At 67.3% G+C, this 230,686-nt stretch carries 194 protein-coding genes and 4 pseudogenes (2 of these 198 running past the window's edge); 107 read left to right on the top strand and 91 right to left on the bottom strand.

Annotation, left to right across the window (positions count from 1 at the left end; translation table 11 throughout):
• The 4 genes from CP958_RS17870 to CP958_RS17855 all read left to right on the top strand — a co-directional run.
• A protein-coding gene (locus CP958_RS17870) for a 7TM-DISM domain-containing protein (RefSeq protein WP_096703549.1) crosses the window boundary here: on the top strand, positions 1–1,261 show its 3' portion. 1,187 nt of this gene lie to the left of the window's left edge; 1,261 of the gene's 2,448 nt are visible here — the last part of the coding sequence; the start codon falls outside the window, past its left edge; it ends in the stop codon at positions 1,259–1,261.
• Between the two features lie 89 nt (positions 1,262–1,350).
• Positions 1,351–2,073, top strand: coding sequence for a response regulator transcription factor (locus CP958_RS17865; protein ID WP_096703548.1), 723 nt, complete (start codon positions 1,351–1,353; stop codon positions 2,071–2,073).
• A gap of 4 nt (positions 2,074–2,077) precedes the next feature.
• Complete coding sequence (locus tag CP958_RS17860) at positions 2,078–2,686, top strand: TetR/AcrR family transcriptional regulator (protein WP_096703547.1); 609 nt, start codon at positions 2,078–2,080, stop codon at positions 2,684–2,686.
• Positions 2,676–3,470 (top strand): xanthine dehydrogenase, encoded by a 795-nt coding sequence (locus CP958_RS17855; RefSeq protein ID WP_242442968.1) that lies wholly within the window; start codon positions 2,676–2,678, stop codon positions 3,468–3,470. Before CP958_RS17860 ends, CP958_RS17855 begins: the two co-directional genes overlap by 11 nt.
• Positions 3,471–3,501: 31 nt before the next feature.
• On the opposite strand, the gene CP958_RS17850 is transcribed toward CP958_RS17855, so the two are convergent.
• The gene (locus CP958_RS17850) at positions 3,502–3,912 is read right to left on the bottom strand and encodes a PaaI family thioesterase (protein ID WP_096703546.1); all 411 of its coding nucleotides are present in this window, start codon (positions 3,910–3,912) and stop codon (positions 3,502–3,504) included.
• 70 nt (positions 3,913–3,982) lie between these two features.
• Between CP958_RS17850 and CP958_RS17845 the strand changes: the two genes are divergently transcribed.
• Positions 3,983–4,768: an enoyl-CoA hydratase gene (locus CP958_RS17845; protein WP_096703545.1), complete on the top strand. Its 786-nt coding sequence runs from the start codon at positions 3,983–3,985 to the stop codon at positions 4,766–4,768.
• Between the two features lie 114 nt (positions 4,769–4,882).
• Here the strand turns inward: CP958_RS17845 and CP958_RS17840 are convergent, their stop codons facing one another.
• From CP958_RS17840 to CP958_RS17820, 5 genes are all read right to left on the bottom strand, one after another.
• Positions 4,883–5,185, bottom strand: a complete 303-nt coding sequence (locus CP958_RS17840) for an STAS domain-containing protein (RefSeq protein ID WP_096703544.1) — start codon at positions 5,183–5,185, stop codon at positions 4,883–4,885.
• Between the two features lie 15 nt (positions 5,186–5,200).
• Positions 5,201–7,249, bottom strand: a complete 2,049-nt coding sequence (locus CP958_RS17835; RefSeq protein WP_096703543.1) for a nitrate- and nitrite sensing domain-containing protein — start codon at positions 7,247–7,249, stop codon at positions 5,201–5,203.
• Positions 7,250–7,455: 206 nt separating this feature from the next.
• On the bottom strand, positions 7,456–7,785 hold the full coding sequence (soxZ, locus tag CP958_RS17830) for a thiosulfate oxidation carrier complex protein SoxZ (protein WP_096703542.1): 330 nt from the start codon (positions 7,783–7,785) through the stop codon (positions 7,456–7,458).
• 4 nt (positions 7,786–7,789) lie between these two features.
• Complete coding sequence (locus CP958_RS17825) at positions 7,790–8,248, bottom strand: thiosulfate oxidation carrier protein SoxY (protein WP_242442967.1); 459 nt, start codon at positions 8,246–8,248, stop codon at positions 7,790–7,792.
• A gap of 91 nt (positions 8,249–8,339) precedes the next feature.
• Positions 8,340–9,443 carry a YeeE/YedE family protein gene (locus tag CP958_RS17820; RefSeq protein ID WP_242442966.1) on the bottom strand — a complete coding sequence of 368 codons (1,104 nt, stop codon included), beginning with the start codon at positions 9,441–9,443 and terminating at the stop codon, positions 8,340–8,342.
• 143 nt (positions 9,444–9,586) lie between these two features.
• Here CP958_RS17820 and CP958_RS17815 point away from each other — a divergent pair, with 143 nt between their 5' ends.
• Complete coding sequence (locus CP958_RS17815; RefSeq protein WP_096703540.1) at positions 9,587–9,814, top strand: sulfurtransferase TusA family protein; 228 nt, start codon at positions 9,587–9,589, stop codon at positions 9,812–9,814.
• A 54-nt stretch (positions 9,815–9,868) separates the two neighbouring features.
• On the opposite strand, the gene CP958_RS17810 is transcribed toward CP958_RS17815, so the two are convergent.
• Genes CP958_RS17810 through CP958_RS17795 form a run of 4 tightly spaced genes read right to left on the bottom strand, consistent with a single transcriptional unit; the run spans position 9,869 to position 13,767 of the window.
• A complete protein-coding gene (locus CP958_RS17810; protein ID WP_096703539.1) occupies positions 9,869–10,549 on the bottom strand; it encodes an N-acetylmuramoyl-L-alanine amidase in 681 nt (226 codons plus the stop codon).
• Positions 10,546–11,445 carry an EamA family transporter gene (locus tag CP958_RS17805; protein WP_096703538.1) on the bottom strand — a complete coding sequence of 300 codons (900 nt, stop codon included), beginning with the start codon at positions 11,443–11,445 and terminating at the stop codon, positions 10,546–10,548. Before CP958_RS17805 ends, CP958_RS17810 begins: the two co-directional genes overlap by 4 nt.
• Complete coding sequence (locus CP958_RS17800; RefSeq protein ID WP_096703537.1) at positions 11,442–13,256, bottom strand: ATP-binding cassette domain-containing protein; 1,815 nt, start codon at positions 13,254–13,256, stop codon at positions 11,442–11,444. The genes CP958_RS17805 and CP958_RS17800 overlap by 4 nt, the downstream gene beginning before the upstream one ends.
• A gap of 31 nt (positions 13,257–13,287) precedes the next feature.
• On the bottom strand, positions 13,288–13,767 hold the full coding sequence (locus CP958_RS17795; protein WP_096703536.1) for a hemerythrin domain-containing protein: 480 nt from the start codon (positions 13,765–13,767) through the stop codon (positions 13,288–13,290).
• 202 nt (positions 13,768–13,969) lie between these two features.
• Between CP958_RS17795 and CP958_RS17790 the strand changes: the two genes are divergently transcribed.
• Complete coding sequence (locus CP958_RS17790) at positions 13,970–14,314, top strand: hypothetical protein (protein WP_096703535.1); 345 nt, start codon at positions 13,970–13,972, stop codon at positions 14,312–14,314.
• Positions 14,315–14,316: 2 nt separating this feature from the next.
• Here the strand turns inward: CP958_RS17790 and CP958_RS17785 are convergent, their stop codons facing one another.
• The 3 genes from CP958_RS17785 to cobB form a co-directional block, all read right to left on the bottom strand.
• Positions 14,317–16,209, bottom strand: a complete 1,893-nt coding sequence (locus CP958_RS17785) for a potassium transporter Kup (RefSeq protein ID WP_096703534.1) — start codon at positions 16,207–16,209, stop codon at positions 14,317–14,319.
• 3 nt (positions 16,210–16,212) lie between these two features.
• Positions 16,213–18,102, bottom strand: coding sequence for a potassium transporter Kup (locus CP958_RS17780; RefSeq protein ID WP_096703533.1), 1,890 nt, complete (start codon positions 18,100–18,102; stop codon positions 16,213–16,215).
• A gap of 184 nt (positions 18,103–18,286) precedes the next feature.
• The gene (gene cobB, locus CP958_RS17775; protein WP_096703532.1) at positions 18,287–19,009 is read right to left on the bottom strand and encodes a Sir2 family NAD+-dependent deacetylase; all 723 of its coding nucleotides are present in this window, start codon (positions 19,007–19,009) and stop codon (positions 18,287–18,289) included.
• 150 nt (positions 19,010–19,159) lie between these two features.
• On the opposite strand from cobB, the gene CP958_RS17770 reads away from it, so the two are divergent.
• Positions 19,160–19,879: an aspartyl/asparaginyl beta-hydroxylase domain-containing protein gene (locus CP958_RS17770; RefSeq protein ID WP_141400564.1), complete on the top strand. Its 720-nt coding sequence runs from the start codon at positions 19,160–19,162 to the stop codon at positions 19,877–19,879.
• Positions 19,880–19,938: 59 nt separating this feature from the next.
• Entirely contained in the window at positions 19,939–20,412 is a 474-nt protein-coding gene (locus CP958_RS17765) for a low molecular weight protein-tyrosine-phosphatase (protein ID WP_096703628.1), read from the top strand.
• Between the two features lie 9 nt (positions 20,413–20,421).
• Here the strand turns inward: CP958_RS17765 and CP958_RS17760 are convergent, their stop codons facing one another.
• Entirely contained in the window at positions 20,422–20,832 is a 411-nt protein-coding gene (locus tag CP958_RS17760) for a hypothetical protein (protein WP_096703530.1), read from the bottom strand.
• 321 nt (positions 20,833–21,153) lie between these two features.
• Between CP958_RS17760 and CP958_RS17755 the strand changes: the two genes are divergently transcribed.
• Together CP958_RS17755 and CP958_RS17750 are read left to right on the top strand one after the other, a co-directional pair.
• Positions 21,154–22,608, top strand: a complete 1,455-nt coding sequence (locus CP958_RS17755) for a hemerythrin domain-containing protein (protein WP_096703529.1) — start codon at positions 21,154–21,156, stop codon at positions 22,606–22,608.
• A 162-nt stretch (positions 22,609–22,770) separates the two neighbouring features.
• Positions 22,771–22,962, top strand: coding sequence for a hypothetical protein (locus tag CP958_RS17750; protein WP_096703528.1), 192 nt, complete (start codon positions 22,771–22,773; stop codon positions 22,960–22,962).
• Between the two features lie 60 nt (positions 22,963–23,022).
• On the opposite strand, the gene CP958_RS17745 is transcribed toward CP958_RS17750, so the two are convergent.
• The 3 genes from CP958_RS17745 to ettA all read right to left on the bottom strand — a co-directional run bounded on the left by CP958_RS17745 (position 23,023) and on the right by ettA (position 26,203).
• Positions 23,023–23,463 carry a CBS domain-containing protein gene (locus CP958_RS17745; protein ID WP_096703527.1) on the bottom strand — a complete coding sequence of 147 codons (441 nt, stop codon included), beginning with the start codon at positions 23,461–23,463 and terminating at the stop codon, positions 23,023–23,025.
• An 84-nt stretch (positions 23,464–23,547) separates the two neighbouring features.
• On the bottom strand, positions 23,548–24,513 hold the full coding sequence (locus tag CP958_RS17740) for an ankyrin repeat domain-containing protein (protein ID WP_096703526.1): 966 nt from the start codon (positions 24,511–24,513) through the stop codon (positions 23,548–23,550).
• A 10-nt stretch (positions 24,514–24,523) separates the two neighbouring features.
• Positions 24,524–26,203 (bottom strand): energy-dependent translational throttle protein EttA, encoded by a 1,680-nt coding sequence (ettA, locus tag CP958_RS17735; protein WP_096703525.1) that lies wholly within the window; start codon positions 26,201–26,203, stop codon positions 24,524–24,526.
• Positions 26,204–26,848: 645 nt separating this feature from the next.
• Between ettA and CP958_RS17730 the strand changes: the two genes are divergently transcribed.
• The 3 genes from CP958_RS17730 to CP958_RS17720 are packed head-to-tail and all read left to right on the top strand — an operon-like array spanning position 26,849 to position 29,269.
• A complete protein-coding gene (locus tag CP958_RS17730; protein ID WP_141400563.1) occupies positions 26,849–27,649 on the top strand; it encodes a TIGR02391 family protein in 801 nt (266 codons plus the stop codon).
• Between the two features lie 25 nt (positions 27,650–27,674).
• The gene (locus tag CP958_RS17725) at positions 27,675–29,081 is read left to right on the top strand and encodes a type IV secretory system conjugative DNA transfer family protein (RefSeq protein WP_096703523.1); all 1,407 of its coding nucleotides are present in this window, start codon (positions 27,675–27,677) and stop codon (positions 29,079–29,081) included.
• Complete coding sequence (locus CP958_RS17720; protein ID WP_096703522.1) at positions 29,078–29,269, top strand: hypothetical protein; 192 nt, start codon at positions 29,078–29,080, stop codon at positions 29,267–29,269. Before CP958_RS17725 ends, CP958_RS17720 begins: the two co-directional genes overlap by 4 nt.
• 406 nt (positions 29,270–29,675) lie before the next feature.
• Here the strand turns inward: CP958_RS17720 and CP958_RS26005 are convergent, their stop codons facing one another.
• A complete protein-coding gene (locus CP958_RS26005; RefSeq protein WP_141400562.1) occupies positions 29,676–30,314 on the bottom strand; it encodes a hypothetical protein in 639 nt (212 codons plus the stop codon).
• Between the two features lie 153 nt (positions 30,315–30,467).
• The gene (locus tag CP958_RS17715; RefSeq protein WP_197706421.1) at positions 30,468–30,656 is read right to left on the bottom strand and encodes a hypothetical protein; all 189 of its coding nucleotides are present in this window, start codon (positions 30,654–30,656) and stop codon (positions 30,468–30,470) included.
• Between the two features lie 216 nt (positions 30,657–30,872).
• Between CP958_RS17715 and CP958_RS17710 the strand changes: the two genes are divergently transcribed.
• Together CP958_RS17710 and CP958_RS17705 are read left to right on the top strand one after the other, a co-directional pair.
• Positions 30,873–31,214: a helix-turn-helix transcriptional regulator gene (locus CP958_RS17710; RefSeq protein ID WP_096703521.1), complete on the top strand. Its 342-nt coding sequence runs from the start codon at positions 30,873–30,875 to the stop codon at positions 31,212–31,214.
• On the top strand, positions 31,204–32,475 hold the full coding sequence (locus tag CP958_RS17705) for a HipA domain-containing protein (RefSeq protein WP_096703520.1): 1,272 nt from the start codon (positions 31,204–31,206) through the stop codon (positions 32,473–32,475). Before CP958_RS17710 ends, CP958_RS17705 begins: the two co-directional genes overlap by 11 nt.
• A 161-nt stretch (positions 32,476–32,636) precedes the next feature.
• On the opposite strand, the gene CP958_RS17700 is transcribed toward CP958_RS17705, so the two are convergent.
• Positions 32,637–33,377 (bottom strand): tyrosine-type recombinase/integrase, encoded by a 741-nt coding sequence (locus CP958_RS17700; RefSeq protein ID WP_197706420.1) that lies wholly within the window; start codon positions 33,375–33,377, stop codon positions 32,637–32,639.
• Between the two features lie 280 nt (positions 33,378–33,657).
• The gene (locus CP958_RS17695; RefSeq protein ID WP_096703518.1) at positions 33,658–34,053 is read right to left on the bottom strand and encodes a hypothetical protein; all 396 of its coding nucleotides are present in this window, start codon (positions 34,051–34,053) and stop codon (positions 33,658–33,660) included.
• Positions 34,054–34,165: 112 nt separating this feature from the next.
• Between CP958_RS17695 and rnr the strand changes: the two genes are divergently transcribed.
• Positions 34,166–36,403, top strand: coding sequence for a ribonuclease R (rnr, locus tag CP958_RS17690; protein ID WP_096703517.1), 2,238 nt, complete (start codon positions 34,166–34,168; stop codon positions 36,401–36,403).
• A gap of 31 nt (positions 36,404–36,434) precedes the next feature.
• Complete coding sequence (locus tag CP958_RS17685) at positions 36,435–38,021, top strand: S41 family peptidase (RefSeq protein ID WP_242442965.1); 1,587 nt, start codon at positions 36,435–36,437, stop codon at positions 38,019–38,021.
• 59 nt (positions 38,022–38,080) lie between these two features.
• Here CP958_RS17685 and CP958_RS17680 read toward each other — a convergent pair whose 3' ends face one another.
• Both CP958_RS17680 and CP958_RS17675 read right to left on the bottom strand, forming a co-directional pair.
• Positions 38,081–38,833 carry an SDR family oxidoreductase gene (locus CP958_RS17680; RefSeq protein ID WP_096703516.1) on the bottom strand — a complete coding sequence of 251 codons (753 nt, stop codon included), beginning with the start codon at positions 38,831–38,833 and terminating at the stop codon, positions 38,081–38,083.
• 53 nt (positions 38,834–38,886) lie between these two features.
• Positions 38,887–39,594 (bottom strand): hypothetical protein, encoded by a 708-nt coding sequence (locus CP958_RS17675; protein ID WP_096703626.1) that lies wholly within the window; start codon positions 39,592–39,594, stop codon positions 38,887–38,889.
• Positions 39,595–39,789: 195 nt separating this feature from the next.
• On the opposite strand from CP958_RS17675, the gene CP958_RS17670 reads away from it, so the two are divergent.
• Positions 39,790–40,179 (top strand): CBS domain-containing protein, encoded by a 390-nt coding sequence (locus CP958_RS17670; RefSeq protein WP_096703515.1) that lies wholly within the window; start codon positions 39,790–39,792, stop codon positions 40,177–40,179.
• Positions 40,180–40,209: 30 nt separating this feature from the next.
• Here the strand turns inward: CP958_RS17670 and CP958_RS17665 are convergent, their stop codons facing one another.
• The gene (locus tag CP958_RS17665) at positions 40,210–41,130 is read right to left on the bottom strand and encodes an ethylbenzene dehydrogenase-related protein (RefSeq protein WP_096703514.1); all 921 of its coding nucleotides are present in this window, start codon (positions 41,128–41,130) and stop codon (positions 40,210–40,212) included.
• Positions 41,131–41,260: 130 nt separating this feature from the next.
• Here CP958_RS17665 and CP958_RS17660 point away from each other — a divergent pair, with 130 nt between their 5' ends.
• Both CP958_RS17660 and CP958_RS17655 read left to right on the top strand, forming a co-directional pair.
• On the top strand, positions 41,261–41,953 hold the full coding sequence (locus CP958_RS17660; RefSeq protein WP_096703513.1) for a c-type cytochrome: 693 nt from the start codon (positions 41,261–41,263) through the stop codon (positions 41,951–41,953).
• Positions 41,954–41,999: 46 nt separating this feature from the next.
• Complete coding sequence (locus CP958_RS17655; RefSeq protein WP_096703512.1) at positions 42,000–42,572, top strand: YqgE/AlgH family protein; 573 nt, start codon at positions 42,000–42,002, stop codon at positions 42,570–42,572.
• Positions 42,573–42,601: 29 nt separating this feature from the next.
• Here the strand turns inward: CP958_RS17655 and CP958_RS17650 are convergent, their stop codons facing one another.
• Both CP958_RS17650 and pdxH read right to left on the bottom strand, forming a co-directional pair.
• Positions 42,602–43,504 carry a cation diffusion facilitator family transporter gene (locus CP958_RS17650; protein WP_141400561.1) on the bottom strand — a complete coding sequence of 301 codons (903 nt, stop codon included), beginning with the start codon at positions 43,502–43,504 and terminating at the stop codon, positions 42,602–42,604.
• Complete coding sequence (pdxH, locus tag CP958_RS17645) at positions 43,501–44,088, bottom strand: pyridoxamine 5'-phosphate oxidase (protein ID WP_096703511.1); 588 nt, start codon at positions 44,086–44,088, stop codon at positions 43,501–43,503. Before pdxH ends, CP958_RS17650 begins: the two co-directional genes overlap by 4 nt.
• A gap of 101 nt (positions 44,089–44,189) precedes the next feature.
• On the opposite strand from pdxH, the gene CP958_RS17640 reads away from it, so the two are divergent.
• The 6 genes from CP958_RS17640 to CP958_RS17615 all read left to right on the top strand — a co-directional run bounded on the left by CP958_RS17640 (position 44,190) and on the right by CP958_RS17615 (position 52,114).
• Positions 44,190–44,663 (top strand): RT0821/Lpp0805 family surface protein, encoded by a 474-nt coding sequence (locus CP958_RS17640; protein WP_096703510.1) that lies wholly within the window; start codon positions 44,190–44,192, stop codon positions 44,661–44,663.
• 84 nt (positions 44,664–44,747) lie between these two features.
• On the top strand, positions 44,748–45,671 hold the full coding sequence (locus CP958_RS17635) for a J domain-containing protein (protein WP_096703509.1): 924 nt from the start codon (positions 44,748–44,750) through the stop codon (positions 45,669–45,671).
• A 302-nt stretch (positions 45,672–45,973) separates the two neighbouring features.
• Positions 45,974–48,922: an ATP-binding protein gene (locus CP958_RS17630; RefSeq protein WP_242442964.1), complete on the top strand. Its 2,949-nt coding sequence runs from the start codon at positions 45,974–45,976 to the stop codon at positions 48,920–48,922.
• A gap of 203 nt (positions 48,923–49,125) precedes the next feature.
• On the top strand, positions 49,126–49,584 hold the full coding sequence (gene rplM, locus CP958_RS17625; protein ID WP_096703507.1) for a 50S ribosomal protein L13: 459 nt from the start codon (positions 49,126–49,128) through the stop codon (positions 49,582–49,584).
• Positions 49,585–49,588: 4 nt separating this feature from the next.
• Positions 49,589–50,059: a 30S ribosomal protein S9 gene (rpsI, locus tag CP958_RS17620; protein ID WP_096703506.1), complete on the top strand. Its 471-nt coding sequence runs from the start codon at positions 49,589–49,591 to the stop codon at positions 50,057–50,059.
• Positions 50,060–50,209: 150 nt separating this feature from the next.
• Positions 50,210–52,114, top strand: coding sequence for a sensor histidine kinase (locus tag CP958_RS17615; RefSeq protein WP_170959020.1), 1,905 nt, complete (start codon positions 50,210–50,212; stop codon positions 52,112–52,114).
• Here the strand turns inward: CP958_RS17615 and CP958_RS17610 are convergent.
• Entirely contained in the window at positions 52,104–55,064 is a 2,961-nt protein-coding gene (locus CP958_RS17610) for a Tar ligand binding domain-containing protein (RefSeq protein WP_096703504.1), read from the bottom strand. The two genes, CP958_RS17615 and CP958_RS17610, sit on opposite strands and share 11 nt — an antisense overlap.
• A 197-nt stretch (positions 55,065–55,261) precedes the next feature.
• On the opposite strand from CP958_RS17610, the gene CP958_RS17605 reads away from it, so the two are divergent.
• Positions 55,262–56,167 carry a sulfite exporter TauE/SafE family protein gene (locus tag CP958_RS17605; RefSeq protein WP_096703503.1) on the top strand — a complete coding sequence of 302 codons (906 nt, stop codon included), beginning with the start codon at positions 55,262–55,264 and terminating at the stop codon, positions 56,165–56,167.
• A gap of 6 nt (positions 56,168–56,173) precedes the next feature.
• Here the strand turns inward: CP958_RS17605 and CP958_RS17600 are convergent, their stop codons facing one another.
• The 8 genes from CP958_RS17600 to CP958_RS17570 all read right to left on the bottom strand — a co-directional run bounded on the left by CP958_RS17600 (position 56,174) and on the right by CP958_RS17570 (position 62,452).
• Positions 56,174–56,605: a biopolymer transporter ExbD gene (locus CP958_RS17600; protein WP_096703502.1), complete on the bottom strand. Its 432-nt coding sequence runs from the start codon at positions 56,603–56,605 to the stop codon at positions 56,174–56,176.
• Positions 56,606–56,614: 9 nt separating this feature from the next.
• On the bottom strand, positions 56,615–57,046 hold the full coding sequence (locus CP958_RS17595; RefSeq protein ID WP_096703501.1) for a biopolymer transporter ExbD: 432 nt from the start codon (positions 57,044–57,046) through the stop codon (positions 56,615–56,617).
• A 2-nt stretch (positions 57,047–57,048) separates the two neighbouring features.
• A complete protein-coding gene (locus tag CP958_RS17590) occupies positions 57,049–57,855 on the bottom strand; it encodes a MotA/TolQ/ExbB proton channel family protein (RefSeq protein WP_096703500.1) in 807 nt (268 codons plus the stop codon).
• A gap of 20 nt (positions 57,856–57,875) precedes the next feature.
• A complete protein-coding gene (locus tag CP958_RS17585) occupies positions 57,876–58,346 on the bottom strand; it encodes an energy transducer TonB (RefSeq protein ID WP_242442963.1) in 471 nt (156 codons plus the stop codon).
• Entirely contained in the window at positions 58,313–58,543 is a 231-nt protein-coding gene (locus tag CP958_RS27100) for a hypothetical protein (RefSeq protein ID WP_242442962.1), read from the bottom strand. The genes CP958_RS17585 and CP958_RS27100 overlap by 34 nt, the downstream gene beginning before the upstream one ends.
• A 4-nt stretch (positions 58,544–58,547) precedes the next feature.
• Positions 58,548–59,783 carry a sialidase family protein gene (locus CP958_RS17580; RefSeq protein ID WP_096703499.1) on the bottom strand — a complete coding sequence of 412 codons (1,236 nt, stop codon included), beginning with the start codon at positions 59,781–59,783 and terminating at the stop codon, positions 58,548–58,550.
• Between the two features lie 70 nt (positions 59,784–59,853).
• Positions 59,854–62,025, bottom strand: coding sequence for a TonB-dependent receptor (locus CP958_RS17575; RefSeq protein WP_096703498.1), 2,172 nt, complete (start codon positions 62,023–62,025; stop codon positions 59,854–59,856).
• 73 nt (positions 62,026–62,098) lie between these two features.
• A complete protein-coding gene (locus tag CP958_RS17570; RefSeq protein ID WP_242442961.1) occupies positions 62,099–62,452 on the bottom strand; it encodes a hypothetical protein in 354 nt (117 codons plus the stop codon).
• A 387-nt stretch (positions 62,453–62,839) separates the two neighbouring features.
• Between CP958_RS17570 and CP958_RS17565 the strand changes: the two genes are divergently transcribed.
• Entirely contained in the window at positions 62,840–63,031 is a 192-nt protein-coding gene (locus CP958_RS17565) for a hypothetical protein (RefSeq protein ID WP_096703624.1), read from the top strand.
• A gap of 12 nt (positions 63,032–63,043) precedes the next feature.
• Entirely contained in the window at positions 63,044–63,244 is a 201-nt protein-coding gene (locus tag CP958_RS17560; RefSeq protein WP_096703496.1) for a hypothetical protein, read from the top strand.
• Positions 63,245–63,281: 37 nt separating this feature from the next.
• Here the strand turns inward: CP958_RS17560 and CP958_RS17555 are convergent, their stop codons facing one another.
• From CP958_RS17555 to CP958_RS17515, 9 genes are all read right to left on the bottom strand, one after another.
• Positions 63,282–64,223, bottom strand: a complete 942-nt coding sequence (locus tag CP958_RS17555) for a DmsC/YnfH family molybdoenzyme membrane anchor subunit (RefSeq protein ID WP_096703495.1) — start codon at positions 64,221–64,223, stop codon at positions 63,282–63,284.
• Between the two features lie 182 nt (positions 64,224–64,405).
• On the bottom strand, positions 64,406–65,143 hold the full coding sequence (locus CP958_RS17550) for a 4Fe-4S dicluster domain-containing protein (RefSeq protein WP_096703494.1): 738 nt from the start codon (positions 65,141–65,143) through the stop codon (positions 64,406–64,408).
• A gap of 1 nt (position 65,144) precedes the next feature.
• A complete protein-coding gene (locus CP958_RS17545) occupies positions 65,145–68,039 on the bottom strand; it encodes a molybdopterin oxidoreductase family protein (RefSeq protein ID WP_096703493.1) in 2,895 nt (964 codons plus the stop codon).
• Between the two features lie 284 nt (positions 68,040–68,323).
• A complete protein-coding gene (locus tag CP958_RS17540; protein ID WP_096703492.1) occupies positions 68,324–68,593 on the bottom strand; it encodes a hypothetical protein in 270 nt (89 codons plus the stop codon).
• Between the two features lie 94 nt (positions 68,594–68,687).
• Positions 68,688–70,397, bottom strand: coding sequence for a HAMP domain-containing methyl-accepting chemotaxis protein (locus CP958_RS17535; RefSeq protein ID WP_096703491.1), 1,710 nt, complete (start codon positions 70,395–70,397; stop codon positions 68,688–68,690).
• Between the two features lie 61 nt (positions 70,398–70,458).
• Positions 70,459–70,764 (bottom strand): STAS domain-containing protein, encoded by a 306-nt coding sequence (locus CP958_RS17530; RefSeq protein ID WP_096703490.1) that lies wholly within the window; start codon positions 70,762–70,764, stop codon positions 70,459–70,461.
• Positions 70,765–70,944: 180 nt separating this feature from the next.
• Positions 70,945–71,724 carry an ATP-binding protein gene (locus CP958_RS17525; protein ID WP_242442960.1) on the bottom strand — a complete coding sequence of 260 codons (780 nt, stop codon included), beginning with the start codon at positions 71,722–71,724 and terminating at the stop codon, positions 70,945–70,947.
• Positions 71,721–72,989, bottom strand: coding sequence for a SpoIIE family protein phosphatase (locus CP958_RS17520; protein WP_242442959.1), 1,269 nt, complete (start codon positions 72,987–72,989; stop codon positions 71,721–71,723). The genes CP958_RS17525 and CP958_RS17520 overlap by 4 nt, the downstream gene beginning before the upstream one ends.
• Before the next feature lie 183 nt (positions 72,990–73,172).
• Positions 73,173–73,589, bottom strand: a complete 417-nt coding sequence (locus CP958_RS17515; RefSeq protein ID WP_096703487.1) for a hypothetical protein — start codon at positions 73,587–73,589, stop codon at positions 73,173–73,175.
• Between the two features lie 188 nt (positions 73,590–73,777).
• Here CP958_RS17515 and CP958_RS17510 point away from each other — a divergent pair, with 188 nt between their 5' ends.
• From CP958_RS17510 to CP958_RS17500, 3 genes are all read left to right on the top strand, one after another.
• Positions 73,778–75,478, top strand: a complete 1,701-nt coding sequence (locus CP958_RS17510; protein WP_096703486.1) for a PAS domain-containing sensor histidine kinase — start codon at positions 73,778–73,780, stop codon at positions 75,476–75,478.
• An 88-nt stretch (positions 75,479–75,566) separates the two neighbouring features.
• Positions 75,567–77,777, top strand: coding sequence for a SulP family inorganic anion transporter (locus tag CP958_RS17505; protein ID WP_242442958.1), 2,211 nt, complete (start codon positions 75,567–75,569; stop codon positions 77,775–77,777).
• Between the two features lie 80 nt (positions 77,778–77,857).
• Entirely contained in the window at positions 77,858–78,118 is a 261-nt protein-coding gene (locus CP958_RS17500; RefSeq protein WP_096703485.1) for a hypothetical protein, read from the top strand.
• A gap of 100 nt (positions 78,119–78,218) precedes the next feature.
• On the opposite strand, the gene alaS is transcribed toward CP958_RS17500, so the two are convergent.
• Positions 78,219–80,843, bottom strand: coding sequence for an alanine--tRNA ligase (gene alaS, locus CP958_RS17495; protein WP_096703622.1), 2,625 nt, complete (start codon positions 80,841–80,843; stop codon positions 78,219–78,221).
• Positions 80,844–81,118: 275 nt separating this feature from the next.
• On the opposite strand from alaS, the gene CP958_RS17490 reads away from it, so the two are divergent.
• Genes CP958_RS17490 through CP958_RS17480 form a run of 3 tightly spaced genes read left to right on the top strand, consistent with a single transcriptional unit; the run spans position 81,119 to position 82,399 of the window.
• Positions 81,119–81,349 (top strand): DUF2249 domain-containing protein, encoded by a 231-nt coding sequence (locus tag CP958_RS17490; protein ID WP_096703484.1) that lies wholly within the window; start codon positions 81,119–81,121, stop codon positions 81,347–81,349.
• 15 nt (positions 81,350–81,364) lie between these two features.
• Entirely contained in the window at positions 81,365–81,826 is a 462-nt protein-coding gene (locus tag CP958_RS17485; protein WP_096703483.1) for a hypothetical protein, read from the top strand.
• Between the two features lie 18 nt (positions 81,827–81,844).
• Positions 81,845–82,399, top strand: coding sequence for a nuclease (locus CP958_RS17480; RefSeq protein WP_096703482.1), 555 nt, complete (start codon positions 81,845–81,847; stop codon positions 82,397–82,399).
• 67 nt (positions 82,400–82,466) lie between these two features.
• On the opposite strand, the gene CP958_RS17475 is transcribed toward CP958_RS17480, so the two are convergent.
• The 3 genes from CP958_RS17475 to murI form a co-directional block, all read right to left on the bottom strand.
• Positions 82,467–82,991: a heme utilization protein gene (locus tag CP958_RS17475; protein ID WP_096703481.1), complete on the bottom strand. Its 525-nt coding sequence runs from the start codon at positions 82,989–82,991 to the stop codon at positions 82,467–82,469.
• A 49-nt stretch (positions 82,992–83,040) separates the two neighbouring features.
• Entirely contained in the window at positions 83,041–84,057 is a 1,017-nt protein-coding gene (locus CP958_RS17470) for a glycosyltransferase family 1 protein (RefSeq protein ID WP_096703480.1), read from the bottom strand.
• A gap of 78 nt (positions 84,058–84,135) precedes the next feature.
• Positions 84,136–84,990 carry a glutamate racemase gene (gene murI / locus CP958_RS17465; protein WP_096703479.1) on the bottom strand — a complete coding sequence of 285 codons (855 nt, stop codon included), beginning with the start codon at positions 84,988–84,990 and terminating at the stop codon, positions 84,136–84,138.
• A gap of 188 nt (positions 84,991–85,178) precedes the next feature.
• On the opposite strand from murI, the gene CP958_RS17460 reads away from it, so the two are divergent.
• From CP958_RS17460 to CP958_RS17355, 22 genes are all read left to right on the top strand, one after another.
• Entirely contained in the window at positions 85,179–86,015 is an 837-nt protein-coding gene (locus CP958_RS17460) for a hypothetical protein (RefSeq protein ID WP_141400560.1), read from the top strand.
• Between the two features lie 10 nt (positions 86,016–86,025).
• On the top strand, positions 86,026–88,119 hold the full coding sequence (locus CP958_RS17455; protein ID WP_096703477.1) for an MFS transporter: 2,094 nt from the start codon (positions 86,026–86,028) through the stop codon (positions 88,117–88,119).
• The gene (locus CP958_RS17450; protein WP_096703476.1) at positions 88,116–89,141 is read left to right on the top strand and encodes an ABC transporter substrate-binding protein; all 1,026 of its coding nucleotides are present in this window, start codon (positions 88,116–88,118) and stop codon (positions 89,139–89,141) included. Before CP958_RS17455 ends, CP958_RS17450 begins: the two co-directional genes overlap by 4 nt.
• Positions 89,138–90,037 (top strand): formyl transferase, encoded by a 900-nt coding sequence (locus CP958_RS17445; protein WP_096703475.1) that lies wholly within the window; start codon positions 89,138–89,140, stop codon positions 90,035–90,037. Before CP958_RS17450 ends, CP958_RS17445 begins: the two co-directional genes overlap by 4 nt.
• Entirely contained in the window at positions 90,016–92,730 is a 2,715-nt protein-coding gene (locus tag CP958_RS17440; protein ID WP_096703474.1) for a SpoIIE family protein phosphatase, read from the top strand. Before CP958_RS17445 ends, CP958_RS17440 begins: the two co-directional genes overlap by 22 nt.
• A 14-nt stretch (positions 92,731–92,744) precedes the next feature.
• Positions 92,745–93,074 (top strand): STAS domain-containing protein, encoded by a 330-nt coding sequence (locus tag CP958_RS17435; protein ID WP_096703473.1) that lies wholly within the window; start codon positions 92,745–92,747, stop codon positions 93,072–93,074.
• 162 nt (positions 93,075–93,236) lie between these two features.
• Positions 93,237–93,467, top strand: coding sequence for a hypothetical protein (locus tag CP958_RS17430; protein ID WP_096703472.1), 231 nt, complete (start codon positions 93,237–93,239; stop codon positions 93,465–93,467).
• 127 nt (positions 93,468–93,594) lie between these two features.
• Positions 93,595–93,981, top strand: a complete 387-nt coding sequence (locus CP958_RS17425) for a DUF2946 family protein (RefSeq protein WP_242442956.1) — start codon at positions 93,595–93,597, stop codon at positions 93,979–93,981.
• Positions 93,982–94,039: 58 nt separating this feature from the next.
• Complete coding sequence (locus CP958_RS17420) at positions 94,040–94,228, top strand: hypothetical protein (protein ID WP_096703470.1); 189 nt, start codon at positions 94,040–94,042, stop codon at positions 94,226–94,228.
• Positions 94,228–94,521, top strand: a complete 294-nt coding sequence (locus CP958_RS17415) for a hypothetical protein (RefSeq protein ID WP_096703469.1) — start codon at positions 94,228–94,230, stop codon at positions 94,519–94,521. The genes CP958_RS17420 and CP958_RS17415 overlap by 1 nt, the downstream gene beginning before the upstream one ends.
• Positions 94,518–95,651: an FtsX-like permease family protein gene (locus tag CP958_RS17410; RefSeq protein WP_096703468.1), complete on the top strand. Its 1,134-nt coding sequence runs from the start codon at positions 94,518–94,520 to the stop codon at positions 95,649–95,651. The genes CP958_RS17415 and CP958_RS17410 overlap by 4 nt, the downstream gene beginning before the upstream one ends.
• Positions 95,648–96,325 carry an ABC transporter ATP-binding protein gene (locus tag CP958_RS17405; protein WP_096703467.1) on the top strand — a complete coding sequence of 226 codons (678 nt, stop codon included), beginning with the start codon at positions 95,648–95,650 and terminating at the stop codon, positions 96,323–96,325. Before CP958_RS17410 ends, CP958_RS17405 begins: the two co-directional genes overlap by 4 nt.
• Positions 96,326–96,328: 3 nt before the next feature.
• Entirely contained in the window at positions 96,329–97,375 is a 1,047-nt protein-coding gene (locus tag CP958_RS17400; RefSeq protein ID WP_096703466.1) for a hypothetical protein, read from the top strand.
• The gene (locus tag CP958_RS17395) at positions 97,372–97,860 is read left to right on the top strand and encodes a TlpA disulfide reductase family protein (protein WP_096703465.1); all 489 of its coding nucleotides are present in this window, start codon (positions 97,372–97,374) and stop codon (positions 97,858–97,860) included. The genes CP958_RS17400 and CP958_RS17395 overlap by 4 nt, the downstream gene beginning before the upstream one ends.
• Positions 97,857–98,033, top strand: a complete 177-nt coding sequence (locus tag CP958_RS17390; RefSeq protein WP_096703464.1) for a metal-binding protein — start codon at positions 97,857–97,859, stop codon at positions 98,031–98,033. The genes CP958_RS17395 and CP958_RS17390 overlap by 4 nt, the downstream gene beginning before the upstream one ends.
• A 50-nt stretch (positions 98,034–98,083) precedes the next feature.
• Positions 98,084–98,323 (top strand): hypothetical protein, encoded by a 240-nt coding sequence (locus tag CP958_RS17385; RefSeq protein ID WP_242442955.1) that lies wholly within the window; start codon positions 98,084–98,086, stop codon positions 98,321–98,323.
• Between the two features lie 15 nt (positions 98,324–98,338).
• Positions 98,339–99,031, top strand: coding sequence for a hypothetical protein (locus tag CP958_RS17380; RefSeq protein ID WP_242442954.1), 693 nt, complete (start codon positions 98,339–98,341; stop codon positions 99,029–99,031).
• Positions 99,028–101,439 (top strand): heavy metal translocating P-type ATPase, encoded by a 2,412-nt coding sequence (locus tag CP958_RS17375; RefSeq protein ID WP_096703462.1) that lies wholly within the window; start codon positions 99,028–99,030, stop codon positions 101,437–101,439. The genes CP958_RS17380 and CP958_RS17375 overlap by 4 nt, the downstream gene beginning before the upstream one ends.
• Positions 101,440–102,129, top strand: coding sequence for a sulfite exporter TauE/SafE family protein (locus CP958_RS17370; RefSeq protein ID WP_096703461.1), 690 nt, complete (start codon positions 101,440–101,442; stop codon positions 102,127–102,129).
• Positions 102,130–102,152: 23 nt separating this feature from the next.
• Positions 102,153–102,749 carry a nitrous oxide reductase accessory protein NosL gene (locus tag CP958_RS17365; RefSeq protein WP_096703460.1) on the top strand — a complete coding sequence of 199 codons (597 nt, stop codon included), beginning with the start codon at positions 102,153–102,155 and terminating at the stop codon, positions 102,747–102,749.
• 53 nt (positions 102,750–102,802) lie between these two features.
• On the top strand, positions 102,803–103,291 hold the full coding sequence (locus tag CP958_RS17360; RefSeq protein ID WP_096703459.1) for a nitrous oxide reductase accessory protein NosL: 489 nt from the start codon (positions 102,803–102,805) through the stop codon (positions 103,289–103,291).
• Positions 103,288–104,457, top strand: a complete 1,170-nt coding sequence (locus CP958_RS17355) for a hypothetical protein (protein WP_242442953.1) — start codon at positions 103,288–103,290, stop codon at positions 104,455–104,457. Before CP958_RS17360 ends, CP958_RS17355 begins: the two co-directional genes overlap by 4 nt.
• A 7-nt stretch (positions 104,458–104,464) precedes the next feature.
• Here the strand turns inward: CP958_RS17355 and CP958_RS17350 are convergent, their stop codons facing one another.
• From CP958_RS17350 to CP958_RS17290, 13 genes are all read right to left on the bottom strand, one after another.
• Positions 104,465–105,895, bottom strand: coding sequence for a 2-isopropylmalate synthase (locus CP958_RS17350; protein WP_096703457.1), 1,431 nt, complete (start codon positions 105,893–105,895; stop codon positions 104,465–104,467).
• 23 nt (positions 105,896–105,918) lie between these two features.
• Positions 105,919–106,365, bottom strand: coding sequence for a DUF441 family protein (locus CP958_RS17345; RefSeq protein ID WP_096703456.1), 447 nt, complete (start codon positions 106,363–106,365; stop codon positions 105,919–105,921).
• A gap of 64 nt (positions 106,366–106,429) precedes the next feature.
• On the bottom strand, positions 106,430–107,287 hold the full coding sequence (locus tag CP958_RS17340) for a ThiF family adenylyltransferase (protein WP_096703455.1): 858 nt from the start codon (positions 107,285–107,287) through the stop codon (positions 106,430–106,432).
• A 20-nt stretch (positions 107,288–107,307) separates the two neighbouring features.
• Complete coding sequence (locus tag CP958_RS17335) at positions 107,308–108,189, bottom strand: ThiF family adenylyltransferase (RefSeq protein ID WP_096703454.1); 882 nt, start codon at positions 108,187–108,189, stop codon at positions 107,308–107,310.
• Between the two features lie 443 nt (positions 108,190–108,632).
• Positions 108,633–109,061: a DUF2946 family protein gene (locus CP958_RS17330; protein WP_096703453.1), complete on the bottom strand. Its 429-nt coding sequence runs from the start codon at positions 109,059–109,061 to the stop codon at positions 108,633–108,635.
• Positions 109,062–109,135: 74 nt separating this feature from the next.
• Positions 109,136–109,897, bottom strand: a complete 762-nt coding sequence (locus CP958_RS17325) for a metal ABC transporter permease (protein WP_096703452.1) — start codon at positions 109,895–109,897, stop codon at positions 109,136–109,138.
• Positions 109,881–110,786 carry a zinc ABC transporter substrate-binding protein gene (locus CP958_RS17320; protein WP_096703451.1) on the bottom strand — a complete coding sequence of 302 codons (906 nt, stop codon included), beginning with the start codon at positions 110,784–110,786 and terminating at the stop codon, positions 109,881–109,883. The genes CP958_RS17325 and CP958_RS17320 overlap by 17 nt, the downstream gene beginning before the upstream one ends.
• 10 nt (positions 110,787–110,796) lie before the next feature.
• Positions 110,797–112,134 (bottom strand): hypothetical protein, encoded by a 1,338-nt coding sequence (locus tag CP958_RS17315; RefSeq protein WP_096703450.1) that lies wholly within the window; start codon positions 112,132–112,134, stop codon positions 110,797–110,799.
• A 64-nt stretch (positions 112,135–112,198) separates the two neighbouring features.
• The gene (locus CP958_RS17310) at positions 112,199–112,564 is read right to left on the bottom strand and encodes a hypothetical protein (RefSeq protein ID WP_141400559.1); all 366 of its coding nucleotides are present in this window, start codon (positions 112,562–112,564) and stop codon (positions 112,199–112,201) included.
• Between the two features lie 136 nt (positions 112,565–112,700).
• Entirely contained in the window at positions 112,701–114,266 is a 1,566-nt protein-coding gene (locus CP958_RS17305) for an ATP-binding protein (RefSeq protein WP_096703448.1), read from the bottom strand.
• An 87-nt stretch (positions 114,267–114,353) separates the two neighbouring features.
• A complete protein-coding gene (locus CP958_RS17300; protein ID WP_170959018.1) occupies positions 114,354–114,704 on the bottom strand; it encodes an STAS domain-containing protein in 351 nt (116 codons plus the stop codon).
• A gap of 92 nt (positions 114,705–114,796) precedes the next feature.
• Positions 114,797–116,404, bottom strand: a complete 1,608-nt coding sequence (locus CP958_RS17295) for a SpoIIE family protein phosphatase (protein WP_170959017.1) — start codon at positions 116,402–116,404, stop codon at positions 114,797–114,799.
• Between the two features lie 5 nt (positions 116,405–116,409).
• On the bottom strand, positions 116,410–116,778 hold the full coding sequence (locus CP958_RS17290) for a response regulator (protein ID WP_096703445.1): 369 nt from the start codon (positions 116,776–116,778) through the stop codon (positions 116,410–116,412).
• Positions 116,779–116,960: 182 nt separating this feature from the next.
• On the opposite strand from CP958_RS17290, the gene CP958_RS17285 reads away from it, so the two are divergent.
• The 6 genes from CP958_RS17285 to CP958_RS17260 all read left to right on the top strand — a co-directional run bounded on the left by CP958_RS17285 (position 116,961) and on the right by CP958_RS17260 (position 123,615).
• Positions 116,961–117,899 carry a HupU protein gene (locus CP958_RS17285; protein WP_277948889.1) on the top strand — a complete coding sequence of 313 codons (939 nt, stop codon included), beginning with the start codon at positions 116,961–116,963 and terminating at the stop codon, positions 117,897–117,899.
• 10 nt (positions 117,900–117,909) lie between these two features.
• Entirely contained in the window at positions 117,910–119,448 is a 1,539-nt protein-coding gene (locus CP958_RS17280) for a nickel-dependent hydrogenase large subunit (RefSeq protein ID WP_096703443.1), read from the top strand.
• 1 nt (position 119,449) lies between these two features.
• A complete protein-coding gene (locus CP958_RS17275) occupies positions 119,450–119,872 on the top strand; it encodes a hydrogenase maturation protease (RefSeq protein WP_096703442.1) in 423 nt (140 codons plus the stop codon).
• Positions 119,869–121,932: a response regulator gene (locus CP958_RS17270; protein WP_096703441.1), complete on the top strand. Its 2,064-nt coding sequence runs from the start codon at positions 119,869–119,871 to the stop codon at positions 121,930–121,932. Before CP958_RS17275 ends, CP958_RS17270 begins: the two co-directional genes overlap by 4 nt.
• Before the next feature lie 98 nt (positions 121,933–122,030).
• The gene (locus tag CP958_RS17265) at positions 122,031–123,119 is read left to right on the top strand and encodes a radical SAM protein (protein WP_170959016.1); all 1,089 of its coding nucleotides are present in this window, start codon (positions 122,031–122,033) and stop codon (positions 123,117–123,119) included.
• Positions 123,112–123,615: an OmpA family protein gene (locus CP958_RS17260; protein ID WP_096703439.1), complete on the top strand. Its 504-nt coding sequence runs from the start codon at positions 123,112–123,114 to the stop codon at positions 123,613–123,615. Before CP958_RS17265 ends, CP958_RS17260 begins: the two co-directional genes overlap by 8 nt.
• 10 nt (positions 123,616–123,625) lie before the next feature.
• On the opposite strand, the gene CP958_RS17255 is transcribed toward CP958_RS17260, so the two are convergent.
• Genes CP958_RS17255 through CP958_RS17245 form a run of 3 tightly spaced genes read right to left on the bottom strand, consistent with a single transcriptional unit; the run spans position 123,626 to position 127,001 of the window.
• On the bottom strand, positions 123,626–124,075 hold the full coding sequence (locus tag CP958_RS17255; RefSeq protein WP_096703438.1) for a hypothetical protein: 450 nt from the start codon (positions 124,073–124,075) through the stop codon (positions 123,626–123,628).
• Positions 124,069–124,788 (bottom strand): hypothetical protein, encoded by a 720-nt coding sequence (locus CP958_RS17250; RefSeq protein WP_096703437.1) that lies wholly within the window; start codon positions 124,786–124,788, stop codon positions 124,069–124,071. Before CP958_RS17250 ends, CP958_RS17255 begins: the two co-directional genes overlap by 7 nt.
• A 2-nt stretch (positions 124,789–124,790) precedes the next feature.
• Positions 124,791–127,001, bottom strand: a complete 2,211-nt coding sequence (locus CP958_RS17245) for a methyl-accepting chemotaxis protein (protein WP_242442952.1) — start codon at positions 126,999–127,001, stop codon at positions 124,791–124,793.
• Positions 127,002–127,238: 237 nt separating this feature from the next.
• Between CP958_RS17245 and CP958_RS17240 the strand changes: the two genes are divergently transcribed.
• Complete coding sequence (locus CP958_RS17240) at positions 127,239–127,589, top strand: zinc ribbon domain-containing protein YjdM (protein WP_096703435.1); 351 nt, start codon at positions 127,239–127,241, stop codon at positions 127,587–127,589.
• A gap of 59 nt (positions 127,590–127,648) precedes the next feature.
• Here CP958_RS17240 and idi read toward each other — a convergent pair whose 3' ends face one another.
• From idi to CP958_RS17210, 6 genes are all read right to left on the bottom strand, one after another.
• Positions 127,649–128,212, bottom strand: a complete 564-nt coding sequence (idi, locus tag CP958_RS17235; protein WP_096703434.1) for an isopentenyl-diphosphate Delta-isomerase — start codon at positions 128,210–128,212, stop codon at positions 127,649–127,651.
• A 24-nt stretch (positions 128,213–128,236) separates the two neighbouring features.
• On the bottom strand, positions 128,237–129,121 hold the full coding sequence (locus CP958_RS17230) for a transporter (RefSeq protein ID WP_096703433.1): 885 nt from the start codon (positions 129,119–129,121) through the stop codon (positions 128,237–128,239).
• Between the two features lie 151 nt (positions 129,122–129,272).
• Positions 129,273–130,124 carry a GTP cyclohydrolase FolE2 gene (gene folE2, locus CP958_RS17225; RefSeq protein ID WP_096703432.1) on the bottom strand — a complete coding sequence of 284 codons (852 nt, stop codon included), beginning with the start codon at positions 130,122–130,124 and terminating at the stop codon, positions 129,273–129,275.
• Between the two features lie 16 nt (positions 130,125–130,140).
• A complete protein-coding gene (locus CP958_RS17220) occupies positions 130,141–130,743 on the bottom strand; it encodes a UbiX family flavin prenyltransferase (RefSeq protein WP_096703431.1) in 603 nt (200 codons plus the stop codon).
• Positions 130,744–130,946: 203 nt separating this feature from the next.
• Positions 130,947–132,680: a sigma-54-dependent Fis family transcriptional regulator gene (locus CP958_RS17215; RefSeq protein WP_096703430.1), complete on the bottom strand. Its 1,734-nt coding sequence runs from the start codon at positions 132,678–132,680 to the stop codon at positions 130,947–130,949.
• Positions 132,677–134,446, bottom strand: coding sequence for a sigma-54-dependent Fis family transcriptional regulator (locus CP958_RS17210; RefSeq protein ID WP_197706419.1), 1,770 nt, complete (start codon positions 134,444–134,446; stop codon positions 132,677–132,679). Before CP958_RS17210 ends, CP958_RS17215 begins: the two co-directional genes overlap by 4 nt.
• Position 134,447: 1 nt before the next feature.
• Here CP958_RS17210 and CP958_RS26000 point away from each other — a divergent pair, with 1 nt between their 5' ends.
• From CP958_RS26000 to CP958_RS17150, 13 genes are all read left to right on the top strand, one after another.
• The gene (locus CP958_RS26000; protein ID WP_141400557.1) at positions 134,448–134,720 is read left to right on the top strand and encodes a hypothetical protein; all 273 of its coding nucleotides are present in this window, start codon (positions 134,448–134,450) and stop codon (positions 134,718–134,720) included.
• Positions 134,721–135,043: 323 nt separating this feature from the next.
• A complete protein-coding gene (locus tag CP958_RS17205) occupies positions 135,044–136,882 on the top strand; it encodes a PEP-utilizing enzyme (RefSeq protein WP_096703428.1) in 1,839 nt (612 codons plus the stop codon).
• Between the two features lie 59 nt (positions 136,883–136,941).
• Positions 136,942–138,033 carry a PEP/pyruvate-binding domain-containing protein gene (locus tag CP958_RS17200; protein WP_096703620.1) on the top strand — a complete coding sequence of 364 codons (1,092 nt, stop codon included), beginning with the start codon at positions 136,942–136,944 and terminating at the stop codon, positions 138,031–138,033.
• A gap of 22 nt (positions 138,034–138,055) precedes the next feature.
• Entirely contained in the window at positions 138,056–138,718 is a 663-nt protein-coding gene (locus CP958_RS17195; protein ID WP_096703427.1) for a CBS domain-containing protein, read from the top strand.
• 71 nt (positions 138,719–138,789) lie between these two features.
• Positions 138,790–140,205, top strand: coding sequence for a phenylphosphate carboxylase subunit beta (gene ppcB, locus CP958_RS17190; protein WP_096703426.1), 1,416 nt, complete (start codon positions 138,790–138,792; stop codon positions 140,203–140,205).
• A gap of 13 nt (positions 140,206–140,218) precedes the next feature.
• On the top strand, positions 140,219–140,728 hold the full coding sequence (locus CP958_RS17185) for an HAD-IIIA family hydrolase (protein ID WP_096703425.1): 510 nt from the start codon (positions 140,219–140,221) through the stop codon (positions 140,726–140,728).
• A gap of 14 nt (positions 140,729–140,742) precedes the next feature.
• On the top strand, positions 140,743–142,230 hold the full coding sequence (ppcA, locus tag CP958_RS17180) for a phenylphosphate carboxylase subunit alpha (protein ID WP_096703424.1): 1,488 nt from the start codon (positions 140,743–140,745) through the stop codon (positions 142,228–142,230).
• Positions 142,231–142,241: 11 nt separating this feature from the next.
• A complete protein-coding gene (locus CP958_RS17175; RefSeq protein ID WP_096703423.1) occupies positions 142,242–142,499 on the top strand; it encodes a phenylphosphate carboxylase subunit gamma in 258 nt (85 codons plus the stop codon).
• A gap of 71 nt (positions 142,500–142,570) precedes the next feature.
• Positions 142,571–143,923 (top strand): UbiD family decarboxylase, encoded by a 1,353-nt coding sequence (locus CP958_RS17170; protein ID WP_096703422.1) that lies wholly within the window; start codon positions 142,571–142,573, stop codon positions 143,921–143,923.
• Positions 143,920–144,315 (top strand): DUF120 domain-containing protein, encoded by a 396-nt coding sequence (locus CP958_RS17165; RefSeq protein ID WP_096703421.1) that lies wholly within the window; start codon positions 143,920–143,922, stop codon positions 144,313–144,315. The genes CP958_RS17170 and CP958_RS17165 overlap by 4 nt, the downstream gene beginning before the upstream one ends.
• Before the next feature lie 49 nt (positions 144,316–144,364).
• Positions 144,365–145,687, top strand: coding sequence for an AMP-binding protein (locus tag CP958_RS17160; protein ID WP_096703420.1), 1,323 nt, complete (start codon positions 144,365–144,367; stop codon positions 145,685–145,687).
• On the top strand, positions 145,674–146,180 hold the full coding sequence (locus tag CP958_RS17155) for a pyridoxamine 5'-phosphate oxidase family protein (protein WP_096703419.1): 507 nt from the start codon (positions 145,674–145,676) through the stop codon (positions 146,178–146,180). The genes CP958_RS17160 and CP958_RS17155 overlap by 14 nt, the downstream gene beginning before the upstream one ends.
• Positions 146,177–147,625 carry a methyl-accepting chemotaxis protein gene (locus CP958_RS17150; protein ID WP_096703418.1) on the top strand — a complete coding sequence of 483 codons (1,449 nt, stop codon included), beginning with the start codon at positions 146,177–146,179 and terminating at the stop codon, positions 147,623–147,625. The genes CP958_RS17155 and CP958_RS17150 overlap by 4 nt, the downstream gene beginning before the upstream one ends.
• 15 nt (positions 147,626–147,640) lie before the next feature.
• On the opposite strand, the gene ribB is transcribed toward CP958_RS17150, so the two are convergent.
• Positions 147,641–148,744, bottom strand: a complete 1,104-nt coding sequence (gene ribB, locus CP958_RS17145; RefSeq protein WP_096703417.1) for a 3,4-dihydroxy-2-butanone-4-phosphate synthase — start codon at positions 148,742–148,744, stop codon at positions 147,641–147,643.
• Between the two features lie 342 nt (positions 148,745–149,086).
• Here ribB and CP958_RS17140 point away from each other — a divergent pair, with 342 nt between their 5' ends.
• The gene (locus tag CP958_RS17140) at positions 149,087–149,518 is read left to right on the top strand and encodes a pyridoxine 5'-phosphate oxidase C-terminal domain-containing protein (protein ID WP_096703416.1); all 432 of its coding nucleotides are present in this window, start codon (positions 149,087–149,089) and stop codon (positions 149,516–149,518) included.
• 124 nt (positions 149,519–149,642) lie between these two features.
• Here CP958_RS17140 and CP958_RS17135 read toward each other — a convergent pair whose 3' ends face one another.
• The 14 genes from CP958_RS17135 to CP958_RS17075 form a co-directional block, all read right to left on the bottom strand.
• A complete protein-coding gene (locus CP958_RS17135) occupies positions 149,643–149,864 on the bottom strand; it encodes a formate dehydrogenase subunit delta (protein ID WP_096703415.1) in 222 nt (73 codons plus the stop codon).
• Between the two features lie 19 nt (positions 149,865–149,883).
• Complete coding sequence (gene fdhD / locus CP958_RS17130) at positions 149,884–150,681, bottom strand: formate dehydrogenase accessory sulfurtransferase FdhD (RefSeq protein WP_242442951.1); 798 nt, start codon at positions 150,679–150,681, stop codon at positions 149,884–149,886.
• 2 nt (positions 150,682–150,683) lie between these two features.
• Positions 150,684–153,524: a formate dehydrogenase subunit alpha gene (fdhF, locus tag CP958_RS17125; protein ID WP_096703413.1), complete on the bottom strand. Its 2,841-nt coding sequence runs from the start codon at positions 153,522–153,524 to the stop codon at positions 150,684–150,686.
• Positions 153,521–155,050 carry a formate dehydrogenase beta subunit gene (locus tag CP958_RS17120; RefSeq protein WP_096703412.1) on the bottom strand — a complete coding sequence of 510 codons (1,530 nt, stop codon included), beginning with the start codon at positions 155,048–155,050 and terminating at the stop codon, positions 153,521–153,523. Before CP958_RS17120 ends, fdhF begins: the two co-directional genes overlap by 4 nt.
• Positions 155,047–155,529, bottom strand: coding sequence for a formate dehydrogenase subunit gamma (locus CP958_RS17115; protein ID WP_096703411.1), 483 nt, complete (start codon positions 155,527–155,529; stop codon positions 155,047–155,049). The genes CP958_RS17120 and CP958_RS17115 overlap by 4 nt, the downstream gene beginning before the upstream one ends.
• An 82-nt stretch (positions 155,530–155,611) precedes the next feature.
• On the bottom strand, positions 155,612–157,264 hold the full coding sequence (locus CP958_RS17110; protein WP_096703410.1) for an OFA family MFS transporter: 1,653 nt from the start codon (positions 157,262–157,264) through the stop codon (positions 155,612–155,614).
• Positions 157,265–157,405: 141 nt separating this feature from the next.
• Positions 157,406–158,305 carry a LysR family transcriptional regulator gene (locus tag CP958_RS17105; RefSeq protein WP_096703409.1) on the bottom strand — a complete coding sequence of 300 codons (900 nt, stop codon included), beginning with the start codon at positions 158,303–158,305 and terminating at the stop codon, positions 157,406–157,408.
• Entirely contained in the window at positions 158,302–158,469 is a 168-nt protein-coding gene (locus CP958_RS26480; RefSeq protein ID WP_170959015.1) for a hypothetical protein, read from the bottom strand. The genes CP958_RS17105 and CP958_RS26480 overlap by 4 nt, the downstream gene beginning before the upstream one ends.
• Before the next feature lie 431 nt (positions 158,470–158,900).
• On the bottom strand, positions 158,901–162,032 hold the full coding sequence (locus tag CP958_RS17100) for an efflux RND transporter permease subunit (RefSeq protein ID WP_096703408.1): 3,132 nt from the start codon (positions 162,030–162,032) through the stop codon (positions 158,901–158,903).
• Positions 162,033–162,045: 13 nt separating this feature from the next.
• Positions 162,046–163,629 carry an efflux RND transporter periplasmic adaptor subunit gene (locus CP958_RS17095; protein ID WP_096703407.1) on the bottom strand — a complete coding sequence of 528 codons (1,584 nt, stop codon included), beginning with the start codon at positions 163,627–163,629 and terminating at the stop codon, positions 162,046–162,048.
• Positions 163,626–164,873 (bottom strand): TolC family protein, encoded by a 1,248-nt coding sequence (locus CP958_RS17090; protein ID WP_096703406.1) that lies wholly within the window; start codon positions 164,871–164,873, stop codon positions 163,626–163,628. Before CP958_RS17090 ends, CP958_RS17095 begins: the two co-directional genes overlap by 4 nt.
• Positions 164,870–165,124, bottom strand: a complete 255-nt coding sequence (locus CP958_RS17085; RefSeq protein WP_096703405.1) for a hypothetical protein — start codon at positions 165,122–165,124, stop codon at positions 164,870–164,872. The genes CP958_RS17090 and CP958_RS17085 overlap by 4 nt, the downstream gene beginning before the upstream one ends.
• 75 nt (positions 165,125–165,199) lie before the next feature.
• Positions 165,200–165,655, bottom strand: a complete 456-nt coding sequence (locus CP958_RS17080; RefSeq protein ID WP_141400556.1) for a hypothetical protein — start codon at positions 165,653–165,655, stop codon at positions 165,200–165,202.
• An 89-nt stretch (positions 165,656–165,744) separates the two neighbouring features.
• Positions 165,745–166,158 (bottom strand): hypothetical protein, encoded by a 414-nt coding sequence (locus CP958_RS17075; RefSeq protein WP_096703403.1) that lies wholly within the window; start codon positions 166,156–166,158, stop codon positions 165,745–165,747.
• 811 nt (positions 166,159–166,969) lie between these two features.
• On the opposite strand from CP958_RS17075, the gene CP958_RS17070 reads away from it, so the two are divergent.
• From CP958_RS17070 to CP958_RS17010, 14 genes are all read left to right on the top strand, one after another.
• Positions 166,970–168,688, top strand: coding sequence for a cyclic peptide export ABC transporter (locus tag CP958_RS17070; protein ID WP_096703402.1), 1,719 nt, complete (start codon positions 166,970–166,972; stop codon positions 168,686–168,688).
• Positions 168,675–170,015, top strand: a complete 1,341-nt coding sequence (locus CP958_RS17065; RefSeq protein WP_170959012.1) for a prohibitin family protein — start codon at positions 168,675–168,677, stop codon at positions 170,013–170,015. The genes CP958_RS17070 and CP958_RS17065 overlap by 14 nt, the downstream gene beginning before the upstream one ends.
• Positions 170,016–170,047: 32 nt before the next feature.
• A complete protein-coding gene (locus tag CP958_RS26470; protein ID WP_170959011.1) occupies positions 170,048–170,224 on the top strand; it encodes a hypothetical protein in 177 nt (58 codons plus the stop codon).
• Between the two features lie 38 nt (positions 170,225–170,262).
• On the top strand, positions 170,263–171,297 hold the full coding sequence (locus tag CP958_RS17060) for an acyltransferase domain-containing protein (RefSeq protein WP_096703400.1): 1,035 nt from the start codon (positions 170,263–170,265) through the stop codon (positions 171,295–171,297).
• Between the two features lie 105 nt (positions 171,298–171,402).
• Positions 171,403–171,720 carry a DUF6072 family protein gene (locus tag CP958_RS17055; protein WP_277948887.1) on the top strand — a complete coding sequence of 106 codons (318 nt, stop codon included), beginning with the start codon at positions 171,403–171,405 and terminating at the stop codon, positions 171,718–171,720.
• A 70-nt stretch (positions 171,721–171,790) separates the two neighbouring features.
• Positions 171,791–172,030, top strand: coding sequence for a hypothetical protein (locus tag CP958_RS17050; RefSeq protein ID WP_096703399.1), 240 nt, complete (start codon positions 171,791–171,793; stop codon positions 172,028–172,030).
• Positions 172,030–174,126: an ABC transporter ATP-binding protein/permease gene (locus tag CP958_RS27095; protein ID WP_096703398.1), complete on the top strand. Its 2,097-nt coding sequence runs from the start codon at positions 172,030–172,032 to the stop codon at positions 174,124–174,126. Before CP958_RS17050 ends, CP958_RS27095 begins: the two co-directional genes overlap by 1 nt.
• A 9-nt stretch (positions 174,127–174,135) precedes the next feature.
• Positions 174,136–174,942, top strand: coding sequence for a 4'-phosphopantetheinyl transferase family protein (locus CP958_RS17040; RefSeq protein WP_096703397.1), 807 nt, complete (start codon positions 174,136–174,138; stop codon positions 174,940–174,942).
• A complete protein-coding gene (gene fabD / locus CP958_RS17035; RefSeq protein WP_197706417.1) occupies positions 174,939–177,215 on the top strand; it encodes an ACP S-malonyltransferase in 2,277 nt (758 codons plus the stop codon). Before CP958_RS17040 ends, fabD begins: the two co-directional genes overlap by 4 nt.
• 14 nt (positions 177,216–177,229) lie before the next feature.
• A complete protein-coding gene (locus CP958_RS17030; protein ID WP_170959010.1) occupies positions 177,230–177,466 on the top strand; it encodes an acyl carrier protein in 237 nt (78 codons plus the stop codon).
• The gene (locus CP958_RS17025) at positions 177,466–178,746 is read left to right on the top strand and encodes a beta-ketoacyl synthase N-terminal-like domain-containing protein (RefSeq protein ID WP_096703394.1); all 1,281 of its coding nucleotides are present in this window, start codon (positions 177,466–177,468) and stop codon (positions 178,744–178,746) included. The genes CP958_RS17030 and CP958_RS17025 overlap by 1 nt, the downstream gene beginning before the upstream one ends.
• A 7-nt stretch (positions 178,747–178,753) precedes the next feature.
• Positions 178,754–180,001 carry a hydroxymethylglutaryl-CoA synthase gene (locus CP958_RS17020; protein WP_096703393.1) on the top strand — a complete coding sequence of 416 codons (1,248 nt, stop codon included), beginning with the start codon at positions 178,754–178,756 and terminating at the stop codon, positions 179,999–180,001.
• 8 nt (positions 180,002–180,009) lie between these two features.
• Complete coding sequence (locus CP958_RS17015) at positions 180,010–180,819, top strand: enoyl-CoA hydratase/isomerase family protein (protein WP_096703392.1); 810 nt, start codon at positions 180,010–180,012, stop codon at positions 180,817–180,819.
• Positions 180,816–181,157, top strand: a complete 342-nt coding sequence (locus CP958_RS17010; protein ID WP_096703391.1) for a nuclear transport factor 2 family protein — start codon at positions 180,816–180,818, stop codon at positions 181,155–181,157. Before CP958_RS17015 ends, CP958_RS17010 begins: the two co-directional genes overlap by 4 nt.
• Positions 181,158–181,159: 2 nt before the next feature.
• Here CP958_RS17010 and CP958_RS17005 read toward each other — a convergent pair whose 3' ends face one another.
• Positions 181,160–198,748 carry a non-ribosomal peptide synthetase gene (locus tag CP958_RS17005; protein WP_096703390.1) on the bottom strand — a complete coding sequence of 5,863 codons (17,589 nt, stop codon included), beginning with the start codon at positions 198,746–198,748 and terminating at the stop codon, positions 181,160–181,162.
• The gene (locus CP958_RS17000) at positions 198,745–219,078 is read right to left on the bottom strand and encodes an SDR family NAD(P)-dependent oxidoreductase (RefSeq protein WP_096703389.1); all 20,334 of its coding nucleotides are present in this window, start codon (positions 219,076–219,078) and stop codon (positions 198,745–198,747) included. The genes CP958_RS17005 and CP958_RS17000 overlap by 4 nt, the downstream gene beginning before the upstream one ends.
• Before the next feature lie 851 nt (positions 219,079–219,929).
• Between CP958_RS17000 and CP958_RS27090 the strand changes: the two are divergent.
• Positions 219,930–220,226 (top strand): annotated as a pseudogene (locus tag CP958_RS27090) (Arm DNA-binding domain-containing protein); the annotation flags it as partial.
• Between the two features lie 201 nt (positions 220,227–220,427).
• Positions 220,428–220,616 (top strand): annotated as a pseudogene (locus CP958_RS27085) (transposase); the annotation flags it as partial.
• A 354-nt stretch (positions 220,617–220,970) separates the two neighbouring features.
• Here the strand turns inward: CP958_RS27085 and CP958_RS16985 are convergent.
• Positions 220,971–221,930, bottom strand: coding sequence for an AAA family ATPase (locus tag CP958_RS16985; protein WP_197706416.1), 960 nt, complete (start codon positions 221,928–221,930; stop codon positions 220,971–220,973).
• Between the two features lie 106 nt (positions 221,931–222,036).
• On the opposite strand from CP958_RS16985, the gene CP958_RS16980 reads away from it, so the two are divergent.
• The 4 genes from CP958_RS16980 to CP958_RS16965 all read left to right on the top strand — a co-directional run bounded on the left by CP958_RS16980 (position 222,037) and on the right by CP958_RS16965 (position 223,479).
• The gene (locus tag CP958_RS16980) at positions 222,037–222,279 is read left to right on the top strand and encodes a type II toxin-antitoxin system prevent-host-death family antitoxin (protein WP_096703387.1); all 243 of its coding nucleotides are present in this window, start codon (positions 222,037–222,039) and stop codon (positions 222,277–222,279) included.
• The gene (locus CP958_RS16975; protein WP_197706415.1) at positions 222,276–222,710 is read left to right on the top strand and encodes a type II toxin-antitoxin system VapC family toxin; all 435 of its coding nucleotides are present in this window, start codon (positions 222,276–222,278) and stop codon (positions 222,708–222,710) included. The genes CP958_RS16980 and CP958_RS16975 overlap by 4 nt, the downstream gene beginning before the upstream one ends.
• 89 nt (positions 222,711–222,799) lie before the next feature.
• Entirely contained in the window at positions 222,800–223,054 is a 255-nt protein-coding gene (locus CP958_RS16970; RefSeq protein ID WP_096703385.1) for a type II toxin-antitoxin system Phd/YefM family antitoxin, read from the top strand.
• Positions 223,054–223,479 (top strand): type II toxin-antitoxin system VapC family toxin, encoded by a 426-nt coding sequence (locus tag CP958_RS16965; protein ID WP_197706414.1) that lies wholly within the window; start codon positions 223,054–223,056, stop codon positions 223,477–223,479. The genes CP958_RS16970 and CP958_RS16965 overlap by 1 nt, the downstream gene beginning before the upstream one ends.
• Before the next feature lie 10 nt (positions 223,480–223,489).
• On the opposite strand, the gene CP958_RS16960 is transcribed toward CP958_RS16965, so the two are convergent.
• A complete protein-coding gene (locus tag CP958_RS16960) occupies positions 223,490–223,819 on the bottom strand; it encodes a hypothetical protein (protein WP_096703383.1) in 330 nt (109 codons plus the stop codon).
• Positions 223,820–223,872: 53 nt separating this feature from the next.
• On the opposite strand from CP958_RS16960, the pseudogene CP958_RS16955 reads away from it, so the two are divergent.
• From CP958_RS16955 to terL, 3 genes and pseudogenes are all read left to right on the top strand, one after another.
• Positions 223,873–225,079: pseudogene (locus CP958_RS16955) on the top strand (IS3 family transposase).
• 12 nt (positions 225,080–225,091) lie between these two features.
• Positions 225,092–225,409 (top strand): annotated as a pseudogene (locus CP958_RS16950) (DUF5681 domain-containing protein); the annotation flags it as partial.
• Positions 225,402–226,850, top strand: a complete 1,449-nt coding sequence (gene terL, locus CP958_RS16945) for a phage terminase large subunit (protein WP_096703381.1) — start codon at positions 225,402–225,404, stop codon at positions 226,848–226,850. The pseudogene CP958_RS16950 and the gene terL, both read left to right, overlap by 8 nt.
• A gap of 69 nt (positions 226,851–226,919) precedes the next feature.
• On the opposite strand, the gene CP958_RS16940 is transcribed toward terL, so the two are convergent.
• Positions 226,920–227,411 (bottom strand): hypothetical protein, encoded by a 492-nt coding sequence (locus CP958_RS16940; RefSeq protein ID WP_096703380.1) that lies wholly within the window; start codon positions 227,409–227,411, stop codon positions 226,920–226,922.
• Between the two features lie 186 nt (positions 227,412–227,597).
• Between CP958_RS16940 and CP958_RS16935 the strand changes: the two genes are divergently transcribed.
• A complete protein-coding gene (locus CP958_RS16935) occupies positions 227,598–227,804 on the top strand; it encodes a hypothetical protein (RefSeq protein ID WP_096703379.1) in 207 nt (68 codons plus the stop codon).
• A gap of 6 nt (positions 227,805–227,810) precedes the next feature.
• On the opposite strand, the gene CP958_RS16930 is transcribed toward CP958_RS16935, so the two are convergent.
• On the bottom strand, positions 227,811–228,149 hold the full coding sequence (locus CP958_RS16930; protein WP_242442949.1) for a helix-turn-helix transcriptional regulator: 339 nt from the start codon (positions 228,147–228,149) through the stop codon (positions 227,811–227,813).
• 147 nt (positions 228,150–228,296) lie between these two features.
• On the opposite strand from CP958_RS16930, the gene CP958_RS16925 reads away from it, so the two are divergent.
• The 4 genes from CP958_RS16925 to CP958_RS16910 all read left to right on the top strand — a co-directional run.
• The gene (locus CP958_RS16925) at positions 228,297–228,578 is read left to right on the top strand and encodes a hypothetical protein (protein ID WP_096703377.1); all 282 of its coding nucleotides are present in this window, start codon (positions 228,297–228,299) and stop codon (positions 228,576–228,578) included.
• Between the two features lie 5 nt (positions 228,579–228,583).
• A complete protein-coding gene (locus tag CP958_RS16920) occupies positions 228,584–229,759 on the top strand; it encodes a hypothetical protein (RefSeq protein ID WP_141400555.1) in 1,176 nt (391 codons plus the stop codon).
• A gap of 148 nt (positions 229,760–229,907) precedes the next feature.
• Complete coding sequence (locus tag CP958_RS27080; protein WP_242442948.1) at positions 229,908–230,243, top strand: DUF3489 domain-containing protein; 336 nt, start codon at positions 229,908–229,910, stop codon at positions 230,241–230,243.
• Between the two features lie 41 nt (positions 230,244–230,284).
• Positions 230,285–230,686: the 5' portion of a DUF2924 domain-containing protein gene (locus CP958_RS16910; RefSeq protein ID WP_197706413.1), read on the top strand. The gene runs 12 nt beyond the window's last position; the window shows 402 of its 414 coding nt (coding positions 1–402); the start codon lies at positions 230,285–230,287; the stop codon falls past the right edge of the window.

The following is a 230,686-nucleotide window of genomic DNA, read 5'->3' as shown; positions in this document are numbered from 1 at the left end:
CATCGAGGCCGGCCGTCACCGTGCCCGGCAGTTGCAGTTGGAATCGGCCCATCAGGTCGAGCGGGCGTTGGAGGAGCGGGTCCGGCAACGCACCCAGGAACTGGCCGAATCCAACCTCACGCTGGCCCGCGAGATCGCCGAGCGCCGTGCCGCCGAGGATCGCGTCAAGGAGCGCGAGACCCAGGTGCGGGCCATTCTCGAGGCGGCGCCATTCCCCATGGTGGTGTCGAGTTTTCCCGAGGGCGCCATCCTTTACCTGAACGGGCCTGCCGCCGAGCTTCTGAACATGCCCGCCGACGCCGCCCTGGGATCACGGACCGCTGATTTTTATGTGGAGCCGGCGGAGCGTGGAGCATTGATCTCCCAGCTCCATCAGGCCGGAGCCGTATTCGGGGTGGAACTGCGGATACGGCGGATGCCGCGCATGCAGCGCTGGGTGCTGCTGTCGGGTGTGCGCTTCAGCTATCGCGGCGAGGATTGCGTCCTGATCTGTCTGAACGACATCACCGCCCGCAAGCAGCTTGAGAACATGCTGCGCCTGTCGGGCCGGCGGGCCGAGGCCGCCCTCGAGGCGGAGCGTCAGGCCATGCGCGAGCAGCGCAATTTCCTGGCCATGGTCTCGCACGAGTTCCGGGTGCCGCTGGCCATCATCGAAGCCGCGTCGCAATTGCTGGGCATCTATACCGGCGCGGAAGGGGATGCCGTGGACGAGGTCGCCAAGATCCGCCGTGCCGTGCGGCGGATGTCCGAACTCATCGACGTCTGTCTGGCCGACGACCGCCTGGATTCCTCGGCCATGCAGTTGCAGACCGACCGGGTGGACGTGGCCCGCATGCTGGCCGACATCTGCGACGACAAGCGGCCCTTCGCCGGGAATCGCGATCTGATTCTCAACGCGCCGGGTCCCGTCTGGCTGGTGGCCGATTCCACCTTGCTGCGCATCGCCTTTTCCAATCTGATCGACAACGCGCTGAAATTCTCGCCATCCCATACCCCGGTGACCATTGATGTCCTGGCCGAGGCGGACGCGGTCAAGATCCGGGTTGCCGATCAAGGGCCGGGCATCGCCGTGGAGGAGCAGCCGCGCATCTTCGAGAAGTTCTACCGCTCCACCAAATCGGACCGGGTGCGCGGCGCCGGCCTCGGCCTCTATATCGTCAAACGCATCATGGATCTGCACGATGCGGCAATTTCGGTGGACAGCCAGCGGGGAATGGGGACAGCATTCGATATATGGTTGTCTCGGCGGCAAGGTTTTTAACTGGATCGTGTAATACCAAAGCGCTAAATAAGGTGCGTGTAAAGTATGGTGATATTATTGGCTAATTGGCTGTCCGTGGGGGGTATTCTATGATCAAGGTAATGGTCGTCGAGGACGACCCTGATCTTTGCGGGTCCATCTGCCGCTATCTCTCGCTGGTCGGCATGAACGTCCAGCGCGCCGGTTCCGGCACGGAAATGGATGCGCTGTTGCTGGAATTCACCCCCGATCTGCTGGTTCTCGACGTCAATCTTCCCGGCGAGGACGGATTCTCCATTGCCGCCCGGCTGCGATCGGCCAGCAAGGTGGGCATCATCATGCTGACCGCCCGCGGACAACTGGACGACCGGGTGCTGGGCCTGACCGCCGGCGCCGACGCTTATCTGGTCAAGCCGGTACAGTTCCGGGAGCTGGAGGCGGTGATCCACAGCCTGACGCGGCGCTTGGGCGAACAGGTCGCCGAGGAAAAGCGCGAAGGTCGCGAGGAGGGCAACCAGACCTGGGGCTTCGACGCCGCCAGTTGGTCGCTGATCACTCCCGCCGGTCATCGCGTGCCGCTGACCAACGCCGAATTCCGGGTGTTGCAGACTCTGACCCAGGAGCCGGGCGCCTCGGTGGCGCGCGACGATATCGCCGCCGCCCTGGGCAAGAGCGTCGGTGGCTACGACGATCGCAGCATCGACGCGGTGATGGCCCGGCTGCGGCGCAAGGTCAATTCCGCCACCGGCGAGAATCTGCCGGTGCGCGCCGTCCGCTCGGTGGGCTACGTCTTCGCCGCGCCGGTCGAGGCCCGCGCCCGCCAGGCCGGATAGGATCATGGCCCGTACCATCGGTTCCCACGGCCCCCGTACCATGGAGGCCATCCGCAAGGCGGGCCTCAAGCTGATCTACGAGCATGGCTTCGAGGCCATGAGCCTGCGCCAACTGGCCGCCGAGGTCGGCATCCAGGTCGGCTCGCTCTATAACCACATCAGCACCAAGGAAGACCTGCTCTACGACCTGATCCGCGCCCATATGGACGAGCTGTTCCTGCAGTTCGACGCGGCCATGGCGGCGGTGGACGGGCTGGGGGCCGAGGGGCGCCTGCGCGCCTTCGTGGCGTTTCACGTCACCTACCACATTGTGCGCAAGCGCGAGGTGTTCATCGGCGCCTCGGAGTTGCGCAGCCTGGAACCCAATCACTACGAAGAGATCGTCACCTTGCGCCGGCGTTACGAACGCCGGCTGATCGACATTCTCGAGCAGGGCGAGGCGGCCGGGCTGTTCCGCTGCGGCGATACCCGCGTCGCCGCCTATGGCATTCTCAGCATGCTGACCGGTGTCTGCACCTGGTTCCGGCCCCACGGCCGCCTGACCAAGGAACAGGTCATCGCCATCTATTCCGATCAGGTGCTGGGCGGGTTGATGGGGCCCCGTGAGCATTGATCCTCCGCCCCTCGAAATCCTGATCCGCGGCAGTGGCGAGATCGCCTCGGCCATCGCCTGCCATCTGGTGCGGGGTGGTTGCCGGGTGGCGCTGCAATCCTCCCGCCCGCCCATCGCCATCCGCCGCCGCATGGCCTTTTCCGATGCCTTCTTTCACGGCGAGGCCGCGTTCGAGGGGCTGCTGGCCCGCCGTCTCGACGATCCCGGCGCCATCGGGCGCTCCTGGGCCGGCGGCGAAATTCCGCTGCTGGCCATGGACTTTGCGGTGGCCGTCGCCGCCCGGTCCTGGGCGGTGCTGGTGGATGCCCGCATGAACAAGCAGCAGGCGCCCGAGCCGCAACGGGGGCTGGCGCCGCTGGTGGTGGGCATGGGGCCGGGCTGTACCGTGGGCGTCAACGTGGACGTGGCGGTGGAAACCTCGTGGGAGCAACTGGGGCGGGTGGTGCGCAGCGGCGCGACCCTCAAACTGGCGGGTGAGCCGCGCGCCGTGCTGGGGCAGGCCCGCTCCCGTTTCCGCTATGCCCCCATCGCCGGAATCCTGCGGGCCGAGGCGGCCATCGGCCAGCGGGTCAGGGCCGGCGAGGTGGTGGCCCGCATCGGCGACGCGGTGGTCGCGGCGCCCTTCGACGGTATCGTGCGCGGCCTGACCCATGACGGGGTGCCGGTGGAGCGGGGCAACAAGATCGCCGAGATCGATCCCCGCCCCGGCGAGGTCAAGCTGAGCGGCATCGACGAGCGTCCCCGTCGCATCGCCGAGGCCGTGGTGGCGATCATCCTGCCCTGACGGAAGCCGGGGGCGGAGATCATTCTCCGTATCACGGAATGGCGTAGGTGGCGGTGACATGGGCGACCAGTTCGTCGCTGCCCGCCGCGATCAGCTCCACCGCGCCCATGGCGAGACGGCGGCCCAGCTTGAGCAAGCTGGCCTCGGCGATGATGTCGCAGCGCTCGGCCTTGCGCAGGAAGCTGATGTTGAGATTGCTGGTCACCGCCATCTCCTGCTGGCCGATGGCCGACAGCACGGCGGCATAGAGCGCCACGTCGGCCAGGGTCATCAGGGCCGGACCGCAGACCACGTCCACCGGCCGGGTCAGGTGCGGCCCGAACGGCATGAGCAGGCGGGCGGTGCCCTTGCCGATGCTTTCGGCCCGGATGGCCAGATCGCGGGCCATGGGCAGCTTTTCCATCAGCAGGACGTTGAACTGTTCGGGAGAGATGGCGGACATTGGGGCTCCGGACTAAAGTGGTCCGACCAGTGTCCGGGATTTTCGCCGGAGATGGCAAGGGAGGTTTGGTATGTCCGAGGTCGACCCCATCCTGACGCGTCGTGACGCGGGCGGTATCGCCACCCTGACGCTCAACCGTCCGGCGGCGCGCAATGCCCTGTCGGTGGCGCTGATGACCGAGCTGGAAAAGGCCCTGGCCGCCATCGCCGCCGATGCCTCGGTCAAGGTGGTGGTGCTGGCCTCCGCTGGTCCCGCCTTCTGCGCCGGGCACGATCTCAAGGAAATGCGCGCCCTGACCGGCCGCGACGAGGTGGCGGCGGTGTTCGCCCTGTGCTCGCGGGTGATGACCGCCGTGGTGCGCCTGCCCCAGCCGGTCATCGCCAAGGTCCATGCCATGGCGACGGCGGCCGGCTGCCAGCTGGTGGCCAGTTGCGATCTGGCCTATGCCTCGACCGATGCCAAATTCGCCGCGCCGGGGGTCAATATCGGGCTGTTCTGCTCGACCCCCATGGTGGCCCTGTCCCGCGCCGTGGGGCGCAAGCAGGCCATGGAGATGCTGCTGTCGGGAGTGCCGGTCGATGCCGCCACGGCCGAGCGGTGGGGGCTGGTCAACCGCGTGGTGCCCGCCGAGGCGCTGGACGGTGCCGTCGCCGAGATGGCCGGGCTGATCGCCGCCAAGTCGCCCTATACCCTCAAGGTGGGCAAGGAGGCGTTCTATCGCCAGTTGGAGATGGGCCTGGACGACGCCTATGCCCATGCCTCGCAGGTGATGACCGAGAACATGCTGGCCATGGATGCCGCCGAGGGCATCGACGCCTTCCTGGAAAAGCGCCAGCCGGTGTGGCGCGGCTGCTGAGCTTCGGACCATCGGGCGTCAGATATGACGCCGGATGGTCCCGCCTTATATTTGCCCCTCGCCGGGCGGGCGCTGCCGCGCCCTTGGCCGCAGCCTCAGTGGCTGCATGTCGCTTTACCTGAACTCGAACAGGGTCTGGAAGGCGGCGCGGTCCAGGGCTTCGCGCACCGGGCCGGTGGCGCCGTGGATCACCACCTTGGTCCCGGCGGCGTTGGCGCTGTCGTAGATATGGACGAACAGGCTCATGCCGGTGGAATCGATGAAGGTCAGCTCGCCCAGGCGGATGTCCCAGTGCCCTTTACCCACCTTGTCCAGCTCCGCCAGGACCTTGGGGAAATCCGCCGCCTCGGCGAAGGTCAGGCGTCCCCTGAGATGGATGTCCGCCCCGTCGCCCGCTGCCTTGATGGTGTACTGCATGACCGTCCGTCCTGGCTAGGATGCGCGGATTGAGGTGAGGAAGGTGTCGACCCGGTCGCGCAGCTTGGTGGCGCGCTCCGAGACGTCCTGGGCGGTCTGCAGCACCTCGGCCGAGGCGTGTTTGGTTTCCTCCGCCGCCGAGTTGACGCCGGTGACGTTGGAACTGATCTCACCGGTGGCGGTGGCCACCTGCTGCACGTTGGCGGCGATCTCGCCGGTGGCGGCATCCTGGCCGCGCACCGCGTCGGCGATGCCGGTCGCCACCTCGTGCACCTGCTCGATCACGTTGGTGATGGCGGTGATGGCCGACACGGCGTCGCCGGTGACCTTCTGCACGGTGGAAATCTGCCCGGCGATCTCGTCGGTGGCCTTGGCGGTCTGGTTGGCCAGATGCTTGACCTCGTTGGCGACCACGGCGAAGCCCTTGCCCGCCTCGCCGGCTCTGGCCGCCTCGATGGTGGCGTTCAAGGCCAGCAGGTTGGTCTGGGCCGCGATGTCGTTGATCAGCGCCACCACGGCGCCGATCTTGTCCACCGCCGAGGCCAGGCCGTCGATCAGTTGGGTGGTGCGCCGCGCTTCCGCCGAGGCCTCCTCGCTGATGCGCACCGAGTCCCGGACCTTGCGGCTGATATCCTCGCCCGAATGCACCAGTTGCTCGACCGAACCGGCGGCGGTGCGCATGTTGACGGCGGTTTCCTCGATGCCGGCGGCGACGGCCGAGGCCTGGGCCGAGGCGTCTTCCGCCGTGGAGGACAGCGAGCGCGAGGTGGCTTCCAGCTCGGTGGCGGTGGAGGCCATGCCGGCCAGGGCGTCGGAAACCTCCTCGTTGAACTCGCGCAGCAGGTTGTCGATCACCCGGGCGCGCTTGTCCTTGGTCCATTCCGCCTGGCGCCGTTCCTCGTCCAGCTGGTCGGCGCGGATCAGGCCTTTCTTGAACACCTCGACGGCGCGGGCCATGGCGCCGATCTCGTCGGTGCGGTCGAGGCCGTTGATGGGAATGGTCTTGTCGCCCTCGGCCAGCTTGGTCATGTCGACGGTCATCTCGGCCAGCGGGCGGGTGATGCCCCGGGCGATGACCCATACCAGGACGATGCCCAGCGACAGCACGGCTCCGGTGATGACCAGATAGGCGGACAGGGCGCTGACGGTGGCGTCGTGGCCCTTCTTGGCCATGGTGACCAGGGCGGCCGAGGCCGCATCCTCCACCTGCTTCAGCAGATCGATCTTCCTGGTGATGGTGTCGAACCACACCGGCGCCTCGATCCCGCCCAGATCGTTGGTGAAGGGGGCGTCCAGCGCCACGGCGCGCATGCGGTCCACGTCCTTGACCGCCGCATCGCCCATGGCCGTCTCGAAGGCCTGGCGCAGTTCGGGCTCGGCGTTCTTGGTGAAGGTGTCGAAGAACACCTCCTGGCGGGCGATCAACTGGGTGAAGGCCCGGTGCAGGGGCGGCTCGAACTTCTTGGCGCCGAAACCGCCGCTGGCGGTGGCGCGTTCCTGCCCGGCCCGCTCCTTGCCGTGCAGCAACTGGACATAGGCGAGGATGGCCTTGGTGACGCGGGCATCGCGGCTGACCACCGCCATCTCCTCGATCACCGCCAGCAGTTTGGCGATGGTGCCGGTGTAGTAGCCGGTGGCCTCTCCCAGGGAAAGGGACAGGTTGCTGATGGCGGCGCGCTTGTCCGCCAACCCTTTGACGGCGGCGTCGGCGGCGTCCAGCTTGGACTTGAAGCCGGTGCCGAAATCAGCGGCGGGAAAGCGGGCGAGCGCGGCGGTCAGCTCGGCCTGCTTGCCGTCGGTCAGCTTGCGCTGCTCGGGCAGGCGGTCCTTGAACTTCTCGCCCTTGCTGCCCACGAAACCGGCCGAGGTGCCGCGCTCCTTCTGCAGTTCGTGGACGAGGGCGCTGATCGCCGGGGCCAGCCGCGCCAGCTCCTCCACCTGCTCCATCTCGTCGGCCTGCCGGTTCTTTTCGGACAGGGCCAGGCCGGAATAGACGACGACCGCCACCAGCGGAATGATCAGCGCCAGGACAAGCCGGACCGCGATCTTGAGGTTGTTTAGCATGGGAGCCTCTTAGGCGTTGGAGCGCGCGCTCGCGAACTGCCGTAACGATACAAACCGACTGCGCGGAGGCATGACAAACTGCCGCCTCCACCCTGCATGATATGGCGAAGGATTGTATCGGCCAAACCATAAATGTCGATGACGTGGTCTGGTTACAAAATGTCAGGTTGGATATGTAACAATACTTATGATCAATTGGTTCTTGTCTACTCCACTAGTATGTCATGGACATATTCCAGGGTCTCGCCGTTCTCGTCGAACCAGGTCAGCTTGATCTTGCCGCTGGCCGAGGCCACCGCGAAGAAACTGGCGAACGGATTGGCCGAGACCGCCTGATGCCAGTCGGCGCTGATCACCGGCTCGTTGTTCCAGGTGCAGGTGAAGCGGGTGATGATGTGCCGGGGAATGGTCTTGCCGGCCGCGTCCTTGCGCAGGCCGGTCTCCATGTCGTGACTGATCTGGGTCTTGATCTCGATGATCTCGCCCTTCTTGGCCTTGGGCGGAATGCGCACCTTGACGCGATCGGAATTGGCCATGTCCTCAGCCTCCGCAGCCGCCGATGGTGACCGTGACGTCCTGGCGGGCGATCCACACCTCGCCGTCCGAGGTCACCGCATAGGCCCGTACCGTCTGGGTCTTGGCCAACCGCATGCGGAAGCTGATCTCCGCCCGGCCCGAACGGGGCGTCAGATACCAGGACGACACCACCGGATAGGGATTGCCCTCGGCCAGCACGTGGATGGCCTTGACGTGGTCGGCGGTCGTCATGGGCGAGTCCATGGACACGGTGATGGGCTCGGAGGCGCCGCTGGCGGCCACATCGCGCATTTTCAGCCTGAGCTTGCCCTCTCTGGCCTTGAACGGCCCCATCAGCTTGCGGGCCAACTCGTCCACCTCCTGCGCCCGTGCCGGTGCCGGCGCGGCCAGACCGGCGGTGGCGGCCAGGGCGGCCGTCCCGGCCAATACGGCGCGGCGGTTCAGTATCGCGGTGGTGTCCACGAGCCTCTCCTCCCCCAAGGAATCTTTTTTCTTTGATGGTAGCGGAGGTGGGCAAGGGGGTGCAATCGAATATATCATAATATTATGATATTCATAGGTGGAGCAGGGCGCGGAGGCCGGGAAGCGGGCCGCCTTCTTCCATGCTCCGCAGCCCCCACAGGCCGCCGGCGATGATGGCGCCCAGCGCCAGGAGCGAGGTCAGCGACAGGGTGGACAGGCCGGTCAAGCCCTGGCCGATGGTGCAGCCCATGGCCAGGATGCCGCCGGTCCCCATCAGGGCGCCGCCGCCCAGATGGCGCAGCATGTCGGCGGTGTCGGTGAAACCCTCCACCGCGAAGCTCCCCGACAGGCGGGCCGCCAGGAACGAGCCGGCGATAACCCCGCCCACCGCGGCGATGCCGAAGGTGATGGTCGAGCCGGTGTAGGTCATCAGATAGATCAGCCCGTCCCCCATGGGGGCGATGAAGGAGAACGAGGCCAGCGGCGCCGGGTCGAAATCATCGGCGCCCAGGATGCCGGTGATGGCCCAGCCGGCGGGGATGGTCAGGCCGATGGTCAGGCCGCCGGCCACCGTGCCGCGCGCTGCCCTGAAACCCGCGTCGCGCAGGCACCAGACCAGGGCGCCGGCGGCCAGGACCGCCACGGTCAGCGGGCGGGAGACGGCGGCGGGCAGCCCCATTCCGGCCAGCAATGCGGGCAGGCTCTGGTCGGCGGCGCCCAGCCGGGCGGGAGAGAGGCCGGTGGCCTGCTCGATGGCGATGCGCTCCATGGCCAGCAGGCCCTTCAGCGTCATGGTGGCGAACAGCCCGACCACCAGCATCACCACCAGCGATTTGAGATTGCCGCCGCCCAGCCGCACCAGGGTCTTGCTGCCGCAGCCGCCGGCCAGGGTCATGCCGTAACCGAACATCAGCCCGCCCAGCACGGCCCCGGCCCAGGGGATGGTGCCGCCGAGATAGATGGATTTGCGCAGGTCGACCAGCCCGGCCGCCTGCAGCGCCTGCGATCCCAGCAAGGCGACGGCCATGGCCAGCACCCAGGCGCGCATTCGCCGCCGGTCGCCCATGAACACCATGTCCGAAAGGGCGCCCATGGTGCAGAATTCGCTGGTCCGCGCCGCCCAGCCGAACACGGCGCCCACCGCGAAGGTGGCCGATCCGACGATGGTGGTCAGCGGGATTTCGGACAAGGGCACCCTCCACCGGGGCTGGCGTGGCCGGTTCAGGCTATCACCGGGACGGCGGCGGCATCAATGGACTGGGACTGCGGTTAATATTAGTGTAGTCTCATATCAAAGCGCGGGCCGACCCGCCGTGACGGATATAAGGGAGGACAAGGATGTCGAACACCGTTCTGGACGTGAAGGGCCTCAACTGCCCGCTGCCCATCCTGCGCGCCAAGAAGGCCATCAAGGACCTGACGGCCGGGGCGGTGCTGGAGGTGATCGCCACCGATCCCGGTTCGGTCGCCGATTTCGACGCCTTCTGCCGCCAGACCGGCAACAAGCTACTCAGCCAGGAGCAGGACGGCGGCGTCTATACGTTCAAGATCGAGAAGGGCGCCTGAGGGGCGCCCCAGGGTAAGATCGAGAAGGGCGCCCGAGGGGCGCCCGAGGGCGGTCTACCGCACGATCCGCAGCAGCGATCGCAGGCGTCCGACACTTTCCTCGTCGATCTGCCCGTCCACCTTCCACGGGCGGAAATGGCGTTGGAAGGCGGCCAGGGCCGCCTTGGGGTCATGGATGTCGTAGCCCACATGGGCGAGGCCGGCCAGCAGCACGTGCTCGGCCGGCAGCGGCGTCGGCTCACCGCACGGCCACAGGCCGATGCCGTGGCGCTCGGCCAGTTCGGCCCATGGAAACAGCTCGCCCGGGTCCTGCTTGCGGGTCGGCGCCACGTCGGAATGGCCGATGACGTTGCGGGCCGGGATGGGGTGGCGGGCCAGGATCTCGCGGGCGAGGCGGATCAGGGCCTCGATCTGCGTGCCGGGAAAGGCGCGGTAGCCGAATTCATGGCCGGGATTGACCAGCTCGATGCCGATGGAGCGGGAATTGAGATCGGTCTCGCCGCGCCAGGACGAGGCTCCGGCGTGCCATGCCCGCATCTCCTCGGGGACCAGGGCGAAGACGCGCCCGTCCTCCTCGATCACGTAATGGGCGCTGACCTTGGCTTGCGGGTCGCACAGCCGGGCCAGGGCCGCCTCGCCGCTTTCCATGCCGGTATAGTGCAGCAGCAGGGTATCGATGACGGCCCCGGCGGGGCGGGGCTCGAAATTGGGCGAGGGGCGGTCGATGATGTTCATGTTCCGGGTTCCGGTTCGTCGGGCCGATGAATGGCGCGGCCGGGCAGCAGTTCCACCACGGCGACGCCCAACACGGTCAGTGTGCCGCCCACCAGCTTGTGCCAGGTCAGCGGCTCGCCCAGCAGCAGCACGCCGCCGGTCAGGCCGACCACCGGCCCCAGCAGGGTGAAGGGCACCACCCGGTTCATGGGGTGCCGCGCGATCAGCCGGTACCACAGAGTATAGGCGATCAGGGTCGAGCAGACGATGGTGTAGGCGACGCCGCTCCAGCCCCTGAGGCCGGTGGCGGCCAGGGCTTCGACCTGACCGCTCTCGGTCGCCAGCGACAGGCCCGCCAGCATGGGAGTGGCCAGCATGGCCATCCAGCCGTTGAGCGCCAGGGGATTGATCGGCCCCAGCCGCTTGATCACCACGTTGGCCAGGGCCCAGGCGAAGCCCGAGGCCACCACCGCGATGAATGGTGAAAAGCGGGGCAGGTGGGGCTCTCCGGCCAGCAGGGCGACGCCGATGAAGGATACGGCCAGCCCCAGGCTGCGCCACGTCCCCAGCGTCTCGCCGAAGAAGGCCCAGGCCAGGATGGCGGAAAAGGGAATGGACAGCTCGATGACGATGGCGGCGGTGGCGGCGTCCATGCCGGCCACGCCGAAGAACATCAGGCCGAAATGCCCCACCCCCAGCAGCAGGGCGATGAGCAGGGTGCCGGGCAACTGGGCGCGGGTCGGACGGAAGAACGGTGCCAGGACCAGCGCGGTGCAGGCGAAGCGGATGCTCATCAGCAGGAACGGCGGCAATGTGGCCAGCGCCGTCTTCGCCGCCACGAAGTTGAGTCCCCAGATGGTCACCACCAGGGTGGCCGAGGCCCACTCCACCGGCGACAGGCGGTCGGGCCGGGTCATTTCCCCCCGGCCTCTTCCCGTTTGGCTTCCAGTTCCAGCCAGCGCACCTCGGCCTCGTCCAGTTCGGCCCTGGCCGCCTCGGCTCGCGCCGCCAGCTTCTGGAAGCGGGCGGCATCCTTGGCGTAGAGGGCGGGATCGGCCAGATCGGCTTCCAGCGTGGCGATCTCGGCCGTCAGCTTGTCGATGCGGCCGGGCAACTGGTCCAACTCGCGCGCCTCGTTGTAGGACAGGCGGGTGCGGGGGCTCTGCGGCCTGGCCTGGGCCTGGGGCTTGGATGGCGGTTTGGGGGCGGCGTTGGCCGGCTTGGCGGGCCGCTGCCGCAGATAGTCGGAATAGCCGCCCACATATTCGGACACCTCGGCGTCACCCTCCACGGCGATGACGCTGGTCACCAGCCGGTCGAGGAAGTCGCGGTCGTGGCTGACCACCAGCAGGGTCCCGTCGTAATCGGCCAGCACCTCTTCCAGGAGGTCGAGGGTGTCCATGTCCAGATCGTTGGTGGGTTCGTCCAGGATCAGCAGGTTGGAGGGCTTGGCCAGCAGCTTGGCCAGCAGCAGGCGGTTGCGCTCGCCGCCCGACAGGGCGCGTACCGGCGTGCGGGCCTGGGCCTCGGAGAACAGGAAATCCTTCATGTAGCCGACCACGTGCTGGGGGCGGCCGCGCACCCAGACATTGTCGCCGCGCCCGTCGGTGAGCGTGTCCCAGACGCTCTTGTCGGGGTCCAGCGCGGCGCGGCGCTGGTCGAAATAGGCGGTCTCCAGATTGGTCCCCAGGCGCACCACCCCGCCATCGGGAGCCAGTTCGCCGGTCAGCATGCGCAGCAAGGTGGTCTTGCCGGCACCGTTGGGGCCGATCAGCCCGACCCGGTCGCCGCGCAGGATGCGGGTGGAGAAGTCCTGGCAGATGCGCTTGTCGCCGAACGCCTTGGAGACGTTGTCCGCCTCGATCACCAGACGGCCGGAGATGTCGCCGGAATCCGTCGCCAGATTGACCTGGCGGCCGGCTTCCAGCACCTGGGATTTGCGTTCGGCCCGCTCGGAGCGCAGCCCCTGCAGCGAGCGCAGGCGGCCCATGTTGCGCTTCCTGCGCGCCGTGACGCCGCGGGCCAGCCAGTGCAGTTCCTGGCGCATGCGGGTATCCATGCGGGCCAGTTCCGCCTCCTCGGCGGCGAAGACCTCGTCCTGCCAGGCGGGGAACTTCTCGAAGCCGAATTCGGCCCGGCGCACCACGCCGCGCTCCAGCCACAGGGTCTGCCTGGACACCGTTTCCAGGAAGCGGCGGTCGTGGCTGATCATCACCAGGGCGCCGCCATAGGCGGACAACCATTCCTCCAGCCACAGGATGGTGGGCAGGTCCAGGTGGTTGGTGGGCTCGTCCAGCAACAGGGCGTCGGGCTGGCCGACCAGGGCGCGGGCCAGCGCGGCGCGGCGGCCCTCGCCGCCCGACAGCACCACCGGATCGCGGGCGCCGTCGATGCCCATGGCGTCCAGCACCGCCTCGACCCGGTAGAGCTGGTCGCGCTCGGCGGGAGGCAACCCCTGCGTCACATAGTCGGCGATGGTGGGGGCCAGGATGATGGGGTCCTGGGGCAACACGGCGATGGAGGTGCCGGGCTGGACGAAACGCTCGCCGGAATCGGGGGCGATCTCGCCGGCCAGCACCTTGAGCAGGGTGGATTTGCCCGAACCGTTGCGGCCGACCAGACAGGTCTTGTCGCCCTTGGCGATCCAGGTGGTGACGCCCTCGAACAGCGGCTTGCCGCCGAAGGTCAGACGTACGTCGCGCAGGGCGAGGAGGGGAGGTGGAGCCATGGGGGATGGCTACACCCAAGGCGCCAGGATGTCAAACCGGCGAAACGCCCCGGCCGGGGGGAAGCCACGCCGGCGGTGTTTCCGGCGTGCCGAGGCGGTGATAGCCCTCGCGGATCAGCGAGCCGACCAACTCGGTATCGTCCACCAGCAGGTCGTGCATCAGCTCGAAATAGGCGCCGAGGAAGGCGGGCAGGCTGTCGTAGCCGGTGGGCAACTGCCCGGCCATCACCGCCTGGGCTTGTCTGATCAGGCGGGCATGGCCGCGGCAATGCTCGTCCACATGGTCGCCGAAGCGGTCGCGCGGCAGCTTGCGCAGCAATTGCTCCTCGTAGAAGCAATGGGCGACCAGCAGCCGGAAGAAGTCGCGGCACAGCGGCAGGATATCGTCGATGGACGCGGCCTTCTCGGCCTCGGTCTCGATGCGGGCCGCGAGTTCCAGCAGGCGCCGGTGCTCGCGGTCGATCCGTTCGTGCCCCAACGCGAAGTGTTCGGACCAGGCCAGGGTGCGCATGTGACCCTCCTCGAGGTTCCGCGACGCTCCCTACGTGCGGGGTATTCCCATGGCTTTAAGTGAAGCATTCCGCCGCGTCCCTGTCCGCCCACGCTATGAATCGATCTGTAACCCTATCTTTCATGCAGGCATTTCTCCGGCGACCGGATGCCGGCGATGGGGTAGCCTGGAGGTGATCGGATCGGGTTCAGGGAAAGACGCGATGCCCTATGTCAGCCGGGATGCCCATGGCCGCGTGGTCGGGCTGTTCGAACACGCCGCGGACAATGCGGCCGAAAGCCTGCCGGCCAGTCATCCCGACGTGCTGGACTTCCTGTTCCGCGATACCGGGGGCGAGCGCGGTTCCGCCCGCTTCCTCGCCTCGGACCTGGCCTTCATCCGCGTGGTCGAGGATCTGGTGGCGGTGCTGGTGGAAAAGCGGGTGATCGCCTTCACCGATCTTCCTCCCGCCGCCCAGGACAAGCTGCTGGACCGCCGGTCCATGCGCTCCTATCTGTCGGGGGTCTCCGGCGTATTTTCCGGCGACGAGGAGGCCAAGATCATCTGAGGCTACAACTGGACCTGGATGCCCAGTTCCACCACCCGGCCGGCGGGAATGCGGAAGAAGTCGGTGGCCGCCACGGCGTTGCGGCTCATGATGACGAACAGGCGTTCGCGCCATTCCGGCATCTCGGGGTGGGTGGACGCCACCAGGGTCTCGCGACCCAGGAAGAACGAGGTGTCCATCATCTCGAATTCCAGGCCGAACGCCTTGCACAGGCGCAGCACCTTGGGGATGTCCGGCTCCTGGAAGAAGCCGTAGCGCACCGTGATGCGGTAGAAGCCCTCGGCGAGGCCCTCCACCACCAGCCGGTCGCGGGCCGGAACGCGGGGAATGTCCTCGGTCAGCACCGTCAGGAACACCACCCGCTGGTGCAGCACCTTGTTGTGCTTGAGATTGTGCAGCAGGGCGATGGGCACGGTGTCGGTGCCGCCGGTCATGAACACCGAGGTGCCGCGCACCCGCAGGATGCTGGTGGAATCCTTCTGCTGCCGCATGAACATGTCCAGCGGCATGGCGCCGTCGGCCAGGCGCCGCGACAGGATTTCGCGGCCCTTGCGCCAGGTGGCCATCAGCAGCAGCATGCCGAACCCCACCGCCAGCGGGAACCAGCCGCCATGGGTGACCTTCAGCAGGTTGGCGCCCAGGAAGCCCAGATCCACCGCCAGGAACACGGTGCCGAGCGCGATGCACAGGCCCAGCGGCCACTTCCACGAACGCCGCGCCACCACCAGGGCCAGGACGGTGGTGGCGGCCATGGTGCCGGTCACCGCGATGCCGTAGGCGGCGGCCAGATGGCTGGAATTCTTGAAGCCGACCACCAGCACGACGATGCCGAGCAGCAGGCCCCAATTGGCGCGCGGCACGTAAATCTGTCCCTCTTCCTCGTCGGACAGATGGCGGATGTCCAGGCGGGGCGAATAGCCCAGTTGCACCGCCTGGCGCGACAGGGAGAAGATGCCGGCGATCACCGCCTGGCTGGCGATCACCGTGGCCAGGATGGCCAGGATCACCATGGGATACAGCGCCCAGTCCGGTGCCAGCAGATAGAAGGGATTGCGGGCCGCCGCCGGGTCTTCCAGGATCAGCGCCGCCTGACCGAAATAGTTCAGCACCAGGGCGGGCAGCACCAGGACGAACCACGCCATCTGGATGGGCAGCTTGCCGAAGCGGCCCATATCGGCGTAAAGCGCCTCGCCGCCGGTCACCGCCAGCACCACCACGCCCAGGACCATGACGCTCAGCCAGCCGTGGGTGATCAGGAAGGTGGCGCCCCGCAGCGGGTTGAACGCCGCCAGGATGGCGGGATACTCGATGATCTGGGCCAGTCCCAGCAGGCCGATGATCAGGAACCACACCACCATCACCGGACCGAACAGGCGATCGGCCAGTTCGGTGTTGCGGTTCTGGACGGCGAACAGAGCGATCAGTACCGCCAGGGTCAGCGGCACGACGAAGGGGGCGAAGCCCGGACTTCCCACCTCGAAGCCTTCCACCGCCGCCAGCACCGAGATGGCCGGGGTGATCATGCCGTCGCCGATGAACAGGGCGGCGCCGAACAGGCCCAGAGCCACCAGCGGCCCCACCATTCCGCGGTCGCCGCCGGTGGCGCGCACCGCCAGGGCCAGCAGGGCGAGGATGCCGCCCTCGCCCCGGTTGTCGGCGCGCATGACGAACAGCAGGTATTTGAAGGTGACCACCAGGATGATGGCCCAGAACACCAGGGACGCGATGCCGATGACGTTTTCCGCCGAGGAGGCGATGCCGTGATTGGGATCGAAGCATTCCTTGAGCGTATAGAGCGGACTGGTGCCGATATCGCCGAACACCGCGCCGATGGCGGCCAGCGACAGGGTGCCGAGGCGCTTGACCCCGGCTTTTTCGGCGGGCGCGGCTTCCATCGCCTAGATCTCGATCTGGCTGCCCAGCTCGACGACGCGATTGCTGGGGAGGTGAAAGAAGTCCATGGCGCTGGTCGCCATGCGGGCCAGGGTGGCGAACAGGTTGTCGCGCAGCCCCTTGAGGCCCGGCCGCTCCGAGGGCAGCAGCGTCTCGCGCGAGACGAAGTAGGACACCGACATGGGCTCGTAGAAAAAGCCCAACTGGTCGGTGCGGGCATGGGCCAGCGCCTTGGGGATGTTGGGGCTTTCCATGAAACCGTAGCGCAGGAACAGCCGGTGGAAGTTGGGCGCCAGCAGATGATTCTCCAGGCGCCGCTCCTCGGGGACGAAGGGCACTTCCTCGACGATCACGGTCAACAGCACGACGCGCTCGTGGACGATCTTGTTGTGCTTCATGTTGTGCAGCAGGGCGATGGGCACGCCCTCGGAGGTGCCGGTCAGGAACACGGCGGTACCCGGCACGCGCGGCACCCGGTCGGACAGCGAGGCCAGGAAATCCTCGACCGGCAGGGCATCGGCCTTGAGGCGGGCCAGCAGGCGCCTGCGGCCGTCCTTCCAGGTGGTCAACAGGGTGAAGATCAGGCCGCCGACCACCAGCGGGAACCAGCCGCCGTCGGGAATCTTGACGGAATTGGCCAGGAAGAACGCCAGATCGACCACCAGGAAGCCGCCGATCAGGATCTTCACCTTGCGGGGATTCCACTTCCAGATCAGCAGCATCACCGTGCCGACCAGCAGGGCGTCGATGACCATGGTGCCGGTCACCGCCACGCCGTAGGCGGCGGCCAGATTGGAGGACGTCTTGAAGCCGATCACCAGGATCATCACCATGGTCATCAGCAGCCAGTTCACGAAGGGCAGGTAGATCTGCCCCATCTCCTCTTCCGAGGTGTGGATGATCTCCATGCGCGGCAGGAAGCCGAGCTGGATGGCCTGGCGGGTCACCGAGAAGGCGCCGGAAATCACCGCCTGCGAGGCGATCACCGTCGCCATGGTGGCCAGGATCACCAGCGGCAGCGCCAGATGGCTGGGCGCCAGATTGAAGAATGGGTTGGCGATGGCCTCGGGGTCGTGAATCAGCAGGGCGCCCTGGCCGAAATAGTTCAGGACCAGCGCCGGCAGCACCAGGATGTACCAGGCCAGCCGGATGGGCAGGCGGCCGAAATGGCCCATATCGGTGTAAAGCGCCTCGGCGCCGGTCACCGCCAGCACCACCGAACCCAGCGCCAGGAAGGCATGCCAGCCCTCGCGGAACAGGAACGAGATGGCGTAATGGGGGCTGAGCGCCGCCAGCACGCTCGGCGCGTGGGCCAGATTGCGAATCCCCAAGATGGCCAGCGTCAGGAACCACACCAGCATGACGGGGCCGAACATCTTGCCCACCAGATCGGTGCCGTGGCTCTGGATGGCGAACAGCACGAACAGAATGCCCAGCGTCAGCGGCACCACCCATTGCTCGAGATGGGGGGCGGCGACCTGCAGGCCCTCCACCGCCGACAATACCGAAATAGCCGGGGTGATGATGGAATCGCCATAGAACAGGGCGGCGGCGAAGATGCCGAGCGCGCTGACCAGCAGCGACAGGCGCCGGTTGTTCTCGGCCGCGTGGCTGACCAGGGCCAGCAGGGCCAGCGAGCCGCCTTCGCCCCGGTTGTCGGCGCGCATGATGATGATGACGTACTTGAACGACACGATGATGGTGATGGCCCAGAACACCAGGGACAGCACGCCCAGGATGTTGCCGCGGTCCATGGCGACGGCATGCGGGCCGCTGAAGGTTTCCTTCATGGCGTAGAGCGGGCTGGTGCCGATGTCGCCGAACACCACGCCGATGGCGGCGAGCATCAGGCCGGCGACGTTGCGGGACTTTCCGTCTCCGCCATGGGCCGTCATATCAGGTGTCCCCCCTGGAGCCGGATGCCATGGGCGGGACGCGAGAGCGCCCCGCCCATGGCTGAATCCGTTTCCGATCAACAGATCAGAGGGCGATTCAGACATCGGGTGGTGACCCGACGTCATCGCACTCTGGACATCAGGGCCACATGGCTACTGATATCGGGCCAGGAGTCAAGAGCGGTTAGCGTGACAACAGCTCTTCGACGAAGGCGGGAACCAGCCGCGACGCAGGCCCCATGCGGGTTTCACGGAACAGCGAAGCACCCTCCGAGGGCTCGAGATTGAGCTCGACGGTGTGGGCGCGGCCCCGGGCGCGGACCGTCTGGACGAAGCCGGCCGCCGGGTAGACATGGCCCGACGTGCCGATGGAGACGAACAGGGCGCAGTCCTCCAGCGCCTCGAAGATGCGTTCCATATCCAGCGGCATCTCGCCGAACCACACCACATGGGGGCGCAGGCTGCCCACCCGGTGGCAATCGGGGCACTTGTCCTCGAGCCCCAGATCCCCGGTCCAGGCGAACGGGCTGGCGCATTTCTGGCAACGGATCTTCAGCAACTCGCCATGCATGTGAATCAGGTTCCCCGATCCCGCCCGCTCGTGCAGGTCGTCGATGTTCTGGGTGACCACCAGGACGTCGCCCGGCCATTCCATCTCTAGCCGCGCCAGGGCCTGGTGGGCCGGGTTGGGATGGATGTCGCCTTCCGCCAGACTGCGCCGCCGGGCGTTGTAGAAGGCGTGCACCCTGGCCGGGTCGCGGCGGAAGCCGTCGGGAGTCGCCACGTCCTCCAGGCGCACCCTGGACCAGATGCCGTCCTTGTCGCGGAAGGTATCCAGGCCGGATTCCTTGGAAATTCCGGCTCCGGTCAACACGACGATGGAACCTTCCTTGGGAAGGGCGGGCATGGGAAATCTCCGGCCGGCTGGCGATGCCCTATCGAACCCGAGCCGTCCCCTTTGGGTCAAGGGGAAGGGCTGCAATCTTAAGCTGCTGCATTTTGTAATTTATTATCTTATGGTATTTCTTATGCTGTTTTGATCAACGGAGAAGACGTGATGTCGGCATGCTTGTCCCGTGTGAGCGTCCGCTCCGCCCCGGAGCCGTTGCACCCCTGGCAGTCCGTCACCCTCCATAGCGGTCTGGTCCTGCATGGCCCCGTGGACATCGCCTGCGATGCCGAGGCTCTGACCGTCCAGTTCGACCGCCTGGACGCCAGTGCCGGGGAAGAGGCGCGCACCTGCTTCGGTTCCATCGACGGAAGCTGGACGGCCATGGCGCTGATGGAGCGCGACGGCATGGGGGCGGGGAAGCCCACGCCGCTGCTGGCGGAGATGCCGATGGTCTCCGACCTGATCTCGCGGCTGCCCGCCGTCGTCCGCGGCGTCCACATCCTGCGGCAGGGGCCGAGGGGGCTGCTCGACTGGCACTTCGAGGCCCAGGCCATCCACCACGAGGAATGCCGGGTCCTGGTGCCGGTCCATGCGCCGGCCGGCGCCGTGACCCTGCTGGGGCATCAGGCGGTGGCCTATGCCGAGGGCCAGCCCTGGGCCGGCGACTTCACCTTTCCCCATCGCGTGGAGAATCCGGGCGATACGCAGCGGATCGTGCTGGCTCTCGACATGCAATCCTCGCCCGCTCTGGCCCGGCTGCTGCCGCCCGGCCTGGGGGCGGAGACCAAGCGCCGCGCAGCCCTGGCGACGGAGGCCTGCAACGCCTTGCTGGCGTGGCGGTGGGCCGGCCAGCGGGCGGATGTTTTGACCCCGGGAACCGCCTGACGTACCATTCGCCCGCCCCCGTGCCGGGGGTGCGCATCCGCAGGCTGGGAGTGGTGTCCGTGGTCAAGGTTCTGTTCGTCTGCACCGGCAACATCTGCCGTTCGCCCACCGCCGAAGGAGTGTTCCGCGCCCTGGTGGAGGCCGAGGGATTGGCCGGTCGCATCGGCGTCGATTCGGCCGGTACCCACGCCTATCACGTGGGAGAGCCGCCCGACCGCCGCTCCACCGAGGCGGCGCGGCGGCGGGGCTTCGAGCTGAAGCATCTGCGGGCCCGTCAGTTGACGAAAACCGATTTCGACGAATTCGATCTGCTGCTGGCCATGGACCGGGGGCACATGGACCTGATGGAGCGGGCCTGCCCGCCCGAATACCGCGAGCGGCTGGCGCTGTTCCTGTCCTTCGCCCCGCAGTTGGAACTGCGGGACGTTCCCGATCCCTATTACGGCCAGGGCGACGGCTTCGAGCGGGTTCTGGACATGATCGAGGCGGGGGCGGCGGGCCTGCTGGCCCATATCCGCCAGAGGCTGCTTTAGCCTCTCGCCTTATCCCAGGGCGTTATTGATCAGGTACTGGGCGATATCGGCCGGCTTGACCTTGATCTCCTTGGGCTCCTGGCCGGTTTCCAGGGCCTTGCGGATGCGCATGGAATTCTCGACCTTGACCGGGTCCACCTTGACCAGGCCCCGGGCGCCCCGGATGCGGGGGTAATAGGTGGGGTCGACCAGCTTCTCCTTGCGGCCCAGGCGTTCCAGCAGGGCGGCCTCGTCGACGCCCTCGGCGGCGTCCTGGGCCTTGACCAGCACCCAGTCCTTCTCGCCCGCCAGACCGGCGGCCAGGACTTCTTCCGGCGTACCGTCCTCCACATAGCCGATGGCGTAGAGATTCTTGCCCAGGCCCACATCGGCCCCCCAGGTCTGCAGCCCCTTGCTCCTGGCGACATAGATGGTACCCACGTTTCCCTCCCGCGCATTGACGACCGAGACCAGGGTACACGCCCGCTCCGGCGGTGCAAGAGGCTCGGTTCGCCAAGTATCTCTAGCAGAAAGAGCATATATTCTTGCGCCATATGACCCAGTATTCAGGTATGGACCCGATTGTCGCGAGTATCACAACTTGCTACATGAAGACGCGATAAAGAACATTATCGATATTCACACATTGGTATGAGGGGTAAAGCCTCTACATACCATGGTATGTCCAGGTTCTGATCTCTGTTATGGGGTCGGTTGGGCATGCGGTAACTTGCATGCTACTTACTCGATAGGGGCAAGGAGATGGCCATTCAATGGCAGGACGCCATGTCCATTGGCGTTCCCGACCTGGATGCCGATCATCGGGCGCTGATTGACCTGATCAACGGCTTCGAAGCCTGCCTGGAGGCCGGAGACGAGCCGGGGACCGGCGCCGTGATGCGCGATCTGGTCGGGCTGATCGCCGACCATTTCAGTCGCGAGGAAAACCTGCTGTCCGGCATCGGCTGCCCCAGCTTCTACGCCCATCGCGACAGCCATGACGCGGTGGCCGACCGTATCCATCTGTTGCGGCGACGCTATCTGGTCGCCACCGATTCCGACACCAGGCGCGACATCGCCACCACTTTGCTGGGTTTCATAAGGACGTCCCTGATGGATCACATTTTGACCGAGGACAACGCCATGGGCCGACGGATGGCTCCCGCCGCCGATCAGCGGCCCCTGCCGCCGGCGCCGTCCGGGCCGCCGCCGTCTACGGCCAAGGCCCCGCCACAGCAGGACGTGGAATACAGCCTGCCGCCCCATCTGGCCCATCTGCTGACCCGCCTGAACTACATCCAGGCCGAACTGCCCCGGCCGCGCGGTGGTTTCGACTCGTTCGAGGCCCTGTGCGCCGAGGCGGTGGCCCGGCGCATGGAGGAGGTGCTGGTGGTGTTTCACAAGCACAATCCCGCCTTCCACCACAGTCTGCCGCTGCCTTTCGTTCTGTCGCCCGACTTCGTGCCCCCCTTGCGGCGGGCGGTCGAGCGCCTGATCATGCCGGAACTGCTGAAAAGCCGCCTGCTGCGCCAGATGACCACCCGCTGCGACTGGCGGACGGTGGACGGCGACAGCTTCTGGGATTACGTGGATAACGCCTTGGCCGACGATATGCTGGAACGCTGGCGGATGGCCTGGGACGAGTTGAAACTGGTGGAGCGCGTCAAGGACGACGGCAGCCGCGTCTTCCAGGTCAAGGAGACCACCAGGGCGCTGCGCGACATGCTGCAGCCGCCCTCGCCCGAGGCCTACGACCTGCCGCGCATCGGCAATACCGAGATCGAGACGCTGAAATCCCTGTTCGACCCCACCCGCGATCTGGCCGGGGGGCTGCACGCCGCCTGGCAGCGTTGCCACGACCTGTACGAGCAGGAGATGGAGCCCCGGGTCTTCCAGCAGACGGCGCGGGAAGGGGCGCTGCGCGATTACCTGCTGCTCGCCCACCAGCAATATGCCGGCCATTGGGGCGAGTTCCTGACCCTGACCGCCCACCGGGTGTTCGGTCGGGTCACCACCTTCTTTCTCGAGCGCTTCATCACCAATCTGGGCCGTACCGAACAGGAGCGGGCCGCCCACATGCCCTATCTCATGCGCTACCTGCATCAGGTCCGCGACCGCCCGGAAATCCGCCGCCGCGAGCGGGAGGAGGAGGCGGAATGGCAGGCCCAGCGCCAGGAACTGCGGAACGTCCTCAAGGGTATCACCGCCGCCGCCTGATGAAGGTGTCTCTAAAATTACTCCAATGTGAGTATCTTCACAGAAGGCCCGGCGGCACAAAGGTATAAGGCGGGAAAATTAAGCCCGTTTCGGGTGTAAACCCGATTGAGCCGGTTCGCTGGTTCGGGTAAATCATCGGGCGTTACTGGGGGAACTACGTACATGCTCGCCACCACGGCTCTTCCGGACCGGCCCTTCATCGCCATCCGCTGCAACGCCTGCCGCTACTTCACGCTGGAGCGTTGCTGCAATGCCTCGGCTCGGCTGGAAGGGCACGAGGATCGGGATGGCGAGTGCCCGCATTTCCGCTTCGGCCTGTCCTCCGGCCCGGCGCCCGAGTGGCAGGTGCGCTGAAGCGCAGACGCGCGAACGCCTCCCCGTCGCGACGGGGAGGTCGGATCGGTCCGAAAATCCTCAGCGTCCCGCCATCACGTAGTCGCGCAGGCTTTCCGCTTCCATCTTGGTTTCGTCCAGCCGGGACTTCACCACGTCGCCGATGGTGACGATGCCCGCCACATCGCCGTTGCCGTCCACCACCGGCAGGTGACGGATGCGTTTGGCGGTCATGATTTCCATCAGGCGCTCGACGGTGTCGTCCTGGTGGCAGACGAAGACATCGGCGGTCATCAGGTCGCGGACCTTGGCGGTGATGCACACGTCGACCGCCTCTGCCAGACCGCGCACGATGTCGCGTTCCGACAAGATGCCGGCCACCCGGTCGCCGTTCATGACCAGTACCGCGCCGATCTTATGCTGGGCCAGCAGCCGGGCGGCGTCGCCGACGCTGGCGTCGGGGGTGACCGAGATGATGCCCGCGCCGCGGGCCTTGGACTTCAGGATTGTCTTGACGATCATGGGCACCCTCCCTTGGGATCGGAACTCCGGGTTCTCCCCTTAACAGTTTGGGGCGGCACGAAGTCCCTTCAAGGGAGGGGGGCATCAGTATAGCAGCTTGACCGCCAGGGCCCGGTCGGCGGGCGACAGGGATTGATTGCCCAGCAGGTAGTGGAGCGCGGTGTGGCCGCGCGCGTCGGCCCGGTGGGGATCGGCGCCGGCGTCCATGGCCTTGGTGATGTCGGCCAGGCTGCCCTTGGCGGCGGCGGTCATCAGCGGGGTCTTGAGATCACGCGGCAGGTGGCCGTTGCCGGCCGCCCCGGCGGTCAGCGCCCCGGCTGGGTCGCGGGCGATGTGTTCCAGCAGGTTGAAGTCGGCGTCGCGGCCCTTTGGGGTCGGGCAGTCGGTCAGCGGCCCGCCCTGCAGCGGCCCCAGGCGCTTGGCGGTCTCTTCCAGCAGGGCGCGATGGCTGGCGGCCATGCGGCAGGGAAAGCGCAGGTTCATGCCGTCGAACACCGACGGCTCGGGCTCGGACTTGCGGGCCACCAGATCGTAGCCCTTGGTGGACGGCATGGTCTCGGCCAGCAGCACCGCCTCGACCCGCCGAAGCGTCAGGGCGTAGCGGATGAAGACATAGGTGTCGGCCTTGACTCCCTTGCCCTGGGGGGCGTCGGGCAGCAATTCGAAATAGCTGATCAGCCATTCCTCCTTGTCGGCCAGCAGCGGGTCGGCCTCCACCTGCTCGTCGGTGGGCACGCGCAGGTCGATTTCGGTGTCGATGTCGTCCAGCATGTTGGACGCCTTGACCGTGTTGCCGGCCAGGAATTCGCGCAGCGCGCCGCCGATGGCTTCCAGCTTGTCGGCGTTGGCGTCGGCGGGAAGCGCCGGCCGGCCGGCGCCGGCGCGGTTCATCTCGGTCTGGATGCGGGCGAAGGTGACCAGACCGTCGCCCGGCACCGCCGCCAGTTCGTCACCGCCCGAGGCCGGCGGGCGGCCCGACAGGAACCAGGCGCCGGTTCCCGCCGCCAGCAGCAGGGCGCAGGCGGCGGCGATGACCGTGTGCTTCGACATGCCGTTTCGCCTAGCGCTTCAGCGGCTTGTACTTGATGCGGTGGGGCTGGTCGGCGTCGGTGCCCAGGCGGCGGTGACGGTCGGCCTCGTAATCCTGGTAGTTGCCCTCGAACCACACCACCTGGGAATCGCCCTCGAAGGCCAGGATGTGGGTGGCGATGCGGTCCAGGAAGAAGCGATCGTGGCTGATCACCACGGCGCAGCCGGGGAACTCGGCCAGGGCGTCTTCCAGGGCCGAGAGCGTTTCCACATCCAGGTCGTTGGTGGGTTCGTCCAGCAAGATGACGTTGGCGGGGCGGCTCAGCATCTTGGCGAGGTGCACGCGGTTGCGCTCGCCGCCCGACAGCACGCCCACCTTCTTCTGCTGGTCGGCGCCCTTGAAGTTGAACAGGCCGGCATAGGCGCGGGAATTGATCTTGCGCTTGCCCAGGTCGATCTCTTCCTGGCCGTCGGAGATTTCCTCGAAGGCGGTCTTGTCGGGGTCCAGCGAATCGCGGCTCTGATCCACATAGCCCAGCACCACGGTCTCGCCCACGGTGAAGCTGCCGCTGGTGGGCTGCTCCTGGCCGGTGATCATGCGGAACAAGGTGGTCTTGCCGGCGCCGTTGGGGCCGATGATGCCGACGATGCCGCCGGGGGGAAGGCGGAAGTTCAGGTTCTCGTACAGCAGGTTGTCGCCGAACGCCTTGGAGACGTTCTCGGCCTCGATCACCTTGCCGCCCAGGCGCGGTCCGGGCGGAATGCTGATGACGGCGGGGCCGGTGGCCTTTTCCTGGGACTTGGCGACCAGATCCTCGAAGGCGCTGATACGGGCCTTGCTCTTGGTCTGGCGGGCCTTAGGCGAGGACCGCACCCATTCCAGCTCGTCGCGGATGGCGCGCATGCGGGCGGTCTCTTCCCGCTCTTCCTGCTCCAGGCGCTTGCCCTTCTGCTCCAGCCACGAGGTGTAGTTGCCCTCGTAAGGAATGCCGTGGCCGCGCTCCAGTTCCAGAATCCAGCCGGTGACGTTGTCCAGGAAGTAGCGATCGTGGGTGATCATCACCACGGTGCCGGAATAATCCTCGAGGAAGCGCTCGAGCCACGCCACGGATTCGGCGTCCAGGTGGTTGGTGGGTTCGTCCAGCAGCAGCATGTCGGGGTGGGACAGCAGCAGGCGGCAGAGCGCCACACGGCGGCGCTCGCCGCCCGACAGCAAGGTGACGTCGGCGTCGCCCGGCGGGCAGCGCAGCGCGTCCATGGCGATCTCGATGGTCCGCGTCAGGTCCCAGGCGTTGAGATGATCGATCTTTTCCTGCAGATCGCCCTGCTCGGCGATCAGGGCGTTCATCTCATCGTCGGTCAGTTCCTCGGCGAACTTGGCCGAGACTTCCTCGAAACGGTCCAGCAGCGCCTTGGTCTCGGCCACCGCCTCCATGACGTTGCCCATGACGTCCTTATTGGGGTCGAGGTGGGGCTCCTGCGCCAGATAGCCGATCTTGACGCCCTCGGCCGCCCAGGCCTCGCCGCCGTATTCCTTGTCGATGCCGGCCATGATCTTCAAGAGGGTCGACTTGCCGGCGCCGTTGACACCCAGCACGCCGATCTTGGCGCCGGGCAGGAAGCTGAGGGTCAGCCCCTTCATGATTTCCTTCCCGCCGGGATAGGCCTTGGTCAGGTTCTTCATGACGTAGACGTACTGATAGCTCGCCATCTTATTGATTTCCTTTCATAATTTCGCCTGAAAACGACCTGTCCAGAAACTGTCCAGACCGTTTGGCCGAAAAACGCGCATCAGCCCACACGACGGCGGACCTGATTTTCGCAAATTCGGACATAAGATGGCGGTACAGGGTTTCCTCCATGAAGCTGCGACAGTGCAGCGACCGGCTTTGCCAAGCTACCTGTCACGGTCCTCCGCCTAAAGTGCGGCGGGCGGATCGGATAGATAGCCGAGAAAGCCTGTGTTGAAGCACAGCCAGCTTTATTCGGCAAGAGGGCGAACGGTCATCTTACACCTAGCGGCCTCTTTCTTCCTTGGGAATGGGGGAACGCGACTGCGGCCCCCTGCCCGTCGGCGAGACTGGGTCAGGAGGGAGCAAGAGGACTTCGCAGGGACCCGGTTGCACGAACCAAGCGTAGCGGCAGAGAGGAAACTGGGAGGAAGCCTCTTGCTGGGAACCTCAGGGCAACGCCGTGGGGTTCCCGCAAACTGATGAAAAATAGGGGTATTTGCCGCCTGATGACCACCCGAAAAGGTAATTTGACTCGGTGAGTAAATTCTAATTGGCGTTGATTGCAATGATATTCTGCCCCTAAAATTCGCGTCAAATTATCATGTCGCATCCGGAGTCAGCCAGTGGCACGAAAACCGCCTCCCCAAGCTATCCCGCTGCCAGCGCAGTTGTCTCCCGAACAAATGAGGCAAGCGATACCTCGTCTTGAAAAGAGAATAGCTGAGCTTGCGCAGCTGAATCTAAATTCTTTGACCGAGGAAAATGGTGATGATGTCTTGTGCGGTCATGTAAATAAGATAAATGATACGCTTATTGGGATATATGGCCACAATTCAATCGAATATAATCGATATGCTGTGGATGGCTTGAGCTTCTATTCAATGGCGCTATTTGCTGGATATGATAGAAGTTTCCGCGCGCGTCTTCCTGACATAACCAAGGCTGTAATGTCTTTGTTGTCTAACTTGAAATCTGCTCTCGATATTTTGAAAGAAAAAGTGGGAGAAGTTGATGCCCCTGCGGCGGGTAATTCGATCCGCGCTTATCAAGGGCTTGACCTTCACTCTGAAATCTCTCGAGCGGCATCGCGGCTGTATACAGACGGCCACTATGCCAATGCAGTCGAGGCTGCTGTTAAAGCCCTTAATGGGCTTGTTCGGCTTCGCAGCGGCCTTGAAATCGATGGCACATCGCTCATGGAAAAAGCGTTTTCCCCCAATGCTCCCGTGCTTAAGTTCAACGATCTTGCCAGTCAGTCCGACAAGGATGAGCAAAAAGGCTTTATGCAAATGTTCTCTGGTGCTGTTTCGGGCCTCCGGAATCCCCGCGCACACGGATTTCTGAAAGACGATCCTGAACGTGCCCTCGAATTCATTGCGTTCGTAAGCCTACTTGCCAAGCTCCTAGACGAAGCGTCAACCTGATCGAGGCGAGCGGGAGGCGTCTTCCATGTTCACCCTTCCGCGCGGCCTCGGCATTTCGACAGACGTTCCACTCGCCTCGGCGGCGTGGGAAGCGCCTGCCGCCGTGGAAAGGTTGGCCTATGCCGGTGGGGCGTCGTTGTTCGTCGGGGCGATTCCGGCGTCCGAGACTTGGCCCGTTCTGGCCGATCTGTATGAGCGCGGCGGTGCGGCTCTGAGCGCCGTCGAGGCGTCCAGGCTGCCGCCGCTGGAGCGGGCCGAGCGGGTCAATGCGCTGGAGAGCCTGTGGCGCGCCGCGCAGTTTGCCGATTGCGTGCCCTTGGGCCTCGACGATGACCGGCATTTCGTGACCATCGCGGGAAGCCGGTCGGGCAAAGGAACCAGCGCCATCATTCCCAACCTCTGCCTTTATCCTGGCTCGGTGGTCTGTCTCGATCCCAAGGGGGAGAATGCCACCCTGACGGCGGCACGACGCGGGGGCGGTGCGGAAGGCTGCGAAGGGATGGGCCAGCCGGTCTTCGTGCTCGATCCCTTCGGCGTCGCCGATGTGCCCGACGAACTGCGCGCGGGCCTCAATCCTCTCGCGCTGCTCGATCCCGACAGCCCGTCAGTGGTCAACGATGCCGAGCTGCTGGCCGAAGGGCTGGTGGTGTCCACCGATCCGCGCGACGCCCATTGGGACGAGTCGGCGCGCAATTTCATCAAGGGGTTGATCCTCCACCTCGTTGCGACGATGGATAATCCAAGCCTGTTCACCCTGCGCCGCTTCCTGACCCAAGGCGATTATCAGGGCTGGGACGATGCCATGGTGGAATGGGAAGACGCGGGCAAGGACGCGCGAGATTTCGCGGCTGGCCACGCGCGGGGACTCGGAATTGGCCTCGCGCTTGCCTTCTCGTTGGCCGGAATGCTCGGTGCGCGCCTGCTGCTGGCGTTGTCGCTTCTCGGCTTCCTGCGCTCGGTTGACCGCCATGTGCTGCCTGGCGGTCTTGGGAGCTTCGCCAGGGCGAAGCTCGGCCTTTTCCTCCCGCTCTTGCCCGATCCGCTCCCGTTCGGCCCGCAGCTCCTTGGCCCGCTCCGTATAGAACTTGGCTTTCTCGTCGTCGCGGCGGGCCTGCTCGCTGTCGGGGCCGCCGATGACACGGCTCATGCCAGCAAGGCGCTGGCTGGTGATCACCATGTAGTCGCCCGGCCACAGACGGTAGGCCAAACCGCCCACCGGCAATTCCATCAACGTCGTTCCCAATTCCGCCCAGCCCATAGCGGCCTTGATCCGGCAAGGGTGCGCCTTTGCGTCGGCGTCATAGCCGCAAGGCCCTCGAGCGGGCCTCCTTCTCTTCGTTCCGGTCGCAGACGATGCGGCCCGCCTCCTTCGGCGCTGTGCCTGCCGGAAGGCCGCCATGGGCGTGGCCCGAACCAAGGGAGGCGACGATGAAGGAATACACGATGAGCGAGCTTTACCACCTGACGCGGGCGGAGCTGCTGCGCCTCGATCACGAGGTGACCATGGAGCTGTTCCGGCTGCCGGTTCTATGCGACGAACATACCATCGCGTTCACCAACCAGCGCCGCATCCGCCGCGAACTGGCGCGGCGGGAATGGGGCTGCACACCATGCGATTGACCCCTCGACACAGCTAGCCAGCCTGCCCATAGCTATTTGCAGGATAGGTTATTAGGGGCGCTAATCGACTGATGGAGTGGGAGGGTGGATGCGTGCTGACCAGATTTTCCAGAGAGCACTTCCAAGATAGTATCCCGCTACTGCGGAAACGCCACCCGCGACACAGGCCGTGAGGGCGGGGCAAGCATTCAGCGTGGAAACGCCACCGACCGCCGTCGCACTCAACATTGAGCCAAACTCAGATGCGTGTTTAAGGCGTGTCTTTTCCACGGGAGTCAGGGGCCGCGTTGACGATAGCGGCCAATCCCAAGCAGCCTCTATGGCTTTTAGAACGCCATAATCACGCCGCGCATGATTCCCATCTATATTCATGCCCAGACCAGATAGCACTACATTTTGTGCCTGTCTAGTCTTTTTCGCCGACAAGATCACGTATGCCTTGGTGTGCTGCAACGCACCCGACGGCGTAGCTGAAGCCCATTGTTGGAGGGAATTGCGTGTTTGCCGCAACAACCCCAATCCCGAGCCCAAGAGACAACGTCCCTCGAAGGATGTCGCGCTTTCTCGGCTTTCTAATTTTTCGGGGCATCCCCCTTGCTTCATCTACTTGCTCGATAGCATTGTTTGCCGTCTCAGCGAAATTTGTTGCCGCGTCGCCAATCTCGTGCCCGGAAATGAGAGTGTCAAGAATTGCCGCCCTTTTTAGAAGGCGTCTAGCTGATGATTTGCTGTATCCAAAATTATTCATTAGGGATAGTTCAAATGAAAATATATCATCTTTAATTAATTCTGTTGGCCTTCGCTTGGCAAACTGATGTCCTGTTTTGCTGGCATCGGTATCGCCTGTGTGTTCAGTGGCGTCCTCTAGCATATCTGCAATATGCTTCTTTAGTATAATTTCTTGAACGCCCGAGATGGCTGAATTTAACTCGGCTTTTGCCTCATCTATTGATGGGGTTGCTCTGGAGTATCTCTCCATTGCCCTCTTATATCTCCGAAGCGCATCAAAAAGCTCACGCAGCTCTGGTGTCCATATATAAGTCATCCGCCACCTCATTCCCCAGCACAACCATCAAGGTGAATTTAACCGCCAAATCCCCTATTCCTTTCTGACTCTAATGACCACGATTTTCAATCAGTTCTTGTTGTGGCATGGAGGTGATAGAAGGTTTGTCCGCCTCTTTCGACGCACAGACACTTACTGCTTCGGCTTCAATTCAGGCCTCGGCGAGCACACCGTCAGCAGCCTCGATCCGCGCGTCATGGCGACATAGAGGTTTTTGGCATTGAGCGTGTGGGCGTTGAGGACCACCACGACATCCGCCTCCAGCCCCTTCAGCAGGAGCGTGCTGCCGACGGCGCGTTTGGGTACCCTTACGCACGGCATAGCCGCAAGGGGGGCGCGGACCAAGCCATCTCGAATTCCACCAAAAGCTACTGCCCTAATTGGGCAAAAGGAGCCTCCTTCTGATAAGTCATATTGACATTCAAGAGCTTTTTATATCGCATAATATGCTCTCAAGAGCATATTATTGACTTATTAAGTATGCTTGAATATGCTCTCAAGAGCATGAATTTATCGATTCTACGCTCTTGAGGAAACATGGCTGCACGCAACCAGCTTTTAATGAGCCCCCCCCACGCGGTGGAGATCGCGCTTCGCCGCCTTGGCACGGATTTGCGTACCGCGCGGACGCGGCGCAATCTGACTGTGGCTGAAGTCGCCGAAAAGATTGGGACTGGCCCAAGGGTCATTCTTGATGCCGAGAAAGGCAAGCCTTCCAGCAGCGCCGCCGCCTATGTCGCCCTTCTCTGGGTGTATGGCCTGTTGGATCAGATGGATACGGTCGCCGATCCGACTCACGACGAGCGTGGCCGGTCTTTAGCACTCGCCCGCGAGAAAAAGCGTCCGCGTCAACGCAAGGGGCTGAGCGATGATTTCTAGGCCCAGCCGCGCGGAGTGCTACGTCTATATCATGCTGCCGGGGGAGACGAGCTTCGTCACCGCTGGGCGGTTCGAGTTGGCCGAAGATCGGCGCGGCAATCCGCTCGGCCGCTTTGTTTACGGCCAGAGCTACCTCGACCGGCCCAATGCCGTTGATATCGATCCGGTTGAACTCAAGCTGCAAAGGGGCACGTTTGAGACCACGGCCCTCAAGGGCGTGTTCGGCGCACTACGCGATGCCGGCCCCGACTATTGGGGCCGCCGCCTCATCGAGCGGCATGTGGGCGGCCAGCTTGGCGAGCTTGATTACCTGCTCAATTCGCCCGACGACAGGGCTGGGGCGTTGGGATTCGGACTGGGGGCCACGCCGCCCGCGCCTCTGCGCCGCTTTAACAAGACGCTCGCCCTGGAGACCTTGCAATCCATCGCCGATGCCGTTGTCGCCGACGAGAAGCTGCCGGATGAGGTCACGCATGAGCAGATCAAGGAACTGATGCTCATCGGCACATCCATGGGCGGCGCGCGCCCAAAAGCGGTGGTGGAGGACGAGGACGGGCTTTGGCTCGCCAAGTTCGGGCGCTTCGATGATCGCTGGAACAACGCGCGGGTCGAGCGGGCGATGTTGGTGCTGGCCCAGCGGTGCGGCATTACGCCCGAGGCCAGCAAGATCGCCACCGTCGCTGGGCGGGATGTTCTGCTGGTCAAGCGCTTCGACCGCGAGAAGGGCATGAGTGGCTACCGCCGTGCCCGCATGGTGAGTGGCTTGACTATCTTGCGGACCGAGGACACGAACCAGTCGCGCGACAAATGGTCCTATGTCGCTCTGGCCGAAGAGTTGCGGCGCATTTCAGCGACTCCCAAGAAGGATGCCGGCGAATTGTTCCGCCGCATGTGCTTCAACGCCCTGATCTCCAACGCCGACGACCACCCGCGCAATCACGCCGTCATCGCTCCTGGCGCGGAATGGAAGCTATCGCCGGTCTACGATCTGACGCCGCAAAACCCGGTCAGCATGGATCGCCGCGATTTGGCAATGGTCTGCGGCGATCAGGGCCGCTTTGCGAATGCGCGGAATCTGCTGTCGCAAAGCGCCCGTTTCCTGCTGGATCAAGGCGAAGCCGAAAGCATCATCCGCGACATGGCGGCGACGGTCGAACAGGGCTGGTACGAAACGGCGCGTGGGGAAGGCGTGTCCGAAGCCGATTGCGAACGGATCAGAGGCGCGTTCGTCTATCCGGGCTTTTGGCAGGATCGCACTTAACTAGGCATGGTCCGCCGCCGAACTCGGCGGGCTGGACCGAAAAAGCCGGTCGCTTATGGGCCTACAGGCCCACGCCCAGCAAAAGGGAAAGACGGATGGCTGCGCGCAGCCAAGGTTGATCAAAAGCGGGGCCTCGGCCCCGTGCGAAAAACCATCGCGCTTCAGCGCGATTCCGTGGGAGACGGCTGGATCGGTTCCCAGCCAGGCAATCCCTGAAGAATGCGATCCGCATTCTTGACGGGCGTGACGTGGCCGTAGTGGTCCTCGATCATCTTGACGGATGTGCCCATCTGCTTCGCGAGGAAATACACGTCTACCCCTTCCGTGAGGCGGAAGGTGGCGTAGGTGTGGCGGAAGCAATAGGTGCTGCGCCTGCTGCCCGAGGAGCTGTGCAGCAACTTGGACTCGGTCAACAGGCTTTCGACCAGAGAGTGATAGAGGGTACGCGCCTCCTTCCCCTCATCGGTCGAGAACACATGATCATCGGGTCCCGTCGCCTTGCTGATGGCACGGATGCGCTCGAAATAGGTGGCGACGTTGTTGGCCGCGACAAGGTTGCGGTGCTTGCCCTTGCCGCGCACGCTGAGACGGACGAACTCCCGCCCCTGCTTGTCCGTCTGCAAGGACACATCGCGCCAGAGCAGATTCCGCGCTTCGGAAGGCCGCATGCCGGTGTTGGTCATCACCAACACGAAATTGTAGGCCATCGTGCGAAACCAGATGTTCCGTTCGGTGCGCGTATCCTTGACCCACTGCCGCGCAAAGGTGTGCAGCTTGCGGTATTCCTGGGGCGTGAACTCCTCGCGGGCCACCTTGGCGACGGGCAGCTTACCCTTGAACACCTGGCTTTCGCGGATGTAACGCTTGCCGGCGGCAAAGCCCATCACCGCGCGGAGAGGCATGGCCCACGTCCTTTCTGTCCAGATTCTGTCTAGGTCGGGCGCGTAAGTGCTTGATCTGCCGTACCTGTCCAGAGCCTGTCTAGGACGTATCGTATCAAAATATCGTTTAAAGTCAATTAATTAGGAAAGTACTCTCATCACGTAGACGTACTGGTACGAGGCCATGGGGCTCTCCACTCGGGGCGTGACGATTTGGAAGATTGAGTAGACGGGTGGCGCCGCCCCGTCAAGCGTGGGAACTACCGGCCGCGCCGGTCGGCGGGTTCGGTACGCGGTGAACTCAGCGCGAAACGATCAGGTGGGGCACCGTGGGCAGTTCGGCCAGCAGTTCGTCGGCCAGCAGGCGCGACCACGAGCGGGTGTCGTTGAACGAGGCCTGCAGCGCCGCGTCGCAGCGCATCTGCCAGTCGTCCATGGGGAACATGGCGACCCATTCGATGCCGTCGTCGAACATCAGCACCGGGAACAGCACTTCGCGGGTCATGCGCCAGGGGGTGCCGGCGTCCAGGCAGCGTCCGCTGTTCTGCAACAGGCAGCGGGGACCGTCGGCGCCGTAGGTCAGCACGGCGTGGCGGCCGTGGCCGGTCTCGCCGCAGATGGCGGCGGTGAAGCGCCGGAAGGTGGCCTCGGCTTGCGGGTCGTCCAGGGTGCAGCGGAACACTTGGGGGGCGGGCATGGGGTTCTCTCCAGGGACTGCGTCATCAGAGCATGGGTGGCATGGCCGGCCCCTTGATGCCCGTCAAGGGGCTTCCCTTGCCCCCGGCGCCGCCGGGCTATAGGCTGACGGGATGAAAAAGCCCAAGATCGTCCCCATTCCGTCCAAGCAGGAAATCCTCGACTTCATCCGTTCCCAGCCGGGACGGGTGGGCAAGCGCGAACTGGCGCGGGCCTTCAACCTGAGGGGCTCGGACAAGATCGACCTCAAGGCCATCTTGAAGGAACTGGAGCGCGAGGGCGCCGTCGAGCGCGGCCAGAAGCGGCGCTTCGCCAGCCCCGGCACCCTGCCCGATGTCGGCGTGGTGGAGATCATCGGCACCGATGCCGACGGCGAATTGCTGGCGCGACCGTTGAACTACGAGGGCGAGGGCCGTCCGCCGCGCATCTTCATGGCGCCGTTCCGCCCCGGCGAGGCGGCGGTGGGCGTCGGCGACCGGGTGCTGGCCAAGCTGAAGCGGATCAGGGGCGAGGACGTCTACGAGGCCCGCGCCATCCGCATCATCGGCGAGGCGCGCGCCCGCGTGCTCGGCGTGTTCGAGCCCAATCCCGACGGCACCGGCCGTATCCGCCCCACCTCGCGCAAGGAGAAGGCCGAGTACATGGTGCCGAGGGGCGAATCCCTCGACGCCAAGGCGGGCGAACTGGTGCTGGCCGACATCATGCCGGGGCGGCTCTACGGCCTGCGCTCGGCTTCGGTGAAGGAGCGCATGGGCCTTCTGGGCGCGCCGCGCTCGGTCAGTCTGGTGGCCATCCACACCAACGACATTCCCTTCGAGTTCCCCGAGGCCGCCCTGAAGCAGGCCGCCGCCGAAGGGCCGGCTCCCCTGGGCGACCGCACCGACCTGCGCTCCATTCCGCTGGTCACCATCGACGGCGAGGATGCGCGCGACTTCGACGACGCGGTATTCGCCGAACCCGATCCCGATCCCAAGAATGCCGGCGGCTGGCACTGCATGGTCGCCATCGCCGACGTCTCCTGGTACGTGCGGCCCGGCGACGCGCTGGACAAGGAAGCGTTCAAGCGCGGCAACTCGGTCTATTTCCCCGACCGGGTGGTGCCCATGCTGCCCGAGGAACTGTCCAACGGCTGGTGTTCGTTGAAGCCCGACGAGGACCGCCCGTGCATGGCGGTGCATTTCTGGCTGGACGCCCTGGGCAACAAGCTGCGGCATCGTTTCGTGCGCGGAATGATGCGTTCGGTGGCGCGTCTCACCTATACCCAGGTGCAGGCGGCCAAGGACGGCACTCCCGACGAGAAGACGGCGCCCCTGCTGCCGAACGTGATCGAGCCGCTGTACGGCGCCTGGGCGGCCTTGTTCCGCGAGCGCAAGGAACGCGGTGTCCTCGAACTCGACATTCCCGAGCGCAAGGTGATCATCACCCCCGAGGGCAAGGTGGAGTCCATCACCGAGCGGGAGCGCTTCGACAGCCACCGGCTGATCGAGGACTTCATGATCATGGCCAACGTCTGCGCCGCCGAGACCTTGGAAAAGGTCCACAAGCCCTGCATGTACCGTATCCACGATCTGCCCAGCCAGGAGAAGCTGGAGGGCCTGCGGGAATTCCTGTCGTCGCTGGATTTGAAGCTGGCCAAGGGTCAGGTGCTGCGCCCCGCCCATTTCAACCGCATCCTGGAGGCGGTGGCCGACACCGCCAATTCCCATCTGGTCAGCGAGGTGATCCTGCGCTCCCAGGCCCAGGCCCAGTACAGCCCCGAGAATATCGGCCATTTCGGCCTGGGGCTGGCGCGCTATGCCCACTTCACCTCGCCTATCCGCCGCTATGCCGATTTGCTGGTCCACCGGGCGCTGATCGCCGGCCTGCATCTGGGCGAAGGCGCCCTGCCTGCGGATGCAGTCGCAGAATTCGCCGAGTGGGGCGAGCACATTTCGGTGACGGAACGGCGCGCGGCGGTAGCCGAGCGCGAAGCGGTGGACCGCTACGTTACCGCCTTCCTGTCGGACCGGGTGGGAGCCTCGTTCAGCGGCAAGGTGTCGGGGGTGACCCGCTTCGGCCTGTTCGTCACCCTGGACGGCACCGGCGCCGATGGGCTGGTGCCCATCTCCACCCTGCCCGAGGATTTCTACGTCCACGACGAGGTCCACCACTGTCTGGTGGGCAAGCGCACCCGCAAGACCTTCCAACTGGGCCAGAAGCTGGAGGTGGTGCTGGCCGAGGCCAACACGCTCACCGGTTCCATGGTATTCAAGCTGGAGGGTGGCGAGCGTCCGCCCCGCCCGTCGTCCCGCCCGCCGCGTCCTGGCGCCAAGCCGTTCCGCCCCGGCGCCAAGCGGCACAAGGGGCGCTGAAAATCATGTATCGGCGGACCCGGCCTTGCGCATGATCGCCGCCACGAGCCGATCCAAGCCCATGGGGGCCGGGTTCGCCCTGGTACTTTCCCTTCTGTCCGATCCTGCCGCCGCCGGCTGGGTGGCGGGCGAGGCGGAGCGCACCATCGCCTTCGGCTTCGACGCCATCGTCGAGCGCCACCTGCAGCCGGTCACCGCCCAGACCATCGCGCTGGACGGGCTGCGCGGACTGGCCGAGATCGACCCGCAACTGGCCGTCACCCTGGACCAGGGGCGGCTGCGCCTCGCCACCCCTGAAAAGGTGGTGGCCGATTATCCCGCCGCTCCGCCCGACGATACGGTGGGCTGGGCGCGCATTACCGTCAACGCGGCGCTGGAAGCCTCCCAGGTGTCGGAGCGGCTGCGTGACGCCGATGCCGAGCGCCTGTATCAGGCGGTGTTCGAGGGCGCGCTGGGCAAGGCCGACCTGTTTTCGCGCTATGCCGGAGCCAAGGAGGCCAGGGAACATCGCTCCAACCGCTCGGGCTTCGGCGGCATCGGCATCAAGTTCGACCTGATCGACGGTGAGGCCCGCATCGTCGAGGTGGTCGACGACGGTCCCGCCGCCAAGCTGGGCCTCAGGGCCGGCGACATCATCACCGCCATCGACGGCGAGACGGTCAAGGGGCTGGACCGTTCCGACATTTCCAACAAGCTGCGCGGCGCCGTCGCCACCGAACTGGTTCTGGCGCTGCGCCGGGGCAGCCAGCCGCTGCAGTTCACCCTGCGCCGTTCGCTGATCGTTCCCCAGACGGTAAGCAATGCCGTTGCCGGCGGCATCGCCCATTTCAAGATCACCAGCTTCAACCAGCGCACCGCCTACAGCCTGGAAAACCAGTTGAAGGAGGTCCGCGACCGCCTGGGCGCCGGGCTGCAGGGCGTGGTGCTCGACCTGCGCGGCAATCCCGGCGGCCTGCTGGACAAGGCGGTGGCGGTGGTCGACCTGTTCGTCGCCGAGGGCACCATCATCTCCACCAAGGGCCGCCATCCCGCCGCCGCCAACAGCTTCGAGGCCAAGCCCGGCGATATCGGCGAGGACCTGCCGCTGGTGGTGCTGGTGGACGGCCGCTCGGCCTCGGCCGCCGAAATCGTCGCCTCGGCCCTGCAGGACGCGGGGCGGGCCGTGGTGGTCGGCACCAATTCCTATGGCAAGGGGACCGTCCAGACGGTGGTGCGCCTGCCCAACGATGGCGAGATCACCCTGACCTGGTCGCGCTTTCATGCGCCGTCGGGCTATGCCCTGCATGGACTGGGGGTGTTGCCGGTCATCTGTACCGGCGGCGCCACCCAGAGCGCGGCGCAACTGGTCGAGGCGGCCGGGCGCGGCATCCTGCCGGGCAAGCCGACCGAGACCCTGGCGGTGTGGCGCGGTACCGGTATCGACGACACCGAACTGCGCTATCGCCTGCGCGATACCTGTCCGCCGTCCCGGCGTGGCGACGGCAAGCTGGAGATGGATCTGGCCGACCGGCTGCTGGGCAATCGCGCCGCCTATGCCCGCGCCCTGGCGGCCTCGGCCCCCACCCGCGGGCTGGAGGCGCTGCAGACCCGGCCGTCGCCGGAAACCGGCTCTCACTGATCCGCCATTCTCGAGGAAACCGGGCGGGGGCCGTCCGGGACGGCCCCCGCCCGCCGGACTCAGCCGATGGTGTAGCCGCCGTCGACCACGATTTCCTGGCCCCAGATATTCTTGGCGGCATCCGAGCACAGGAAGGCGGCGGTGGCGGCGATGTCGCCGGGCTCGCCGAAGGCACCCGGCATCAGGCGCGCCGTCACCTGGGTGGCCACCGCCTGCAGCACGTCGGCCGGCAGGCCGATGCCGCCCCAGATGGGAGTGGCGATGGGGCCGGGGGCCACCGCGTTGACGCGGATGCCTTTGGGGGCCAGTTCCGCCGCCAGGGTCTGGGAGAACGACTTCAGCGCCGCCTTGCTGGCGCTGTAGATGGCCAGGCCGGGGAAGCCCACCTGGGTCAGGAAGGTGGTGACGAACAGCACCGAGCCGCCCTTGCGGATATGGGGCAGGAAGCCGCGCACCGTCTGCACCGCGCCGGTGAAGTTGACGCCGAACTGGTGGTCGATGGCCGCCGCGTCGCTCTGCTCGAACGGCACCACCTTGGCGATGCCGGCATTGGGCACCACGATGTCGACGCCGCCGAAGCGCTTGACCGTCTCGGCCACCAGACGGTCCTGATCGGCCTGGCTGGTGACGTCGCCGGTCACCACCAGCACGGAATCCTCGCGGCCCTTGGCGATCTCGGCCAGGGCGGCGGCGTTGCGGGCGAACACGGCGACCTTGGCGCCTTCGGCCAGGAAGCGTTCGGCGATGGCGAGGCCGATGCCGCTGCTGGCACCGGTGACGACGGCGGTCTTGCCGGCAAGGGAATTGGTCATGGGGCGATCCTTATTGGGGGGGTATGATCCCCCCAAAAAGTCATAGTCGCCGGTCAGGAGCCTTGAGGCCGGTCAAGGCCGTAGAGATAGCGCAGTTCCGCCAGGGCGTCGTTGACCACGTAGGGGACCGCCTGGGCGAAGATGTCGAGGATGACGATGGCGTTGATCACCGCATCCTTGGTGAAGGCGGCGCGGATGCGGTCCGCCATGCCCTGGTTGACCTTCTCCGTCGCCGCGCTGTGCCCGCGCAGCCCTTCCACGTCCACGCCGACCATTCCGTTGCCGCCTTCTTGCAGATAGCGGCCCAGCAGGAACGTGGAAAAGGTACGGAACAGCGTTTCCTCCTCGGTGGCAAAGGGCAGGTGAAAGCGGGCCATGGGGCGGAAGAAGGCCAGGCGGGGACAGCCCGATGCCGCGCCGGCCAATCCGACCAGCGACGCCATGCCCTGCTGCAGCGAACGGCGGGACGAGATGGTCCGCTGCGGCGTGATCACCTCCACATCCGCCATCTGGAAGGAATCGTAGCAATCGAAGCGCTCGATGAAGCCCGACAACACGCGGGCGAACGGGCAGACCGCTCCGTCCTCGGGGGATAGCGGGCAGTCCCGGCAGGAATGAAACGACAGGGCCGTCCAGGCGGGAAGGGCCTCCGCCGACGGCTCGATCAGGAAATCGCCGTGCCGCATGGTCAGGGATACCGTTTCCACGGTGCCGCCATCCATGGCGAAGCGATAGGTGATGGTGGTATCCTTGGTATCCATGGCGCAGCCCATCCGCCCGTTTCTATCGCCATGGTGGCCTTTAATCCCTGGTCGCACCACCCCCACTTGGGGGGGGCGTGTTTGCATTTTGTTATCAAGGCGGATACGGTCTATTACCTATCTTTGGATAATCCATTCGTATTGGGCTGTTATGTCTGCCGTATGAGGCAAACTGTCTGGCGAGAGGGGTAGACCATGCGAATTTCCGAGGTTCTGGCCATCAAGGGGCACACGATCTATGAGATCGAGCCCGGTGCCTCGTTGCGCGAAGCGGCGTCCCAGCTGCTGGAAAAGAACATCGGAGCGCTGATCTGCTCCGACCGTACCGGCGGCATCGTCGGCATCCTGTCCGAGCGCGAGATCGCGCGGGCCTTCGCGCGGCAGGGAGGAGACCTCATCACCTTGTCGGTAAGCGACGCCATGAGCCGCGACGTGGTCGCCTGCGGCAGCGACGACAAGGTCGAGGAAATCCTCGACATCATGACCGAGACCCGTTGCCGCCACATCCCCGTGGTCAAGGACGGGGTGGTGCTGGGTCTGGTGTCCATCGGCGATCTGGTCAAGGCCAGCAAGCGGGAGGCCTAGCCTCCCGCCGCCGTATTTGCCCTGATTTTTCTACTTCTTCACCGCGATCAGGTCGGCGTCGCCCTTGTCCAGCACCAGGGTGTGCTCCAGCGACACATAGTGAAACCGCCGGGCGGTATGGCCGGCATGGATGGCGAAGCCCACGTTGTAGGTCTTGCCCGCCTCGATGGCCTTGAACGGGGCGGGGGCGGACAGCGGGCGGCTCAGCGTTACCGTCCAGGTGTCGCCGGCCAGGGTGGCTTCGGCGGTGACCGGCGAGGGCTTGGCTTCCGCCCGCTTGTCGAAGATGGTGCCGCCCACGGCCACCGCCGCCGCGCCCGGCTTCAGGCGGGCCTGCCAATACTCCATCAACTGCCCCGAGGACTGCATCTTCTCCAGTTCGGCGGCGGCCACCAGCTCGTCGCCGGCACCCTGGCGGCCCGGCTTGGCGCGGGTGCGGTTCAGGTACTTTGTCCGTTCGGCCGCGCCGGCGGCCGGCATCTTGGCCGCGTCCTCGTGGCAGGTGCCCCAGCAGCCGGCCTGGGCCGCCTCGGGCAGCTTGCCGTCGTCCAGCATCATGGTGACCTTGGTGGGGAAGTCGGGGTCCATCTTGGAATTGGGCTGGGTGCCTTCCTTGAACTCCAGGCGGACGTGCAGCTTGCCGCCTTCCTGGGCCACCTTGACCGTGGCGGGGATGAAGGCCGGCTTGCCCGGAATGGGAGCCGGCTCGTTCTTGGAGCCGGACACCAGGGTGGTGCCCATGTCCTTTTCCTCGCCCAGGTGGCACTCCTTGCAGGCCTTGCCGCTCTTCACCTTGGGCGCGCCGCCGTGGTCGCCCGACAGCACCCATTCCAGCGACGATTGGCCGGGGTAGAACAGCGTCACCTCCTTGGCCGGAACGCTGCCCCAGTCCAGGGCCAGGGCGGGGGTGGCGGCGAGAACCATCAGGGCGGAAATGGCGATGCGTTTCATGGCGGTCTTCCTGGTTGAGGGGACGGGACCTAAGCACAGGGCGAAGGCCCGTGACTTGACCTTGCTCAATGCAAAGCCCGTCCGGCGAACGTAACCAGTGCCCCATCGGCGTGATATCGGAGGGCGGGCCATGAGGATCGGTAGGGCGAAGGGACTGGCGGCGCTGGTGGTGGCCGGGCTGCTCGCGGCGGCGGGAGCCGCCCAGGCCCAGCAGGCGCCGATCATGATCAAGGGCGAACCCTACGTGTACGACAAGGACAACGCCATGGACGTCATGCGCATCTGCGCCGGCTGCCACGGCGAATTGGGCAATGGCGGCGGCGGCGGTTCCTATCCCCGCCTGGGCGGCCTGAACGCCGATTATCTGGCCGAGCAGATGCGTAAGTTCAAAAGCCGCGAGCGCGAGAACATCCCCATGATCCCCTTCGCGGTGGACCGTGAACTGTCCGAGCGCGACGTGCTGGACGTCACCCGCTTTCTGTCCGAGGTCAAGCTGGAGACCAAGCCGCCGGCCAACATGCCCGCCGACGGCTATGCCCGCCTGCAGATCATGAAGAAGGTGTTGCAGATCCCGCGCGAGCCGGGCGACATCGAGGCGGGCAAGACCTTCTATGCCGCCGATTGCGGACCCTGCCACGGCAACAAGGGCCAGGGCCGCCTGAAGAAGCCGGCCATCGCGCCGCAGCACATCGGCTATCTCAAGACCCAGGTGGACAATTTCCTGTCGGGCAAGCGCAAGCATGACGACATCGAGATCATGAAGGCCAAGACCCCCGAGGAGTGGAAAAATCTCTGGGCCTTCCTGTCCAGCCTGCAGGATTGAGGCGAGCGGGCTTGCTTTCAGAGCGTCTCCAGAATATCTGAAGGGCATGCCTACACAGAAAACCTCCGGCTATCTGGCCGGCCAAATCCTGATCGCCATGCCCCAGATGGAGGACCCGCGCTTCGCCCGCGCCGTCGTCTATCTCTGCGCCCACAACGCCGACGGAGCCATGGGCATCGTCGTCAACAAGCTGTTCGGCGGGCTGACCTTCCCGCAATTGCTGGAGCAGTTGGATATTCCGCCCACGCCGGTCTGCGACGAGATCCGCATCCATTTCGGCGGGCCGGTGGAAAGCGGGCGCGGCTTCGTGCTGCACTCGGCCGATTACCTGCACGAGAACACCATGGTCGTCGAGGGCGACGTGGCGCTCACCGCTACGGTGGACGTGCTGCGCGCCATGGCCGACGGCACCGGGCCGCGGGAAAGCCTGCTGGCCCTGGGCTATGCCGGCTGGGGATCGGGGCAGTTGGATTCGGAAATCCGCGAAAACGCCTGGCTGACCGTGCCCGCCGACCCGGCCCTGCTGTTCAGCCGCGATCTCGAGCATAAGTACGAGCAGGCCATCCACAAGCTGGGTATCGACGTCGGCCTGCTGTCGTCCGACGCCGGCCACGCCTGACATCCCTTTTCCGGGGCGTAGCGGCAGGGTCAGCGGAACTCCGTCCGGCTTTCCCGGACGCCGGCCGGGTCCTCGTGGATGATCACGTCGAAGCCGGGGAATTCCGCCAAGATGGACTTTTCCACATCGTCGGAGATGCGGTGCGCCTCGACCAGCGGCAGGTGGCCGGGCAGTTCCAGGTGAAACTGGATGAAGCCCTGGCGCCCCGAGGTGCGGGTGCGCAGGTCGTGGTGATCCTGCACGCCGGGATGGGCGGTGACGATGGCGCGGATGCGTTCGCGGTCGGCTTCCGGCAGTTCCTTGTCCATCAGGGTATCCAGCGAGAGGCGGAAAATCTGCCAGGCATTGATCATCAGCCAGCCGCCGATGCCGATGGCGAACAGCGGGTCGGCCAGCGGCCAGTTGGTTCCCGCCGCCAGCAGCAGCGAGACGATGACGCTGGCATTGATCAGCAGGTCGCCGGTGTAGTGGAGCGAATCGGCGGAAATGGCCAGGGAACCGGTGCGCTTGGCAACCATGCGCTGGAACCCCACCAGGGCGAAGGTGGCGAGGATGGAGAACACCATCACCGCGATACCCCATTCGCCGTGGCTGACCGGCTGGGGGTGGACCATGCGGTTGCCGGCCTCGGCCAGCAGGAAGCCACCGGAACCCACCACGAAGGCGGCCTGGCCCATTCCGGCCAGGGCCTCGGCCTTGCCGTGGCCGAAGCGGTGGTCGTCGTCGGCCGGCACCAGGGCATGGCGCACCGCCATCAGGTTCAGCGCCGAGGCGGCGAGATCCAGGGTGGAATCGATCAGGGTGGACAGCAGCGCCACCGAGCCGGTGGCCATCCAGGCGGCCAGCTTGACGGCGATCAGCAGGGCGGCGGTCGCGGTGGAAGCATAGGTCGCCAGCTTCATCAGCCGATCAGGATTGTCGGTGGTGCTCATGGATACAGGTGCTCCACCCGCCAGCCGTCCTCCCCACGCATATAGGCGAAGCGGTCGTGCAGGCGGAACGGCCGGTCGTGCCAGAACTCGATGCGCCGGGGCAGCAGGCGGAAACCCGACCAGTGGGGCGGGCGCGGCACCTTGCCCAGGCCGAACTTGGCGGCGAACTCGCCCACCCGCTTCTCCAGTTCGAACCGGCCGTTGAGCGGCCGCGACTGGATCGAGGCCCAGGCGCCGATCTGGCTGGCCCGCGCCCGGGTGGCGAAATAGGCGTCGGCCTCGGCGTCGGGGACCGGGGTGATGTCGCCCTCGGCCCGGATCTGGCGCTTCAGGCTTTTCCAGTGCAGGCACAGCGCCGCATGGGGATTGGCCGCCAGTTCACGGCCCTTGCGGCTTTCCAGATTGGTGAAGAACACGAAGCCGGCCTCGTCCACGCCCTTCAGCAGCACCATGCGCACGCTGGGGCGGCCTTCCGCGTCGGCGGTGGCCAGGGCCATGGCGTTGGGGTCGTTGGGCTCGTGCGCCTCGGCCTCGGCCATCCATTTGTGGAACAGGACCAGGGGATCGGCTTCGGGTGCGGACATTACTCTCACCGGCGGGTGTTGACGTATCGCCCTCAAAATGCCCAGATTCAAGGTCATATGGTAGACGTTTCATCGCATACCTCTTTTTCATCGAGACAGCCATGCGCACTCATGTTCCCAGGATCGTTTCCGCCCTTCTCGCCCTGTCGCTGCTGGCCGGCTGCGAGAACGCCAAGCTGGGCCAGACCGGCGGCGCCATCCTGGGCGGCGTCGGCGGCGGCCTGCTGGGCTCGCAGTTCGGCGGCGGCATCGGCAAGGTGCTGATGACCGCGGTGGGCGCGGCGGCGGGCGCCTATGCCGGCTCGGAACTGGGCAAGAAGCTGGACAAGGCCGACAAGGAAGAGGCGGGAAAGGCCGAGGACAAGGCCAAGGACGCGCCGGTGGGCGAGACCGTCGCCTGGAGCAATCCCCAGTCGGGCAATTCCGGCACCATCACGCCGGTGAGCGAGAGCAAGGATTCCAGCGGCAAGACCTGCCGCGAGTACAAATCGACCATCATCGTCGACGGCAAGGAGGAGGCGGTCAACGGCACCGCCTGCAAGCAGCCCGACGGATCGTGGAGCGTGGCGAATTAGGTCACGGTTCCTTAACCGAAAGGGCGGCATGGTCACGGGTTGGCGGTGCCGCCTTTATTTTATTGCAGCCGGGATGATGACGCGGTGAAGGACCCTTATCTGGTGCTGGGCGTGGCCCGCACCGCTTCCGACGACGAGATCAAGAAGACCTACCGCGCCCTGGCGCGGGAACTGCATCCCGACCTCAACCCCGGCGATGCCAAGGCCGAGTCGCGGTTCAAGGATATTTCCGCCGCCTACGACTTCCTCTCCGATCCGGCCAAGCGCGCCCAGTTCGATGCCGGCGAGATCGACGCCTCCGGCACGCCCAAACGCCGCGCCTGGCGTTCGCGCTCGGGTCCCGGCGCCGGGCCGGGGGCCGGGGGCGGCGCCGGCTCCAAGGCCGGGTTCGGCGGCTTCGGTGAAAACGTCGACGATATCCTGGCCGAACTGTTCCGCCGCAAGCAGAAGGGACAGGCCCAGGCCCACGCCAAGACCAAGACGCGGGGCGGCGACGTGCGTCACACTCTCACCATCTCCTTTCTCGATGCGGCGGCGGGCGGGACCAAGCGGGTGACCCTGATGTCGGGGCGCACCGTCGAGGTGCGTATTCCGCCGGGCAGCGGCGACGGCCAGACGCTCCGCCTCAAGGGCCAGGGCCACGGCGTCGACGACGGGGCAATTCCCGGCGACGCCTTCATCGAGCTGAAGGTGGAGGAGCATGCTTATTTCAAGCGCCGCGACCAGGACGTGCTGCTCGACCTGCCGGTGACGGTGCAGGAGGCGGTGATGGGCGGCAAGGTGCCGGTCCCCACCATCGACGGCAAGGTGATGGTGACGGTGCCGCCGGGCTCCAACACCGGCGCCGTGCTGCGCCTCAAGGGCAAGGGGATCGCCGGCCCCCATGGGACACGCGGCGACCAGCTGGTCACCCTGTCCGTGGTGCTGCCCGACGATGCCGATTTCCGTCAATTGGTGGAGAAATGGGGGCCGCGCCACGGCTACGACCCCCGCGCCAAGCTTCAATAATCCGTCTGTCCGAGCGCCTCCGGCCTTCCGGCCTCCGTCTGCGGTTCGGAAAGGGCGACGGGACAGCGCCGCATCGTCGTGCCGATTTTGACGGGGCTACGGGCATGCCGCAGCTTAATTTTCTGTCGGATTGTATGGAGTTATGCCGGTATATTCCGCTTTGAGGCGACGTCGCTCAAATCGGACTCGCTTCAAAGCTCATCCAGGCCTTTCAGGCGGCGACAATCATAACTGATCACTATCAAATCAACGTGCAGATGACTGCCGCAAGACAACTCTCCAGGCGTCTGTTCGTCGGGGTCGTGATAATCAACCTGCTTGTCGCAGGCTTGATCGCCGTGGTGATCGACCGCAACCGGACCCGCGACAGCGAGCAGGCGGCCGTGGCATTGAGCAATCTGTCGCGGATCCTCGAGCAGAACATTGCCGGTTTCCTCGGCCGGGTCGATCTGGCTCTGCTGTCGGCCCGCGACGAGGTCGCCGAGCAGTTCGCCAAGGGCGGGGCCGATCCGGCCGGGATCGTGGCGATCCTCGCCCGCAACGATGCCCGTCTGCCTGAAGTTCTAGGCCTTCGCATCATCGACGTTCAGGGCGAAACCCGATATGTCGCCAACGAAGCGCCGAATGCGAAGGTCAATGTGGCCGACCGGCCCCATTTCCGCGTCCTGCGCGACGACCCCGGGGCGGGACTGGTCATTTCCAAGCCGTTGCTGGGCCGGGTTTCGGGGAAGTGGGCCATTATCCTCGGCCGCCGCATCGATAATCCCGACGGAACGCTGGCCGGGCAGATTCACGCCGCCGTGGCCATCGAGCAATTCGTCAAGACCTTCGCCGCCCTCGACATCGGCTCCAAGGGATTGGTGGCCCTGCGCGATCAGGATGCCGTCCTGGTGGCCCGCTACCCGGAACCCGACGGGTTCGGCAGCACCATCGGCAATACCAGCGTGTCGGACGCCTTCCGCGAATGGCTGCGCACCGGCAAGAGCACCGGCCCCTATACCGCCCTGTCCGGCGTCGATGGGATCGAGCGGCTTTATCTCAACCGGAAGGTGCCCGGATACCCGCTCTACGTCACCATCGGCCTCGCCACCGAGGATTATCTGGCCGACTGGCGGCAGGACAGCCGCAATCTGGCCCTTCTGGCCGCCATCGTCATGCTGACGATCAATCTGTCGTCCTGGCTGATTCATCGCTTCTGGCGGCGTCAGATGGCCCTGGCCGGCGCCTCGGCCCGCCGGGATGCGCTCTACACCGCCGAACTTCTGCAATCGCGGGAAGAGGCGGAGTCGGCCCGCCAACGCAGCGAACTCATCCTGTCCTCGGCGGGCGAGGGGGTCTGTGGCGTCGATCTGGGGGGGCGCATCACCTTCATCAACCAGGCCGGGCGGGATATTCTCGGTCTTGGCGGCGAGGAGGCCGTGGGCGCCAGCCTGCACGCCCTGGCCCACCACCACCATGCCAACGGCAGCGAGCACCGGGCCGAGGACTGCCCGCTGTACCAGACCTTGCGCGACGGCGTGAGGCGCCATGTGGAATCGGATGCCTATTGGCGTCAGGACGGCAGTTCCGTGCCGGTCGAGTTCACCACGGCTCCCATCTACCACAATGGCGTGCTGGCGGGGGCGGTCAATGTCTTCCGCGATATCAGCCGCCGCCTTCACGCCGAGGAAATGGTCGCCCGCAATCTGGCGATCACCGCCACCATGGAAAGCGTTCTGCGGCAGTCGCTGGAAAACGCGCCGTTGGAAGCCATTCTCGACAAGGCGCTCGAGGAATTGCTGGCGCTGCCCTGGCTGCGCCTGGAGGACCGGGGCTGCATCTTCCTGGTCGACCACGCCCGGGGAAATCTGCGCATCGCGTCCCAGCGCAATCTTCCCCCGGCGATCGCCCGGACTTGCGCCACCGTCCAGCTCGGCCAATGCCTGTGCGGCCGTGTCGGGGCGACCGGGACCGAGATATTCACGAGCTGCGTCGATCACCGCCACGAGACGTCCTATGACGGCATGCCGGAACACGGCCATTACTGCGCTCCGATCAAGTCCGGGGGCGAGGTGCTGGGGGTCCTCAACACCTACGTGGCGCATGGGCACCGTTTCGACGAGGACGAGGAACGTTTCCTGCTGATGTTCGCCAGTACCCTCGCCGGAATCGTCGAGCGCAAGCGGATCGAGGAGCACCTGCGTGACAGCGAGGAAATTTCCCACGCCCTGATGAACGCGACCATCGACGCCGCGTTCCTGATGAACTGCGACGGGGTCATTCTGACCGCCAACGAAGCCCTGACGGTGCGGTTCGATCTGGACCCCGAGGATTTGCTGGGTAAATCCTTCTTCGATCTGCTGCCGCCCGATATCGCCGCCACAAGACGCGCGCAGTTCGACGAGGTCATCCGGACCGGCGCTCCTCTGCACACCCATGATGAACGCGACGGCCGCGTGTTCGATAACCGCATCTATCCCATCTGCGATGGTCTCGGCCTCGTGACGCAGATCGCGGTATTTTCCCGTGACGTCACCGAGCGCCGCCAGACCCAGATGGAGATCGAAAAGGCGCTGGCCGATCTGGCCCGTTCCAATGACGAGTTGCAGCAATTCGCCTACGTCGCGTCCCACGATTTGCGCGAACCGTTGCGGATGATCAGCTCCTACCTGTCGCTATTGAAACGCCGTCTCGGCGACAGCTTGGCCGACGATTGCCAGGAATACATCGCCTTTGCCGTCGATGGTGCCCGGCGGATGGATGCCCTCATCCACGACCTGCTGGAATATTCGCGGATCGGCCACGCCGACCCGGTAAGGGCGCCGGTTGCCATGGCCGAGGTCGTCGGAATCGCCATCGCCAATCTCGGCGCCACCGTCGGCGAATGCCACGCCAGGATCGAGCGGCCCTCCCATTGCCCGACGGTGAGCGGGAATTCGGGGGAATTGGTCCGCCTGTACCAGAACCTGATCGCCAATGCCCTTAAATACCGCGCCCCCGACCGCGCCCCCGTCGTCACTCTCTCCTGTGGCGAGCGCCAGGGAGAATGGGTGTTCGCGGTAAAGGACAACGGTATCGGCATCGCCCCCGATCACTTCAGCCGCATCTTCATGGTGTTCCAGCGCCTGCATGACCGTGGGGCCTATGAAGGTACCGGCATCGGCCTTGCCATCTGCAAGAAGATCGTCGAACGCCACGGCGGGCGCATCTGGGTGGAATCCGTACCGGGCGAGGGCAGCACGTTCAGCTTCTCGTTGCCCAAGGAGAGCTGATGCCGATCGGAACCAGCCTTCAGAAGGCGGGTGTTTCCAAGGCGCAGAGCCGAGTTTGCGCGCGGTATTTTAATACCTCGTTACTAACGTATTGAAATAACACGACTTAAATGGTGTTGACTTGGGCGCGTGCTGTGGCATACTCCGCGCCCTCGACGCCCCGGCTTTTCGGGGTGACGCCAACTGGTTTTGCCGTGGGTGCCATGAAGACCTTTAACGCCAAACCGTCCGAAGTTGAGAAGAAGTGGGTCGTGATCGACGCGGACGGCGTCGTGCTCGGCCGCCTGGCCAGCATCGTTTCGATGCGCCTGCGCGGCAAGCATCTGCCGACCTACACCCCGCACGTGGACATGGGCGATAACGTGATTATCGTCAATGCCGAGAAGGTCAAGCTGACCGGCAACAAGCTCGCCGACAAGCGCTTCTACTGGCATACCGGCCATCCCGGCGGCATCAAGGACCGTACCATGGGTCAGCTGCTGTCCGGCCGCTTCCCCGAGCGGGTCATCGAAAAGGCCGTGGAGCGCATGATCACCCGTGGTCCGCTCGGCCGTCAGCAGATGAAGAACCTGCGCGTCTACGCCGGCCCCGCCCATCCGCACGAGGCGCAGGCGCCCGAGGTGGTGGACGTTGCGGCCATGAACCCGAAAAACAAGAGGTAGTCCCATGGCCGATCTCTCCAGCTTGGCCGACCTGAAGGCCGCCTCGCCGGTCCAGGCCCACCCTGTGCACGAGCGCAAGGTTGACGCCCAGGGCCGCGCCTATGCCACCGGCAAGCGCAAGAATGCCGTTGCCCGTGTGTGGATCAAGCCCGGTTCCGGCAAGATCATCGTCAACGGTCGCGAACTGCCGGTGTACTTCGCCCGCCCGGTGCTGCGCATGATCATCAACCAGCCGTTCGAGGCTGCCCGCGTCGAGAACCAGTTCGACGTGCACTGCACCGTCACCGGTGGTGGTCTGTCGGGTCAGGCCGGCGCTCTGCGTCACGGCATCAGCCGCGCGCTGACCTATTTCGACCCGGCGCACCGCCCGGCGTTGAAGGCCGGCGGCTTCCTCACCCGCGATCCCCGCGTGGTCGAGCGCAAGAAGTACGGCAAGCACAAGGCCCGTCGTTCGACCCAGTTCTCCAAGCGTTAATCTGGGTCGGCCAAAAGCCGAAAAGATCAAGGGTCCGGAGTTTCTCCGGGCCCTTTTTCTATGGGGTGCCGGGGGTATGCGACGGGGTGTGGCGAAATATTCTCGAATGTTGTTATGGTCTCCCCGGGCTTGGGCCTGGAGAGGGGCTTGATGACGCGCCAGCATGGGGATCGCCGGTGGAGCGGGTGGCTCTTGCGCGCCCTGGCGGTGCTGTGCCTGCTGCTGCCCGGACTGGCCGGAGCAAGCGAGGGAGCGCCTCTGGTTCTGGCGGGGGATGCCGCGTCCTTTCCACTCTCCGGCCGGCTGACCGCCTATACCGGCGACGACGGTTCCGCCGCGGCGGACGAGGTGGCGGACAAGCCCTTTTCCCCCGGCTTTCCCGCCATCACCACCGGCACCATCTGGCTCCGCTTTCAGGTGATGCGCCCCTCGGGGCAACCCGCCGAGTGGCTTCTCGCCTTCGGTGAGCCGGATATGGACGACGTCCGGGTCTACGGTCCCGGGCTGACCGAGACGCGGCTGGGGCGCAGCATCCCCAACCGGGACCTCGAGGTGGCGGGGCGTCTGCACGTGGCCCGCCTGATCCTGCCCGAGGCCCAGCCGGTGACCATCCTTCTGCGCCTGTCGTCGCAGCACAAGATCCGCCTGGAGGAGGCCGCCCTGTGGCGGCCCGCCGCCCTTGTCCACGACGAGGCGAGGCGATCGGCGCTTTATGGCCTGCATATGGGGACGCTGCTGGTTCTGGCGGTGATTTCCGGCCTGTCCGGAGCATGGCTGCGGGACGGGCCCATGCTGGCCTATACTCTCTACGTAACGACGATCCTGTGCCGGGGGCTTGTCCATACCGGTATCGCTCCCTTGATCTTTTCCGGGGCGGGGCGTGACGCAAATTACCTTCTGAGCGGTATCGGCCTGCTGGGAGGCGCGGCGGCAATGCTGCTGCTGTGGGACCGCATCCTTGACCTGCGCGGAACGGTGCCTCGCCTGCATCGCCTGTTCCTGGCTGGGATAGTGCTGATCTTGCTGGGGCTGCTGCTGGTGCTGCACCCGGCTTTTCACTTTGTCGTGCTGCCGGTGCAGATTCTGTCGGCGGCCGGAGGGCTGGTGGGGATGGCCCTGGCGGCGGGGCGGGCGTTGCGTCGCCGCGGCGACGTGGTGACCCGCATCTACCTGCTGGCCTTCCTGCCTGTGGTGATTGCCTGGATTGTCGAACTGGCCGCCCGGATGACGGCTCAGATTCCTCCCGACCTGGGCCGCAGCATCGATGTCGGAGCGAGCATCCTGCACGTGGCTTTGCTGTGCGGTGCCCTGGCCTACCGCCTTCATCTCATCCAGCGCGCCCGTCTCCGGGCCGAGCTGGCCCTGGCCGGCGAGCAGTTGACCCGCCAGCGTCTGCGCACCTTCTTCGACATGGTGGCTCACGAATTCAAGACGCCGCTGGCCATCATCGACAGCGCCGTGCAGGTGGTGGAATTGGAACTGAGCCCCGGCCGGGTGCGGCCCGTGGTGTCGGAGCGCTTTATCGCCATCCGCCGGGCGGTGCGCCGTCTGGTGAAGCTGATCGAGGCCTGCCTGGCCGGCGAGCGCGACATGGCGCTGGCATTGCGCCTGCTGCCCATGGCGCCGGCCGATCTGCTGGAACGGGTGGTGGAGCGCAACCGCGACCCCGATCAGGCCGACATGGAGGTCACCACCATCGACCTGCCTGAACGCTGCATCGCCGACGCCGAACTGCTGGGGATCGCCCTGGATGCCCTGATCGACAACGCCCGCCGTTACGGTCCCGCCGGCCAGCCGGTGGAAATCACCGCTCGCGGGGCCGACGGTCACCTGGAGCTGGTGGTCGCCGATCGGGGGCCCGGTATCGCCGCCGCTGAAGCCGAGCGGATTTTCGAGAAGTATTATCGGGGTTCCAACGCCACGGGCATACCCGGCACCGGCATCGGCCTGCATCTGGTGAAGGCCGTCGCCGAGATGCACGGCGGCCGCGTCTCCTGCCGCCCCCGCGATGGCGGCGGCAGTGAATTCGCCCTGGCGGTACCGGTTACAGCTTGATGCCGTAGCGGATGGCGCCCCAGTGGCGTTTGCCCACGATGATCGGACAGTCGATCTCCTTCAGGACCACGAAATTGCCGCCGCCCATGTCGCGGGCATAGGTCTGGGCCAGATATTCCTTGATGTTGCGGACCGCCAGGATGCCGGTACGGTCGTCGAACATGCGGCGATTGCGGCAATTGGCGGTGTTCCACGCCGTCTCGCCGGGGCGTTGCGGCTGGGAATAGATTTTGTTGTGGGTGGCGACATAGCCGTTGCGGTCGGCGGCGCAGCAAAACACGCCGCGCGGATTGGAGGCCAGCACCGGCTCGATGATGCCCGGCACCACCTGATCGGCGAGATCGGTGTGGGGGGCCAGCATCTGCTGCGGGTCGGTGTCGGGAACCGGGCTGTATTCGCTTTCGAACAGGGCGGCCAGACTGATGCGTCCCGCGCTGATCGCCTGCTCGAAGGCCTGGGCCACGTCGGCGGCGGCCTTCTGGGCGGCGGCGATGAACGGCGTGTCCTTGGCCTGGGCGGCTTCGATGGCCTCGGCCAGCCGCTTTTTGGTGTCCGAGCCCACCTTAAGATACTGGCACTGGATGCCGAGCTTGCTGCCCAGGATGGCCTTGGTGGCAATATCACCGACGCCGGGGAAGGTGAGGATGCCCTCTTCCCCTTCCAGCTTGGGGGCGTTGCCCACCACCAGCAGAGCGCCCATCAGCGAGATGTCGCCGGTATGTCCGCTGAAGGTGTGACCGGCGAAATCGGCGGTGAACTCCAGCGAGGCGGGGATACGCTCGACGGCGCGGCGGTTGCCGCCGTAGGAGGTGCGCAGAATGACGTTGAGGCGCCGCTGCAGCGCCCCGATGTCGTGATTGACCAGCATGGACAGTTCGCTGACCTTGCGGGCCGTCACGCCGGTCTGCTCCGAGGCCTTCAGCACGTCGGCGGCGGCCTCGGCCACGTCGCGGGTGTGGTCGGCGGCCTGCACGGCGCTGCTCATGATCTCGCCGGTGGCGGCGCGCTGCTCGTCGGCCGAGGCGGCGATCTGGCCGGCGATCTGCTCCATGTCGCGGATGGTGTCGGCCACCGCCTCGACGGTGGCCACCGCCTGCTGGGTGGTGCTTTCGATGTCGCGGGCCTGGGCGTTGACCCGGCCGATGGCGTTCTCGGTCTGCTCGGCCAGCCCCTTGACCTCGGAGGCCACCACGGCGAAGCCCATGCCGGCCTCTCCGGCGCGCGCCGCCTCGATGGTGGCGTTCAGGGCCAGCATGCGGGTCTGCCCGGCGATGGCCTGGATCAGGCTGACCACGTCGCCGATGCGCGCTGTCGCCTCGGTCAGGGTGCCGACGCTGGTGCTGGCCTCGTCCACCCGCCGGCGGGCGGCTTCGCTGTGCTCGGAGCTGCGTTGGATGCGGTCGGTGATCTCGCGCGATGACGCTTCCAGTTCCTCGGTGGCGCCGGCCACGGTCTGGACGTTGCCGCTGGTGATCTCGATGGCGCGGGCCACCGTCTCGGACTTGTCGCGCAGTTCCTCGGCGGTGGACAGCAGGCGGCCGGCCCCTTCCTTCAGGCGTTCGGCCTGGGTGGAAATCTCCGCCACCGTGGTGTCCACCTCGCCTTCCAGCAGTTCGGTGAGGTTGAGCATCTCGCTACGCAGCTTTTCCTGCGACTTGCGGGCGTTTTCAACGCGCTCCTGGACGCTGTAGGCCAGCTTGGCCTCCATGGCGCGCAGCATGGCGTTGGAGCGCTGGAACTCGTGTATCGGCTCGACCTTGATCTCGTGGGTGAAGTCGCCGCGCGCGATGGCGTCGAAATGCCGCTCCAGGGTCGCGATGGGACGGCGCAGGTAGCGGATCAGGAATACGACCATGAAGGTGGCAAAAACGGTTCCGACGATCAGCGTCCCGATACCCAGGCGCATGTGATGGAGGAAATCACTGTGGGCTCCCTGGTAGAGTTCGGCCGCCTGACGCAACTGCATGGTCATGAGATCTTTCTGCACCTCATGGACCTGCTCGAACAGCGGCAGAACGGTGGTGGTGTTGTGACGGCCCAGGGCGGCGGCATCCCCCTTTTCCGCCAGGGCGATGGCCGGTGTCAGGCCCTGCTCGACGAAGTCCTTGCGCCGGGTTTCGAAATCACCGGCCAACTCGGCTTCCTCGCCGGAAAGCGGGTTGGCGCGATAGGAACTCCACACCGCGGAAATGTGCTCGGCATTGGCGCGGATGCGCAGCGCGCGGCGGGCGATGGAATCGGGCTGCCCGTTGATCAGGTCGAGCTGCATCTGCTGGGTCAGCAGCATATTCTCGCGCATGCGATCGACGATCTCGACGAACTGCCCGGCCGGCACCGTCCGCTGTTCATAGACGATCTTCAGCGCATCGTTGGAATCACTCATGCCGTCCAGGGTGAACCAGGCCACCGCCCCCATCATCAGCACCAAACCGACGATGATCAGGGCGAGGCGACCCGAGATGGAATTGAGGGCGCGGCCCAGGCGGGCGCCGGCGGTGGTGCGGACCACCTGGCCTTCCTCGACCTTGATGTTGCGGGCCTTGCCGGCGCGAATCTGTTCGTAAAGATGCTCGGCGGCCTCGATCTGGGCACGCGAAGGCGCGGTGCGGATGGAGATGTAGCCGGTGATCTGGCCGTTCTCCATCTCGGGCGTGGCATTGGCCCGCACCCAGTAATGGTCGCCGTTCTTCGAGCGGTTCTTGACGATGCCTTCCCAGGGCTTGCCGGCCTTGATGGTGGTCCACAGATCGGCGAAGGCCGCCGGTGGCATATGCGGATGGCGGACGAGATTATGGGGGGCGCCGATCAGCTCTTCCTCGGAAAAGCCGCTGATCTCGACGAAGGCCTGGTTGACGAAGGTGATCCGGCCGCCCAAGTCCGTCTTGGACACCAGAATGGTGCCTTCGGGAAGTTCGACTTCATGGTTGGTGATCGGCTCGTTCACACGCATTTTTAAAGACCCGTTCCATCGCCCATATACCGAGGGTATATATGCTCCGCCAGGGTAGCCGCTGTCTAGCTGCCCGTTTGGCCGAGGGGACCGGAAAATCCGGTTACTCGCGAAAAATATAATATTCCCCTGATACCGTAATCTCCACGTCATCTTCGATGTGTATGATGACGGCTCCATCAGCCGGAGACGGATCGTTGCCGAACATCTATCTGCCTATCGCCGAACAATCGGTCGGCATCCTGAGCCTGCTGGCGGTGGGCGGCGGAATCGGAATCCTGTCGGGTATTTTCGGCGTGGGTGGCGGCTTCCTGCTGACTCCGCTGCTGATCATGCTGGGCATCCCTCCGGCGGTGGCGGTGGCTTCCGGGGCCAATCAGGTTCTGGGCTCGTCGGTGTCGGGAGTGTTCGCCCACTGGCGGCGGCGCAACGTCGACGTCAAGATGGCGGTGTTCCTGCTGGTCGGCGGCTTCGTCGGCTCGGCGGTCGGCGTCTGGCTGTTCGCCCTCCTGAAGCGCCTGGGGCAGATCGATCTGGTGATCAGCCTGTCCTATGTGGGCCTGCTGGGGCTGGTGGGGGGCTTGATGCTGATCGAGACCCTGATGTCCATGCGGGCCGGCGCCACCGGCAAGCCGCCGGGCAAGCGCCACATCCACCATGTCTGGCACGGTCTGCCGTTCCGCACCCGCTTTCCCCGCTCCGGCCTTTACATCAGCGCCCTGCTGCCCCTCGGGGTCGGGGCCTTCGGCGGCCTGCTCGCCGCCCTGATGGGGGTGGGCGGCGGTTTCATCCTGGTGCCGCTGATGATCTACGTCCTGGGCATGCCCACCGCCGTGGTGATCGGCACCTCGCTGTTTCAGATGATCTTCGTCACCGCCAACGTCACCTTCCTGCAGGCCATCACCACCCAGTCGGTGGATTTGCCCCTGGCCCTGATTCTGCTGGCCGGCGGCGCGGTGGGGGCGCAGTTCGGCTCTCGCCTGGGGGCCCGGTTGGGCGGCGAGAAGCTGCGCCTGCTGCTGGCGTTGATCGTCCTGGCGGTCTGCGTCCAGATGACCGGCAGTCTGGTCCTGCCGCCCGCCGATCCCTTTACCCTGGAATAGGGCTGCTTATTCCAGGAACTGTTCCGCTCCCACCACCCCCAGCTTGGTGACGCCCTGATGCTGGGCGGCGGCCATCACGCCGGCCACATGGGAGTAGGCGACGGCCTTGTCGGGGCGGACGTGGACTTCCGGCGGGTTGGCGGCGGTGGCCGCCTGATGCAGCCGGGCCTCCAGATCGGCGCGGTCGGGGACCGGTTCGCCGTTCCAGCGGATCAGTCCCTGCGGGTCGATATCGATGCGCGCCACTTCGGGCAGCACCGTGGCGGGCGGCGGCGGCCCGTCGGGCATGTCGAGGCGCACCGAATGGGTCTGCAGCGGAATGGTGATGATCAGCATGATCAGCAGCACCAGCATGACGTCGATCAGCGGCGTGGTGTTGATGTCGATCATCACGTCGGGGTCGTCGGAGCCGTTCTCGGTGCCAAGGTTGAAGGCCATGGGAATTCCTCAGCGCGGCGGTGGTTCGGTGATGAAGCTGACCTTGGTGATGCCGCCCCGCTGCGCGGCGGCCAGCACCCGTCCCACATGCTCGTAGGCCACGTCCTTGTCGCCGCGGATCAGGACTTCCGGCTGCGGTACCTTGGCGGCGGCGGCGTCCAGGCGGGCGGCCAGCTCGGCGCGGCTGGCCAGGCTCTCCTCGTTCCACCAGACCGTGCCGTGGTGGTCCACGGCGATGGTGACGTTGCCCGGCTGGGTGATGGTCGGCTGGTTGGCTTCCTTGGGCAACTGCACCGGCACCGTATGGGTCACCACCGGAATGGTGATGAGGAAGATGATCAGCAGCACCAGCATCACGTCCACCAGGGGCGTGGTGTTGATGGCGGCCATCACCTGATCGTCGTCATCGCCGCCGTCGGCCGGGCCGAGGGAGATGGCCATCGCTAGCGCACCACCCTGAGGCCGTTGCCGCTGCCGTTGGCGCCGGCCAGCAGCACGGCGTGCAGGTCGGCGGCGAAGGCGCGGACCCTCTCGGCCACCAGCTTGTTGCGCCGGACCAGCAGGTTGTAGCCCAACACGGCGGGCACGGCGACGGCCAGACCGAAGGCGGTCATGATCAGCGCCTCGCCCACCGGGCCGGCCACCTTGTCGATGGCCGCCTGGCCGGCGATGCCGATGGCGGTCAGCGCGTGGTAGATGCCCCAGACGGTGCCGAACAGCCCGACGAACGGCGCGGTGGAGCCGACGGTGGCCAGGACGGCGAGCCCGCCCTGCAGCTCCGAGACGATTTCGCCCACGGCGCGCTGGATGGACATGGTCACCCAGGTGTGCAGGTCGATCTTCTCGGTCAGCGAGCCCTCATGGTGCTGGGCGGCCTCGATGCCGGAGGTGGCGACGAAGCGGAACGGGCTGGTCTCGTCCAGCAGGCGGGCGCCGTCGGCCACCGAGGCGGCCTTCCAGAACCCGGCGGCGGCGGCCTTGGCATGGCGCATCATGCGGCTCTGCTCCACCAGCTTGACGATCAGGATGTACCAGGACGCCATGGACATCAGGGCCAGGATGATCAGCGTGCCCTTGGACACGAAGTCGCCCTGGGCCCACAGCGCGTCCAGGCCGTAGGGATTGTCCACCACCTGCTTGGCGGTGGCGTGGCCTTCGTCCACATGACCGGCCAGGGCACCCGAGGTCAGGACGAGGGTGGCCAGCAGGACCGGCAGGGCGGCGAGGATTGCGCGGATGGGACGGGACATGGAGGGACCTCCGAAGCGTATCAATTCAGTTTCCAGACATAGCGGATGCGAGCCCACGAGCGTTCGGGGCGGCCGTCGACGGTTCCGGCCTTGAAGCGGCAGAGCGCCAGGGCCTGGCGGGCCGCCTCGTCCAGACGCTCGAAGCCGCTGGAGGCGTCGACGACGCTTTCCATCACCGAGCCGTCGGCGTCGATCAGGAATCTCAGCACCACCGCCCCGGTCTCCTCGGCCCGGCGCGAGGCCGGCGGATATTGCGGCGGCTTGCAGGGACGGCCCTGGTCGAGGGCGGGCGGGACCTTGACCACCTCGCGCACCGGCTCGGGCGTCGGCGCCACGATGGCGGCGGGCGGCGGCGGGGCGGCGGGCACCACATCGGTGGTGGCGGTGATGGCGGTGGGCGGCGGCGGCGCCTGGGGCCGTATCTTGGGCGGCGGGACATAGGCCGGGGGCGGCGGCTTCACCACCTTGGGCGGCGGGGGCGGCTGCTCCACCTTGGGCGGTGGGGAGGGGACGGCGGCTTGATGAGTTCGGCGACGATCTTGGTCTCGAGCGGAGCGCGCAGGATCTCGACGGCGCAGTGCCCCAGCCCGTTGGCCAGGGCGTAGATGGCGGCGGCGTGCAGCGCCACCACGCCGGCCAGACCGGCCAGCCGCCTGTGGGAGGAGGGTCTTTGCCGGACCGCGTACATGGGGCTACTCCACGGCCATCAGGCGCCAGCCCTCGGCTCCGGTCACCCAGGACAGGAAGGCGCGCTTGCCGTCGCACACCAGGATCGGACGGTCGGAATTGTCCCGCGTCCGGGCCAGGCCGCGGGGCGGCGACCACGTGCGGCCGGCATCGTCCGAGGACTGGGCCTGGACGGTGGTGGTCTCGCCGTCGAACTCCTTCCAGGCCATCCACAGCCGGCCGTTCACCGACAGCACCTGCGGCTGGGAGACGGTGGTGGCGGGATCGCCCAGGGGGCGCGGCTCGGAAAAGGCCGCGTCGGGTCCGGCGGCCGAGGCGAAGAACACCCCCTTGCGGGTCGTGCCGCCGGTGTACCACGCGGCGTGGAGCGAACCGTCCCCGGCCGCCGCCAGAGCGGGACCCTGGTGGGGGCAGGCATCCACACGCCAGTTGTCCTCGGCCACCTTGCGGATGGGGCCGGGATGGTCGCGGTCGGTAAACACCATCAGGGCATGGTCGCGGATGTTGGGCTCGAACACGTGGCGCCACATGACCAGCGGCCGGTCCGCCTTGTCCAGCTCGAAGGCGATGCGGCAGCATTCGCAGGAATTGGATTGGGCCACGCCCTCGAAGGCGAAGGTCTCGGCCCCGTCGTCGGACCACGCCATGGCCAGGGCGGCGCCGCGATAGCCCCGGCCGGCCTTTTTGGCGGCGGCTCCCTCCCGCTTGTCGATCCAGGCGAGATACAGGCGGTCGCGGGAATCGACCTTCATGACGGGGAAGCGCTGGCTGGCGGGGTCGGACGCCACGGCACGCGGGGGCTGGAAGGTGCGGCCGCCGTCCAGCGAGCGCGCCAGCATCAGCATTCCGTTATAGGCGGAATCCTTGCGCAGGGCCCAGGCGGCATAGACCCGCCCCTTGGAATCGGCGGCCACGGCCGGGCGGGCGTCGCCGGAGGTATCCACCGCTTCCTTCGCGGGATTGAGGGCGATGGCGGCCTCCAGGCTGGCGCCGTGATCGGGGGAGCGGGCGCTCATCACGCGCCCCCCCGCCGCCCAGACCACCACCAGATTGCCGTCGGGCAGGAAGGTCGCGGCGGCCTGCGCCGCGCAGGCCAGCCGGGTGTCGTCGGGCGGGCAGTGGGACGGAGCGGCCGAGGCCGGCTGGTGCCCGCCATGGTGATGGTGCTCGCCTTCGGCCGCTCCGGCCGGCAGGGCGAGCATCATCAGGACGGCCGGGGCGAGGAGGCGGATTGTCTTCATGCGCAAAAACCCGGAGTGGGGCCGCCATCACCGGCACGGCGATGGCAGCGTGAAACATGACAGGACAAGGTCAATACGTCACCCGTACACCGCCGAAGAAGGCGAGCGGTTGGCCCTGGGTCGGCGGGGTGCCGGTGTTGCTGGCGCTCAGTCCCGTCGCATAGTACTTCACATTGAACAGGTTCTGGGCGTTGGCGAACAGGTCCAGGTGCTCGTTGACCTTATAGGTGCCTCCCAGGTCGACGGTGCTGCCCGGCGAGTTGAAGGTGGTGTGGAGGGTGTCGTCGGGATAACGGGTCCAGCTCTTGAAGGTTGTCGTCACCTTCAGGTCGGTGATGGCCTCCCAGGTCGCCCCGGCCTGGAACATCAGGGGGATGACGCCGCCGATCTGCACGCCGGTGGGGACATAGGAATTGGCGGTGGCCCCCCCCAGCTTCTGGGCCAGCCTGGCGTTGCTGGTGACGGCCGAGATGTTGCGGGTCAGGCCGGAATTGAAGGTCAGGGTCGGTGCCGCCCGCCATTCGCCGAGCACTTCCCAGCCTTTGAACGTGGCATTTCCCGAATTGTAGTACTTGGTGATCTTGGTCAGTCCGGTCACGCCGGCGGGCGAGAAGGCGGCGCAGCTAGCCGAGCTACTGCAGACCTGGGCCTTATCCATGAAGTTGGAGATCTGATTGTAGAAACCGGTCGCCGAGACGGTGACGTCGCGCCCGGCCCATTCGACGCCGATCTCGCGGCCGAAATTGGTTTCGGGCGCCAGTTCGGGGTTGGCGGCGGAATAGCTGGAGCTTGATCCGTAGCTGCGGAACATCTGGTTCATGCCCGGTGCCGAGAAATTCTCGTACACGGCGCCCTTGACCGAGAACTCCCGGGTCACGTTGACCTTCACGCCGAGCCGGGGATCGAAATGGTTATAAAGGCCATAGGAATGGGCCGGCCGCCCGGCGAACTGGTAGTCGAAGGCCCGCCAGAAATCCTGGCGCAGACCCAGCGTCATGATGACCGGGGCGATTTCCGGCCGCCACGTCGCCTGGGAGAAGATGCCCGAGAACTGCTGTTGGGCGCGCAGCGGCGTATTGCCGGTGATGGCCCCGGCGCTGCTGTAGTTCACCGTGTTGTCGGTTCCCCACATATTGCGGCCGTCGACGCCGACCATCACGTCGGTGACGGTATCGCTGAGATCCTTCTTCCAGACGGTGGAGCCGCCCAGGTCGTAATAGGGGTTCTTGTCGGTGGACGAGTTGTAGGTCCTGACGTTGGCGCCGGGGTTAGTATAGTTGTAGGTCGGCGTCGACGAGGCGTTCTGGGTCTTCATCAGGTAGCGGCCGTACCAGGCGTTGATGTCCAGCACGCTGCCGTCGTCGAAGCTGGTCTTGCCGCCGGCCTTGAACTCGAAACTCTGTTGCGCGTTCTTCGCCACGTCCCAGACCTGATTGAACTCGTGCATGTCATGGGCCGCCATCTTCAGGTAATAGCGGTCTTTCTTTGACGGAGTCAGGATCAGGGAGATCTCGGCATCGTCGGAATAGGATTCCGTCGCCGTCGAATGAGCGTTGCGGTAGTTCTTCGGCGTCAGGTTATAGCCGTCGCTCGACATCCGCCCGGCGGTCAGACCCACTTTGAACAATCCGTCGGAATAAGGGGTGATGGCGGTATTGACGCGGTAGGTGTTGTCGCTGCCATAGCCGAAGGACAGGCGTTTCTCGTCCGGTTCCGGGTCGCGGGTCACGATGTTGATGACGCCGCCCATGGCCATGTTGCCCCACAGGGTGGCGCCGCCGCCGCCGCGGATGATCTCGACGGACTCGATGGTTTCCTTCGGCACCTTGTCCCAATTGACGTAGCGGTAGAACGGATCGTTGATCGGGATGCCGTCGACCATCACCAGGGTTCGCTGGGCTCCGGCCCCGCCAAGGCCTCTCATCTGCACCGACTTGCCGGTGGGATGGGTCTGATTGGACGGAACCGTGGAGATCACCACGCCGGGGACCTTGTTCAGCACCTGATCGATATTGTTTTGCGGCGCCTGGGTCACGGCCTCGCGGCTTATGACCGTGGCGCTGATGTCCATGTCCTCGAGCTTCGAGCCGCGAGTGGCGTTGACCATGATCGTGTCGATCATTCCGCCGTCTTGCGGGGGCGGGCTGGTTTCTTCCGCGGCGAGGGTCTGGGAACCGGTGATCAGGGCAAGAATGGCGACGGTGGCGTGCAGGCGTGCGCGCCGGGACGAATTGGCAGACATGATTGATCCTCGGAAAGCCGTTCGCGGTGTGCGGGACAAATGCCACCACCTGCGAAAATCCGAGGCGGTGGGCTCAGACGGTGCGAGGATGGATGGGGGGAGCCCGAGAACGGGCGAGGCCGGAGCGCGAAAGCTCGGGGACCTGATCGGCCGAAGCCGGGATAATGGTCGAGGCCGAGGCCAGCCGCTCGACACCGAAGAAATCGGCGCCGGTGTCGGCCGGATCGCCGGCCATGGGCAGGCAGAAGATGCAGTGCTTGACCTGCGCCGCCGGTCCCGGAGCTTCGTCTGCCGCCGGGTCGTTTCCCGGATCGTGGCAGAGCGAGGATTGCAGGTCGGCGTGAAGCGCCGCCTCGCCGGCCAGGGCGGCGATTCCACCCAGATCGAGCAGCGGTACGGTAAGTTGCAGGGCGAATGCCAAAAGCAACAGCCGCGCGATACCGGACCCTCCGGCCCGTATCCTTCGCAACCATCCGCCTCGACGCAAGACGCCGCCGCTCATGAACCTCGCCGCTCCAAATGAATATCAAGACGACGCTACGGGTGTAGGCTCGACCTTTTCCAAAGTCAACGAAGATTCACTTTGGATATAGGGGGCGTGGCTGCCGAATAGCCCGCAGGTTCTAATATTCGCCGATTATAATTGACCAAGGTCAATCCGGGCTTCTTGGGCGTGTCCGTGCCCGCCGGCGGCGCGGGGGACCGGCTTCGTTACACCTACTCACAACTTCTTTCGCTTCGTGCCTGGCCCTGTGGATCAAGGAGTTCCATCATGGAATGGAAGAATTCCAACGGTCGGTATCCGGGGCAGGACATGAACGGTTCACTCATCGAGATCATTGGTGGCGCCATCGCCGCTGCTCGGCGGCTGGGCCTGGATTGCGCCGAGGAGCGCGACGCGGCACGGGCGGTGCTGATGGCGCGCGATTCCAGCCTGACCCCGGGTGTCGCCCGTATTCTGGTGGACCAGCTCTATTCCCAGGCGGCGCAAGACTGCGCCGCCTGATCAGGAGAGCCGATGGTGATTGGACAATCCTATCGTTGCATCGCCATGCTGTCCGAGGCCCGCCGGCTCTATGACGAGGGCAAGTATGGCGAATGCCTGCGCATCGTCGACAGCATCCGTTCGTGCAGCACCCAGTGCGGCGAGTCGTCGGCATGCGCCATGGCGCTCCGCCTGGCGGGGCCGATGATCGGCGAATTGTATCCGGCCGAGTGAGGGGGGCGGCCGGTGCCGCCGTCCCGCCCGCCGCGGCTCAGCCCTTGGCCTGATAATAGAGGTTCTGCACGTGGCTGCCGGCCGCGAAGAACACCCAGCGCTCGGCCAGCAGGCCCACATACTGGCAGAGGAAGGCCATAACCGGCATCCCGGCCAGCAGCAGCCCCACCGGCGCCACGAAACCCACCGCCAGGAAGAACACCGACAGCCCCTTGACCGTCTCCGTGCCGCCGGGGGCGACGAACTCGACGGTGTTGAAGGAACTGCCCATGAAGCCCTGGGTGATTTGGCGGATCTGGGTGTGGTGCATGCCGATGGCGCTTTTCAGGCAGGAACGCGGCTTGCCCGTGATGTTCAGCCATAGCTGCCAGGCGCGGGCCGCCAGGGCCAGCAGGGTGAGGAACACGGCGCCGCCGGTCATGAAGCCGGACAAAGGGCTGTTCCGGACCTGGGCATAGGCGGCGGCCAGGGTGAAGCCCGAGGCGAGCCCCATCAGCAGGTAGTTGATCACCGTCCAGCCCGAGGCCCACTGGCGGATGAACCGCACGCAGGCATAGATCATCCCGGTGCAGACGAACAGCGCCAGCGAGGCCAGACTGACCAGCAGGCCCAGCGCCATGGGCAGGTCGACGGCGGCGCCGTTCCCCAGGCGGACCAGCACCGGGGCCCAGCCGAAGGCGTGGATGACGGCGTAGAGGAAGGCGAGCGCGCAGAGCACGGGGATCAGGATCACTTCCCGCGACAGCCACGAGGTGCGCCAGCGCGTCGCCGCCCGCCAGCCGCGCTGGGGATTGGCCAGATGGAACACCGAGGCCACCAGCCCCAGGCAGAGCAGCAGCAGCGCCAGGGCGCCGCCCAGGGCGTAAAAGCCGCCGCTTTCACCGCCGGCATACATCTGCCCGATGGTCAGCGCGATCAGCAGGCCCTGGGCCGCGCCGATCAGGGTGGTGAGGAAGATCACGGAAAATGCGGGTTTCATGATACGCGGCTCCTGGCGATGGGGCTCACGACTCTGCGAACCTGTTCGTCATGGCCGGGCTTGACCCGGCTATCCACGTGGTGCCGGGGCTGTTGCGACGGAGGGGCGGAGCGGCGTGGATACCCGGAACAGGTCCGGGCATGACGGCGATAGGACGATTGTTTCATCACTCTGTCTCCCCCTTACCAGCTCGAAACGCCGTCGATGGTCGGCGTGGTGAAGGCGGGACGGGGTTTCTCGCCCTCGGCCTTCAGCGGGTTGTCGACGCGCACCAGTTCGTCCGGATGGAGCGTGGTAACGGTCTTGCGCCGGGGCAGATAGTGGTTGGCCGGTCTGGTGCCCCATTCCGGCATCAGTTGGAAGCCGCCGTTGTCGCGGATGGCCTTGGCCGCCTCGGAATTGGGGTCGTTGACGTCGCCGAAGATGCGGGCGCCGGCCGGACAGGCCAGGACGCAGGCCGGCTTGCGCCGATCCTCCTCGATGGTCTTGTCGTAGATGCGGTCGACGCACAGCGTGCACTTCTTCATGACGCCCTGGACGGGATCGAACTCGCGGGCGCCGTAGGGGCACGACCACGAGCAGTACTTGCAGCCGATGCACTTGTCGTAATCCACCAGGACAATGCCGTCCTCTTCCCGCTTGTAGCTGGCGCCCGTCGGACAGACCGGCACGCAGGGCGGCTCCTCGCAATGGAGGCAGGATTTGGGGAAGTGGATGGTCTCGGTGTTGGGGAAGGTGCCGCATTCATAGGTCTGGACGCGGTTGAAGAACACGCCGTTCGGATCGGCGCCGTAGGGATTGACGTCGGTCAGCGGACCGGCCCAGCCCGAGGTGTTCCATTCCTTGCACGACGTCACGCAGGCATGGCAGCCGACGCAGACGTTGAGGTCGATGACCAGGGCCAACTGTTTCTTGCTCATGTCACTTCCTCCCGGCCAGGAAGGCGCGGACCTTCGACTTGAAGCCGATGGTCTGGCCGGGCAGCGGTTCCATGGGTTTGAACTGGGGCCAGCTTTCCCCTTCCTCGCCCGGCTGGCAGGCGGTGACGCGGACCTTCAGGTCGTACCATGCCGCCTGGCCGGTCACCGGGTCGGAGTTGGAGACATGCCTGTCGCCCACCATGTTGGGCAGTTCCTCGGAAATCAGGTGGTTGAGCAGGAAGCCCTTTCTCGACTCGTCGGCGTCGGGGTCCAGGCCCCAGGCGCCCGAGGCCTTGCCGATGGCGTTCCAGGTCCACACCGTGCCGGGTTCCACCGCCTCGGTGAAGCGGGCCTGACACTTGATCCTGCCCCACGGGCTTTCCACCCACACCCAGTCGGCATCGCCGAAATTGCCCCGCGCCCCCACCTTGGGGTGCATGAACAGCACGTTGCTGGTGTGGATCTGGCGCAGCCAGGCGTTCTGGGAATCCCAGGAATGGTACATGGCCATGGGCCGCTGGGTCAGCGCCGACAGTGGATAGGCATGCCCGTCCGAGCACCGCCACTCCAGCGGCGTGTAATAGAAGGGCAGCGGGTCGAAGAAGGTCTTCACCCTTTCCCTCAGGTGGTCGGGGGGCTGCTTGCCCTTCCACTTGCCTTCGCCGGCCAGCCGGAATTTCTGCATCACCTCGGAATAGATGTGCGGCATGATCGGGTCGGTGAAGCGCACCAGACGATGGCGGTAGGCCCAGTCCAGGTAGCCCTTGTTCCAGTTGCGCATGTACTGGAAGCTGGGCGGCAGTTCGTAGTGGAAGTGGTTGTTGTTGCGCGCGTACTGGTCCCACTGGTTGGGGTTGGGCTCGCCCACCAGGAACTTCTCGCCCGCTCTTCCGCGCCAGCCCGACAGAAAGCCGATGCCCGAACCCGGCTCGGTCTCGAAATTGACGATGAAGTCGGGATAGTCGCGGAACTTGCGGCTGCCGTCCTTGTTGGTGAAGCCGGGCAGCTTGAGGCGTGTCGCCAGCTCGATGATCACCTCCTGGAACGGCTTGGAATCCCCCATGGGCGGCAGGATCGGCACGCGCACCGAATCCACCGGTCCGTCGAATTCCGAGATGGGCCGGTCCAGGATGCTCATCACATCATGGCGTTCCAGATAGGTGGTGTCGGGCAGCACCAGATCGGCGAAGGCCACCGTCTCGGACTGGAAGGCGTCGCAGACCACCAGGAAGGGGATCTTATAGGCGCCCGACTCGTCCTTGTCGGTGAGCATCTTCCTCACCCCGGACGTGTTCATGGTGGAGTTCCACGCCATGTTGGCCATGAACAGCAGCAGCGTGTCGATGGGGTAGGGATCGCCGCGCCAGGCATTGGTGATGGCGTTGTGCATCATGCCGTGGACCGACAGCGGGTATTCCCAGGAAAAGCCCTTGTCCAGGCGGATGGGCTCGCCGTCGGCATCCACCGACAGGTCGTCGGGATCGGCCGGCCAGCCCAGCGGCGTACCGGTCAAGGGCTCGCCCGCCCGGACGGCCTGGGGACCCTTGGGCGGCTTGGGGCAGGGTGGAATGGGGCGCGGGAAGGGCGCCCGGTGCCTGAACCCGCCCGGCCGGTCGATGGTGCCCAGCAGCGTCATCAGGATGGCCAGCGCCCGGGTGGTGTGAAAGCCGTTGGAGTGCGCCGCCAGCCCGCGCATGGCGTGGAAGGCCACCGGATTGCCGGTGATCTTGTCGTGTTCGGTGCCCCAGCAATCGGTCCAGGCGATGGGCAGCTCGATGGTCTGGTCGCGCGCCGTGACGCCCATCTCGTGGGCCAGGCGGCGGATGGTGGCGGCGGGAATGCCGGTGATGCCCTCGGCCCATTCCGGCGTGTAGTCCTTGACCCGCTCCTTCAGCAATTGCATCGACGGCTTGACCGGGGTGCCGTCGGCCAGGGTGTAGGAGCCGAACAGGCGGCCTTCCGTCCCCTTGGCCCGCGCGATCACCGGCTTGTTGGAGTCGCGGTCCCACCACATCTTGTCCGGCGTCTCGAAGGTGTCGGGCCGCACCGGCACCGAGCCCTCGCGCACGAACAGGCCGAAGGTGTCGCTGTCGGCGTCCTGGTTCACCAACTCGGCGGCGTTGGTGTAGCGGATCAGGAAGTCGCGGTCGAACAGCCCCAGTTCCATGATCTCGCGCACCAGGGCCAGCAGCAGGGCGCCGTCGGTGCCCGGACGGATGGGCACCCATTCGTCGGCGATGGCAGCATAGCCGGTACGTACCGGATTGATGGCGATGAAGCGCCCGCCGCCGCGCTTGAAGGCGGCCAGATCGCGTTTCATGGGGTTGGAATGATGATCCTCGGCGGTGCCGATCATGATGAACAGCTTGGCCCGCTCCAGATCAGGGCCGCCGAATTCCCAGAAGCTGCCGCCCATGGTGTAGATCATGCCGGCGGCCATGTTGACCGAGCAGAATCCGCCATGGGCGGCGTAATTGGGGGTGCCGAACTTGGCGGCGAACAGGCCGGTCAGGGCCTGCATCTGGTCGCGGCCGGTGAACAGGGCGAACTTCTTGGGATCGGTGGCCCGCAGGTGTCCCAGGCGCTCGGCCAGCGTCGAGAACGCCTCTTCCCACGAGATGGGCTCGAAAACGCCGGCACCGCGCTCGGTCCCTTCCTTGCGCTTCAACGGCTTGGTCAGGCGGGCGGGCGAGTACTGCTTCATGATGCCCGAGGCACCCTTGGCGCACATGATGCCCTTGTTGAGGGGGTGGTCGGGATTCCCCTCGATGTAACGGACCTCGCCGTCGCGCAGGTGCACGCGGATGCCGCAGCGGCAGGCGCACATGTAGCACGTGGTGGTCTTGACTTCCGATCGTCCGAGATCGGAATCCGGAATGGATGCGGGATCCCTCATGCCGGCTTGCTCCCCCCTGTTTATTGTCCTTAGCCTCAAAAGGGCTTTTAGGACACTCTACTTTAGGGGGCTCTAATAAGGCAATCGCGAAAGGGCTCGGGTTCAGCCGTGCCATGAGGTGCCGCGCCAGGCAGCACCCGGCCTTATAGCGTGATGCCCAAAATGTGCATCACGCTATAGGCCTTATCATTGTCCCTCGCTGGGCGAGCGCATCCGCGCCCTCAACGGGCGCTGGAGCGGCGCGCTTCCGGTGGGACGACGCAAACCGTGGCGGAGAAAGGCCCTTAGGGCTTTTCCGTCAGCAGGGTCTCGCACAGTTCGTTGAGGCGGCGGGGCGAGATTTCCGAGATGCGCAGGTCGCGGAGCGCGGCCAACTCCGAGGGGCCGACCCCCTTCTTGGCGGCGGCCATGGTGTCCAGCCCCTGGACATGCTGGGACAGGCGGTTGAACTTGGCGATCTGGCGGCTGGCGGCCAGCACGTCCTCGATACCAACCTGCGCCGGGCCGATGGTGTCACCAAAGGCCCGCTTCAAACTTTTCCGCCAGTCGTCCATGATTTGCACTCTCCCATCCCGAAGGCGGGATCATACCTTCGGGCTAGGGGAGAGTCTTGTAATAAGTAGTAATAAAAGGCCCCTGCTATTGGGCCTATCCGCGCACTGACCGAAGGAAGCCCTCGGCCTCGGTCTTGAGGTCGGAGACTGCCTCGGTCAGGGTCTTGGCGCTCCAGATCACCCGCACCGCGCCGGCGCACGAACGGGCCGACGAACGCGACAGGGTCGAGACGCTGGACGACACCTCGCCGGCCTGGGTGGCGACCTCGTCGATATTGCTGGCGATGTGGCGGGTGGTGGATTCCTGCTGCTGCACGGCGCCGGCAATGGCGGTGGAGATGTTGTCGATGGTGCGGATGGTCTCCACCACCCCCTCGATGGAGGCGGTCATCTCGCGGGTGGAGTTCTGCACCGCCGTCACCTGGTTGGAAATCTCCTCGGTGGCCTTGGCGGTCTGGTTGGCGAGATTCTTGACCTCGTTGGCGACCACGGCGAAGCCCTTGCCCGCCTCGCCGGCCCGCGCCGCCTCGATGGTGGCGTTGAGCGCGAGAAGGTTGGTCTGCGCCGCGATGTCGTTGATCAACTGCACGACGTTGCCGATGGCCTGGACCGAATCCGACAGGCCGGTCATCTGGCTGGCGGTGGTGTTGACGTTCGCCACCGCCTGCTGGGCGATGCGGCTGGACTCGCCCACCTGCTGGGCGATCTCGTTGATGGACAGCGCCAACTGACGGGTGGCCTCGGACACCGTGGCGGCGCGTTCGGTGGTGATGTTGGCCGCCTCGCTGACGTCGAGCGAGCGCGAGCCGCTCTGGCCCGAGCGGGTGGCCATGGCGTGGGCGGTCTTCTGGATGCCGGCGGTGGAGACCTCCACCTCGGCCACCTTGGCCTTGACCGTGGCTTCGAAGTGGTCGGCCATCTCGCGCATGCTGCTGGCCCGCTCCTCGGCGGCGCGCAGGCGCTCCTGCTCCTGGGCGGAGCGCAGGTGCTCGGCCTCCAGCATGTGCTCCTTGAACACCTGGACGGTGCGGGCCATGTCGCCCATCTCGTCCTTGCGGTTGATGGCCTCGATCTCCACCGAGGTATCGCCGTCGGCCAGGCGTCCCATCAGGTCGGTCATGCGGCCGATGGGCCGGGTGATGACCCTGGTCAGAATCCAGCGCACGCCGAACACCGACACCAGGGTGGCGATGCCGCCGAAGGCGACCAGCCCCATCAGGATGTTGTTGAGCTCGGCCTTCTCGGCGGCGGTGGACAGCGACGAGGACAGCACGGCGATGACCTCGCCGTCGTTCATTCCCATGCCGCCGTGACAGGAATGACAGACCTCGTCCTTGGCCCCGTCGGTGACACCCAGCACGATGGGCATGGCGTAGCGGTAGGATTCCCCCACCAGACGGCCGACCGGCTTGCCGGTGGCCAGGGCTTCGCGGTCGATGTCGTCCTGGGCGGTCTTGGGGGCGCGGTCGGGCTCGACGTCCTTCATGTGGGCGGCGACCTTGGGGCCCCACACGCTCCACACCTTGCCCGCGTAATGGATGTTGCGGGAGTCGAACCACTTGTTGAAGACCTTGATGCCGATATTGTCGCCGTCCTCGGGGCGGGTGGCCATGACGTTGACGATCAGCGCGTGCAGCGAGGTCATTTCGTTGACGGAGAGTTCGTGCAGCTTGCGCTCGAGGGCGCGTTCCTCGAACCGGGCCATGAAGATGACGATCACTGCGGCCATGACGATGACGCCCAGGCCGACAACGATCATGAATCGCTGGCGCAGTCTCAGATTCTGCCAGACACCGTCGGACATGCGAACTTCCCCCATCGCGTCTTCCGCCTGATGATCGGCCGCCTTCCCCGGGCGGCCGGAATCAGCGCTTGATCTCGAAGGTCTTGTGGGCCTCGGTCAGTTCCAGCATGCGGAACACGTTGTCGCGCGGGTTGACCAGGCTGATGGAGGAACCGCCCTCGGCAAGATCCTCGCGGGCGATATAGAGCAGGCCAAGCCCCACCGAGTCGATATGGCTAAGGCCAGACATCTCAAAGGTTACCTTGCGGTTCTTGAAGCTGCTCAATTGAGAGAGCAGGGACTGGAAATCCTCGTTGGCGGCGAAATTCAGCTGTCCCTCAAGCGACACGTGGACACTGGTTCCCTCGTCCTTGACACGAAACTGCATACTACCGTCCTCCTCGTCTCGACACCTGATTTCGCCCGTCGCCGCCCTTTCCTCCATGGCGTCACGGGCGTGCCGCTCTGTCGAGTATTAGGGTGAAAGCCTTACCTCCGGGGCCGGGGAGATTGCAAGAGGCGAGTATCTCGATCAGGCGAAAAAAGTCGTTGTGTAACGTAACGTTTTCTACCGACAGAACGTCATCACCAGGGTGCGCCCTCCGTCCTCTCCGTGGAGGGAATGGGTCGCCTTGCGGATCAGGGACAGGCCCCGGCCGTTCTTGGCGGTGGCCTTGGCGGTGTGGGCCAGCTTTTCGTTCAGGTCGAAGCCGCCGCCCTGGTCGGAAACCGCCACGCAGACGAAATCGGAGCCCCGGGCCTGGACGTTGATCTCGATGCGCCGGCTGGCCAGGGCGGGGTCGGCCATGCGGGCATGCATGAGCTTCTGGAACTGGACGAAGCCTTCGGTCGTGGTCCTGAGGTGATTGGGAATGCTGAGATTACCGTGGATGACGGCGTTGGAGAGCGCCTCGGCCAGGGAAATCTCCATCAGGTCGGCGGTGTCTTGCGAGATACCGCCGAAATTGGCGCGGATGGCCTGGGCCACCAGTTCCAGCGTCTCGAGGCGGTAGACGGTGGCGGTCTGCAGCGACAGCGTCATGCCGCCGCCCCGTACCGTCTCGAAACAGCGCAGCCCGATGCCCAGCACCCCTTCGGCCCCCAGTTCCATGAAGCCGCAATAGGGGGCGGCCAGACCGGTCCGGACGGATTCCGTCGTTCCCACCCCGCTCAGGATGGCGGCGGGAGGCGGGGCGAGGTGATCGCCGCCGTCGCACAGGTCGATGCCAAGGGCCCGGCACTGGGCGGCCAGATCCTCGGAGGGCGGGGCGTCCACCATCAGGCAGGGGCGCCGGTCGACGGCATGGCCGCCGCGGGGTTGGGGGCTCATCACCGTGGCCATGCTCATGCCTCCCCCTTCAGCCGCCGGATACAGACGGCGGTCAGGTCGTCCTCGAAGGGCATCCGGACCTGACGGCAGACTTCGTCCAGCAGGTGGTCGACCCGCAATTCTCCGTGGCGGCGCAGCAAGTCCTGGATGGCGTCGCCCAGTCCGGCCTCGCCGAACAGGGTCTCGCCCTCCACCGGCGAATCGGTGATGGCGTCGGAATACATGAACAGGGCCGCGCCGGGCGGAAAGGGTTCGCGATACTCGCGATACTCGGGCGACTTGGACAGTCCGAGCGGAATGCCCCTGGCGTCCAGGAAGCGGTAATCCTCGCCCCGCATGATCACCGGGGCGGGGGCGCCCGCCGATGCCCACTCGATCTCGCCGGCATCCACGTCGATGGTGCACAGGAACATGGTGGCGAACTGTCCCCGGCCTAACAGGCCTTTCAGCGCGCCGCTCAGGGTGGTCAGCATCTCGCCCGGCTGGCGCCGGGGGTCCCAATGGTCGGAGATCAGGGCGTGCAGGCGAAAGACGTTCAGGGCCGCGCCGATGCCATGCCCGGTAAAGTCGAAGCAATAGAAGCTCATGCGCGAGCCGCCGCAATCCAGGCAGCCCCACAGGTCGCCGCCGATGCCCGACGACGGCTCGAAGAAGGATTCCACTTCGATACCCAGGGTGCCCAACCGCTCGTCCAGACGCTCCGGGCGCGGCAGCAGATCGAACTGCATGGCGCGGGCGGCATTGACCTCGTCGACCAGATGGCGCTGCTGCTCGGCGATGCGCTCCAGCAGGGCCTGACGTTCCAACTGGCCGGCCATGCGGGTGATGGCGTAGCGGATGGCGCGGCCCACCGTCCGTTCGGGGTCGTCGCTCTTGATCAGATAGTCCTGGGCGCCGGCTTCCAGCGCATAGGAGGCGAAGCGCGGATCGTCCATGCCGGTCATGATGACGATGGGCGTGCGGGACGCCGCCTCCTGCATGCGCGAAACGGTGGCGATCCCGGTGGAATCGGGCAGGCTCAGGTCCAGCAGAACCACATCCACCGGGTGGCCCCCGTTGATGTGGTCGATGGCGGCGGCCAGGGTCCCCACGTGCTTGACCATGAAGACCGGGGCGCTGGACATGCGCAGCGCGTATTCCACCAGGCGGGCATCGCCCGGTTCGTCCTCGACCAGCAGGACGTGCAGGGTGTCCTTGACCACGCGGGCTCCGCCGATTCCCGCCGTATTCGCCGTTTCCCCGCCTTCAGGGTCGGTGCGCCAGCCACCGGTGCGGCTGGGCAAGCGAATCAGTCGGCCTCCCCTGTTCGCCATATTCATCTTCTCGCTCCGATATGCCTGGCGTCGGTATAACTACTACAGACTAACGTCTAGGTGTGTCCCTGATTCATGCGTCTTGTCAATGGGTCGTGAACCAGACCGCAAGTATTCGTAACATACCGTGGATCCGTGGCATCGCGGTACGGCTCAGTTGGGGCCGGGGTCGCCGGTATAGATTGGGGCGCCGTCGGTCAGGTGCAGGTCGCGCTCGCTGACGAAACAGGACTTCTCGCCCATGCTCCGCCCGCCCAGGGGCTCGACCACCGCCTGAACCATGCAGTGCTGGCCGCAGACCTCGGCGCAGACCTGCGTCATGTTTCCCCACGCCTCGCCGGCCCCCAGCTTGACGTAGCCCTCCATGGCGGCGACATCTTTCGCCGAGTAGCGGTCGCCCAGGGCCTTGCGATAATCGGCGATCATCTTCTCGGGGCCGATATCCGAGCAGCCGCAATTGGCGACCAACCCCATGAAGCGGCCCATGCGGGCGTAGTGGGCCGGCTGGTCCGGCGGCGCCACGCAGGCGGCGAGCAGACACAACAACAGTGCGGTGGCGAGGTATCTCATGGCCGTTCTCCTGGTTGGCCGGGGGATAAGGTGATTGTCATCATCCCTGGTGCCTTGTCCAGGCAACTTGGCTATCATGCCGCCATGAAGCAAGTGCATGGCGGGCGCGTTGCCGAAACCGGCGGGCGCGGGGAAGGGGGCGGAATTCAATCGATGTCCATGATGACCGGATCGTCTGATCCCCGGCGATGAACCAGCGCAAATCCATCCTCGTCCTGATCGCCCTGATCCAGGCGTCGGCGGTCCTGGCCCTGTGGGGGCTGGGCCTGCCCGTCTGGGCGCTGGCGGCATCCGGGCTGGCGGCGGCGGCGACCCTGTGGCTGGCGGCCCGCTGCGGCCGGGCCGAGGCCGCCGAGACCGAGCGCCTGCGGATCGAGAGCCGGGCCCTGCGCCAGGAGCGCGACCGCCTGAGCCTGCTGTCCGAGGTGGTCAAGGAGAGTTCCGAGCGCTATCGCGAATATTCCGAGGCGGCCGCCGACTGGTTCTGGGAAAGCGACGCCGAGCAGCGTTTCACCTTTTTCTCCTCGTCGTTCGAGACGGTGATGAACGTCTCGTCCGACGAACTGATGGGCAAGCGCTCGTGGGACATCGTCAGCGAGCGCATGGAGATCGATTCCGACCAGTGGCAGGCCCATATCGCCGACCTGACCGCCCAGCGGCCGTTCCGCGACTTCAAGTACTGGCTGGAGGACGGCACCGGCCGGGCCCGCTGGATCAAGGTCAACGGCCTGCCGCGCTTCGACGAGAACGGGGTGTTCATCGGCTATCGCGGCACCGGCAGCGACATCACTGCCGCCGTGGAGAACGCCCACCGCATGCACATGCTCAACCGCGCGGTCGAGCAGAGCCCGGTCTCCATCGTCATCACCGACCTCAAGGCCGACATCCAGTACGTCAACGGCAGCTTCCTCAAGGTCACCGGCTATTCCATGGACGAGGTGATCGGCCGCAATCCCCGCATCCTCAAATCCGACAGGACCCCGCCCGAGGTCTATGACGCCATGTGGGCGGCGCTGTCCATGGGCGAGAAGTGGGAAGGCGAACTGGCCAACCGCCGCAAGAACGGCGAACTCTATTGGGAAATGGCCACCATCCAGCCCATTCAGAACATCGAAGGGGTGATCACCAACTATCTGGCCATCAAGACCGACGTCACCGAGCAGAAGCAGGCCGCCGCCAAGCTGGCCGAACTGGTGGAGGAATTGCGCCGCTCCAACGAGGAGCTGGAGCAGTTCGCCTATGTGGCCTCCCACGATCTGCGCCAGCCGCTGCGCATGATCAGCGCCTATCTCGGCCTGCTGGAAAAGAAGCTGGGAGCCAGCTTCGACCAGGATTCCCGCGACTTCTTCGGCTTTGCCCTCGACGGCGCCAAGCGCCTGGACCGCATGATCGTCGATCTGCTGGAATACTCGCGCATCGGCCGTATTTCCACCCCCATGGCGCCGGTCGATCTGGGGCAGGTGGTGGCCGACAGCATCCGCCACCTGGAGGTGGCCGCCGCCGAAAGCGGCGCCGGGATCGTGGTGCCCGAGACCCTGCCGACCATCTCGGGCGACGCCAACGAGCTGCTGCGTCTGTTCCAGAACCTGATCGCCAATGCCATCAAGTACATGCCGGAAGGGCGCCAGCCGCACATCGAGGTGATCTGCCGCGACGGGGGCGGCGAATGGGTGCTGGGGGTCAGGGACAACGGCATCGGCATTCCCGCCGAGGAGTTGAAGCGGGTGTTCGGCATCTTCCAGCGTCTGGTCGCCCGCGAGCAGTACGAGGGCACCGGCATCGGTCTGGCGGTGTGCCGCAAGATCGCCGAGCACCACGGCGGGCGTATCTGGGTCGAGTCCGAACTGGGCACCGGCAGCACCTTCCTGATCGCCCTTCCCAAGACCTGACGTCTCTTTTCCATATCGCTCCGATATCGCTTAACAGCCTATGCGGATCGGATTACCATTCCCGTATGGTTCATTGCCGGGGAGAGGGATGGTGACGATCCGTAAGGAAGAGTTGCCCGCCGCCCTGGTGGCGGGGGCGGTGACCGGTCTGGTGGTGGTCATCCTGTCGCTGTCGTTCGCCGTGCTGATCTTTTCGGGCGAACTGGCCGGGCATGTGGGCACCGCCATCGGCATGGCGCTGTTCACCGCCGTGGTGGTCGGCGGGCTGGTGGCGCTGTTCGGGTCCTATCCCGGCACCATCGCCTTTCCCCAGGACAAGATCGCCCCCATCCTCGCCCTGATGGCCTCGATGATCGTCGCCGAGACGCCGCCCGGCACCGATCCCGAGCAATTGTTCGCTACCGTGGCCACCGCCCTGATGCTGGCCACCGCGCTGACCGGCCTGCTGCTGTTCGCGCTGGGCCATTTCCGCCTGGGCGGCTTCATCCGCTTCATTCCCTATCCGGTGATCGGCGGCTTCCTGGCCGGCACCGGCTGGCTGCTGGTCAAGGGCGCCATCAAGGTGATGACCGGCCATGCCCCCACCCTGGAGACCGCCCACCATCTGCTGTCCGCCGGGGAGCTGATCAAGTGGGCGCCGGGGCTGCTGTTCGCCGTGGCGCTGATCGCCGGCATGCGCCGCTGGAAGCATGTGGCGACCCTGCCGCTGCTGCTGGGCGGCGGGATCGCCCTCTATCATCTGGCCGCCCGCCTGATGGGCATGAGTCTGGACGGTCTGGAGCAGGGCGGCTACCTGCTCGGCCATTTCCCCGCCGCCGCCGGCTGGCGACCCGACGCCGTGGTGCGGGCCATGTCGGCCGACTGGCTGATGATCGCCGATCAGGCCGGTTCGGTATCCACCATCTTGCTGATCAGCGCCATCGGCCTGCTGCTCAATTCCAGCGGTATCGAGGTGGCGGCCAACCGCGACATGGATTTGAACCGCGAACTGAAGATCGCCGGTATCGCCAATCTGGTGTCGGGGGCGGGGGGCGGCATCATCGGCTTCCACACGCTCGGCCTGTCCAGCATGGTGCTGAAGATGGGGGTGCGCTCGCGGCTGGTGGGGCTGATCTCGGCCCTGGTCTGCCTTGCCATGCTGGTGATCGGCACCGAGCCGCTGGCCCTGTTCCCCAAGGCGGTGCTGGGCGGATTGCTGATGTTCATCGGCCTGGGCTTCCTCGAGGAATGGCTGGTCGAGGGGCGTCACCAGATGCCGGCCGCCGATTACGCCATCATCTTGATGATCGTCGGCGTGGTGGGAACCTTCGGCTATCTCCAGGGGGCGGCGGTGGGCATCGTCGCCTGCGTGGTGCTGTTCGTGGTCAACTACTCGCGCGTCGCGGTGGCCAAGCACGAACTGACCGCCGCCGAGGTGTCCTCCAACGTGGACCGGCCGCGCGACGAGGTGCGCCTGCTCAAGGAATATGGTGGCCGCATCCTGGTGTTCAGCCTGCAGGGTTTCATGTTCTTCGGCACCGCCAACAAGCTGCTGACCCGGGTGATCGGCCGATGCGGGCCGGTGGGCGGCGAGACCGGCGGCCAGCCGGTCGAGGTGGTGGTGTTCGACTTCCGCCGGGTGGCCGGCATCGATACCTCGGCGGCCATGAGCTTCGTGAAGCTGCGCCAGTTCGCCGAGAAGCGGGATCTGTCCCTGGTCTTCGCCTCGTGCAACGACGAGGTGGGCATGGTGCTGGAACGCGCCGGCTTCGTCGGGGCCGAGGGCGCCACCTGGCGCACCGCCCCCGATCTGGACCACGCGCTGGAATGGTCAGAGAACCGGCTGCTGGCCAGACTGGCGGTGGAGGCCGGGGCCAGGCCGCGTTCGCTGATGGCCGATCTGGCCGAGGATCTGGGTGAACCGCTGCAGGTGGCCCGCATGATGTCCTTCGTCGAGACGCTGAGCGTGCCAGCCGGCAGCGTGGTGCTGGAACAGGGCAGTGCCGCCCATGACCTGTTCATCCTGGAGTCGGGCCAAGTGACGGTGCGGCTGATGGGCGACAACGGCTCGTCCATCCGGCTGCGCACCATGCATGCCGGCACCGTGGTGGGCGAGATGGGGCTTTACCTCAACGAGGAACGCTCGGCCTCGGTGGTGGCTGACAGCGACTGCGTCATCCACCGCCTGACGGCGCGCAACCTGGAGCGCATGGAGGACGAGGCGCCCGCGGTGGCCGCCGCCTTCCATCGCCTGATGGCCCGCCAACTGGCCGAGCGGCTGCGCAATACCGATCACATGATCCGGGCTTTGACCGATTGACCCGGGAGTTGGCTTGGCCCACCATCCGGGCCGGGGAGGCGGACGCGCCGTCCTTCCCGCAACAGGAAGGGGATTGAGACATGGTTTCCGAGATTTTCGCCGACGGCGTCGGCCGGGTCGATTTCGTCAGCGGCGTGGTGCGCATCGAGCTGGTGTCGCTGGAGCCCACCGAATCCGGCCAGGGCAAGATGGAAGTCCGTCAGCGCATCGCCATGCCGGTGGACGGTTTCCTGCACTCGCTCAACACCATGGGCGATCTGGTCAACAAGCTGGTCGAGGCCGGCGTGCTGAAGCGCAACGAGCAGACCGCCGGCGCCGCTCCGGCCCCCGTCAAGAAGTAGAGACACGTCATCGCCGGACCTGTTCCGGCGATCCACGTGGAGCCGCCGGAACAGGCGTGGATGCCCGGGGCAGGCCCGGGCATGACGTCCTTCCAGCCGCTTATCCCGCCAGGGCCTGTTCGATCCTGTCGATGGCCGCCTGGGCCGCCGCGGCGTCGGGGCCGCCGGCCTGGGCCATGTCGGGGCGGCCGCCACCACCTTTCCCGCCCAGGGCTTCCGAGCCGACGCGGACCAGATCGACGGCGCTGTGCTTGCCCGTCAGGTCCTCGGTGACGCAGACCACGATGGAGGCCTTGCCGTCGGCGTCGGAGACCAGGGCGATGACGCCCGAGCCGATCAGCTTCTTGATCTCGTCGGCCATGCCCTTCAGATCCTTGGCGGGCACGCCGTTCAGTACCTTGCCGGCATAGGTGATGCCGTTGACCGTCTTGGTGGCGGCACCCTGGCCGCCGCCGGTGGCCAGCTGCTTCCTGACCTCGGCCAGTTCGCGCTCCAGCTTGCGGCGGTCGTCCATCAGACCCGCGATGCGGGCCGGCAGGTCGGCGGGCGCGGCCTTCAAGGTGTCGGCGGCCTTGGCCAGCAGGTCTTCCTGCGCCTGGGCCCAGGCCAGGAAAGCCGGGCCGGTCACCGCCTCGATACGGCGCACGCCGGACGCCACGGCGCTTTCCGCCACGATCTTGAAGCCGCCGATGTCGCCGGTGCGGCTGGCATGGGTGCCGCCGCACAATTCGGTGGAGAGGTCGCCCATGGAGACCACGCGAACCTCGTCGCCGTACTTCTCGCCGAACAGGGCCATGGCGCCGGCCTTGATGGCGTCGTCGGGGGTCATGACCTTGGTGGCCACCTCGGCGTTGACGCGGATGCGGCGGTTGACCTCGGCCTCGACGGCACGGGATTCCCCGGCCGACAGCGCCTTGGTGTGGGCGAAGTCGAAGCGCAGGCGGTCGGGGCCGACCTGGCTGCCCTTCTGGGTCACGTGGTCGCCCAGGATGTCGCGCAGGACGGCGTGCAGCAGATGGGTGGCCGAGTGGTGGCCGCGGGTGGCGTCGCGACGTTCGGAATCCACGGCGAAATGGGCATCCTCGCCCACCGCCACCGGGGCGCCCTCGACGGTACCGAAATGGACGATCAGGTCGCCCAGCTTCTTCTGGGTGTCGGTAATGGTCACGACGGCCTTGCCGCCGGCCACGGTGACGATGCCGCAATCGCCCATCTGGCCGCCCGACTCGCCGTAGAACGGGGTCTGGTTGGCGATGATGGCGACCTGGTGGCCGGGATGGACGGCTTCCACCGCCTTGCCGTTCTCCACCAGGGCGATGATCTTGCCCTCGGCCTCCTCGGCGTCGTAGCCGAGGAATTCGCTGGCGCCCAGCTTCTCGCGCAGTTCGAACCACAGGGATTCGGTGGCCGCCTCGCCCGAGCCCGACCACGCCTTGCGGGCCTCGGCGCGCTGGCGCTCCATGGCGGACGCGAAGCCGTCGGTGTCGACGCCGATTCCCTTGGCCTTGAGCGCGTCCTGGGTCAGGTCCAGGGGGAAGCCGTAGGTGTCGTAAAGCTTGAACGCCACCTCGCCGGCCAGCTTCTGGCCGGAACCGATGCGGGTGATCTCGTCGTCCAGCAGCTTCAGGCCCTTGTCCAGCGTCGCCTTGAAGCGGGTCTCCTCCAGCTTCAGGGTTTCGGTGATCAGGGCGTTGGCGCGCACCAGTTCGGGATAGGCCTCGCCCATCTGGCGGGTGAGAGCCGGGACCAGCTTCCAGAGCAGCGGCTCGGTGCAGCCCATCAGGTGGGCGTGGCGCATGGCGCGGCGCATGATGCGGCGCAGAACATAGCCGCGCCCCTCGTTGGAGGGCAGCACGCCGTCGGCGATCAGGAAGGACGAGGAGCGCAGGTGGTCGGCGACCACGCGGTGGCTGATCTTGTGCGCGCCGTCGGCGTCGGTGTTGGAGGCCTCGGCCGAGGCTTCGATCAGGGCGCGCATCAGGTCGATGTCGTAATTGTCGTGCTTGCCCTGCAGCAGGGCGGCCAGACGCTCGAGGCCCATGCCGGTGTCGATGCTGGGCTTGGGCAGGGGGACGCGGGTCTCTTTGTCCACCTGCTCGAACTGCATGAACACCAGATTCCAGATCTCGATGAAGCGGTCACCGTCCTGGTCGGGGCTGCCGGGCGGGCCGCCGGGGATATGGTCGCCGTGGTCGTAGAAGATCTCCGAGCACGGGCCGCAGGGACCGGTATCGCCCATGGCCCAGAAATTGTCGGCGGTGGGGATGCGGATGATGCGGGATTCGGGCAGGCCGGCGATCTTCCGCCAAGCCTCGGCCGCCTGATCGTCGTCGTGATAGACGGTGACCAGCAGGCGCTCCCTGTTGATGCCGAAATCCTTGGTGATCAGGTTCCAGGCCAGCTCGATGGCCAGTTCCTTGAAATAATCGCCGAACGAGAAGTTGCCCAGCATCTCGAAGAAGGTATGGTGCCGGGCGGTGTAGCCCACGTTGTCCAGATCGTTGTGCTTGCCGCCGGCCCGCACGCATTTCTGTGACGAGGCGGCGCGGACGTAATCGCGCTTCTCGATGCCGGTGAAGACGTTCTTGAACTGCACCATGCCGGCGTTGGTGAACATCAGCGTGGGATCGTTGCGCGGCACCAGCGGGCTGGAATTCACGACGGTGTGGCCGTTCTTCTCGAAGAAGTCGAGGAATGTGCGGCGAATCTCGTTGGCGGTCTGCATGGCATCCATCGTGGGCTAGAGGTGCGGCGTAACGGGCGGTTTTAACCCGTGGGGCGGCGGGCTGTCCAGGGGTGGCCGGGAGGGCGGCGGAAAATACCTTATGCCGCATTATGGTCTTTACCTTTGCTTGGACCGAGGCGCTTGACCAGGCTCAAGGTAAAGACTTAGTGGACAGCTTATGTATTTCGTCAGAGCCCCGGTGCGGCAGGCCCTCCCCTCCCCACTCCCCTCCCGCCGTATCGGGGCCTCCCCAATTCCAAGGAGTCCCGACCGCCATGTCCGAACCCCAGCTCGACGTCCGCGCCATCCAGCCGCGCGACCGCCACCCGCAGATCTTCGGGACCTTCGAGTCCCTGGCCGTGGGCGGCGCCTTCATCCTGGTCAATGACCACGACCCCAAGCCGCTCTATTATCACTTCAACGCCGAGCGGGCCGGTACCTTCGGCTGGGAATATCTGGAGGAAGGCCCCGACGTGTGGCGGGTGCGCATTTCCCGGACCGTCTGAGAGAGGAAGCTGGTAATGAGAAACCGTTTGGGGCTGATCGCCCTTGTCCTGTGGCTGGTGACGGCCGTCGGCCTGGGTGTGCTGTTCGTCCATGGACGGACCGAGAAGGCCCCGGACGGGCGTACCGCCATTCTCATGAGCGCCGCCGAGCGCGATTTCGTCTTCACCGAGATGCGCGGTCTGCTGGTGGCGGTGAGGGATATCACCGCCGCCCTGGCCGAGGGCGATACCGTCAAGGTGGCCGCGGCGGCCAAGGCCATGGGCATGGGCGAGGCCCACGACAGGGCGCCGGCCCTGCTGGCCAAGCTGCCCCTGGACTTCAAGCGTCTGGCCATGACCCTGCACGGCGGCTTCGACGAGATGGCCGAGGCGGCGGCCAAGGGCGAGACCCCCGCCCAGCTCAACACTCGCCTGATCGCGCAACTGGACCGCTGCACCGTCTGTCACGCGGGCTTCAGGATCGACGTCGCGCAATAAGTGCCGTATCGTGGGCGAATGCATGCAATCGCTTTCGCCCTGATCGCCCTGGTCCTGTCGGCCCCCGCCTGGGCCGCCGGGCCGCCTTCGCCGCCCGCGACCCAACCCGCCGCTCCGCCGCTCCGCTGTTCCGAGGACGCGGAGGGCGGCGCCTGCGTGTGGGGCCGGGCCGAGGGCTTCGATGCCGGATCGCTGCAGGTGCGCGGCCTGCACATCGTTCTGGCCGGTATCGCCGCGCCGGGGCGCAAGGATTTGTGCGGCTCCAAATCCGCCAAGGATGAATTCGACTGTGCCCGTCCGGCCAGGAAGCGCATGGGCGAACTGGTGGGCAAGGGCGTGGCCTGCGAGATCGTCGACGTGGCTTCGGGCCAGCTCTGGGGGCGGTGCCGGGTGGCCGAAGGCGATCTTGGGCGCCTGCTGGTCCAGGGCGGTCTGGCCCGCGCCGCCAAGGACGGTCCCTATGCCGAGGCGCAGAAGCAGGCGGTGGCGGCCAAGCGCGGTCTGTGGGCCGCCGACATGGTGCTGCCCCGCGACTGGGAAACGGCGCGGCGCAAGGCCGAGGACGAGGAGTAGGGCCGCTGGAGTGCATCAGCTTCAAGCTGAAGTACTCCTTTGCGATTCAGCTTGAATGCGAAAGACTCTAGTTGGTCCGCGTGGCGACCTTCTTGGCCTTTTTCTCGGTCGCCGCCTCGGCCTTCTTCGTTTCGGTGCAGGGGCTCATATCCACCGGCCGGCCCACGGTCTCGCCCGCCAGGGTGATCAACTGCGGGCCATTGGCGGCGATGGCCTTCTCGAACAGCGGGACGTGCATCTCGCAATAGCCCTCGGTCTCGTGCACCCGCACCGATTCCCGGTTGGTCAGCACCGTGTTGTAGCGGTCAAAGCCCGCCACACCCTTGCCGGTACGGGTGAAATAGCCGCGCATGACGTTGGCGTTGGCGCTCATGGTGCCGCCGTGGTGGTGGATATAGGAACTCCACTTGCCGGGCAGCGAGGGATCGTCATTCCGGCAGTTCAGCGCCGCCACCTGCAATTGGTAATGGAACTGGCGCAGCTGGGCCGCCTTGATCTCCTCGGGGGTGCCGCAACTGGCTCCCAGGGCGGGCAGGGCGGCAAGGCCGAGAACGAGCGCAAGAGCGGCGGGGCGAAAATACAAGGCGGCCATCCACGTCAGGAAACGAGGGGCGCAGTGTGCTCCCCTCGCCATGCAAAGATCAACCGGCCTGTGCGCGCCGGATGAACGGCCGCAGATGGCTGAGGAATTCCGCCGTCACCCGCGTCCACGAAAAGCGGCAGGCATGGCGGCGGCATTCCTCGGGCGGAATGGCCTGGGCGCGCAGCGCCGCGGCGCGCAAATCCTCGTCCAGCACGCCGATGGGGGCGCCGCCCACCACGTCCAGCGGCCCGGTGACCGGGAAGGCGGCCACCGGCACCCCCGAGGCCAGCGCCTCCAGCATCACCAGGCCGAAGGTGTCGGTGCGGCTGGGAAAGACGAAGACGTCGGCGGCGCGATAGGCCCGCCCCAAATCCTGGTCGCCGTTGACGATGTGGAAATGGGCATCGGGAAAGCGCTTCATCAGCCCGGCGCGGGCCGGACCGTCGCCCACCACCACCTTGGAGCCCGGCAGGTCGAGGCCGAGAAAGGCGGGCAGGTTCTTCTCCAGCGCCACCCGGCCCACATACATGAAGATGGGCCGGGGCAGGTCGAGGAAATCCTTGGGGCCGGGCCGGAAGGTGTCGGTGTCCACCCCGTGGGACCACGGCACGGCGTTGCCGAAGCCCTTCTGCCGCAATTCGCGGTGAACCGAGGGCGAGGGGCACAGCACCGCCGCCGCCGGGCCGTGGAAGCGGCGCATCAGGGCATAGGGCCACGACAGTGGCACACCGGTTCGCGCCCGGATGTATTCCGGAAACTTGGTGTGGTAGGCGGTGGTAAATGGCAGGTGATGCCTCAGGCACCAGGCCCGCGCCGCCCAGCCCAGCGGCCCCTCGGTGGCGATGTGGACGGCATCGGGGGCGAAGGTGTCGAGCATCCGGGCCACCCGGCGACGGGGCAGCAGCGACAGCGGAATCTCGGGGTAGGACGGGCAGGGCAGGGTGGTGAAGGAGGAGGGCTCGATCACCCGCACCAGATGGCCCAGATCGCCCAGCGCGCCGGCCAGGGTGGCCAGCACCCGCACCACGCCGTTGCGTTGGGGTGTCCAGGCGTCGGTGACCAGGGCGATGCGCATGAATGATGTCCTCCCGCAAATCTCGGGAGAAGGCCTAGGCCGCGCCGCCCTGCCGCTCAAGTGACAGGTCGGTGAAGTTTACAGATCGGCCAGCTCCACCGCCGGCGAGGGACCCAGGGCGGGAAACAGCTTGCCCACCATGCGGGCAAAGCGTTCCGGCGCGTCGGTGGAGATCAGCTGCAGGCCGCCGCCGGTGCCCTTGGGGGCCTCGCGTCCTTCCAGCAGATGGACCAGCATGGACGAGGTCGCCTCGGCGCAGTCCACCAGGGTGACGCCCGGCCCGGCGAGGCGCGCCAGGGCGGGGGCCAGCAGCGGGAAGTGGGTGCAGCCCAGCACCAGGCAGTCGCCTCCCTCGCCGCCGTCGAACAGCGAGCCCAGGTAATGGCGGGCGACGCTCTCGACGATGGGGCCGTCGGTCAGGCCCTCCTCGGCCAGGGCGACGAACAGCGGACAGGGCACGCAGCGCACCCGGGCGCCCTCGCGCCGTCGGGCGATGGCCCGCTCATAGGCTTCCGAGCGGCAGGTTCCCTCGGTGGCCGCCACCACGATGCGGCCGCCGGCCGAGGCGCGGGCCGCGCCGTCCGCTCCCGCCTCGACCACGCCGAGCACCGGCAGGCCGGGGAAACGCTCGGCAATGGCGTCCAGCGCCACCGCCGAGGCGGTGTTGCAGGCCACCACCAGGGCTTTGATGCCCTTCTCAACCAGGAATTCAGCCGCCTGTACCGCATAGCGGGTCACGGTGCGCGGCGATTTGGTGCCGTAGGGCTGGCGCGCCACGTCGCCCAGGTACAGCAGCCGTTCGTCGGGCATGGTACGCCGTATGGCTGCAGCGATAGTCAGTCCGCCCACCCCAGAGTCGAAAATTCCTACCGGGTATGTCGCAGGTATAGCATCGGGTGAGGTGAACACTGTATGCCCTTGTTGCGAAGTCATTGGAATCTTTTGACCGAGGTGGCGCATGATTGAACGGAAAGGGGCGTATCTCCGGATTTCATGGGAATTTCCACCGCCGCGCCCTTGGACAGCATCAGTAAATATCCTATAAACAGAGCCTGCTTCTAATCGCTTCGGCGGTTTGGTTCAACCGTCGCCCGGTGGGAAGGATACGGGTCTTGGAATTGATGGGGCAATCCAGTATCGCGGGCGGCGCGGGCGCCAGCCTGCCTCCGGCCCGTCCGGTGCGCTGGTCGCTGGCCCGCAAGGTGTCGCTGGCCCTGCTTTCCATTCTGCTGTTCACCCTGGTGGTGACCGCCTTCTTCGCCTACTACAAGTTCGAAAGCGTCTATTCCGCCCAGGTGCAGTCCCGCTACTCCTTCGTGGTGTTCACCATCAAGAAGAAGGTCGAGGACAGTCTCAACCTGGGGTTCGCCCTGCGCCAGTTGCGGCAGGTGCAGGAGATCATCGAGCGCGAGAAATCGCGCGACTCCCAGATTTTGGCCGTCGAGGTCTACGACTACCGGGGCGAGGTGCTGTTCGATACCGATCGCGGCGCCATCGGCACCAAGGTGTCGGAATCCCTGGCCGAGGCCATCCGCAGCGGCATGCAGCAATCGTTCAGCGTGGTGGACGAGGACAACCTGATCGTCGGCCTGCCCCTGGTCAACAACCTGGGCAAGGTGGAGGGCGGCGTGGTCCTGCGCTATCCCATCGCCTATGTGGAGAAGGGGGTTTCCGGCCTGCTCACCCAGTTGCTGAAAAGCATCGCCATCGCCCTGGTGGGGGCCTCGGTGGTGGCGGTGGTCGGGCTTTACGCTCTGTTCGGCGGCGTCGGGCGCAAGCTGGGCAGCATGGAGAAGACCATGGGCGAGGTCCTCGCCGTGGGCGGACAGGCCATCCCCGAGGGCGGCGGCGATTCCTTCGAGGCGCGTTTCGCCGAGTTCGTCGCCAAGACCCGCGAAACCATCGACCATGTCAAGGACGCCACCGACGAAGTCGGCCGTCTCGACCGGCTGATGTGAGGGGGCGGCCATGATCATCGACCGGACTCGCCCATTGTTCATCCGCCTGCTGGTGCTGGTCATGCTGGTGCTGGTGCCGCCGGTGGCGTGGATTTCCTATCAGGCCATGGGCGAGTTCACCCGCGGCCTGGTCCCCGAGATGGACAAGAAGGCCGAGGCCATCGGCCGCGATCTGGAACTGTCCATCGAGCGGGCGGTGGGCTACGGCATTCCGCTTGACCAGTTGCAGGGGGTGGACCAGTTCTTCGCCCCCGTCCTGGCCGCCAACCCGGAACTCCGCTATCTGTCCATCACCGACCGCACCGGCAAGGTGCTGTTCACCGAGGGCGCCGAACGGGGCGCGCTGGACCGGGTCTATGGCGGCGTCGATTTCGGCACCGACACGGAACAGCCGCGCAAGTTCGCCCTGGGCGGCTTCATCGATCTGGTGCAGCCGCTCAGCGTCAAGGGCAATCGCATCGGCCATATCCATGTGGGCATGGATCAGGATTACGTACGCGGCCGGCTGCAGGAAATCCTGGTGGATCTGGCGGTGGTCACCCTGGTGGCCTTGCTGGTGGCGGTGGAGATCCTGCTGTTCGTGGTGACCTTCAACATCACCGGCCCCATGCGGGTGGTGGGCACGGTGATGGACCGGGTGCGGCGCGGCGATTTCAGTTGCTCGGCCGGTGTCACCTCCGACGACGAGGTGGGACGCTTCGTGCACGGCTTCAATGGCGCCATCCGGCTGGCCGACCAGTTGTTCCGCCGGCTCGAGGCCTATATCGAGGAGGTCAAGGCCGCCCATTTCGATGCCGGCGTGGTCGAGAAGGTCAAGGACATCGAATCCCGGGTCCGCTTCCTGTTCCGTTTCGCCCGCAACGGCCAACCCGAGATCGTCAACGAGCACCAGGCCACCGACATCCGCCTGCCGCTGTTCCTGTTCGTGTTCGCCGAGGAAATCTCGCGTTCGTTCATGCCGCTCTACATCCGCGATCTCTATGCCCCCATTCCCGGCCTGAGCCCGGAGATGGTCATGGGCCTGCCCATCGCGCTGTTCATGCTGGTGATCGCCCTGGCCTCGCCGTCGGCGGCCCTGCTGGCCAACCGGCTGGGGGCGCGCCGGGTGTTTCTGATCGGACTGGTGCCGGCCACCATCGGTTTCGTCATGTCCGGGCTGGCTCTCACGGTTTACGACCTGATCGTCTGGCGGGTGGCCACGGCGCTGGGCTATGCCTTCATCACCATGGCCTGCCAGGGCTATATCGCCCAGGTGTCGCAGCAGCGGACCCGCGCCCAGGGCCTCGGCGTCTACGTGGGGGCCGTGCTGACCGCCAGCGTGTGCGGCACCGGCATCGGCGGCGTGCTGGCCGAGCGGGTGGGGTTCCGGGTTACCTTCCTGGTGGCCGGCCTGCTGACGGTGATCACCGCCATATTGATCTGGCGCCTGTTGGGCCGCGCCCAGCCGGTGGCCGAGGGGCCGAGCCCGCGCAAGCGCGATTTCCTGCGGCTGCTGCGCAACTGGCGCTTTTCGGCGCTGGTGGTCTTTGCCGCCATTCCCTCCAAGATCGCGCTGACCGGCTTTCTGTTCTTCCTGGTGCCGCTGACGCTCAGCCGCGATCCCTCCATCGACCTGGGCGACATGGCCCGCATGATGATGGCCTATCCGGTGTCTGTGGTATTGCTGTCGCCGCTGGTGGCCCGCTTTGCCGACCGGGTGGGCTGGCGGGCCGGGCTGGTGGCGGTGGGCGGCCTGATCGGCGGCGCCGGTCTGGTGCTGCCGGCCTTCTGGGGCACCCCGTTCCAGGCGGTGCAGGTCGCCATCCTGCTGCTGGGTATTTCGCACGGCCTGTCGGCCTCGCCGCAATTGGCGATGATCCCCGACCTGTGCTGGACCGAATGCCGCGCCATCGGCCAGACCAACGTGCTGGCCTTCCTGCGTCTGGCCGAGCGTATCGGCAGCTTCGCCGGGCCGCTGCTGGCGGCGGCGCTGCTGCCCCGTTACGGCTTCGAGGGCGCCGTGGTGGCGTTGGGCTGGGTGGTGCTGGGACTGGCGGCGGTGTTCGCCCTGCTGTCCTTCGCCTATCATGCCGGCCCCCACATCGAGACGGAGTGGGGGGAATGAGACGTCTGTTCGCCCTGGCCCTGACGCTGCTGGTCCTGGTGGCCGCTCCGCCCGCCGGAGCCGCCGAGCCGGCCGCCAAGCCGTTCCGTATCTACATGGCCCTGTGGCGGGGCTGGGAGGATGCCGCCCAGGGCTTCAAGGACTATTTCGCCAATCAGGGCATTCCGGTGGAGCTGATCATCCGCGACGCCGGTCAGGACAAGGCCAAGCTCAAGGATTTCGTGGCCGAGGCCAAGGCGTTGAAGGTGGATCTGGTCTTCACCTGGGGCACCACGGTCAGCGAGGAGATGCTGGGCCGCTTCGATGCCGTCGACCCGGAGCAGCACATCACCGACATTCCGGCGGTGTTCGCGGTGGTGTCGCAGCCGGTGGGCGGCGTGGTTCCCAGCCTGTCCTCGTCCGAGCGCAACATCACCGGCACGCTGTACCTGGTGCCCATGGAGACCCAGGTCAACCTGATCCAGTCCTACCGGCCGGTGAAGCGGCTGGGGATGATCTACAATCCGCTGGAGCGCAATTCCCAGGTGGCGGCCGAACAGTTGGAAGGTATCGGCAAGGCTGTCGGCTTCGACGTGGTGGCGCTGCCGCTGGAGGTGGCCGAGGGCCGTCCGCGTGCCGCCAGCATTCCGGTCAAGGTGGCCGAGATCAAGGCGGCGCGGGTGGATTTCCTCTATATCCCGCCCGACACCTTCCTCAACGTCAACCGCGACATCCTGACCCAGGCGGCGCTGGAGCACGGCATCCCCACCTTCGCGGCGGCGGAGAATCCGGTGGTGACCTCCAAGGCCATGTTCGGCGGCGTATACCGCTATTATACGGTGGGCCAACTCACCGCCTACAAGGCCGAGCAGATCCTGGTCCGCAAGATCGCTCCCAAGGACATTCCCATCGACGCTCCCAAGCGGCTGTCGGTGCTGATCAACATGCCGGTGGTGCGGCAGATCGGTCTGTTTCCCCCCATGAAGCTGATGGGGCTGGCCGAGATCATCGAACGCACCGAGGCCAAGGAGAACAAGCCTTGATCCCCCCCCAGCCGCCTCTTCGCATTCTCGTTTGCACCAAGATGGACCTGGCCGGGGCCCTGATCCTCAACACGTTGCTGCCGCATCTGGCCGGCGACACGGTGATGGTGTTGATGAGCGAGAAGACGCGGCCCGTGGAAAACACCGTGCCCGAACTGGCGGAGATCAAATTCTACGAGCGCGACCTGCCCACCGACATCCTGTTTCCGCTGCTGGACCGGGCCGAGGTGCAGGGCGCGCCGCTGCTGACCTTCGCCGGCCTGTCCGAACGCTATGGCATCACCATCGAGAGCATCACCGATCTCAACGGGCCGGAGGGCGAGGCCCGCATCCGCGCCTTCGCGCCCGATCTGACCATTTCGGCGCGTTTTTCGCTGATCTTCAAGCCCAATACCTACGATATCCCGCGCCTGGGCACCTACAACGTCCATCCCGGCGCCCTGCCGCGCTATGCCGGCCTGTTCGCGCCGTTCCGCTGCATGCTGGAGGGCGCGGAGGCCATCGGCTGCACCCTGCACCGGGTGGACAAGGGCATCGACACCGGCCCCATCGTCGGTATCGGCTATCTGCCCATCGAGCGCCGGCGTTCGCTGCTCTGGCACGTGGTCAACACCTACCGGCCGGGCCTCGACCTGTTCCTCGCCATGCTCGAAGGGCTGCGCCAGGGCCGCGAGCCCCAATACGCGGCGCAGGATTTCAGCCAGCGCCAGTATGTTTCGCTGCCGGGGGCCGAGCCCTTCGCCGATTTCAAGGCCAAGGGGCTGAAACTGTTCGAGCCGGCGGAGTACCTTGAAATCCTGTCGGGCTTCCTGCCGCCGGACATGGCCATGCCCGGTGCGGTGGCCAAGGCGGTGGTCAACGGGCGGGGGGATGCATGCTGCTCCGTACCCGCGTAACGCTCATCGTCACCTTTACCTATTCCCTGCTGGTGGCGGGGCTGTTCTTCGCCGGCCTCAAGAACGAGGAACTGGCCGACGAGCGCTATGTCCAGGCCACTCTCAACGGCCAGCAGATCTTCTGGGACAAGCTGGTGGAAAATACCGTCCAGCGCCTGGAGGCCGCCGCTCCGCTGCTGGCCGCCAATCAGGAGATGATCGCCGCCATCGCCCGCAAGAGCCCCTCCGAGGCGCGCGAGCTGATGGCGCCCACCGTCGCCGGGCTGACCCGGCGCGGCGTGGGGCGGGTCGAGATCGTCGGCCTGGACGGCGACCTGCTTTATACCTCCCAGGGCTCGCTGCTGGAGACGCCGCTGGTGGATGCCGGCACCGTGCGGCTGATCGCCGAAAACGGCAAGGCGCGCACCGGCATCACCCAGAACAGCGACAAGCAGTTCATCGCCGCCATCACCGTGCCCCTGGCCGGGCTGGACGGGGGGGTGGTCGGCGTCGCCACCATCGTCTCGGACCTGCGGCCGCCGCTGGAGGAGTTCAAGGCCTCCACCGGCTCGGACGTCTTCCTGGTGGACCGGGCCGGGCACATGACCGACGGCACCAACGACCTGCTGTGGCGGGTGTTCGAGTCCAAGATATCGGTGCGCAAGAGCCGGCTGGAGACCTGGCGCGACGGCTCGCGCTTCTATTCCGTGGTGGTGTTCCCCCTGTCCGACGGCGAGGGCCGGGTGATCGGCGCCCTGGTCAGCGTGCGCGATTCCACCGATACCCAGGCCCGCCAGCATGAAATCCGCATGATCGCCATCGGTGCGGTGGGCGGTTTCCTGGTTCTGGTCCTGGCGGTGTTCTCGGTGTATCTGCGCCGCTCGTTCGACCCCCTGGACCAGGCCATCGCCGTGCTGAACGCCCTTTCGCGGGGCGACACCTCGGTGATGTTGGACGTGCGCCACGACAACGACGAGATCGGCCGTATCGCCAGCACGGTCGGCGTGTTCCGCGAGAACGCCATCAAGATCGACCTGCTGGAGGAACGGCGCGAGCGCCAGCGCCGCCGCCAGGAGCTGTTCATCCGCCTGCAGATGCTGCGCCTGTCCGAGATGCTGGAGCAGGAAGCCCGCGAGGCGGTGCTGGACGATCTGAAGCAGATCGAGGAACTGTCCAACCGCTCGACCTCCGGGGCCGAGGGCGGGGACGGCTCCAAGGGCGAGCTGGAAGTGCTGGCGGTGGCCTTCCAGACCATGTCGTCGCGTATCCGCGAACAGCACGAGCGCCTGGAATCGCTGATCGCCGAACGGACCCGCGACGTGGAGATTCTGCGCGAAGCCCTGCGCACCCGCGACCAGTTGGCGGCGTTGCGCCAGGAACTGGACTTCGCCCGCGAACTGCAGCTGTCCTCGCTGCCCCAGGTCTTCCCGCCCTTCCCCGAAAGGGGCGAGTTCCAGATTCATGCCTCCATGGTGCCCGCCAAGGAGGTGGGAGGCGATTTCTACGACTTCTTCCTCATCGACCACCACCATCTGGGCTTCGTCATCGGCGACGCCTCGGGCAAGGGCGTGCCGGCGGCCATGTTCATCGCCATCACCCGCTCGCTGGTCAAGGCGGTGGCGCCGCTGTCCAGCTCTCCCGGTGAGTGCCTGGCCTTCGTCAACACCATGCTGGCCCGCGACAACCCGCAGACCCTGTTCGCGACCACCTTCTACGGCATGCTCGACACCCGGACCGGCGAGGTGGGTTTCTGCAATGCCGGCCACCCGCCGCCCATGATTCTGCGCACCGACGGCAGGGTGGAGGCCATCCGCGACGTCTCGGGCGTGGCGCTGGGCGTGCTGGAGGACCTGGAATACGAGACCGGCATCTTCCAGCTCAATCCCGGCGACGTTCTCCATCTCTACACCGACGGCGTCACCGAGGCCCAGGATTCCGCCGATGCCCTCTATGACGAGCCGCGCCTGATGGCCCAACTGGGCCGCACCGAGGACACCAACCCCGAGGCGGTGATCGCCGGAGTGCTGCGCTCGGTGGAGGCCTTCGTCGGCAACGCGCCACAATTCGACGACATCACCATGTTGACCTTGCGCTTCGATCAGGCTTCCATGGATGCGGATGCGCCCCAGGAAGCCCGGCCGCGGCTGATGCTGACCGGCTTCCCGGCGACGGGAGGGAATGACATGGATGGCAGGGCGGCGCCCGTGCCCGCGCAGGAGAGCACGGCGGCCTCCGCTCCGGCGGCGGTTCCCGCCCCTGCCGCGCCCGTTCCCCCCGCACCCGTGGACATGGAGCCCGACCGGGTGGCCATGGTGATCGCCAACGACGTCGCGGAACTGGAACGGCTGGCCGAACTGGTGGATGTCTTCATCGAGAAGCACAGCCTGCCGGAGAAGCTGGCTTTCAACCTGAACGTCTGTCTGGATGAATTGATCACCAATATTATCTCGTACGGATACGATGACGAGGATGCCCATGAAATCCAGGTGGAGTTCGTCTACGATGGCCGCGAATTCGTGACCCGTATCATTGACGACGCCAGGGAGTACAACCCCTTCACCGAGGCGCCGATTCCCGATCTCGACCTGGACGTCGAGGACCGGCCCATCGGCGGCTTGGGGGTGTTCCTGGTGAAGGAATTCATGGATGGAACCGAGTACGCGCACGAGGGCGGGCGTAACACCACCACGCTGCGCAAGACGATTGCGGCATAGGAGAGTTTTGGCTGATGGAAATCCGTGAAGAACAGGCTGGCGACGCCACCGTACTCGTTCCCCTCGCCCGGGTGGACAGTTCGACGGCCAAGGCCTTCGAGGCCCGTGTCCTGGCGGTGGTCAATGCCGGCGCGCCGAAAATTCTGATCGATTTCGGCGAGCTGGACTACATCTCCAGCGCCGGGTTGCGCGTGGTGCTGGTGGGGGCCAAGATGACCCGCGGGACCCGCAAGTTCGCCCTGTGCTCCATGAAGCCCCATATCCGCGAGGTCTTCGACGTCTCCGGCTTCGCCAAGATTCTGGCCATCTACGCCGATCGCGACGCGGCCCTGGCCGCGTTGTAGGGAAAGGGCATCGCGCGCCCCGTGATCCGGCGATATCGGGTCTGCATCGGGGCGGCTGGTATGTGGTCCTCGTCTGCGCTACCATAAGTATTCGGCCCTAACCGGTTCGCCTGGATAAGAACCGGCCAGGGCCGCGGGCCGAGGGCCGAGGAGGGCAAGACAATGAACGACCCCTACAAGAACCTGATCGAGATGCAGCAGGCCATGCTGGAAGGCTGGATGAACTCCGCCAACCAGATGATGCAGTACTGGAAGCATCTGATGGAACTGCAGCAGCGTCTGATGCAGCACGGCGCGTTTGGCCGCGACCATGTGGAGATCGACGACGGTCCGTCCTTCACCGGCAAGTACGGCAAGCGCCGCTTCGACATCGACCCCGAACGGGACGTCTGAAGGGACGGGGGCATCTGGACCCGATGAATGCCAGAACCCGCCGAAGCGCCCGTTATGAGGGCGGTGACTCCCGGCCATGGCGTGTGCTAATTTAGAAAAATCGGATCGGCCCGGAGGGGCGAAGGTTTTGACGCGAGGTACGGCGGCAGGAACGGCGAAGCGGTTGGGCGGCCTTGGGCGGCTCGGCGCGTGGCTGGCTGCCCTTGCCCTGGTCGTCCAGTTCCTGGTTCCGATCACTCCGGTTCAGGCCGCTTCCATCGACCGGGAACTGGCGGCGTCCATCTGCCACTCCTCGGGCGAAGCCGACGCCCAGGCTCCGGGCGAGGCCGTCCACGATCATTGCCAGTTCTGCCAGCTTCACGCCGGCATCAAGCTTCTGCCGCCCCCGGCGTTCACGGGGCTGGCCCGGTCGCGGACCGTTCTGTTCGCCACGGCGGCGCCGACCGACCAGGGCGGCATTCCGCTTTCCGCCCATCTTCCCCAGAGCCCGCGCGGTCCTCCCTCCTTCTCCTGACGCATTGCCGAAGGCGACACCAGTCGCCTCCGTCGTCATGGAGTCTGGAGGACGAGACATGAGCACTTCCACCGTCAAGACTGCGCCCAAGCCCGCCGAGATCGGCCTGGGGTCGCTGGTATTGGGCACCGGCCTGACCGTTGCTTCGCTGATCCTGGTTCCCGCCCTGTCGCAGAGCCTGGGGGTGGGCCCCAGCCTGACCGGCGCGCTGCGCGTGGTGCTGATGAAGGCGGCGGCCCGGGTGTGATGCGCAAATCCGATACGTTCCTGCTTCTGTCGGCGCTGTTGCTGGTCCTGTTGGGGGCCAGCTTCGCCGATGCCGCGCGGGGGCTTGCCCGCGAGGGTCCCGCGCTGGAACGCAAGGCCGAGATGGTCGAGAGGCTGGGTCTCACCGACCTGGTGCTGTTCACCGAGGCCCGCTACACCCGCCACCCCAGCCAGGCCGACCTTCATTCCGCCTTCCAGGATCACCCCTTCGCCATGGATCACTTCCCCACCGGATCGTTGCTGCCGCCGCCCATTTGGAAGGGGCGGCCATGAGAGTGTGGCTCAATAAGCAGCGCAGCCTGCTGGACTTCAGCCTGTCGTCGCTGTCGCGCCGGCGGGGCAAGACGCTGGGCATGCTGGCGGTCTATACCGCCATCGTCTTCGTGCTGGCCTCGGTGATGCTGTTCTCCCACGCCATCCGCCGCGAAGCCGCCACCGTGCTGGCCAAGAGCCCGGAAGTGCTGGTCCAGCGCATGGTGGCCGGGCGCCACGATTTGATCCCCGCCCGTCATCTGGAGGCCATCAAGGGCATCCGGGGCGTTCAATCGGCCGAAGGGCGGCTGTGGGGGTACCTGTTCGACCCGGCGGCGGCGGCCAACTACACCCTGATGGTGCCGACCAATCCCCGCATCGAGCCGGGCAAGGTGGTGATCGGCGACGGAGTGGTGCGGGTGAGGAGCGCCGATCCCGGCGATCTGATGAGCTTCCGCGCCCATGACGGCTCCCTGGTCCAGTTCAAGGTGGACCATGCCATCTCGCGGGAATCGGCCCTGGTGTCCGCCGACCTGTTCCTGGTGGCGGAAGAGGACTTCCGCCGTCTGTTCGGTATCCCGGCCGGGATGTTCACCGATCTGGCCGTGTCGGTCCGGAACCCGCGCGAGGTGGGCAAGATCGCCGAGAAGATCGACGCGGCGCTGCCCGATACCCGCATCATTCTCAGAGACGAGATTCTGCGAACCTACGAATCGGTGTTCGACTGGCGCGAAGGCATGCTGCTGGTGCTGCTGGCCGGCTCGATCCTGGCCTTCGCCATCTTCTCGTGGGAGAAGGCGTCCGGCCTGTCGGCGGAGGAGCGGCGCGAGATCGGCATCCTCAAGGCGGTGGGCTGGGAGACCAGCGATGTCATCCGCCTGAAGATGCTGGAAGGCCTGGTGGTGTCGCTGTCGGCCTTCCTGGTCGGCTATCTGCTGGCCTATGCCCATGTCTTCCACCTGGGCGCCGGGCTGTTCGAGCCAGTGCTGAAGGGCTGGGCGGTGCTGTACCCCAAATACCGGCTGACCCCCTTCGTCGATGAATTGCAGGTCGCCACCCTGTTCTTCTTCACGGTGTTTCCCTACACGGTGGCGACCGTGGTGCCCATCTGGCGCGCCGCTATCGTCGATCCCGATCAGGTGATGCGATGATCCATCTCACCGACGTGCGAAAAGCCTTCAACCAGGGCAAGAGCAACGAGTTCTGGGCGCTGAAGGGCATCGACCTCACGGTCAGGGCCGGCAAGGTCACGGTATTCCGGGGACCCAGCGGTTCGGGCAAGACCACGCTGCTCACCCTGGTGGGCTGTCTGGCACGGCCCACCTCGGGCCGGGTGCGGCTGCGCGACCGCGACATTTCCGGCCTGCCCGAGCGGTTCCTGACCGATATCCGCCGCTCGACCTTCGGCTTCGTGTTCCAGCAGTTCAACCTGCTGAAGGGCATCAGCGCGGTGGAGAACGTGATGATTCCGGCCTATCCGCTGGGCCGCGACCCCAAGGAACTGAGCGAGCGCGCCCATGCGCTGATGGACAGCCTGGACATCGGGCCAAAGGCCCAGTCCAACGCCGAATGGCTGTCTGGCGGCGAGGCCCAGCGGGTAGCCATCGCGCGGGCCTTGATCAATGACCCCGAGGTGGTGATCGCCGACGAACCCACGGCCAACCTGGACAGCGAGCGGTCCAGGCAGTTCCTCGGCATCGTCGAGACCCTGAAGCAGGCGGGCAAGACCGTGCTGATGACCAGCCACGACCCCATGGTCTGCGACACGGCGGTGGTGGACCATGTGGTCTGCCTGCGCGACGGCCAGTTGGTGGAGAGCCACTGAACCATGGTGTTCCAGCCCGCCATCATCGCCCTGCTGCTGGCCTCGGCCATCGGAACCCTGATGGTGGTCGCCTCCGTGCCGTTCGCCATCAATGTGCTGCGGCGCTGGGATACGGCCAGCGGCTCCGAGGCCCAGTTGGAGATGGAAAAGCGCACCTATCTGGTCTCCACCCTGCTGGTGGTGGTGCTGGCCTCGGAACTGGCGTCGCTGGTGCTGTTCGTGTTCAACGCCGACCGCATGTCCTCGCTGTTCGTCGGCGCCATGTGCGCGGTGGGCACGCTGAACGTCAACGAGTTCGGCTTTCCCACCCTGTACCTGAAGATCGTGGTGTTCTTCGCCGCCGGGGTGTGGCTGGTGCTCAACCACGTGGACTCGCGCGGCTACGATTATCCGCTGGTGCGGGTGAAGTATGGGGCGCTGCTGGCCCTGGCGCCGCTGATGGCCGGCGCGGCCGGGGTGCAACTGGCCTATTTCCTCGGCCTGCGGGCCGACGTCATCGCGTCGTGCTGCTCGACCCTGTTTTCCGGCAATACCCAGGTGACCAGCGACAAGCTGGCGACCATGGCGCCGGAAGCCGCCCTGTCCCTGCTGGCGCTGGTGCTGGGAGTGGTGCTGGTCCTGGGGCGCCGGGTGCTGAAATCCGGAAAGGGCGCCATTCTTTACGCCCTGGTGTCGGGGGTGGCCTTCGTGGTGGCGCTGGAGGCGGTGGTGGCCGCCATCTCGGTCTACATCTACGAAATGCCGCAGCACCACTGCCCGTTCTGCATCCTGAAGGGGGAGTACGGCCATGTGGGCTACGCCCTCTATCTGCCGCTGTTCGCCGCCACCGCGCTCGGCCTGGGCGGCGGCGTGGCGGCACCCTCGGCGCGCATCGCCAGTCTGGCCGAGGCGGGGCCGCGCATGGTGCGCCGCTGTGTCGGCGCCTCCATGGCGGGTTTCGCCCTGTTCGCCGCGGTGACGGTCTGGCTGATCGTCCGCTCGCACCTGATCCTGATCGAGCAGTCGCCGGTCAACGCCATTCTGCTCAACCTGTCCGGAGGCCAGCCATGAGAGCGTTCCGCCTGCTGGCCGTCCTTCTGCTGCTGGCCGCCTGCGGCGAGTCGGGCGGCAAGGCCCCCCATGTGGGCGACGCGCCGCCCGCCTTCAAGCTGAGCACCCTGGACGGGGGAGCGGTGGATTATCCCGCTCAGCTATCGGGCAAGGTGGTGGTGCTGCGCTTCTGGGCCACGTGGTGCCCGTTCTGCAAGGACGAGATGAAGATCATCCAGACCGTCTGGAGCCAGTCCCGCGACAGGGGCCTCGAGGTATTGGCCGTCAATGCCGGCCAGGAGAAGGGTGACATCGACGGCTTCATCGCCAAGCTGGGCGTTTCGTATCCGGTGCTGCTGGACCCCGGGTCCAAGGTCACCCGCCAGTACGGCGTCACCGGCCTGCCCATGACCCTGTTCGTCGGTCGCGACGGCAAGATCAAGGGCCGCATCCTGGGCGAAACCGACGAGGCCACCTTCCGCCGCAAGGTGGAGGAGTTGCTGTGAGCGAGGCGGAGACCTGCGACCTTTGCGGGCTGCCGGTGCCGAAGGACGGCCTACACTTGAAGGCCGGGGAAAAGGACATGGCCTTCTGCTGCGAGGGCTGCCGGGGCATCTGGATCATGCTGAACCCGGATGCCGTCAAGGATAAGGGCCAAGGACAAGGGGATAAAAAATGATGAACGACGACACCAACCATCTCGGACATGAACTTGGAAAGGGGGCTGTTATGGCTGTGGGATATGTGGCGGGCAAAAGCCTGTTCGGACGTCTGCTGGGTCATCCGGTGGTGATGCTGGGGGCGGGAATCGCCATCGGCTATCTCGGCTTCAAATACCGCAAGGAGATTACCGCCGCCGTGGCCAAGGCCAGCGACCTGGGGCGCGACATGGCGCTGAACGCCAAGGAGAACCTCGCCGATCTGGTCGAGGAGACCCGCGAGGCCGAGGAAGCCAAGGCCAAGGAATAGCGGGGAGGCTTCGCCATGATTGGTGGAAGGGGCATGATCGGAGTAAGGGGGAAGGCGGCCCTGGCCGCCCGCGAGGCCCGCGCCAAGGTGCTGTGGCAGGCGATGACGGTGCGTCATCGCTCTGCCGGCCATGTGCGATTCGATCTGCCCGAACCGCTCCGCACGCCGCAGGCGGCGGCGGTGCTGACCGCCGGGCTGGAGGCCATGGAGGGCGTCTATCGCGTCCATGTCTTCACCGGTGCCGGCAAGCTGTCCATCCGCTGGTTCGAGGATGTCTCTCCCCTGGCCGATATCGCCCGGAGGCTGGCCGGGCTGGTGGGCGAGGCGGTGGACCTGGACCGGGTGCCGCCGGCCCCCGACGAGGAGCCGGTGGCACCGGGCTGGCTGGACCGCCTCAAGGCGGCGGCGCCCGTCCGCGCCGTGCGGCGGCGCTATGACGATCTGAAGGCCAAGGCCGACGTGGTGCGCCAGATCGTCGCCATCAAGACCGGCAAGCCGGTCCAAGGCGGCGTCGATCTGCAGGAATGGATCATCCATTTCTGCAACGATCTGGTGGCCTTCTACCTGATCCGCCAGCACTGGGACCGCATCATCGGCCAATGGCTGCCGCGTCCCTGGGCCTTCCGCTACCAGTGGATGACGGTGTTCTACCTGACTTTTCTGCTGGTCCGTTATCGCAAGGGCGCCATTACCAAGGTGAAGAAATGACCGGGACGGTCCAGGTCGTCCACCAGTTGCGGCGCCGGGTCCGTGTGGTGGTCCCGGCGCTGAAGGGCGAGGCCGAGCGGCTGTGCCTGCTGGAAATCCTGTTGCGCAAGCATGCCGCCATCCGCGAGGTGCGGGTGGTGCCCGCCTTGGCCTCGCTGGCGGTGCGCTTCGATCCGAAGGCGATGCCGGCCGAGACCCTGCTGCGCCTTATCGACACCGTGGCGGGCAATGTGGCGCGGGCGCCGAAGCAGGCTCCGCCCCCGGCGACGTGTGACGAGGGCGAGGTCGGTGAGGTCAGCGTGGCGGTGGAGGGCATGACCTGCGCCTCGTGCGCCGCCCTGATCCAGATGAGTTTGAGCCGTGATCCCATGGTGCGCTCGGCAAGCGTCAACTATGCCACCGCTACCGCCACGGTGACCGGAAGCCTGGATCGCCCGGCGCTGGAGGCCCGCATCGGGGCGCTGGGTTATCAGGCCCGGCCCATGGATACGCTGTCGCAGCGCCGCATGATCGTCGAACGCGAACGCCAGCACGTGAAGGATGCCAAGCGCCGCGCCTTGGCGGCCTGTCTGCTCAGCCTGCCGGTGATGGTCATCGGCATGGCCATGCCCCGCTCGCGGCTGTGGCATGTGGTGGAATTCGCCCTCGCCACCCCGGTGGTGCTGGGGGCCGGGCGGCCGTTCTTCACCCGCGCCGCCAAGCTGGCCCGGAACCGTACCGCCAATATGGATACCCTGATCGCGCTGGGGGCCGGGTCGGCCTATGGCCATTCGGTGGCCTCCATGCTGGCGGGAAGGCATCACCTCTATTTCGAGGCGGCGGCGGGCATCGTCTCCTTCGTGCTGCTGGGTCGCTGGCTGGAGGAGCGGGCCAAGGGCAAGGCCGGTGACGCCATTCGCCGGCTGCTCGACCTGCAGCCTCCCACCGCGATTGTTGTCCGCGACGAAATCGAGGTGGTGGTGCCGGTGGACGATCTGGCGGTGGGCGACATCCTGGTGGTGCGCCCCGGCGAGCGGGTGCCGGTAGACGGCGGCGTCGTGAGTGGCCGCACCACCTTGGACGAATCCATGGTCACCGGCGAAAGCATGCCGGTGGTCAAGGGGCCGGGCGACGCGGTGATCGGCGGCTGCATCAACGGCGCCGGAAGCTTCCGCATGCGCGCCACCGCCGTGGGTCAGGATACGGTGCTGGCCGGCATCGTCCGCATGGTCGATCACGCCCAGGCCGCCAAGTTGCCGGTGCAGCGCATGGCCGATCGGGTTTCCTCGGTGTTCGTGCCGGGCGTCGTGGCGGTGGCGGGGGTGACCTTCGCCACTTGGCTGGCCGGAGGGGCGCGCTTCTCCACCGCCCTGGGCAATGCCGTCTCGGTGCTGCTGATCGCCTGCCCTTGCGCCTTGGGCCTCGCCACCCCCACCGCCATCATGGCCGCCACCGGCCAGGCGGCGCGGCGCGGCATCTATATCCGCAATGGCGAGGCGCTGGAAACGGCGGCCACTCTGACGGTGCTGGTGTTCGACAAGACCGGCACGGTGACCGAGGGCCGCCCGGTGGTGTCCCATTTCGCGGCCCAGCCCGGCTTCGATCCGGATACGGTTCTGGCCCTGGTCGGCGCCGCCGAGGCCGGGTCCGAGCATCATCTCGGCCGCTCGGTGGTGGATTACGCCCGTTCGCGCGGCATCGAGCCCCAGGCGGCCGATGACTTTTCGGCGGAGATCGGCCGAGGCATCCGCGCCCGCGTCGGTGGGCATGCGGTGCTGGTGGGCAGCGCCTCCTTCCTGGCGGCGGAGGGTGTCGCCGTCCAAGTCCCGGCCCTGGCCGGGCAGACCCCGGTTCTGGCCGCCATCGACGGTAAATTCGCGGCCCTGTTCGGCGTTTCCGACCGGCCGCGCCCCACCTCGGCGGCGGCCATTGCCCGCCTGCACGATCTGGGGGTGCGCACCGTCATGGCGACCGGCGACGTGGAGGACGCGGCGCGCGCCATCGCCGCCGAGGTGGGCATTCCCGAGGTGGTGGCCCAGGCCTCGCCGGCGCGAAAGCAGGAGATCGTCGCCCGGTTACGGGCGGCGGGCGAGGTGGTGGGAATGATCGGCGACGGCATCAACGACGCCCCCGCTTTGGCGGCGGCCGACGTGGGCTTCGCCATCGGCACCGGCACCGACGTGGCCATCGAGGCGGCGCCGGTCACCCTGGTGGGCGGCGACATCGCCAAGGTGGCCGAGATGATCGAGCTTTCCCGCAAGACCATGCGCATCATCCGCCAGAATCTGGTGTGGGCCATGGGCTACAACACCATCGCCATTCCCGGCGCCGCGCTTGGCGAACTCAGTCCCATGGTGGCGTCGTCGGCCATGGCGCTGTCCTCGGTGTCGGTGGTGACCAACTCGCTCCGGCTGCAGAAGGACAGGTAGGTGGAAGGCGAAATCGACTACACGCTCGCCTTCATGGCCGGCATCCTTGGCAGCGGCCATTGCGTCGGCATGTGCGGCTCGCTGGTCTCGGCCTGCTTCGTGCGCATGGGCGAGGCGGGGCGGGGCGCGGTTCCGGCGTTGGCCTATCACGGGGCGCGGGTCTCCATCTATGTGCTGGTCGGCCTGCTGGCCGCCGCGCTGGGTCTCGCCCTGGTGTCCACCGGCATCGTCGGCAAGGTCCAGGGCATCTTGCAGATCGTCGCGGGCGTGGTGGTCATCGCCCTGGGCCTCGACATCCTGGGCTGGCTGCCCCGGCGGTTGCCGCTGATCGGCATGCCCATGCGGACCTTCGGAAAATACTACTTCGCCACGGCCGCCAAGGGCTCGGCGCGGGGCGCCGCCATGGCCGGGCTGATGAACGGGCTGATGCCTTGCGCGCTTACCCTGGCGGTGGCGGTCAAGGCGACCGCGGCGTCCGAAATCTGGCAGGGCGGTCTGCTGATGCTGGCCTTCGGGTTGGGTACCCTGCCGTCCATGCTGTTCGTGAGCTTCGTGCTGGGCCGCCTGGGGGCCGCGGCACGGGGATGGCTGCTGAAGGGCGCGGCCATCGTGGTCATCGCCCTGGGCGCGGCAACCCTGATGCAGGGCCTGCGCTTCTTCGCGGTGATGAAGAACTTGTCCAACTGGTGAGTTGTCTTGGAGAGGAGAACATAATGAACCGTCGTAAGTTCCTGGCCGCCGGTACCACCTTGGGCCTGGCCGCCACCGTGGCCGTTCCCGCTTTCGCCGCCGAGGGCGACGGCACCCCCATGCAGTTCATTCCGAAGAAGCCCAAGGACCCCACGCCGCTGGTGGACGAACTGACCAAGTACCCCAAGTGTCCCTATTGCGGCATGGACCGCAAGGAGTACCACTTCAGCCGCCATCTGGTTCACTACTCCGACGATCTGGTGGACGGCACCTGCTCCATCCACTGCGCCGCCGTGTCGCTGTCGGTCAATCTGGACCGGGTGCCCAAAGCCATCTACGCCCCCGACAACGGCTCGGGCGAGGCCATCAAGCCGCTGACCAACGCCGAGGCCGCCACCTATGTCATCGGCGGTGATCACAAGGGGGTCATGACCAAGAAGCCCAAGACCTCGTTCGCCTCCAAGGTGGCGGCCGAGGCCGCCAGGGGTGACGGTGAACTGGCCGACTTTGACAAGGCCCTGATGCTCACCTACATGGGCATGGCCGACGACACCAGGATGATCCGCATGAAGCGCGACGAGCGCCGCCGCAAGATGATGGGCGAGATGCACAAGGGTTGAAACCCAACGGAGGGGGCCGTCCTTGGCCTCCTCCGTCTTTCCAGGAAAATGTCATGCGTCTGATTGCCGCCCTACTGCTGTCCCTGGTCCTGCTTGCCGCAAAGGTGGAGGCGGGCGAGGTCGTGGTCGCGCCACCGGGCCCAAACAGCGTCTGCCCGGTCTGCGGCATGTTCGTCGCCAAGTATCCGGAATGGGTGGCCGCCGTGGTGTTCAAGGACGGCCACACCCATTATTTCGACGGGGCCAAGGACCTGTTCAAGTTCATGCGCGAGGTGGGGAAGTTCGATTCCGGCCATTCCGCCGCCGACATCGCCATCGTGGCGGTCACCGATTATTACGGGGTGAAGACCCTGGACGCCCGTGGGGCGTTCTTCGTGGTGGGCTCCGACGTGCTGGGGCCCATGGGCCACGAACTGGTGCCGCTGGCGTCAAAGCAGGATGCGGAAGAGTTCATGGCCGATCACAAGGGCAAGCGCATCCTGACCTTCGATCAGGTTGGGGTGGAAGTGTTGAAGACCCTCGATAAGGGCGGGGTTAAGTGAGGGCGCTTTCCGTTTCCGAAGACCGGATGTGGGATGCGGTGGCCGCCGATCTTCGGGACCCCGCCCTCGGCGAGGCATTGAGGCGGCGCCACGGCCTGCTGTCTCCCTGCGCCGTACTGCTTCCTCCCCACGAGATCGAGCGTCTGGAGCGGGCGGTGCGGGCCCTGCACACGGCCTTCGCCGATCCCATCCTGGTCGAGGCGGCGCTGGAGATCGCGCGCGGCGAAGGCCTTCCCGATCACGGCCTGGGCGGCTGGATGCTGGGCTTCGACTTTCACCTGACCGCCGAGGGGCCGCGCCTGATCGAGATCAACACCAATCCCGGCGGCATGCTGGCGGTGGCGGTGCAGGCCCGCGCCCTGGCCGCCTGCCGGCCGGAACTGGGCGAGGCCCCCGAGGTGGAAGGCATCGCGCTCGACGCTTTTCGCGACGAATGGGAGCGTCAGCGCGGCGAACGGCCGTTGGGGCGGGTGGCGATCATCGACGACGATCCTTCCAGCCAGTACCTGGAACCCGAATTCCTGCTCTACCAGCGCCTGTTCCAGCGGGCCGGCTATCAGGCCACCGTCCTCGACCCGGACCAGTTCCGGCCCGATGCGGTGGACATGGTCTATAACCGGCTGGTGGATTTCAGTCTGAACTCCCCGGCCCATGCGGTGCTGGCCGAGGCGTGGCGGGAGGGGCGGACGGTGGTCACCCCCGATCCGCGCGCCCACTTCCTCTATTCCGACAAGCGGGTGATGGCGCTGCTCTCCGACGAGCAGGCGCTGCGCTCCATCGGGGTGCGGTCCGATATCGCCGCCAATGTGGCCCGGGTGGTGCCGCTCACGGTTCCGGTATCGGCGGCCAATGCCGAAAGCCTGTGGGCCGAGCGCAAGCGCTGGTTCTTCAAGCCCGCCAAGGGCCACGCCGGCAAGGCCGTCTATCGCGGCGAGAAGCTGTCGCGCTCCACCTGGCCGACCATCCTGACCTCGCCCTATGTGGCCCAGCATTATGTACCGCCGTCGCGCCTCAATCTCCACCATGTCGGAGCCGAGCTCAAGGTGGATATCCGGGTCAACGCCTGGCAGGGACGGGTGGTGCAGATGGCGGCCCGGCTGTACCAGGGCCAGACCACCAATTTCCGCACTCCCGGCGGCGGCTTCGCGCCGGTGTTCATGGCCTGACCGGCCGTTACCGGGTGGCCGAGGCCCGTTCCGGTTCGGCTTCGGTCTCGGCCATGAGGCTCCGGTTGTAGTCGGGGGCCAGGACGATGTTGGTATAGGTCCCGTTGCCCGAAACATAGCTGTAGGAATGCTCCATCTCGGCCGGAATGAAGATCGAGGCCGGGCTTTCCACGGTTTTTTCCTCGGCTTCGAGCTGGACCCGGCAGGTCAGTCCGGTGCCGTCGGGCTGGTCCCCCCAGAAAATGAACAGGCTGTCGCAGTGATGGGCGTGGGAGTCCACGTGGTTCTCGGGAACGATGGCCGCGCCGTGGAGGCCGATGAAGCGCTGGATCACGTAAAAGCTGGTCCGGGGGTCGACGCGGGAATCCATCAGCACCCAGCGCACTCCCGGCCCGTCGCGATGATATTTCAGCTCCGACGCTCCCTTGACGAACGGCTGGCCGATGGACAGGGCATCAAGGGCCAGCGACCGGCCGAGAGATGGCCGTCCCGGCGCGATGGTGCGCGAGCGCCCGACCAGTTGGGGCGGGAAGGCCTCATAGGCTTCGGGATTCCGCCCCACCGCGCGGACATGGTAGGCCGAGGTGTGGGTGAAGGCATTGCGGCCGACCACCGGGCGCAGGCTGTCGGGGCTGTAGCCGGTGGCGAGGCGGACGGCGCGCGCCAGCCGGGGAATCCGGCTGAGGTCGAATCGCCGGTCGCCGCGCAGGCGGAGAAGGCTGACCGCCAGCTCCAGGGAATTGGTGATGCCGGTCCTCTCGCCGATACCGAACACCGAGGTGTCGATGACGGCGGCGCCGGCATCGATGGCGGCCAGGGCGTTGGCATGGGCCAGCCCGAGGTCGTCATGCAGGTGCACCTCGATTTCGCAGCCGAAGGCGGCGCGGGCCCGCGATACCGCGTCACCGCATTGGGCGGGCTCCCAACAGCCGGTGGTGTCGGCCAGACTGATCCGGTCCGCCCCGGCATCGCGGGCGACGCGCCCCGCCGCCTCCGTATCCCGCCAAGGGGTGCGCGAGGCATCCTCGATGGTGAAGCGGACCATCAGGCCCAGGGATTTGGCCTCGCCGATGGCCTCGGCGATCTTCGCTCTGACGAAGGACGCCGGGCGATCGCTGAATTTGGTGGCGAGGCCGATGTCGTTGAGAGACGCCCAGATTCCCACCCAGTGGGCTCCGGCCCGCTTGGCGGCGCGCACTTCCTCCACATCGGCGCGGGCATGCATCAGGATTTCGGCCCGGCGGGCGGCAAGGGCCGTTTCCCGGCAAATCTGCTCGTCTTCGGCGGAAATGCCCGGATGGCCGACCTCGATCAGGTCGATGCCGAACTCCTCCAGCAGATGGAGGATTTCGATCTTCTGCCGGGCCGTGAAGCGTACGCCGACCTGTTGTTCGCCTTCACGCACGGTCTGGTCGATCAGTTTGTAATGGCTGGTCATGGTGAACCCTCGATGTTTGATGTCTAGGCCGGGGAAAGGCGGAGAAAGCCGAGGAGACCGGCGGCGATGATCAGCCCCGCCGGCAGTCCCTGGAAGAACAGCACGGCGATCAGGGTGCCGATGATCACCCCCGTCAGGATGGCCGGATGCCCCGCCAGGATGGCGGTTCCCCGCCCGCCGACGATGGAAACCGCCAACCCGGCCATGACCGCCACGGCGCCCTCGATGCTGAGCAACTGGCGGGCCATGTCGGTCGTGGAGATTTTCTGATTGGCGATGGGCAGCAGGAGGAACAGCAGCAGGAAGAAGATGCCGACCTGAAAGCTGTGCCTTTGCAGCAGGGTGAAGACCGGCCGGCTGTCCAGGACCGCCAGGATCGCCAGCGCGACGGCGGCGGCCATCAGCATGCGATCCTTGGAAATCAGGGACAGCGCGGCGATCGCCACAAGGGCGGCGACGGCTTGAAGCATTGACTTTCCCCCGGAAAAAGGAGGGGCCGGCCGCGCATGGCCTCCGGCCCCTTGGTGGCGCGGATCACAGGCGGGTGTTGTCCCAACTGCCGTCTTCGGGAAGAACCGCCTCGACCATGTGTTCCTTGGCCAGATCGATCCGGACCAGCCTGGGGCCGATCACCGGGTCGAGGCCGGGGCGGCGGACGATCAGCTTGAAGGCCTCGAAACTGGCCAGTACGCCGACGATATTGGCCACCGGAGCCAGAACCGCCCAGGCCGCCTCCTTTTTCAGGTAGGCCTCGCCCCATTCGGGCAGGGCGCCCTGGGACACCGAATAGGCGGCCCGGCCGTCCTTCAGGGCTCCGACCCGCTCGCGCATCTCGGGCGTCAGCGGCTTGCCGTGGGAGGGGTGGCGCAGCACCAACTCGTAAGGCATGGAATCGGGCGTCAGCGACATCACCCCGCCGCGGAACGGCGGCGTGACGGCGATCCACACCGAGGGAATGCCCAGCTTGGCCGCCGCGCGGTGAATGATGACGCGCGACACCAGGTTGTCGGTGGCGTCGATCACCACGTCGCAATCGGCCAGCAGGTCGGCGGCGTTGTCCTCGCCGACGAAGGCCTGGGTGACGCGAAGCCTGATATCGGGATTGATGTCGCGCAGGACCTCTCCGGCCACCACGGCCTTGTCCTCGCCCAGCCGGCTGACCGAGCTCAGCATCTGGCGGTTGATGTTGCTGGCCTCGAACTGGTCGCGGTCGATGACGTGGATACTGCCCACTCCCATGCGGGCCAGTTGGATCAGGGCGATGCCGCCGACCCCGCCCGCGCCGACGACGGTGACGCGGGCCTTGTTCAGCCGGGCCTGCTCCTCGTGGCTGATGACGCCGAAATTGCGGGTGAAGCTGGCCTCGTAGAGGCTCTTGGTGATGGCTGTCATGATGGTTTCCTTGAAAGAGTCTAAAGGGTGGCGTAGTCCCAGCCGCCCTCGGGCGGGCTGGCGACCCTGACCGGAACCGATGTGTCCAGATCGATGAGGATTCCCTTGGGGGCGCGGGCCAGCGGCTCGCGGCCGGTCAGGATCTGCACCACCTCGTGGAAGCTGAACAGCGACAGCAGATGGGCGCGAACCGGGGTGATGATCCACCCGGCCTTACCGTCGCAATAGTCCTGCGCCCACTGGCTGGGGGCTCCCAGGCCGACCGAGTGCCAGGCGCGGGCCTTCTTCACGTCGGCGATGCGCCGGCGCAGTTCCAGATCGGTCAGCTTTTCGCCCATGCCCGGAAGGTTCAGCGCCTGTTCGTAGGCAATGCCCTGGGGAAAGAAGGTCGAGACGAAGCCCCTGGTCGGCGGGCTGCCCGACATGCCGACGCTGGGGATGCCCAGTTCGCGCGCCGTGCGGTGGATGATCACCCGTGACGGCATGTCGTCGACCGCTTCCAGCACGATGTCATGGCCGCGGATCAGGTCGGCCACGTTGTGCTCGTCCACCTTGTCCTGGACGAAGTTGACCGACATGCAGGGATTGATGTCGGTGACGATCTCCTCGGCGGCACGGGCCTTGGGTTTGCCGAGCTGGCGTGACGACGCCAGCATCTGCCGGTTGATGTTCGAAATCTCGAACTCGTCCGGGTCGATTCCGGTGACGTGGCCGATGCCCATGCGGGCGCAAAGGATGGCTTCGTAGCCGCCGACGCCCCCCAGCCCGAAGATGATGACCCGGGACGTTCTCAGCTTGGCCTGCTCGTCCGGGGTGTAGACGCCGATATTTCTGGCGACCATCTCCCAGTAGAAGGCATCGCGGTCCTTATCCGCGGGAGTTACGGCTTCTGTCGTATTCATATCCTGACACGCCTCAAATTCGTTGCGAGTGCCAGTGACGATATTCATGGAAGCAAATGAGTCAACACTAAGTATTGACGCAAATAAGTTAATGTATTGATGGGTGTTGGCAATACTTATCCATTGAGTGCGGCCATGTTCAATGGCGCGTCCCTTCTGGTTGTGTGTAAAGATCAATATTTTGTTTTGTTTCATGCTCTTGTTGGCCGCGCGCTGCGACTGTTCGCTCGTTTGTATATTTCAAAGGTCTTGGCGCGATGGCCATTGGTCCATCGTGCAGTCCTTTCGTCTGGGGCGGGAAATGCCGCCCGCGCCATGGGGCGGGCGGCAGGCTCTGGGCGCGCGCGGAGAGCGTTCGGGGCGCGATTGTCGCGCCCATGGCGGTTCACCCGTTCCTCGGGCGATCGCGGTTCGGGGGGCTCTTGACCGGGGGCGGCGTCAGATCAGAGGGGAGGCGGCGGTGCCCTGGCCGAATGGGGACTGAAGCCTTGCCCCGGCACCGGCCTGCGCTGGTCGGTGGGCTCGGCTTCGCCGGTATTGGAGGCGATGCGGCGGTATCCGATCCAGTCGGCCATGGGCACCATGGCGCCCGCATGCATCAGCGGCAGACAGAAACCGCAGACGCTTTCGTGGGAGGGCGGCTGTTGCGTCTGGCCGTCCTGGTCCAGCGCCACCATTCCCGCGACGGTACAGATGGTGATGTGATCGGATGGGGGGAATGCCGCTTTGGCCGAGGGCTGGGCGCCACCGGCAACCAGATTGAAGGCCAGCAGCAACAGCCCGAGCCAGGATGCGACCCGCCGGCGAAGCCCGATGGCCGCGCCGGTCGAGATGTCATCGGCTTTTTTGTGCCGGCCTTGTCCGATCCTCATCCGTTTCTGGCCAATGACTCTCTCGCTTGCGCCTCCGGGCCGTTGCCGCAGGATAGTTTCACATCATTAAGATGTTATTTATCCTTTCGCTTCGTCGCCTGCCTGACCACCCCGGTCGCAATCCCCGTCACGGCCAGGGCGCAGACGATGGCCGCTCCCGTGGGCAGATCGAGCGCCGTGGAAACCAGTAATCCCAGACCATAGCCGGCCACTCCCACTCCGTAGCCGGCCAGGGCCGGCCGCCTGGTTCCCTGGGCGGCCAGGGCGGGAACGATCAGCGAGGCGAACACCAGGAACACGCCGACCAACTGTACCGACGCGGTGATGGAGACCGCGAACAGGGCATAGAACAGGGCGCGGCGTTTCCCGAGGTCGCAGCGGGCGGCGACGGCCAGCACCGCCGCCGAGACCAGGGCGGCGGCCATCAGTTGGGTCGGCGTCACCCAGATGATCTGCCCCACCAGCAAATCCTTGAGGTGCTCGGCCCCATGGGGGTTGAAGCTGAACAGGATGATCTCGGCGCTGGCGGCGACCACGAACACCACGCCGATGACGGCTTCCTGCATATGGGCCAGCCGCCGTTCGGTCCAGATCAGGAAGGCGGCGGCCAGCAGGGCGGCGGTCACCGCACTGGCCTGAACCGACAGGCCGTCGGGTTCCCAGCCCAGGCTGTCGGCCACGACCACGCCCAATCCCGCCACCTGCGCGATGGCGAGGTCGATGAAGACGATGCCGCGGTCCAGCACCATGCGGCCCAGCGGCACATGGGTGGCCAGCACCAGCAGACCGGCCAGGAAGGCCGGTCCCAGGATGGACAGTTCAGTGCTTGTCGGCATGGGCCAGCAGCCTTCCGATGGTGTCGTCGTAAAGGGCGATCAGGTCACCGGCCTGATCGGTGCCGCCGACGGTGAAGGGCAGTTCCACCGCCGGAATACCGGTCTTGGCGGCGACGAATTCCGACGGCTTGGCATCCTGGTAGGCGGCGTAAAGGATCATGCGGACATTCTTTCCGGGCAGCCCGTCGATGATCCCCGCCAGATAGCCGGCGCTGGGTGGCACGCCGGGCTTGGGTTCCAGGGTGGCCGCCTCGGTCATTCCCAGCCAGTCCAGCAGATAGCGCCAATCCCTGTGCTGGACGGCGACGGCGCTTCCCCTGAGGGGAGCCGCCTCGGTCGTCCAGCGCGCCATGGCGGCGTCGAGGCGGGCGCGGAACGCCCGCTCGCGCTCCCGGTACAAGGCGGCATGGCCGGGATCGATCTCGGCCATGCGCAGGGCCAGGGCGATGCCCACCGCCCGGATATTGGCGGGCGCGGTCTGGATGTGGGGGTTGCCGGCGGCATGCACATCTCCGTCGGCCCGGTCCAGACGGGTGGGGATGTCGAGCAGCCGGACGGCGGAAGCGGCCTCGAAATAGCCGGGGCTGCCGGGCTGAACCTTGGCATTGGCGCCCTGGCGCAGCAGTACCGGCATCCAGCCGATTTCCAGCTCGGCCCCGGTGCAGACCACCAGATCGGCGGCGCGCAGGCGGGCGATCAGGGCGGGGCGGGCCTGGATCTGATGCGGGTCCTGCCGCGCGGTGGTGGCGGTGAAGACGTCGGCGGCATCGCCGCCGATCTCGGTGGCCAGCGCCCCCCATTCCGGCTCGCAGGCGAAGACGTCGAGGGCGTGGGCGCGGCCGGCGGTCAGCAACCAAAGCAGGCCGGCGATGATCAAACGGTGTCGCATGGAAGCCTCCTCAATAGGCATGCGCGCCATGAGCCCCGAAGCTCACGGTGTATTGCAGGATCAGCTGGGGATCGGGCTTGGTGGTCGAATGGTCCAGGTTGCCCTGGAGCCGGAAGCGGCCGAACTCGCTGGTCGAGTAGTCGAGCATGACGCTCTGGCGCGAGCCCACATGCCCCTGCGGGTCGAGGGTGGTTCCCGCCAGTTCGTCGCCGACGGCGCTGGCCCAGACCCGGTCATAGCGGATTCCGGTGCGCCATTGCGGCATGAATTGCCAGATGGCCTGGGTGTAGAAGCCCTGCTGGCTGGTGTCGTCGGCCAGATCGTTGAAGCGGCCGCTTTCGCTGCGATGGAAGTACTCGCCCTGCAGCTTGACGTAGCGGTCGGCGAAATTGCCGTTGGGTGCCCATTTATAGACGCCGTCGACGATGGTCAGGCGGTTGTTGCCGGTAAAGGTGTCGTCGCCGATGGTGCGGCCCTCGGCGCGGGTCCACAGTTCCGACACGCCCACCCGCCACGAGCCGCCCTCGCCGCCCTTGCCGATGTCGTCGCCCATGTGGCCGAAGGCGCTCCAGGTGCCGGCGCCCTTGTGGGCGGAGCCGTTGGCGGGATAGGCGTCGCCCCGGAAGCCCTCGGCTCCCAGTTCGACGAACATCCTGGTGGGGGCCAGCCAGCGGACCTGGGCGCCGTCGTCGCCGTATTGCCCGCCCAGCATGGCGAGATAGGGCAGGGGGGCGTCGGCGAAGTCCCAGGTATGGGCATGCTGCTCGTTGAGGGTGCCGATCCCCGACTTGAAACGCCCGCCCCTGAGGGTGAAGCCGCCGGGCAGGGTGGTGCTCTGGATGAACGCCTCCTCCACCGAGAAGGTGTTGTCGCGGGTATAGGAGACGGTCAGGTTGCCATACAGCGCCTGATCGATATTGGCCGACATGTTGATCTCGGACTCGCCCAGCGCGAAGCCGCGATCCACGGGCTTGGCCTCGGACCCCAGGGAAAAGCCGGGTATCCGATAGGTGGCGGGGTCGCGCTTCATGGTGCTGGCGGTGCCGTTCAACACCACGCCGATGGCGGGGTTGAAGCCGTTGGCCAGGGTGCCGGGAGCCGGTTGTCTGGCGGCATCCTCGGCGGTCTTCCTGGCCGCGTCGGCGGTGGTGGCGGCCTGGGTCGAGGCCGCCTCGGTCTGGGCAAGGCGCTTTTCCAGGTCCTGGATGCGGGCCTCGTAATCGGCGCGCATGCGGGCGACGTCCTGGCGGACCGCCTGAAGCGTGGCATCGTCGGCGGCCAGGGCGGACGCGGGAGCGGCAAGCAGCGCCATCAGCGCCGCCGCCGGAATCGTGCGGGTCTGTCTCATGTGATCCTCTCAAAAGCGGATGCGGCCGGTCCCAGGAGGGGACCGGTACGCGGCTCGGTTTCGATCAGATCGGGGATGGGGGAGCGCGTTGCCGCGGGCGGTCGTTCCTGTGCCTGCCCGGATGGCCGGTTTGCCCCGACATGGGCCAGGGCAAGGCGGCCGGCATCAGTTCGTGGAGGGCAAGGCCGCCCGGCAGGGCGGCGGTCCCGATGGTGTGTGCCGCCTGGCAGATCGGGCAATCATCGTCGCCGTCCTGGCCGGGAAGATCGGAGCCGCCGGCCTGGTGCCAGCCGGCAAGCCCGCCGTCATGGTGGTGAAACGCCGGAATGAGCGTCTGGCCGAGCATCGCCCACACGGCAAGCAGCACCGCCGCCAGATGGCGGCGATTTCCTCCCGCCCATCGGGGGGAGAGATGCCGGAAGACTCTCATGGGGCGATATCCGGACCTTGATGGCATGGGATGATGCGGAAACTCGATATGTTATATCGTAACGTTTACGCGGGAAGGTCAAAGAAGGCCAGCACCAAATTCCAGTCCCCCGCCGGAAGCGGTGCCACCGGCCGGATCAGCCGCTCCAGGCCAGGATATCGGTGGTGTGGCCCGGCGTGGTGCGCCATTGCAGGGCGGGCAGGACGATGACCCGCTGGCCGTCCAGTTCCTCGTAGATCTCCACCACGCCCAATTGCTGCATGCGGGCCAGGGCGGCCAGGGCGCGGCGGGGCGAGTGGCTGCCGAAGGCCTGGGTGATCATGGTGTCGGTGGGGCAGGGCAGCCCTTGCGCGGCGGCGGCGGCCAGACGCAGATAGATGCCCTGGAACTGTTCCTCCAGGCCGTTGGCGACGGTCACCGCCTGCTCCCAGCCGGGCAGGGCGGCGACGGCCGGGGTGACGCCGGCCTGGGCCAGGATCAGCCGGCGCCGGAAGTGGGTGATGTCGAGAACCCGGCCGGGCAGCCGGTGCGTCCGGCAGCGTGCCAGGAAATCGTCGTAGAGGCTCGACACCGAGCGTCCCAGGGCGCTGCTCTCGCTGAACAACTGGTCGAGGACCGTGTCGATGCCGAAGGCGCGATCGGCTTCGGGCGGCGAAGCGGGCCGGGCGGGGGCCGGGGCCGGGGCCGGGACGTCCTCCTCGGCCTGGGGCGGCGTGTCTTCCGCCTGGGCCGGGGCGGGGGCCTCCGCCACCGGAATGGCCTGGGGCGGCGCCACCGGATGGCTGTGCGCCATGGAGGCCAGCAGCGCCTCGGTATCCAGCCCCTTTTCCGGCACATAGGGCGGCGGCGGCGGGGTGTTGGCCTTGAACAGCAGGCCGCGCGCCTCTTCCGGGGTTCGCTCGGGCAGCGGCATCAGCTCGGCGCCGCCCGCATGGCTGCGGGTCTGGACCTCGCCGATGCGGATGGTGATGGAGCGGCGCGACAGGGCCGGGCCGAGGCCGACGAAGCGGCCGCGCTCCAGGTCGCGGAACACCTCGGCCTGACGGCGGTCGATGCCGAGCAGGTCGGCGGCCCGCTGCATGTCGATGTCGAGGAAGGTGCGCCCCATGAGGAAGTTGCTGGCCTCGGCGGCGACGTTCTTGGCCAGCTTGGCGAGGCGCTGGGTGGCGATGATGCCGGCCAGCCCGCGCTTGCGGCCACGGCACATCAGGTTGGTCATGGCCTCCAGCGAGGTCTTGCGCGCGTCGTCGGCCACCTCGCCGGCCACGGCGGGCGCGAACAGCTGGGCCTCGTCCACCACCACCAGAACCGGGGTCCAGTACTGCCGGTCGGTGTCGAACAGGCCGTTGAGGAAGGCCCCGGCGTGGCGCATCTGGCGCTCGGTGTCCAGGTGCTCCAGGTTGACCACCACGGAAACCCGCATCTGGCGGGCGCGGCTGGCGATCAGGCGCATGCCGTTTTCGCTCTGGGCGCCGGCATCGATGACGATGTGCCCGAACACCTGGGCCAGACTGGCGAAGTCGCCCTCGGGATCGATCACCACCTGCTGGACGGCGTGGGCGCTCTGCTCGATCAGGCGACGCAGCAGATGGGACTTGCCGCTGCCGGAATTGCCCTGCACCAGCAGGCGGGTGGCCAGCAACTCCTCGAGCGACATGAGGGCGGGCGTGCCGGAAGGAATCGTACCGAGTTCAATGTCCACGTCTAAAGCGGCCCTGTGCAGGTTGGGGCGCGATGATAGACGAAAACGACAGGGTTTTCATGCCGCAATGCAGCGCCAGGGGCGGTATCAGGCGGTCTGGTCCCGTTCCATGGTGGCCATGGCCGCGTCCAGCGACGGGTGGATGACGAAAATCCGCAGCAATCCGCTGACCTCGAACACCTCGTGGATGGCTTGGGCCATGCCGCACAGGTGAACACGGTAGCCGTCGGTGCTGCCCCGCTTGGCGGCGACGATCAAGGTCCGCAGCCCGGAACTGGTGATGAACCGCAGGTCGGCGAAATCCACCACCAGCGCCTTGGGATTGTCGTCCAATTCGGCCATCAGCCGGTCCTGGAACTGGTCGGCCATGGCGCTGGACAACCGCCCGGAGACCGTCACGATGGCGATGTCTTCCCGGCGGTCGACGGCGATTTGCATAATGGCGGAATCCTGCGTGGAAGGTCCGGTTTGGCCGGAGAGGGGCTGCTGCATTCTATGCCTCTAATGGAGTGAATTCCATCGGGTGTCGCTCATGCCCCGCCCAGGAACCGCACCGCGACGCAGGTCAGATCGTCGCTGTGGGGGCGGCCGGCCTCGAAGTCGCGGACGGCGGCCAGCACCCCGTCGCACAGGACGGCCGGCGGAGCCTTGGCCTTGGCGGCCAGCACCTCGGCCAGACGCTGCTTGCCGAATTCGGCTTCGGCCGGATCGATGGCCTCGACGACGCCGTCGGTATAGATGAACAGGCTGTCGCCTGGGGCCAGCGCCAGGGTGGCGTCGTGGTAGGGAATGCCGGGCATCACGCCGACCAGCAGGTCGTTGGTGCCCCTGATCCACTCCATGCCGCCGCCGGCCCGCAGCACGGCCGGTGGATTATGGCCGCCATTGGCATAGGTGAAGGTGCCGGCGGCGCAATCGATGATGCCGTAGAACAGCGACACGAACATGCATCTGGGATTGTCGGCGCTCAGGTGCTCGTTGAGGCGGCTCAGGCAATCGGCCGGCGACAGGCCGAACTGGGCGGTGGCGCGCAACTGGGTCCGCACCATGGCCATGTAGACGGCGGCGGGGACGCCCTTGCCCGACACGTCGCCGACCGCGATGCCGACCCGGCCGCCCTCCAGGGCGAAGAAGTCGTAGAAATCCCCGCCGATCTCGCGCGCCGGGTCCATCAGGCCGTGGCCGGCCAGGGCGCGGTGGGCGGGAAAGCCCTTGGGCAGGATGGATTGCTGCACCTCGCGGGCGATGGTCAGTTCGTTTTCCACCGCCTGCAGGTAGGACAGCTCCACCTCGCGCAGGCGCTTCTTCTCCAGGCAGGCGCCGATGCGGGCGCGCAGCAGCACCCGGTTGAACGGCTTGGCCAGGTAATCCTCCGCCCCGGCCTCGATGCAGCGCACGATGCTGTCCAGGGCGTCCAGGGCGGAAATCATGATCACCGGCAGCGAGCGCAGGCGGGGCTCGGCCTTCATGGCCTTCAGGACCTCGTCGCCGTTCATGCCGGGCATGATCATGTCCAGCAGCACCACGTCGAAGGGCTGTTCGAACACCGCCTCGATGGCGGCAAGGCCGTCGCCGACCGCCACCACCTGATGGCCTTCGCGCGACAGGTATTGGGCCAGCACCTCGCGGTTGGCCTGGCTGTCGTCGGCCAGCAGCACCCGACCGGCCGGATAGGAGGTGGAACGCGGCTCCCGGTCGTCGCCGTCGTCCTCGGAATCCATGGCCAGGGACAGGGCGGGCAGCGCCCGCTCGATGGATACCATGACCTCGGCGACCCGCTCGAGCAGCGGGCCGAGGGCGGCGGCCACGTCGTCCAGTTCCTCGTCGGCGGCGATCTCCAGGGCCAGTTCGCCATAGCCCTTGAGCGCCACCAACGGGGTGCGCAGGTCATGGCGCAGCCGGGAATGAGCCTCCTCCACGCCGCCTTCGCCCGGTTCGGGGCGACAGTCCCGGACCATCTCCGTCAGGAGCTGGGCCGCCTTGTCGATCTGATGAATTTCCTCGGCCAGCGCTTCCGCCGAGGGGGCCGCGGCCAGTACCGCCACGGCGGCGACGATGGAATCCGCCGTGGGGCCGACCTCCGCCCGAACCTGCTCGGCCAGGGCGACCATCCGGGAATCGTGGGTTTGGGTAGTCATGCCGCCTAGGTCCGGCGCAGCAGGGACTCGATCTTCTCCAGCAATTGAGGAAGGTCGATGGGCTTGGTCTCGTAGCTGTCGCATCCCGCAGCCAGCGCCTGTTCGCGGTCGCTGGCCATGGCGTGGGCGGTCAGCGCGATAATCGGGATGCGGGCCAGGGCCGGGTCGGCCTTGATTCGCCGGGTGGCGTCCCAGCCGTTGAGGACCGGCAGGCTCATATCCATGAGGATCAGATCGGGGGTCGTGGACGCCGCCATGGCGACGCCTTCCTCGCCATCCACCGCCATGGCCACCTCGTAGCCCTTGCGTTGCAGGCGGCGGGACAGCATGTCCCGGTTCATTTCATTATCTTCGACCAGAAGAATCTTGGTCATATCCAAACCTTGCCCCGCCCAGGCCGACGGTATCGCCCCTCAACCCAGAGGATAGATTTCACGAGAAAGCTATTTGATCGCCAACTTCGACGCAAGTATAATCAATCGTTCGTTTTTGCCGAAATTTGCTCCTTATACAAGCAATATAGAGCCAACGAATTAGAGCTTTTGGGGAGGGGGTAGTGGGAATCAATTTATACTGGTTACAATGTGGCGGGTGTGGTGGCGACACCATGTCTTTTTTGAATTCCGAAAGCCCCGATGTATTGCAGTTGTTCTCCAGCCTGGGGATCAATGTTCTTCATCATCCTTCCCTGTCGAACAGCTCTCCCGCCCAGCAGGCATCTCAACTCGACGCTCTCGGCTCGGGCGATCTGCCCCTCGATATCCTGGTGGTTGAGGGCGCCGTCCTGCGCGGCCCGGCCGGCACCGGCATGTACGACACCAGGGGGCGGCGGCCGAAGAAGGACATCGTCGCCGCCCTGGCCCGGCAGGCCCGCTTCGTGGTGGCGGCCGGCACCTGCGCCTCGTTCGGCGGCTTCGGCGCCCAGACCGAGATCGAGGCCACCGGCCTGCAGTTCAACCGGGCCGAGCCCGGCGGTTTTCTGGGGGCGGACTTCCGGTCCAAGTCCGGGCTGCCGGTGATCAACCTGTCGGGCTGTCCCTGCCATCCCCATGTTCTGGCGGGCACCCTGACCGCGCTGGTGACCGGCACCGAGCTGTCGCTGGACCAGTTCAACCGCCCGCTGTCGTGGTACAGCATGATGGTCCACCAGGGCTGTACCCGGAACGAGTACCACGAGTACCGGGTCGAGGAGGAAACCTTCGGCGAGAAGGGCTGCCTGTTCTTCCACATGGGCTGCCACGGGCCGCTGGTCACCGGACCCTGCAACAAGCTGCTGTGGAACCAGCGTTCGTCCAAGACCCGGGCCGGCGTTCCCTGCTTCGGCTGCACCAGCCCGGACTTCCCGCAGAACCATCCGTTCTTCCACACGCGCAATATCGAGGGGATTCCGCTGGACCTGCCCAACGGCATCAACCGCGCCCACTACATGGTCTACAAGGTCATGGCCGCCGCCGCCGCGCCCGAGCGCCTGCGTCAACGCCGCACGGAAATCTGAGGAGGGGGCGATGGCTGTCCGCAAGATGCTCGACATTCCCGTCAACCGGGTCGAGGGCGATTTGGAATTGCGTCTGGAGGTCGCCGACGGCGTGGTCGTCGACGCCTGGAGCACCGGCACCATGTTCCGCGGCTTCGAACGCCTGCTGCTGGGGCGGGGCGCTCTGGACGGGCTGGTGGTGACGCCGCGCATCTGCGGCATCTGCAGCACCACCCACCTGATGGCGGCGGCCAAGGCGCTGGACGCCGTCACCGGGGCGGTGGTCCCCGACAACGGCATCAGGCTGCGCAATCTCGCCCTGATGGTCGAGCACGTCCAAAGCGACGTGCGCCACGGCATCCTGATGTTCCTGGCCGATTACGCCAATCCCGCCTATGCCCATCTGCCCCTTTACGACGAGGCGGTCCGCCGCTACGCGCCGCTGGCCGGCGAGGCGGTGGTCGAGGCGGTGCGCGAGACCAAGCGCATCATCGAGATCATCGCCATGATCGGCGGGCAGTGGCCGCATTCGTCCTTCATGGTGCCGGGCGGCCTGTCCTATGGGCCGCAGGTGACCGAACTGCTGCAGTGCCGCCACGTGCTCGACGCCTATCGGGCGTGGTACGAGCGGCGCATCCTCGGCTGTTCCATCGACCGTTGGATGGCGGTGGACAGTCTGGCGGCGCTCGACACCTGGCTGGAGGAATCCCAAGCCCACCGCGACAGCGACGTGGGTTTCCTGCTGCGCTTCGGGCGTGCCGCCGGGCTGGATAAGCTGGGCGGCGGCCACGGGACCTTCCTGTCTTCCGGCTCGCTGGACCTGCCGGCCGAGACGGCGGCGCGGGGAACCGGCGGTCACCTGATTCCCGCTGGCTTCGCCCGGGGAACCCTGGTGGAGGCCTTCGACCCGGAGGCCATCTCCGAGCATGTGGCCGCCTCGTGGTATGCCGGCCAGGACGGCGGCCGCCACCCCTCCGAGGGCGAGACCGAGCCCTATGCCTCGGGCGAGGAGGGACGGCGCTATTCCTGGGTCAAGGCGGCGCGCTACCGTGGCGGCCCGGCCGAGACCGGTCCGCTGGCCGAACGGGTGGTGGCGGGCGATCCCCTGTTCACCGATCTGCTGAAGCGGCAGGGCGCCAACGCCCTGGTTCGCGAGCTGGCCCGGCTGACCCGCCCGGCCACCCTGCTGCCGACCATGGCGGTGTGGCTGGCCGAGGTGGTGGCGTCGGGCGCCCGCGACGTCTACGCCAATCCCGGCCCGGTCACCGAGGGCGACGGCTGCGGCATGATCCAGGCGGCGCGCGGCTCGCTGGGCCATTGGGTCAGCATTCGCCAGGGACGGATCGAGCGCTACCAGATCATCACTCCCACCGGCTGGAACGGCTCGCCCCGCGATTCGGGCGGCGTGCGCGGCCCGTGGGAGGAGGCGTTGATCGGCACGCCGGTGGCCGATGCCGACAATCCGGTGGAGGTCGGACACGTCATCCGCTCGTTCGATCCCTGCCTGGTCTGCTCGGTTCACACGGTGCGCAAGGGCAAGACCATGGGCCGGGTCCGGTTGGAGGCCTGACATGGCGCCCCGCCCCGCCCGCATCATCTGCGTCGGCAACCGCCTGCTTCCCGGCGACGATCTGGGACCCCGTGTCCACGACCTGCTGGCCGGATCGGTGCTGCCCCAGGGGGTGGAACTGGTGGATGGCGGGCTGTACGGCCTGGACCTGCTGCGCTCCGTCGAGGGGGCGGGGCGGGCGGTGTTCGTGGACGCGGTGGCGGGCTTTGCTCCACCGGGCCAGGTGGTGGCCCTGGGGCGCGACGACGTGGCGGCCCAGGCCCAAGGTGCCTGGGGCCACGACGCCGGCCTGCCCCATCTGTTCCATCTGCTGCCGCGCGTATGCGAGGGCGAGATGCCCGAGGTCCTGTTGATCGGCGCGGAGCATCCGGCGGACGTCGCCCAGGTGGCGGCCCGTGCCCTGGCGGAGGCGTTGCGGCCATGAATAGCGACCGGATGATGGACCTTCAGGCCGAGAACGCCTTGCTGCGCAACGAGATCAGCGTCGCCCGCGAGGCGGCCGAGATCACCGCCCGGCTGGTGGTCAAGCAGTTCGAGGAGACCGAGCGGCTGCTCTACCGCTTCCAGAGCGCCAATGCCCAGCGTCAGGCGGTGCTGGACGCCGCCCTGCAGATGTCCATCATCGCCACCGACATCCAGGGCCGGGTGATGCTGTTCAATCGCGGTGCCGAGACCCTGCTGGGCTATGCCAGCGAGGAGGTGGTGGGGCACCGCACCCTGTTGGACTTCCTGCTGCCCGAGGAGGTGGCCTCCCACGCCGCCGAACTGGCCGCCGAGATCGGGCGCCCCGTCGCCCCCGACGGCCTGTTCGCCGCCTACGTCAAGCACGGCCTGATCGCGGCGCGCGAATGGACCTACCGCCGCAAGGACGGCACCCGCTTTCCCGTCAGCCTGTCGGTGACCTCGCTCAGGGACGGCGACGGCAGTCTGGCCGGCTATCTGGCGGCGGCCATGGACATCACCGAGCGTAAATGGGCCGAGGAGGAGGCGCACCGCGCCAAGCTGGCCGCCGAGGCGGCCAACCAGGCCAAGAGCAGCTTTCTCGCCAATATGAGCCACGAACTGCGCACCCCGCTCAATGCCATCATCGGCTACAGCGAGATGCTGCAGGAGGAACTGGAGGACTTGGGCCAGGACGACCTGATTCCCGATCTGGGCAAGATCCATTCGGCCGGCCGTCATCTGCTGTCGCTGATCAACGACGTCCTCGACATCTCCAAGATCGAGGCGGGCAAGATGGATCTGTTCGTCGAGGCCTTCGACATCGCCCAGATGGTGTCGGACGTGGTCTCCACCATCCAGCCGCTGGTGGCAAAGAACACCAACCGGCTGGAGGTGGTGTGCCCCGCCGGTATCGGCGTCATGGACGCCGACCTGACCAAGGTGCGCCAGACGCTGTTCAATCTGCTCAGCAATGCCAGCAAGTTCACCCACGAGGGCACCATCACCCTCTGTGCCCGCCGCGACGGCGCCTGGATCGAATTCGAGGTCAGCGATACCGGCATCGGCATGACACCCCAGGAACTGGACCGGCTGTTCCAGGCCTTCCAGCAGGCCGACGCCTCGACCACCCGCAAATTCGGCGGCACCGGCCTGGGGCTGGCCATCAGCCGCACCTTCTGCCGCATGATGGGCGGCGACATCACCGTGGTCAGCGAGCCCGGATGCGGCACCGCCTTCACCGTCCGTCTGCCGCTGGTGGTGGCCGATCCCAAGGCGATCCGCCCGGCGGCGGCGGAACCGGTCTCCGAGTTGCCGCTGGTGCTGGTCATCGACGACGACGCGGTGGCCCGCGATCTGCTGGGCCGTTTCCTGGACGAGAACGGTTTCCGGGCCCGTTTCGCTTCCGACGGGCCGTTGGGGCTGGAGATGGCGCGGACGCTCAGGCCCGCCGCCATCACGCTCGACGTGATGATGCCGGGCATGGACGGCTGGTCGGTGCTGACCGCGCTGAAGACCGATCCCGATCTGGCCAGTATTCCGGTGATCATGGTGTCGGTGGTGGAGAACCAGGCGCTGGGCTACGCGCTGGGCGCCCATCATTTCATGGCCAAGCCCATCGACCGCGATCAACTGGCGGCGGTGCTGTCCCGCTTCAAGGATCGCGGTCCCATCGAGCGCATCCTGGTGGTGGAGGACGACCACACCAACCGGGAAATGCTGCGGCGCATGCTGGCCAAGGAAGGCTGGTCGGTGGTCGAGGCGGCCAACGGCCGGATCGCCCTGGACCGCGTCACCGAAGCGCCGCCCGACCTGATCCTGCTCGACCTGATGATGCCGGAAATGGATGGCTTCGAGTTCGTCGCCGAGTTGCAGCGCCATCCCGAATGGCACGCCATCCCCATCGTCGTGCTGACCGCCAAGGACATCAACCAGGAGGACCGCGACCGTCTGGCCGGCTGCGTTCAGAAGGTGCTGCAGAAGGGCGCCGCCGACAAGGACACCCTGCTGGCCGAATTGCGGCGGCTGATCGATATCCCCTGAGACGGCATAATTCCGCCCCTTTTGAGGTGTGGAATTCCGTGGTTGAATAACCTTGGGGGACAATCGTGGCCGGGGGTGGGATGGATCGCCGGGATTGCGTGGCCGATAGGCTGGAGCGGTTCATCGCCGCCAAGGCCCGGATGGCGGATGAACATCCGCTTCGCTATCTGTTCTGGGAGGCGACGCTGCGCTGCAATCTCGCCTGCCGCCATTGCGGCAGCGACTGCCTGCGCGACAATTCCACCCGTCACAAGGAACTGCCTCCCGAAGTCCTCAAGCGGGAGTTGGCCGCCATCGCCCTGGCCTGCGACCCGCGTGACATCACCTTCGCCATCATCGGCGGCGAGCCGCTGATCCGCCGGGATATCGAGGAGGTGGGGGCCTTTGCCGCCGGCCTCGGCTATGCCTGGGGCATCACCACCAACGGCATGCTGCTGGACGCGGCGCGGCTGGCCTCGCTCAAGGCGGCTGGGCTGTCGACCATTTCGGTCAGCCTGGACGGGCTGGAACAGGCCCATGACGGCCTGCGGCGGCATGACGGTGCCTTCCGCAAGGTCTCGGGTGCGCTGGAGCGGCTGGTGGCCGATCCGTTCTATGCCGCCTTCGACGTCATCTGCTGCGTCAGCACCCTGAACATCGACCGGCTGGAGCCCTTCGTCGATCATCTCGCCGCCCTGGGGGTGCCGCAGGTGCGCTTCACCCCGGTGTTCTCGCGCGGGCGGGCCGGGCGGGATTCGGGGCTGATGCTGTCGGGAGAGCAGTATCGCGACCTGCTGGCCTTCGTCGCCCGTTCCCGCCAGCAGCGCCGCGATATCGCGGTGACGCTGAGCGAGGAAGGCTATTGGGGGCCCAACTGGGAATGCCGGGTGCGCGAAGGCATGCATTATTGCGGCTCGGGCACGGTGATCGCCTCGATCCTCCACGACGGCGGTGTCACCGGCTGTCCCAGCGTGTCGCGTCGCTTCACCGAGGGCAGTATCCGCGAGGCCGCCTTCCTCGATCTGTGGCGGGGCGGCTTTGGCCGTTTCCGTCAGGGCCGTCGCGACACGGCGCCGTCCGTCTGCCGGGGCTGCGACCACTGGGATCTGTGCGAGGGCGGCGGGTTCCATCTGTTCGACCCCGAGGACCCGCAGGCCGTCCATTGCGGCCTCGTGAAGATCGGAGAAATGGGAGAGTGTGATGACTGACGACAGCCGACGCGAATTCCTGCTGCGCTTCGCCGCCACCGCCCTGGCCGCCGCCGGGGGCGGTTGCGCATCGCCGGTCGAGGCGGTGGAGGAACCGCTGGCCAAGCGGGAAACGCCCCTGGCCGTCTATGGCCCGCCGCCCGTCCGGCCACGCATCGAGCCGCGCGAGATTGTGGTGCCCTTCGCCGCCGAGCGGCTGGACCTGGACGCCACGGCCAAGCGGATTCTGGACGATCTGGCCGATATCCTGGTGCGGGAGCCCGCCATTCCCGTCCTTGTCGAAGGCCATGCCGACGACAAGGGGACCCGCGAGTACAATCTGGCCATCGGCGAACGCCGGGCCGAGACGGTGCGGCAATACCTGATCGGGCGCGGCGTGGCCGAGGGACGGATATCGGCCATCTCCTTCGGCCGCGAGCGCCCCCTCGATCCGGCCCGCACCAAAACGGCCAAGGCCGCCAACCGGCGGGTGGTGGTTCGGCTGGAGCCCAACTGAGGATCAGCGCCTATCGCCTGAAATGGGTCCACCAGCCGTTGACGATCTCCGGCGGCGGCGACCGCGTCAGCTCCGCCCATAGCTGTCCTAGCGTCGTCTTCTCGGGAAAGCGGCACTGGCCGCCCAGGCGGCTGCCCACCTGTATGCCGGTGTCTTCAAGGCAATAGCGCTCGGCGGGCGGGGCTTCGGGCGGGCCGCAGGGCTGGACGGCGACCGACACCCAGGCCTTGCCTCCGTCCGTCATGTCGTTCAGGGCCAGCCGCAGGGCGGGCAGCCCGGCGCAGGTGAAGCAGATCCGCCACTCCTCCAACTCGAAAACCCGCGTTCCGCCGGAATCGGCGAGGCTGAACCCCCTGTCGCCGACGGTCAGCAGCGCGCCGCATCTGAGATCGCCACCGGCCAGTGCCGCGCTGGACAGGCCGCCGGCCAGGGCGAGGACAAGGGCGGCACGGCTCAGCATTTCGGCACGAAGGAATCGACGATCAATTCGACCGTCACCGTGTCGGGGAACAGCAGCCAGCCGTCGCCCGCCTCCACCAGGGTGATGCGGGCCTTCTCCCCCTGGGGGACGAAGCGGAAGGCTCCCGCTTCGCCGGAGATGGGCTCGAGGGGCATGGGCCGCCATTCCTTGTCGGCATGGAAGAAGAAGGCGGCCTCCTTCACCTCCCAGCGCCGACCGGCGGGCAGGGGCATGGACATGCGCAGGATGGTTTCGTGCCCGGCTTTGGCGATGTCCTTGTGGGCGGCCTTGTCCACGTTCAACACCCACGGCCTGGGCGGTGGGGGCGGCGGCTCGACGATCAGGATATAGAGGACGGGGCTGGTCCGCCCGTCGGCGAAGACATAGCGCAGGGGCAGCGCGCTCTGTCCGCCCTCCTCGGCCGCCAGCCATACGGTAAGACCGCCTTCCGCCCGCGGCTCCGCTTTCCAGGTTACCGGGCCGTGGGTGTCAGGGTCGGTCAGTTCCCAGCGGTCGCCCTTGCCCAGCAGCCCCAGCGTCAGGAAGGCGGGCCATCCCGCCCTCATATAGCCGATCGGACTGGTCCAGGCGTTGTGGCCGTCGGGCACGAATACCCGGCCCTTGGCCACGTCGGTGGGACCCGAGATGCAGGCCCATGCCGGGCTGAACCCCGTCAGCAGGATCAGGGCGACGAGGGCGGCGAGCCGCCGCACGGCTAGACGGCGTAGCCCATGCGCAGGGCTCCCCAGTGGCGGCCGCGAATCATGATGGGCGACGATACGTCGATCATCAGCACGCTCTTGTCGCCGGTCTGGCGGCGGTAGGTCTGCACCAGGGACGGCTTGGCGGTGTTCTTGGCGGCGGCGAGGCCGGTGGGGTCGGCGAATATCCGGCGGTTGCGGCAATTGGCGTCGTTCCACACCGGGTCGGCGCCCTGGGGCTTGGAGAACTTGGCGTTGTGGGTGGGCAGATAGCCGTTGCGGTCCACGGCGACGCAGAACACCGCCTTGGGGAACTGGACCAGGGCTTTTTCCTGAATCTCGGGGAACAGCCGGTCGGCCAGTTCGGTGAAGTGGGTCGAGACCTGCTGCGGCGAGGTGCCGGGGACGGGCTGGTAGGATTCGTCGAACAGGTTGTCGAGGCTGATCTCGCCCCGCTCCACCGCCGCCTCGAGCCGTCCGGCAAGGTTGGTGGCGCCGGCCCGGACGAAGTCGGCAAAGGCCAGATCTTCGGAATGGGTGAATTTCTCCTCGTCCTTGATGGCGGCCAGGAAGGAATCCACCTCCTCATGCAGCAGGTCGGCCTTGGCCGCCAGTTGCCGGGCGGATTCCAGCACGTCGGTGGCGATCTGGCCGCTGGAACTGGTGGCGGCGCTGACCGACTGGATGCTGTCGGTCACCGTCAGGGCGCCCACCGCCGCCTGCTGGACGTTGCGGGCGATCTCCTGGGTGGCGGCGTCCTGCTGGTCCACCGCCTGGGCGATCTCGGCGGCGATGGTGTCGATCTCGGTGATGGTACCGCTGATATGGGCGATGGCGCCCACCGCCGCATCGGTGCGTTGCTGCACCACGGCGATCTGGGCGGCGATCTCGTCGGTGGCGCGCGCCGTCTGGGTGGCCAGGGTCTTGACCTCGCCCGCCACCACGGCGAAGCCCTTGCCCGCCTCGCCGGCCCGCGCCGCCTCGATGGTGGCGTTCAAGGCCAGCAGGTTGGTCTGGGCGGCGATGGAGTTGATCAGGTCCACCACCTCGCCGATGCGTTGGGTGGCCTCGGCCAGGCCGCGCACGATGCCGTTGGCCTCCTCGGATTCCCGGGCGGCGGTCCGGGCCATGGAGCTGGAATGGCTGACCCGGCGGCCGATCTCCTTGATGGAGGCCGACAGTTCCTCGGCGCCGGCCGCCACCGAGTTGACGTTGTCGGAGGCCTGGGCGGCGGCGTCCGACACCGCCTGGGACTGATGCTTGACCGTCTCGGAGGTCGAGGCCATGTCGCTGGCGGTCTGCTGCATGTGGCCGCTGGCGGCGACCACCGCTTCCAGGGTGTCGGTGACGCTGGCCTCGAACCGGGCGGCCTGCTGCTCCAGGGCGATGCGCCGCTGCTCCTTGGCCTCCTGGTCGGCCCGCTGGGCCTGCTCCAGTTCCAGGGCGCGGCGCTTGTTGGCCTTGAACACCTCGACGGCGGCGGCCATCTCGGCGATCTCGTCCCTGCGGTCGAGGAACGGCACCTCCACGTCGAGATCGTCGCCGGCCAGCGATCCCATCACCCGGGTGATCTCGGTGACCGGCCGGGCGATCATGCGGCCCATGGCGAACGTCGCCAGCGCCCCGACCAGCAGGAAGACGCCCAGGAACAGGGCGTATTCCATTTCGGTGGAGGCGGCCAGCGCCGAGGTGTCGTGATAGTCGGCGGCGGCGCGCGAAGCCGCCTTGGTGGTCAGGCCCTGCAGGTCGGCGCGCAGGCTGTCGAACTCGATCTCGGTGGCGCCCATCATGGAGAGCGCGGTGATATGGTCGCTCTCGTACATGCCCAGCACGTCGCCGGCCGCCAGCAGGTAGTCCTTGACGTGCTTGGCCACCGCCGGCTCGGCGGCCATGGCCTTGAGCAACGCGTTGGCCTTGTCGCCGAATTCCTTGATGTCGGAGCGCAGTTCCTTGTCCAGCTGGGCGATCTTGTCCTTGTCCTCCTTGGCCGCCTTCCAGCCCAGGATGCGGTAGATGTTGGACTCGATGGTGGCCGCCATGCCGTCCAGTTCGGCGGCGGTGCGGCTGTTGGCGAACGAGCTGTTGACCATGCTGTCCATGGCCGTGTTCTGCCGGGTCATGGCGAAGTGAAACACCACGCCCAGAATCAGCATGGATATGATCAGGATGACCGGGGCGACGAATACTTTGATGAGAATCCGGGTGTTGGCGATCATCGCAAGCATTCATGTCCCTCCCAGGCCGTTGATCATGTTGCCTCCTTCTCTTGTGGAAGGCCGCGTTCGGACGCGTTAGGGCATCAAGATGGTCCCGGCGAGGGTACATCTTTCCCCCCCGCATCGCCATAGCGCCAAACGCGCATTGGCGGTGCGGCCCAAGCAATCGTGCGCGGACCGCAAGCTTGTGTTTCCTATCGGGTGGGTCGGTGCATTAGGATCGCGCCACCAGCAACGAGGTAAACAATGACCAGTGGATCGACCTGCCCCAAGTGCAACTCCGAAAACGTTTATCATGACGGCAGCCTGTGGGTTTGCCCCGACTGTGCCCATGAATGGAACCCCGAGACCGATTCCGGCGATGCCGGCGGAGAGAGTTCCGAGGTGCGGGATGCCAACGGAAACGTGCTCAGCGACGGCGACAGCGTGACCGTGATCAAGGATCTGAAGGTCAAGGGCTCGTCCCTGGTCGTCAAGGGCGGCACCAAGGTCAAGGGCATCCGTTTGGTGGACGCCACCGACGGACACAACATCTCCTGCAAGATCGACGGCATCGGCGCCATGAATCTCAAGTCGGAATTCGTGAAAAAAGCTTAGGCCCGGCCCGGACGAACCGAAATATCGGGGCCGATAATGCGTCGGCCCCGATTTGCATTTCAGGGCGACCAGGAACCGGATACCAGTCCTGGGGAGGCCCAGGTCCTCGTCGGCGAAACCTGGAGGAAGCCGGGGTTCTCGGCGATGTACAGCCGCAGCCAGGGAGTCAGGTGGTCGGTATCCGGGGCCAGACTGGTGGGGTCGATCCAGCGGATTTCCATCACCTCGTCGGCATTGGGGTGGATCGGACCGTCGTGGCAGCCGTGAAAAAAGTGGACCAGCTCATTCTCCATCAACCCATCGCCGACCATGGCGCGGTAGGAGAACAGTCCGACCGGCCGCAACCTCGCCTTGATGTTGAGTTCCTCGCCCAGGCGCCGGGCGGCGGCGGCGGCGATCTCTTCCCCCGGCCTCGGGTGGCCGCAGCACGAATTGGCCCACAAACCGCCGGAATGGTATTTCCCCAACGCCCGGCGCTGGAGCAGCACCTGACCGAGCCGATTGCCCAGCATGATCGAAAAGGCGCGGTGGCGCACTCCGATCCGATGGGCCGCCATTTTCTCCATCTGCCCACAGGCCCGGTCGGCCTGATTCACGAGGACGACGAATTCGCGCTCTGCCATGGTGCCGCTCCCTTTTTTTCCGGATCAGAACGGGATGATCGCCTTGACCCAGAATTTGTCGCCCTGCGCCCGGTTCTCGGCCACGGCCTCATGCTGCCATTTGCCGATCACCGAGTATTTGCCGGCGATGTCGTACTTGACCTGGGGGCCGATGGCGAAAGCCAGACCACGATTGCCGTTGGCTCCCCCGCCGGCTCCCGGCTCGTCGTCGGTGGTCTGGTGGTAGTAGTAGCCGCCGATGCCCAACGCCCAGTCGCCAATGTGCTTGGCCAGGGTGTAGTCCATGTGGAACGCCTGACCCGACAGATAGTCGGTATCCTGATTCCGGGTGTTGATGGCGTACATCAGCTTGGCCGAGGCCTCCCACCCGTCGTCCGAAAGATAGGTCCCGGCCAGCACCGGCTCGATCCCGAGGTAGTTGACGCCGATGTTGACCGGGTCGTTCTTGTTGTAGCTGCCGGTGGGCAGGTGGAAGTCCAGGACCGAGACCATGTGGAAATTCTTCCAGTGCCAGGAAAGCACCGCCGGGCTGACGGTCATGTCGCCCAGCCCGAACTCCCGCTTGGACCATCCGCCCAGGGTGGCGTCCAGGTGGACCAGGGGCAGGAAGACGTGCATGCCCCAGTTGGCGCCGAGGATCTGGTGAGGTGACATCCAGAGCAGCCTGGGCACGTCGGCCACCGCGTCGACCTTGACCTTGACCGGCAGCTTGTTGCCGCGCGAGTCGTTGACCCGGTCGGCCGAATACCAGGTGGTGTAGTTGATGAAGTAGACGCCGGGCGGCGGAGCGGCCCCGACCATGAAGCCCTCGGCGCCGTTGGGGTACTGGCTGGCGCCGCCCTCGGTGGCATGGGCCGCCTGCGCGGCCAGTCCCAGGCCGGCCGCGGCCGCGATCAGATATTTCCTCATGTGAAACCTCGCCTCGATTATTGTTATGAGTGCCGTGACCGGCATCCCTCCGGCCGGCTCAAAGGCAAGAGGCATGCCAACCGGCACTCCGGCGGATTTCCGGTCCGGCGGAGCGCCGGGGCCGGCACGGGGCTTGTCCAATTTCAGCGAATCAGCGGGGATAGGCCGGCGAATGGATGAATTTGCTGATATCATCCCGGCGCTCGATGCGGGCGAAGGCCGAATGGGTATGGATGGATTCGAAGTTCTCGCACGAGACGGCGAACGACCCTATCCGCGGGTCGGCCTCCAGCGCCACGGCCACGTCGCGAACCATGTCCTCGACGAATTTCGGGTTCTCGTAGGCGCGTTCCGTCACGAACTTCTCGTCGGCCCGCTTGAGCAGTGGAAAGATGGCGCACGAGGCCTGTGCCTCGACCAGTTCGACGATGTCCTCGAACGGAGGAAGACCGTCCCGCCCTTCGACCTCGACGGTGACGTGCGAGCGCTGGCTGTGGGCGCCATGGCGCGAGATGGCCTTCGAGCACGGGCAAAGGCTGGTGACCGGCACCACCACCGCCAGGCCCGTTTCGCTCCCCCCGTCCGAGATGCGCGACCATAGGCGCAGATCACAGTCGAGCAGGGCGATGGCTCCGGTGACCGGGGCCGGTCGGGAGAGAAATACCGGCAGACGCAGCTCGATGCTGCCAGCCCGTGCCTCAAGACGGTCGAGCATGGTCTCTGCCAGATGGCGGACGCTGCCCGGCCCGATTTCGATTCCCCGGCCGGCCAGTTCCAGGAAGCGGGACATATGCGCTCCCTTCTTGTGGCCTTCGAGGGAGACGAACATGTCGAGCAGGGCGACGCTGTGGTGGCGCAGGCCGTCGCGGCCGGCGACCGAGGCGGGAACGCGGACTCCCCGCACGCCGACGTCCTGGATCGGGATGTCGCGGGGGTCGTGGAATCCCTGGACGTCTGCGGCGGGAAGGGGGGCGGCGGGAACGCCGAGGGGGAGGGGGGGCATGGGCGTGGCCGGCGCGTCAGGCGGTGCGGGCCAGCCGGATGGCGAGGTCCTTGGACACCTCGCTGGTCCAGCGCCGGAACAGGTCGTGGTCGATGCCGAGCTGATCGAGCGCCTTGCCGACGCTCTGATGCACGATGTCCATGATGGTCTTCGGCCCGTTGTAGAAGGAGGGCATGGGGGGCAGCAGAGTCGCCCCGTTGTCGGCGGCCCGCATCATCAGGTCGAGATGGCCGCGATGCAGCGGCGTCTCGCGAACCATCAGCACCAGGGGCCGCCGCTCCTTCAGCGTCACGTCGGCGGCGCGGACCACCAGCTTGTCGTTGAACGAGTTGGCGATGGCCGACAGCGTCTTGATGGTGCAGGGGGCGACCACCATGCCCCGTGTCTTGAACGACCCGCTGGATACCGAAGCGCCGATATCCTTGTTGTTGTAGACCACCTCGGCCATGGCCTCGACTTCCTCGACGCTGTAGGTCGTCTCGATGTGCAGATTGCGCACCGCGGATTCACTGAGGATCAGGTGGACGGGCTCGCCCAGGGCATGCAGCGCCCTCAGCAATTCCACGCCGTAGATCACGCCGGTGGCGCCGGTGATGGCGACGACGATTGGATGGGTCATGGCGGTCTCCTCCCCGTTTTGGTCGATTGGCGCAAGTCGCGCCTGAACCCTTCCGCAAGAGCCGGGCCAAACGCCCCGTCGCGGGAGAAACCGCCAGGAATTCGCCGAAAATGGGGAAAAAGACGCCCGTCGGCCATATGAGCCGGCGGGCGATCTTGATCAAATTCGCCACTCGCCGGTTAGCGATCGGCGAAAATCCGCAATCACTCCTCGGACTGCAACTTATCCAGGCGATAGGCGAATTGCGGCCGGGTCATGCCGAGCAGCCTTGCCGCCTGCGAGATGTTGCCGTCGGCCCGCCGGAGCGCCAGCATGATCAGCCGCCGCTCCACCTCCTTCAATGGCAGGCCGCGCGCCAGCATCTCGTCGAGCAGGGTGGCGCAGGCCGAACCCGGTGCCTCCGGCGGGGCTTCCTCCTCGGGGGCCGGCCCGATCAATGCGCTGATCAATCCCTCGACCCCAACCAGATGCATGATGTCGATGGGCTGATGGTCCTCGCCCAGAATGACCGCCCGCTCGACCAGATTCTCCAGCTCGCGGATGTTTCCCGGATAGTCGTAGCGGCAGAAGGCCGTCAGGGCCGCGTCGCTGAAGCCGGCGACATGGCGCCCGTGGCGCTGGTTGTAGCGGGCGAGGAAATGATCGAGCAGCGGCGGGATGTCCTCGCGGCGTTCCCGCAGGGGCGTGATGTGGACGGGAAACACGTTGAGACGGAACAGCAGGTCCTCCCGGAAACGCCCCTGCGCCGTCGCGACTTCCAGCTTCTCGTTGGTGGCGGCGACGATGCGGACGTCGACCCGGCGGGACATGGTGTCGCCCACCCGCTCGATCTCCTTTTCCTGGATGGCCCGCAGCAGTTTCAACTGGGCCGGCAGCGACAGGCAGCCGACCTCGTCGAGAAACAGGGTTCCCCCGTCGGCCCGCTCGAACCGGCCGGGCCGCGACTGGGTGGCGCCGGTGAAGGCGCCCTTCTCCACGCCGAACAGTTCCGCTTCGATCAGGTTTTCCGGGATGGCGGCGCAGTTCATGGCGATGAAGGGCTTATCCCTGCGACGGCTGGTCTGGTGCAGGGCATGCGCGAAGACACCCTTGCCGACACCGGTCTCGCCCAGCAGCAGGACGGTGGCCGAGGTTTCGGCCACCTTTTGAATCCGCCGCCATGTGGAAATCAGAGCCGGCGAGGTGCCGACCAGTCCGGGGCCGATCTCCTCTCCGGCGGGCTGGGACGGGCGGGGTGGGGGGCTGCGCCGCGGGCGGGCCGGCGCCGGGCGGCGCCCTTCCAGGATGTCCTTGGGAATACAGTGCAGCTCGGCCTCGATTTCGTCGGCGTGCCACTCCTCCAGCAGCTTGCCCATGATCCGGCAATGGCGGCTGCCCGAGGCCCGGCACTCCACCTCCTTGTAGATGACCGGACGGCCCAGCAGGGTGCTGGCGAAGCCCGAGGCGAAACCCACCTGCATCCAGCATACCGGGCTATGGGAAATTCCGTCGTTGGCCAAGCGGGTGTCCGCCTCGAAGTCGCCGGAGAAGACGGCCTCGGCATAGAAATGGCCGGCGGCCAGATCGGCCTCCTGCCGTACCGGCCGCATGGAGACGATGCCGCGGATGGCCCGCAGCCGGTGGCCGATCTCGATTAGGGAGGGCAGATCGTTCCCGGCGTCCAGCTTGCGGGCCAGCTGCGCGTCCCGCGAGCCCGAGGCGAAGCCCAACTGGGCCAGGAAATAGCCGGCCTCGCGCTGACCGAGGATGTCGACCAGCTCGTGGTGGAGGGATGACAGGGCCGACGTGCGGATCAGGGCGACCGGCTGGTTGTCGAACCATATCCGTCCCTCTCCCGGCGAGAAGCGCAGGCACTCGATCAGCGCGTCCAGCTCGGCCGTGGTTTCGCTGCGCTGTCCGTGGAGAGGGCGGGCGCCCTCCGAGGATGGCTTGATCATGGCGTTTCCCCCCGGCCCATCTGTTTCAGCCGATAGGTGACCTGCGACCGCTTGAGGCCCAGGAGCCGGGCGGCCTGGGAGGCGTTGCCCGCGGCGCGGCGCATGGCCTCGGTGATCAATCCCTCCTCCAGATCGTCATAGGGGATGCGCAGCAGATTCTCGATCAGGGTGTCGGCGCGGGCCCCGCCGGTTCCGGAATGCAGCGCTCCCATGGCGTCGATCTTGAGCAGCACCGACGCCAGATGGTCTTCGCCGACGAAAAGGTGGTCGATATCGATGGGCAAGCCGTCGTCGACCAGAATCACCGCCCGCTCGATCAGATTCTCCAGTTCCCGGATATTGCCGGGATAGTCGTACTGGTGCAGCGCGTCGATGGCCGCGTTGGTGAAGCCACTGACGTGCTTGCCGTGGACCCGGCAGAACTGGCGGGCCAGATGGTCCATCAGCAGGGGGATGTCCTCGCGGCGGTCACGCAACGGCATCAGGTAGACGGGGAAAATATTCAGCCGGTAGAGCAGGTCCTCGCGAAACCGCCCGTCCTTGACCGCTTGCAAAAGATCCTCGTTGGTGGCGGCGACGATGCGCACGTCGATCTTCACCGTGGCGGTGCCGCCCACCCGTTCGAGTTCGCGTTCCTGCAATACCCGGAGCAGCTTGGCCTGGGCGGTGGGTGACAGCGTCCCCACCTCGTCGAGGAACAGGGTCCCGTGGTTGGCGCGTTCGAACCGGCCCGGCCGCGACTGGCCGGCATCGGTATAGGCGCCCTTTTCCACACCGAACAGTTCCGCCTCGACCAGGCCTTCGGGAATGGCGGCGCAGTTGACGGCGACGAACGGCTTGTCGGCGCGGTTGCTGATCTGATGCAGCGTTCGGGCGAACAGGCTCTTGCCGACGCCGGTCTCGCCCAGGAACAGCACCGTCGCCGATGTCCGGGCCACCTTCTGGAGCATATGGCAGGTCGAGACGAAGCTTTGCGAGGCTCCCACCACGTCGACCAGGGGATCGTCGATGGCCATGCCCACCGGAATGGCCGAACGGGTGCCCGGCCGGTTGGCGAAGGTCTCCGGCTGCAGCGCCCGTAATTCGGCGGCGATTTCCTCCGGGTCCCACGCCTCGAGCTGTCGGCCGACGATGCGGCAATGCGGATGCCCCATGGCCCGGCACTGGACCTCGCGGTAGATGACGCGGCATCCGGTGAAGGCACTGGTGAAGCCGGTGGCGTAGCCCAGCTGGAGCCAGCAGGTCGGCCGGTCCGACACGCCGAAATGGGCCAGGTGGTGCTCGGCATCGCAACTCCAGGACCAAATCCACTCACCATAGAAGCTGCTTTCCTCGGTGTTCCATTCCAGGTGCACCGGCTGGACCGCCACCATGCCATGCAAGGTGTGCAACTGCGGGCCGACCAGAAAGGCGTCGCGGAACGAACCGTTCTGGCGGACCTTGCGCGCCAGGGCCGCATCCCTGACGCCGCTGGCATAGCCCATGCGGGTGATCAGGCCGCGCGCCGTGTCCTCGCCCACCTTGTCGATCAGCGTGTCGCGCATCGCGCCCAGGGTGGTGACGTGAATCAGGTTCATGCGTTCGCTGTCGAACCAGATCCTGCCGTCGCCCGGAGCGAAGCGCAGGCAGCTCACCAGGTCGCTGATTTCCGGGCCGTCGCCGTGGTGCTCGGCGCTGGTTGGGACCATCACCTTGGCTCCCGGCTCCCAGGTGTACTTGTAGATCGCCCCAGCGTGCCTGGCCGCCGGATGTCGCAGAGATTCCATCGTGACCTCCCCCTCCGACTCCGGCCGCTTCTTGTTCGGGCCGGTTATCCGGATTGATCATTTTAAGCCAGCAGGGCTTTTCCTGGTGAAAATCATCATCCACCGACGCTCCGGCCTTTCGCGCGACAGCTTCGGAGATAATGTGATTTTTAATTCATCTAAATCAAATGCCCTCCCTAGCTATCGATATTTGCTGATTATTTATCCTTTTCTGTACTTGGCGATATCCCGCCCTTCACAGATCGGCCTGGGCTGGCATGCACCTTGCTATTAAGCCTTCCAGCAAAAATGTCGCACCACCCGATCTCGGTAAGCGGCAACTATGGATAGAAGACATGGCAGTAAGTTTTGGAAAGATTGGCAATGTTCTTAGTATCATTAGCCACATGATAAACAATAACAATATAACCGAAGATGGGGAGTGCGCAAATATACATGATGATACGCCGGAAGTTCGCCGCCTTCATTGGCGGCATTCCGAGTACCCCATGCATATGGATGCTGCCATCTTCGAATTTCTGGTGGATTGCGGCCGCCTCTGATCGAGGTGGCCGCGAAACAATAAAAACCGACAGGCTTCACCCCAAGGAGGCAACGATGGGCAACAAGAGCAGCTTTCCCTGCCCCCATGATCTGGAGACGATTCCCGGCACCGAGGGCTGGGAACGGATGTATCCCTATCAGTACCAGTTCGTGACCGACGACGAGGAGCGGCGGACGTACGAAGCCGACGCCTTCTGGTTCTACGACGGGCTTCATTATCCCGAGCCGCTGTGTCCCTTCGACACCATCTGGGACGAGGCGTGGTATCTCGCCCTGTCGCAGAACAATACGCGGGTGTTCTCGGTTCCGCCGGTGTTCGGCGTGGATCACCGGATCATCAACGGCTACCCCTACATCTCGCCGGTGCCGGTGAAGGACCCGAAGGTGGTCGAGGCGCGCGTCGCCCACTTCATGGAGCGGGCCGGCTACTACTACTCCAACTGGACGGAGCTCGAGGCCAACTGGGAGGCCAAGATGCGCTCCACCATCGACAGCCTGGAAAAACTGAAGATTCCGACGCTGCCCGAACTGGAGGACATCTCCTTCGTCACGGACGGGCTGGGGGAATCCAGCGGCTACCATCTGCTCAGGGCTTACGATCAGCTGATCGACCTGGGTATCCGCTGCTGGCAGTACCATTTCGAGTTCCTGAATCTGGGCTACGCCGCCTATGTCACCTTCCTCGACTTCTGCCAGAAGATCTTTCCCGACATCCAGGCACAGCGCGTCACCCAGATGGTCTCGGGCATCGACGTCATCATGTACCGGCCGGACGAGGAACTGAAGAAGCTGGCCCGCCTGGCGGCTTCCCTCGGGGTCGATGCTTCGCTGAGCGGCAATCCGCGCCTCGCCGACGTCCAGGGAGTGATGAAGGGCAGCGAGAACGGCCGCAAGTGGCTGGCCGCCTTCGAGGAGGCCCGCTATCCCTGGTTCAACATCTCGACCGGGACCGGCTGGTACCACCACGACCGCTCGTGGAACGACGAACCGGATGTCCCGCTGTCCTCCATCTGCATGTATGCCGAAAAGCTGCGCCGAGGCGAGAGCCTTGACCGGCCCCTGGAGGCCATTCGCAAGGAACGCGACTCCATCACCGCCGAATACCGTGCGCTGATCGCCAACGAGCAGGACCGCGCCGCCTTCGACCAGCTGCTCAATACCGCCAAGACGGTATTTCCCTATGTGGAGAATCATCTGTTCTACGTCGAGCACTGGTTCCACTCGGTGTTCTGGAACAAGGTGCGCGAGGTGTCGCGGATCATGGTCGAGCACGGCATGATCGAGGACGTCGAGGACATCTGGTACCTGCGGCGCGGCGAGATCAAGGATGCCCTGTGGGACATGGTCACCGCCTGGGCTACCGGAGTGAAGCCGCGCGGCGCCTTCACGCTGCCCAAGGAGATCGGGTGGCGCAAGGAGGTGCTGCAAAAGTTCCGCGAGTGGAGCCCGCCTCCGGCGGTCGGCACCGCCCCCGAAGTGATCCAGGAACCCTTCACCATCGTCTTGTGGGGCGTGACCAACGAATCCCTGAAGTCGTGGTCCGACATCCAGGATTGCGACGATCCGGACAACATCCGGGCGTTCAAGGGCTTCGCCGGCAGTCCGGGCACGGTCGAGGGCAAGGCCCGCGTCTGCCGGACGGTCGAGGACATCTGCCGTCTCGAGGCCGGTGAGATCCTGGTGTCTCCCACCACCTCGCCGTCCTGGGCGCCGGTATTCTCCAAGATCGGGGCTTGCGTCACCGATGTGGGCGGGGTGATGAGCCATGCCGCCATCGTCTGCCGCGAGTACGGCATGCCCGCCGTGGTCGGTACCGGCCATGCCACCAAGATCATCAAGACCGGGCAGATGATCCGCGTCAACGGGTCGACCGGCGAGATCACCATCCTGTGAACCAGGTGGAAGCGCAACGGGGGCGCGCCTCGGCGCGCCCTCAGGAGAAGGCAGCCCTCATGTCCATTCAATCCCCCCATGTCCGTTGGTTCTCGGACTGCGATTCCAACATGATCGAAGAGGTCGGCGGCAAATGCTCGTCGCTCGGCGAACTGATCCAGGCCGGAGTCCGGGTGCCCCCCGGCTTCGCGGTCACCACCGCGGCCTATCGCGAGTTCATGAGCGCCAATACCGTGCTGTGCGAGGTCGAGGCCATGCTGGCCGGTATTGACCATGACGACATCGCCAGGCTGGAGACCGTCAGCCAGGAGATCCGCGAGCGCATCCAGCAGACGCCGTTCTCCACGCGGATGGAGGACGAGATCGCCCACTTCTATACCCGGCTGTCCCTGGTGTGCTGCATGCCGGCGACGCCGGTGGCGGTACGCTCCAGCGCCACCGCCGAGGACCTGCCCGGAGCCAGCTTCGCCGGCCAGCAGGATACCTATCTGTGGATCAGGGGGGTGGACGACATCCTCGACCGGGTGCGCCGCTGCACCGCCAGCCTGTTCACCGCCAGAGCCATCGCCTACCGGCAGAAGATGCGCTTTCGCCACACTGACGTCGGCATCAGCGTCGGCGTGCAGAAGATGGCCAACTCCTTCACCGCCGGGGTGATGTTCACCCTGAATCCCTCCAACGGTGATCGTTCATCGGTGGTGATCGACGCCAATTTCGGCTTCGGGGAATCGGTGGTGTCGGGCGAGGTGACGCCGGATCAGTTCCGGGTCAACAAGGTCTCGCTGGAGGTGATGGAGCGCAACATCTCCGACAAGACGATCCTCTATACGGTCGATCACAAGGCGCACAAGACCGTGAAGGCCGAGGTGCCCGACGAACGGCGCAAGGTGCAATCGGTCACCGACGAGGAATTGACCGAGCTGGCCCGCATGGCCAAGGCCATCGAGCGTCATTACGGCCGGCCCATGGATATCGAGTGGGCCATCGACAAGGACATGCCGAAGGGAAGCAACGTCTTCATCCTTCAGGCCCGTCCCGAGACCGTGTGGAGCGGCAAGGACGGCGCCGCCTCGACCGCCGTCGGCGGCACCTCGTCGCCTCTCGACCACATCCTGGCCAACATGCTGGCCGGCAAGAAGCTCGTCCATTAGGACGGCCCCAGGGAGAATTGCCATGAAAGTGAAGAACTGGATGCTTCATCCGCCGGTCACGGTCAGCAGCGACGCCTTGCTGTCCGAGGCCAAGCACATCCTCACCACGAGGAACCTCCAGGCGCTGCCGGTGGTCGACGACGGCCGGCTGCGGGGGCTGCTGACCCGGGCACATTGCATCAGGACGACCCTGTTCATGCTGAAAAGCCAGGACCCCAACGAGTTCGACTATTTCACCACGCGCCTCAAGGTCAAGGACGTCATGGTCCGCAATCCGGCGACCGTGGGCGTCGAGACCACCATGGAGGAATGCCTGGCCAAGGGCCGCGACCTGGGCGTGGCCCAGTTCCCGGTGGTCGACGGCGACTGCGTGGTCGGCATCATCTCGGCCAACGAGATCTTCAATCTGGCCGCCCATTTCCTGGGGGCCTGGGAGCGGCGCAGCGGTGTCACGCTCGGCCCCATGGAACTGGAGCCGGGCGTCATCGGCCGCACCGTCACCGTCATCGAGGATGCCGGCGGCGAGGTGCTGGCGATCTATCCCATCGCTTCCGCTCCACCGCTGACGCCTAAGCCCGAGGCCAAGCTGATCGTCCGCTTCCATGCCAAGGACTTCGCCGGTGTGGTGGGGGCGCTGCAGCAGGCGTCGTTCCCGGTGCTGGAACGGATCGAAGCGCTGCACTGAACCAGCCGGCATCGCCGTGCGCTTATCAATGGCCGGAGCAAAGGGCTCCGGCCAAACAGGGAGTTATTGCCATGGATCTGAGGGATTTCATCAAGAGGTGTGACGAGACCGGCGAACTGAAGCGGGTCACCGCCGAGGTGGATTGGAACCTGGAACTGTCCCACGTCTCCAAGGTCACCGAGGAGCGCAAGGGCCCCGCCCTGCTGTTCGAGAACGTCAAGGGCTACGACACCTCGGTGTTCACCGGCGCCTTCGCCACCTCGTCGCGCCTGGCGATGGTGGTCAACATGCCGCGCGAATACACGCTGTGCCAGGCGGCGCGGAAGTGGATGGAGCTGACCATCGACGAACTGATCCCCTCGGTCGAGGTCAAGGACGGCCCGATCCTCGAGAACGTGATCAGCGGCGACAAGGTCGACCTCAACATGTTCCCGGTGCCCAAATTCTTCCCCCGCGACGGTGGGCGCTATATCGGCACGACCGTCTTCGTGGTGATCCAGGACCCGGAGAACGGCCAGATCAACCTGGGCACCTACCGCATGCAGATGCTCGACAACAAGCGCTGCGGCGTCCAGATCCTGCCCGGCAAGCGCGGCGAGCGCATCATGAACAAGTACAAGAAGCTGGGCCGCAAGATGCCGGCCGTCGCGGTGATCGGCTGTGATCCGCTGATGATGATGGCCGCCACCCTGCAGCACGAGGGAGCCAACCAGTACGACCTGACCGGGTCGGTTCGCGGCAAGGCCACCGAGTTCCTGAAGGCGCCCTTGACCGGCCTGCCGGTGCCCGCCCATGCGGAAATCGTTCTGGAAGGCGAGATCGACCCCGACAACTTCCAGCCCGAGGGTCCCTTCGGCGAGTACACCGGCTACTACACCGAGGAACTCTACAAGGAGGTGAGGAAGCCCTGCCTGGAGGTCAAGCAGATCCTCCATCGCAACAAGCCCATCCTGTGGGCCACCTCGGTGGGCCGCCCGGTCACCGACGTCCACATGCTGCTGTCCTTCACCCGGACCGCCACCTTGTGGACCGACCTGTCCAAGATGGCCATCCCCGGTATCCAGTCGGTCAACGTCATGCCCGAATCGGCCGGGCGCTTCTGGGCCGTGGTCTCGGTCAAGACCATGTATCCGGGCCATTCGTCCCAGGTCGCCAACGCCGTCATCTCCACCACGACCGGCAGCTACGGCATCAAGGGCGTGATCGTGGTGGACGAGGACATCGCCGCCGACGACATCCAGCGCGTCTTCTGGGCCCTGGCCTGCCGCTACGACCCCATGCGCGGCACCGAACTGATCAAGCGCGGGCGCTCGACGCCGCTCGACCCGGCGCTCGACCCGGAGGGCAACAAGCTGATCACGTCGCGCATCCTCCTCGACGCCACCATCCCCTTCGAATGGAAGGAGAAGCCGGTCGAGGTGGCGCTCGACAAGGACACCATGGCCAAGGTCGAGCGGCGCTGGACCGAATACGGCATCGGCGTCTGAGGAGGGGCGAATCATGGAACAGGCCAAGGACGTGAAGCTGGTGATCCTGGACGTGGACGGCGTGATGACCGACGGCCGGATCGTCATGGATGACAACGGGGTCGAGACCCGCAACTTCGACATCAAGGACGGTCTGGGCGTGGTGGCGCTTCAGATGTCCGGCATCGAGGTGGCGATCATCACCTCGAAGAAGTGCGGTGCCGTACGCAACCGCGCCGAGGAACTGAGGATCAAGCGCTACTACGAGGGCATCAAGAAGAAGACCGTCGCCTACGAGGAGATCAAGGCCGACATGGGCATCTCGGACGCCGAGGTCTGCTACGTGGGCGACGATCTGGTCGACTACTCGATGATGAAGCGGGTGGGCATGCCGGTGGCGGTGGCCGACGGCGTGGCCGAAATCCGCGATATCGCCTGCCTGGTCACCACGGCGGGCGGCGGCCGCGGCGCGGTGCGCGAGACCGCCGAACTGATCCTGAAAGCCCAGGGCAAGTGGGAAGCCCTGCTCGCCAAGCTCTCCTGAGAAAGGAAGACCGAATGAACACCATCAGCAAGACCCAGCCGGGGGCGCCCGGGATCAACGCGCCCTTGAGCAACCGTGAATACATCGAGGCGCTGCGCCGGACCGGCGACATGGTCCAGATCGACCAGGAAGTGGATTGGGACAACGAGGCGGGGGCCATCGTGCGCCGCGTCTGCGAGCTGGGCGCTCCCGCCCCCTACATGACGCGGATCAAGGACTATCCCGGCTTCAGTTATTTCGGGGCGCCGCTGTCCTCCTACCGCCGCATGGCCATCGCGCTCGGCATGAAGCCGGAATCCACCCTGCCGGAAATCTCGGCCGAGTACCTGAAGCGCACCAATTCGGCCCCCGTTGCCCCGGTGCTGGTGGGGCGCGACGAGGCGCCGTGCAAGGAGAACATCCTGACCGGCGACGACGTGGATCTCACCCGGCTGCCGGTGCCGCTGGTCCATGACGGCGATGGCGGCCGCTATGTGGGGACCTGGCACGCGGTCATCACCCGCCATCCGGTGCGGGGCGACGTCAACTGGGGCATGTATCGCCAGATGATGTATGACGGCCGCACCATGTCGGGCGCGGTATTCCCATTCTCCGACCTGGGCAAGACGCTGTCTGAATACTACCTGCCGCGCGGCGAGGCCATGCCGTTCGCCACCGCCATCGGCCTGTCGCCGCTGGCGGCCATGGCGGCCTGCGCGCCCTCGCCGATCCCCGAGCCCGAGCTGACCGGCATGCTGGCCGGCCGGCCGGTCCGGTTGGTCAAGTGCGAGACCAGCGATCTGGAGGTTCCGGCCGACGCCGAGATCATCATCGAGGGCGAGATCGTTCCCGACGTGAAGGTCGAGGAAGGCCCGTTCGGCGAGTACACCGGCTATCGCACCTCGCCGCGCGACTTCCGGGTGACCTTCCGGGTGAAGTGCATCACGTATCGCAACAACGCCACCATGACCATTTCGAACATGGGCGTTCCCACCGACGAGGGGCAGCTGCTGCGCTCGTTCTCGCTGGGGCTCGAACTGGACAAGCTGCTGCGCAGCCAGGGTATTCCCATCACCGGGGTGTACATGCACCCGCGCTCGACCCATCACATGATGATCGTCGGCGTCAAGCCCACCTATGCCGGCATCGCCACCCAGATCGCCCAACTGGCTTTCGGCAGCAAGCTGGGGCCGTGGTTCCACATGGTGATGGTGGTCGACGACACCATCGACATCTACAACTGGGACGAGGTGTATCACGCCTTCTGCACCCGGTGTAATCCGGTGCGCGGCATCCGGGTGTTCGAGCACACCACCGGCACCGCCCTCTATCCCCACGCCAGCCCGCATGAGCGGAAATACTCCATGGGCTCGCAGGTGCTGTTCGACTGCACCTGGCCCGTGGACTGGGACCGCATCAACGAAGTGCCCACCGTGGTGTCGTTCAAGAACGTCTACCCCAAGGCGATCCAGGAAAAGGTCGTCGGCAACTGGGAAGCCTACGGCTTCTCCCCCGTCAAGTAAGGAGACCGGCGATGAACACCTGGGAAATCTTCGTGTCCGATCTGGCGGAACTGGCCGGTGACGGCGAGATGGAGCTGACCATCCGCACGCTCGACGACGGTCACCGGAAATACACCTACAAGCGGGTCCGGGCGAAGCTGTCGCCCGATCTGGAACGGTTGCCCGACCGGCTCCAGGTCCGCTTCGGGCGCGGGCAGCTCTCCGACAAGCGTTTCTCGATCCAGATCCTCTCCGAGGTCGAGCGCTTTCCGGAAAAGTACCGCTACTGAGCCCGGAGGGAGCCCCGTCCTCCCCCGGGGCTCCCGTGCCTTCCTTTTTTCCCGAGAACGAGGATCGAACCATGGGATATGCGGATCTCAGAGGGTTCCTGGACGATATCGGCCCGGACTTGCTGCGCATCGACGACCGGCTTTCGCCCCGCCACGAGATCGCCGCCGTTCTGGCCGGGGCGCAGTCCTCGGGCAAGGCGGTGCTGATTGAAAACGTCGACGGCTATCCGGGGGTGCGGGTGGCGGGCAACCTGCTGGGCAGTCGCCGGCTGATGGCCCGCGCCATGGGAACCACCGAGGAGCGGCTGGCCGACACCTATCTGGGCGCCCGACACCATGCCCGCGCCCCCGTGCCGATGGACGGACCCGCCCCGGTGAAGGAAGTGGTCCACAAGGCTCCCGCCGACGTGGCCGCCATCCTGCCGATCCTCACCCATCACGAGGACGACGCCGCCCCATATATTACCTGCGGGGTGGTCCTGGCCCGCGACCCGGATACGGGGCGCCGCGCCATGGGCATCCACCGTATGATGGTCCATGGCGGTAACCGGCTGGGTATCCTGCTGGCCAATCCGCCGCTGTCGCTCTATCTGGCGGCTGCCGAGAAAGCGGGCCGTCCATTGGAAGTGGCGGTGGCGCTGGGCGTCGACCCCGCGATGCTGCTGGCCGCCGTCATCAAGGCCGGGGCCGACGGGCCGGACAAGCTGGAGATCGCCGGCGGATTGCGCGGCCATCCCCTGGAGATGACCCCTGGTCTGACGGTGGATCTCGACATTCCGGCCCGTGCCGAGGCCGTGATCGAGGGGCGCGTGCTGCCGGGCGTGCGCCGGGAGGAAGGGCCGTTCGGCGAGAATACCGGCTACTACTTCTCCAACGTCAGCCCGGTGATGGAGGTCTCGGCCATCCTGCACCGCCGCGACCTTATCTATGCCGGGCTGTGCCCGTGGACGGTCGAGGTGGACAATCTGCTGTCACTGGCCGCCGGCGCCGACCTGCTGGGGCAGTTGCGCAACCACGGCCACGGCGTCCGGGATCTGGAACTGGTGGCGGGCACCTGTGGCTTCAACGCCGTACTGGCGGTGGACGGGCTCAAGCCGCACGAGGTGCGCCGGCTGATCCTGCTGGCGCTGGGTCTCGACCGGCGGCTGAAATCCATCACCGTGGTGGATGCCGACATCGATATCCGTGATCCCCGCCACGTCTCGTGGGCTCTGGCCACCCGCTACCAGCCCGACCGGGATACGGTGATCCTGTCGGGGCTGGAGGGCTATGTGATCGACCCGTCGCCGCCGGCCGACGGCAGCGGTTCGAAGATCGGTTTCGACGCCACCAGGGGCGGGCAGGCCGCCGGCAAGCGCATCGCCATCCCTGCCGCCGCCATGGAGCGGGCGGCACGGGTGCTGGCCGGGATGACGAGGCCATGAACCGGCTGGTGGAACTGGCCGGCGAGACCTGTTCCGGCCTGGGTGAGGGGCGGGCCTTCACCTCGCTGGGCTGGTTCTTGCGGGAATGCGAGACGCGGCTGGGGTTCACTCCCTATCCCGGGACCTTCAATCTGCGAATTTCCAGTCCGCACTGGCCGGGAATCCGGTCCGAACTGCTGGACAGCCATGGGATCCGCATCCCCCCGCGCGAGGGTTGCTGCGCAGCCGCCTGCTTCAGAGCGCTTCTGGCCGGAACGGTCGAGGCCGCGCTGGTGATCCCCGATGTCGCCGGCTACCCGGCCGACAAGGCCGAACTGCTGGCCGCGACCCCCATCCGCAACCGCCTGGGAGTGGTCGACGGAGATCGGTTGACCCTTCACGTCCAATTCTAGACCCGGCCACCGCAGCCATCGGGGCCGAACGACAACACCGGAGAGGAAGATGAGCAACTCCACCCTGACCCTCGACCGCAAGGTCACCTACTTCGACGAGGCCGTCGAGACCCTGCCGCGCGAACAACTGGCCGGGCTTCAGTTCCGCAAGCTGAAGGCCATGATGGCCGAACTGTGGGGTAAGAACCGGTTCTATACCGGGAAATGGAAGGCTGCCGGCATCCATCCGGACGACATCGTCTCGCTGGCCGACATCGCCAAGCTGCCGGTAACCACCAAGAAGGAACTGGTGGAGGATCAGGCCGCCAACGGTCCGTTCGGCACCAACCTAACCTACCCGGCGGCTGATTACGTCCGCTTCCACCAGACCTCGGGAACCACCGGCAATCCGCTGCGGGTTCCTGATACGGAGCAAAGCTGGGACTGGTTCGGCGATTGCTGGGCCCATGTCCTGGCCGGAGCGGGGGTCGGGCCGGGTGACCGCTTCTTCATGGCCTTCAGCTTCGGCCCCTTCGTCGGGTTCTGGGCGGCTGTCGAGGGGGCTCGCAAGGTCGGCGCCATGATGATTCCGGGCGGCGGGCGCGATTCCCTGCAACGGCTGGAACTGATGCGCGACGCCGGGGCCACCGTGCTGGCCTGCACGCCCACCTACGCGCTCCGTCTGGCCGAGGTGGCGCGGGAGAGCGGTTTCGACCTGTCGTCGATCCCCATTCGCGCCACCGTCCATGCCGGTGAGCCCGGAGCCAACATTCCCGCCACCAAGCAACGCATCGAGGATACGTGGTCGGCATCGTGCTTTGACCATGCCGGAGCGACCGAGGTGGGCGCCCATTCCTTCGAATGCCAGGCCCAGCCCGGCGGAACCCATCTGATCGAGAGCGAGTTCTTCGCCGAGATTCTCGACCCCCGGACCCTGCTGCCGGTCGGCCCCGGCGAAAAGGGCGAGCTGGTGATCACCAATCTCGGCCGCTGGGCCTTCCCGGTGATCCGCTACCGCACCGGTGACATCGTCAGACCCGTCTACGAGCGTTGCGCTTGCGGCCGTACCTCAATGCGCTTCGAGGGGGGGGTGATCGGTCGGGCCGACGACATGGTGACGGTGCGCGGCGTCAACGTCTACCCCGCCGCGGTCGAGAACATCATCCGCCAGTTTCCCGAAGTGGACGAGTTCCGCATCACCGTCGAAACAGTGCGGCACATGGACGAGATGTCCATCGAGCTGGAACTGGACGGTGACGGCGAGGAGGTCATCCGGCCGATGGCCGAGCGTCTGTACGCCATGCTGGGGTTTCGCCCCAAGGTCGAGGCGCTGCCTCGCGGCGCGTTACCCCGCTTCGAGTTGAAGGCGCGACGCTTCCATGTCCGGCGATAGCGGCGGTTCCGCCACCCTGGCGACGGCGCGGGCGTTTCTCGACGGCCATCATGTGCTGTCGCTGGCGCTGGCCGGAGAGGGCGGCTTCCCGCACGCCTGCTCGCTGATGTACGCCAACGACGGCTTCGTCCTGTACTGGCTGTCCGATCCCGCCGCCCGCCATTCCCGGCTGATCGATGCCGGGGGACGGGTGGCGGCCATGGCGACGGTGGCGCCGGACTATGCCGATTTCCGGCAGGTTCGCGGGCTGCAATTGGCCGGCGAGGCATCGCGGACCACGGGGTCCGGCGAGGCCGCAGTGGCGCTGGCCCGCCTGGTCGGCCGGTACGGCTTCCTCAAGGCCGACGGGCGGGCGCCGGCCATCGCCGCCGCACTGGCCAAGGCCGTCGTCTATCGGCTGACGGTCGGACGGGCGACCTATATCGATAATACCCGGTCCTTCGGCAGCAAGGAGAGCTTCGCCGTGGACGGAGCTTGTGGGGAATATCCATGACGCGACGCATCAAGTCCCTGGTGGCGGCTTTCGGCAGCCTCGCCGCACCGCTGGTCCTGGCCGCCCTGGCACTGTCTGGGCAGTCCCCGGGGCCGGCCGCCCTGGCCGTGGTCGGGCTGGGGCTGCTGGCCGGCGGCTGGGTCGCCGTCGGCCGTATCCGCCAGGCCGGCCTGACCGGGCTGGGCGGGCCGTCGTTCAGGGAGGAGGTGGCGATGGCCATGTTCGATCTGTCGTCGGACGCCGGCATGGTGATCGTCGATGGCCGGTTCGCCGAGTGCAATTCCGCCGCCGCCCGGCTGCTCGGCTGCGAGCGGCGCCAGGATGTCCTTGCCGTTTCGCCCTCCGAGATATCGCCGGAGTTCCAGCCCGACGGCCGCCGGTCGGACGAGAAGGCCGCCGAGATGATCGGACAGGCCCTGGAGAACGGTTCCAACCGCTTCGAATGGATGCACAGCCGCCGCGACGGCGAGGGCTTTCCGGTCGTGGTGACCCTGACGGTGGCGGCCATCGGCGGCCGGCCGGCGGTGCTGGTCAACTGGCACGACATCGGCGAGCTGGTCTGTGCCCGGCGGGCACAGACCGAGGCCCATGCGGGTCAGGCCGAGGCCCTGCGCGGCGTGGCCGACCAGTTCGAGGCGGGTATCTCGGCGATCGTTCAGTCCCTGGGCACGGCGGTCGAGCATCTGCGCGAAGGCGCGCGACGCATGGCCGGAACGGCGGAGGAGGGCAGCGGGCGCTCGGCCCGGGTCGCCACCGCCTCGGGCGAGGCCTCGGCCAATGTGGGGCGTGTGGCTTCGGCGGCCGGCCAGTTGTCGGCCTCGGTGGGGCAGGTGGGGGAGAGGATGAACGAATCCGCCCGCATCGCCGGGCGGGCGGTGGAGGAGGCCACGCGCACCAACGCCATGGTGGAAGGGCTGGCCGAGGCCGCCCGCCGGATCGGCGACGTGGTCAGCCTGATCAACGATATCGCCGCCCAGACCAACCTGCTGGCCTTGAACGCCACCATCGAGGCGGCGCGGGCCGGCGAGGCGGGCAAGGGCTTCGCCGTGGTGGCGGGCGAGGTCAAGAATCTCGCCAACCAGACGGCCAAGGCCACCGACGAGATCCAGGCCCAGGTTTCCCAGATGCAGTCGGTGACCAACACGGTGGTTTCCGCCATCCAGTCCATCACTGGAACCGTCGAGACCATGAACCGCATCACCGGGGATATCGCCGTGGCGGTCGAGCAGCAATCGGTGACGGCCAGCGAGATCGCCGAGGCGATCGGCGAGACGGCCAGCCGCACCCGCGAGGTCTCGGAAAACGCCGCCACCTTGTCGGCGGCGGCGGGAGAGACCGGGAGCATGGCCGCCTCCCTGACGCGGGAGGCCGACGCCCTTTCCGGCCAGTCGGCCCGGCTGCGGGAGCAGGTGGGGGCGTTTCTCGACCGGGTTCGGGCCTCCTGAGCGGGGCGGGCGATGTCAGGGGATCGGCCGGCGGCCGTGGATGGTCAGGCCGTAGCCGTCCAGTGCGACGGGGGCCTTGGCGCTGTTGCTGAGCAGGACTATTCGCGATATCCCGAGGTCCAGCAAAATCTGGGCGCCGATGCCGTAATCCCTCAATCCACCCGGCTCGGGCGGGTGGATGTCGAGGGCGCGCGCCCGCTCGGACACCGAGGTGGGCCGGGGGTCGCGCATCAGCAGCACGACGCCCCGGCCGTGTTCGGCGATGATCCGCATGGAATCGCGCAAGGTGTTGGCCCGGCCGCCCCGGCTGGCGCCCAACAGGTCGTCGAGGACGCTGAGGGGATGGATGCGGGCCAGCACCGGCTCGCCATCGTCGACGTCTCCCTTGATCAGCGCCACGTGCTCGGCATACGAGACGGTATTGGCGTAGACGGCCATGCGCCAGCTTCCGCCATGGATGGAGTCGAAGGTGGCGTCGGTCTTGCGCCGCACCAGCCGTTCGTGGCGGCGGCGATAGGCGATCAGCCCCTCGATGCTGGCGATGCGCAGTCCGTGCCGCCGGGCGAAGGCCATCAGGTCCGGCAACCTCGCCATGGTGCCGTCATCGTTCATGATCTCGCAGATCACCCCGGCCGGAACCAGCCCGGCGAGACGGGCGATGTCGACCGAGGCTTCGGTATGGCCGGCCCGCACCAGGACGCCGCCGTCGCGGGCCATCAGCGGGAAGACATGGCCGGGGCTGACGAGATCCTGGTATCCCCTGCCCGGATCGGTCGCCACAGAGATGGTCCGGGCGCGGTCGGCGGCCGAAATACCGGTGGTCACCCCCTCCCTGGCTTCCACCGAGACGGTGAAGGCCGTGCCGTGCAGGTCGGCCGCCGCTTCGTTCATCAGCGGCAGATGCAAGTCCTCGACCCGCTGGCGGGTCAGCGCCAGACAGATGAGCCCCCGGCCGTGGGTCGCCATGAAATTGACCGCCTCGGGGCCGCACTTTTCGGCCGGGATGACCAGGTCACCCTCGTTCTCGCGGCTTTCGTCGTCGATGATGATGAACATCTCGCCCCGGCGGGCGCCGGCGATTACGTCTTCGATGGGCGACAAGAAATCATTGCGGGGCACAGTGTCTCTCCTGAAAAAATCCCGCCGCCTTTGAAGCGGCGGGAAGAAGGTTCGGGCAGAGGGTTTCCGCCCTGGAGAATATAGGAGATGAAAGCCTTTCCCTCGGGAGGAGAGGGGCAGGGTATTGGCCTGATATCTGTCTGGAAATACTCCTCCTGTTCCGTTGCTTCCCTTTGCGCAACTCGTCCGGCGCCGGCATGCAGGAGCAAGCGCCGTGCCAGTTGCCGCGCCTGGATTTTCCGGGCTCTTCGCCTGGACGATTGCAGCAAATCCGCCGCCGGCTTCCGGCTGGTCTCCCGATCCTGTCGAATTTGATCAATTCCCGCCGTTCCGGAGGAGCCGATGTCCGAACGACCCGACGACCCCTATCGACTTTTTGGCCTCTGGCTGGCCGAAGCCGGGCTGTCCGAGCCCGACGCCCCGCGGGATGCGGCCCTGGCCGTGGCCGACGCGCAGGCGTGGCCGCGGGTGCGCATGATTCGTCTGGACGGCTGGGGAGCGGGAGGCTTCATCATGCAGCCGCACCCCGGCTTCCCGGAAGAGTGGGATGCCGTCTTCGCCGCCGGCCGGAATGCCGCCTTGTGCTTTCACTGGAAGACCATCCGGCGTCAGATTCGCGTCGAGGGGCGGCTGGAAGCGCCGGCGGGCCGCTTCCCGGCTCTCCGCCTGGTCTCAGAGCGGATCGAATTCTGGCGCGACCGTCCGTTCCGCCTGCACGACCGCTTCGTCTATCGGGCGGACCGGGGATGGAGCCGAGAGGAGTTGTATCCGTGACCTCCTGCCAATCAGCAAAGGTCCTGGCCGATCTGTCGAAGTGCGTCGTGATCGGCGGCACCGCCCGGCATGGCGCCGGATGCAGACGATCACCCCGTATCGATCTGCTTTACGGAGCGGCCGGCTATAGGATGGAGCGGTGTCGTTCCAGGGCCTCGCGCACCACGGGGCTAAGCCCGGCGCCCGCAGTTTCGTCCACATGGCTCAGCAGGTCGATACGCATGCCGGGGTCCCACGATCGCCGGATATGGAGGGCCAGGTCATGCAGGGCCTGGGGGCGGTCGGGCATGGCGTCGAAGAAAAGGCCGATCTGGTTGGCCATCTTGACGAGCTTTTCCACGTTCATTACTTGCGTTTCCATCCGATCAATCGTGAATGCGTCCGGGGTGCGTGTAGACGACGTGGCTGCCCTGGCGCAGGAACCCCACCAGGGTGAGGTTCAGGCGTTCCGCCATCTCGATGGCCAGGGATGTCGGCGCCGAGATGGCGGCCAGGGTGCCGATCCCGACGGCGGCGGCCTTCTGCACCAGTTCGTAGCTGGCGCGGCTGGTGACCAGGGCGACGCCCGCCCCGAAATCGCCGCGCGCGGCGGCGACGGCACCGATCATCTTGTCCAGGGCGTTGTGCCGGCCCACATCCTCGCGCGATAGCACGATACCGCCGTCCTGGGCGATCCAGGCGGCGGCATGGGTGGCCCCCGTCGCCTGCTGCAGCGGCTGGCATTCCCGAAGCCGCCGCAGCGCCCCCTGGAGATTGGCGGCGCGGCAGGCCACTCCGCCCGCCACCGGCGGCAGCGGACGGAATACCTGGCCCAGGCTTTCCGCTCCGCACAGGCCGCAGCCGGTGCGCCCGGCCAGATTGCGGCGGCGCTGCCGCAGACCGGCGAAACGCTCGGTCTGGATGGTCATCTTGATGGCGATGCCCTCCTCCAGTTCGGCCAGTTCCAGGTCCAACAGTTCCCGGGGGCGGGCGATAATGCCCTCGGTCAGGCTGAAGCCCAGGGCGAAGTCTTCCAGATCGGCGGGCGAGGCCAGCATGACGGCGAAAGAGACGCCGTTGTATTCCAGGGCGATCGGCATCTCGACCGCGACGTCGTCCACCACGGGGCGGGTTCCGCCGTCGCCCCATCGCCGGACGTCCGCCGCCATCATGGTCAGGTTCATGGTCATCTCCCGCGCCGTTGCCGTGGGGGAGCGGGCCGACCGGCAATGTCGTCCAGCCTGGTCCGCCATTCGGCGGGGTCCACAGCCGCCGTGATCTGGACCGCCGTGACCTTGAACTCGGGGCAGTTGGTGGCCCAGTCGGAATTGTCGGTGGTGATCACGTTGGCCCCCGATTCGGGGAAATGGAAGGTGGTGTAGACCACGCCGGGCTGGACGCGGTCGGTGACGGCGGCCCTCAGCGCCGTGCGGCCCGAACGGGATTCCACGCCCACCCATTCGCCGTCCCGGATGCCGCGCTCGTCGGCGTCGTGGGGATGGATCTCCAGCATGTCCTCGGCGCAGAACCGCACGTTCTCGGTCCGGCGGGTCTGGGTCCCGACATTGTACTGGGACAGGATGCGGCCGGTGGTCAGCAGCAGCGGAAAGCGCCGGGTGACCTTCTCGTCGGTCGGGATGTACTGGGTGACGAAGAAGCGTCCCTTGCCGCGGACGAACTCATCGACATGCATGGTGGGGGTCCCGGCGGGCGCCTTGCCGCCGCAGGGCCATTGGACCGAGCCCTGGCGCTCGATGAGGTCGTAGCTGACGCCCTCGAAGGTCGGGGTCAGGGCGGCGATCTCGTCCATGATCTCCGAGGGATGGGAATAGCGCATGGGATAGCCGAGCGCCTCGGACAGGGCCATGGTGGTCTCCCAGTCCGCCCGCCCGGCCAGGGGGGGCATCACCTTGCGGACCCGCGAAATCCGCCGTTCGCCGTTGGTGAAGGTGCCGTCCTTTTCCAGGAACGAGGAACCGGGCAGGAAGACGTGGGCGTAGCGGGCGGTCTCCGACATGAAGATATCCTGCACCACGACGCATTCCATGTTCCGCAGCGCCTCGACCACGTGGCGGGTGTTTGGGTCGGACTGGACGATGTCCTCGCCCTGGATGTAGATCCCCTTGAAGCGGCCGTGATGGGCGGCGTCCAGCATGTTGGGAACGCGCAGGCCTGGCTCGGGGTCGAGGCGGACACCCCAGGCCCGCTCGAAGGTGGCGCGGGTGGCATCGTCCGAGACGTGGCGGTAACCCGGAAGCTCGGTGGGGAACGAGCCCATGTCGCACGATCCCTGGACGTTGTTCTGGCCGCGCAGCGGCGTCACGCCGACCCCTTCGCGGCCCACGTTGGCCGTGGCCATGGCGAGATTGGCGATGGCCATCACCGCGGTCGAGCCCTGCGAGTGCTCCGTCACCCCCAGGCCGTAGAAGATGGCGGCGTTGCCTCCCGTGGCATACAGGCGGGCGGCCCCGCGCAGGTCGGCGGCGGGAACGCCGGTGACCGCCTCGGTGGCTTCGGGCGAGTTCTCGGGACGCGCGGCGAAGTCCCGCCAGTGGCGGAACGATTCGGTGTCGCAGCGCGCCGCGATGAACTGCTCGGCCAGCAATCCCTCGGTGACGATTACGTGGGCCATGGCGGTGGCCACCGCCACGTTGGTGCCGGGGCGCAGCTTCAGGTGGAAATCCGCCTTGACGTTGGGCGAGCGGACCATGTCGATGGCCCGAGGATCGATGACGATCAGTCTGGCACCCTCGCGGACCCGCCGCTTCAGCCGGGCGCCCACCACCGGGTGTCCGTCGGTGGGATTGGCGCCCATCACCACGATGACGTCGGCCTTGTCGACCGAGGCGAAGGTCTGGGTGCCCGCCGATTCGCCCAGGGTCTGCTTCAGCCCGTAGCCGGTGGGCGAGTGGCAGACGCGGGCGCAGTTGTCGACGTTGTTGTTGCCGAAGGCGGCGCGGATCAGCTTCTGGACCAGATAGTCCTCTTCATTGGTGCAGCGCGACGACACCAGCCCACCGACCGCGCCCTTGCCGTAGCGGGCCTGGATGCGCTTGAACTCGCCGGCGGCGTGGGCCAGGGCCTCGTCCCAGCCGACCTCGCGCCAGGGCTCGTCGATGGAGGCCCGCACCATGGGCTTGACGATGCGGTCGGGGTGGGTGGCGTAGGTCCAGGCGAAGCGGCCCTTGACGCAGGCGTGCCCCTCGTTGGCCCCGCCGGCCTTGTTCGGCGTCATGCGAACCACCCGGTTGCCCTTCACCTCGGCCCGGAAGCTGCAGCCGACGCCGCAATAGGCGCAGGTGGTCACCACCACGCGGTCGGCCTGTCCGGCCTCGATCACGCTCTTTTCCATCAGGGTGGCGGTGGGGCAGGCGGCGACGCAGGCGCCGCACGACACGCAGTCGGATTCGATGAAGCTCCGGTTGGTGCCCGCCGCCACCCGCGAGGCGAAGCCACGCCCGGCCATGGTCAGGGCGAAGGTTCCCTGGATGCTTTCGCAGGCCCGGACGCAGCGGCCGCAGACGATGCACTTGGCCGGATCATAGGTGAAATAGGGATTGCTCTCGTCCTTTCGGGACTGGAAATGGTTGGCGCCGTCGGCCCCGTAGCGGACCTCGCGCAGGCCGACCCGGCCCGCCATCTCCTGCAATTCGCAATTGCCGTTGGCGGCGCAGGTCAGGCAGTCCAGCGGATGGTCGGAGATGGTCAGCTCCATGACGCCGCGCCGCAGCCGGGCGAGGCGCGGCGTTTCGGTGCGGACCTTCATCCCGGCCTCGACCGGCGTGGTGCAGGACGCGGGCGTGCCCCGCCGCCCCTCGATCTCCACCAGGCACAATCGGCAGGCGCCCACCGCTTCCAGGCGGTCGGTGGCGCAGAGCTTGGGGATCGAGACCCCCGCTTCGGAGGCGGCCCGCATCACCGAGATTCCCTCGGGGACCCTGACCGGGACGCCGTCGATTTCCAGCTCGACCAGCCGGTCGGAAATCCGCTCCGGCGTGCCGTGGTCGCATTCCATCAGATGGTTCATGACGGGAAATCCTCGGGAAAATGGTCAAGGGCGGACAGCACCGGGAACGGGGTCATTCCGCCCATAGCGCACAGTGAGCCGCTCTGCATCACCTCGCACAGGTCCCGCAGCAGACCGATCCCGGCGGTGTCGCGGCGGCGGATGATGTCGTCCATCAGTTCTACGCCGCGGGTCGAGCCGATGCGGCAGGGCGTGCACTTGCCGCAGGATTCCAGGGCGCAGAACTCCATGGCGAAGCGGGCCTGGCGGGCCATGTCCACGCGATCATCGAATACCACCACGCCGCCGTGTCCCAGGACGGCGCCCCGAGCGGCGAAGGACTCGTAGTCGAGCGGGGTGTCGAGGAGCGATGGCGGCAGGTAGGCGCCCAGCGGGCCGCCGACCTGGACGGCCCGCACCGGCCGCCCGGAGGCGGTGCCGTCACCGAACTCGTCGATCATCCGCCCCAGCGGCATCCCGAACGCCACCTCCACCAGGCCGCCCTGGCGGATGTTGCCGGCCAACTGCACCGGCAGGGTGCCGCGCGACCGGCCCATGCCGAATTCCTGGTAGAAGCCGGAGCCCCGGTCGAGGATCAGAGGCACGGCGGCCAATGAGATGACGTTGTTGACCACGGTGGGGCGCCCGAACAGCCCGTGCAGGGCGGGCAGCGGCGGCTTGGCCCGGACCACGCCGCGCCGCCCTTCCAGGCTTTCCAGCAGGGCGGTCTCTTCACCGCAGACATAGGACCCGGCCGCCCTGCGCACCCGGACGCGGAACGCCCGGCCCGATCCCAGGACGCTGGCGCCCAGCAGGCCCCGCTCGCCGGCGATGGCCACCGCCCGGTCGAGCGTGGCGAAGGCGGCGGGGTATTCGCTGCGGACGTAGATGTAGCCTTCCTCGGCTCCTACCGCCAGCCCGGCGATGATCATGCCCTCCAGCAGCAGGAAGGGGTCGCCCTCCATGACCATGCGGTCGGCGAAGGTGCCGGAATCTCCCTCGTCGGCATTGCAGACCACGTATTTGGGCTGCGCCGGCGCGTCGAGCACCGTCCGCCACTTGATGCCGGTGGGGAAGGCGGCGCCGCCGCGCCCGCGCAGCCCGGACTCGGCCACCGCCCTGACGATGGCGCCCGAGTCCAGCCGCAAGGCATTGCGCAGGCCGTCCAGTCCGCCGTGGGCCGCGTAGTCGTCCAGGGACAGCGGGTCGGTGATCCCCGCCCTGGCGAAGGTCAGCCGCTGCTGGCGGCGCAGCCAGGGCAAGTCGTCCACCACGCCCAGGCACAGGGGATGGCCGCCCTTTTCCAGGAATTCGGCGTCGAACAGGCCGGGGACGTCCTCGGCGGCCACCGGGCCGAAGCCGATCCGGCCGCGTGGCGTCGTCACTTCGACCAGCGGCTCCAGCCAGAACATCCCGCGCGAACTGTTGCGCACCAGCCGGATGGGCAGGCCTCGGCGCCGCGCCTCGGCGACCATGGCGGCGGCGACCGCCTCGGCCCCCAGGGCTATGGCGCAGGTATCGCCGGGGACATGGACGATCACGGTCATCGGGCACCCCGCATGCCGGCGATCAGGGCGTCAAGCCTGGCCGGAGTAAGGCGGGCGTGCGGTTCGCCGCCGTTCACCAGGGCGGCCGGTCCGGAGGCGCACAGGCCTAGGCAGAAGGCGGCCTCCAGGGTGACGGCTCCGTCGGCGGTGGTCTCGTGGAAACCGCAGCCCAGCACTCCGGCGGCGTGCTCGGCCAGGGCGTCGGCGCCGCGCGCCTGGCAGGCCTCGGCCCGGCAGAGGTGCAGTACCGAGGCGCCGGCCGGTTCCGTGCGGAAATGATGGTAGAAGCTGACCACGCCGTGCACTTCGGCCGCCGAACGGTTCAGGGCCGTGGCGATGGCGGGAATGGCCCCGGCCGGGATATGCCCCAGCCGGTCCTGGATGGCGTGCAGGATGGGCAAAAGCGCCCCCGGCTCGGCCTTCAGTTCATCGACGATCGCGTCGACGGCGGCAAGGTCCGGTGAATGATGCGTGGTCAATGCAAGGTCCTCGGTGATGAAGCTGGGGGGAAGGGGCGCCGCGATCGGAGGGGAGGCCCCCCCCCGGTCGCGGCGGCCGGCTTCAACGGAACAGCAGGAACGTCTTCTGCAGCGTGATCCAGATGCCCCAGCCCAGCGGAATCCACACCGCCGCCCAGGCCAGGCCCACCTTCCACGAATGGCTGACCTCGTGCCCCAGGGCGGCGACGTCCTCGATGAAGTGCTGGTGGGTGTCATCGGCCAGCTTCTTCTCCTCGGCCATCTCACCGGAACTCATGTGGTACTTCTCGTGGACGGTGGTCACCAGCCAGTTGCAGGCGAAGCCGACCAGCAGCAGCCCGGCCAGGATGTACATGGTGATGGAATAGGCTTCGGCGCGGGCCACCCCGTGTTCGAGCTGGTATTCCCGGATGTAGTTCACCAGCACCGGCCCCAGCACGCCCGCCGTCGACCAGGCGGTCAGCAGCCGGCCGTGGATGGCGCCCACCATCTTGGTGCCGAATATGTCGGCCAGATAGGCGGGGACGGTGGCGAAGCCGCCGCCGTACATGGACAAGATGATGCAGAAGGTGCCGACGAACAGCGCCAGCGCGCCGCTCTTGGCGGCGAACGGCACAGAGGCGTAGAGCACGAAGCCCAGCAGGAAGAAGGTGTAGTAGGTGGCCTTGCGCCCGATCTTGTCGGAGAAGGAGGCCCAGGCGAACCGGCCGCCGATGTTGAACAGCGACAACAGGCCGGTGAAGCCGGCGGCCACGGCGGCGATCTGCCCTTTCTGGGCGGAGGTCAGTTCGTTGTAGGTGGCCGCGACGCCGATCAGCTTGCCGGCGAACACCTCCTGGAGCAGCGGCGACGCCATGCCCAGGATGCCGATGCCGGCGGTGACGTTGAGGCACAGGACCGACCAGACCAGCCAGAATTGCGGGGTCTTCCAGGCGACGTTCACGTGGACGTGGTTGTCGGTGATCATCGCCTTGCGGCCGGCATTGGCGGGCGGTGTCCAGCCGGCCGGCTTCCAGTTCTCGGCCGGAACGCGGTAGCCCAGGGCGCCGCTCATCATGAACACGAAGTAGATCGCCGCCATGGTCACGAAGGTCTCCCACACGCCGACCGAGGTCGGTGTGGCGTAGTGCTTCATCAGCAGGTCGGCCAGCGGGGCGCCGATCATCGCGCCGCCGCCAAAGCCCATGATGGCCATGCCGGTGGCCATGCCTCGGCGGTCGGGGAACCACTTGATCAGGGTCGATACCGGCGAGATGTATCCCAGCCCCAGTCCGATGCCGCCGATCACGCCCGAACCCAGCCACAGCATCCAGATCTGGTGGGTGGCGACCCCCAGCGCCGAGATCAGAAGGCCGCCGCACCAGCACAGGGCGGAGACCACGCCGGCCTTGCGCGGCCCGGCCTTCTCCAGCCAGCCGCCCCAGATGGCGGCCGACGAGCCGAGGAAGACGAAGAACAGGGTATACATCCAGCCCAGCATCGAGATCTTCCAGTCGCAGCCGGTGGCGACGATCTCCTGGAGAAAGCTCATATCCTTGGGGCAGGCCAGCGGCTCGGTGATGCCGACTGCGCGCGACAGCGGCAGCCAGAATACCGAGAAACCGTAGGCCATGCCGATGCACAGGTGGATGGCCAGTGCGGCCGGCGGCACCAGCCACCGATTGAATCCTGGTCGTGCCACGGTGTGCTCGCGCGCCAGGAGTCCTAGCGGCGCAGCAATAGCGGTTGCGCTCATTTTAACCTCCCAAGTGTTTTTCCACAGATTGTATGCCGTGTGGAATTATTTATTATGGTATTCGTATGTTGAACTATTTTCCTCTTATAGAGATATATTGCAGGCTACGTGTTTTTTACATCAAGAAAATCCGAACGATCGTTAGGTATTTCCGAACATGTCGTCGATGCTCTTTGCTTCCGCAATCAGTGACTTGATCATGGGCGGCTCTGGATCTCGGGCCAGGGACACCAGGCCGACCGACCACGACACGTTCGGATCGATCAGGTCGAGGACCCGCATGCCCTGGGGAACGCCGATCAGTTCCAGGACGCATCTCGGCACGATGCTGACCCAGTGGCCGGAACAGACATGGGCCAGGATGCTGACGATGGAATTGGTCTCCATGCTGGGCTTGGGGTGATGACCCAATTGCTCGAACACGCCGTCGATGGTCTTGCGGTTCTGCATGTCGGGCGTCAGCAGGCAGAGCGGCGTCTGGGCGGCCTCCTCCCAGGTGACGGCGCCGCGTCCCTCGAACAGGCTTGTCGAGCCGGTGATCAGCACATGGTTCTCCTGCCACAGGGGCGTCATCCGCAGGTCGGGGCTTTGCCCCGATTCCTGGTAGACGATGCCGCCATCCAGTTCGAAGCTGCGCAGCCGCGACAGGATTTGCGGGGTGGGCAGGGACAGGACCTCGATGGTGACCAGCGGGTGCGAGCGCGAGAACGATGCGGTCAGGGTGGCGACCACCGTCAGGGCCGTGGGGATGACGCCCAGGCGCAGGCGGCCGCTGAGGGCGTCGCGGGATTGCGCCAGTTCCTGCTTCAGGTCGTTGGCGCTGGCCACCATCCGCTGGGCATAGCGCACCACGCACAGGCCTTCGGGCGTCAGTCCGGTGAAGTGCTGGCCGCGCTCGACCACCGCCACGCCCAGTTCTGCCTCCAGGTCGCGGATGGCCGCCGACAGCGTGGAGGGCGAGACGTTGCAGACCGCCGCCGCCCGCCCGAAGTGCTTCTCCTTGGCCAGGGCGATCAGATAGGTGTACTTGCGCGAGATCATGCGGCCAATCCTTCGGACAGGTTCGGGGCGAGCGCGCGGTCCAGCGAGGTGAAATGACGCTCCCTGGCGCGCAGTCGCGCGGCCAGCCAGGCGGCGAGCCCTCCCATCGATACCGCCGCCGTCCCTAGCCAGGCCGGGGTGGCGTAGTCGAGAAACATATCCACTCAAATCCCCCTCTCGGCCTCGACGGCTGGGACGGGGTGGCCCGTGGCAATGGCGATGCTGGCCGCGCCGGTTCTGGCGCGTTGGTATGACGAAAGGCCCGGTCCTCCCCGCCGCAGACCGTCGGGCGACGGCAACGGCTTAACCGCGTTCTGTGTTATGATGTTAATTTTCGCGGCACCAAACCATAGCAGCCGAAAAATCACACAGAAATCGAGAAAACCTGCAGGGGTATTTGGGTTTTCCGAATGGCGACCGGGATCAGTGCGGCCGCAGCGGCTTACGGATGGGGGCGAGCGTAATCGATCAATGCCGCTTTCGAGCGGATATGGATGATATAGGGCCGGCCACCTGCCGCCGTGCCGAGACCGGCGACGACAGCAGGACGGCACAAAGAAGGCCGGCGGCGGATTACCGGATCATTCCCACCTCCTCAGGCCATGTCGGTGGCGCGGCGGCGCAGGGTGTCGTGCCGCGCCAATTCCCGCCGGATGGAGCCGAAGCGGAGGTAAAGTGCCGGTACCACCACCATGTTGAGGATGGTGGACGACACCAGTCCGCACAGGATCACCACCGCCATGGGCGCCTGGATCTCGCTGCCCGGCTGGCCGCCCGAAGCCGCCAGCGGGATCAGCGCCAGCCCGGCGGCGAGCGCGGTCATCAGGATGGGCACCAGCCGTTCGCGCGCGCCCCGCCGTACCGCCTCGGCCGGGTCGGCCACGCCTTCGCGCTCGGCCAGATGGTGGATGTGGGCGATCATCATCACGCCGTTGCGGGTGGCGATGCCGAACAGGGTGATCAGACCGATCAGGCTGGCCACCGTCATCACCCCGCCGGTGAGGTACATGCCGATCACGCCGCCGATCAGGGCCAGCGGCAGGTTGAGCATGACCAGCAGGGCGTCCTTCACCGAATGGAAGGCGAGGAACAGCAGCAGGAAGATGCCGGCCACCACCACCAGACTGAGCAAACCCAGCGTGCGGGCGGCCTCGGCGGCGCTTTCGAACTGGCCGCCGAACTCCACATGGTAGCCCTGGGGAAGGCTGACCTCGGCCTCCACCCTGGCCCGCATCTCCTCGACCACGCCGCCGAGATCGCGGCCCGCCACGTTGGCGGTGACCACGATCTTGCGCTGGACGTTCTCGCGGCTGACGCTGTTGGGGCCGCGGTCCTTGGTGACGCTGGCCAGCGCCAGCAGCGGCAGCCGCGCCCCCGAGGACGTGGTGATCAGGGTCTCGCGGATGGAGTCTAGGCTGCCCCGGACATTGGGGTCGTAGCGCACCACCAGGTCGTAGGTGGCCTGCCCCTCCATGATCTTGGAAACGGTGACGCCCGCGAAGGCCGCCTCGATGGCGTCGGCCACCTGCCGTAGCGTCAGGCCGTGCCGCGCGATGGCGCCACGGTCGAACTTGACGGTGAGGAACGGAATGTCTGTCTGCTGCTCGGCGGACACGTCCACCGCACCCGGCACCCGTTCCACCGCCGCCTTGACCTGGGCCGCCACCCGGCGCAGGTCGTAGAGGTCGGTGCCGAAGATCTTGATGGCGATGTTGGCCCGGCTGCCCGACAGCATGTGGTCGATGCGGTGCGAGATGGGCTGGCCGACGATGATGTTCATGCCGGGAATGCGGGCGAAATCCTGGCGCAGCGCGTCGAGAAACGCCTCCTTGCTCCGCTCCTTCATGGTCAGGCTGACCTCGATCTCGGATTCGTGGATGCCAAGCGCATGGGGGTCCAGGGGGGAACGGCCGGTACGGCGCGCCGTGGCCGTCACCTCGGGCTGGCGCAGCAGGGCATCCTCCACCATCTGGCCGAGCACGGCGGATTCCTCCAGCGAGGTGCCGGGCAGGGTGGAGGCCGAAATGGTCAGGGTTCCCTCGTTGAAGTCGGGCAGGAAGGCCTTGCCCGCCAGGCCCAGCGCCGCCATGGCCAGCGCCAGGGCGATGCCGGAGGCCCAGGCCACCGCCTTCCAGCGGGAGAGCGTGGCGGCCAGCACCCGGTCGTAACGGGACACCAGCCAGCGGATCAGGGCGGGCTCGCGGTGCTCTTCCTCACCATCTCGCACCAGCAGCAGCGATGCCATGACCGGCGTCACCGTGATGGCGACGAACAGCGAGGCGGCCAGCGAGATGACGTAGGCAAGGCCCAAGGGCACCATCAGGCGTCCCTCGACCCCGGTCAGGAAGAACAAGGGCAGAAAGACCAGCATGATGATCAGGGTGGCGAAGACGATGGAGCCCTGAATCTCCCTCGTCGCCTCGAACACCACATGGATGGCCGCCTGCCGGTCTTCGGGGGCTAAGCGGCGGTTGCCGTCCAGGCGGCGTACGATGTTCTCCACCACGATGATGGCGTCGTCCACCAGGGCGCCCAGCGCGATGGCGAGACCGCCCAGCGTCATGGTGTTGATGGAGGCGCCCATGGCCTTCATGGCGACGATGGCGGCGACCAGCGACAGCGGCAGGGCGGTCAGCGTGATCAGGGTGGCCCGGCCATTCATCAGGAAGGCGAAGACGATGGCCACCACCAGGATGGCGCCGTCCCTGAGCGCGTCCACCAGATTCCTGACCGAGACGTTGATGAAGTCGGCCTGGCGGAAGATGTCGGTGGCAAGCTCCATGCCCGGCGGCAGGGTCTTGCGCAGATCGGCGAACACCGCGTCCAGACGCCTGGTCAGTTCCAGGGTGTTGACGCCGGGCTGCTTCTGGATGCCCATCACCACCGCCGGCCGGCCGTTGTTGGAGCCGATTCCGCGTCGGATGCCGGGTCCCACCGCCACCTCGGCCACGTCGCGCACCAGCACCGGAACACCGCCCCGGCGCGCCACGGCGGTGGCCCCGACATCGGCGGCGGTCAGCATGCGGCCGATGCCCTGGATCAGGTATTCCTGCCCGCCCTCGGGGTAGAAGCCGGCCGGGGCGTTCTGGTTGCCGTCCTTCAGCGCCGCCAGCACCTCGTCCACCGTGACGCCATAGGCGGCCAGCCGGTCCAGCTTCAGCGTCACCTGATACTGGCGCTCGTCGCCGCCGATGGGCAGCACCTCGGCGACGCCCGGCACCGCCAGGATACGCTTGCGCACCGTCCAGTCGGCGGCGACCTTCAATTCCATGCCGTCGTGACGGTCGGAGCGGAGCGCGATGAACATGATCTCGCCCATCACCGATGCGGCGGGCGCCATCACCGGGGCCGCCGCTTCCGGGGGCAAGGAGGCCCGGGCCAGTTGCAGCTTCTCCGCCACGATCTGGCGCGCCGTCAGGACGTCGGTGCTCCAGTCGAACTCGACGATGACGGTGGACAGGCCGATGCCGGTGGTGGAGCGGACGCGCCGTACTCCCGGCGCGCCGTTCAGCGCCGTCTCGACCGGAAAGGTGACCAGACGTTCCACCTCGGTCGGCGCCATGCCGTGGGCCTCGGTGACGACGGTGACGGCAGGCGCGGTCAAGTCGGGGAAGACGTCGACCGGCATGCGCAGCGTCTCGACGGTTCCCCAGCCCAGCAGCAGCGCGGCGGCGGCCAGCACGAACAGGCGCGAGCGCAGCGACCACTGGATGATATAGGCGATCATCGGATGGTTCTCCTCAGTGCGCGTGGCCGTGGGACAGCTGGGCCGGAGCCGAGGCCGCCAGCTTCACCTGATAGACGCCCTTGGACACCACCCGCTCGCCCGGCTTTACGCCGTCCCGGATGGCGACCAGATCGCCGTCGCGCATGCCGGGGATCACCGGCCGGCGCTCGAAGGATTCGCCCGCGCTCTGGACGAACACCACCGGCTGGCCGTTGTCGTCGACCACGGCGGAGGCGGGAACGGCCGGCAGTTCCTCGCCCGCTCCGGTGAAGACGCGAGTCTGGGCATACATGCCGATGCGGAACCGTTCGTCGGGATTGTCGAACTCGAACAAAGCGGGGACGGTGCGGCTCTCCTTGTCCACCACGCCGCCCAGCGCGATCAGGCGACCGTTGCGCCCCTGTTCGATCACATGGGCGCCGTCATGACCGTCGGCGGTGAACCAGGCCCCCGAGGGGGCGCGCACCCGTCCCACCTGGGATTCGGGGATCTGCGCCTCCAGCCACAGCTTGGCGAGGCCGGCCACATGGAACAGGACCTGCCCCTGTCCGACGGCGCCCCCCGGCTGGGTGTTGACGGCGGCGACGCGGCCCGATACCGGAGCACGGAGCGCGATGCCGCCCTTGGCGCCCTGATAGGGGGCGGAACGCCGGTTGGCGGCCTCCAGTTCGGCGCGTGCCGTGGCCTCCTGGTTGCGGGCTTCGATCAGCCGGCGCTCCGGGACGGCTTCCAGGGCCAGCAGCCCTTCCAGGCGATGGCGTTCCTGGGATGCCAGATCCAGGGCGAGGCGGGCCTTGCGGGTTCCCAGTTCCAGGGTGGCGGAATCGGTCTCGCCGCCCAGTTGCGGCACCAGCCACGCCAGCACCTGACCCTTCTCGACGCTCTGACCGATACGCGGGAAATCGGGCGAAGGGGCCAGGACGCCCGCCCCCGGCGCCGCGATGATCGCCTCGTCCGAGGCTCGCGCCCGGATGGTGCCGGTTGCGGCCACCGAATCGCGCATCAGCCGGGATCGCACTTCGGCGGTGGCGAAGCCGATCTTCCACTGCACCTCCTTGGTCAGGGTGATCCTGCCGGTGGCCTCGGCGTGTCCGGCCTCGTCCATGGCCGCCGTGGCGGCGGCATCATCGGCGTGGACGCGGAACTGCCCGATGTCGTGGCGGTCGGTGCCGTCGCCATCCTTGAAGGTGACGGTCAGCTTGCGCTCGCCGGAGATCTTGGGGACCACCAGGGCGCGGTAGATGCCGGGCTGGTCGGCCATGGCGGGGAAGGTTTCCTCGGGCTGGCCGCCGCCCGACAGGGTCAGCGTCACCTCTGCGCCGCTCGCCGGCTTGAAATCGGCAAGACGGGTGAGGTGCAGGACGAAATCGCCGGCCTCGCCCGCCACCGGCACCGGGTGTTCCATGAACAGCTCGGTGCCGGCGGTAAAGGTGGTCGAGGATTGGCGCTCCTCGGCATGGGCATGCTCGCCGGCGGGGGAATGGGCTTCCTCGGCATGGGCCGCCTTCGCGGCGGCCGGGGGACGGGACAGGGTCGCATAGACGCCGCCGCCGCCTAAGATGGTGCCGGTGGCCAGGGCGATGATCAGCTTTCTCATGGATTGGGCTCTCCGGCGGCGAGAATAAGGTCGGAATGGGCCTCGCGGGCGCCGAATTCCAGTTCGAGAGCGGTGGCTTCGGCTTCCCACAGGGCCTTGTGGGCGTCGAGCAGCTCCAGCACGTTCATCTCGCCGGCCCGGTAGGCGGCCTGGGCGATGCGCGCCAGTTCCTTCGACGGCGCCACGGCGCTCTCGCGGAATTTGAGCGCGGTGGCGCGCAGTTCTGTGGTGCGGCGCCACAATCCGCGAACCTCGCCTTCGGCCTTGGCGCGGGCCAGGGCCAGATCGGCGCTGGAGGCCCGCGTCTGGGCTTCGGCCTTGCGGGTGGTGGCCTGTCCCCGGTCAAACAGAGGCAGGGGCGCCGAGACGGTGAGCAGAACGCCCTGGTCGCGGCTTTCGGGGCGGTCCACCTGCTTGAGGCCGGCGCCCACGGTTACCTCGGGAATCCAGCCCCGGTCGGCGGCGCGCCGCTCCAGGTCGGAGGCGGCGATTTTGGACCGCAACCCCTGGAGGTCCGGCCGGCTCTCCAAATGGCTCATCAGGTCGTCCAGACCCAAGGGCGGCGGCGGCAGAAGCTTGCCCTCGAGGCGGGGCATGGGACTGCCGGCCGGCAGGCCCATCACTACCCGCAGGCGCTCCCACGATTCGGCCAGATCGGCTCCCATGGCACGGACCTTGGCGTCAGCGGCCAGCTTCTCGCGCGACAGCCGCCGGGCATCGTAGCCCGAGACCTCGCGCCCCTGGCGCAGCCTGGTCAGTACGGTTTCCGCCTCGCCCAGGCGGGTGGCCCAGCCTTGCGCCGCGCCCAGGGCCTGGGTGCGCATCAGCACGGTGTGGAACAGCCGGCGGGCTTCGGCCCCGGCCTCCACCAGGCGCTGGCGCCCATCGGCCTGGGCGGCGTCGGCACGGCGGAGCGCCGCATCCTGGCGCAGGAAGCGGCGACCCGAAATGTCCACCGGCTGGGACAGGCGGTAGGTGTCCTGGATGGCGGCGCCTCCCGTTTCCTTGGTGCGGTCGCGTTCATACTCGAAGGTGGGGTTGGGCCACAGCCCGGCTTCGTCGGCCTCGGCGCGGGCGGCGTCCAGAGTCCCTTCGGTGGCGTCGCGCAGCTCACCGCGCCCCCGGGCGGCGGCGACGGCCGCCTGTTCGTCGAGGTGGGCGGGCTCGGCCCTAACCGGGACGGCGAAGGCCAGGGCCGCCGCCAGCAGCGATGGTCCGGCCCAGCGGATCGTCGCGGCCCTCAATGCTTGTGGTCCTTGAGCAGCAGGCCGTGGGCAAGATCGACGTAATTCTTGGCCTCGGCCTCCTTGCCGTCCTTGCACAGCTTTTCGGCGCTCTCGATCTGCCACTTGGCGCGGTCGCGGTCGGCGGGCTTGCCGTGGAACTGCTTCAGGGACTGACGCAGTTCGGGCAACTGATCGCAGGACGAACCGGCCCAGGCGGGCGCGGCCAGCAGCAGCGAGGCGAGAGCGGCAATGGTGATGGAACGGGACATGGCGTGATCTCCTGTCGGGGATGCCCGGTGACGGGGCGCTTGACCGGCCGGCACGCGAATGCCGGCCGGAAGGCCTCAGTTCGCCTGGGTGGGAAGGTCAAAGCCGGTCATGGCCTCGCAGATCTCCTGCACCCGGACCATGTGGGCGGCGCTTTCCTTGCTGCGGGGGTCGAGGTGGTCGTCGGTTTCCCGTCGGCACTTCTCGGCCAGATCGGCCCTGCGCTTCGTTTCGATGGGAGAGCGCCCGGCGATGGCGGGCAGGTCGGCCATCTCGCGGCACAGTTCCTTCAGGTGACTGGTTTCGCGGGTGGTGTTGGAATCGCGGTAGCGGTGTTGAGCCTTGGCCGGCATCCGCGCGGCGGTCTGGTCGAGGTTCCAGTCGGCCTCGGTCAGGCAGGCGCGGCGCAGGGTTTCCTGGCGCTCATCCGGCGTCTTGCCCTCCAGACGCTTGGCCAGGGGGACGCTGGGGGTGGAGGCGCAGGCCGACAGGCCCACCGCCATCAGGGCGATGATCAGGATATGGGGATTCATGGAAATGTTCTCCCGGAACAGCATTCGGGTTTCCTCCGTCACCGGAAAGGCGACGGACAGGCACGAAAAGGATCTGTCGGAAGTAGCGGCTAGTTCAGAAGAACGACCGTGCGGTGGGAAACCAGGCGCGGGTCGAGCGCGGGTTCCACCGCCGGCAGGGCGGGGCGGGGGGCTTCGGCCGTAGGCGGCTCGCTCCACGCCGGAAAGGCCGCCGGCAGGGCGATGTCGAAACCGGCAATGACTTGCTTCTTGCTGATCGCCGGAGCGGCCTGGACCAGCGGAATATCGACGCAGTCGGCGGATATGGCTGAGTGGTCGACCGCGACGCCGGGCATCGCCCCATGGTCATGGCCACCGGTCTGAATCGCCTCGATAGCCAGATGGCCGTCGCCGCCCAGGCACAAGGCGAAGGCGCCGCCCGTCGGTCCGCCAAGCAGGATCATCAGCAGGCTGAGCAGCGCAGCCAGCTTCCGAGCCGGACGGGTGAAGATCAGACGGGTCACCTAGGGGCTTCCTTGAGCCATAACCAGGAGTGGCGGATAGCATGGCATGACCCCTGGGGCAAATGAACGGTTTTTCATGTTGCTGTCAGGACCCCGTCTCTCCGGTTCGGAAAGAAAGGCAGCAACCGCCGGAACCCCGCGCCTTTCGGCGCAAGGTCTCGGAGAATGGGATGTCATGAAGATGAAGTGGCGGAGGGGGCAGTCTGGAGCGAACCGGTCTCTGGCGTCAATTCCCTGAAGTGCTGGGAAAGTGCAGGGAATTTCCCACCGCGAATAGGCTCCGCGGTACCTTTCCCGCCCTGTCAGTGGCAGGAGCCGCCGGGATACGGCGAAATTCCCTGGCGCACCGAACACGGAATTGTCTCAATTCGATCAGGGAAGAAACTCACTGTGGTCTTAATAGAGGATCAATCCGGGCTCCGGGCATGGCTGCCGCACTTATGTCCGCGCCGCCTCTGGCCGCCGCCAATATTGTCCTGGTCCGCGACTTCCCTTTCTGCGCGAGGTGAAACTGGGCGGCATCCTCGCCGACGACATGGGGCTGGGCAAGACGGTACAGATCCAGGCCCATCTGGCGGTCGAGACGGTCCAGGGGCGGGCCACGCACCCGCCCAGACCGATGACGTCACATGGGATATAGCGGGTCATACACCCTCCGGCGATGGAGCGGCTCGACGCAAGGAAACGACAGATGCCCCCCTAACGACCGGTAGCAAGCCGGCCCACTTCATCCAGGCGGCGATTATCGGCCGGGAGACACAACCTCCCTTGACAGATAGAAGATCAATCCTGCTATTGGGTACCCTGGGTTATGCAGCGAAAATCCGGGCCTTGTTCCACGGGGGAGCACAGGGCTGGCGCGCCGAATGGTTCACCTACGATGCGGTTTCTACGGGTCCTTTTCGGTCGTCGCAGCCGCTCACGCGATGGGCTGGTCCTGGCGATCGTGCTGTCGGCCGTCGGGACCGCCGCCATCACGGTCATCGTCAACAGCGTCGCCGACCGCCCCATCAATTCCGAGATCGATTTCGCCAAGCTGGTGATGTTCGTCCTGGCCACCGCCCTGTCCGTCGGCGGCCAGTCGCAGACGCTGGACATGTCCTCGGCCCTGGCCGAACGCCTGCTTCAGTCTCTACGGCTTCGCATCGCCGAAAGGGTCCGCCACGCCGATCTGGCGACCATCGAACGGGTGGGTATCGCGCGGATCTACACCACGCTCGCCCGCGACACGGCGGTGCTGTCCGAGGCCAGCGCCCTGGTCATGCATGGCGCCATCACCAGCATCGCCATGGTTCTGACCGGCCTTTACGTGGCGTGGCTGTCGCCCTTCGCCTTCGCCGTGGTCGCAATCCTGTTCGCCGCCACCGTCTATTTCTACCGGGTCAGCCAGCGGAACAGCCGCGCCGCCCTGCTGGCGGCCGGCGACGCGGAGACCGATTACCTCGGCCGATTCCGCCACCTGCTGGACGGCTTCAAGGAAGTGAAGATGCACCAGAGGCGGGCGGACGACCTGCAACAGGTTCATCTGGCGATGCAATCGGCCTTGACCCAGGACCTGAAGCGCGCGGCGTCGCGCCGGATCAATTACGGCCTCAGCATCTCGCACCTCAGCTTCTCTCTGCTGCTGGCGACGGTGGTGTTCGCCCTGCCCCAACACCTGGAAAGCCGCGAGACGGCGGTGAAGGTGACCTATGTGGTCATCTTCCTGCTTTCGACCCTGAACGTGGTGATGCGGGCGCTGCCCATGCTGATAAAGGCGAATCTGGCCCTCGACAGCCTGGACCGGCTGGAGGCGGACCTTGCGGCGGGAGGTCACGGCCCCGAGCTTCTCGCCGCGTCGCCCGGTTCGGAATTCGACCTCATCGAGCTGAACCAGGTCGTCCATTCCTATCGGGACGGCGATGGGCGGAGCCAGTTCACCGTCGGGCCGTGCAGCCTGACCATCCGGCCGGGCGAGGTGGTTGTGTTGGTGGGCGCCAACGGCAGCGGCAAGTCCACCATCCTCAGATTGCTGACCTGGCTATACGAGCCCCATTCCGGCGTCGTCCTGTGGAACCGCCGGCTGGTGGACCACGCCAATGTCGCCGATTACCGCACCCTGTTCAGCGCGGTCTTCTCGGAATTCCATCTGTTCGACCGGCTTTACGGCTTGGCCGAGGTCGGCGAGGAGCGGGTCAACGCCCTCCTTGCCGATCTGGGGCTGGCCGACCGGGTGAAATTCGCGGCGGGACAGTTTTCGACGCTGGAGCTTTCCTCCGGGCAGCGCAAGCGGCTGGCCCTGGCCGTCGCACTGCTGGAGGATCGGCCGATTCTGCTGCTCGACGAATTCACCGCCGATCAGGACCCCGCCTTTCGCGAACGCTTCTATACCCGAATCCTTCCCGACCTGCGCGCCGCCGGCAAGACCGTCGTCCTGGTCAGCCACGACCCCAACCCCTACGGCGTCGCCGACCAGGTGCTGACCATGCGCGATGGCCGGATCGTCGATCCCCAGACCGCACCGGAGCCCCCCTGCCATGGAAGCGAATGAACGCGATCAGCGCGTGACCGAAGGCGACGTCCGGCGGTTCTTCACTTGGGCGACCGGCTTCATCCTGGTCTTGGCCGCGCTGCTGCTGCTGCTGTGGAACTACATCGTGGTGACCATTCTTCCCGGTCATGTGGGGGTGCTTTATTCCTGGCTGTTCGGCGGCACGCGGGCCGAAAAGGTCTATGGCGAGGGAATTGCCATGAAGTGGCCCTGGAACCGCATGTACATCGTCGAGACTCGGGTCCAGACCCAGGATTACGAGGTCACCGTCCTCAGCCAGGAAGGCCTGTATCTGCGTTTCGACATCTCGGCGGTGTTTCGGGTCGATCCGAAGCGGGCCGGCCGCCTGGTCCGGGAGCTGGGGCCCGATTTCGCGGATCGCATCGTGCGTCCGCTGGTGACGGGTTCGGTGCGCCAGATGGTGTCGCGGTTCGGTACGCACGAGCTTTACACCATCGATTTCCGGAGCCTGGAAAAGCAGATCTACGATCTGGTGAAGGCGACGCGCTACGGCGAGATCATCGATTTCCACTACATCATCGTGCGCAAGGTCATCATGCCCGAGACGATGGCCCGCGCCATCGAGGACAAGCTGGCCCAGGAGCAGTCGGCGGCGTCCTACATCTTCCGCCTGGAGATGGAGCGCCAGGAAGCCGAGCGCAAACGCATCGAGGCGATCGGCATCCAGAATTTCTATTCCGTCGTCTCGCAGGCGCTGACCCCCAATCTGCTCACCTGGCGGGGGATCGAGGCGACGGTGGCACTGTCGCGTTCGCCCAATTCCAAGATCGTGGTGGTCGGCGGCGGCAAGGACCAGATGCCGCTGATCCTCGGCGGTGACATCCACAACCTCCCTTCCCCCAGGGCCGTCGCACCGGTCTCGTCCGCGGCCAACCCGCTGCCGGACTGGGACCGGACGCCCCGCCTGTTCCCCAACAGCAACGTCACCTCCGAGGGAGTGATCGTGCCCGAGGCGAAGGAGCGGCTGGACGAGAATGGAGCGGCGTTGCCGGGCTCTCCGCTCAAGGGCGCCCCTGCGAAGCCGCCGGCCGAGCCGAAAGCCCCAGAGCCGGCGAAGGGGGGCGCGCGGGCTCCGGAGGCGACACGGGGGTTTTCGAGCGACCGGGCCGTCTCCCCCTTCACCGGTGACGGCGAGCCCGGACAGGGGCTGGCCGAACGGAGCGTGGGGGACCCCGGCGTAATTCGCCAAACGGTGTCCGACGAGGGATTGCGCAACCGGCCGCCGGTCCAGGAGGGCTTCCGCGTGGTCTGGCCGAAACTCGGCGGTCCCACCGGCAGCGGCCAGCCACTGGGGCTGGAGCGTTGAGGCGCAGATTCGATCAAGCGAGGGAGAGTGCAATGCTGCCCATCTTCGTCATTCTTTATCTTGCGCTGGCCCTTCTCGTCTCCTTCGAGGCCCGGGGAAGCCGGGTCGGCTTCTGGGGCGCGCTGGTCCTCAGCCTCGTCCTCACGCCGTTCGTCACGTTCGGACTGCGCCACCTGCTGGCCGACCGGGGCCCCGGGAAAACGTCCTGACACCGGTACCCGCGAATTCGGCGGCAACGGCGCCCGTCGTGTTCCTGCTGTCGGGCCAGGGATCGCATTACCGCGGCATGGGCCGCACCCTGTTCGACGAAGATCCCGTCTTCCGCCGCTGGATATTCTGGGCCGACCATCTGGGCCAGCGCGAGGCCGGCTTTTCGGTGGTGGACGAGTTGTATGCCGTTTCCCCGGCCTCGTCGCCGTTCGACCGGCTGACGCGGACCCATCCCACGCTCTATGCCGTCGAACTGGCGCTGTGCCACGCGGTTCGCTCATGGGGCGTGCATCCGGACCGCATCTTGGGCGCCAGCCTGGGCGAATACACGGCCATGGCGTTCGCGGGGGCGGTCGAGCCCGAACTCATGTTCCGCCTGCTCCAGGCCCAGGCCGTCGGATTCGAGGCGCATGCCCCAAGGGGGGGGATGACCGCCGTCCTGGCCGACGCCCTTCTGCCCCGGCAGGAACCGGCCCTGTTCGCCGGCCTGGAAGTGGCCGCCGTCAACTTCGACCGGCATTTCGTGGTGAGCGGCCCCGTGGACCGCCTCGCCGCCCTGGAGAATGCGCTGTCGGGACGCGACATCCTGTTTCAGCGTCTCGAGGTTTCCTTCGGGTTCCACGCGTCCTTCATCGATCCGGCCAAGGCGGTTTTCGACCGCCTGGCCGGCGGCGTGACGATTGGCGAGGCCCGGGTGCCGCTGATTTCCTGCGTCGACGGCCAGGAGCGCAGGGTCATTCCCCGGGGGCATCTCTGGAATATCGTCCGCCAGCCGATCCTCTTCGCCGACACCGTGCGGAAGCTGGAGCGCGAGGGGCGGCAATTCTACGTCGACGTGGGGCCGTCGGGCACCCTGGCCAATTTCGTCAGATACCTCCTGGGCCCCGAGGCCGACGGACGGGTGGTCAGCCTCATGACGCCGGGCCAGGCTTCGGTGGCGGCATTGCGGGAACGGCTGGCGAAGGCGCTGGCCGTCCGCGGGGAAGGCGCCCCGCCTGACCGCCAGGAAAAGGGAAACGGCCGATCCAGGACGGAAAATTTCCATTCGCGATGGACAACTCAAGGTGCATAGGACCTAGTTTTGTGATAACCATTAGGGCGAGGTGGCGACCCGACAGGGGCAACTGATCGGCTGGCTGCTGTGGAAGGCTCATTTCATCTATCCGAGGGTGGCAAGATGACCGAACCGGTACGCGCATTGGTGAATGGTGCGAAGCTCGTGGGCGAGTCCGTCCTTCCGGGCGTCAGCCTGCTGATGGAGGGGAAGTTGGTGAACGGCGCCGTCCACACCGTTCTCGGGCTGGGCGCCAAGGCGCTGCTGGGGCCGGCCGGCCTGATTATCGTCGCGGCCGACAGTTTCTCGAAGTCCGTCACCGACAAGTATCTTTGGGACCACGTGGTGGACGCGGCCCGCCCCCTCAGGAAGTGCGAGACCGCCGCTGCCGAGGCTCCGGCCGATAAGGCGGAAACGCCGGCCGAAAAGCCCGCCGTCTGAATTTCCGTTGGTTCCGCTCCCGCCGCCGTCGAGGCGGGGCGGGCAGCGGTATGTTCGGGGGATCGAGCGCATGTTCTGGGCTCTGTTGCTTGTTGTCCTGATCGTGCTGTTCATGGCGGCGCGCAGTTCTCCGACCATGCTGGTGGGCATCGTGAACCGCCTGTGCAATTGCGTGGCGGGTGGGCTGAGCGGCGTCAAGGAGGACGTCGAGGATGTTCGCGCCGAATGGCGTGACGTCCTGGACAAGCGGAATGCCCCCCCAGCGGGCCAGCCGGCCGGTTCCCGCGCCGAGGGGGATCGCGGCAACTGATGGGCATGGCCGCCGATATCTTCGATCTCCGCCTGCGTTCAGAAATTCCCGGGCGTCAACGCTGGGACATCCCTGGCCTTGTGGGGCGGCGCGACCTCGCCCAGCGCCTCGAGGCGCTGGTGGGCGGCGTGGCCGGCGTCCGGGACGTCCGGGCCAATCACCTCACCGGCCGGGTTCTCCTCCACTTTGAAGCCCTCACGGTCAACGGCGCCCGGGTGATCCGCGACGCCCTCGACCGCCTCGTCCGGGAGGCCGCCCCCGGCGGCCGGCGGCCGGAGGAGGAGACCGTCCACCCCGCCCTTCTTTCGGCGGGCAACCCGCTGCGGGAACTCCTCACGCGGTTCAAGCTGGACCGCAGGGGCGCGCGGGAGGCTCCCCTGTGGTCCATCGTCAACAACGTGGTCAATTTCCTGCCCGAGCTGGGGCTGGTAGCCATCGTCAACGTGGTCAACAAGGATGCGCCCAAGTTCCTGGCGGCGATGGGATTGCGGTCGATGCCGGCGCAGCTCGTGTTCCTGGGCGCCTTCACCGCCGCCGCCTTCGCCGCCGAACTGGTCGTGGAGCGCAAGAAGCGGGAAGCCTGGCGCAGGATGGCGCGTGATCTGGAACACCGCGTCCGCGTCGATACCTACGCCCACGTCCAGGAACTGGATCTGGCGACCATCGAGAACCAGTCCTCGGGGGCGCTGGTCCGCACCCTGTCGGAGCATCTGGCCACCATCAACCGCTTTCTGGAGACGGGGGCGGACGACATGCTCCAGCGGGCCATCACGGCCCTGATCATCGTCGTGACCCTGCTGGCGGTCTCGCCCACCCTGGCGGTCACCGCCCTGGTCCCGTTGCCGATCATCATGCTGGGCGCCCGCTACGTCCAGACCAAGACCGAGAAGCCCTACGAGGAGATGGCCGAGGTCAACAGCCGGCTCAACAAGCTGCTGTCCAACAACCTCACCGACCTGGCGACCATCAAGAGCTTCACCGCCGAGCGGCAGGAGGTGGGCCGCCTGCTCCAGATCAGCCAGGGGGTGCGCGACACCAGCGACCGCGCCGTGGCCACCAGCTCGAAATATACCGATGTCATGCGTTTGCTGATCTCGCTGTCCTTCGCGTTGTCGATGACCGCCGGCGGGTTCCTGGTGGCCCGCAACAGCATCGCGCCGTCCATGTTCACCTTGCTGCTGTTCTTCGTGCCCAAGCTGCTGGTGCGCATGGAGGGCATGGGCGAAGGCTACGACATGTACAAGAACGCGGTGGGCTCCGCCGCCGAGCTGCTGAAGCTCATCCGCGCCGAACCCACCATCGTCGGCGGCGACACGCCACTGCCCGCCAACCGGGTCGAGGGCATGGTGCGTTTCGACGGCATCGACTTCGCCTACCGGCCCGACAATCCGCTGTTCCGGAATTTCAGCGTGACGATCCCGCCGCGCCAGACGGTGGCTTTCGTCGGCTCCACCGGTGCCGGCAAAAGCACCCTGGTCAAGCTGATGATGCGCTTCTACGACGTCAACGGCGGCTCGGTTCTTCTGGACGGCAAGGACCTGCGCGATCTCGACCTCACGGACCTGCGCCGGGCCATCGGCTTCGTCAGCCAGGACGTGTCCCTGTTCGACGGCAGCATCCGGGACAACATCCTCTACGGCCGGCCGGCCGCGAGCTTCGAGGACGTGGTGGAAGCGGCGAAGGCCGCCGAGGCCCACGCCTTCATCGAGGCGCTGCCCGACGGCTACGACACCGCCGTCGGCGAGCGCGGCAAGAAGCTGTCGGGCGGCCAGCGCCAGCGCATCTCCATCGCCCGGACCATGCTGAAGAATCCGCCCATCCTGATCCTCGACGAGGCGACCTCGGCGGTGGACAACGAGACGGAAGCCGCCATCCAGTTGTCCATCGACCGCATTTCGCGGGACCGGACGACGGTGATGATCGCCCACCGCCTTTCGACGGTGCGCAATGCCGACATGATCCACGTCCTGGAGGAAGGGCGGATCGTCGAGTCCGGCTCGCACGAGGCGCTGCTGCGCCGGAAAGGCATCTATGCCGGCCTTTGGCGGGTGCAGACCGGCGAGGCGGTTCGCCTCCTCCACCACGCCTCGACCTAGCCGTCCGCCATGTCGGGTGCCCCGATCCTCGACGACTCCCCCGCCTGGTTCCAAGCCGAGCCGTTCGGGCTGAACGGCGAACGGGGGCCGTTGCGGGCGGCGTCGGCCATCACCCTGGCCCCGTTCGGCTGGCTGGAGGGGGAGGGGGACGCGTTCCTGCATCCGAGCGAGGCGGTAATGCTGACCGACCGGATGCATCCCCGGCGGCGCCACAGCCTTCTGGCGGGCCGCCATGCCGCCAAGGGCGCTCTGGCCGCGCTTGTCCCTGGTCTCGCCCCCCGCGCCGTCGCCATCCGCCCCGGGGTTTTGGAACAGCCCGTGGTGGCGGGGCCGGGCACGGCCAACCTGCAGGTCAGCCTGTCCCATGCCGGCCCGGTGGCCCTGGCCGTCGCCTTTCCCGAAGCCTGCCCCATGGGGGTGGACGTGGAGCTGATCGCCCCGGACCGCCTGGCGGCCATGGAAAGCCAGACGACCCCGTCCGAGCGGAGCATGGCGACGGCCGCCGCCGCCTCGGCCGAGGAGGGGCTGACCCGCCTCTGGTGCCTGAAGGAGGCCCTGTCCAAGGTTCTGCGTTGCGGGCTGACGGTCCCCTTCGAGCTGCTGGAGGTTTCCCGCCTGACCCTCGATGGCCCGGTGTACCGCGCCGATTTCACCAATTTCGGCCAATATCTGGGAATCAGCCGGGTTTGCGGCCGGCTGGCCGTGGCGCTGGTGCTGCCCCACAACGTGCAGCCGGTGGGTACGCCCCCCTGGATGGGGGCGTGGGGCGGCTGGCTGTCGCGGGCGGCGGCGGCCCTGGAGGGATGGAGCGAATGACGGTCGTCTGCATGTTCCCCGGCCAGGGATCGCAACGGGTCGGCATGGGCGCCGGCCTGTTCCCCCGCTTTCCCGAGTTGGTGGCCAGGGCGGATGCCATCCTGGGCTATTCCCTGGCGGATCTCTGCCTGAGGGATGCCGACGGGCTTCTCGACCGCACGGACCATACCCAGCCGGCGTTGTTCGCGGTGTCGGCCCTTGCTTGGCTGGCGCGCCTCGAGGACGGCGCCGCCGCCCCCTCCATGGTGATGGGGCACAGCCTGGGGGAATTCACCGCGCTGTTCGCGGCGGGGGTGTTCGACTTCGAGACCGGGCTCAGGCTGGTCCGCGAACGCGGCCGCCTGATGAACGAAGCCAAGGGCGGCACCATGCTGGCCGTCATCGGCCTGACGACGGACCGCATCCGCGCGGTATTGGCACGGCATGGCCTGTCGGGCATCGACGTGGCCAACCTCAACACCGCCGAACAGACGGTCCTGGCCGGACTGAAGGGCGAGCTGGACCAGGCCGCCGCCGTCTTCCAGGACGAGGGCGCCATCCCCATCCCGGTGCCGGTGTCGGCCCCGTTCCATTCCCGCCACATGATCCCCACCGCCGAGGCTTTCGCGTCCTTCGCCGAAGGATTCGATTTCGCCGACCCCGCCTTGCCGGTGATCTCCAACGTCACCGCGAGGCCCTATCCCCTTCGCGGGGCGGCGGCCGTGTTGCGCCGCCAGTTGGTCAGCCAGATCACCGGATCGGTCCGTTGGGTCGAGAGCGTCCAGTACGCCCTGGCCCGTGGCGCCCGGACCTTCGAGGAGGTGGGGCCGGGCGACGTGCTGGCCAAGCTGGTGGTGAAGATCCAGGCGGCGCCCCTGCCCGAAGACGCGGGGTCGGACCCCGAGCCGGAGGCCGCCCCCGCCGCGCCGCCTCCGCCCTCCGGCCTCGACGCCCGCAAGCTGGGTTCGGCGGCGTTCCGCGAGGCGCACGGAACCCGGCTGGCCTATGCGGCGGGGGGAATGTACAAGGCCATCGCCGGCCCCCGCATGGTCATTGCCCTGGGGCGCGCCGGATTGCTGGGTTTCCTCGGCACCGGCGGCGTCGATCCCGGACAGGTGCGGCGCGACATAGAGGAGATCCGGGCCGCGCTGGGCCACGGCCATCCCTGGGGCGTCAATCTCCTCAGCCGGCCCGACCGGCCGGCGGCGGAGATGGAGATGGTGGACCTGCTGCTGGAGGCCAGGGTGCCGACGGTCGAGGCCGCCGCGTTCCTCCAGGTCACTCCGCCGCTGGTTCGTCTGCGATACGCCGGGGCCAGGCGGTTGCCCGACGGTGGCGTGGCGCTCGCCACCCGCGTCGTCGCCAAGGTGTCGCGGCCGGAAGTAGCGGCCCAGTTCATGGCGCCGGCCCCCGAGGAGGTCATCGACCAGTTGGTGCGCCGGGAACAACTGACCGAGGAGGAAGCCTGGTGCGCCCGGCGTGCGCCCATCGCCCACGACATCTGCGTCGAGGCCGATTCAGGCGGACATACCGACCAGCGTTCCCTAGTCACCGCGCTTCCCGCCATCATGCGCCTGCGCGACCGGGTGATGGCGGAGCGGGCCTGGGCCGAGCCCATCCGCGTCGGAGCGGCGGGGGGGATCGGAACGCCGGAAGCGGCGGCGGCCGCCTTCATGCTGGGCGCGGACTTCGTGGTCACCGGCTCGGTCAACCAGTGCACGGTCGAGGCGGCGACCAGCGGCGCGGTCAAGGATATCCTGGTGTCGCTCGACATCCACGACACCGCCTATGCGCCGGCGGGCGACATGTTCGAACTGGGGGCCAAGGTCCAGGTCGCCGCCAAGGGGTTGTTCTTTCCCGCCCGCGCCAACAAGCTGTTCGAGCTTTACCGCCGGCTGGACGGCCTGGACGACATGGACGCGCGAACCCGCGAGCAGTTGGAAAGCCGCTTCTTCGGCCGCGGCCTCGACGAGGTCTGGCGCCAGACGGCGGATCATTACGCCAGGGACGAGCCCGACACGCTGGCCGAGGCCGAACGGAACCCGAAGCTCAAGATGGCCCTGGTGTTCAAACGGTATTTCCTCGACACCACGCGCTTGGCCCTCGACGGCGCCATGGATCAGAAGGTCAATTTCCAGATCCACACCGGCCCGGCCATGGGCGCCTTCAACGCCTGGGTCAAGGGCACGGATCTGGAAGACTGGCGGAACCGCAAGGTCGCCGAGATCGGCCTCCGCCTGATGAACGGGGCGGCCAGCCTCATCACCGGGCGCTTCACGGAATGGATGGGATGAACATGGACGGGCAGATGGCGGATCACCGGATCTTCGAAACGCTTGCCGCCTGCGTGGCCGAGGTGCTTCCCGACATCGCCGCCGGCCGGCTCGGGCCGGAGGATTCGCTGAAGGATCTGGGGGCCAATTCCATCGAACGTGCCGAGATCATTCTGGAAGCGGCCGAGCGCCTGTCGGTCAAGGTGCCGATGACCCGGTTCGCCCGGTGCCGCAATCTCGGTGAGATCGCCATCGTTCTCGGCGGCGGGTGATGCCCTATGACCGTCCCGGCAGCGTGGCCGTCACCGGAATGGGGGTCGTCACCCCCTTCGGCATCGGCCTCGCCCGACTGTCGCAGGGGCTGAAGGGCGCTCTCCCCCCCGCGTTCCTGACCGAGCATCCTGCGCCCCTGTCGTTTCCCGTCGTCCGGGCGCCGTTGCCCCCGATCGACCTCGCCGCGGCCCTGGCGGAGCTCGTGCCGGGCCTGCCCGATGCGGCCCGGCGGACCCGGCGCCTCGCGCATCGGGCGGACCCGACGGTGCAGGCGGTGACGCTCGCCGCGCTGGAAGCCTGGGCCATGGCCGGGCTGACGGCGGGACCGCCCGACCCGGAGCGGGCCGGTATCGTCGTTGCCGCCCAGAACGCCACCACCGGCCAGCAATACCGGCTGCACGAGAAGTTCCGGAACTCCCCCGAATGGCTTTCGCCCGCCTGGGGGGTCGGATTCATGGACAGTTTCCCCCTGGGTATCGCCAGCGAGGTCCTGGGCCTGTTGGGTGAGGGAATGACCGTGGGCGGCGCCTCGGCCTCGGGCAATCTGGCCCTGATCCAGGCCGCCAGGATGATCCGGGGGGGAGACGCCGACCTCTGCCTCGTCATCGCCCCTCCCGCCGATCTTTCACCCATGGAATACCAGGCCCTTTCCAGCCTGGGCGCCATCGGCGGACATTCCTTCGCCCGGGAACCGGATCGCGCCTGCCGCCCCTTCGACCGTGCCGCCGAAGGGTTCATCCCGGGCGCGGCGGCGGCGGCCGTCGTGCTGGAAGCCGGAGAGATCGCCGCCCGGCGCGGAGCGACGCCGCGCGCCATCCTGGCCGGCGGCGCGGCGGCCCTTTCGGGCAACGGGCATACCGTTCCCGACGGGGCGGCCGAGTTTCGGGCGATGGAACTGGCGCTGCGGCGGGCGGGGCTGGAGCCGGCGGACGTGGACGCGGTAAGCGCGCATGCCACGTCCACGCCCCTTGGCGACCGGACGGAAGCCGAGGCCCTGGACGCCTTGTTCGGGCCCCACCGGGTGGCGGTCAACGCGCCCAAGGGTCTGCTGGGCCACGGGCTGTGGTCGGCCGGGCTGGTCGAGGCGGTGGCCGCGATCCTTCAGATGGAAGAGGGCTTCCTCCATCCCAACCGCAATCTCGATGATCCGGTCACCGACCGGCTCGATCTGGTGGGGGCCGGGCCGCGCGACGCGGCCATCGGCACCATGGTCAGCAACTCCTTCGGTTTCGGCGGCATCCATACGGCGGTGGTGATCCGCGCCGCCATTGGGAAATGAGGACGGGATGGACGGAAACGAACGCCGCGTCGGCATCGAATACTTGAGCGTCTACGGTACCCAGGCCTTCATCGAAGTGGACGATCTGTTCGTGGCGCGGGGCCTCGACCCCGCCCGCCAGGCCAATCTGATGATGCGGCGCAAGGCGGTGAACCTGCCCTGCGAGGATGCCGTGACCAACGCGGTCAATGCCGCCAAGCCCATCATCGACCGCCTGTCGGACGAGGAACGCGCGTCCATCGCCCTCCTGGTGACCTCGACCGAATCGGGCATCGATTTCGGCAAGGCGCTGGCCACCTACGTTCACGACCATCTGGGGCTCAGCCGGTCCTGCCGGGTGTTCGAGGTCAAGCAGGCCTGCTACGGGGCGACGGCCGCCCTGCAGATGGCGACGAATCAGGTGGCCTCCGGGCTGATGCCGGGACGGACGGCGCTGGTCATCGCCACGGACGTCGCCCGTCCGTCGGTCAAGCTCGGTTACGCCGAACCATCCCAGGGGGTCGCCGCGGCGGCCATGCTGGTCAGCGACAGGCCGGTGATCCTGGACCTGGACCTGGGCGCCAACGGCCTGTGCAGCTACGAGGTGATGGACACCTGCCGCCCCACCGCCGAGATAGAAACCGGAAATGCCGACCTGTCCCTGATGGCCTATCTGGAATGCCTGGACGGCGCCTTCGCGGATTATGCGGCGCGGGTGGACGGGGCGGATTTCCTCCAAAGCTTCGGCGCGCTCGCCTTCCACACCCCCTTCGCGGGCATGGTCAAGGGCGCCCACCGCACCATGCTGCGCCGGCTCAAGAAGATGGCCCCGGCGGAAATCGACGCGGATTTCGATCGGAGGGTGGCGCCGTCGCTCCAATTCTGCGCGCAGGTGGGAAACGCCTATTCCGCCACGGTCTTCATCGCGCTCGCCGGCCTTCTCGACGGGATGGACTTCACCCTGCCCAAGCGCATCGGCCTGTTCTCCTACGGATCGGGGTGTTCGTCCGAGTTCTTTTCGGGGGTCGCCGATGCCCGGTCGGCGGAAAGGATGCGGTCCATGGGGACGCAGGCCCAACTGGCGGCGCGGCGCAAACTCTCCATCCCCGACTATGACCGCATCCTCGACCTCAACGCCCCGTGGCTGTTCGGCGTCAAGGACGGAGAGGTGGATATTTCGCCGTTCCGCGACATCTATGATCAGCGATTCAAGGACAGGGGGCTTCTGGTGCTGAAGGGGATCGAGGATTATCACCGCATCTACGGCTGGAGCTGAGGGCGGGAATGGCCGGAACCTGGAGCACGCTCGACGTCGCCGTCACCGGACGCGCCTGGCGGGTCGCCCTGAAGCGCCCTGACTCCGGCAATGCCCTTTCCATGGCGATGTTGGGCGAATTGTCGGCGGTCCTCGACCGGGCGGCCGAGCAGGGCGCGGTGCTGCTGGCCGTGGAGGGCGGCAAGGACGAATTCTGCTCCGGCATGGATTTCCGCGATGTCGTCAACCTGCCCGACGGACAGACCAGCCGGAGACTGCACGAGGCTTTCGCCGGCGTATTGCGCCGGCTGGCCGGATCGCCGCTGGTCACCGTGGCGGTGGTGGAAGGAGCCGCTCTCGGCGGCGGCGTCGGCCTTGCCGCCGCGTGCGATCGGGTGATCGCCACGCCCGCCGCCCGCTTCGCCCTGCCCGAGGCGCTATGGGGGCTGGTCCCGGCATTGGCCGGCCTCTACCTGAAACGGCGGATCGGCGCCCATCGCGCAGCCGCCATGGCGCTGACCACCGAGCCGGTCACCGCGACGACGGCGGAAACGCACGGTCTCGTGGACGAGATCGTGGCCGATGGCTCGGTCGATGGTGCCGTAAGGCGCCTGTCGCTTCGCCTCGGCCGGCTGCCGGCCGGGTCCGCGGCGGTGGTGAAGGCCCTCTTTCACGGCGGCCTTCCCATGGACCCGGCGGACGAAGCCCGCGCGGTCGACGCCATCACCGGGCTTACCGACCGCCCCGCGTTGCGCGCCAGCCTGTGGCGCTATCTGGAAACCGGGATGGCGCCGTGGGCGTCCCCGACCTTAACCGACGGCAAGGAGCCCAACCCATGACCCTTTCCCCCAAGGAGGTGGTGACGGCCATCTGGGAGCACATTTTCAATGCCCACGACCTGTCCGCCGCCGACGAGCTGATCGCCGCCGGCTACATCCAGAATACCGCCGGCGTGCCGCAAGGGCGCGCGGGGTTCAAGGCCGCCTTCGGCCGGTATCTGGAAATGTCGCCGGACCTCAGGGTCGAGATGACCGGGATCGTCGAAATCGGGAATCTGGTGGTGGTGCGCGGCAAGGTGTTCATGGCCAATCCGCCGCCCGGCTACGCCTCGCCCATCGAGGTGGTGGATATCTTCCGGGTCGAGAACGGCCAGGCCCAGGAACACTGGGAAGTCTGACCCTATCCCCCCACCTCGGCCAGCAATCCGTCCAGATGGTGGCGGTAAAGCTCCAGCAGCCCCTCGACCCGGCCGGCGCGGTACTGGAGGCGCGACCAGGTGAGCGAGATGTCGATGCCTTCGGGCACCACGGCGAAGTGGATTTCCACCACCGCCGGCCGCTTTTGCCGGGCGGGGGCGAGGCGCCGGCTGTAATGGCGCGCGGGCATCTCGAAGCGGTCCGATGACGGCGCCGGCAGATGCCCCAGATAGTTGGCCCGCACCGGCGCGAAGGAATCATCCGGGTAAAGGCCGGGAACCCCCAGCCAGTCATAGGTGACTCCGCCACGGGGTACGCCCGACAGGCCGGCGGCGATGGCCTCCACCAGCCCGGTCCAGCCCACGGCCTCCACATTCCGGACCACCAACGGGAAGTGGACGGCGAAATTTCCCACCGCCTCGACCAGCGTCGGCCCGCCGGGTCCCAGGTCCCGGCCGCTCATGCGCTGGCTCACCGCCACCGTGGCGACGCCCGATTCTTCGGCGATCGCCCGGTAGAGCGGGGCCAGCAGCAGCGGGTAGAGGGTGCAGCCGAACCGCGCCTTGCCCTGGCGCATCAGGATTTCGGCGTCGTGCGCCCCGATCCTGGCCTCGATACCGCCGGCCTCCGCCTCGGTGTTGGGGGCGGCCGGGTGATCGGGGGCGAAGGCGGGCCGGGCCGGCAGGCCGTCCAGGGCGGTCCGCCAGTAGGCCAGGTCGCGCTCGAGATCGCCGCCGCGCTCCAGCCCGGTCAGGTGGTTCACCAGATCGGCGGGCGTGGCCGGGGGGGGGGGCGCCGGAACGGGCCGACCGGCCGCCAGGGCGTCGTAAGCCAGCCAGAACTCGCGGAACAGGACGGCGCTCGAGACGAAATCGCTGTTGATGTGATGGTTGACCATGCAGAACTCCGACCATCCGTCGGCGCGCGTCAGGATGATCGCCCCATCCAGGGGCCAGGTTCCGATATCGAAGCCCTCGCAGAGCGCCAGCGCCTTTTCCGCGAGGAGATCGTCCCGCCCGTCCGCATCCTGACCGGCACCGTCGATGACCTCGATTCTCATATCGTCCAGGCTCTCGGGCGGCAGAACCACCTGCGCCCATTGCCCGCCGGTCTCGCGCACCACGGTCCGCAGGGCGGGATGGCGTTTCAGCAGGAAAGCGAAGGCGGCCCGAAGGACTGCGTGGTCGATCCGGAACTTGCAGACGAACCTCGTATAACCCCACCAGTTGTACGGCCGTGGGAAATGCCGCACCAGCCATCTTTGCGCCGGGGCGAGGGGCAGAGCCGCCGCACCCGATATTTCCGGCCCCGCCTTCAAAGCCCGGTGGTCCAGCTTGCCGTTGGGGTTCTTGGGCAGGCGGCCGAGCCAGACGATGCGGTGGGGGATCATGTAGTGGGGCAGGCGTTCCGCCAGGAATTCCTTGATCCCGGCATCGGGCGTCCTGCGGCCGGCGAGGAAGGCGACGAGACGCTTGTGCCCGTCGTCGCCTTCCTCGGCCAGGACGGCGGCCTCGTCCACCGCCGGATGCCGCAGCAGTACCGCCTCGATCTCGCCCAGCTCCACCCGGAACCCCCGGATCTTCACCTGGGAATCCATACGCCCCAGATAGTCGAAGGTGCCGTCCGGCGAACGGATGGCGATGTCGCCGGTGCGATAGATGCGCCCGCCCACCAGGCCCGGCAGCGCCCGGGCCGGAAAGGCGGCGGCCGTGAGGTCGGGGGCATCGAGATAGCCCACCGCCAGTTGGATTCCGCCGATGCACAACTCCCCCTGCTCGCCGTCGGGGACCGGCCGCAATTGCGCATCGAGCACATACATCTGCACGTTGGGCAGCGCCTTCCCGATGGGCAGGCGGACGGTATCGGGACCGGGCGCCCCGTCCATCACATGGCAGGTCACGTCGATGGACGCCTCGGTGGGGCCGTACAGGTTGGCGAGACGGCAGGTGGAACCGTAATCCGCGAACCATCGCCGCACATGGTGGACCGGCAAGGCCTCGCCGCTGAAGATCAGCCACCGGAGCGAGGGAAACGTCCGCCCCTCGCCCGACAGCGCACCCAGGAACTCCCCGAACATCGAGGGGACGAAGTGCATGACGGCGATGGAATGGGCCTGGACGTAATCGGCCAGGGCCCAGGGGTTCTGGGCCGTGGCCCGCTCCAGGGCATGCACCGTGCCGCCGAACATCAGCGGCCAGAACAGTTCCCACACCGAGATGTCGAAGCCGGCCGAGGTCTTGTGCAGCACCGCTTCCCCGGGCTGGAGGCGGAACCGCTCCTGATGCCAGGCCAGGCGGTTGGCATAGCCCTGGTGGTTCAGCACCACGCCCTTGGGCCTGCCCGTGGAGCCCGAGGTGTAAAGCACGACCATGGGCGCCTGGGGATCGATCGCCGGCAATGCCGGGCGGGGACCGCCGGTCCAACCGGTCAGGTCGTCCACCAGGACGGGTTCCACCCCATGGGCCGCCGCATGGGCGGCAAGCTCCCGCAATCCCGGCTCGGTCAGCAGTATTCCGGCCTTGGAATGGCCGGCGATGAAGGCGAGCCGGTCGCCGGGATGGCTGGGGTCCATCGGCAGATAGGCGGCCCCGGCCTTCAGAATCCCCTGGACGGCCACCAGGAATGACGGGCCGGGGGCAAGCAGCACGGCAACGATGTCGCCGGCCTTGACGCCGCGAGCGACCAGCGCCTCGGCCACCCGGGTTCCGAGCCGGTCCATCTCGGCGTAGGTGAGCCGTTCCTTCCCACCCACGATGGCGACGGCATCGGGGGTCCGTGCCGCCTGGGCGGTGATCGCCTCGATGGGTGTCGCGGCCGGCATCGGGGCCGAGGCGCCATCAAGCCTGGCCAGTATGCCGGCGAGCGAACGCGCGGTCAGCAGCCGCCCCCGCTCCACCCCCGCCAGCCACCCGGCCGGCAGCCGGGTGACCAGCCGCACCATCATCAGCGAATCCAGGCCGAAATTCACTTCCAGGTCGGCGTGAACGTCGGTGATCTCCTGTCCACAGACTTCCGAGGCCAGGGCCTTCAGGGTTTCAAGGCGCCCATCCGCCGACGGGACGTCGGACGGCCTGGGAGGAACCGGAACATCCTCGGCGGCGGCGATGGCGTGGTCCAGCTCGCTCAGGAAGGCCGCCTCCAGCCGCTCGATGACCTGGGCGGGGAAGAACTTGGCGTCCCAGTTCCATGACGAATGCAGCCGGCCCCGGAAAATCTCGTGCAGCAGGTCGATGGTCCCGGCGGCGTTGACGGTGCCCGCCCGGTATCCGGCGACGGCCAGCCCCCCGTACCGGGCGGCGATGCCGGTCTCGCCCACATAGGGGGCATAGAGATTGGAGCGCAACCGGGAGCGGAATGCCGACCGCAGCACGTCCGGAACGCGGCCGTCCACCAGGGGGACCTCGCGGCCGGCGGTGCCGGCCAACTGGCGCGTGATCGCCCAATCGCGGTGGCCGGCCATGTCCTCGGCCAGCATATCGGCGAACCGGCGGGCCGCCTCCGCCCAGTCCCCCTCCGGCAAGGTGGCGGTCAGGTTCTGGGCGAAGCAGCCCAGGATGCGGCCGGCGTCGTGGCCGCCGACGGTTCGGCCGGCGGTGGGGACCTGCACCGCCACGCCGTCCCCGCCCCGACCGTCGGTCGACCGGGCGGCACGGGCGAAAGCCGTCACCAGCAGGCTGTTCATCGACACGCCCAGCCGCTCCGCCGCGTGCTTCAACCTGTCGGTGTGGCCGGTCTCGAACACATGCGTCCGATTGGTGAAGAGTGGCCTGAAATCGTCGATCGCCCGGCTCTCGGGGTTCCAGGAATAGGGAGCGCCGCCGTCGCCCGTGCCCACGCCCACATCGGGGAAGCAACGCGCGTTCATGGCTTCGACGAGGGCCACATAGGCCCCGTCGTCCAGCCCCTCGTTCCACGAGGGCTCCCGACCCTCGGCCAGGGCGCCGTAAATCTCGAGGAACCCCCGCAGGGCGGCCTGGTTGCCGATGCCGTCGGAAATCAGATGTTCGTTGGTGAAGGCCAGGATGTGGTCGTCCGTTCCCAGGCGAAGCACCTGGAACTGATGAAGGGGCCACCCCACCAGATCCCATTCCCGGTTGAGCTGGGTGTCGAAGAAGGCCTGAAGCCGGGCTTGCCCGCCGGCATCCGCCGAAAGCTCCTCGAGTTCCAGCGTAGGAACCGTCCGGCTTTCCGCCGGCCACAGCACGGCGCCGATGTCGCCCAGCCGCTCTCCCCCCGGCGGCCGGGTGAAGGCGATCCGGAGCGCCGGTGCCCGATCCACCAGGGCCTGCCAAGCCCGTCGCGCCAGTTCCAGGTCGAATGAGCCGCCAAGGCGGACCCACGAGCACAGCGAGCTGGAATCGATCAGGTGGTGCCCCAGCAGGAACAGCATCTGCGCGTCCAGGAGCGGGATGACGCGGGGTTCGCTCTCCGTCCGGGACGGAGCTGGCGGCGGCGGGGACGCGCCGGCCAGGGCCGCCAGATCGCCCACCAGCCGCGCCTGCGCCAGCTTCGCCATGGGAATGTCGATTCCGACCGCGACCAGACGGGCCGCCAGTCCCATCAGGCGGATGGAATCCAGGCCCAGATCGGCTTCCAGGTGGGTCTCCGGCGTGAGGTCCTGCGGCCGGAGCGAGCAGTACTCGGCCAGTATGGACAGTACCGGGGGCGGGGAACCGTCTCGCGGCGGGGGCGGAGCGGCGGGTCGGGGGGCCGGCGCCTCCACCTCCCGAACCGCGTCGATCCAGCAGCGCACCGGCCGCAACACGCTGCCGGGAAGCGGAATGCGCCGGGCGGGATGCCGGGCTCGCCGGATGGCCCAATCGACGGTATCGCCGGCCATCCAGGCGGCGAGCTGGCTGGTGGGATCGGCGGCGCCCACCATGGTCCGCCCCGGCACCACCGTAACCGACCGGGGGCCGGTCGGGTCGCCCGCGGCGAAGGCCGCGAGGGCCGCCGCCGCCTCATGCGTCGATCGGGCGATGAAGCCGAGCCGGCAGGCGAAGACGGCCCGTCCCGCCTGAAGAGTATGGGCGACGTCGGCAAGGCTCGGGCCGGCCGCTTCCAGGCGTTCCCGGAGATTGGCGGCCATGGCCCGCAGCCGGTCCTCGTCCAGGGCGGACAGCACGATCACCTCATCCGGGACATCGCCCGAGGCCGGCGGCGGGACGGGCGGCGGGGCCGGGGCCTCCTCGACCAGCACATGGGCGTTCGCGCCGCTGAAGCCGAAGGAGCTGACGCCGCCGATCCTGGTGGGGCCGGCGTTCCAGTCTTCCAGCACGCGGGGGATGCGCAATCCTCCGTCGTCGAGCCGCAGCAGCGGATTGATGGTCGAAAGGCCGATCTGGGGCGGGATTTGCCGATGCTCCAGGCACAGGATCAGCTTGATCAGGCCGGCGATGCCCGCGGCCTGATAGGCGTGGCCGATATTGGCCTTCACCGAGCCCAGCGCGCACGTGCCGCCCCCCAGCGCGCGGCGGATTCCGTCGATCTCCACCGGATCGCCCAGGCGGGTGCCCGTTCCGTGGGTTTCGATATAGGAGATGCGGCCGGCGTCGATTCCGCCCCGTTCGGCCACGGAGGCGATGAGGGCGGCCTGGGACAGGGCGTTGGGCGCGGTGATGCCGTTGGTCCGTCCATCCTGGTTGACCCCGCTTCCCCTGATCACGGCGCGAACCGTGTCGCCGTCGGCCAGCGCCCGGTCCAGCGGCTTCAGCACCACCACGCCGGCCCCTTCGCCGATGGCGATGCCCCCCGCCTGGGCGTCGAAGGGCCGGACCGTTCCGTCGGCGGACAGGATGCCGGCCGCCGCCGAGATCATTTGGGCCAGGGGGGTGACCGAAAGATAGACGCCGCCGGCCAGGGCCATGGCGCATTCGCCCGCGTTGAGGCTCTGGCAGGCCTGATGCACCGCCACCAGCGAGGACGAGCAGGCGGTATCCACCGCCACCGTCGGGCCGGTGAGGTTCAGCAGATAGGCGATGCGGGCGGGAAGGAGCGACGGGCTGGCGCCGAGCATGGAAAAGGCGTCGTAATGGCCCGCCTTCTCGACCAGCCGGTGATAGTCCCCGAAGGCGGCGCCGGCGAAGACCCCGCAGCCGGCCCCGTCCACCGCCGCTCCCGAATAGCCGGCATCCTCCAACGCCATCCAGGCCATTTCGAGGAACAGGCGCTGTTGCGGGTCGGTGCGCGACGCTTCGAATTCCAGCATGCCGAAGAACGGGGCGTCGAACATCTCGATATCGTCGAGATAGGCGCCCCACTTGCTGTAGCTGGTGCCGGGATTCTGCGGACGGGGATCGAAGATGTCCTGCCAGCGCCAGCGGGATGCCGGCGTTTCGGTGATGGAGCACCGGCCGGCGGCGAGGTTGCGCCAGAAATTCCCGGCATTCCGGGCGCCGGGAAAGCGGGCGGCATAACCGATGACCGCCACGTCGCCGGTCCCGGCCGGGACCGGCCCCGCCGTCCCGCGAACCGGGGGGGCGGCCGGCATCAGAGTGGCGATTCGCCCCGCCAAGGCGGCAAGGCTGGGATGGTTGAAGACGTCGGTGGGGGTGAGATCGAGCCCGAAGCGGGCGTTCACGTCCCGCACCACGTCGACCACCCTGACCGAATCCACCCCCAGCGAAACGAAGGGTGACGCAAGATCGGCGGGCGTTATGTCATGCCCGACGCGGGCGGCGACGATTCCGGCCAGTGCCGTCTCGATCTCGCCGGTTCCGAGACCCGCCGCCGTGATCGGGGAACGGGCCGGGGGAGCGGCCGGGGCCGTGGCGCATCCGGTGTCCGACCACTCGGCCAGAGCCTTGCGGTCGGTCTTGAGGTTGTCGGTACGGGGCAGGGCCGCCAGCTTCACCCAGCCGGCAGGAATCATGTGATCGGGCAGCCAGCGGCCCAGCATCCTCATTCGTCGGGCCGGCGGCGGATCGTCGGTCCCCGGGACGTAGAAGGCGGTGAGCATCTCGGCGCCGCCACCATCCCTCCTCAGCACCACGGCGCAGTCGGCGTCGCCCAGATGGCGCATGATCGTCGACTCGATCTCGCCCAGCTCGATCCGGTGCCCACGCAGCTTCACCTGCTGGTCGTTACGCCCCAGAATCTCCAGGGACCCGTCGGCGAGCAGGCGGGCGAGGTCGCCGGTGCGGTACCACTTCGCCACCAGGCCGTCCGGCCCGCCCCGGTCCACGAACCGATCGGCGGTGAGATCGGCCTGCCGCCAATAGCCCTGCGCGACCCCCGCTCCGCCGATCAGCAGTTCCCCCACCGCCCCCACCGGCACCACCTCGCCGGCGGCGTCGACAACCGCGATACGGGTGTTGTCGATGGGGGTGCCCACGGTGACGCGGCCACCGATATCCACCTTGCCGGCCGTGGACCAGATGGTCGTCTCGGTGGGGCCGTAGACGTTCCACAATCCATCCCCGCCCCCCAGGCGTTCCGCCAGGACGCGCGGCAGGGCCTCTCCTCCGACCAGCATGCGCCGCAGGTTGGGCCGCCACCCGGCGGCCAGCAGCATCTGCCAGGTGGCGGGGGTCGCCTGCATGACCGAGATCGGGCCGCTTTCCAGTTGGCGGCGGAGCCTGACGCCGTCGCGGGCCACGTCCTCGGTGGCGACGTCCACCGTCGCCCCCACCAGAAGGGGAAGGTAAAGCTCGAGGCCGGCGATGTCGAAGCAGATGGTGGTGACGGCCAGCAGCCGGTCCTCCGCCGAGAGCCCCGGCCTCGCCGCCATGGACAGCAGGAAATTGATCAGGTTGCCGTGGCTGACCGCCACGCCCTTGGGCCGTCCGGTGGAACCGGAGGTGTAGATCACATAGGCGGTGTCCGAGGATCGGGGGGCGGGCGGTTCGCCGCCGGTCCCGGCGCCGTCGGTCCCGGCGTCGTCGGCCCCGGGGACCATTACGGGCTCGGCCCCCAGCTCCCTCGCCCTGTCGGCCAGGGCGGGTCCGGTGGCGATGGCCGCCATTCCCGAATCCGACACCATATAGGCCAGCCGTTCCATGGGGTAGGCGGGGTCGAGCGGCACATAAGCCGCCCCCGAGCGCATCACCCCCAGCAAGGCGGCCACCAGATCGACCGAGCGTTCCAGCAGGATGCCCACCCGATCGCCCCTCCCGATTCCCCGCGCCGCCAGGGTCCGGGCGAAAGCGGCGCTCGCCGCGTCGAGGTCGCGGTAGGTGAAAGACCGGCCCCGGCAGGCGACCGCCTCGCGGTCGGGCGAAGCGTCGGCCTGGCGCCGGAAACGCGGGATCAGCGTATCGTCAAGATCGTGCGCGGCCTCCGTGCGGTTCCACGCCGAAAGCCGCTCCGCTTCCCGGGGGGTGGGGGCCGCCAGCCGGGCGAGCGTCGAAGCGGAGTCGGCGACCAGCCGCTCCAACAATCCCACATAGCGATCCGCCAGCAATCGGGCCGTGCCGGGGTCGATCCGCAGGGGATCGTACTTCACCCGCAATTCGGTCGTGTCGGCGGCCGCGAACACTTCGACCACCAACTCGAACTCGCCCTCATGGTGGATACCGGGCAGCGGACGATAGGAAAAGCCGTTTCCGGCCGGCGTCCTCGCCAGCCAATCCTGGTAGTAGAAGGCGCCGTGAAACATCTCGGACAGGGCCGTGGGCCGTCCCCGCGCCTCGGCCACGGCCCGTTGCACCATGGAGAAGGGCACGCCGGAGCGGTCCAGGGCCGCCGTCACCTTGCCGCCCAACCGGCGCAGCGAAGAGGCGACATCCTCGTCCGGCCGGGTCTGGTCGCCGATCACCACCATGTTGACCAGATGGCCCATGGTCCCGGCCAGGGCGGGCTCCGGCCGGAGCGTCACCGGAACGGCCAGCCGGACGGGACCGCCCTCGACATAGGTGGCGAGCAGCGTCCGGCAGGCGGCCAGGGCGACGGTGAAGGGGGTGACGCCGGTCCGGCGCGCCGCCTCGCGCATGCCGGTCACCAGCGCCGGATCGAGCGTCACGGCAAGGGTGGCGCCGTCGGAGCCGGGCCGGGAGGGACGCGGTCTCAGCGGAGTGGGAAGGTCGAGCGGCGCGATGGGCGCCGCCAGTTCCGACCGCCACCACTCCAGCTCTCGTTCCGCCTCGGCGCTCGCCAGGTGGCGCCGCTGCCAGTCCACGAAATCGGCATAGGGCGCGGCCGGGGGCACGGGCCTGTCCGCCAACGCCGCCCCCAGCGCGTCGAGAAACAGCTGGATCGAGACGCCATCGAACGAGATGTGGTGGAACACCGCCAGCAGGATCGGCCCGGGCTCGGCATCGACGAAGACATGGGCGCGGAAGGCGGGCTCCTCCTCGAGGCGGAACGGCGCCTTGGCGGCCCGCCGGAGCATTTCGGTCAGGTCCGCCTCCGCCACGGCCCCCAACCGGGTCAGGGCCACCTCCGGCGGCCGGTCGTCGGCCACCTGGACCGGCTCCGGGGAATCATCCTTGAAGCGGGCACGCAAGGCCGGGGTCGCGGCGGCGACCCGCAACACCGCGTCGCGCAGCCGGGCCGCATCCACGGCCGGGTCCAGCCGGAGCGCCAGGGGCATGTTGTACGCGGCGCTGTCCGGCGCCAGCCGATAGTGGGTCCACAGAGCCTTCTGGCCCTCGGAGAATGGGGATTCGGGCCGCGGAGCCGCCGTCGCCACGGTGGCGCTCAGCGCGGCGAGCGTCGGATTGGCGAGGATGTCGCCCACCCTGGGCGCCGTCCCGAAACACTCTTTCAGCAGGTTGACCAGCCGGATGGCGGTGATGGAACTGAGGCCGAGATCGCGCAGGTCCTGGTGGGGTTCGGGCGGGGTGTCCAGCCGCATCGCCTCGACGACGATCTCCACCAGGGGCCGGGCGGCGAGTTGGGCTCCGGGCCGGGTGGGCGGGGCTTCCCCGCGAAGACGGCACAAGGCCGGCGCGTCGGAAGGGCCCGAAGCCACCAGTACCTGCGCCCCCGCCAGGGCCAGGGCCCGGTCGAAGGCGGCCGTTCCCGCCGCCTCGGCCAGGGCATCCAGCCCCGTTTCCCGGGACAGCATCTCCAGTGCCGCGCTGTCCGGGCGCATTCCGCCATCCCGCCACAGCGTCCAGTCGATGGCGATGGTCCGCCCCGGACACCCGCCGTCCCGCCGCCGCCGTTCCCGCCAAAGGGCGAATTCGTCCAAATACCGATTGGCGAAGGCGTAATCCGTCTGTCCGGCCCCGCCCATCCACGGCGCGGCGGAAGAGAACAGGACGAAATGCTCCAGCGGGTCTGCTTCCGTAAGGTGATCGAGGAGGCGTGCGCCCACCACCTTGGGCGAGACCACCCTTCTGAAACTTTCCGCCGTCTTGTCGCCGAACCGGCGGTCGTCGAGCACTCCGGCCGCATGGATCACCCCGGTGAAGGGCCCCAGGAGAGTCCTGAGCTGGCCGAGCGCCGCCCCGAGCGAACCGCTGTCGGCGACGTCGGCGGCACGGTACTCCGCCCGCGCGCCCATCCGGCGAAGCTCCGCCAGCAAGGCCTGGATGCCCTGATCCGGGGGCCTGCGGCCCACCAGCGCCAGTGCCGCGCCCGTCCGGGCAAGGTGGCGGGCGAAGATCGCGCCGAGCCCGCCGCCGCCGCCGGTGATCAGCCAGACGCCACCCTGCGGCGGCGGGACCGCCGGGGCCGTTTCCACCGCCAGGAAACGGCGCGTCCGCCAGACCGGCCTCCCGTCCCCGCCGAGGCCGATGCGCCATTCCCGGTGGCCGAGCTCGAAGGCTCCCAGCACCGTCGCCAACGCCTCGGCGAGATGGGCCGAATGTCGCAATTCCGGCTCGACTGCCGCCGACACCAGTTTCAGACCCGGTTCCTCGGCGGCGAGGGCCGCCAGCATCGCGGCTCCCGCCAGACCCAAGGGATCGTCGGTCCAGCCGACCGAGGCCAGGGGCTTGCCCGCCGCCAAGGCGGCCAGCGCATTCCGGCGCATGGCTTCGATGCGCGAGAGATCGTCGCCGTCCGCCGCCGCCGGGGCCTCGATGGCGATGCCGGCACCGCGAAGGGCGGCGGCGATCTCGGGGGCGGGGGCGAGCAGGAAAACCGCCTGGACCGGCSGGCTGACGGGGGGCGGCGCGGTGTCGAGCCACCGGGGTTCGAGCAGGTGCGTGGCCTCGGCCGCCGGCCGGGAATCGCGCGTCGGCCCCACCCAATGGCGCAAGCCCTCGAAACGATAGGGCGGAAGCGCCAGACGGCCGGGAGGCGCATCGTAGAGACGTCGCCAATCCACATCGGCGCCCAGCGTCCACAGCCGCCCCAAGCGTTCCAGGTCGCGCCCCTCCAGCAATTCCCCGACGAATCGGGCTCCCGCCTGGCCGTCCAGCAGCGGGCCGAGGGCGTCGCGGCCTCCGGCTTCGGCAGGCTTCAGACGGCCGCTCGCCACGTCGGCCAGCCAGGCGGCGAAAGCCGCGTGGTCGGTGGCGACCACGGCGCCCCGGATCTTCATCGCTTCGCGCCCCACTTGAAGGGTATAGGCCAGGGCGTCGAAATCCACGGTCTCGGCGGTGACCGGACGGGCCGACGGAGAGGCGGCATCGCGCCCCAGCGCCTGGGCGATCGAAGCCGGGGTGGCGTCCAGGGACAGCGCGCCCTGCGGCAGGTGGCGCCCCAACCGGTCCCGGATGGCGTCGCGCAGCAATCCGGCCCGCGCCGCATCGACGCCAAGGTCCGCCAGGGGCTCGTCGTCCGTGACATCGTTCGGCGTCATGGAAAGGATGCCGGCGAGCAGGGCCTTGACCTCATCGGCAAGATGGCCGGTGGCGGGGGACGGCGCCGGCATTCCGGGATCATGGGGCGGCAGCCACGCGAGCAGGTCGGCGGCGCGGCGGCGCAGCCCCTCCTGGTCGCGGGCGGACAGCACGAACAGGCGCCGGCGATCCGCTGGAGGCGAAGGGGGGCGCGGAGAGGAGAATTCCTCCAGCACAACGTGGGCGTTGGTGCCGCCGAAGCCGAAGGAACTGACGCCGGCCCGCCGGGGCCGGGGATGGCCGGAGGCATCCGGCGAGGCGTGCCAGGGCCGGGCGTTCCGGGCAAGGTCGAACGGCTCCCCGTCCAGCTCGATGTAAGGGTTGATCTGCTCCAGGTTCAGACTCGCGGGGATACGCCGGTTTCGCATGGCCAGCACGATCTTGACGATGCCGGCGACGCCGGCCGCCGCCTCCAGATGGCCGATGTTGGATTTGACCGTGCCGACGGTGCAGAAAGGCCGGGAGGGAAGGGGAATGCCGGCCCCGGAGAACGCTTGGGCGAAGGCGCGGCGGATGCCGTTGATTTCCACCGGATCTCCCAACCGCGTTCCGGTGCCGTGGGCTTCGATGCAGTCGAGGGTTTCCGGCGGGATTCCCGCATCGGCCCATGCCTCCACTAAGACCTCGGCCTGGGCCTGGGCATTGGGAGCGGTAAGCGAGGCCGCATGGCCGCCGTGGTTGACGGCGGCGCCCGTCACCAGCGCATGGATCACGTTTCCGTCGGCCAGGGCCCGGTCGAGGGGCCTCAGCAGCAGCGAGGCCAATCCTTCGCCCCGGACATAGCCGTTCGCCCCGTCGCCGAAACTGGCCGACCGGCCGGTGGGACTCAGTATTCCCGCCTTGGCGAAGGCGATGTGCAGGTCGGGCACCAGCATGAGGTTGACCCCGGCGACGATGGCCGCCTCGCACGTCCCCGACCGAAGCGCGGCCATGGCGCGGGCCATGGCCACCAGCGACGACGAACAGGCGGTGTCCACCGTCTCGCTGGGGCCCCTGAGGTCGAACACGTACGAAACACGGTTGGCCAGCAGCGACGGGGCGAGGCTGGAAGGGGTGTGGGCCTCGACGGCACCGCCGGATTCGCGGACGATGGCGGCGTAGTCGTGGTTCGAGGCGCCGACGAACACGCCGACACGCCGGCCGGCGAAGTCGCGCCAGTCGTGCCCGGCGTTCTCGAACATCCGCCACACCGATTGCAGCAGCAGGCGCTGCTGGGGGTCCATGGCCTCGGCCTCGACCGGAGCGATACCGAAATGGCCCGGATCGAAGCGGTCCACCCCCTCGATGAAGCCGCCGAAATGGACGTTGGTGCGTCCCGGTTGCCCGGGGTCGCCGTCCACCCGGCGCCAGTCCCACCTATCGGGAGGAATCCGCACGATGGCGCTTCGCCCTTCGTCCAGCAGGCGCCAGAAGGCGTCCATATCGGGGGCACCCGGAAACACCGCGTCCATGCCGACGATCGCCACGCCCCGAGGACCGGACCGGACCGGCGCGGGAGCGGCGGCGGGAGCGGCGACGGGAATGGGAGTAGGGATGGCCTCCGGCGGGGCCACCCTCGGCTTCGTCGGCGCTACGGCCCGCAGGTGATCGAGCAATTCCTCGAAATTCGACACCTCGAAGAACAGCGCGGGAGTGGTGGCGATGGCCAGCGCCGCGTTCAGCCGGCGCGACAAGTGGGTCAAGGAAATGGAATCGAGCCCGTATTCGCTGAAGGGGGCCGACAGGTCGATTTCATGGGGAGCGACCTTCAGCAACGCGCTCAACTCGTCCAGCAGGATGCCGCCGATCTCTTCGCCGCCGGGAGCCGGCGTTCCGGTCTCGGCGGCGACGGATGACCGGTCGTCCGCCGCCAATCGGGCGCGAAGACGGCCGCCGTCGCCATGCAGAACGGCGACCACCGGCCAGCCGCCGGCCCAGGCGTGATCGAGCGCGCTCCAGCCGGCGGCGGGAGGCATGGCCCGAAGCCCGAAGGCGTCGGCCAGATGTCGGGCTTCGGCATCGCCGGCCATACCCGGCACCGCCCATAGGGGCCAGGCCACGGACAGCCAGCGCCGCCCGGCCTTGTTCCTGGCCTCCGCCAGGCCGTCGAGGAAACGGTTGGCGAAGCAATAGGCCGCCTGCCCCGCATTGCCGTACCAGCCGGCGAAGGCGGAAAAAAGCAGTACCCAGTCGATGCGCGCATCGCCCAGTAGACGATCGAGAACCATCGCCCCGGCGATCTTGGGGGCGAACACGGCGGCGATATCGTCGGGCGACAGATCGGCGAGGGCACGGTCGCGCAGGATGCCGGCGGCATGGGCGACGCCCCGAAGCCGGCCCATGGACCGTACCTCATCCAGCAGCCCGCCCGCCGCTTCCGCATCGGAAATGTCGGCGGCGATGAACGACACCGTCACGCCATTCCGGTTGAGGGCATCGACACGGGCGAGGGCCTGCGGGCCGAGCGCGTGGCGGCCCGCCAGGACGATCCTGGTCGCCCCCCGGCGCGCCAGTTCCTCGGCCAAGGCAAGGCCGATGCCGCCGCCGCCGCCCGTCACCAGATAAACGCCGTCGGCCGCCACCGGGAATTTCCCCTCTCCCGCCGCCGAGGGTACTTCGGCGAGCCGAAGCCGTTCACGGACACCCTGGCGATAGCGGATCGCCCCATGCTCTCCGAAACCCAGCTCGGCCGCCGCCGCCGGGGCCGGGTCGGCACCGTCATGCCCGACTACCCGCACGAGGATTTGCGGGCGTTCGCGGCGAACCGTCCGGGCGAAGCCGTCGAATGCGGCGCCCAGGGGATTGGTGTCGCGGTGGACGATGATCAGCCGCCCCCCCGCCGGCAAGGCCCGCACCAGATCCAGCGCGGCTGCGAACGCGGGGGCGGCCGGGTTCTCCCCGCCCTCGGGCACCGCCATCACCACGTCCCTGGCCGGCGCCAGGCGTTTCACCCAGTCGCCCTGGGCGTCCTGACCGAGGCGCAATCCCCGATGCCCCCCGAAACGAGCCGCGAGGGCGGCGTGGGCCGCGTCGTCGAAGGCGACGAAGGCCGCTTCCTCCGGAGCCGGGGCCGAAGCCGGCTCCGCATCCCAGGCCGCCGTCATCAGGATGGTTTCCGAAGCGGCGAGGGGCGTGCGGAACGTCAGCCCTTCGGCCCAGGCGGAGACATTGCCCTCGGCATCGGCGATGCGGATATCCACCACCAGCGTGGAAGCGTCGCGCGCCACCCGCTCGACCAGTACCGTGGCCGGATCGGGCAGCGGGGCGAACAGGCGCAGACGCCCGAGGGAGGACGGCACCATCAGGGGATCGCCATCCCCGGCAAGTCCGATCACCGCCTGCCACGCCCCGTCCATCAGGGGAGGCGGCAGGCCGGCCGGCGTTCCGGCCGCGCCGCCCGACCCCACCTGGGCCAGCACCCGACGCCCATCGGTCCGCAGCGAGCGGAGGGTGCGCAGGCTCGGCCCGTAGCTCATGCCCAGGCGCTCGAACCGGCGGTAGATCTCGCCCTCGGAAAGGGCCGAAGGCAGCGCCTCGCCCTCGGGAAGGGTCACGACCGGCCGAACGGCCGGGCCGGCCGCCGAGAGACGACCCCTGGCGAACACGGCCGGTCCATGACCAAAGGCGAAGTCCTCACCATCCAGGCCGAAGGACAGGCGCGAGCCCGCCTCGGGCGTGTGGGGGGCCAGCCACGCCACATCCTCGAACAGGTCGGCACGGAGCCCCCGCGCCTCGGCTTCCGCCCGCGCGGCCTCCAGATAGGCGGCGGCGGGCAGGACCGGCCGGCCGGCCACCACGTGGTCTTCGAGCCAGGAGGCATACCGGGGGTCTTCCGTCGGGAATGATCGCCCCGGAGAGGATCGCGCGGGAACCGGAGCATCGGCCTCGATCCAGCACCGGATGGGCTTCAGCGGATATCTGGGCAGAACCGTCCTGCGAACGGGGGCGCCGCAGAATACCGCCTTCCAGCCGGCATCGATCCTGGCGCCTCTCTCATAAGCCCCGGCCAGCATCCCAAGCGCCGAGGGCAGGCTGGGGCGGATGTCCGCCACCCGTCTGGGAAAGGCCCGCAACAGCTTGCCGGTCTCGTCCGCCATCCGGGCCAGGCTGGCGGCGTCGGGCCTGGCCGCGCGCGTTTCCGCCCCCTCGGCCAGGAAGGCATCCAGGCGGTTCAACAGGTCCCGCCGGTCCTCGACCACGAATGCCTTGCGGCGTGGATAATGGCTGCGGCCCATCAGCAGCGTGTAGGCGACGTCGCCGAGGCGATCTTTCTCCAGGGCCGCCACATGGTCACGCAACCGGGCGGCCAGGGTGTTGAGCGCGTCGGCCGCGTGCGCCGACAGGGTGATCAGCAACGGAAACCGAGGGGACCGTTCGGCCGGTTCGGCCTCGTGCCATTCTCCCAGCACCACGTGGGCGTTGGTGCCGCTGAAGCCGAAGGCGCTGACCGCGCCGCGCCGGCCGCCATCGCCGCCCGGCTCCCAGGGAACGGGCCGGTCGGCGGGGACGAACGGACTGCCCGCGAAGGGGATGAACGGGTTCGTCTCCTTCAGGTGCAGGGTCGGCGGGATACGGCCATGGCGCAGGCACAGCAGCACCTTGATGAATCCGGCCACGCCGGCGGCCAGCAGCGCATGGCCGATGTTGGACTTGACCGAACCGATCCGGCAATAGGCGGCCTTGTCGGTGAACTGGCGGAAGGCCGCGGTCAGGGCCTCCACCTCGATGGGATCGCCCAGCCGCGTCCCGGTCCCGTGCGCCTCCACATAGGCGATGGTGGCGGGGTCGATGCCGAATTTACGGTAGATTCCGGTTTCCAGGCTGGTCTGCGACGGCGCGCTGGGGGCGGTGATGCCGCTGGTGCGGCCGTCCTGGTTGATGCCCGAACCTTCGATCACCGCGAGGATGCGGTCGCCGTCCCGCGTCGCGTCGGACAGGCGCTTCAGGACCACCACGCCCACCCCTTCCGCCGGCACGAAACCGTCTGCCCCCGAATCGAAGGCGCTGCAGCGCCCCCGCGGGGACAACATCCCGGCCTTGCTGGACATCAGATGCATGCGCGGGGTGGTCAGCAGGCTGACGCCGCCGGCCAGGGCCATGTCCGATGTTCCCGACCACAGGCTGTCGCAGGCGAGGTGGATCGCCACCAGCGACGACGAACAGGCGGTGTCCACCGCGATGGCCGGCCCCTTCAGGTCGAGCAGATAGGCGATGCGGGCGGGAAGGATCGAGGCGGCGTTGCCCATGAACGAATAGGCGTCGGCCATCAGCCCGGCGGCCTTCAGGCGTTCCTGGTAATCGCCCTCGGCGCAGCCGACGAAGGTGCCGACGCGCCGCCCTCCCAAGCTCCAGTCGCCATAGCCCGCATCCTCCAGCGCCCGCCACGCCTCGGTCAGGAACAGTCGTTGCTGGGGGTCCATCAACTCGGCTTCGCGGGGCGAGATGTTGAAGAACAGGGGATCGAACAGATCTGCGCCCGAGACGAATCCGCCCCACTTGCTGATGCTCCGCGCCGCGGCTTGGGGATCGGGATCGAAGAAGCCGTCGATCGCCCAGCGTTCGGATGGGATCTCGCCGACGCAGTCCCGCCCTTCGGCCAGATTGGCCCAGAACGAGTCGAGATCGTCGGCACCGGGGAAGCGACCGGACGCGCCGATCACCGCCACCGGCTCTCCCGGTGGCCCACCGGCGCCGCTCTGCGCCGGTTCGCCCGATCCGCCGGCGCCCGGCGCCCCGCCCCGCCCTGGGGCGGACGCCCCGCCGGGCGCGTCCCTCAGCAGGGCGACGGCTTCCTGGGCGGAAAGGCGGTGCTCGCTGACCTCCCGAAGGATTTCGGCTCTCGTGGGGCGAGGCTTGGTCATGGCGCCGGCTCCAGCAGCGCCTCGGCTTCCTCGACGCTGACCTCGCCCCGCTGGAGGCCGAGGAGAACCCGCATCAGCGGATCATCCTCGCCGTCACCATCGGCCGGGGGGGCGGGAGTGGGCCTCGATGGCTCCGCGAGCCCATCCGCCGGGGCGAAATTCCGGGCGATATGCTCGGCCAGCCGGTTCACCGTGGGATGGTTGAACAGGTCGGTGGGCCGCAGTTCGATCCCCAGGCGGGCGCCGAGTTGCCTCGCCGTCTCCACCGCCAGGATGGAATCGACGCCGTGGTCCACGTAGGAGCGGGCCGGATCGATCTCGGCCCGGTCCATCCGAAGCACGCCCGCCAGGGTGTCGAGGATGGCGTCGTGAACCGTTCCCTCCCCGCCCGATCGGGACGGGCGAACCGGCGGTGCCTTCGCGATCGGATATTCCGCCGGCACGGCCGCCGGTTCGGTCCGGCGCTCGTAGCGGGCCAGCAGGACGGTCAGACCCAGCCCGTCGTCGCGCACCTTCTCGATGCTGAAGCCGGCATCGCCCAGTTCGCGGCGCCAGCCGGCAAGGCTCAGCAGCGGCGTGTTGGAGAGGCGGCGCCCGGAATCGGTCGCCGCCCACCAGCCGTCGAGCTGGCCGAACGTAACGGTGTTGAAGGACTGGATCGCCGTCAGTTCGTTCAATACGAGGCAGCCGCCCCCCTTGAGCAATTGCGCCAGATGGGAAATACCGGCGCGGATATCCGGCACCGCGTGCAGCACGTTGGCCGCCAGGGCGATGTCGTAGCTGTGGCGCGGGAAGGTCTCCTCGGGCGGCGGCCGGGTGATGTCCAGCACCTCGAAGCGGGTGAAGGAATGGTTGGGGTGGAACTGCCTCCAGCCATGCTGGAGGAAGGCCTTGGACAGATCGGTGTACCAATAGCCCACGGCATCGCCCCGGTCCGCCAGGGTTTCCAGCACGAAGGCGCTGGTGCCGCCCGTGCCCGCCCCGATTTCCACGAGGCGAAGCGGGCCGGCGCCCAGTTCCAGCTTCGCCGCGACCTCGCGGCGTATCCATTGGGCGACGGCGCGGTTCTGGCGGTCGGCGATCTCGTTTCCCCGATAGATGGGCTCGATCAGGGTCATGGTGCCGCCGGGCAGCAGGACGTCGGTGCCCTGGCTGCGGCCCGACAGAACGGCGACCAGGGCGTCGGCGCAATGCCGGAGAAGGCCGATATGGGCAGCGACGGCGGGATGGCGCCCGACCGTTCCGGCCAGCGACCGCTCGAGGGCCTCGCGGTTCGCGGCGTCCCGGCCCGTGGGGGTGAGGCGCAGCCTGTCGCCGTCCCGCTCCAGCAACCGAGAAGCCGCCAGCATGTCCACAAGGGCCGCGAACAGTCGCTCCTGGCGCGCGACGACGCCCAGGGTCCCGCGCGCCCTCTCCACCGTCCGCCATTCCCCCCCGAGGTCGAAGGCGCCCGCTTCGGCCAGGGCCGTCAGCGCGGCCTGCCGGCTTGCCAGTTCCAGCGCCTCCAGCGCGGCGGACAGGGCGGGTGGCGGCGGGTCGTCCTCTTCCACCACTCCCAGGGCGGCAAGCGCCTGCGGGGTGCCCGCCGCCACCACCAGCGGCGAGACCCCGCCCGCCGCCATGCGGCCCAGGGCCGCCATCCCTTCCGCCGGTCCGACGGAACCGATGCCGAGTTCCGCCATGCGGGCGCGGTGGGCCGGGGTGGCGACGGCGCCCACCTCGCCCCAATAGCCCCATTGCACCACCCGGACCGGTAATCCCTCCACCTTGAGGTGGTCGGCCAGGGCGTCCTGCCACGCGCAGCCGGCGGCGTAATTGGCCTGGCCGGCATTGCAGAGCAGGGTCTGGACCGAGGAGAAGAAAAGCAGTTCCGCATCGCGGCGCCGCGCGGCCCCGGCCAAGCACTGGGCCACCGCGGCCTTGGAGCGGAAGGGGCCGAGGAAGGCGTCCTCGGTCATCCGGGCGAAGGGGCGGTCGTCGAGGGTCATGGCCCCATGGACGATACAGCCGATCGGCCCCAGTGACGCCTCCACTCCGGCGAGCGCGTCCTCCAGCGCCCGCGGGTCGGCGGCGTCGGCCTGGACGTAGATTCCCTCGCCGCCGTCGCGCCCGATCGCCGCCAGCACCTCCCCGATCCCGGAATCGGGGGCACGGCGGCCGACCAGAGCGATCCTGGCCTTGGCCTCGCGCGCCAGCGTCCGGGCGAACAGCCCCCCCACGCCACCGGCGCCGCCGACGATCACATAGGTGCCGTCCCGGCCCCAGGGCGATGGCGCCGCTGGCAACCGGGCGGGGCGCAGGACCCTGCGCAGCACCTGGCCGCCCCGTACGGCCAGCGGCCTGCCGAAATCGTCGGCCCCGTCATCGCGGGCGAGAAGGGCGGCCAGTCCGGCGGCGGGATCGGCGCTTCCCGGATCGAGGTCGAGGCAGCGCACCGCCCACCGGGGATACTCTCTTCCGGCCGCCCTCAAGACGGCGAAGCACGCTGCGGCGGCCGGCCGGCCGACCGGGGGGGCCACGGCGCCCGAGGCGACCAGGGTGATGTCCAGGTCCCTTTCGGCATAGCCCTGCGCCAGGAGCTGCCGCAGCAGACGGAACAGCGCCAGTGGCAGGGGCTGCTCCGCGCCGGCGTCATCGGCACCGGACTCGCCGGGCCGGGGATCGAGCAGGATGTGGACGTGCCGCAGCCCCTCGGGAATCGACGGATGCGCCAGGGGCGTCACCTGCACGGCCGACCCGGCGTGGCACCGGCCCAGCACGGCGACCAGCGTTTCGTCCGCGCCCTCCACGGCCACCAGGACGCCGCCCGCCTCGGGCGCCACGTCCGCCGCGCCGGCTGCCGGCACCCAATCGGCCAGAAACAGCATCCTCTCGACGGCGGCGGCCTCGGGCGCCGGCGCCACCTGGGCGGCCTTGGGCCAGTAGCGGCGGCGCTGGAAGGAGGTGGGCGGCAGCGCCGGCAGACGCGACGGCTGCGCCGCGTCGAAGGATTCCACCACCACATGCGCATTGGCGCCGCCGAAGCCGAAGGAGCTTATCCCGGCCCGGAGCGGCCATGCGCCGTCCCAGGGCCTGGTTTGCGTCAGCACCCGCAAGGGCGAGCCGTCGAGATGGATATGGGGATTGAGCTTCTTCAGCAGGCCGTTGCCCGGTAACGTCCTGTGGCGCATGGCGAGAAGCACCTTGATCAGCCCGGCGATGCCGGCCGCCGCCTCCAGATGGCCGATGACCGACTTGACCGAGCCCAGCCAGCATGGCGGACGGTCGGTGTCCCGGAACACCATCTTCAGGCCTTCCACCTCCACCGGATCGCCCAGCGGCGTGCCGGTGCCGTGGGTTTCGACATAGGAAATGCCGGAGGGATCGATCCCCGCGTGGGCGAGCGCGGCCTGGATCGCCCTGGCCTGGGCGTTGGGGTTGGGCGCGGTGAGCGAAGCGGCGCGGCCGCCATGGTTGATGGCCCAGCCCCGCAACACCGCGTGCACCCGGTTGCCGTCGGCCAACGCCCTGGACAGAGGCTTGAGCACGACCGCGCCCACGCCCTCGCCCCGCACATAGCCGTTGGCCGATTCGTCGAACGTCTTGCAGCGGCCGTCGGGACTGAGCATTCCCGCCTTGCCGAAGGCGACGTAGAGGCTGGGGGTCAGCATGATGTTGGCGCCGCCGGCGATGGCCATGCCGCAATCGCCGCGCTGGATGGCGTCGGCGGCCCTGGCCAGCGCCACCAGCGACGACGAACAGGCGGTGTCCACCGGCTCGCTCGGCCCCCGCAGGTCCAGCAGGTAGGAAATGCGGTTGGGAAGAAGCGAATGGGAATTGCCGGTGGCGGTATGGGCCTCGACGGCGATGCCGCTCGATTGCAGCAATTCCCAGTAATCCGATGTGGCGACCCCCACGAACAGGCCGGTATCCGAGCCGGCCAGGTCGCCCGGCCGCTGCCCCGAATCCTCGATGGCGTGCCAGACGGTCTCGATGAATAGCCGCTGCTGCGGGTCCATCAGCTCCGCCTCGCGCGGCGAGATGCCGAAGAAACGTGCGTCGAACAGGTCCACCCGGTCCAGGAACGCCCCCCATTTCGACGCGCCCGGCCGGTCGGCGTGCCGTCGCCAGTCCCAGCGGTCGGAGGGAATCTCCGTGACGAGGTCGTCGCAGGCGGCGAGATGCTCCCAGAACGCGTCGAGGTCCTTCGATCCGGGCATCACTCCGGCCATGCCGACGATGGCGATGGCATCATCGGCCTCGGCCTCGGGCACGGGCATGGACACGGGATGCGGTGGAGCGGCGGGGGCGGGCGCCGCCGCCTCTTCCACCCCCAGATGGGCCGCCATGGCCGCCCGGTGACGTTCCAGCAGCGCCTCGCCCAACGAAGCCAGGGAGGGTCGCTCGAAGAACAGGGCCGGCGAGAGATTCAGGCCGAATTGCCGGTTCAGCCGGTTGGCGAAGCGCGTCAGCGTGATGGAATCGAAGCCGTATTCGGTCAGCCGGCGGTCGGGGGCGATGCGGGCGGAAGGAAGCTTGAGCAACTCCTCCACCTCGGCCGCCAATCGGGCATAGAGGCGCCCGGCCAGCTCGGTGGAATGCGTGCCCGGCGCCGCCCGCCCGCCCCCGGCCGGGGCGGCCGCCAGGAAGTGGCGGCGAATGTCCGGCGCGTTGCCGACGAGCGGCATGACCACCGGCCCGCCCGTGGCGAGAGCGGCGTCGAGAGCCGTCAGACCGTCCGGGGTGGCCAGCGGGACCACGCCCAGAGGGGTGGCGGCGGCTTTGAACGTCTCGGCGTCCATTTCCATTCCGCCGTCGGCCCAATAGGGCCATTGGACGGATATCGTGCGTCCGGACCGGCGCCCGGCGCGGCATTCGGCGTCCCGCCATTCCGCGAAGCCGTCGAGCCAGCCATTGGCGAAGGCATAGTCGGTCTGCCCCGGCCAGCCCTGGGACGCGGCGATGGACGAGAACAGCACGAACAGGTCCAGCGGCTCTTCGGCCAGAACCCGGTCGAGCTCCCCGACGGCGACCTTGGGGGCCAGCACCGCCAGCGCGTCGTCCAGGGGCTTGGACCTCAGCATGGAATCGCGGACGAGCCCCGCCGCATGGATCACCCCGTGGATGGCGCCGAAACGCGCCTTCGCCCGCTCCACCGCCGCGCGGGCGCCGTCGGGAGTGGTGATGTCGATGGCCAGGGGCAGCACCTCGCCGCCCGCCCGGTCGATTTCGGCGATTTCCGCCGGGCCGGCCGGGCGCCGCCCCACCAGGGACAGCCTGGCCCGGTAGCGGCGGGCCAAGCTGTCCGCCACCGCCAGCCCCAGCCGGCCCATGCCCCCGGTGATCAGGTAATGGCCCCCTTCGCGCCACGGCGCGGCGACGACGCCGGCCACCGTCTCGGCCAATGCCGCCGACATGCGCCTTCCGTTCTCGATCCGGGCGACGGAACCGGACGGTGCGTGCAATTCGGCCAGCAATGCATCGATGGCGGCGGCGGCGTCGAGAGAGCCCAGAGACAGAGCGCCGGTGCTGATCCGCTCGCTTTCCTTCATCAGGCTGCGCAGGAATCCGGCCGAGGCCTGAACCGGGTCGGGACCGCCGGCGCCTCGGCTGGCGAGCAGCAATCGCGCCGTGCCCCCGCGCCGGAGCAGGCCGGTCGCGGCCCCGTGGCTGGCGGCGAGGGCGCGCGTCGGGTCGCCCCCCCCGGCAAAGACCAGGACGACGGCTTCCGTATCGTCGGGGATAGCGGTTTCGTCCGGCAAGGCGGTCGCCAGGCCGCGCGAGGCGGCGGCGGACGACAACTCGGCGTCGCCGGTGATCAGCAGGACGCGCCCGACTCCGCCGGCCGGCCGTTCCAGTTCCGCCTCCCGCCACGTGGGAACGAGAAGAACCAGGGAGGCGGCGGCCCGCGTCACCCGGCGAAGGGTGAACCCATCGACCGCCACCAGCAGCCGTCCGGCCCGGTCCATGATGCGCACATCGAACGAGCACCGTTCATCCTCGTCCGCTCCGTCCGAGGACCGGCGGATGTGGGCCCAGGCCGCCCCGGCCGGAGCGTGATGCAAGCTCACGCGCGCCATGCGGACCGGCAGATGGAGCGAATGGTCGCCCAGGTCCGGGTCGATCAGCAGGATCACGCCCTGCAGCGCCGCGTCGAGCCGGCCGGGATGGAGGACGAAGGGCTCGTCCGTGGCCGGGACGCGAAGGCGGACGAGGGCTTCGCCGTCGCCCGCCCAGGCCTCTTCGATCCAGCGGAAGCCGGGTCCGTGGATCAGGCCCTTGGCGCGGAAGGCCTGGTAAATGTCGGCCCCCGCCACCCGGCGCGGGCAGCGTACGGCGATCGCCTCGGGGCTTTCGGATGCCGCCGCCGCCGGTTCGCCGGGCAGGACCTCGCCGGTGCAGACCGTCTCATCGGCACCGCCCAGGCCGGCGGTGACGGTGAAGGCCTCACCCTTGAACCTCAGCCGGACCGGCGGCACGGCGCCATCCCGCTCCTCCACCGGCACGCTCCAGGCCAGTTCGGCCAGGCCGGCCGGGACACAGCCGGTAACGGCCCGGCGGGCGGCGATCGCCATTTCGAGGAAGGCGGCGGCGGGAAGGATGCGACGCCCGGTCGCCACGTGGTCGGCCAGGAAAAACTCGTCGCCGGTGAAGCGGGCCGAGAACCCGTCGGCCTCCCTGACCGGAATCAGCGGATGATTTCCGGACTGGGGGGGGCGGGCCGCCGGAACAGGGGCCAACCAATGGCGCTGGTGATCGAAAGGATAGCCGGGAAGCCCGATACGCCGTCCCGGAGGGGCCAGCGGCCGCAAGTCGATCTCGGCCCCGCCCGTCCAGGCCTCGGCGGCGGCGTGCAGCGGACCGTTCCCGCCCCGGTGACCATCGCCCGGCGTCCAGGCGTCCAGTTGGCGGACCAGACCGGCGAGGTCGCCGGCGACGAAGGCGGCACGCTCGGGCATCGGCTGCCGGCCGAGGATCAGGGTATGGGCCACGTCGGCCAGGGCGGGGGCGTCGGGCCGCCTCAGCACCCGGGCGAGGTTCCGGACGGCGCGGGCCAGCGCGGTTACGGTCCGCGACGAGATCGGAATCAGCACGGGCGAGGTCCCGGGGGCCGGGGCCGGCGCGGGCGGCGCCTGCTCCAGCACCACATGAGCGTTGGTGCCGCTGAAGCCGAAGGCGGAGACCGCCGCCCGACGCGGACCCGGCCGCGGCCAGGCGACGGTCTCCCGGTTGATGAAGAAGGGGGTGGCGCCAAGGTCGATCCGCGGATTGGGCTCGCGGAAATGCGGCATCGGCGGGACGAGGCCGGTCTCGACGCACAGAACCGCCTTGATCAGGCCGGCGACTCCGGCCGCCACGGTGGCGTGGCCGATATTGGCCTTGACCGATCCCAGCGCGCAGGTTCCCGCCCGGAAGGCGGAATCGCGGAAGGTCTCGGCCAGCGCCTTGACCTCGATGGGATCTCCGAGCGGCGTTCCGGTGCCGTGGGTCTCGACATAGCCGATGGTGGCGGCCGCCACCCGCGCCTGAACCAGGACGCGGGCCTCCAGTTCGGCCTGCGAGCGGGCGCTGGGCGCGGTGATGCCGTTGGTGCGCCCGTCCTGGTTCATGCCCGAGCCCCGGATCACCGCCCGAATGGGGTCGCCGTCCGCCAGCGCCATGGACAGGCGCTTCAGCACCACCACGCCCACGCCTTCGGCCAGGGCGATGCCGTCGGCCCCGGCGTCGAAGGGACGGCACCGCCCGGTGGGGGAAAGCATGCCGGTCTTTCCCGACCGAAGGTGCAGCCGGGGGGTGGACATGACGATGACGCCGCCGGCCAGGGCCAGGTCGGACTCGCCGTCCTTCAGGCTGCGGCAGGCTTCGTGAACCGCCACCAGCGACGACGAGCAGGCGGTATCCATGGCCAGGCACGGGCCCTTGAGGTTCAGGTGATAGGCGATGCGCGCCGAAAGGATCGACGGCGACAGCCCCAGGAAGGCGTGTGCCGTGCCGTCCTGCCCGGCCTGCCGAACCAGTTCCTCGTAGTCCCCGGCCGCCGCGCCCATGAACACGCCGCAACGCGCGGCCGACAGCGTATCGGCGGCGATGGCGGCGTTTTCCAGCGCGTGCCAGCATTCCTCCAGCACGATGCGCTGCTGGGGGTCCATGATCTCGGCCTCCATGGGCGACAGGCCGAAGAATTCGGCGTCGAAGCCGGCGACGTCATCGAGAAAACCACCCCATTTGGACACGCAACGCCGGTCCGCCTCGGGGTCCGGGTCGTAGAAGCCGGCCACGTCCCAGCGACCGGCCGGTATCTCCGCCACCCGGTCCGCGCCGGCCAGCAGCAGGTCCCAAAGCTCGTCGGCGTCGTCGGCGCCGGGATAGCGACAGGCCATGCCGATCACCGCGATGGCGTCCGACGGCGGCACGTCCGGGCCAAGCTCCGGGCCAAGCTTCGGGCCAAGCTCCGGGGAGAGCGGGGCCGGCGGCGTCTCCTTCCCGGCCATATTCCCCGGAACCGCCGGGACACGCTCGCCCACGATGGCGGCCAGACGCTGGAGGGTGGGATGATCGTAGAGATCGCTCGCCTCCAGCCGGGTGGCGAAGCGGGCGTTGATGGCGTGCGCCAGTTCGACGCCGCCGATGGAATCCAGGCCCAGGTCGAGGAACGGCACGTCGCCGGGAATGTCCTTCGGGTCCATCTGCAGCGCACGCGCCAGCATGGCGGTCAAGGCGCCGGCAATATCACCGGTTTCGACCCGGGCCACGGTAGCGACCATGGGCGTGGGGTCGGGCGGAGCGGCGGCGGCCAGCGGAGCCAGACGGATGGGCTGGTGGGGGGCGGGCTGATGGGGGGCGGCAAGCGGACGCAGGCGCACACGGCCCGGCGGAGCGGGCGGAGGCGCGGGCGGAGGCGCGGGCGACGCGGCGGGCCGGCTCCCTGCCTCGGCCTCCGGCTCCGGCTGCCGTGTCAGGCGGTCGAGACGCCGACGGACCTCGTCGGAACCGAACGTGGCCGCGTGCATGGCCAGTTCCTTCTCGATCACGGCGGGCAATTCGGCCAGCAGCCGGCCGGCGAGTTCGCGTTTCAGGGTCTTCAGGGTTTCGCGCGGCTTGTCGGCCAGACTGCGGGCTAGGGACAGCGCCTGGCCTCCGACGTCGGAGGCGGGGGCGAAGGTCGCCTGGGCGCCCAGCGCCTTCAGCTCCGATCCGGCGAAGGACTGTCCGGTGTACATCATCCGGGTGGCAACATTGGCCCCCAGCCGCTCCTTCAGGATCAGGGTCGCACCCATTCCGGGCGTGAAGCCGTAACGGGTGAACACCGCGCTGAACAGGCTTTCCTCCGCCATCACCACCATGTCGGCGTAAAGTCCGAACAGCAATCCCCCGCCCGAGGCGTGGCCCTGGATCGCCGCGATCACCGGAACGTCGCAGTCCAGCAATCCGCGATACATGAACGGGATGTCGCTGAACCGCGCCCGGCTCTCGGCGATGTCGGTCAGTATCTGGGGAGTGGCGCCCATGCTGAAAATGCCGTCCGCGCCGGTGACGACGACCGCTTTGTGCCGGGCCTCCTCCTGGATGGCCGTGAAGGCCTTCACCAACCCCAGCACCAGATCGTCGGTGAACATGTTGCGGTTGACCCGGTCCCGCATGGTGACCAGGGCGATTTCGCCCTCGACCGTCTCCAGCGTGACGGTATCTCCGGTCCAGGAGCGGGCCCGGATTTCCCAATCCGCAATGCGGGCGGCCTCGTCCCCGGCCGGAGTGGATGGGGCGGGCGCCGGCAGCGTGGAAGCGGGGGTGGCGGGCTCGTACCAGTAACGCTGGCGCTCATAGGGATAGGGCGGCAAACGCACCCGCCGGCGCCGGGCGTTTCCGTGCAGGGCCGGCCAGGGAACCTCGCCGCCCTCGACCCACAGCGCCGCCAGGGCGGCGAGGTCGCCGTTCGCCAGGGCCTGGGCCGCTCTCGTCCCGGCATCGGCGGGAGCGTGGGTGGCGCGCCCCTGATGCAGGCCGGCGGGGCTCCGGCCGTCCAGGAAGGCGGCAAGGGCCGCCCGGACCTGTCCCGTGTCCGCCGCCACCAGCGCCAGCCGTTCCGCCATCGGCTCCCGGCCGGTCTGCAAGGTGAAGGCGATGTCGGCGAGAACCGGCGACGCCTCCCCCGAGAATCCGGGCAGTTGGGCGATGATGGCCTTCAGGCTGGGGGCCGACACGCAGAACTCCAGGGTCAGCCGGGTGCCGAAGCGGGCATCGAGGCGCCCGATCCATTCAAGGAGTGCCGCCTGATCCATTCCAAGGTCGGACGGATGATCGTCGACGGAAATATCGCCGGCCCCGGTGCCCAGCACATCGGCGAGCGCCGCGAGCGCCACGCTTTGCGCGCCTTCGCCGTCGGCGGCGGGCGGGAGCGTGTCGAGAAGCTGTCGCGCGGCCTGGCGCAGGGAGCCGGGAGTTCGGGCCGAAAGCGGCAGCAGGACCGGCCCGGCCACCCGGTCAGGGACCCGCGCCGGAGAAAGGTATTCCTCGACCACCAGATGAGCGTTGGAGCCGCCGGCGCCGAACGCGGAAAGGCCGGCGCGGCGCGGCCAGGGGGCGCCGTCGGGCCCCCTGGCCGGAATCCACGGCCCGGCCCGGCGCTGGAGGCGGAACGGAACCTTGTCCCATTCGATATTGGAATTGAGCGTGTCGGCGTGGAGCGAGGGCACCAGTTCCCCCCGGCCCAACTGCAGCACCAGCTTGGTCAGCCCGGCGACGCCGGCCGCCGCCTCCAGATGGCCGATGGACGATTTGGCCGAGCCGATGGCGCAGCGCCACCCGGCGGGAACGCCGGCCGCGCGGAAGGCCTTGGCCAGCCCCGCGATCTCGATGGGATCGCCCAGTGACGTCCCGGTACCGTGGGTCTCGATATAGGAAATGCTTTCCGCCGGAACGCCGGAACGTCCGAGCGCCCCGGCCACCGCGCCGGCTTGGGCGTCGACGCCGGGCACGGTGAACCCGTTGCCCCGGCCGCCATGGTTGATGGCATTGCCCCTCAACACCGCCATGATGCGGTCGCCGTCGGCCTGGGCGACGGACAGCGGCTTCAGAACCGCCACGCCCACGCCCTCACCCGGGACATAGCCGTCGCCGCCCTCGCCGAAGCTGCGGCAGCGGCCGTCGGTGGACAGGAAGCGCCCCTGAGCCAACTGACGATACTTGTTGGGATCGATGGTCAGGTTGACCCCACCGGCCAGCGCCATGGTGCATTCGCCCCGGCGCAGCGATTCGATGGCCAGATGCACGGCGGTCAGCGACGACGAGCACATGGTGTCCACCGTCAGGCTGGGCCCCGTCAGGTCGAGGCAGAACGATACCCGGTTGGCGATGCCGGCGAAGGACGAGGCTGGCACCGGCCCTTCGACCGCTCCCGCGCCCAGAAGCTCGTATTGGCCCCACATCGCCCCGGCGAAGACGCCGACCACCTGGCGAGTCAGGGATTGGGTAGCATAGCCGGCGTCTTCCAGGGCGTGGCGCGCGGTCTCCAGGAACAGGCGTTCCTGCGGGTCCATCAGCCGGGCGTCCTTGGGCGAGATGCCGAAGACCAGCGGATCGAACAGGTCGACGCCGTCCAGGAACCCCCCCCACTTGCCGTAGACGGCGCCGCCGTCCCTGCCGCCGGGGTCGAACAGCGCCGAATGGTCCCAGCGTTCCGCCGGCACCTCCGTGATGGCGTCCACGCCATCCTTCAGGTTCAGCCAGAACCGCTCCAGGTCGGGGGCCTTGGGATAGCGCCCGGCGAGGCCGATGACGGCGATGGGCTCGTCGGCCGTGGCCGGGGAAGGGGAAGGGGAAGGAGAATAGGGATCGGAACGGGGGGCGGCCGGAGCCGGGGCGCCGGATTCCCCCGGGAAACGTGGTCCGAAGATATCCGGGCGAAGTTCGGCCAGATGGGCGGCGAGCGCCGCCGGGTTCCGGTGCTCGAAGAACAGGGTCTTGGGCAGCGGGCCGAAATCGGCCTCGAAACTCCGGGTCAGGTTGACCACCATGACGCTGTCGATCCCGAATGCTTCGAAGGACTGGCGCGAACCGATCCGGTCGGCCGGAATGCGGGTTTCCCGGCAGAGTTTCTCCGTCACGTAAGCCAGCGCCGCCCCGAGGCGGGTTTCATCGACGGGGGACCGGCCCGGCGGCCCGGATGCCACGATGGCGGGCGCGGCCTTGCCCTCGACCGGCAGTGTCACCAGGATTTGCGGCCCTCCGAGGGCAAACGCCGCCTCGAACGCGGCGAGGCCCTGAGAGGGCGTCAACGCCTCGGTCCCCATGGCGTCACGGATTTGGGCCATGGCGGCCTCGTCGAGGCCGGCTCCCATGCCCCGCCCCATACGCCACAGCGGCCAGTCGATGGCCTGCGTCCGGCCGCGGCGCCGGCCGGCCCTGCGCTCGTCCTCGCGCCATTCGGCGAAGGCGTCGAGGAAGCGGTTGGCGAAGGCGTAATCAGCCTGGCCCGGATTGCCGAGAATACCCGATATGCTGGAGAACAGGACGAAATAGCCCAGGGGCTGGCCTTGGGTCGCGCGGTCCAGCGCCAGGGTGCCCGCCACCTTGGGCGCCACGACCTTTTCCCAGTCCTCCGCCCGCTTGCCCCGGACGAGGCTATCCCGGGTCACCCCGGCCGAGTGGATGACGCCGACGATGGGGCCCAGCTCGGCGGTGATCCGGGAGACGGCCCTTTCGGTTTCGCCCGGCAGCGACAGGTCGGCCTCCGTCACCAGGACATCGACGCCCCGGGCGGCCAGGGCGTCGATCTCGGCCCGAGCGTCCGCCGAAGGGGCCGAGCGCCCCAGAAGGGCGATCCGCCTTGCCCCCCTGTCGGCCAGCCAGCCGGCGAAAAGCAGCCCCAGCCCGCCCAGTCCGCCGGTGATCAGGTGCACGCCGCCGGAATCGGCCGCGAACGGAACCGTCGCGGGCGGCGGCGGCAGGGCTTCCGTCACCCGGACGAGACGGGAACCGTGGGCGAGGCGCAATTCGACGGCACCGGGGTCGGACAAGGCAAGCTCGCCCAGGGCGGTCTCGCGCCACCGGTGCGCGTCGTCGTCGACCACCTCGGCCACGCGGAAGCGATAGTCCGGCCGCTCGGTTCTCACCGAGCGGGCAAAGCCGCCCAGCGCGGCGGAAAGGGGCCGGGCACCGGGGGCGGGGCTCGGAAAGGCGGCCACCAGTTCCACGTCGTGCAGCCCGGCCGCCATCAGCGCCTGGGTCAAGGCCAGTAGCGCCTGGCCGTCGTCGTCGGCGCCCGCGACGAACAGCGCCCGCACGGGTACGCCGGCCAGTGGCGCCAGACGGCCGCCATCCGGACGCGCGCGGTCCAGCGCGACCAGGCCGTCCCGGCCCAAGCCCTGCGCCATCGCGGCGCCGCTCCAGGCGTCGATCTCGTCTCGGGGGGCCACCAGCAGCAAGGGCGCGGGCGGCGCAGGCTTTCCCGGCGCCTCCCGCCACGCCTCGCGGCTGAAGGCAAGAGCGGCGGCGGGCGGGAAGGCCGAGGCGACATCGACCCGGAGCAGCCCCACGCGGTCGAGCGCGGCCACCACCATTCCATCATCATCCAGGAAGCGGATGTCGGCATGGCGAAGACGCCCATCGCCGGGGGCCAGCCGGACCACCGCCGTCACGCGGTGGGGCATGGGCCTCCACCACGCCACGCGCCCCATGGTCACGGGCAGGAAGGCATCGGCGCTTCCCGAAGCGGCCAGGAGCGCCAGCGCCGCCTGCAGGCCGGCATCGACGAGGCCGGGGGGCAGAACCTCTCCCTGTTCGGGCCGTCCCCAGCATTCTGGGCGTTCCAGCCGCGCCACCGCCACGGCGTCGCCAAGGCGTAATTCCCGGATGGCCTGGAAGGCGGGGCCATAGGCCAGCCCCATGCGCGCGAACGCCCGGTAGGCTTCGGCGGGGGCCAGGATACGGCCGGCGACGGGAATGGAGTCGTGAACCGGCGGCGGGGGCCGCGTGTCCGCCCTGGCGCGGACCGAAATGCCCCCGTCGTCGCCGAGCGACACGGCCACGAGCCCGTCGCCGGTCTCTTCGGCCGAAACCGCCACCGCCTTGGGCGCGTCCTCCGCCGTCACCGGGCGGACCCACGCGAGATCGAACAGCTGCGCCGGCCCATGCCCCAGCCGGACCAGGGCGGAGCGCATCATTTCCAGGCCGGCGGCGGCGGGAAGGATGCGGTGCCCGCCCACCACATGGTGGGCGATCACCATATGGTCGGCCGCGAGGTCGAAAGTGAACCGCTGCCCCGCCGCCGGCGCGGGAGCCGGCGCCAGCCCGCCGACCCAATAGCGTTCGCGCGCGAAGCGATAGGTGGGCAATCCGACCATGCGGCCGTCCGCCACCGGCGGCCAGACGATGGCGGCGCCCGATGCCCACGCCTCGGCAAGGGCCTTGGTCCCGAGGTCCGCCGCATCCACGGCGGGCGGCGCAACGCCCTCCTCGGCCCGGCCGACCCGCAGAGCCGGATGGCCTTCTCCACGGGCCAGGGCGCCCAGGGCGTCGGCGAGGACGTCCGGATGCCCGGCGACCACCACGGCGCGGGCGGCGAAGTCCTTGCGCCCGGTCTGGAGCGTATGGGCGACGTCCCGGAGGTCAAGACCGGGCAGCGCGTCGCGTAAGGCCCGCGCGAAACGCCCGAGGCTGTCCCTGGTGCGCGCGGACAGTGGAAAGGCCAGCGTCCCGGAGGCCGGCGCCCGGACGGGCGGGAGCGGCCCGGCCTCGATCACGGCATGGGCGTTGGCTCCCCCGGCGCCAAAGGAACTCACCGCCGCCCGACGCGGTCCCTGCCAGCGTTCGCCGGCGTCCAGGACCCGGAACGGGGTGGCGGCGAAGTCGATCCTGGCGTTCCGGACCTCGGCATGCAGGCTTTTCGGCAACCATCCGTGGGAAAGCGCCAGCAGCACCTTGCTCACCGCGGCGATGCCGGCCGCCGCCTCCAAATGCCCGATATTGGACTTGACCGAACCGATGGGGATGGAGCCACCGGGCAGGCCGGGACCGAAGGCCTCGGCCAGTGCCGCGATCTCGATGGGGTCGCCGAGGGCGGTGCCGGTGCCATGGCATTCCACATAGCCGATCTCGGCCGGCGACACCCCGGCGCGATGCAGCGCGCGGCGAATGAGCGCCGCCTGGGCGGTCGGATTGGGCACGGTGAAGCCGGCGGCCCGTCCGCCGTGATTGACCGAGGTTCCCCGGATGACGCCATGGATGGAATCGCCATCGGCCAGCGCGCGGGCCAGGGGCTTCAGCAATACGGCGCCCACTCCCTCACCGGGGACATAGCCGTCGCCGCCCTCGCCGAAGCTGCGGCAAAGCCCTTCGGAGGACAGGAAGCGCCCTTCGCGCAGGTAGTCGTATTTGGAAGGATGAATCGACAGGTTGACGCCGCCGGCCAGGGCCATGTCGCAATCGCCCGAAACGATGGATTGCACGGCCAGATGCAGCGCGGTCAGCGACGACGAACAGGCGGTGTCCACCGCCATGCTGGGGCCGGTGAGGTCGAGGGCATAGGACACCCGGTTGGCGATCGCCCAGTACAGCGAGCCGGGACCGCCCCACGCGCCGGTCCGTTCCCGCTGTTCCTGGGTATGGAGCGAATACTCGTTCCACATCACCCCGACGAACAGGCCGACGGACGATCCGGCGCGCCGTCCCCGGCGGGCGTAGCCGGCGTGTTCCAGCGTCTCCCACGCCACCTCGAGCATGAGGCGCTGCTGCGGGTCCATCTGTTCGGCTTCGCGGAACGAGATGTTGAAGAATAGCGGATCGAACGCCTCGACGTCGGCCAGCCAGCCTCCCCGCTGGCCGGGGGGAACCCTGGCCGGGCCCCCGTCGCCCCGACGCTCGGGCGGGGCTGGCCGCACGCAGTCGTGGCCGTCGGACAAGGCCTGCCAGAAGCGCGACAGATTCTCGCTGTCGGGATAGCGCCCGGCCATGCCGATGATGGCGACGGCATCGGGCTCGGAAGCCTTTTCCCGGCGGGCCGGGGCGGCGGCCTCCACCTGCGCGGGAATGGCGGAAGCGGATCGCGGCGGCCCGGCGGCCCGGCCGGGCAGCGGTTCCAGGACCGCCTGCCCGGCCAGGAACGCGGCCATCTGGGCGATGCTGGTCCGCTGGAATGGCAGGGTCGGCGTCACCCCGGCGAAATGGCGGGATAGGTCCTGGGTCAGTTCCATCAGTTGGACGGACCCCACGCCCAGTTCGAAGAAGCTGTCCTCCGGGGCGATGCGGTCCGGACCCTGGCCGGTGAAGGCCGCGACGCGGCCGGCGAGGTATCGGGCGATGGCCTCCGCGTCCGCGTCTCCGGAGGAGGGCCGCGAGAGGGCCGGCGCCGGTTCCGGCTCGGCCGCCCGGGCCATAGGCCCGCCCAGGGCCACCCACTGGCCCTCGAGATTCAGATCGAGCGCGGAGCCCAGGATGGCGTTGCCGGCGGCGGGGTCGAGCGGCGGCAGTCCCATTCGGTCGAAACGCTCCTCGGCGTCGGCGCCGCCCATTCCGGCGCCCCGCCACAATCCCCAGTCCAGGGCCACGCTTCGGCCCGGCGCGCCCTCGGCGATCCGGCGGTGGACCAGCGCGTCGAGAGCGGAATTGGCGGCGGCGTAATCGGTCTGGCCGACATTGCCGAAGACGCCCACCACCGACGCGTACACGGCGAACAGCGCCAGGGGATCGCCACGGGTCAGCCGGTCGAGGAGGAGGGCCCCCGTCAGCTTGGGCGCCACCACCGACCTGAAACCGTTCCAGTCCTTACCGGCGAACAGCCGGTCGTCCAGAACGCCGGCCCCGTGGATCACGCCCCGGATGGTTCCCCGGCTCCGGGCCTCCTCCAGCACGCGGCCCAAGGATGCGGCGGCGGTCACGTCGCAGGCGCGGTAATGAATGCGGGCGCCGGCCCGGATCTCGGCGGGAATGGGCGGCGCGGCGCGGCGGCCCAGCAGCAGGACCGAATCCGCCCCTCGGGCGGCCAGGGCCGATGCCGTCATCAGACCCAACGCCCCGGCTCCCCCGGTGACGATCCAGGTTCCATCCAGGGGCCGGGCAGAGGCGGCGGGCCGGGGACGCTCCTCGGCCAGGCCGAAGCGCCAGGCGCCATCGGGCCGGAGCGCGATTCGGGCGAAACCCGCCGCCGCCGCCGTAAGGCCCGGCAGCATGCCAAGCGTCCCGCCGTCGAGTTCCACCGCGCGAACCGCGCCGAAGGCTCGTTCCTCGGACAGCGCCGCCAGCCATCCGGCGGCAAGGCCGGCCGTGATGCCGGCGGGAGCGACCGAAACCAGCGTCAGACGCTCGGTGGCGCCGAGCCGCTTCAAGACGTCGAACAAACCGCGCACCGGACCATCCAGCATGGCGTCCGCGTCGCCCGTATCGCCGGGCAACAGCAGCACCATGGCCCAGCGCCCGGCGGGAGACTCTGGAAATGCCGGGTCCAATCCGCCCGTCCACACCAGGGCGCCCGTGCGGGCGAAATGGCTCGCCAGCTCGGCCCGGCGGGCATCATCGGCGCCCAGGACCATCACGGTCTCGAAGCCGGCGGCGGGAGCCGCTGTCTCCGTCTCCCTCTCCCTCTCCCAGGCCGGACGATAGAGGTGGCCGTGGGAAAGTCCGGCGACGGCGGCCGGCGGCGGGACGGATTCGGCCCCGCCGGCCTGGGCCAGACCGCTCCGGCCAATGGGGAACCTGTTGCGCCGGAACGCCGTTCCCGGCACCTCGACGCGCCGGAACGAGCGGTCGGGAAACACCTTGTCCCAACTGAGGTCGGTTCCCTCCAGCCACAGATCGAGGCACAGGGCCTCGGGCAGGCGGGCGACCAGGGGCGAGGGCTCGCACGCCACGGCCGGAACGGACGGGACGGAGGCTCCGCCCAGAACCAGCCAGCGCATGGCCGCGTCCTCCGGAAGCGGGCGAGGGGCGCGCTCCGCATCGGCGATCCAGCCGGCCAGATCGCCGATGCGGTCTCCGCCGCCCCGGTCGGCCAGCAACGGGAAGTCCTCGGCGCGTTCGTCGCCGACAAAGGCATTGGCCAGCCGGGCCGCCACCTCGGCCGGGTCGGCGCCCTCCAGCAGTTCCACCAGGGTTTCACGCCCGAGGATGCCCCCGGCCAGCAGCGCCTCGGCCTCGGCGGCGCGCGGGTCGAGACGGTCCGGTGCCTGGGAGAGCTGCCAGCGCCGACCCAACTGGCGCATGGCGTCGCGTAGGCCCAGGAATCCGATCAGTTCCCGGTCGGCGGGGGCGGACGCCTTCAGATCCTCCCACGGGGCGAGGAATCTCTGGAAGGTGGGCTGGTATTCCGCGAGCGGCTGGATGGGCCGGACGAGTGCCCTCAGTCGCGGGGTCGAGGCCCGCAATCCCTCCACCAGCGCGCTCACGTAGCCCGCGTCGGGAACCAGCGGCCGCCGCCATGCGCCGGCCACCGGGTCGAAGAAGGGAACGGTCGGCCGGCGCGGCCTGATCCGGCCCGCCGCCTTGGGATTCCGTATCGCCCGGACCGCTTCCGATTTGGTGATCTGTCCGCTGGCCACCAGGGCGGCCCACAATCCCGCGCCTTCCCCCGCCAGACGCCGGGGCGCGAAGCCCAGGCGCTCCAGCGCCCCCAGCAGGGCCAGGGAATGCCGCAGCCCCTCGACGCGCGGGTCGGAAGTCTCCCAGAGCTTTCCCTTGGGACGGGCCTTGCGGTAGAGGGCGTCCAGGGTGCCGGCCCCCCCATCATGCGGCCCCACGCCCGAGGCGTCGCGCAGCAGCACGGCCCACGGGCCAGCCGAGGCGTCCCGGCGGCGCAGGGCGGAAACGGCCTCGGCGGGGTCGTCGCCCGGCGAAAGAAGCATGCCGGCGCGGCAGCGGAAGGCGGCCCGCCCGGTGGCGAGGGTGCCGCAGACATCCGCGACACCCAGTCTGGCGCCGACCCTGGCGCCGGTTCTGGCGAACCGGCGCCAGGCCGAGGCCATCTCGTCCAGGGCCTCGGGACTGCGGGCGGAAAGCAGGAACAGCCCCGGAGGCTCCGCCTTCTTCCGCCGCTTGGGCCTATGGGTGTCGGAGGTCAACACCGCATGGGCGTTGGTGCCGCTCATGCCGAAGCTGCTGAGGCCGGCGGCCAGGGGCGCGCCGGGCCGGGCCGGGTGCCATTCCTCCCGCCGGAGCGCCGGCGAAAACGGCGTGCGGCCGAAATCGATGACCGGGTTGACGGTGGCGAGGTTGACGGTGGGGACCATGACGCGCCGGCGCATCATCATCACCAGCTTGGCCAGGCCGGCCAGGCCGGCCGCCCCTTCCAGGTGGCCCACGTTGGACTTGACCGAACCGATTCGGGCGAACCCGGTCCTGGGAGTGAAACGGGCAAAGGCGCGCCGCAGGCCTTCCACCTCGATCGGGTCGCCCAGGCTGGTGCCGGTGCCATGGGCCTCGACATAGGTGATCTGCTCGGCCGCCACCCCGGATTCGGCGATCGCGCCGGCGATGACCTCTTCCTGTGCCGCGACCGAGGGTGCGGTGATGAAAACGCTGTCGCCGCAATGGTTGACGGCGCTTCCCCTCACCAGGGCGTGGATCGTCGCCCCCGCCTTCCGGGCGTCCCCCGCGCGCAGGAGCAAGGTGGCCACCACCCCGTCGCCCGGCACGTAGCCGTCGGCCGCGGCGTCGAATGTCCGGCACCGTCCGGTGGGACTGAGCATCCTGGCCTTGGAAAAGCTGACGTATTTCCATGGTGCCAGATTCAGGCTGACCCCCGCGACGATGGCGGCGTCGATCTCGCCGTCCATCAGCGCCCTACGGGCCTGATGCAGGGCGACCAGCGAAGAGGCGCAGGCCGCGTCCAGGGGTACGCTCGGGCCGGACAGGCCGAGAGCGTAGGAAACGCGGCCGGCAAGGCCGCAGGCGTAGCCGCCCAGCGCGTGGCCGGCCTGCGTCTCCAATTCGGGAGCGGCCAGCGCCTGGAGAAAATCGGTCGCCATGAACCCGACATAGACCCCGGTGCGGATGCGGCGCAGCCGGTCGAACCCCAGGCCGGAATTCTCGACACAGCGCCAGACCTCTTCCAGCAGCAGCCGCTGCTGCGGGTCCATGGTCGCCGCTTCGGCCGGGGCGAGATTGAAGAAGCGGTTGTCGAATTCCTCGACGCCGTCGAGCAGCCCGCACCATTTGCTGATGCTCTTACCCGGGGCCGAGGGGTCGGGATCATAGGTCGATGCAATCGGCCAGCGCCCACCGGGGATCTCGGCGATGGCGTCGAATCCCGCCTCCAGGTTGTCCATCAGCGCTTCCGCATCGGGGCTTTTGGGCAAGCGTAGGGACAGACCGACGATGGCCGTAGCGCGCTGATCTCGGGATAAGTGCTTCTTTTTTCCCATCGGCTATCGGCTCAACAACGAGGCCCTGCGATATTCCGATACCGTGAAGGTCATGTCCAGAAAACAACTCGAGGGTGTTGAAAAAGTTCCAATGGCCTGATTCCGTGGTGATGTCGGAGGAGGCGTTGCCACGTTGGGCCAAAAGGGTCGCCGTCAATCGGCTGGTCAACGCCCCCCGCGACGACCAAGGCCGATCCGGCCCTGCTCAAGGCCATCGCGCGGGCCAGAGGACGGTTCGATGATCTCACCAGCGGACGGGCTGCCTCGCAGGTCGCCATCGCCGAACGCGAAGGGATCAGCGACCGCCACGTCAGCACCCTGCTGCCGCTGGCCTTCCTCGCCCCCGATATCGTCGAGGCGATTGCCGCCGGTCGCCAGCCTGCCGACCTTACCGCCGAGACCCTGATCCGCCAGATCGACCTGCCCCTCGCCTGGAACGATCTGCGGGCCCTGCTGAACGTCGCCTGATCCCCCACTTACTACCTATGACGCGGCCCGGACACTCCTCCGGGCCGTCGGCGTTTCCGCCGCCGGAAAACGAAACCGAACCGTCTCACTGGACAGCAGAGAAAAGCGGAGATTTTCGCCGGGAAAGGCGTGGAATTCCCGTCTCTCCGGTTCGGAATGGATGGCGAAAACCGCCGGAACCCCGCGCCTTTCGGCGCAAGGTGTCAGAGAATGGGATGTCATGAAGATGAAGTGGCGGAGGGGGGCGTCCCCATATATAGTGTCCACATATAGTGTCCACAGGATTTCACGTAGGTCTATTAACACGCTGGAAAATCATGTGGTTATGCTGAAACTCTGTCTGTGATCGTCCACGCTTGTCTACCCCAATCTATTGGGCGTATATGGGTAGAAACATGGGTAGAGAAAAGGAGCGAAATGTGGGGCGGAGGAGTCAGCCGCTGACCGCATTGGAGGTCAGCAAAGCCAAGGAGCCTGGCTATTACGGCGACGGTGGTGGGTTGTGGCTTCAGATCAGCACCTATGGAACCAAATCGTGGGTTTTTCGCTTCAAGTCTCCCGTGACCGGAAAGGCGCGGGAGATGGGGTTGGGCGATCTCCGGACATATTCCCTCGCTGATGCCCGAGTCAACGCCAGCGAGGCTCGCCGGATGGTGCACGAGGGCCACGACCCCATCGAAGAGCGAAAGCAGTCCAGGCTGCAAATCCAGGAGGATGCGGCGCGCGTCAGAACTTTTACGGATTGCGCCCAGGCCTATATCGACTCCCACAGCGCCGGATGGCGGAATGAAAAGCACGCGCAACAGTGGAAATCAACGCTTGAAACCTATGCGTATCCGGTTTTTGGCGACCGATCGATCGCCGTCATCGACACGGCGCATATTCCACCCCGCCGCCATCGCAACTACCAGCACGCCTATGATCGGATCGCCTACAAACACCGCTGGGGCATTGAAGGCTTCTTCGCAAAGCTCAAGCAGTGGCGGCGCATCGCAACTCGCTACGACAAGATCGCCGCCAACTTCTTGGGCTTCATCAAGCTCGCCAGCATCGTGTTCTGGCTCAGATAATTAAATTGTCACTACAGCCTAGAGGCAATTCTGTCGTGGGCGAAAGTTCGCGGTTATAGGGAAGGGGATAACCCCGCCGTCTGGAAAGGCCACCTGGAGAACCTGCTGCCTCGCCCATCGAAAGTTGCCAAGATTACCAACCAGCCAGCCCTTCCATTCCCCCAGGTTCCGGCGTTCATAAAGCACCTGCGAACCATGAACGGCACTGCCGCACGCGCGCTGGAACTAACGATCCTCACGGCGGCCCGCTCGGGGGAGGTGCGTGGGGCCGAGTGGCGGGAATTTGACCTCGATACAAGGGTCTGGACCATCCCGCTACGCCGCATGAAAGCCGAGAAAGAGCACAGAATTCCGCTATCTGAAGCCGCAATCGACCTTTTGCGGGGGCTTCCCTTGTTCAAGGAAACAGACCTTTTGTTTCCAGGCAGCAACAACAAGCCTTTCTCGGACGCCACGCTCAACGCCGTGATCCGGCGTATGCAAGGTGCCGCGCTCAAGGTCGGTAGCTCGGGTTACATCGATCAGCGCCGACAGTTCGCGGACCACGCGGGCGCCGGAGATCGATGTGTCGGGAACCTCGTTGGCGAACTCGACCATGGTGGAGCGCAGATCGGCAGGCAAAGCCGGAGCCCGACGTTCGAGGATCTGGATTTCCGCCGTGGAGTCAGGGTAGGCCACCTCGCACAGCCAAAATCGGTCCATGAAGGCGAGGTTCTGGCGAAGCGTTCCCTGGTAAAGCCCTGTCCCATCGGAGCCACCATTGGTGTTGGCGGTGGCGACGAAGCGGAACATCGGATGGGGCGGAATCACCTCACCGCCGTTTTCCGGGATGCAGAGCGGCGCGCCGTCCAACACCCCGTTGAGTCCGGCAGCAGAGGCCGGGTCCAACAGGTCGATTTCGTTGAGCAGGAACAACCCGCCATGCTTCATCGCCAGGGCCAGCGGCCCGTGCTGAAAGCGCATGGAGCCGTTGTCCACGGTCAGGTGCCCAGCCAGGTCCGAGAACTCCAGCCGTCCGTGGCCGGTGATATCGAACACCGGGTAATTCAGCCGCGCCGCCACTTGGCGGACCAAGCTGGTCTTGCCGCTGCCGGTGGGGCCGAAGAGGTAGAGGGGATCGTTCCCGCTCATGAACCACACCACCAAATCCCGCATGACGGCAGGGAACAGGTAGTCGGGATCGATGGCGGGCGTGTGCCGACAAGCTGCCGCATAGCCCTTGATTTCGCGGCCCGAGGGCTGGCCGCTGAACAAGGCTCCGGCATCGAAATCGACAGCCGAAAGGCTGCCGATTTCCGCGAGGGGATCGGTCATGATGAAATCCTTTGAGTTGAGGTGGGGATATCCCCATGGGACAGTTGCGCCGCCAGGGAATGTGGCGGTATAAGTGACCAACAACTTGGTCAGATAGGAGGCTGGAATGACCTCAGTGAACTTGGCCGATGCCAAGGCTCATCTCAGCGAACTGGTGGCCCAGGCCGAGGCCGGGGAAGAAATCTGCATCACCCGCAGGGGCAAGCCGGTCGCTCAGTTGACCAAGGTTCAAGCCCAGCGCCGCCCGGTAACATTGGCGGCGTTGCGGGCCGTGACCGACACCATGCCGATGCAAACAAACGGAGCCGGAGAGCTTCTGCGTCAGATGCGCGACGAAAGCCGCTATTGATGCTGTATCTGGATACGTCGCTGCTGGTAGCCGCCGTAGCCAATGAACCCGCCACCGAGCGGGTTCAGCTTTGGCTTTCCGAACAAAATCCCGAAGACTTGGCGATCAGCGATTGGGTGGTGACGGAGTTTTCCTCGGCCCTGTCCATCAAGGTCAGGACCGGGGCGCTCACCGTTCAACACCGTGCCGCCGCCTTGACGCTGTTCAATCGATTGGTAGCTGAGTCCTTCCAGACCCTGCCCGTCCAGGGCAATCATTTCCGCATTGCCGCGAGGTTTGCCGACGACCATGGCCAAGGGCTGAGGGCAGGAGACGCCTTGCACCTTGCCATTGCCGGGGAACGGGGAGCCACGCTGTGCACCCTCGACCGCCGACTGGCGGAAGCGGGCTTGGCCATGGGAATCGCCACGCACATGCTGGCGACGATCTGAAGGCTGCCGGTCTCCGTGAGGGGATTGCGGACTGGCATTGCCATCGCCAAATGTAGTAACGTGTCTACGTTATCGAGGGAGAAGCCGCCATGCCCATCACCACCGTCTCAAGCCGGGACTTCAACCAGGATGTTGGCCGTGCCAAGAAGGCCGCGCAGGCTGGTCCTGTTTTCATCACGGACCGAGGGCGGACGGCTCATGTGCTCCTGACCATTGAGGAATATCAGCGCATTACCGGGAAGGCCGTCAGCGTTATCGACCTTCTGTCCATGGGCGCGGAAACCGACATCGAGTTCGAACCCGGCAAGGCCGAGATTGTTGTGCGCCCGGCGGACCTGTCCTGATGTTCCTGCTTGATACCAACGTTGTTTCCGAGTTGCGCAAGGTCAAATCGGGACGGGCCGACAAAGGGGTCGTTGCCTGGGCATCCGCACTGGACGCCGGGACGCTGTTCTTGTCGGCCATTACCATCATGGAGTTGGAGATCGGCATCCTCCAGGTTGAAAGGCGGGACGCCTCTCAGGCGGCTTTATTAAGAGCTTGGATGGAAACGCAGGTGGTGCGGTCCTTCGCCGAGCGCATTCTGCCGGTGGATTTGGCCGTGGCCCAACGCTGCGCCGCCCTCCACGTTCCCGATCCCCGAAGCGAGCGGGATGCCATGATCGCTGCCACCGCCCTGGTTCACGGCATGACGGTGGCAACGCGCAATGTGGCGGATTTCGAGAGGACAAACGTTCGCTTGTTCAACCCCTGGCGGTTTCTTTGCTGAGGGGAGACGCCTACAGCGTAACGCCGTTGCTGCGGGCCAAGACGCGCACAATGGTCTGCGCCAGCGTTTCCAGATTCCATCCGGTTTCCGCGCTGCACGGAACAATGTGCTCGATCCCCGGAAATATGCTCCTGAGATCGCCTATTTTCCGCTCAATATTTTCCTGCTGAAGCGGGGTCGGTTCTCGCCCGGCCTGCCGGTGGATGGGGGCGATCTTGTCGCACCCATTGATGACCATGATCACCTTTTCCCGCTGGCCGTTTTGTTGGAAAAGTCCGTCAAAGGTGCGTTGGTCGATGCTGAAATCCCGGTTGTCGGCGCGGACAAGGTGACCTGCCATGGGAATCTTCCTCCAGTCTGAAGTAGAGTCCGGCCCTGACAAGGACGGACGAGATGAAGCGCAGCAGGTTTTCCGAGGAACAGATCATCGGCATCCTGAAGGAACAGGAGGCCGGTGCGGCAACGGCGGATGTGTGCCGTCGCCATGGCATATCGAGCGCCACCTTCTACAAGTGGAAGGCCAAGTACGGCGGCCTTGACGTGTCGGAGGCCCGGCGGCTGAGGGCGCTTGAGGATGAGACCCGAAGGGCAGCGCAGCAAACGCCCGGCTGAAGAAGCTGCTGGCCGAGTCCATGCTGAATGAGGCCGCGCTCCGCGATCTTCTGGGAAAAAAATGGTGAGGCCCGCCGCCAAGCGGGACGCTGTCGCCCATCTCCAGACCCAGCATGGGATGAGCGAGCGTCGGGCCTGTGCCGTGATCGCGGCGGATCGCACGATGATCCGCTACCAGTCGGCTCGGCCCGATGACAGCGGCCTGCGCCTTCGCCTTCGAGGGCTTGCCCAGGAACGCCGCCGGTTCGGCTATCGGCGGCTGTTCATCTTCCTCCGTCGCGAGGGGGAGGCGTCCGGCATCACCCGTGTCTACCGGCTGTACCGCGAGGAGGGGCTGGCGGTGCGCAAGCGCTGCACCCGGCGCAAGGCTATCGGCACCCGTGCGCCAATCCTGGTGGAGGCAAAGCCCAATGCCCGCTGGTCGCTGGATTTTGTCCATGACCAGTTGGACAGCGGACGGCGGTTCCGCGTGCTCAATATCGTCGATGACGTGACGCGGGAATGCTTGGCCTCGGTTCCCGACACATCGATCTCCGGCGCCCGCGTGGTCCGCGAACTGTCGGCGCTGATCGCCAGATGGGGAAAGCCGGGGATGATCGTCTCTGACAACGGCACCGAGCTGACCTCCAACGCCGTGCTGAAATGGGCGCAGGACCACTGCATGCAATGGCACTACATCGCCCCGGGCAAGCCCATGCAGAACGGCTACAGCGAGAGCTTCAACGGCCGGATGCGCGATGAACTGCTCAACGAGACGGTCTTCACCAGCATGCCCCAGGCCCGCGCCGTCATCGCCACCTGGGTGGCTGACTACAACACCATCAGGCCGCACTCGGCCCTGGGATACCAGACCCCGGCGGCTCACGCCGCCAAACTCAAGGCAATGGGGCCGGAATCGAAGCCCCTCCAGGGCTCCGAGCCTGGCCCCATTGCTCAACCCGCGCCAGACGGCGTAACTTTGGCCGGGACTCTACCCATGGCTGGATGAAAGTTCAAACGCGGCCAATCGGGCAATCCCAAGGGGCGGCCGAAAGGACGGAAGAACCTGCGCCAGGAGGTGCTCGACGAACTACTGAGTCCGGTCACTATCAAGGAGAACGGCCGCCCGGTTACCGTGTCCAAGGTCCGTGCCATCGTCAAGGCTCAGACTGCTAAGGCTGCCGGTGGTGATACCCGCGCAGCCACCTTCCTCATCGATATTGCCCTGAAGGCAGACGGGGCGGCATCCCAGACGGATGAGGCGGCACTCATTCCGGATGATGAGGTCATCCTCGCCGCCTACCGCGACAAGCTGAAGCGGGAGGGGCGTCATGAGTGACCGTCGCCAAGTGCTCAACGCCCTGCTGCGCCAGGATCTGCCCAGCTTCATCCACAAGTGCTTCTGCACCCTGGAGCCGGGCCGGAGCTTTTATCCCAACTGGCACATCGACCATATCGGCTGGAACCTCGCCCGCGTCTCCGCGGGCGAGGTCACCCGCCTGATCATCAACATCCCGCCACGGCATTTGAAGTCCATCTGCGTGACCGTCGCCTACACCGCCTGGGCGATGGGGCATGACCCGTCTTTACGCATCATGGCGGTGTCCTATGCCGACGAATTGGCGCGCAAGCTGGCCGCGGATTTCCGCCAGATCGTCGATAGCGATTGGTACCGGGAGCTGTTCCCCGCCTTTCGCATCAAGCCCAAGGGCGCCCGCAAGACCGAGGTGCTGACCACGCAGAACGGCTACCGCCGGGCGGGCTCGGTGGGCGGGTCCATCCTGGGCCTCGGCGCCGACCTCATCGTCATCGACGATCCCATCAAGGCCCAGGCGGCGCTGTCGAAGGCGGAGCGGCAGAAGGTCAAGGATTTCTACGACAACACCTTGTTCACCCGCCTCAACGACAAGGCCCGCGGCGCCATCGTGCTGGTAATGCAGCGCCTGCACGCCGACGACCTGGTCGGCCATGTGTTGGGGAAGGAGGACTGGGAGGTGGCGACGGTTCCGGCCATCGAGACCGAAGACCGCACCTATCGCACCGGCTCCGGCCGGGACGAGGTCTTCCTGCGCCGGGCGGGCGAGGTCATCCTGCCCGAACGCGAGGATCGGGCCTTGCTCGCCCAGGTGCGCCGCACGCTGGGCAGCATGAACTTCGCCGCCCAGTACCAGCAGGATCCGGTGCCGCCCGATGGCAACGCCGTCAAACGGGACTGGATCCGCTATTACGAAAGCGCCCCGGCCGATTTCGACCTGGTCTTGGTCAGTTGGGATACCGCCTCGACCCTGGGCGAGGATAGCGATTACTCCGTCGGCACCGTATGGGGGCTGAAAGGCTCCGATATCTACCTGCTGGATGTCGTGCGGGGCAAACTGGAGGTGCCCGATCTGCGTCGTTGCATTCAGCAGACCAGCCTTCGCCATGACGCTCAGGCCACCTTGGTGGAAGAGACCGATATCGGCCGCGCCCTGGTCCAGGACATGCGGCGGAGCGGCCCGGTGCGGCCGATCCTCACCCGGCCGAGATTCGACAAGGAAGCCCGCCTGCTGGCCCAGGCGGCGAAATTCGAGGCCGGACAGGTGCTGCTGCCGCGCGAGGCTCCCTGGCTGGCCGAGTATCTGGGTGAGTTGTTGGCCTTTCCCAACGGCGCCCACGACGATCAGGTGGATAGCACGTCGCAGGCGCTCAACTGGCTATCGGCCAAGATCGCCGCGGGGCAGCCGCCGACGCGGCGGGTGCCGAAGCGGGCGGTACGGCGCAATCGTTCCGAAAGCGGCTAACCGGCTTCCCTCTTCGGGGGCTTGCCCCCAATCCCCCATCGGGAGGCGAGGCCTCCCGAACCCGCCCCTTTATTCGGCTCGCAAAACTGGAGGTTTGGAGGCTGTGCCTTCAAACGGGTTCGGGCAGTCGCCCGACCGCGCAGCGGAATCCTGCCAACGCCGCTCCCAGGGCCCCGGCAGACCGGCCGGATAAATCCGATCGAACAGCATCGTCTGGCTGGCCGGGTCCATGGTCAGGAGCATGAACCAGCACTCCGGAGCGGCATAGCGATCCAGCACCGCCCGCCAGCGGTCCGGGGCACGGAACCGGGCATGCAGGGCGGCATGGCAGGTCTTGCACACCGGCAAGAACTCCAATGGCCGGCGGTAATCTTCGAGATGCAGGAAGATATAGCCGCGTCCCTTGGGATCGACGGGATCGGAAAAGCCGCAGATGCTGCAGGTGTCGGGGCGTTGGATCAGCCCCCGCGCCAGGGCGTCGCGCTGGATCGGGTTGGTGGCCACCCGCTCGTCATGGGAAAACCCGTTATAGGGTGGCAGGACATAGGGCGTCTGGGCCATGGACGTCTCCTCTCTCGGTGACGTTAGGCGAAGTACTCTTCGGATTGAATATATAAATAAGAACCAGACGCCTAATTCCTTCTGGACTTCCCGGGGGGCCTCGGGCTTGCTGGCGGTACGGGCGAAGCCCGCCGGCTCGGACATCCCGGGCCTTGCGGCGGTGGATACACCACGACCGGATCCGCCATGTCCCTCTCTCCCATAAGTTCCGCCGAAGAGCTGACCACCGCCATCGGCCGCTTCGACCAGATGACCGCCTTTCTCCATCATTGGACCGCCGAAGCCCACAGACTGGTGGGGGAGGGGACGCACGACGAAGCCCTGTCCGTCCTCAAGGGAGCGGACCGCCTATTGGCCGAAATGGCGGCACTCTATCGGGATATTTTCGCCTGAATCAGGTCAGTCTCGGGGACGGCCGCTGTCATGCAGGAGCTGCAGGACGCCGAGCGCGATATCGGCATCGCGGTCGGAAAGGGCGCGCAGCAGCAGCCGGGCGCGGGCTTCCACTTCGGCCCGTCCCGGCGCGATCGATTCCGGCGGCGCGTCGAGAAAATACACCAGGGGTGCGTCCAGCGCGGCGGCGATGCGGTCCAGCGTGTCGAGGGTCGGCAGGCTGACGCCGCGCTCGATATTGGACACGGCCTCCGGCGAGCGTTCGATCCGCTCGGCCAGTGCTTCCTGGGTGAGGTCGGCCTGTTCCCGTGCCGTCCGCAGCCGTCGTCCAATGGTGCGCTTCAAGTCCGTGGTCATGAGACGAAGTCTGGCTGCGGAAGAACGATTTGACCACGGAGGCGGCTTCGCTAATGTCGCCTTCAGACGAAGTTAGCATTAACAATAAGCCGAGCCGCCGTATTGCGGTTCATCCCCTGCCCACGGAGGTTTTCCATGCGCCTCGTCCTTGCCGCCCTGCTGTTCGCCGTTCCGGCCGCGGCCCATGCCGCCGAGGTCTCGGACGACATCAAGGCCACCTGTACCCTGCTCGCCGCCAAGTCCATTCCCAAGCTGGAGGGCATTCGGCTCAAATCGTCCGAGGTGAAGCTGGAAAGCCGCAACGACATCTACACCTTCTACGCGGTTCGCCTGGAGACCGAGGTGCTCGGCAGCGTCACCAAGCTTTATCACCGCTGCCGGATCGGCCGAGGCGGTTCGGTCAGCATCGTGGAGTGACGGTCGTGGCCGCCCTGTTGCTCGACGCCGAAGAATTCTCACCGCTGATCCGGGCCCCGCTGGGCGGCGGGCATGACGAGAAGTGGCTGCAGGCCCTGCTGTTCGCCCATCCCGGCCTGATCCCCATCGAGCGGATCGATCCCGGCGCCGGCTCCCTGGTGCCGATCTGCCGTGAACTGGCCCTGCCCAAGGATGGCGCCAGCGTTTTCCTCGATCTGCTGGCGGTGACCGCCCATGGGCGGCTGGTGCTGGTGGAGTGCAAGCTGTGGCGCAATCCTCAGGCGCGGCGCGAGGTGGTGGCCCAGGTGCTGGAATATGCCGCCCTGCTGCGGCGCTGGTCCTATGCCGATCTGACGGCACGGTTGAAGGCGTCGCTGAAGTGGAGCGGCGCCAATCCGCTGTTCTCCCATGTGCGCCGGACCGTCCCCGACCTCGACGAAGTGGGTTTCGTCGAGGCGGTGTCGCGTTCGCTCAAAAGCGGCGATTTTGATCTGGTGATTGCCGGGGACGGCATCCGCGCCGACCTCGAGGCGCTTGCCGGCCATCTGGAGGGCAGCAATGCCCGCCTAGCCCTGGTGGAAATCCAATTGTGGACCGACGGAGCCGGCCGCACCGTGGTGGTGCCGGCCCTGCCGCTCCGCACCGAGGTGCTGCGCCAGCGGGTGATCGTCGATGGCGAGGGTGTGCCGTTGCGTCTGGAGGAGCCCGGCGATGCGGTCGAGGCGATGGAGGCCCTGGCCGATCCGGAGCGGGCCGCGTCGCGGGACGGCAACCGTGCCTTCTGGCAGTGCTTCATCGATAGCGTGCGTTTCGATCACCCCGACCAGCCGGTGCCGCGCCACGGCGGCAACAACTGGGTGAAGATCCCGCTGCCGGCACCGGCCCGCTGGCTGACCGCCTACCGCACTGCCGACGAGGCGGGATTGTTTCTCCCCCTCGACGGCGACGGGGGAGAGGCCCTGTTCGAGCGGCTGGCGGAAGCCGCCGCCGCTCTTCGTGACGAGAGCGGCCTCGATTTGGCCTTCATCCGCAAACAGGCGGAGCCGTTCAAGGGAAACATCTCGGCCAAGCGACCGCTTTCCGATTTCGCAAGTCTCGAGGCTCAGACAGCCTGGTTCTGTGACGCGGCCAATCGGCTGGTCAATGCCTTGCGTCCCAGACTGTCGGTGGAGGGGGCTTAAAGGACTGGACTTGCCCGCGCCGGGAAGCATTGCTTGGGGACGGCAACGGGCTGCGGTCCCGCCTCCCACCCCGACCGGGCAACCGGCGGGGCCTGGGGTGGTGGGAGCGCCGCGACGGTCGCGGCGCCTGACCTCAGGAGCCCCGATCATGACCAACACATCCGCCCGCCAAATCGTCCGCAACGCCACCGGCGCCGTCACCGGCCTGGTGACCGGCATCGTCAAGGGCAGCCGCAAGGATGCCCCCACCGAATCCGACCAGGCCACCGCCGCCCCGGTTGCCACCAAACAGGCCCGCCTGCTGGAGATGCTCAAGCGTCCGGAAGGCGCCACCCTGGAGGAGTTGATCGCGGTTACCGGCTGGCAGGCCCACTCGGTACGCGGTGCCATCAGCGGCACCTTGAAGAAGAAGCTGGGGCTCCCGGTGACCAGCGGGACGGTCGAGGGCCGCGGTCGGGTCTATCGGATCGGCGGAGAGGGCTGATCGTGGCCCGCCGCCCCACCAAGCGTGAGGAGGCTCTGCCCGTGGATTTGGCGAATCTCCCCGACCTTCCTCGGGATGCCTTGAAGCAGCTCTGGCAGAAGCTCTTTCACCAAGACCCTCCGCATAAGCTGGGGCGCAAGCTGATGCTGCTGGCCATCGCCTACAAGCTGCAGGAGCGGGTCATCGGCGGGCTCAAGCCCTCGGTCTCCCGCCGGATCGCCCTTGCCGGCGAGGCCATCGCCGCCGGCAAGCCGTTGGCGGCTCCGGCTCCCGTCAAGCCCGGCACCCGCCTGCTGCGGGAATGGCAGGGCACTACCCACGAGGTGATCGTTCTCGACAATTGCGTTCGCTACCAGGGCAAAACCTGGCGCTCGCTCTCCGAGGTGGCCCGCGCCATCACCGGCGCGCGGTGGTCTGGGCCGCGCTTCTTCGGATTGAAGGAG

The sequence above is a fragment of the Magnetospirillum sp. 15-1 genome, from assembly GCF_900184795.1.
In the GTDB taxonomy this organism is placed as follows: Bacteria; Pseudomonadota; Alphaproteobacteria; order Rhodospirillales; family Magnetospirillaceae; genus Phaeospirillum.
This window is presented reverse-complemented; position numbering and strand designations above follow the sequence as displayed.

Coding starts and splice junctions, on each gene's coding strand:
- CP958_RS17865 (WP_096703548.1), top strand. CDS start 1,351: ATGATCAAGGTAATGGTCGTCGAGGACGACCCTGATCTTTGCGGGTCC.
- CP958_RS17860 (WP_096703547.1), top strand. CDS start 2,078: ATGGCCCGTACCATCGGTTCCCACGGCCCCCGTACCATGGAGGCCATC.
- CP958_RS17850 (WP_096703546.1), bottom strand. CDS start 3,912: ATGTCCGCCATCTCTCCCGAACAGTTCAACGTCCTGCTGATGGAAAAG.
- CP958_RS17845 (WP_096703545.1), top strand. CDS start 3,983: ATGTCCGAGGTCGACCCCATCCTGACGCGTCGTGACGCGGGCGGTATC.
- CP958_RS17840 (WP_096703544.1), bottom strand. CDS start 5,185: ATGCAGTACACCATCAAGGCAGCGGGCGACGGGGCGGACATCCATCTC.
- CP958_RS17835 (WP_096703543.1), bottom strand. CDS start 7,249: ATGCTAAACAACCTCAAGATCGCGGTCCGGCTTGTCCTGGCGCTGATC.
- soxZ (WP_096703542.1), bottom strand. CDS start 7,785: ATGGCCAATTCCGATCGCGTCAAGGTGCGCATTCCGCCCAAGGCCAAG.
- CP958_RS17815 (WP_096703540.1), top strand. CDS start 9,587: ATGTCGAACACCGTTCTGGACGTGAAGGGCCTCAACTGCCCGCTGCCC.
- CP958_RS17810 (WP_096703539.1), bottom strand. CDS start 10,549: ATGAACATCATCGACCGCCCCTCGCCCAATTTCGAGCCCCGCCCCGCC.
- CP958_RS17805 (WP_096703538.1), bottom strand. CDS start 11,445: ATGACCCGGCCCGACCGCCTGTCGCCGGTGGAGTGGGCCTCGGCCACC.
- CP958_RS17800 (WP_096703537.1), bottom strand. CDS start 13,256: ATGGCTCCACCTCCCCTCCTCGCCCTGCGCGACGTACGTCTGACCTTC.
- CP958_RS17795 (WP_096703536.1), bottom strand. CDS start 13,767: ATGCGCACCCTGGCCTGGTCCGAACACTTCGCGTTGGGGCACGAACGG.
- CP958_RS17790 (WP_096703535.1), top strand. CDS start 13,970: ATGCCCTATGTCAGCCGGGATGCCCATGGCCGCGTGGTCGGGCTGTTC.
- CP958_RS17785 (WP_096703534.1), bottom strand. CDS start 16,209: ATGGAAGCCGCGCCCGCCGAAAAAGCCGGGGTCAAGCGCCTCGGCACC.
- CP958_RS17780 (WP_096703533.1), bottom strand. CDS start 18,102: ATGACGGCCCATGGCGGAGACGGAAAGTCCCGCAACGTCGCCGGCCTG.
- cobB (WP_096703532.1), bottom strand. CDS start 19,009: ATGCCCGCCCTTCCCAAGGAAGGTTCCATCGTCGTGTTGACCGGAGCC.
- CP958_RS17770 (WP_141400564.1), top strand. CDS start 19,160: ATGTCGGCATGCTTGTCCCGTGTGAGCGTCCGCTCCGCCCCGGAGCCG.
- CP958_RS17755 (WP_096703529.1), top strand. CDS start 21,154: ATGGCCATTCAATGGCAGGACGCCATGTCCATTGGCGTTCCCGACCTG.
- CP958_RS17750 (WP_096703528.1), top strand. CDS start 22,771: ATGCTCGCCACCACGGCTCTTCCGGACCGGCCCTTCATCGCCATCCGC.
- CP958_RS17745 (WP_096703527.1), bottom strand. CDS start 23,463: ATGATCGTCAAGACAATCCTGAAGTCCAAGGCCCGCGGCGCGGGCATC.
- CP958_RS17740 (WP_096703526.1), bottom strand. CDS start 24,513: ATGTCGAAGCACACGGTCATCGCCGCCGCCTGCGCCCTGCTGCTGGCG.
- ettA (WP_096703525.1), bottom strand. CDS start 26,203: ATGGCGAGCTATCAGTACGTCTACGTCATGAAGAACCTGACCAAGGCC.
- CP958_RS17725 (WP_096703523.1), top strand. CDS start 27,675: ATGTTCACCCTTCCGCGCGGCCTCGGCATTTCGACAGACGTTCCACTC.
- CP958_RS17720 (WP_096703522.1), top strand. CDS start 29,078: ATGAAGGAATACACGATGAGCGAGCTTTACCACCTGACGCGGGCGGAG.
- CP958_RS26005 (WP_141400562.1), bottom strand. CDS start 30,314: ATGACTTATATATGGACACCAGAGCTGCGTGAGCTTTTTGATGCGCTT.
- CP958_RS17715 (WP_197706421.1), bottom strand. CDS start 30,656: ATGCCGTGCGTAAGGGTACCCAAACGCGCCGTCGGCAGCACGCTCCTG.
- CP958_RS17710 (WP_096703521.1), top strand. CDS start 30,873: ATGGCTGCACGCAACCAGCTTTTAATGAGCCCCCCCCACGCGGTGGAG.
- CP958_RS17705 (WP_096703520.1), top strand. CDS start 31,204: ATGATTTCTAGGCCCAGCCGCGCGGAGTGCTACGTCTATATCATGCTG.
- CP958_RS17700 (WP_197706420.1), bottom strand. CDS start 33,377: ATGCCTCTCCGCGCGGTGATGGGCTTTGCCGCCGGCAAGCGTTACATC.
- CP958_RS17695 (WP_096703518.1), bottom strand. CDS start 34,053: ATGCCCGCCCCCCAAGTGTTCCGCTGCACCCTGGACGACCCGCAAGCC.
- rnr (WP_096703517.1), top strand. CDS start 34,166: ATGAAAAAGCCCAAGATCGTCCCCATTCCGTCCAAGCAGGAAATCCTC.
- CP958_RS17685 (WP_242442965.1), top strand. CDS start 36,435: ATGATCGCCGCCACGAGCCGATCCAAGCCCATGGGGGCCGGGTTCGCC.
- CP958_RS17680 (WP_096703516.1), bottom strand. CDS start 38,833: ATGACCAATTCCCTTGCCGGCAAGACCGCCGTCGTCACCGGTGCCAGC.
- CP958_RS17675 (WP_096703626.1), bottom strand. CDS start 39,594: ATGGATACCAAGGATACCACCATCACCTATCGCTTCGCCATGGATGGC.
- CP958_RS17670 (WP_096703515.1), top strand. CDS start 39,790: ATGCGAATTTCCGAGGTTCTGGCCATCAAGGGGCACACGATCTATGAG.
- CP958_RS17665 (WP_096703514.1), bottom strand. CDS start 41,130: ATGAAACGCATCGCCATTTCCGCCCTGATGGTTCTCGCCGCCACCCCC.
- CP958_RS17660 (WP_096703513.1), top strand. CDS start 41,261: ATGAGGATCGGTAGGGCGAAGGGACTGGCGGCGCTGGTGGTGGCCGGG.
- CP958_RS17655 (WP_096703512.1), top strand. CDS start 42,000: ATGCCTACACAGAAAACCTCCGGCTATCTGGCCGGCCAAATCCTGATC.
- CP958_RS17650 (WP_141400561.1), bottom strand. CDS start 43,504: ATGAGCACCACCGACAATCCTGATCGGCTGATGAAGCTGGCGACCTAT.
- pdxH (WP_096703511.1), bottom strand. CDS start 44,088: ATGTCCGCACCCGAAGCCGATCCCCTGGTCCTGTTCCACAAATGGATG.
- CP958_RS17640 (WP_096703510.1), top strand. CDS start 44,190: ATGCGCACTCATGTTCCCAGGATCGTTTCCGCCCTTCTCGCCCTGTCG.
- rplM (WP_096703507.1), top strand. CDS start 49,126: ATGAAGACCTTTAACGCCAAACCGTCCGAAGTTGAGAAGAAGTGGGTC.
- rpsI (WP_096703506.1), top strand. CDS start 49,589: ATGGCCGATCTCTCCAGCTTGGCCGACCTGAAGGCCGCCTCGCCGGTC.
- CP958_RS17615 (WP_170959020.1), top strand. CDS start 50,210: ATGACGCGCCAGCATGGGGATCGCCGGTGGAGCGGGTGGCTCTTGCGC.
- CP958_RS17610 (WP_096703504.1), bottom strand. CDS start 55,064: ATGCGTGTGAACGAGCCGATCACCAACCATGAAGTCGAACTTCCCGAA.
- CP958_RS17600 (WP_096703502.1), bottom strand. CDS start 56,605: ATGGCCTTCAACCTTGGCACCGAGAACGGCTCCGACGACCCCGACGTG.
- CP958_RS17595 (WP_096703501.1), bottom strand. CDS start 57,046: ATGGCCATCTCCCTCGGCCCGGCCGACGGCGGCGATGACGACGATCAG.
- CP958_RS17590 (WP_096703500.1), bottom strand. CDS start 57,855: ATGTCCCGTCCCATCCGCGCAATCCTCGCCGCCCTGCCGGTCCTGCTG.
- CP958_RS27100 (WP_242442962.1), bottom strand. CDS start 58,543: ATGTACGCGGTCCGGCAAAGACCCTCCTCCCACAGGCGGCTGGCCGGT.
- CP958_RS17580 (WP_096703499.1), bottom strand. CDS start 59,783: ATGAAGACAATCCGCCTCCTCGCCCCGGCCGTCCTGATGATGCTCGCC.
- CP958_RS17575 (WP_096703498.1), bottom strand. CDS start 62,025: ATGTCTGCCAATTCGTCCCGGCGCGCACGCCTGCACGCCACCGTCGCC.
- CP958_RS17565 (WP_096703624.1), top strand. CDS start 62,840: ATGAACGGTTCACTCATCGAGATCATTGGTGGCGCCATCGCCGCTGCT.
- CP958_RS17560 (WP_096703496.1), top strand. CDS start 63,044: ATGGTGATTGGACAATCCTATCGTTGCATCGCCATGCTGTCCGAGGCC.
- CP958_RS17555 (WP_096703495.1), bottom strand. CDS start 64,223: ATGAAACCCGCATTTTCCGTGATCTTCCTCACCACCCTGATCGGCGCG.
- CP958_RS17550 (WP_096703494.1), bottom strand. CDS start 65,143: ATGAGCAAGAAACAGTTGGCCCTGGTCATCGACCTCAACGTCTGCGTC.
- CP958_RS17545 (WP_096703493.1), bottom strand. CDS start 68,039: ATGAGGGATCCCGCATCCATTCCGGATTCCGATCTCGGACGATCGGAA.
- CP958_RS17540 (WP_096703492.1), bottom strand. CDS start 68,593: ATGGACGACTGGCGGAAAAGTTTGAAGCGGGCCTTTGGTGACACCATC.
- CP958_RS17535 (WP_096703491.1), bottom strand. CDS start 70,397: ATGTCCGACGGTGTCTGGCAGAATCTGAGACTGCGCCAGCGATTCATG.
- CP958_RS17530 (WP_096703490.1), bottom strand. CDS start 70,764: ATGCAGTTTCGTGTCAAGGACGAGGGAACCAGTGTCCACGTGTCGCTT.
- CP958_RS17525 (WP_242442960.1), bottom strand. CDS start 71,724: ATGAGCATGGCCACGGTGATGAGCCCCCAACCCCGCGGCGGCCATGCC.
- CP958_RS17515 (WP_096703487.1), bottom strand. CDS start 73,589: ATGAGATACCTCGCCACCGCACTGTTGTTGTGTCTGCTCGCCGCCTGC.
- CP958_RS17510 (WP_096703486.1), top strand. CDS start 73,778: ATGAACCAGCGCAAATCCATCCTCGTCCTGATCGCCCTGATCCAGGCG.
- CP958_RS17505 (WP_242442958.1), top strand. CDS start 75,567: ATGGTGACGATCCGTAAGGAAGAGTTGCCCGCCGCCCTGGTGGCGGGG.
- CP958_RS17500 (WP_096703485.1), top strand. CDS start 77,858: ATGGTTTCCGAGATTTTCGCCGACGGCGTCGGCCGGGTCGATTTCGTC.
- alaS (WP_096703622.1), bottom strand. CDS start 80,843: ATGCAGACCGCCAACGAGATTCGCCGCACATTCCTCGACTTCTTCGAG.
- CP958_RS17490 (WP_096703484.1), top strand. CDS start 81,119: ATGTCCGAACCCCAGCTCGACGTCCGCGCCATCCAGCCGCGCGACCGC.
- CP958_RS17485 (WP_096703483.1), top strand. CDS start 81,365: ATGAGAAACCGTTTGGGGCTGATCGCCCTTGTCCTGTGGCTGGTGACG.
- CP958_RS17480 (WP_096703482.1), top strand. CDS start 81,845: ATGCATGCAATCGCTTTCGCCCTGATCGCCCTGGTCCTGTCGGCCCCC.
- CP958_RS17475 (WP_096703481.1), bottom strand. CDS start 82,991: ATGGCCGCCTTGTATTTTCGCCCCGCCGCTCTTGCGCTCGTTCTCGGC.
- CP958_RS17470 (WP_096703480.1), bottom strand. CDS start 84,057: ATGCGCATCGCCCTGGTCACCGACGCCTGGACACCCCAACGCAACGGC.
- murI (WP_096703479.1), bottom strand. CDS start 84,990: ATGACTTCGCAACAAGGGCATACAGTGTTCACCTCACCCGATGCTATA.
- CP958_RS17460 (WP_141400560.1), top strand. CDS start 85,179: ATGGGGCAATCCAGTATCGCGGGCGGCGCGGGCGCCAGCCTGCCTCCG.
- CP958_RS17455 (WP_096703477.1), top strand. CDS start 86,026: ATGATCATCGACCGGACTCGCCCATTGTTCATCCGCCTGCTGGTGCTG.
- CP958_RS17450 (WP_096703476.1), top strand. CDS start 88,116: ATGAGACGTCTGTTCGCCCTGGCCCTGACGCTGCTGGTCCTGGTGGCC.
- CP958_RS17440 (WP_096703474.1), top strand. CDS start 90,016: ATGCTGCTCCGTACCCGCGTAACGCTCATCGTCACCTTTACCTATTCC.
- CP958_RS17435 (WP_096703473.1), top strand. CDS start 92,745: ATGGAAATCCGTGAAGAACAGGCTGGCGACGCCACCGTACTCGTTCCC.
- CP958_RS17430 (WP_096703472.1), top strand. CDS start 93,237: ATGAACGACCCCTACAAGAACCTGATCGAGATGCAGCAGGCCATGCTG.
- CP958_RS17420 (WP_096703470.1), top strand. CDS start 94,040: ATGAGCACTTCCACCGTCAAGACTGCGCCCAAGCCCGCCGAGATCGGC.
- CP958_RS17415 (WP_096703469.1), top strand. CDS start 94,228: ATGCGCAAATCCGATACGTTCCTGCTTCTGTCGGCGCTGTTGCTGGTC.
- CP958_RS17410 (WP_096703468.1), top strand. CDS start 94,518: ATGAGAGTGTGGCTCAATAAGCAGCGCAGCCTGCTGGACTTCAGCCTG.
- CP958_RS17405 (WP_096703467.1), top strand. CDS start 95,648: ATGATCCATCTCACCGACGTGCGAAAAGCCTTCAACCAGGGCAAGAGC.
- CP958_RS17400 (WP_096703466.1), top strand. CDS start 96,329: ATGGTGTTCCAGCCCGCCATCATCGCCCTGCTGCTGGCCTCGGCCATC.
- CP958_RS17395 (WP_096703465.1), top strand. CDS start 97,372: ATGAGAGCGTTCCGCCTGCTGGCCGTCCTTCTGCTGCTGGCCGCCTGC.
- CP958_RS17385 (WP_242442955.1), top strand. CDS start 98,084: ATGGCTGTGGGATATGTGGCGGGCAAAAGCCTGTTCGGACGTCTGCTG.
- CP958_RS17380 (WP_242442954.1), top strand. CDS start 98,339: ATGATTGGTGGAAGGGGCATGATCGGAGTAAGGGGGAAGGCGGCCCTG.
- CP958_RS17375 (WP_096703462.1), top strand. CDS start 99,028: ATGACCGGGACGGTCCAGGTCGTCCACCAGTTGCGGCGCCGGGTCCGT.
- CP958_RS17365 (WP_096703460.1), top strand. CDS start 102,153: ATGAACCGTCGTAAGTTCCTGGCCGCCGGTACCACCTTGGGCCTGGCC.
- CP958_RS17360 (WP_096703459.1), top strand. CDS start 102,803: ATGCGTCTGATTGCCGCCCTACTGCTGTCCCTGGTCCTGCTTGCCGCA.
- CP958_RS17350 (WP_096703457.1), bottom strand. CDS start 105,895: ATGACCAGCCATTACAAACTGATCGACCAGACCGTGCGTGAAGGCGAA.
- CP958_RS17345 (WP_096703456.1), bottom strand. CDS start 106,365: ATGCTTCAAGCCGTCGCCGCCCTTGTGGCGATCGCCGCGCTGTCCCTG.
- CP958_RS17340 (WP_096703455.1), bottom strand. CDS start 107,287: ATGACAGCCATCACCAAGAGCCTCTACGAGGCCAGCTTCACCCGCAAT.
- CP958_RS17335 (WP_096703454.1), bottom strand. CDS start 108,189: ATGAATACGACAGAAGCCGTAACTCCCGCGGATAAGGACCGCGATGCC.
- CP958_RS17330 (WP_096703453.1), bottom strand. CDS start 109,061: ATGAGGATCGGACAAGGCCGGCACAAAAAAGCCGATGACATCTCGACC.
- CP958_RS17325 (WP_096703452.1), bottom strand. CDS start 109,897: ATGCCGACAAGCACTGAACTGTCCATCCTGGGACCGGCCTTCCTGGCC.
- CP958_RS17320 (WP_096703451.1), bottom strand. CDS start 110,786: ATGCGACACCGTTTGATCATCGCCGGCCTGCTTTGGTTGCTGACCGCC.
- CP958_RS17315 (WP_096703450.1), bottom strand. CDS start 112,134: ATGAGACAGACCCGCACGATTCCGGCGGCGGCGCTGATGGCGCTGCTT.
- CP958_RS17310 (WP_141400559.1), bottom strand. CDS start 112,564: ATGAGAGTCTTCCGGCATCTCTCCCCCCGATGGGCGGGAGGAAATCGC.
- CP958_RS17300 (WP_170959018.1), bottom strand. CDS start 114,704: ATGCAAATCGCCGTCGACCGCCGGGAAGACATCGCCATCGTGACGGTC.
- CP958_RS17295 (WP_170959017.1), bottom strand. CDS start 116,404: ATGACTACCCAAACCCACGATTCCCGGATGGTCGCCCTGGCCGAGCAG.
- CP958_RS17290 (WP_096703445.1), bottom strand. CDS start 116,778: ATGACCAAGATTCTTCTGGTCGAAGATAATGAAATGAACCGGGACATG.
- CP958_RS17280 (WP_096703443.1), top strand. CDS start 117,910: ATGGCTGTCCGCAAGATGCTCGACATTCCCGTCAACCGGGTCGAGGGC.
- CP958_RS17275 (WP_096703442.1), top strand. CDS start 119,450: ATGGCGCCCCGCCCCGCCCGCATCATCTGCGTCGGCAACCGCCTGCTT.
- CP958_RS17270 (WP_096703441.1), top strand. CDS start 119,869: ATGAATAGCGACCGGATGATGGACCTTCAGGCCGAGAACGCCTTGCTG.
- CP958_RS17260 (WP_096703439.1), top strand. CDS start 123,112: ATGACTGACGACAGCCGACGCGAATTCCTGCTGCGCTTCGCCGCCACC.
- CP958_RS17255 (WP_096703438.1), bottom strand. CDS start 124,075: ATGCTGAGCCGTGCCGCCCTTGTCCTCGCCCTGGCCGGCGGCCTGTCC.
- CP958_RS17245 (WP_242442952.1), bottom strand. CDS start 127,001: ATGCTTGCGATGATCGCCAACACCCGGATTCTCATCAAAGTATTCGTC.
- CP958_RS17240 (WP_096703435.1), top strand. CDS start 127,239: ATGACCAGTGGATCGACCTGCCCCAAGTGCAACTCCGAAAACGTTTAT.
- idi (WP_096703434.1), bottom strand. CDS start 128,212: ATGGCAGAGCGCGAATTCGTCGTCCTCGTGAATCAGGCCGACCGGGCC.
- CP958_RS17230 (WP_096703433.1), bottom strand. CDS start 129,121: ATGAGGAAATATCTGATCGCGGCCGCGGCCGGCCTGGGACTGGCCGCG.
- folE2 (WP_096703432.1), bottom strand. CDS start 130,124: ATGCCCCCCCTCCCCCTCGGCGTTCCCGCCGCCCCCCTTCCCGCCGCA.
- CP958_RS17220 (WP_096703431.1), bottom strand. CDS start 130,743: ATGACCCATCCAATCGTCGTCGCCATCACCGGCGCCACCGGCGTGATC.
- CP958_RS17215 (WP_096703430.1), bottom strand. CDS start 132,680: ATGATCAAGCCATCCTCGGAGGGCGCCCGCCCTCTCCACGGACAGCGC.
- CP958_RS17210 (WP_197706419.1), bottom strand. CDS start 134,446: ATGGAATCTCTGCGACATCCGGCGGCCAGGCACGCTGGGGCGATCTAC.
- CP958_RS17205 (WP_096703428.1), top strand. CDS start 135,044: ATGGGCAACAAGAGCAGCTTTCCCTGCCCCCATGATCTGGAGACGATT.
- CP958_RS17200 (WP_096703620.1), top strand. CDS start 136,942: ATGTCCATTCAATCCCCCCATGTCCGTTGGTTCTCGGACTGCGATTCC.
- CP958_RS17195 (WP_096703427.1), top strand. CDS start 138,056: ATGAAAGTGAAGAACTGGATGCTTCATCCGCCGGTCACGGTCAGCAGC.
- ppcB (WP_096703426.1), top strand. CDS start 138,790: ATGGATCTGAGGGATTTCATCAAGAGGTGTGACGAGACCGGCGAACTG.
- CP958_RS17185 (WP_096703425.1), top strand. CDS start 140,219: ATGGAACAGGCCAAGGACGTGAAGCTGGTGATCCTGGACGTGGACGGC.
- ppcA (WP_096703424.1), top strand. CDS start 140,743: ATGAACACCATCAGCAAGACCCAGCCGGGGGCGCCCGGGATCAACGCG.
- CP958_RS17175 (WP_096703423.1), top strand. CDS start 142,242: ATGAACACCTGGGAAATCTTCGTGTCCGATCTGGCGGAACTGGCCGGT.
- CP958_RS17170 (WP_096703422.1), top strand. CDS start 142,571: ATGGGATATGCGGATCTCAGAGGGTTCCTGGACGATATCGGCCCGGAC.
- CP958_RS17165 (WP_096703421.1), top strand. CDS start 143,920: ATGAACCGGCTGGTGGAACTGGCCGGCGAGACCTGTTCCGGCCTGGGT.
- CP958_RS17160 (WP_096703420.1), top strand. CDS start 144,365: ATGAGCAACTCCACCCTGACCCTCGACCGCAAGGTCACCTACTTCGAC.
- CP958_RS17155 (WP_096703419.1), top strand. CDS start 145,674: ATGTCCGGCGATAGCGGCGGTTCCGCCACCCTGGCGACGGCGCGGGCG.
- CP958_RS17150 (WP_096703418.1), top strand. CDS start 146,177: ATGACGCGACGCATCAAGTCCCTGGTGGCGGCTTTCGGCAGCCTCGCC.
- CP958_RS17140 (WP_096703416.1), top strand. CDS start 149,087: ATGTCCGAACGACCCGACGACCCCTATCGACTTTTTGGCCTCTGGCTG.
- CP958_RS17135 (WP_096703415.1), bottom strand. CDS start 149,864: ATGAACGTGGAAAAGCTCGTCAAGATGGCCAACCAGATCGGCCTTTTC.
- fdhD (WP_242442951.1), bottom strand. CDS start 150,681: ATGAACCTGACCATGATGGCGGCGGACGTCCGGCGATGGGGCGACGGC.
- fdhF (WP_096703413.1), bottom strand. CDS start 153,524: ATGAACCATCTGATGGAATGCGACCACGGCACGCCGGAGCGGATTTCC.
- CP958_RS17120 (WP_096703412.1), bottom strand. CDS start 155,050: ATGACCGTGATCGTCCATGTCCCCGGCGATACCTGCGCCATAGCCCTG.
- CP958_RS17110 (WP_096703410.1), bottom strand. CDS start 157,264: ATGAGCGCAACCGCTATTGCTGCGCCGCTAGGACTCCTGGCGCGCGAG.
- CP958_RS17105 (WP_096703409.1), bottom strand. CDS start 158,305: ATGATCTCGCGCAAGTACACCTATCTGATCGCCCTGGCCAAGGAGAAG.
- CP958_RS17100 (WP_096703408.1), bottom strand. CDS start 162,032: ATGATCGCCTATATCATCCAGTGGTCGCTGCGCTCGCGCCTGTTCGTG.
- CP958_RS17095 (WP_096703407.1), bottom strand. CDS start 163,629: ATGAGAAAGCTGATCATCGCCCTGGCCACCGGCACCATCTTAGGCGGC.
- CP958_RS17085 (WP_096703405.1), bottom strand. CDS start 165,124: ATGTCCCGTTCCATCACCATTGCCGCTCTCGCCTCGCTGCTGCTGGCC.
- CP958_RS17080 (WP_141400556.1), bottom strand. CDS start 165,655: ATGAATCCCCATATCCTGATCATCGCCCTGATGGCGGTGGGCCTGTCG.
- CP958_RS17070 (WP_096703402.1), top strand. CDS start 166,970: ATGCAGCGAAAATCCGGGCCTTGTTCCACGGGGGAGCACAGGGCTGGC.
- CP958_RS17065 (WP_170959012.1), top strand. CDS start 168,675: ATGGAAGCGAATGAACGCGATCAGCGCGTGACCGAAGGCGACGTCCGG.
- CP958_RS26470 (WP_170959011.1), top strand. CDS start 170,048: ATGCTGCCCATCTTCGTCATTCTTTATCTTGCGCTGGCCCTTCTCGTC.
- CP958_RS17055 (WP_277948887.1), top strand. CDS start 171,403: ATGACCGAACCGGTACGCGCATTGGTGAATGGTGCGAAGCTCGTGGGC.
- CP958_RS17050 (WP_096703399.1), top strand. CDS start 171,791: ATGTTCTGGGCTCTGTTGCTTGTTGTCCTGATCGTGCTGTTCATGGCG.
- CP958_RS27095 (WP_096703398.1), top strand. CDS start 172,030: ATGGGCATGGCCGCCGATATCTTCGATCTCCGCCTGCGTTCAGAAATT.
- CP958_RS17040 (WP_096703397.1), top strand. CDS start 174,136: ATGTCGGGTGCCCCGATCCTCGACGACTCCCCCGCCTGGTTCCAAGCC.
- fabD (WP_197706417.1), top strand. CDS start 174,939: ATGACGGTCGTCTGCATGTTCCCCGGCCAGGGATCGCAACGGGTCGGC.
- CP958_RS17030 (WP_170959010.1), top strand. CDS start 177,230: ATGGCGGATCACCGGATCTTCGAAACGCTTGCCGCCTGCGTGGCCGAG.
- CP958_RS17025 (WP_096703394.1), top strand. CDS start 177,466: ATGCCCTATGACCGTCCCGGCAGCGTGGCCGTCACCGGAATGGGGGTC.
- CP958_RS17020 (WP_096703393.1), top strand. CDS start 178,754: ATGGACGGAAACGAACGCCGCGTCGGCATCGAATACTTGAGCGTCTAC.
- CP958_RS17015 (WP_096703392.1), top strand. CDS start 180,010: ATGGCCGGAACCTGGAGCACGCTCGACGTCGCCGTCACCGGACGCGCC.
- CP958_RS17010 (WP_096703391.1), top strand. CDS start 180,816: ATGACCCTTTCCCCCAAGGAGGTGGTGACGGCCATCTGGGAGCACATT.
- CP958_RS17000 (WP_096703389.1), bottom strand. CDS start 219,078: ATGGGAAAAAAGAAGCACTTATCCCGAGATCAGCGCGCTACGGCCATC.
- CP958_RS16985 (WP_197706416.1), bottom strand. CDS start 221,930: ATGACCGATCCCCTCGCGGAAATCGGCAGCCTTTCGGCTGTCGATTTC.
- CP958_RS16980 (WP_096703387.1), top strand. CDS start 222,037: ATGACCTCAGTGAACTTGGCCGATGCCAAGGCTCATCTCAGCGAACTG.
- CP958_RS16970 (WP_096703385.1), top strand. CDS start 222,800: ATGCCCATCACCACCGTCTCAAGCCGGGACTTCAACCAGGATGTTGGC.
- CP958_RS16965 (WP_197706414.1), top strand. CDS start 223,054: ATGTTCCTGCTTGATACCAACGTTGTTTCCGAGTTGCGCAAGGTCAAA.
- CP958_RS16960 (WP_096703383.1), bottom strand. CDS start 223,819: ATGGCAGGTCACCTTGTCCGCGCCGACAACCGGGATTTCAGCATCGAC.
- terL (WP_096703381.1), top strand. CDS start 225,402: ATGAGTGACCGTCGCCAAGTGCTCAACGCCCTGCTGCGCCAGGATCTG.
- CP958_RS16940 (WP_096703380.1), bottom strand. CDS start 227,411: ATGGCCCAGACGCCCTATGTCCTGCCACCCTATAACGGGTTTTCCCAT.
- CP958_RS16935 (WP_096703379.1), top strand. CDS start 227,598: ATGTCCCTCTCTCCCATAAGTTCCGCCGAAGAGCTGACCACCGCCATC.
- CP958_RS16925 (WP_096703377.1), top strand. CDS start 228,297: ATGCGCCTCGTCCTTGCCGCCCTGCTGTTCGCCGTTCCGGCCGCGGCC.
- CP958_RS27080 (WP_242442948.1), top strand. CDS start 229,908: ATGACCAACACATCCGCCCGCCAAATCGTCCGCAACGCCACCGGCGCC.